At 46.8% G+C, this 230,686-nt stretch carries 196 protein-coding genes (2 of these 196 only partly in view); 111 read left to right on the top strand and 85 right to left on the bottom strand.

The annotated features are described in order from the left end of the window. The 7 genes from CWC22_RS24050 to asd form a co-directional block, all read left to right on the top strand. Nucleotides 1-390 carry the 3' portion of a MotA/TolQ/ExbB proton channel family protein gene (locus CWC22_RS24050; protein ID WP_010381299.1) on the top strand. 138 nt of this gene lie to the left of the window's left edge, so the window shows 390 of its 528 coding nt (coding positions 139-528); its start codon lies beyond the left edge, outside the window; its stop codon occupies nt 388-390. Between the two features lie 20 nt (nt 391-410). Continuing rightward, nucleotides 411-821: an ExbD/TolR family protein gene (locus tag CWC22_RS24045; protein ID WP_010381303.1), complete on the top strand. Its 411-nt coding sequence runs from the start codon at nt 411-413 to the stop codon at nt 819-821. 9 nt (nt 822-830) lie between these two features. Beyond that, a complete protein-coding gene (locus tag CWC22_RS24040) occupies nt 831-1,436 on the top strand; it encodes an energy transducer TonB (RefSeq protein WP_010381305.1) in 606 nt (201 codons plus the stop codon). Between the two features lie 17 nt (nt 1,437-1,453). Next, the gene (locus CWC22_RS24035; RefSeq protein WP_138539287.1) at nt 1,454-2,758 is read left to right on the top strand and encodes a tetratricopeptide repeat protein; all 1,305 of its coding nucleotides are present in this window, start codon (nt 1,454-1,456) and stop codon (nt 2,756-2,758) included. A 172-nt stretch (nt 2,759-2,930) separates the two neighbouring features. Beyond that, a complete protein-coding gene (locus CWC22_RS24030; protein ID WP_138539286.1) occupies nt 2,931-4,658 on the top strand; it encodes a hypothetical protein in 1,728 nt (575 codons plus the stop codon). Between the two features lie 90 nt (nt 4,659-4,748). Continuing rightward, the gene (locus CWC22_RS24025) at nt 4,749-7,436 is read left to right on the top strand and encodes a TonB-dependent receptor plug domain-containing protein (protein WP_138539285.1); all 2,688 of its coding nucleotides are present in this window, start codon (nt 4,749-4,751) and stop codon (nt 7,434-7,436) included. Between the two features lie 601 nt (nt 7,437-8,037). Continuing rightward, on the top strand, nt 8,038-9,150 hold the full coding sequence (gene asd / locus CWC22_RS24020) for an aspartate-semialdehyde dehydrogenase (RefSeq protein WP_138539284.1): 1,113 nt from the start codon (nt 8,038-8,040) through the stop codon (nt 9,148-9,150). 628 nt (nt 9,151-9,778) lie between these two features. On the opposite strand, the gene CWC22_RS24015 is transcribed toward asd, so the two are convergent. Next, on the bottom strand, nt 9,779-10,963 hold the full coding sequence (locus tag CWC22_RS24015; RefSeq protein WP_326838543.1) for a KAP family P-loop NTPase fold protein: 1,185 nt from the start codon (nt 10,961-10,963) through the stop codon (nt 9,779-9,781). A gap of 637 nt (nt 10,964-11,600) precedes the next feature. On the opposite strand from CWC22_RS24015, the gene CWC22_RS24010 reads away from it, so the two are divergent. The 4 genes from CWC22_RS24010 to CWC22_RS23995 all read left to right on the top strand — a co-directional run bounded on the left by CWC22_RS24010 (nt 11,601) and on the right by CWC22_RS23995 (nt 19,707). Beyond that, nucleotides 11,601-14,786: a M43 family zinc metalloprotease gene (locus tag CWC22_RS24010; RefSeq protein ID WP_138539282.1), complete on the top strand. Its 3,186-nt coding sequence runs from the start codon at nt 11,601-11,603 to the stop codon at nt 14,784-14,786. A gap of 696 nt (nt 14,787-15,482) precedes the next feature. Next, nucleotides 15,483-17,276 carry a S8 family peptidase gene (locus tag CWC22_RS24005; protein ID WP_138539281.1) on the top strand — a complete coding sequence of 598 codons (1,794 nt, stop codon included), beginning with the start codon at nt 15,483-15,485 and terminating at the stop codon, nt 17,274-17,276. Nucleotides 17,277-17,525: 249 nt separating this feature from the next. Further along, complete coding sequence (locus tag CWC22_RS24000; RefSeq protein ID WP_138539280.1) at nt 17,526-18,374, top strand: DUF417 family protein; 849 nt, start codon at nt 17,526-17,528, stop codon at nt 18,372-18,374. Nucleotides 18,375-18,498: 124 nt separating this feature from the next. Beyond that, entirely contained in the window at nt 18,499-19,707 is a 1,209-nt protein-coding gene (locus tag CWC22_RS23995; protein WP_138539279.1) for a tyrosine-type recombinase/integrase, read from the top strand. 717 nt (nt 19,708-20,424) lie between these two features. Here CWC22_RS23995 and CWC22_RS23990 read toward each other — a convergent pair. Further along, on the bottom strand, nt 20,425-23,475 hold the full coding sequence (locus tag CWC22_RS23990) for an FAD-binding and (Fe-S)-binding domain-containing protein (RefSeq protein WP_138539278.1): 3,051 nt from the start codon (nt 23,473-23,475) through the stop codon (nt 20,425-20,427). A gap of 148 nt (nt 23,476-23,623) precedes the next feature. On the opposite strand from CWC22_RS23990, the gene CWC22_RS23985 reads away from it, so the two are divergent. Next, nucleotides 23,624-23,830 (top strand): PGPGW domain-containing protein, encoded by a 207-nt coding sequence (locus CWC22_RS23985; protein ID WP_125564630.1) that lies wholly within the window; start codon nt 23,624-23,626, stop codon nt 23,828-23,830. A gap of 276 nt (nt 23,831-24,106) precedes the next feature. On the opposite strand, the gene ppsA is transcribed toward CWC22_RS23985, so the two are convergent. Continuing rightward, nucleotides 24,107-26,482 carry a phosphoenolpyruvate synthase gene (gene ppsA, locus CWC22_RS23980; protein ID WP_125564632.1) on the bottom strand — a complete coding sequence of 792 codons (2,376 nt, stop codon included), beginning with the start codon at nt 26,480-26,482 and terminating at the stop codon, nt 24,107-24,109. Between the two features lie 140 nt (nt 26,483-26,622). On the opposite strand from ppsA, the gene CWC22_RS23975 reads away from it, so the two are divergent. Then, nucleotides 26,623-27,432, top strand: a complete 810-nt coding sequence (locus tag CWC22_RS23975; RefSeq protein ID WP_125564634.1) for a pyruvate, water dikinase regulatory protein — start codon at nt 26,623-26,625, stop codon at nt 27,430-27,432. 31 nt (nt 27,433-27,463) lie between these two features. Here CWC22_RS23975 and CWC22_RS23970 read toward each other — a convergent pair whose 3' ends face one another. From CWC22_RS23970 to CWC22_RS24655, 3 genes are all read right to left on the bottom strand, one after another. Further along, the gene (locus tag CWC22_RS23970; protein WP_125564636.1) at nt 27,464-28,819 is read right to left on the bottom strand and encodes a class II 3-deoxy-7-phosphoheptulonate synthase; all 1,356 of its coding nucleotides are present in this window, start codon (nt 28,817-28,819) and stop codon (nt 27,464-27,466) included. A gap of 404 nt (nt 28,820-29,223) precedes the next feature. Next, nucleotides 29,224-29,529: a hypothetical protein gene (locus CWC22_RS24660; RefSeq protein WP_419144623.1), complete on the bottom strand. Its 306-nt coding sequence runs from the start codon at nt 29,527-29,529 to the stop codon at nt 29,224-29,226. 343 nt (nt 29,530-29,872) lie between these two features. After that, nucleotides 29,873-30,082: a transposase gene (locus CWC22_RS24655; RefSeq protein ID WP_239445456.1), complete on the bottom strand. Its 210-nt coding sequence runs from the start codon at nt 30,080-30,082 to the stop codon at nt 29,873-29,875. A 574-nt stretch (nt 30,083-30,656) separates the two neighbouring features. On the opposite strand from CWC22_RS24655, the gene CWC22_RS23960 reads away from it, so the two are divergent. Continuing rightward, a complete protein-coding gene (locus tag CWC22_RS23960; RefSeq protein WP_125564641.1) occupies nt 30,657-31,529 on the top strand; it encodes a DNA replication terminus site-binding protein in 873 nt (290 codons plus the stop codon). 3,187 nt (nt 31,530-34,716) lie between these two features. Here CWC22_RS23960 and CWC22_RS23955 read toward each other — a convergent pair. Continuing rightward, complete coding sequence (locus CWC22_RS23955) at nt 34,717-35,931, bottom strand: hypothetical protein (protein ID WP_010381348.1); 1,215 nt, start codon at nt 35,929-35,931, stop codon at nt 34,717-34,719. Nucleotides 35,932-36,632: 701 nt separating this feature from the next. Between CWC22_RS23955 and CWC22_RS23950 the strand changes: the two genes are divergently transcribed. The 8 genes from CWC22_RS23950 (at nt 36,633) to CWC22_RS23915 (ending at nt 46,903) form a co-directional block, all read left to right on the top strand. Further along, nucleotides 36,633-37,865 (top strand): AAA family ATPase, encoded by a 1,233-nt coding sequence (locus CWC22_RS23950; RefSeq protein WP_138539277.1) that lies wholly within the window; start codon nt 36,633-36,635, stop codon nt 37,863-37,865. Between the two features lie 16 nt (nt 37,866-37,881). Continuing rightward, the gene (locus tag CWC22_RS23945; RefSeq protein WP_138539276.1) at nt 37,882-38,844 is read left to right on the top strand and encodes a transcriptional regulator; all 963 of its coding nucleotides are present in this window, start codon (nt 37,882-37,884) and stop codon (nt 38,842-38,844) included. Between the two features lie 155 nt (nt 38,845-38,999). Then, nucleotides 39,000-42,095 (top strand): DEAD/DEAH box helicase, encoded by a 3,096-nt coding sequence (locus CWC22_RS23940; RefSeq protein WP_138539275.1) that lies wholly within the window; start codon nt 39,000-39,002, stop codon nt 42,093-42,095. A gap of 238 nt (nt 42,096-42,333) precedes the next feature. Next, on the top strand, nt 42,334-42,540 hold the full coding sequence (locus tag CWC22_RS23935) for a hypothetical protein (protein WP_010381356.1): 207 nt from the start codon (nt 42,334-42,336) through the stop codon (nt 42,538-42,540). After that, a complete protein-coding gene (locus tag CWC22_RS23930) occupies nt 42,541-43,233 on the top strand; it encodes a response regulator (RefSeq protein WP_125564648.1) in 693 nt (230 codons plus the stop codon). A gap of 118 nt (nt 43,234-43,351) precedes the next feature. Continuing rightward, nucleotides 43,352-44,809 carry a DNA recombination protein RmuC gene (gene rmuC, locus CWC22_RS23925; protein WP_125564650.1) on the top strand — a complete coding sequence of 486 codons (1,458 nt, stop codon included), beginning with the start codon at nt 43,352-43,354 and terminating at the stop codon, nt 44,807-44,809. A 103-nt stretch (nt 44,810-44,912) separates the two neighbouring features. Further along, nucleotides 44,913-45,251 carry a hypothetical protein gene (locus tag CWC22_RS23920; protein WP_125564651.1) on the top strand — a complete coding sequence of 113 codons (339 nt, stop codon included), beginning with the start codon at nt 44,913-44,915 and terminating at the stop codon, nt 45,249-45,251. 323 nt (nt 45,252-45,574) lie between these two features. Further along, nucleotides 45,575-46,903 (top strand): IS4 family transposase, encoded by a 1,329-nt coding sequence (locus tag CWC22_RS23915; protein ID WP_195879859.1) that lies wholly within the window; start codon nt 45,575-45,577, stop codon nt 46,901-46,903. 39 nt (nt 46,904-46,942) lie between these two features. Here CWC22_RS23915 and CWC22_RS23910 read toward each other — a convergent pair whose 3' ends face one another. From CWC22_RS23910 to CWC22_RS23900, 3 genes are all read right to left on the bottom strand, one after another. Further along, nucleotides 46,943-47,422 (bottom strand): hypothetical protein, encoded by a 480-nt coding sequence (locus CWC22_RS23910; protein WP_125564653.1) that lies wholly within the window; start codon nt 47,420-47,422, stop codon nt 46,943-46,945. A 664-nt stretch (nt 47,423-48,086) separates the two neighbouring features. Further along, entirely contained in the window at nt 48,087-50,183 is a 2,097-nt protein-coding gene (locus CWC22_RS23905) for an ATP-binding protein (protein WP_171045127.1), read from the bottom strand. Between the two features lie 549 nt (nt 50,184-50,732). Next, nucleotides 50,733-52,337, bottom strand: coding sequence for an isocitrate lyase (locus CWC22_RS23900; RefSeq protein WP_138539223.1), 1,605 nt, complete (start codon nt 52,335-52,337; stop codon nt 50,733-50,735). Between the two features lie 232 nt (nt 52,338-52,569). Here CWC22_RS23900 and CWC22_RS23895 point away from each other — a divergent pair, with 232 nt between their 5' ends. The 3 genes from CWC22_RS23895 (at nt 52,570) to CWC22_RS23885 (ending at nt 56,445) form a co-directional block, all read left to right on the top strand. Further along, entirely contained in the window at nt 52,570-54,741 is a 2,172-nt protein-coding gene (locus CWC22_RS23895; RefSeq protein ID WP_138539222.1) for a malate synthase G, read from the top strand. Nucleotides 54,742-54,903: 162 nt separating this feature from the next. Next, a complete protein-coding gene (locus CWC22_RS23890) occupies nt 54,904-55,290 on the top strand; it encodes a hypothetical protein (protein ID WP_138539221.1) in 387 nt (128 codons plus the stop codon). Nucleotides 55,291-55,554: 264 nt separating this feature from the next. Then, on the top strand, nt 55,555-56,445 hold the full coding sequence (locus CWC22_RS23885) for a putative DNA-binding domain-containing protein (protein ID WP_138539220.1): 891 nt from the start codon (nt 55,555-55,557) through the stop codon (nt 56,443-56,445). 11 nt (nt 56,446-56,456) lie between these two features. Here CWC22_RS23885 and CWC22_RS23880 read toward each other — a convergent pair whose 3' ends face one another. The 5 genes from CWC22_RS23880 to CWC22_RS23860 form a co-directional block, all read right to left on the bottom strand. After that, nucleotides 56,457-58,133 carry a tetratricopeptide repeat protein gene (locus tag CWC22_RS23880; protein WP_138539219.1) on the bottom strand — a complete coding sequence of 559 codons (1,677 nt, stop codon included), beginning with the start codon at nt 58,131-58,133 and terminating at the stop codon, nt 56,457-56,459. 227 nt (nt 58,134-58,360) lie between these two features. Beyond that, nucleotides 58,361-59,338: a universal stress protein gene (locus CWC22_RS23875; protein WP_138539218.1), complete on the bottom strand. Its 978-nt coding sequence runs from the start codon at nt 59,336-59,338 to the stop codon at nt 58,361-58,363. Continuing rightward, the gene (locus tag CWC22_RS23870) at nt 59,325-61,049 is read right to left on the bottom strand and encodes a cation:proton antiporter (RefSeq protein WP_138539217.1); all 1,725 of its coding nucleotides are present in this window, start codon (nt 61,047-61,049) and stop codon (nt 59,325-59,327) included. The genes CWC22_RS23875 and CWC22_RS23870 overlap by 14 nt, the downstream gene beginning before the upstream one ends. A gap of 460 nt (nt 61,050-61,509) precedes the next feature. After that, entirely contained in the window at nt 61,510-61,956 is a 447-nt protein-coding gene (locus CWC22_RS23865; RefSeq protein WP_010381388.1) for an Hsp20 family protein, read from the bottom strand. Nucleotides 61,957-62,505: 549 nt separating this feature from the next. Then, nucleotides 62,506-63,750 carry a hypothetical protein gene (locus CWC22_RS23860; RefSeq protein WP_138539837.1) on the bottom strand — a complete coding sequence of 415 codons (1,245 nt, stop codon included), beginning with the start codon at nt 63,748-63,750 and terminating at the stop codon, nt 62,506-62,508. Between the two features lie 160 nt (nt 63,751-63,910). Here CWC22_RS23860 and CWC22_RS23855 point away from each other — a divergent pair, with 160 nt between their 5' ends. Then, nucleotides 63,911-66,802 carry a tetratricopeptide repeat protein gene (locus CWC22_RS23855; protein WP_138539838.1) on the top strand — a complete coding sequence of 964 codons (2,892 nt, stop codon included), beginning with the start codon at nt 63,911-63,913 and terminating at the stop codon, nt 66,800-66,802. 6 nt (nt 66,803-66,808) lie between these two features. Next, nucleotides 66,809-67,213 carry a hypothetical protein gene (locus tag CWC22_RS23850; RefSeq protein ID WP_138539839.1) on the top strand — a complete coding sequence of 135 codons (405 nt, stop codon included), beginning with the start codon at nt 66,809-66,811 and terminating at the stop codon, nt 67,211-67,213. 105 nt (nt 67,214-67,318) lie between these two features. Here CWC22_RS23850 and CWC22_RS23845 read toward each other — a convergent pair whose 3' ends face one another. Beyond that, the gene (locus tag CWC22_RS23845) at nt 67,319-67,765 is read right to left on the bottom strand and encodes an Hsp20 family protein (protein WP_010381388.1); all 447 of its coding nucleotides are present in this window, start codon (nt 67,763-67,765) and stop codon (nt 67,319-67,321) included. A 310-nt stretch (nt 67,766-68,075) separates the two neighbouring features. After that, the gene (locus CWC22_RS23840; protein ID WP_138536924.1) at nt 68,076-69,653 is read right to left on the bottom strand and encodes an alkaline phosphatase D family protein; all 1,578 of its coding nucleotides are present in this window, start codon (nt 69,651-69,653) and stop codon (nt 68,076-68,078) included. A gap of 202 nt (nt 69,654-69,855) precedes the next feature. Between CWC22_RS23840 and CWC22_RS23835 the strand changes: the two genes are divergently transcribed. Beyond that, nucleotides 69,856-70,620, top strand: a complete 765-nt coding sequence (locus CWC22_RS23835; RefSeq protein ID WP_164517531.1) for a substrate-binding periplasmic protein — start codon at nt 69,856-69,858, stop codon at nt 70,618-70,620. A gap of 86 nt (nt 70,621-70,706) precedes the next feature. Beyond that, on the top strand, nt 70,707-72,158 hold the full coding sequence (locus CWC22_RS23830) for a metallophosphoesterase (protein ID WP_138536926.1): 1,452 nt from the start codon (nt 70,707-70,709) through the stop codon (nt 72,156-72,158). A gap of 149 nt (nt 72,159-72,307) precedes the next feature. Here CWC22_RS23830 and CWC22_RS23825 read toward each other — a convergent pair whose 3' ends face one another. Beyond that, nucleotides 72,308-72,802: a DUF6702 family protein gene (locus tag CWC22_RS23825; RefSeq protein ID WP_138536928.1), complete on the bottom strand. Its 495-nt coding sequence runs from the start codon at nt 72,800-72,802 to the stop codon at nt 72,308-72,310. A gap of 435 nt (nt 72,803-73,237) precedes the next feature. Here CWC22_RS23825 and CWC22_RS23820 point away from each other — a divergent pair, with 435 nt between their 5' ends. The 4 genes from CWC22_RS23820 to CWC22_RS23805 are packed head-to-tail and all read left to right on the top strand — an operon-like array spanning nt 73,238 to nt 79,070. After that, entirely contained in the window at nt 73,238-73,468 is a 231-nt protein-coding gene (locus CWC22_RS23820) for a hypothetical protein (protein WP_010381399.1), read from the top strand. Between the two features lie 53 nt (nt 73,469-73,521). Further along, nucleotides 73,522-74,742, top strand: coding sequence for an exonuclease SbcCD subunit D C-terminal domain-containing protein (locus CWC22_RS23815; RefSeq protein WP_138536930.1), 1,221 nt, complete (start codon nt 73,522-73,524; stop codon nt 74,740-74,742). After that, complete coding sequence (locus CWC22_RS23810; RefSeq protein WP_138536932.1) at nt 74,739-78,395, top strand: AAA family ATPase; 3,657 nt, start codon at nt 74,739-74,741, stop codon at nt 78,393-78,395. The genes CWC22_RS23815 and CWC22_RS23810 overlap by 4 nt, the downstream gene beginning before the upstream one ends. Before the next feature lie 9 nt (nt 78,396-78,404). After that, nucleotides 78,405-79,070, top strand: coding sequence for a class I SAM-dependent methyltransferase (locus CWC22_RS23805; protein WP_138536934.1), 666 nt, complete (start codon nt 78,405-78,407; stop codon nt 79,068-79,070). Nucleotide 79,071: 1 nt separating this feature from the next. Here CWC22_RS23805 and CWC22_RS23800 read toward each other — a convergent pair whose 3' ends face one another. After that, nucleotides 79,072-79,614: a DUF6942 family protein gene (locus CWC22_RS23800; RefSeq protein ID WP_138536936.1), complete on the bottom strand. Its 543-nt coding sequence runs from the start codon at nt 79,612-79,614 to the stop codon at nt 79,072-79,074. A 243-nt stretch (nt 79,615-79,857) separates the two neighbouring features. Between CWC22_RS23800 and CWC22_RS23795 the strand changes: the two genes are divergently transcribed. The 3 genes from CWC22_RS23795 (at nt 79,858) to CWC22_RS23785 (ending at nt 84,588) form a co-directional block, all read left to right on the top strand. After that, nucleotides 79,858-81,735: an alkaline phosphatase PhoX gene (locus CWC22_RS23795; RefSeq protein ID WP_138536939.1), complete on the top strand. Its 1,878-nt coding sequence runs from the start codon at nt 79,858-79,860 to the stop codon at nt 81,733-81,735. Nucleotides 81,736-81,800: 65 nt separating this feature from the next. Further along, nucleotides 81,801-83,465, top strand: coding sequence for a hypothetical protein (locus CWC22_RS23790; protein ID WP_138536940.1), 1,665 nt, complete (start codon nt 81,801-81,803; stop codon nt 83,463-83,465). Between the two features lie 787 nt (nt 83,466-84,252). Then, complete coding sequence (locus tag CWC22_RS23785) at nt 84,253-84,588, top strand: hypothetical protein (RefSeq protein WP_125560273.1); 336 nt, start codon at nt 84,253-84,255, stop codon at nt 84,586-84,588. Between the two features lie 95 nt (nt 84,589-84,683). Here CWC22_RS23785 and CWC22_RS23780 read toward each other — a convergent pair whose 3' ends face one another. The 4 genes from CWC22_RS23780 to CWC22_RS23765 form a co-directional block, all read right to left on the bottom strand. After that, the gene (locus CWC22_RS23780) at nt 84,684-85,595 is read right to left on the bottom strand and encodes an SDR family NAD(P)-dependent oxidoreductase (protein ID WP_138536942.1); all 912 of its coding nucleotides are present in this window, start codon (nt 85,593-85,595) and stop codon (nt 84,684-84,686) included. Nucleotides 85,596-85,721: 126 nt separating this feature from the next. Then, nucleotides 85,722-86,576, bottom strand: coding sequence for an AraC family transcriptional regulator (locus CWC22_RS23775; protein ID WP_138536944.1), 855 nt, complete (start codon nt 86,574-86,576; stop codon nt 85,722-85,724). Nucleotides 86,577-86,608: 32 nt separating this feature from the next. Next, nucleotides 86,609-87,106 (bottom strand): SRPBCC family protein, encoded by a 498-nt coding sequence (locus CWC22_RS23770; protein ID WP_138536946.1) that lies wholly within the window; start codon nt 87,104-87,106, stop codon nt 86,609-86,611. A 297-nt stretch (nt 87,107-87,403) separates the two neighbouring features. Then, entirely contained in the window at nt 87,404-89,140 is a 1,737-nt protein-coding gene (locus CWC22_RS23765; protein ID WP_138536948.1) for a M12 family metallopeptidase, read from the bottom strand. Between the two features lie 457 nt (nt 89,141-89,597). On the opposite strand from CWC22_RS23765, the gene CWC22_RS23760 reads away from it, so the two are divergent. After that, nucleotides 89,598-90,062: a hypothetical protein gene (locus CWC22_RS23760; RefSeq protein ID WP_230090678.1), complete on the top strand. Its 465-nt coding sequence runs from the start codon at nt 89,598-89,600 to the stop codon at nt 90,060-90,062. 13 nt (nt 90,063-90,075) lie between these two features. On the opposite strand, the gene CWC22_RS23755 is transcribed toward CWC22_RS23760, so the two are convergent. Both CWC22_RS23755 and CWC22_RS23750 read right to left on the bottom strand, forming a co-directional pair. Further along, nucleotides 90,076-90,510 (bottom strand): hypothetical protein, encoded by a 435-nt coding sequence (locus tag CWC22_RS23755; protein ID WP_138536950.1) that lies wholly within the window; start codon nt 90,508-90,510, stop codon nt 90,076-90,078. Beyond that, entirely contained in the window at nt 90,500-92,620 is a 2,121-nt protein-coding gene (locus tag CWC22_RS23750; RefSeq protein ID WP_138536952.1) for a TonB-dependent receptor, read from the bottom strand. Before CWC22_RS23750 ends, CWC22_RS23755 begins: the two co-directional genes overlap by 11 nt. Before the next feature lie 188 nt (nt 92,621-92,808). Here CWC22_RS23750 and CWC22_RS23745 point away from each other — a divergent pair, with 188 nt between their 5' ends. Next, the gene (locus CWC22_RS23745) at nt 92,809-93,666 is read left to right on the top strand and encodes a LysR family transcriptional regulator (protein WP_138536954.1); all 858 of its coding nucleotides are present in this window, start codon (nt 92,809-92,811) and stop codon (nt 93,664-93,666) included. Nucleotides 93,667-93,687: 21 nt separating this feature from the next. Here CWC22_RS23745 and CWC22_RS23740 read toward each other — a convergent pair whose 3' ends face one another. From CWC22_RS23740 to CWC22_RS23730, 3 genes are all read right to left on the bottom strand, one after another. Beyond that, the gene (locus CWC22_RS23740) at nt 93,688-94,167 is read right to left on the bottom strand and encodes a hypothetical protein (RefSeq protein WP_125560288.1); all 480 of its coding nucleotides are present in this window, start codon (nt 94,165-94,167) and stop codon (nt 93,688-93,690) included. Between the two features lie 109 nt (nt 94,168-94,276). Continuing rightward, complete coding sequence (locus tag CWC22_RS23735; RefSeq protein ID WP_138536956.1) at nt 94,277-95,086, bottom strand: hypothetical protein; 810 nt, start codon at nt 95,084-95,086, stop codon at nt 94,277-94,279. Nucleotides 95,087-95,139: 53 nt separating this feature from the next. Further along, nucleotides 95,140-96,486, bottom strand: coding sequence for an amidohydrolase family protein (locus tag CWC22_RS23730; RefSeq protein ID WP_138536958.1), 1,347 nt, complete (start codon nt 96,484-96,486; stop codon nt 95,140-95,142). A 262-nt stretch (nt 96,487-96,748) separates the two neighbouring features. On the opposite strand from CWC22_RS23730, the gene CWC22_RS23725 reads away from it, so the two are divergent. The 5 genes from CWC22_RS23725 (at nt 96,749) to CWC22_RS23705 (ending at nt 99,767) form a co-directional block, all read left to right on the top strand. Further along, a complete protein-coding gene (locus tag CWC22_RS23725; protein WP_138536960.1) occupies nt 96,749-97,156 on the top strand; it encodes a GNAT family N-acetyltransferase in 408 nt (135 codons plus the stop codon). A 14-nt stretch (nt 97,157-97,170) separates the two neighbouring features. Next, the gene (locus CWC22_RS23720) at nt 97,171-97,593 is read left to right on the top strand and encodes a VOC family protein (protein ID WP_138536962.1); all 423 of its coding nucleotides are present in this window, start codon (nt 97,171-97,173) and stop codon (nt 97,591-97,593) included. A gap of 98 nt (nt 97,594-97,691) precedes the next feature. Continuing rightward, on the top strand, nt 97,692-98,294 hold the full coding sequence (locus CWC22_RS23715) for a hypothetical protein (RefSeq protein ID WP_138536964.1): 603 nt from the start codon (nt 97,692-97,694) through the stop codon (nt 98,292-98,294). Nucleotides 98,295-98,463: 169 nt separating this feature from the next. Beyond that, nucleotides 98,464-98,853: a disulfide bond formation protein B gene (locus CWC22_RS23710; RefSeq protein WP_138536966.1), complete on the top strand. Its 390-nt coding sequence runs from the start codon at nt 98,464-98,466 to the stop codon at nt 98,851-98,853. 107 nt (nt 98,854-98,960) lie between these two features. Next, nucleotides 98,961-99,767: a PhzF family phenazine biosynthesis protein gene (locus tag CWC22_RS23705; protein WP_125560301.1), complete on the top strand. Its 807-nt coding sequence runs from the start codon at nt 98,961-98,963 to the stop codon at nt 99,765-99,767. A 38-nt stretch (nt 99,768-99,805) separates the two neighbouring features. On the opposite strand, the gene CWC22_RS23700 is transcribed toward CWC22_RS23705, so the two are convergent. Together CWC22_RS23700 and CWC22_RS23695 are read right to left on the bottom strand one after the other, a co-directional pair. Continuing rightward, nucleotides 99,806-102,934: an efflux RND transporter permease subunit gene (locus tag CWC22_RS23700; RefSeq protein WP_138536968.1), complete on the bottom strand. Its 3,129-nt coding sequence runs from the start codon at nt 102,932-102,934 to the stop codon at nt 99,806-99,808. Further along, nucleotides 102,931-104,022, bottom strand: a complete 1,092-nt coding sequence (locus CWC22_RS23695) for an efflux RND transporter periplasmic adaptor subunit (protein WP_125560305.1) — start codon at nt 104,020-104,022, stop codon at nt 102,931-102,933. The genes CWC22_RS23700 and CWC22_RS23695 overlap by 4 nt, the downstream gene beginning before the upstream one ends. Before the next feature lie 77 nt (nt 104,023-104,099). Here CWC22_RS23695 and CWC22_RS23690 point away from each other — a divergent pair, with 77 nt between their 5' ends. Then, the gene (locus CWC22_RS23690; protein ID WP_138536971.1) at nt 104,100-104,402 is read left to right on the top strand and encodes a hypothetical protein; all 303 of its coding nucleotides are present in this window, start codon (nt 104,100-104,102) and stop codon (nt 104,400-104,402) included. A 4-nt stretch (nt 104,403-104,406) separates the two neighbouring features. Here CWC22_RS23690 and CWC22_RS23685 read toward each other — a convergent pair whose 3' ends face one another. The 4 genes from CWC22_RS23685 to CWC22_RS23670 all read right to left on the bottom strand — a co-directional run bounded on the left by CWC22_RS23685 (nt 104,407) and on the right by CWC22_RS23670 (nt 108,001). Next, nucleotides 104,407-105,114 carry an SDR family NAD(P)-dependent oxidoreductase gene (locus tag CWC22_RS23685; RefSeq protein WP_138536973.1) on the bottom strand — a complete coding sequence of 236 codons (708 nt, stop codon included), beginning with the start codon at nt 105,112-105,114 and terminating at the stop codon, nt 104,407-104,409. A 696-nt stretch (nt 105,115-105,810) separates the two neighbouring features. Continuing rightward, nucleotides 105,811-106,143, bottom strand: a complete 333-nt coding sequence (locus tag CWC22_RS23680; protein WP_138536974.1) for a DUF3325 domain-containing protein — start codon at nt 106,141-106,143, stop codon at nt 105,811-105,813. Further along, a complete protein-coding gene (locus tag CWC22_RS23675) occupies nt 106,140-107,702 on the bottom strand; it encodes a PepSY-associated TM helix domain-containing protein (protein WP_138536975.1) in 1,563 nt (520 codons plus the stop codon). The genes CWC22_RS23680 and CWC22_RS23675 overlap by 4 nt, the downstream gene beginning before the upstream one ends. 2 nt (nt 107,703-107,704) lie before the next feature. Next, entirely contained in the window at nt 107,705-108,001 is a 297-nt protein-coding gene (locus tag CWC22_RS23670) for a hypothetical protein (protein ID WP_138536976.1), read from the bottom strand. Between the two features lie 231 nt (nt 108,002-108,232). Between CWC22_RS23670 and CWC22_RS23665 the strand changes: the two genes are divergently transcribed. The 5 genes from CWC22_RS23665 to CWC22_RS23645 all read left to right on the top strand — a co-directional run bounded on the left by CWC22_RS23665 (nt 108,233) and on the right by CWC22_RS23645 (nt 111,400). Continuing rightward, the gene (locus tag CWC22_RS23665) at nt 108,233-108,802 is read left to right on the top strand and encodes a uracil-DNA glycosylase family protein (RefSeq protein ID WP_125560316.1); all 570 of its coding nucleotides are present in this window, start codon (nt 108,233-108,235) and stop codon (nt 108,800-108,802) included. A 159-nt stretch (nt 108,803-108,961) separates the two neighbouring features. Beyond that, complete coding sequence (locus CWC22_RS23660; RefSeq protein WP_125560318.1) at nt 108,962-109,327, top strand: hypothetical protein; 366 nt, start codon at nt 108,962-108,964, stop codon at nt 109,325-109,327. Nucleotides 109,328-109,457: 130 nt separating this feature from the next. Then, the gene (locus tag CWC22_RS23655) at nt 109,458-109,748 is read left to right on the top strand and encodes a YciI family protein (protein WP_125560320.1); all 291 of its coding nucleotides are present in this window, start codon (nt 109,458-109,460) and stop codon (nt 109,746-109,748) included. Between the two features lie 253 nt (nt 109,749-110,001). After that, nucleotides 110,002-110,805, top strand: coding sequence for an SDR family oxidoreductase (locus CWC22_RS23650; protein ID WP_125560323.1), 804 nt, complete (start codon nt 110,002-110,004; stop codon nt 110,803-110,805). 106 nt (nt 110,806-110,911) lie between these two features. Then, nucleotides 110,912-111,400: a DUF2314 domain-containing protein gene (locus CWC22_RS23645; protein WP_125560325.1), complete on the top strand. Its 489-nt coding sequence runs from the start codon at nt 110,912-110,914 to the stop codon at nt 111,398-111,400. Between the two features lie 175 nt (nt 111,401-111,575). On the opposite strand, the gene CWC22_RS23640 is transcribed toward CWC22_RS23645, so the two are convergent. Further along, on the bottom strand, nt 111,576-112,058 hold the full coding sequence (locus CWC22_RS23640; protein ID WP_049865601.1) for a GNAT family N-acetyltransferase: 483 nt from the start codon (nt 112,056-112,058) through the stop codon (nt 111,576-111,578). Nucleotides 112,059-112,159: 101 nt separating this feature from the next. On the opposite strand from CWC22_RS23640, the gene CWC22_RS23635 reads away from it, so the two are divergent. Further along, complete coding sequence (locus CWC22_RS23635; protein WP_138536977.1) at nt 112,160-113,089, top strand: LysR family transcriptional regulator; 930 nt, start codon at nt 112,160-112,162, stop codon at nt 113,087-113,089. An 84-nt stretch (nt 113,090-113,173) separates the two neighbouring features. Here CWC22_RS23635 and CWC22_RS23630 read toward each other — a convergent pair whose 3' ends face one another. Beyond that, the gene (locus CWC22_RS23630) at nt 113,174-114,109 is read right to left on the bottom strand and encodes a LysR family transcriptional regulator (RefSeq protein ID WP_138536979.1); all 936 of its coding nucleotides are present in this window, start codon (nt 114,107-114,109) and stop codon (nt 113,174-113,176) included. Between the two features lie 141 nt (nt 114,110-114,250). On the opposite strand from CWC22_RS23630, the gene CWC22_RS23625 reads away from it, so the two are divergent. After that, nucleotides 114,251-114,874 carry an FMN-dependent NADH-azoreductase gene (locus tag CWC22_RS23625; protein WP_138536981.1) on the top strand — a complete coding sequence of 208 codons (624 nt, stop codon included), beginning with the start codon at nt 114,251-114,253 and terminating at the stop codon, nt 114,872-114,874. 68 nt (nt 114,875-114,942) lie between these two features. On the opposite strand, the gene def is transcribed toward CWC22_RS23625, so the two are convergent. From def to CWC22_RS23610, 3 genes are all read right to left on the bottom strand, one after another. Then, the gene (gene def, locus CWC22_RS23620) at nt 114,943-115,458 is read right to left on the bottom strand and encodes a peptide deformylase (protein ID WP_138536983.1); all 516 of its coding nucleotides are present in this window, start codon (nt 115,456-115,458) and stop codon (nt 114,943-114,945) included. Between the two features lie 81 nt (nt 115,459-115,539). Then, nucleotides 115,540-116,508, bottom strand: coding sequence for a GlxA family transcriptional regulator (locus CWC22_RS23615; protein WP_138536985.1), 969 nt, complete (start codon nt 116,506-116,508; stop codon nt 115,540-115,542). 20 nt (nt 116,509-116,528) lie between these two features. Next, a complete protein-coding gene (locus CWC22_RS23610; RefSeq protein ID WP_138536987.1) occupies nt 116,529-117,074 on the bottom strand; it encodes an isochorismatase family protein in 546 nt (181 codons plus the stop codon). Between the two features lie 235 nt (nt 117,075-117,309). On the opposite strand from CWC22_RS23610, the gene CWC22_RS23605 reads away from it, so the two are divergent. Beyond that, a complete protein-coding gene (locus CWC22_RS23605; RefSeq protein WP_010384442.1) occupies nt 117,310-117,495 on the top strand; it encodes a hypothetical protein in 186 nt (61 codons plus the stop codon). A 256-nt stretch (nt 117,496-117,751) separates the two neighbouring features. Here the strand turns inward: CWC22_RS23605 and CWC22_RS23600 are convergent, their stop codons facing one another. The 4 genes from CWC22_RS23600 to CWC22_RS23585 are packed head-to-tail and all read right to left on the bottom strand — an operon-like array spanning nt 117,752 to nt 120,512. Further along, a complete protein-coding gene (locus tag CWC22_RS23600) occupies nt 117,752-118,351 on the bottom strand; it encodes an SCO family protein (RefSeq protein ID WP_138536989.1) in 600 nt (199 codons plus the stop codon). Further along, nucleotides 118,344-118,745, bottom strand: a complete 402-nt coding sequence (locus CWC22_RS23595) for a hypothetical protein (RefSeq protein ID WP_138536991.1) — start codon at nt 118,743-118,745, stop codon at nt 118,344-118,346. The genes CWC22_RS23600 and CWC22_RS23595 overlap by 8 nt, the downstream gene beginning before the upstream one ends. Nucleotides 118,746-118,749: 4 nt before the next feature. After that, a complete protein-coding gene (locus tag CWC22_RS23590) occupies nt 118,750-119,307 on the bottom strand; it encodes a hypothetical protein (RefSeq protein WP_138536993.1) in 558 nt (185 codons plus the stop codon). Next, nucleotides 119,304-120,512 carry an MFS transporter gene (locus tag CWC22_RS23585; RefSeq protein ID WP_138536995.1) on the bottom strand — a complete coding sequence of 403 codons (1,209 nt, stop codon included), beginning with the start codon at nt 120,510-120,512 and terminating at the stop codon, nt 119,304-119,306. Before CWC22_RS23585 ends, CWC22_RS23590 begins: the two co-directional genes overlap by 4 nt. Nucleotides 120,513-120,671: 159 nt before the next feature. On the opposite strand from CWC22_RS23585, the gene CWC22_RS23580 reads away from it, so the two are divergent. Beyond that, complete coding sequence (locus CWC22_RS23580) at nt 120,672-121,631, top strand: LysR family transcriptional regulator (protein WP_138536997.1); 960 nt, start codon at nt 120,672-120,674, stop codon at nt 121,629-121,631. Here the strand turns inward: CWC22_RS23580 and CWC22_RS23575 are convergent, their stop codons facing one another. Next, nucleotides 121,632-122,393, bottom strand: coding sequence for an isocitrate lyase/PEP mutase family protein (locus tag CWC22_RS23575; RefSeq protein ID WP_138537000.1), 762 nt, complete (start codon nt 122,391-122,393; stop codon nt 121,632-121,634). A 140-nt stretch (nt 122,394-122,533) separates the two neighbouring features. On the opposite strand from CWC22_RS23575, the gene CWC22_RS23570 reads away from it, so the two are divergent. From CWC22_RS23570 to CWC22_RS23560, 3 genes are all read left to right on the top strand, one after another. Further along, nucleotides 122,534-123,424, top strand: a complete 891-nt coding sequence (locus CWC22_RS23570; RefSeq protein ID WP_138537002.1) for a LysR substrate-binding domain-containing protein — start codon at nt 122,534-122,536, stop codon at nt 123,422-123,424. Nucleotides 123,425-123,767: 343 nt separating this feature from the next. Beyond that, nucleotides 123,768-124,751 carry a permease gene (locus CWC22_RS23565; RefSeq protein WP_138537004.1) on the top strand — a complete coding sequence of 328 codons (984 nt, stop codon included), beginning with the start codon at nt 123,768-123,770 and terminating at the stop codon, nt 124,749-124,751. 79 nt (nt 124,752-124,830) lie between these two features. Beyond that, the gene (locus CWC22_RS23560; RefSeq protein WP_138537006.1) at nt 124,831-126,090 is read left to right on the top strand and encodes an NAD(P)-binding domain-containing protein; all 1,260 of its coding nucleotides are present in this window, start codon (nt 124,831-124,833) and stop codon (nt 126,088-126,090) included. Here the strand turns inward: CWC22_RS23560 and CWC22_RS23555 are convergent. Next, a complete protein-coding gene (locus CWC22_RS23555; protein WP_343224677.1) occupies nt 126,087-126,446 on the bottom strand; it encodes a metalloregulator ArsR/SmtB family transcription factor in 360 nt (119 codons plus the stop codon). The two genes, CWC22_RS23560 and CWC22_RS23555, sit on opposite strands and share 4 nt — an antisense overlap. A gap of 513 nt (nt 126,447-126,959) precedes the next feature. Here CWC22_RS23555 and CWC22_RS23550 point away from each other — a divergent pair. Next, nucleotides 126,960-127,793 (top strand): DUF4437 domain-containing protein, encoded by an 834-nt coding sequence (locus CWC22_RS23550; RefSeq protein WP_138537008.1) that lies wholly within the window; start codon nt 126,960-126,962, stop codon nt 127,791-127,793. A gap of 52 nt (nt 127,794-127,845) precedes the next feature. Here CWC22_RS23550 and CWC22_RS23545 read toward each other — a convergent pair whose 3' ends face one another. Further along, nucleotides 127,846-128,202: a RidA family protein gene (locus tag CWC22_RS23545; RefSeq protein WP_125560363.1), complete on the bottom strand. Its 357-nt coding sequence runs from the start codon at nt 128,200-128,202 to the stop codon at nt 127,846-127,848. 256 nt (nt 128,203-128,458) lie between these two features. Here CWC22_RS23545 and CWC22_RS23540 point away from each other — a divergent pair, with 256 nt between their 5' ends. From CWC22_RS23540 to CWC22_RS23525, 4 genes are all read left to right on the top strand, one after another. Beyond that, entirely contained in the window at nt 128,459-129,082 is a 624-nt protein-coding gene (locus CWC22_RS23540; protein WP_049866568.1) for a DUF2589 domain-containing protein, read from the top strand. A gap of 75 nt (nt 129,083-129,157) precedes the next feature. Further along, a complete protein-coding gene (locus CWC22_RS23535; RefSeq protein WP_125560365.1) occupies nt 129,158-129,658 on the top strand; it encodes a DUF2589 domain-containing protein in 501 nt (166 codons plus the stop codon). A gap of 24 nt (nt 129,659-129,682) precedes the next feature. Next, complete coding sequence (locus CWC22_RS23530) at nt 129,683-130,288, top strand: DUF2589 domain-containing protein (RefSeq protein WP_138537010.1); 606 nt, start codon at nt 129,683-129,685, stop codon at nt 130,286-130,288. Nucleotides 130,289-130,291: 3 nt separating this feature from the next. Further along, nucleotides 130,292-130,513, top strand: coding sequence for a hypothetical protein (locus tag CWC22_RS23525; protein WP_125560369.1), 222 nt, complete (start codon nt 130,292-130,294; stop codon nt 130,511-130,513). A gap of 59 nt (nt 130,514-130,572) precedes the next feature. On the opposite strand, the gene CWC22_RS23520 is transcribed toward CWC22_RS23525, so the two are convergent. From CWC22_RS23520 to CWC22_RS23495, 6 genes are all read right to left on the bottom strand, one after another. Further along, nucleotides 130,573-132,021 (bottom strand): dihydrolipoyl dehydrogenase, encoded by a 1,449-nt coding sequence (locus CWC22_RS23520; RefSeq protein WP_138537012.1) that lies wholly within the window; start codon nt 132,019-132,021, stop codon nt 130,573-130,575. Between the two features lie 84 nt (nt 132,022-132,105). Further along, complete coding sequence (locus CWC22_RS23515; protein ID WP_125560373.1) at nt 132,106-132,834, bottom strand: glutathione peroxidase; 729 nt, start codon at nt 132,832-132,834, stop codon at nt 132,106-132,108. A 196-nt stretch (nt 132,835-133,030) separates the two neighbouring features. Then, nucleotides 133,031-135,211, bottom strand: a complete 2,181-nt coding sequence (locus CWC22_RS23510) for an ATP-binding protein (protein ID WP_138537014.1) — start codon at nt 135,209-135,211, stop codon at nt 133,031-133,033. 69 nt (nt 135,212-135,280) lie between these two features. After that, nucleotides 135,281-135,424, bottom strand: a complete 144-nt coding sequence (locus CWC22_RS23505) for a helix-turn-helix domain-containing protein (protein ID WP_230090676.1) — start codon at nt 135,422-135,424, stop codon at nt 135,281-135,283. Then, nucleotides 135,387-135,818 (bottom strand): SDR family NAD(P)-dependent oxidoreductase, encoded by a 432-nt coding sequence (locus CWC22_RS23500; protein ID WP_230090675.1) that lies wholly within the window; start codon nt 135,816-135,818, stop codon nt 135,387-135,389. The genes CWC22_RS23505 and CWC22_RS23500 overlap by 38 nt, the downstream gene beginning before the upstream one ends. Before the next feature lie 107 nt (nt 135,819-135,925). Beyond that, complete coding sequence (locus CWC22_RS23495) at nt 135,926-136,954, bottom strand: DUF4097 family beta strand repeat-containing protein (protein WP_138537016.1); 1,029 nt, start codon at nt 136,952-136,954, stop codon at nt 135,926-135,928. A 258-nt stretch (nt 136,955-137,212) separates the two neighbouring features. On the opposite strand from CWC22_RS23495, the gene CWC22_RS23490 reads away from it, so the two are divergent. Beyond that, a complete protein-coding gene (locus CWC22_RS23490) occupies nt 137,213-137,998 on the top strand; it encodes an MBL fold metallo-hydrolase (protein WP_138537018.1) in 786 nt (261 codons plus the stop codon). A gap of 192 nt (nt 137,999-138,190) precedes the next feature. Here CWC22_RS23490 and CWC22_RS24610 read toward each other — a convergent pair whose 3' ends face one another. After that, the gene (locus CWC22_RS24610; protein WP_138537020.1) at nt 138,191-139,084 is read right to left on the bottom strand and encodes a GNAT family N-acetyltransferase; all 894 of its coding nucleotides are present in this window, start codon (nt 139,082-139,084) and stop codon (nt 138,191-138,193) included. A 640-nt stretch (nt 139,085-139,724) separates the two neighbouring features. On the opposite strand from CWC22_RS24610, the gene CWC22_RS23480 reads away from it, so the two are divergent. Both CWC22_RS23480 and CWC22_RS23475 read left to right on the top strand, forming a co-directional pair. After that, complete coding sequence (locus tag CWC22_RS23480) at nt 139,725-140,195, top strand: GNAT family N-acetyltransferase (RefSeq protein WP_125560387.1); 471 nt, start codon at nt 139,725-139,727, stop codon at nt 140,193-140,195. 273 nt (nt 140,196-140,468) lie between these two features. Continuing rightward, a complete protein-coding gene (locus CWC22_RS23475; protein WP_010384412.1) occupies nt 140,469-140,846 on the top strand; it encodes a response regulator in 378 nt (125 codons plus the stop codon). Nucleotides 140,847-140,910: 64 nt separating this feature from the next. On the opposite strand, the gene CWC22_RS23470 is transcribed toward CWC22_RS23475, so the two are convergent. Then, nucleotides 140,911-143,079: a M3 family metallopeptidase gene (locus CWC22_RS23470; protein ID WP_138537022.1), complete on the bottom strand. Its 2,169-nt coding sequence runs from the start codon at nt 143,077-143,079 to the stop codon at nt 140,911-140,913. A 171-nt stretch (nt 143,080-143,250) separates the two neighbouring features. Here CWC22_RS23470 and CWC22_RS23465 point away from each other — a divergent pair, with 171 nt between their 5' ends. Then, the gene (locus tag CWC22_RS23465; RefSeq protein WP_125560391.1) at nt 143,251-143,820 is read left to right on the top strand and encodes a DJ-1/PfpI family protein; all 570 of its coding nucleotides are present in this window, start codon (nt 143,251-143,253) and stop codon (nt 143,818-143,820) included. Here the strand turns inward: CWC22_RS23465 and CWC22_RS23460 are convergent. Beyond that, the gene (locus tag CWC22_RS23460; RefSeq protein WP_138537024.1) at nt 143,817-144,692 is read right to left on the bottom strand and encodes a LysR family transcriptional regulator; all 876 of its coding nucleotides are present in this window, start codon (nt 144,690-144,692) and stop codon (nt 143,817-143,819) included. The two genes, CWC22_RS23465 and CWC22_RS23460, sit on opposite strands and share 4 nt — an antisense overlap. A gap of 97 nt (nt 144,693-144,789) precedes the next feature. Between CWC22_RS23460 and CWC22_RS23455 the strand changes: the two genes are divergently transcribed. After that, a complete protein-coding gene (locus tag CWC22_RS23455; protein WP_171045004.1) occupies nt 144,790-146,181 on the top strand; it encodes an MATE family efflux transporter in 1,392 nt (463 codons plus the stop codon). A gap of 36 nt (nt 146,182-146,217) precedes the next feature. Here CWC22_RS23455 and CWC22_RS23450 read toward each other — a convergent pair whose 3' ends face one another. Continuing rightward, on the bottom strand, nt 146,218-148,626 hold the full coding sequence (locus CWC22_RS23450; RefSeq protein WP_171045005.1) for an ABC transporter permease: 2,409 nt from the start codon (nt 148,624-148,626) through the stop codon (nt 146,218-146,220). Between the two features lie 177 nt (nt 148,627-148,803). Between CWC22_RS23450 and CWC22_RS23445 the strand changes: the two genes are divergently transcribed. Beyond that, the gene (locus CWC22_RS23445) at nt 148,804-149,916 is read left to right on the top strand and encodes an amidohydrolase family protein (protein WP_138537028.1); all 1,113 of its coding nucleotides are present in this window, start codon (nt 148,804-148,806) and stop codon (nt 149,914-149,916) included. A 52-nt stretch (nt 149,917-149,968) separates the two neighbouring features. Here the strand turns inward: CWC22_RS23445 and CWC22_RS23440 are convergent, their stop codons facing one another. The 3 genes from CWC22_RS23440 to CWC22_RS23430 form a co-directional block, all read right to left on the bottom strand. After that, complete coding sequence (locus CWC22_RS23440) at nt 149,969-151,222, bottom strand: S41 family peptidase (protein WP_138537030.1); 1,254 nt, start codon at nt 151,220-151,222, stop codon at nt 149,969-149,971. A gap of 8 nt (nt 151,223-151,230) precedes the next feature. Continuing rightward, on the bottom strand, nt 151,231-151,839 hold the full coding sequence (locus CWC22_RS23435; protein ID WP_138537032.1) for a hypothetical protein: 609 nt from the start codon (nt 151,837-151,839) through the stop codon (nt 151,231-151,233). Nucleotides 151,840-151,950: 111 nt separating this feature from the next. After that, nucleotides 151,951-152,985: an alpha/beta hydrolase family protein gene (locus CWC22_RS23430; RefSeq protein ID WP_138537034.1), complete on the bottom strand. Its 1,035-nt coding sequence runs from the start codon at nt 152,983-152,985 to the stop codon at nt 151,951-151,953. A 346-nt stretch (nt 152,986-153,331) separates the two neighbouring features. Between CWC22_RS23430 and CWC22_RS23425 the strand changes: the two genes are divergently transcribed. The 3 genes from CWC22_RS23425 (at nt 153,332) to CWC22_RS23415 (ending at nt 155,718) form a co-directional block, all read left to right on the top strand. After that, nucleotides 153,332-154,006, top strand: coding sequence for a type 1 glutamine amidotransferase domain-containing protein (locus tag CWC22_RS23425; protein WP_138537036.1), 675 nt, complete (start codon nt 153,332-153,334; stop codon nt 154,004-154,006). Between the two features lie 73 nt (nt 154,007-154,079). Further along, entirely contained in the window at nt 154,080-154,688 is a 609-nt protein-coding gene (locus CWC22_RS23420) for a glutathione S-transferase family protein (protein ID WP_138537038.1), read from the top strand. Nucleotides 154,689-154,905: 217 nt separating this feature from the next. Beyond that, nucleotides 154,906-155,718, top strand: coding sequence for an SDR family NAD(P)-dependent oxidoreductase (locus CWC22_RS23415; RefSeq protein WP_138537040.1), 813 nt, complete (start codon nt 154,906-154,908; stop codon nt 155,716-155,718). A gap of 45 nt (nt 155,719-155,763) precedes the next feature. On the opposite strand, the gene CWC22_RS24510 is transcribed toward CWC22_RS23415, so the two are convergent. The 5 genes from CWC22_RS24510 to CWC22_RS23395 all read right to left on the bottom strand — a co-directional run bounded on the left by CWC22_RS24510 (nt 155,764) and on the right by CWC22_RS23395 (nt 159,712). After that, nucleotides 155,764-155,988, bottom strand: a complete 225-nt coding sequence (locus CWC22_RS24510; RefSeq protein WP_230090674.1) for a protein-tyrosine phosphatase family protein — start codon at nt 155,986-155,988, stop codon at nt 155,764-155,766. Next, nucleotides 155,985-156,263, bottom strand: a complete 279-nt coding sequence (locus tag CWC22_RS24505; protein ID WP_230090673.1) for a hypothetical protein — start codon at nt 156,261-156,263, stop codon at nt 155,985-155,987. Before CWC22_RS24505 ends, CWC22_RS24510 begins: the two co-directional genes overlap by 4 nt. Then, nucleotides 156,264-158,255 (bottom strand): methyl-accepting chemotaxis protein, encoded by a 1,992-nt coding sequence (locus CWC22_RS23405; RefSeq protein WP_138537042.1) that lies wholly within the window; start codon nt 158,253-158,255, stop codon nt 156,264-156,266. 266 nt (nt 158,256-158,521) lie between these two features. Next, nucleotides 158,522-158,947, bottom strand: coding sequence for a DUF2141 domain-containing protein (locus CWC22_RS23400; RefSeq protein ID WP_171045006.1), 426 nt, complete (start codon nt 158,945-158,947; stop codon nt 158,522-158,524). Between the two features lie 186 nt (nt 158,948-159,133). Next, nucleotides 159,134-159,712, bottom strand: coding sequence for a pyridoxine/pyridoxamine 5'-phosphate oxidase (locus CWC22_RS23395; protein ID WP_138537048.1), 579 nt, complete (start codon nt 159,710-159,712; stop codon nt 159,134-159,136). 219 nt (nt 159,713-159,931) lie between these two features. On the opposite strand from CWC22_RS23395, the gene CWC22_RS23390 reads away from it, so the two are divergent. Together CWC22_RS23390 and CWC22_RS23385 are read left to right on the top strand one after the other, a co-directional pair. After that, nucleotides 159,932-160,549, top strand: coding sequence for an HAD family hydrolase (locus CWC22_RS23390; protein ID WP_125560419.1), 618 nt, complete (start codon nt 159,932-159,934; stop codon nt 160,547-160,549). A gap of 110 nt (nt 160,550-160,659) precedes the next feature. After that, nucleotides 160,660-161,385, top strand: coding sequence for a YebC/PmpR family DNA-binding transcriptional regulator (locus CWC22_RS23385; RefSeq protein ID WP_010384392.1), 726 nt, complete (start codon nt 160,660-160,662; stop codon nt 161,383-161,385). 143 nt (nt 161,386-161,528) lie between these two features. Here the strand turns inward: CWC22_RS23385 and CWC22_RS23380 are convergent, their stop codons facing one another. Beyond that, nucleotides 161,529-163,895, bottom strand: a complete 2,367-nt coding sequence (locus CWC22_RS23380; RefSeq protein WP_138537050.1) for a zinc dependent phospholipase C family protein — start codon at nt 163,893-163,895, stop codon at nt 161,529-161,531. Nucleotides 163,896-164,303: 408 nt separating this feature from the next. Further along, nucleotides 164,304-166,235, bottom strand: a complete 1,932-nt coding sequence (locus CWC22_RS23375) for a phytase (RefSeq protein WP_138537052.1) — start codon at nt 166,233-166,235, stop codon at nt 164,304-164,306. 413 nt (nt 166,236-166,648) lie between these two features. Between CWC22_RS23375 and CWC22_RS23370 the strand changes: the two genes are divergently transcribed. Together CWC22_RS23370 and CWC22_RS23365 are read left to right on the top strand one after the other, a co-directional pair. Next, complete coding sequence (locus CWC22_RS23370; RefSeq protein WP_138537054.1) at nt 166,649-167,542, top strand: GGDEF domain-containing protein; 894 nt, start codon at nt 166,649-166,651, stop codon at nt 167,540-167,542. Continuing rightward, complete coding sequence (locus CWC22_RS23365; protein ID WP_125560427.1) at nt 167,542-168,555, top strand: AraC family transcriptional regulator; 1,014 nt, start codon at nt 167,542-167,544, stop codon at nt 168,553-168,555. Before CWC22_RS23370 ends, CWC22_RS23365 begins: the two co-directional genes overlap by 1 nt. Nucleotides 168,556-168,629: 74 nt before the next feature. Here the strand turns inward: CWC22_RS23365 and CWC22_RS23360 are convergent, their stop codons facing one another. The 5 genes from CWC22_RS23360 to betI form a co-directional block, all read right to left on the bottom strand. Beyond that, a complete protein-coding gene (locus CWC22_RS23360) occupies nt 168,630-169,340 on the bottom strand; it encodes a TorF family putative porin (RefSeq protein ID WP_125560429.1) in 711 nt (236 codons plus the stop codon). Nucleotides 169,341-169,352: 12 nt separating this feature from the next. Next, nucleotides 169,353-170,570, bottom strand: coding sequence for a BCCT family transporter (locus tag CWC22_RS23355; protein ID WP_138537056.1), 1,218 nt, complete (start codon nt 170,568-170,570; stop codon nt 169,353-169,355). Nucleotides 170,571-170,706: 136 nt separating this feature from the next. Continuing rightward, the gene (betA, locus tag CWC22_RS23350) at nt 170,707-172,374 is read right to left on the bottom strand and encodes a choline dehydrogenase (protein WP_138537059.1); all 1,668 of its coding nucleotides are present in this window, start codon (nt 172,372-172,374) and stop codon (nt 170,707-170,709) included. Nucleotides 172,375-172,389: 15 nt separating this feature from the next. After that, complete coding sequence (gene betB, locus CWC22_RS23345; protein WP_138537061.1) at nt 172,390-173,853, bottom strand: betaine-aldehyde dehydrogenase; 1,464 nt, start codon at nt 173,851-173,853, stop codon at nt 172,390-172,392. A 1-nt stretch (nt 173,854) separates the two neighbouring features. Beyond that, complete coding sequence (gene betI / locus CWC22_RS23340) at nt 173,855-174,445, bottom strand: transcriptional regulator BetI (protein ID WP_138537063.1); 591 nt, start codon at nt 174,443-174,445, stop codon at nt 173,855-173,857. A gap of 374 nt (nt 174,446-174,819) precedes the next feature. On the opposite strand from betI, the gene CWC22_RS23335 reads away from it, so the two are divergent. Then, complete coding sequence (locus CWC22_RS23335) at nt 174,820-176,880, top strand: TonB-dependent receptor plug domain-containing protein (protein WP_138537065.1); 2,061 nt, start codon at nt 174,820-174,822, stop codon at nt 176,878-176,880. Here CWC22_RS23335 and CWC22_RS23330 read toward each other — a convergent pair. Next, entirely contained in the window at nt 176,877-177,647 is a 771-nt protein-coding gene (locus tag CWC22_RS23330) for an SDR family oxidoreductase (protein ID WP_138537067.1), read from the bottom strand. The two genes, CWC22_RS23335 and CWC22_RS23330, sit on opposite strands and share 4 nt — an antisense overlap. Before the next feature lie 108 nt (nt 177,648-177,755). Between CWC22_RS23330 and CWC22_RS23325 the strand changes: the two genes are divergently transcribed. Then, the gene (locus tag CWC22_RS23325) at nt 177,756-178,640 is read left to right on the top strand and encodes a LysR family transcriptional regulator (RefSeq protein WP_171045007.1); all 885 of its coding nucleotides are present in this window, start codon (nt 177,756-177,758) and stop codon (nt 178,638-178,640) included. 89 nt (nt 178,641-178,729) lie between these two features. Beyond that, on the top strand, nt 178,730-179,377 hold the full coding sequence (locus CWC22_RS23320; RefSeq protein WP_138537071.1) for a glutathione S-transferase family protein: 648 nt from the start codon (nt 178,730-178,732) through the stop codon (nt 179,375-179,377). A gap of 46 nt (nt 179,378-179,423) precedes the next feature. Here the strand turns inward: CWC22_RS23320 and CWC22_RS23315 are convergent, their stop codons facing one another. Both CWC22_RS23315 and CWC22_RS23310 read right to left on the bottom strand, forming a co-directional pair. Then, the gene (locus tag CWC22_RS23315; RefSeq protein WP_138537073.1) at nt 179,424-181,664 is read right to left on the bottom strand and encodes a hypothetical protein; all 2,241 of its coding nucleotides are present in this window, start codon (nt 181,662-181,664) and stop codon (nt 179,424-179,426) included. Nucleotides 181,665-181,776: 112 nt separating this feature from the next. Further along, nucleotides 181,777-182,469 carry a pirin family protein gene (locus tag CWC22_RS23310; RefSeq protein ID WP_138537075.1) on the bottom strand — a complete coding sequence of 231 codons (693 nt, stop codon included), beginning with the start codon at nt 182,467-182,469 and terminating at the stop codon, nt 181,777-181,779. Between the two features lie 191 nt (nt 182,470-182,660). Here CWC22_RS23310 and CWC22_RS23305 point away from each other — a divergent pair, with 191 nt between their 5' ends. Then, nucleotides 182,661-183,473: a hypothetical protein gene (locus CWC22_RS23305; RefSeq protein ID WP_138537077.1), complete on the top strand. Its 813-nt coding sequence runs from the start codon at nt 182,661-182,663 to the stop codon at nt 183,471-183,473. A 162-nt stretch (nt 183,474-183,635) separates the two neighbouring features. After that, the gene (locus CWC22_RS23300; RefSeq protein WP_138537079.1) at nt 183,636-185,351 is read left to right on the top strand and encodes a tetratricopeptide repeat protein; all 1,716 of its coding nucleotides are present in this window, start codon (nt 183,636-183,638) and stop codon (nt 185,349-185,351) included. Between the two features lie 284 nt (nt 185,352-185,635). On the opposite strand, the gene CWC22_RS23295 is transcribed toward CWC22_RS23300, so the two are convergent. Beyond that, the gene (locus CWC22_RS23295; protein WP_138537081.1) at nt 185,636-185,881 is read right to left on the bottom strand and encodes a hypothetical protein; all 246 of its coding nucleotides are present in this window, start codon (nt 185,879-185,881) and stop codon (nt 185,636-185,638) included. Nucleotides 185,882-186,263: 382 nt separating this feature from the next. Between CWC22_RS23295 and CWC22_RS23290 the strand changes: the two genes are divergently transcribed. From CWC22_RS23290 to CWC22_RS23250, 9 genes are all read left to right on the top strand, one after another. Further along, nucleotides 186,264-186,872, top strand: coding sequence for a hypothetical protein (locus CWC22_RS23290; protein ID WP_125560457.1), 609 nt, complete (start codon nt 186,264-186,266; stop codon nt 186,870-186,872). Nucleotide 186,873: 1 nt separating this feature from the next. Beyond that, entirely contained in the window at nt 186,874-187,974 is a 1,101-nt protein-coding gene (locus CWC22_RS23285; RefSeq protein WP_138537083.1) for a glycosyltransferase, read from the top strand. A gap of 17 nt (nt 187,975-187,991) precedes the next feature. After that, on the top strand, nt 187,992-189,164 hold the full coding sequence (locus tag CWC22_RS23280; RefSeq protein WP_138537085.1) for a radical SAM protein: 1,173 nt from the start codon (nt 187,992-187,994) through the stop codon (nt 189,162-189,164). An 8-nt stretch (nt 189,165-189,172) separates the two neighbouring features. Continuing rightward, nucleotides 189,173-189,856, top strand: a complete 684-nt coding sequence (locus CWC22_RS23275; RefSeq protein ID WP_138537087.1) for a glycosyltransferase — start codon at nt 189,173-189,175, stop codon at nt 189,854-189,856. Next, nucleotides 189,853-191,475 carry an ATP-binding cassette domain-containing protein gene (locus CWC22_RS23270; protein ID WP_171045008.1) on the top strand — a complete coding sequence of 541 codons (1,623 nt, stop codon included), beginning with the start codon at nt 189,853-189,855 and terminating at the stop codon, nt 191,473-191,475. Before CWC22_RS23275 ends, CWC22_RS23270 begins: the two co-directional genes overlap by 4 nt. Before the next feature lie 10 nt (nt 191,476-191,485). Further along, a complete protein-coding gene (locus CWC22_RS23265; protein WP_138537091.1) occupies nt 191,486-192,589 on the top strand; it encodes a glycosyltransferase in 1,104 nt (367 codons plus the stop codon). Beyond that, nucleotides 192,586-193,305 carry a DUF1796 family putative cysteine peptidase gene (locus CWC22_RS23260; RefSeq protein WP_138537093.1) on the top strand — a complete coding sequence of 240 codons (720 nt, stop codon included), beginning with the start codon at nt 192,586-192,588 and terminating at the stop codon, nt 193,303-193,305. The genes CWC22_RS23265 and CWC22_RS23260 overlap by 4 nt, the downstream gene beginning before the upstream one ends. Further along, nucleotides 193,302-196,349, top strand: coding sequence for an amino acid adenylation domain-containing protein (locus CWC22_RS23255; protein WP_138537095.1), 3,048 nt, complete (start codon nt 193,302-193,304; stop codon nt 196,347-196,349). The genes CWC22_RS23260 and CWC22_RS23255 overlap by 4 nt, the downstream gene beginning before the upstream one ends. 84 nt (nt 196,350-196,433) lie before the next feature. Beyond that, complete coding sequence (locus CWC22_RS23250; RefSeq protein WP_125560472.1) at nt 196,434-197,243, top strand: substrate-binding periplasmic protein; 810 nt, start codon at nt 196,434-196,436, stop codon at nt 197,241-197,243. Here CWC22_RS23250 and CWC22_RS23245 read toward each other — a convergent pair. Further along, a complete protein-coding gene (locus CWC22_RS23245; RefSeq protein WP_125560474.1) occupies nt 197,233-197,676 on the bottom strand; it encodes a GNAT family N-acetyltransferase in 444 nt (147 codons plus the stop codon). The two genes, CWC22_RS23250 and CWC22_RS23245, sit on opposite strands and share 11 nt — an antisense overlap. Before the next feature lie 314 nt (nt 197,677-197,990). On the opposite strand from CWC22_RS23245, the gene CWC22_RS23240 reads away from it, so the two are divergent. Genes CWC22_RS23240 through CWC22_RS23230 form a run of 3 tightly spaced genes read left to right on the top strand, consistent with a single transcriptional unit; the run spans nt 197,991 to nt 200,147 of the window. Next, nucleotides 197,991-198,311 (top strand): hypothetical protein, encoded by a 321-nt coding sequence (locus tag CWC22_RS23240; RefSeq protein WP_125560476.1) that lies wholly within the window; start codon nt 197,991-197,993, stop codon nt 198,309-198,311. Further along, entirely contained in the window at nt 198,301-198,555 is a 255-nt protein-coding gene (locus tag CWC22_RS23235; RefSeq protein ID WP_010384346.1) for a hypothetical protein, read from the top strand. Before CWC22_RS23240 ends, CWC22_RS23235 begins: the two co-directional genes overlap by 11 nt. Before the next feature lie 8 nt (nt 198,556-198,563). Next, entirely contained in the window at nt 198,564-200,147 is a 1,584-nt protein-coding gene (locus CWC22_RS23230) for a PepSY-associated TM helix domain-containing protein (protein ID WP_138537097.1), read from the top strand. Nucleotides 200,148-200,242: 95 nt separating this feature from the next. Here CWC22_RS23230 and CWC22_RS23225 read toward each other — a convergent pair whose 3' ends face one another. Continuing rightward, complete coding sequence (locus tag CWC22_RS23225) at nt 200,243-201,217, bottom strand: hypothetical protein (RefSeq protein ID WP_138537099.1); 975 nt, start codon at nt 201,215-201,217, stop codon at nt 200,243-200,245. Between the two features lie 230 nt (nt 201,218-201,447). Between CWC22_RS23225 and CWC22_RS23220 the strand changes: the two genes are divergently transcribed. Next, entirely contained in the window at nt 201,448-201,861 is a 414-nt protein-coding gene (locus CWC22_RS23220) for a hypothetical protein (protein WP_138537101.1), read from the top strand. Nucleotides 201,862-201,914: 53 nt separating this feature from the next. Here the strand turns inward: CWC22_RS23220 and CWC22_RS23215 are convergent, their stop codons facing one another. Beyond that, complete coding sequence (locus tag CWC22_RS23215; protein ID WP_138537103.1) at nt 201,915-202,880, bottom strand: hypothetical protein; 966 nt, start codon at nt 202,878-202,880, stop codon at nt 201,915-201,917. 117 nt (nt 202,881-202,997) lie between these two features. After that, nucleotides 202,998-203,915 (bottom strand): LysR family transcriptional regulator, encoded by a 918-nt coding sequence (locus CWC22_RS23210; RefSeq protein WP_138537105.1) that lies wholly within the window; start codon nt 203,913-203,915, stop codon nt 202,998-203,000. A gap of 84 nt (nt 203,916-203,999) precedes the next feature. Between CWC22_RS23210 and CWC22_RS23205 the strand changes: the two genes are divergently transcribed. The 3 genes from CWC22_RS23205 (at nt 204,000) to CWC22_RS23195 (ending at nt 206,568) form a co-directional block, all read left to right on the top strand. Next, nucleotides 204,000-205,082 carry an alpha/beta hydrolase gene (locus tag CWC22_RS23205; RefSeq protein WP_171045009.1) on the top strand — a complete coding sequence of 361 codons (1,083 nt, stop codon included), beginning with the start codon at nt 204,000-204,002 and terminating at the stop codon, nt 205,080-205,082. Between the two features lie 218 nt (nt 205,083-205,300). Further along, the gene (locus CWC22_RS23200; RefSeq protein WP_138537109.1) at nt 205,301-205,930 is read left to right on the top strand and encodes a LysE family translocator; all 630 of its coding nucleotides are present in this window, start codon (nt 205,301-205,303) and stop codon (nt 205,928-205,930) included. A 131-nt stretch (nt 205,931-206,061) separates the two neighbouring features. Then, nucleotides 206,062-206,568, top strand: a complete 507-nt coding sequence (locus CWC22_RS23195; protein WP_138537111.1) for a GNAT family N-acetyltransferase — start codon at nt 206,062-206,064, stop codon at nt 206,566-206,568. Between the two features lie 76 nt (nt 206,569-206,644). Here the strand turns inward: CWC22_RS23195 and CWC22_RS23190 are convergent, their stop codons facing one another. Next, on the bottom strand, nt 206,645-207,253 hold the full coding sequence (locus CWC22_RS23190; protein WP_138537113.1) for a LysE family translocator: 609 nt from the start codon (nt 207,251-207,253) through the stop codon (nt 206,645-206,647). A gap of 46 nt (nt 207,254-207,299) precedes the next feature. After that, a complete protein-coding gene (locus CWC22_RS23185; protein WP_138537115.1) occupies nt 207,300-207,683 on the bottom strand; it encodes a nuclear transport factor 2 family protein in 384 nt (127 codons plus the stop codon). A 274-nt stretch (nt 207,684-207,957) separates the two neighbouring features. Between CWC22_RS23185 and CWC22_RS23180 the strand changes: the two genes are divergently transcribed. The 7 genes from CWC22_RS23180 to CWC22_RS23150 all read left to right on the top strand — a co-directional run bounded on the left by CWC22_RS23180 (nt 207,958) and on the right by CWC22_RS23150 (nt 215,814). Beyond that, the gene (locus CWC22_RS23180; RefSeq protein WP_138537117.1) at nt 207,958-210,063 is read left to right on the top strand and encodes a TonB-dependent receptor plug domain-containing protein; all 2,106 of its coding nucleotides are present in this window, start codon (nt 207,958-207,960) and stop codon (nt 210,061-210,063) included. Further along, nucleotides 210,053-210,538: a TlpA family protein disulfide reductase gene (locus CWC22_RS23175; RefSeq protein ID WP_138537119.1), complete on the top strand. Its 486-nt coding sequence runs from the start codon at nt 210,053-210,055 to the stop codon at nt 210,536-210,538. Before CWC22_RS23180 ends, CWC22_RS23175 begins: the two co-directional genes overlap by 11 nt. Before the next feature lie 181 nt (nt 210,539-210,719). Then, nucleotides 210,720-211,976 carry a sensor domain-containing diguanylate cyclase gene (locus tag CWC22_RS23170; protein WP_171045010.1) on the top strand — a complete coding sequence of 419 codons (1,257 nt, stop codon included), beginning with the start codon at nt 210,720-210,722 and terminating at the stop codon, nt 211,974-211,976. Further along, nucleotides 211,973-213,952: a TonB-dependent receptor plug domain-containing protein gene (locus CWC22_RS23165; protein WP_138537123.1), complete on the top strand. Its 1,980-nt coding sequence runs from the start codon at nt 211,973-211,975 to the stop codon at nt 213,950-213,952. The genes CWC22_RS23170 and CWC22_RS23165 overlap by 4 nt, the downstream gene beginning before the upstream one ends. Beyond that, a complete protein-coding gene (locus CWC22_RS23160; RefSeq protein ID WP_125560508.1) occupies nt 213,945-214,451 on the top strand; it encodes a YfiR family protein in 507 nt (168 codons plus the stop codon). Before CWC22_RS23165 ends, CWC22_RS23160 begins: the two co-directional genes overlap by 8 nt. A 50-nt stretch (nt 214,452-214,501) precedes the next feature. Continuing rightward, on the top strand, nt 214,502-215,104 hold the full coding sequence (locus CWC22_RS23155; RefSeq protein ID WP_230090672.1) for a DUF429 domain-containing protein: 603 nt from the start codon (nt 214,502-214,504) through the stop codon (nt 215,102-215,104). A 272-nt stretch (nt 215,105-215,376) separates the two neighbouring features. Next, on the top strand, nt 215,377-215,814 hold the full coding sequence (locus CWC22_RS23150) for a GNAT family N-acetyltransferase (RefSeq protein ID WP_138537125.1): 438 nt from the start codon (nt 215,377-215,379) through the stop codon (nt 215,812-215,814). A 219-nt stretch (nt 215,815-216,033) separates the two neighbouring features. Here CWC22_RS23150 and CWC22_RS23145 read toward each other — a convergent pair whose 3' ends face one another. Next, a complete protein-coding gene (locus CWC22_RS23145) occupies nt 216,034-216,597 on the bottom strand; it encodes a hypothetical protein (RefSeq protein ID WP_138537127.1) in 564 nt (187 codons plus the stop codon). A gap of 339 nt (nt 216,598-216,936) precedes the next feature. Here CWC22_RS23145 and CWC22_RS23140 point away from each other — a divergent pair, with 339 nt between their 5' ends. From CWC22_RS23140 to CWC22_RS23125, 4 genes are all read left to right on the top strand, one after another. Further along, the gene (locus tag CWC22_RS23140; protein WP_138537129.1) at nt 216,937-218,031 is read left to right on the top strand and encodes a YHYH protein; all 1,095 of its coding nucleotides are present in this window, start codon (nt 216,937-216,939) and stop codon (nt 218,029-218,031) included. Between the two features lie 17 nt (nt 218,032-218,048). Then, a complete protein-coding gene (locus tag CWC22_RS23135) occupies nt 218,049-218,561 on the top strand; it encodes a hypothetical protein (protein WP_138537131.1) in 513 nt (170 codons plus the stop codon). A 274-nt stretch (nt 218,562-218,835) separates the two neighbouring features. Further along, nucleotides 218,836-219,795, top strand: coding sequence for a hypothetical protein (locus CWC22_RS23130; RefSeq protein ID WP_138537133.1), 960 nt, complete (start codon nt 218,836-218,838; stop codon nt 219,793-219,795). 616 nt (nt 219,796-220,411) lie between these two features. Beyond that, the gene (locus CWC22_RS23125; RefSeq protein WP_125560522.1) at nt 220,412-221,359 is read left to right on the top strand and encodes a hypothetical protein; all 948 of its coding nucleotides are present in this window, start codon (nt 220,412-220,414) and stop codon (nt 221,357-221,359) included. Between the two features lie 53 nt (nt 221,360-221,412). Here CWC22_RS23125 and CWC22_RS23120 read toward each other — a convergent pair whose 3' ends face one another. Beyond that, complete coding sequence (locus tag CWC22_RS23120; protein WP_125560524.1) at nt 221,413-222,222, bottom strand: sulfite exporter TauE/SafE family protein; 810 nt, start codon at nt 222,220-222,222, stop codon at nt 221,413-221,415. Between the two features lie 444 nt (nt 222,223-222,666). Between CWC22_RS23120 and CWC22_RS23115 the strand changes: the two genes are divergently transcribed. The 4 genes from CWC22_RS23115 (at nt 222,667) to CWC22_RS23100 (ending at nt 226,425) form a co-directional block, all read left to right on the top strand. Further along, nucleotides 222,667-223,641, top strand: a complete 975-nt coding sequence (locus CWC22_RS23115; RefSeq protein ID WP_138537135.1) for a DUF1852 domain-containing protein — start codon at nt 222,667-222,669, stop codon at nt 223,639-223,641. Between the two features lie 28 nt (nt 223,642-223,669). Continuing rightward, nucleotides 223,670-224,698 carry a methionine synthase gene (locus CWC22_RS23110; RefSeq protein WP_138537137.1) on the top strand — a complete coding sequence of 343 codons (1,029 nt, stop codon included), beginning with the start codon at nt 223,670-223,672 and terminating at the stop codon, nt 224,696-224,698. Nucleotides 224,699-224,910: 212 nt separating this feature from the next. Beyond that, nucleotides 224,911-225,945, top strand: a complete 1,035-nt coding sequence (locus CWC22_RS23105) for a Kelch repeat-containing protein (RefSeq protein WP_138537139.1) — start codon at nt 224,911-224,913, stop codon at nt 225,943-225,945. A 162-nt stretch (nt 225,946-226,107) separates the two neighbouring features. After that, nucleotides 226,108-226,425, top strand: a complete 318-nt coding sequence (locus CWC22_RS23100; protein ID WP_138537141.1) for a hypothetical protein — start codon at nt 226,108-226,110, stop codon at nt 226,423-226,425. 64 nt (nt 226,426-226,489) lie between these two features. Here the strand turns inward: CWC22_RS23100 and CWC22_RS23095 are convergent, their stop codons facing one another. Next, a complete protein-coding gene (locus CWC22_RS23095) occupies nt 226,490-228,664 on the bottom strand; it encodes a phosphatidylinositol-specific phospholipase C domain-containing protein (RefSeq protein ID WP_138537143.1) in 2,175 nt (724 codons plus the stop codon). 612 nt (nt 228,665-229,276) lie between these two features. Between CWC22_RS23095 and CWC22_RS23090 the strand changes: the two genes are divergently transcribed. Further along, nucleotides 229,277-229,609: a hypothetical protein gene (locus CWC22_RS23090; RefSeq protein ID WP_125560538.1), complete on the top strand. Its 333-nt coding sequence runs from the start codon at nt 229,277-229,279 to the stop codon at nt 229,607-229,609. A gap of 178 nt (nt 229,610-229,787) precedes the next feature. Here CWC22_RS23090 and CWC22_RS23085 read toward each other — a convergent pair whose 3' ends face one another. Beyond that, nucleotides 229,788-230,686: the 3' portion of a Gfo/Idh/MocA family oxidoreductase gene (locus tag CWC22_RS23085; protein ID WP_138537144.1), read on the bottom strand. Its footprint extends 73 nt past the window's final position; the window shows 899 of its 972 coding nt (coding positions 74-972); the start codon falls outside the window, past its right edge; its stop codon occupies nt 229,788-229,790.

Raw genomic sequence — 230,686 nt, 5'->3', positions numbered from 1 at the left:
TTCAGAACTTATCGCAAAGATCTGCTGAATAGCTGGAGCAGCCGAGAGGAGAGAAACAGCTGGAATGCAGAGCAGATACGCCAGGCCATGATCTCACGAGCCGGTATTCAGCTTAACAGTAATCTGCCTTACATCAATGTGATGGTAGCCTTATGTCCGCTATTAGGTCTGCTAGGTACGGTCACCGGTATGATTGAAGTATTTAATGTAATGGCAATCACAGGTTCCGGCAGTGCGCGTTCGATGGCAGCCGGAGTGTCTAAAGCCACTATCCCAACAATGGCGGGAATGGTTGGCGCGCTTTCCGGGGTATTTGCCTCGACTTTCTTACAACGTAAGGCAAAGCGCGAAGTAGAACTGTTAGAAGACAAGCTGTTGCTTGATCACTAGAAAAGATTTGAGGAAACATAATGAGAGCTCCATTAGCTAAGGTTTTTCAGGAAGAAGAAGCCGAAGAAATTAACATGACACCCATGCTGGACGTCGTATTTATCATGCTTATCTTCTTCATCGTAACGGCGTCATTCGTTAAAGAAGCCGGTATTGATGTGAACCGCCCGGAAGCCGCAACAGCGGTTAAAAAGCAGCGTGCTAATATCCTGGTTGCGATTTCTGACAAAGGTGAGATTTGGATTAACAAACGCCAGGTTGATATTCGTGCTGTTCAGGCAAATATCGAACGTCTGAAAGCTGAAAATCCACAGGGCAGCGTTGTTATTCAAGCTGACAAAAAAGCAACGACCGACACCTTAATCAAGGTAATGGATGCATCTCGTGCCGCGGGCGCGTTTGATGTCTCGATTGCTGCACAGGAATCATAGGATTAGAAAATGCGTTACTTACTAGCACTCGTTATTGCAGGTATTGTGACTTTTTTCTTGTTTCTCGGTATGCAAGCACTGATCACAGGCGGCGAAGGCAAGATGGACGAGCCGGTTAAAGGCAACGTTCTTGACTTTGTACGCCTGAAAAAAGAAGAAACAGTTCAGAAAAAAGAACGCAAACCACAAAAGCCGCCAACACCAAAAGAGCCGCCTCCGCCAATGGATGCACCGCAGATGCAAAGTAATAATCTCGATGCAGCTGGTGCTGACTTCAATTTCAGCGCAGATGTGGCGGCCGATGTTGATCTCGCAGGGGGGTTAGCACTTGAATCCAGCGATGGTGAATATTTGCCTATCGTTAAAGTGGCACCTGTTTATCCAAGGCGTGCACTGTCTCGCGGAATTGAAGGCTATGTCATCGTTGAGTTTATCGTAACTAAACAAGGCACAGTGAGAGATCCTGTTGTCGTCAAAGCCGAGCCCGAGAACATTTTTGAACGTGCGGCAATGGATGCAGCGTTGAAATTTAAGTACAAGCCTCGTGTTGTGAACGGTGAAGCGGTAGAAGTGGCCGGAGTTCAGAACAAGATCTCATTCCAGATCAACGGCTAACAGACAAAGGTGCGATTATGAAACTATTTAAAAAAGCCTTGTTGGTAAGTGCACTAAGTTGTGCTGGTCTGGTGGCGCCAAGCCTTGTCTCGGTGTTACCCGGCGTAGACCTGGCTGTAGCTCATGCTGAAACTAAAACTAAGCGAGTTCCGGCACTGCGCGAGAAGGTATACAGCCAGCTTGCACGTGCACAAAAATTGGCTGATGACGGTGATGTCAAAGCTGGCCTTGAGGTGCTCGACTCCATCAAGGAACGTTCAGGAAGTATGAACTCTTACGAAATTGCCATGATGCACAATTTCTATGGGTTCATCTACTACAACGAAAACCAGCTCGATAAAGCTATCGGTTCATTTGAGCTGGTTGTCGCCGAGGAAGCGATCCCGGAATCATTGAGATTATCGACAACCTTCAGTCTTGCGCAGCTGGCGATGGCAAATGGTGATTACAAGGCAACGGTTGATTATTTAGACAGATGGAAGAAAATAAATACTCAACCAATTAAAAGTAATTACTATGTATTAAAAGCACAGGCTTTATACCAGGATAAAGATTATCAATCAGCAGTAGAGAATATTAATATAGCTGTATCGTTAACAGAGAGTGAGGGAAATGTACCTAAGGAAAACTGGTTAGTTTTACAAAGGGCACTATATTACTCATTAAGCCAGCCACAGAAGGTCGCTGATGTACTCGAGAAAATGGTTAAGCTGTTTGATAAGCCTGAATACTGGATTCAATTGGCGGGTATGTTTGGCGAGTTAGGCGAAGAGAAAAAACAATTGGCTTTGCTGGAAACGGCTAAGCAGAGAGGCTTTATTCAAAAACGCAGTGACATCATTCAGCTCGCCCAGGTTTATCTGTTTAACGGTTTACCATACAAAGCCGCGGTAGCTTTGGACGAAGGTATAAAAAAAGGCGTAGTTGAAGGCAATGCCAAAAACTATGCGTTTATTGCTGAGGCTTATGTACAGTCTAAAGACGAGAGCAAATCGATAGATTACTTTGTTAAGGCAGACAAAGATGTTAGCCATGGCAACTATCTACAGCGTATAGCCGAAGTGTACATCAACCTGGAAAAGTTTGATGAAGCAGCAGATGCAGCCCGTAGCGCACTGGACAAAGGAGACCTGACCTTTGAATCGAACGCCTATGTTGCACTGGGAATGGCGCAGTATAATTTGAAAAACTTTGATGCATCTATACTTGCATTTGAACAGGCAGAGAAGCACAAAAAATCAGCTAATCTTGCCAAGCAGTGGATTAAATACGTTAAGCGAGAAAAAATTCACGCCCAAACGTTAAAGCAAGCTCTGTTATGATTTTATAATCGCAACACCAAAGCCGCCTTCGGGCGGTTTTTTTATGCCTGAAAAATAAAAGTTCTTACCCTAAATAGATACTTTCATTTTTTTGAAAATAAACAGACACACAAATGAAATATATGGTTTATATGATAACGCCAGCTCAAATAAACACTCAACGGAGAATAAAATGAAACTTACTGGGTTATTCAAAGTAAGCCTTGTTACATCTGCACTTGTACTAGCTGGTTGTGGCGGTGACATCGAAGTAACACCGACTGTAAACGATACAAGCGTTACAGATTCAAATAACACAACAACAAATAATAATACTAACACAGGCGGCGATAATTCCGGTGGTGATAATGGTGGTAACACTGATGGCGATAAAGAGCCAGTTGTTACTAACCCATGCGTAACTCGTACCGTTGCTGGCGTAGAAGTACAGGGTGACTTCCGTAACGACAAACATTGTTACTATGATACTTCATTCGCAAGTAAAGCATTAGAAATCACAGAAAACATTACATTCGATGCATTACCTAATGGTGGCGCACACGTATTCGCTGGCGCTCTGCTAATTGGTGAAAACTGTGATACTAGTACAGGTTGTGCAGTGCCAAAGGCTGGTCCTACTCTAACAGTAAAGCCTGGTGCAACTATGGCATTTGCTTCAGGTGAAGCGATTATTCGTATCTCTCGTAGCGCTAAAATCATGGCCGAAGGTACTGCTGACGCACCGATTACATTTACATCAGCAAACGACATCGAAGAATTTGACATCACTGGCACTGGTCCTCAGTTTGCTGACTGGGGCGGTATCATGATCAACGGTAAGGGGTTAACCAACCAGTGTACTAATGCTGCTCGTGCTGACGATTTATGTAATGTTCCGGCAGAAGGTATCGTGAGCCATTTCGGCGGAGATAACAATGCAGACGACAGTGGTAACATCAAGTACGCTAAAATATTCTATGCTGGCTCTGGTCCACGTGAAGGCGGCATCGGTAACGACCTTAACTCATTGACATTGAATGCAGTAGGCTCTGGCTCTAGCTTTGAATTCCTTCACATTCACCAGGGTTTTGATGATGGTATTGAGTTCTTCGGTGGCGCTGCAAACATAAAAAATATTGTTGTAACTGATACCCAAGACGATTCCATTGATATTGATGCTGGCTGGCAGGGTAAGGCTCAGTTCATCTATATTAAGCACGGCACTATTAAAACCAAAAAAGATGTGAACTACACTGTCAAAGATGATGAAGGAAACAAGATCGTCCAGACTATTAACGCTGGCACTGATGGTTTCATGGGTAACAATGGTTTTGAAACCGATGGAGAAAAAGAGACAGGCCCTGAGTACGATGATGTATCTCCATCTAATCCAACCATTGCAAATGTAACAGTTGTTACCACAGACGGCAGGTCAATCCGTGACAATGATCCTTCTCAGGCTGCAACATTTGACGATGCTATCCGTGGTCAGTATTACAACACAATGTTCATTAAAGAAGATAACGCTACGAATGGTACAGCCTGTCTTCACTTTAAAGACAGTGATGCAGCTAAAAACGCAGTTGCCAACAATCTAAACTTCCACAGCTCTGTACTTGCTTGTGTTGCTAACTTTACAGATTCTGGCAAGCCACTTCCTGAAGGTCAGGATTACACAACTTGGTGGGATAATGATGGTAAGAGCATCATTCTCGATAAAAAGGGTGACGTACTAGCAGAGGATGGCTTCTCAACTAACCCAGATTCTGCTGATATCACCGTTGAAGCAAATGACCTGAAATCTCTAAATGACGATTTCTTCGAAGAAGTTGACTATGTAGGCGCAGTTTCAAACGCAGATACGTCAAGCGCTTGGTACAAGTGGGTTAAAGAAGCTCTTGAACTAGCTGACAAAGACTAATCTCTAAGATTACTTTGTTTTTAGCTCAATAAGTATTTCGAACTAGGCGCATTGATTGCGCCTTTTTTACGAGTTTTATCAGGATTGCAAATGAATACGCAGATAAAATTAAGAAAAGTCGCTTTGGCAGTAGGTGCTTCTTTGTCCGTCGGTATGACTGCGCCTGTATTTGCTGAAGAAGCGCAGGAAATTGAAGAAGTTGTTGCAGTCGGCTCACGTCTACAAGGTAGTGCTGCGGCTGTTATTGAAGAGCGTAAAAATCAGGCTTTCGTAGCCGATATCCTTGGTGCAGAGCAACTCTCTCGTACCGGTGATAGCGACGTAGCATCTGCGCTGCGACGTGTAACGGGTCTTACGCTTGTTGATGGTAAATTCATCTACGTACGTGGCCTGGGTGAGCGTTACTCAAGTGCTCGATTAAATGGTGCAGCGGTACCTAGCCCGGATCTGACCCGCAACGTTATTCCTCTGGACATATTCCCATCGAGCATCATAGAGAGCCTGGCTGTTCAAAAAGCCTATTCTCCTTCTATGCCAGCTGCATTTGGCGGGGGTAACATAGACATTCGAACTAAGTCAGTTCCGAGCGAGTTTGTAGCCAATATTGAGGTAGGAGTTGGTCAGAATCTTAACTCTCAGGATGGATACACGTTTAACAGAAATGATAGTGGTATTCCCGTCGCGGTTCAGACAGCAATAGTTAGGTATCGTGGTGATCTTTCCCTGCGAGGCATCGTTGAGCGTGAAGGGTTTACCGGTGATGGAGATCTGACTCCCGCAGACCAGGCACTTGCAGTTAATAAGTCTTTGGTACTCGAATTACCTCGAGATATTCGTGTCAAGGAAGAGTCTCTGGATCCTAACTATGATATAAAAGCGAGCATTGGTAACAGCTTTGATGAAAGTTGGCTTGGCGGAACGATCGGTTTTCTGGCTGCGGCATCTTATGACAACGACTGGAAATATTCGGAACGAATGACAGCAGTCCTAGATCAGTCATTTCAGGAAGGATGTAAAACAACATTAGAGACAGCAGAAGACGCAACTAATTCTTGTTATGTGACGGTAAAGGACTCAAAAGAGACGACGCAAACAGAGCGCATCAGTGGTGTATTCAATCTGGGCTATAAATATGAGCAGCACAATATTTCTTATTCAAAAATTTACCTGGAGGATACTGAGGAGGAGTCAGAACTCTCCACATCAGAGAGTCCTAATGGTAGTACAGTAAGAACGAAAGCTGCAACGGGCCAGGCGTATCGCAATTACGACTTTAACTATGAAGAGCGTATTTTGGATATCGATCAGGTTGTTGGCCAACACACATTCATGGACTACATGGGTATCGGAGTCGATTGGCAGTATACAGAGTCAAAGGCTGAAACAAAGATCCCTACCAATATTGGTTATAACTTCATTGACAATTTTGATGAAGCTGAAACTTATCAAGACTCAATAGTAACGGGCGACGATAACCGTATCCTCTATTCATATACTGAAATGGAAGATAACGTTAAGTCGTACGGCGGAAACCTGACGTTACCCTTGTATCTCGAGAACATCGAACTAACTTTTAAAGCTGGTTATGATTTCGTCGACCGTGCACGTGTTTACTCGACTTCAGGCTTTGCGATCCACAATGAGACAAACATTGCAATTCCGGTAAATTCCGATTTAGAGGGAATCAATGGTATTACTTCTTACTTGAGTGATGACTTTGTTTCTAATAACGATTTTTTGATCGCGTTCAATGAACCTACGGCTCCAAGCGCTGATGACTACATCGCAGCACAGAAAATAGATGCTGGCTACTTTGAGTTTGACGCAATTTTCAATAACACCTGGCGTTTAAGTGGCGGTATTCGCTATGAAGACTTCAAACAGGTGTCGATTGGTACCTCAAGCTTGGTTTTTGATCGTGTCACGCACAGCACTATCTATTCGGAAGAGCGGATCCTTGCTGGTACAGTTAACGAAGATGATTTCTTTAACGCACTGTCTATGACTTATCTCGGCGGTGAGAAGTATCAGATACGATTTGGTTATGGTGAAACAGTTGTTCGCCCTGATTTACGTGAATTAGTTCCGGTCGCATATTTTGATCCATTAACCGATATTCGGACAATCGGTGTTTCGGGACTCAAGAGCAGCGAACTGAATAATTATGATGCACGATTTGAATACTATATGGATAATGGCGACAACTTCTCGGTAGGCGCGTTCTATAAAGATATTACAGCGCCGATAGAGTCGATATTGCAAGTTGGCGATGAAGATTATACAGCCACATTTGTAAACGGCGACACTGTTGAAGTGTACGGTGTTGAAGCCGAGTGGCTTTACGATTTATCAGGCGTAGTCAGTGGGTTCTTTACATCGGGTAACGTAACATTGAGTGACTCCGAAGTTGAAATTGATCCGGCAAGAGCAGGTAACCTGACGAATCCAACCAAGCGTATGACGGGACATTCTAAGTATGTAGTAAACTTGCAGCTTAACTATGATTCTGCAGATGGTCAGCACAGTAGTTCACTTGTGTATAATGTGTTTGGTGAACGTATTCTGGCATCTGGTATCGGTGGTCGTGAAGACGCGTTTGAGCAGCCATTCCATTCTCTAGACCTAGTTTACACTTGGTACCCGGACTTCAATTCACAAGTTAAGTTCAAGGTTCAGAACTTACTTGATGAAGAACAGGAAGTGACTCAGTCTGACTTTATAGTGCGGCAAAAAGAGGTGGGCACTAGCGTAAGTCTGAGCTACAAGTACGAATTCTAAGTTAGTTTTTTAGAAATCCAAAAGCCTTCGGTCTGTTGAGTCCCGAAGGCTTTTTTTATTCAATTTCCCCCCTAGGAAACGCGCCAGTACTTTTGCATAAAGCTGAATGTCAGAAGAGTACGCTCACCAAAAGATGGGTACAAATGAAAGCGATGCTTGTTTGATCCTTTTGTGGTGTTCTTAAATTTGCTCTAAGTCAATTTTTGTGGTTTAAGTTGGTGATAAGGTTAAACTTATGTGATATTTGTGGTTTTACTAAATTGGGAAAATATTTTCTTACTTTTCAGATCGTTGTAATCAAAATTTCTTGAACCCTTGTTAGAATTAAGCCATACTTTGTTCTCACATACAAAATCAGAATTTTGGCAATTAGAATGAGTTTCTGATTGCTAACAACCTAGTTCTAAACTGTTGCTTAGGCGGCAGTATGGGACACAACCTTTACATGTTGTATCCAAACCCCGCTTATGCGGGGTTTTTTATAATTTATGTACAAGTTTAACGTTAAAAGTATAGTTTCTTCGGATAATGTTTGCTATTTTTAGACGTCTAGACATACCTCTCACGCAAAGTACTCAATGATTCAAAAAAAGGTAATACCATGAAAAAAGTAGGACTAATTGGTTGGCGTGGAATGGTCGGCTCTGTATTGATGCAACGTATGCATGAAGAAAATGACTTTTCTGATATTGAACCTTATTTCTTTACCACATCTCAAGCCGGGCAGCCAGGACCGGAAGTAAACGGCGAGTCTAAAGCACTCTTGGATGCTTATGATCTCAATAGCCTGTCGCAAATGGACATCATTTTATCCTGCCAGGGCGGAGATTATACCAAGTCTGTATACAGTGACTTGAAAGGCAAAGAGTGGAATGGCTATTGGATAGATGCGGCATCAGCATTAAGAATGTCATCCGACAGTATTATTGTGCTGGATCCAGTTAACAAAGACGTTATTAAGCAAGGCCTGGAGCAGGGCGTTAATACCTTTGTTGGCGGAAATTGTACCGTTTCTTTGATGTTGCTGGCACTTGGCGGCTTGTTTGAGCAAGACTTGATAGAATGGGTGAGTCCGATGACCTATCAGGCGGCATCGGGTGCCGGCGCGCGTAATATGAAAGAACTGATCGCCCAGATGGGTGAAATACATGATTCAGTTAAAGCACAATTGGACGACCCAGGTGCGGCAATACTGGAAATAGATAAACTGGTCGCTGAAAAGCTAAAGTCCGACAGCTTGCCAACTGATCAGTTTGGCGTCCCGCTCGCCGGCAGCTTAATTCCCTGGATCGATGTACCTATGGAAAGTGGCCAAAGCAAAGAAGAATGGAAAGCTCAGGTTGAAGCGAATAAGATTCTGGGTTCGAGTAAACAACCGATCCCTGTTGATGGGATCTGTGTTCGAATTGGCGCAATGCGCTGCCATGCTCAGGCGCTGACGATCAAACTTCGCGAAGATATTCCTGTTGAAAAAATCGAAGAAATTCTGGCATCGCATAACGAATGGGTAAAGGTGATCCCAAACGATCGAACGATTACGGAGCAGGAACTTACGCCTGTTAAAGTCACCGGTACATTAAGCATTCCGGTCGGCAGAATTCGTAAATTGACTATAGGCCCGCAATACATCAGCGCATTCACTGTGGGTGATCAGCTCTTATGGGGCGCCGCAGAGCCTTTGCGCCGTATGCTTCGGATCATTGTTGAGCAATAAACTAGCTATTAACTGCCTGAAAATACAGCTACGGTAGATGCGTCAGAATTTGGCTCGAGAGGTAGATCTTTACTTAGTATCAGAATCTACCTCTTGGTGAGGCATAGCGCTAAGTTCTCCGGCTGATAGGCCGTGTACTGTGAGCTCTAAGGTATTTCAAGTTGTGATGTCTCGTTTTAAGCTAATTTTTGAGGTTGGAAAACCGGAGAATACGCTTGTGATATTCATTATAGGACTAATTATTTAACATCCTATAATTTATATTATGTTAAATATGGTCATTTTCTAGTTTATCCCCTCAGAGTATCAGTATCTGTGTTATTTAGCCTATATCGGTATCGACAATGGCTAGCCTCTTACTTAAAGGTATAGATTTGCGTTCAATTTTGTTCACGACGTTTATCCGTCATTCGCCAGCTCTGATGTTTATAGTTATTAAACTTCTTACTCGGCCCCCGAAGAGCCTTTCTTTACCCCGTTCTTTTGCCAATTTTCAACAATGCTGTCGGTGGTCGATTTTGATAATGGTGATTCCTAGTAAAATAAAGACCGATACTAACCAGTATCGGTCTTTACTCTCTTGCGAAACTGAATTGTTTGATATTAATCACTGTCATTTCATAGAATGCTATTCAAAGTTAGCAGCGAGTTCCACATATCTGAAGTAGTCTTCAAATTGCATTGTGTTTAATGGAGCTTTTTCGGTAAATAGCTTGTAATAGCCAACTGTAACGAAAGCTTCAGGTTCGTTGATTGGAGCAACTTGATTCAGTTTCCTCCATTGAGTGTCATCAATTGTTGCGCTCTTTACGCCAGCTGAGGCTGAATGCAAGATAAAGATATAGGCGAATAAGTCAGCGATATATAAGTAATCCGTGCTTTCTTTTCTAATCTTTTTTGCATAGCCAGCAGAACCTTCCTTACCATAAGACCTCTTTTGCTGATATTTGGCAACTAGCTTCTCATCAACTATATCTCTTTTACTAAGCTTTTTTTCTTGATAAGAATACATGTATTCAGGGTGATCATGTTCGCAAACTAATTGGAGCATTAGATGACAGTCACAATATGTGTTCGTACCGATGTAACTAATTATGGATTCAAATTTTGCAAATAATTGCTCCATTCTTCTCAATGAAAGCTGATATATCGTCCCAATACATGCCAGAATATTACTTATGTGTTCAAAGGGAGTTTCTTTCTCAAGCTTGAGCGGTAGTTGAAGCTCCTCCAATATTTGACCTATTTGCGAGGACTCAACAAGGTATTTGCTAAAAGTAAGTTTGTCTGGCTCTGGCAGCTTTGCACTGCGGATAAAAAATCTAGACAGATACTCTTGGCCGTTGAAATCAGATCCATATATGGCTTTTATCGAGTGTCCCAACTGTTCGGTATCTGTGGCGACTACAAACATGTAGCCAGGCATTTCAAAAAAGTGCTTTATGGTTTCAAGTAACTCAATCGCATAATTAGGTCGGCACCGGTCAAGTTCATCTACTATGACAACTATTTGCTTATTGTTAATTACTTCTGCATATTCACTTAGGAACGCTTTTAGACTCTTAACTGCCTCTCTTTGCCTTGGATACAGTGACTGTAAGCTGTGCTCTTTGTCACTAGTTGTGTTGGCAGTTAGCAGGTCTTTTGCTGGCGCGTATATAGGACCCAAGCCAGAAAGAACCGCCGCGCAACCACCTATCTTTAGCATCGAATTCCATATCTTTTTAACGGTTTCGGTCACTTTTTGCTCATATTCATGTGCCCTATAGCCTTCGTGCTGTGCTACCAATTGTGATGTTATTTCACTGACTATAGAGTAAAGGGCTTGTTTTGCGCCTTTATTTATGAACTTATGAATTTTCCATACTGTTCATTTCTACGTTTACAGTTTGCCCAACTGTAGTGCTTTGTCCATCCATCAAAGTCACTAGTGTCTGTTGTCATGTAGTTTCCTTTCAATCGTTAAACTATTTTGATTTTTACTATTCTAATGTGTGTGCTCAAAGCATCAAATTCCAATAGTAGATTGATTACCACGCGTATCAGGTTTTAGTTTAGTCAAGTAAACCCAGCAAATTGGGCAAAGCCATGCCATTCACCTCCTCTATTTGACCAACCAACATAAGCACTAAAAACAACCCATTAGCTCACTTTTGGGCATCCCTGCTCTACTTCTTCAAAATAACAATTATGCAAAATGTTAAATTATACTGTATACAATATAATTTCATTCATGTAAGTTACAAAAAGCTTTCATGACGTACAGAAATCCACCAGCTGTTGAGGTGTGATGGTTAGGTAACTGATATGAATGCACTTTTATGTAGTTACAGAAAAAATAGAGTACTGAAAACGGTAAAAAATAATAACACTACAAGTTGCATGGTGGACAAGAGAACTCGCATTGAGCATCACCTTGTTAACAAATATATCAACAACAGGAGAATACTATGCCTTTTGCTAAACAAGTATTGGCAAAGACACCGGCCAGAAATAAACTCAGTTATGCTATGTTAATAGCGCTGTCGACGCTGACGTGTGGATCGGCTCTGGCCGGTCAATCTTTAGAGTCAGGTTCGGCTGCATCCAACAACTCGCTGCTTTTAAGTGCAACCTCGACCAAGGGCCATACCCATGAAGGCCAAATTTGTGGTACGGACCACAATTCACAGGATTGGTCATCTATCCAAAAAGAGAATCTCAGACAGCAATCGATTAGCTCCGGCTTCGCGACGCAAATTATGTCATCTTTGGCTAATCAGGAAGACTTGGCGGCAGAAAACGGCAATGGTATCCCCGGGCGTTACTATATTCCAGTGGTCGTGCATATTTATGGAGACAGGTACAACTGTGAGTCAGGGACCTATTGCTTAACCGAACAGAAAGTGATTGACGGTCTGAACAAGTCCAATCAGGATTTTCTGGGTCTGATCACCGATGACGGTCCTATCGCGCCAGAATTTCAGGCAATACGCGAAAATCTGAATATTGAGTTTGTGCTCGCCAAAAAAGATCCAAATGGTCAGCCTACGAATGGTATCGTGCGCTATCCGCAAAAAGCAGGCTACGGTAAAGGAAGCGGTGTTGATGACCAGATTGCCGCAGACGCCTGGGACAATTTTAAGTACATGAATATCTATATTCAGCAAGACTTATATGATGATGGTTCAACCAACAACTCAGGTGTTGCCTGGTACCCTCAGTTAAGTATGTCGCAAAACGGTCTATCTCGCGTTGTCTATAACGGGGATTATGTTGGTGCAAACACCAACGAAAACTTCCGCTCTGTGCTAACTCACGAATTTGGCCACTGGCTAAACCTGCCCCACACGTTTGACGGCAATGTATGTACAATCCACTCTGAGGCATTTTGTAACGCGACCGGTGATGGATCATGTGATACACCACAAATGAGTAGCAGCATATTACAAAATAATGCAAAAAACTGCCTGGATCAGCCAACAAACACCGAAAACTTTATGCATTATTCGGATAACTATGCCATGTTCACGCAGGACCAAGTGGACAGAATGACCGCTGCGCTTCATGGGCCCGCCAGGGCAACGCTATGGTCTAATGCAAACCTGATTGCAACAGGCCTTGAAGAATATACCAGTAATGCCGACCACCCCTGGGATGGTACTTCTGGCGCAGTATTACCGCCAAAAGGTGATGTGATCCAGTCATTTTCTAATCTGTCTGGTCAAAAAGGCGATGTAGACAACTATGAGATCACGATTCCAGCAGGCACTCAGGCTGTCGCTTTTTATCTGGATGGCTATGATGAAGACCCGGATATGTATGTCTCTAAAGGTAAAGCGCCGGTAAAAAATGGAGATAACTGGGACGCCGATTTTATCTCATTCCGAAGCGCCGGTTCACCTGAGTTGGTCACGATCTCAGCGCCTTCAAGCACAGACTCTTACCATACAGCGATCGATGCATTTAGCGCATACTCTAATGCGACGCTGAGCGTAATTTCTGGTGTGGACGATACGCTGTGTAATGGGTGTGAGCGTGTGTTTTTGGCTGAAGTAACAGGTTTAAGCTCTGCTAAAGGCGCAGAACCAAAAACGTATCAATTTGATATTCCGTCAGATGCTTTGCGCACTGTTGCGGTCATGCCGGGTGGCTATCAGGGAGATCCGGACGCATACGTTAGTTTAAACTCTGTACCGACTGCAGATAATCATGATTGTGGTCCCTTCAGTGCGCCAAGGCACAGCGAGTATTGTGAATTTGACGCAGGTGGCGGTCAGCTGAACATTATGATAGATCCTTTCCTTGAGTATAGCGATGCATCATTGGTTGTTTATTATGAACGAGCGGCAAATTCTGAATTACCAATCGCCGAAGCAAATGGACCCTACAGTGCCATCATTGGCGAAGCTATTCAGTTTAGCGCCTCAGGCTCAAATGATGCGAATGGCAGCATAGTTAGTTATTTATGGGAATTTGGTGACGGTAATACATCGACTTCGCTGAGTCCGATACACACTTATCAAAGTACAGATGTCTTTACAGTTAAGTTAACCGTCACAGATAACGATGGAAATACATCAACGGATACCACCACGGCTGAAGTTAAATTAGAGCGTGTTGCACCTACTGCTCAGGCCAATGGTCCCTACTCCGCTATGAATGGTCAGTCTGTTACATTTAGTAGTGCTGGTTCGGAAGATACAGACGGTAATATTGTCAGCTACTTGTGGCAGTTTGGAGATGGTAATTCAAGTAGTGATGCCAACCCAACGCATACCTATGCTCAGGCAGGAAATTATACTGCCACGTTGAAAGTGACAGATAACGATGGCCTAAGCCATAGCGCACAAGCTTTAGTCGACATTACGGGTATCGAATATTGCTCTGCCAGCGGTAATACCCGATATGAATGGATTGCAAATGTCCAAAGTGGCACATTTAGTAACCCTTCACCGGCGAACGGATATAGCGACTTTTCAGACCAGACTATTAAACTGACAGAGGGTGATAACCAGTTTACCTTTACTCCGGGTGGTTCCTACACTGAACACTGGGTTGCCTGGATCGACTTTAATAACAACGGTCAGTTCGAACAATCTGAGCAGGTTCTATCTGATGTGTCAGGCAAAGGTGAAGTAACAGGAACAATTAATGTTCCCGCAAACATGGTAGGTACGAAAGCGAGGTTACGTATTGCCATGAAGTATAATGGCGCGGCTCAAAGTGCGTGTGGCACCATCGGCGACGGCGAAGTAGAGGACTATACCATTGAGGTAATGGCTAAAGATACGAGTGGGACTATACCTGATGCATGTGCGACGCAGCAGCCGGTAATTGGAGGTCGTCTGGAAGCTGGTAAAGCTGAATGCCTGGGCGGAGATGGCACCGTGTGGTTATCGATCGGCGATGTGTCATCTGCACAAAATGTGGCAATCACAACGGCGCATGGCACGAGTAACTTACATATACTGTATAAAAATGGCGGCTGGCCAAGTGATAATGATAAAGATGCAGAGTCCAACTCAGGTACAACAACGGAGTGCATCCAAATTGCAGCTGGCAGTGAGTATTGGTCTTATCTTAAGATCACAGGCGATACCACCAATGCAAGTATCATAGTGGACTTTGACGCCCAGCAATGCCGTGGGCTGTAGCGAAGTACTAGTCTTTATTTGATTACAGGGCTGCATCGGACGCGATGCTGCCCTGCTCTGCAAAAACCATTAAGCAAGCCAGGCTTAATGAGAGTGAAGCTTACCTAAGCTCTGTGAACTTTCCCCTACCCTGATAAGTGTCAGTTAATCATTGGCCTAGCTGTTCTTAAAAGAGTAAAAATATACATATATATGTATGGATTTAATATGTTTTTATGCATTTATGCCTACTTTTAAGCAGGCGTGTTTTGATAAACGCCCGTTCGTTTTATGTTCAGAATTTTGCTTTTGAAATGCGATAGCTCGCGTTAGTGGGAAGTGGTTACCGCTCAGGTATTAGTTTATTACAAGAGTGAAATCCGTTCGACGGGGAAATTTGGATTGCTGTTTGATAAGGCAATCTTAACAGTATCGTGCTGAAATTATCGACATTAAAACGTTTGAAATGCTAATAAAACATTACTAACTGTTTACATTCATTTACATGAAGAATATATCATAACTAGTCATTTTTTTGTCGATAAAATATTACAAAACAATGAAGTATGTGAAATAAAGTCATGTCTTATAACCCGAATTGTATTTTATATAGCCAAAAGTAATTTAAACAAACGGTAACCCTGTGTTTACAGTTGTGAACCTTCTGTACTTAATCTTGGACGGAAGGAACAACAACTAATCTAGGGAAAAACTATTATGACAACTAATAATTTAAAAATTGGAGCCATCGCGCTGGCTGTTTCAGGTATGTTCGCTACAACCCATGCATTCGCAAGTGAGGTTGAAGCACTCCACTCCGCTGCAAGCATGACGCAACTGAGCCAGAAAATTGAAGGTCAGAATACAGCTGGTACTCAATTTATCATCAAGTATAAAGATAACAGCAACCAACTTATGTCTATCTCTGATGCTGATATGTCTCCTGCAATGATGAACGCGCGAGCACAAAGCTTTGTAAAGAACTTCAAAAGTAAAAAGAAAGCTTCACTACAAACCAAGTATGTTCGTAAAATGGCTTTAAGCAATCACCACGTTATGCGCGTAGATAAGACATTGACAGCGGCAGAAGCACAAAGCTTGATGCAGGAAATGGCATCTACAGGCAATATCGAATATATCGAAATTGACCAAATGCTACAGCCGTTCGCAACGCCGAACGATCCACGCTATTCTGATCAGTGGCACTATTTTGAATCTGCAGGTGGTATTAATGCCCCGGCCGCATGGGACAAATCAACTGGTAATGGTGTCGTAGTCGCTGTTCTGGATACCGGTTATCGTCCACACTCTGATCTGAATCCAAATATTTTGCAAGGCTACGACATGATCTCTAATTTGTCTGTAGCAAATGACGGTGGTGGTCGTGATAGCGATGCTCGCGATCCTGGTGACGCGGTATCTGCGAATGAGTGTGGTTATACTCACAGCGCACGTAGCTCTAGCTGGCACGGTACACATGTAGCAGGTACAGTTGCGGCCGTATCAAACAACGGTCAGGGGGTTGCCGGCGTTGCATACGATGCGAAAGTAGTACCCGTTCGCGTACTTGGAAAATGTGGCGGTCTGACTTCTGATATTGCTGATGGTATCATCTGGGCGTCTGGCGGCTCGGTTTCTGGCGTGCCGGCAAATGCAAATCCAGCGGATGTCATTAATATGAGTTTGGGTGGCCAGGGGGCTTGTAGCTCTACCACACAGAGTGCGATTAATACTGCGCGTGCAAATGGTGCAACTATTGTTATCGCGGCGGGTAACAGCAACGCAAATTCTGCAAACTTCAACCCGGGTAACTGTTCAGGCATTATCAATGTTGCTTCTGTAGGTCGTAATGGCGGTCGTGCATATTACTCTAACTACGGATCAAATATCGACGTTGCAGCACCAGGTGGTGCGCAGAGTTTTGCTAATGATCCAGAAGGTATTCTGTCAACTTATAACACCGGCAGCAACACACCTTCCAGTGACAGCTATGCATACTCACAGGGTACATCAATGGCAGCACCGCATGTTGCTGGTGTCGCCGCGCTGATTAAGCAAGCTAAGCCTACTGCAACACCGGACGAAGTTGAAAGTATTTTGAAGAGCACGACTCGCAGTTTCCCTGCTACTTGTAGCAGTTGTGGAACGGGTATCATTGATGCTTCTGCAGCTGTAGATGCAGCGCTCAATGGCGGCGGTGGCAATGAACTACAAGATGGCGTTGCAAAAACTAGCCTGAGTGGTGGATCTGGCAGTGAAACTTTCTATACATTTAACGTTGGTAATGGCGTAAGCAAAGTAACCTTTACTATGAGCGGTGGCTCAGGTGACGCTGATTTGTATGTACGCGCAAATGCGCAACCTACTCGCACGACCTATGATTGTCGGCCTTACAAAAATGGTAACAATGAAGTATGTACAGTGAATAATCCCTCTGCAGGGACTTATCACATCATGCTGCGCGGCTACTCATCATATAACGGTGTAAGCCTGGAAGCACAAACAAACTAACGGATACCTTACAGCGGTTTGCTTTTAAGCGGGGCAATTAGTTGCCCTGCTTTCTTATTTAGGTAAGTGTGCGTGAGCTGCTGGTACTCAGGTGGTTGCCTACTTTGTGTTTATGTGAACTCAAAGAGCAAAAAGAACGTCGACGTATATTTTAGTCATCTCAGTAGTCTAAAAGACAAATTTGAGAGCTCGTGAAATAAATATTGTCTTTACCGGTCTCCTAAGGACAATCAATATTTCAGGAACACTATGTCTCACTCAATTAATTTCAAGCTAATCGCTTTTGTCATTGCGTCCAGTCTGGTTGTGATTGGCACTTCTTTTATGCTCGGCGGTCATTCTGGATATGTAGAAAAGGCGTTTGGTTTCTATTCTCTTACAGATATTTATTCTTCGTCAAATCTCGGCCTATTTTTAGGCGGATTGTTTTTATTCGCGGGGATCATCTTGGCTTCATCGCCAATATTACCTTCTCTTCGCAGACCTCAATTTTTCTTAATAATTTTCGTAAGTGTTATTATGCTATTAACCTTATTCGATTCAAGCCGCTGGATAGCTGAACACGGAGGGTTTCCTGTAATCGGATCGGGCCAGGGTATTATTAAGTATTTTGCGCTTTTGCCTCTGGCATTTTATTTGTGTTTTGGTACACGTGTAGATATCCGTACCCATGCATTACTGAACTATATACCAGTTGCGATTGTTTTATTCTGGATTGGTGGTATGAAGTTCTTAGAACTTGAAGCAAAAGCAATCGTGCCCCTGGTCGAAACTTCGCCTTTCATGAGCTGGTTATATACTCTGTTTAGTGTACAGCAGGCATCTGATTTGATAGGTATCTATGACCTGGTTTTTGCTATTGTTCTCGGGTTTGGGGTTTGGTTTAACAAGCGTGTTGTGATACTCGCTGGTCTGGCTGGGACCGGTGCGGTATTCGTTATGACTCAGACATTCTTGTTCACCGCTGACGGGGGTTTTTCCGATGCAACAGTGATTGATGGACTAGGCTTGTTCATTATCAAAGATTTATGGTTCATCTGTAATCTTCTCATCATTCTGGAGTACGTTAAGCAGTCGGATAGAAAGGTCGAGGTTTAATTGCCCGGACAGACTCAGTCGATGGGTGTGTAATTTTCCTTTTAGTGGGATAAGACCGTTGCAATCTACAAATGCTTAGGTCAGAATAAACCACTGTTTAAATAATCAGTGTTATACACACCTTATGACGCCTCTCGTTGACACACTCAGACAGCTTAGATATTTAGTTGCGCATCTTGAAGACAATACACTGGCAACTGAGTACCCTGATATTGACCACTTTTTGAAAAATGACGTGTTTGATCCCGAACGGTGTAAAGGTGAACTAGCATTTCTTTATCAGTTTTTGTACGTATATGGCCGTAAATCTGAAGCCACTTTTAATCGTTTTCGCAATGAGATTGAGCGTTTTTTCCTGTGGGCCTGGTGTATTCAAAAGACCTCGGTGTTCGACTTAAAACGAGAAGACATTGAGGGTTATGTTGAGTTTGTTGTTGAAACAAAAGATGAGTGGGTAGCGGATTCAGTACAATGGCGATTTAAGGATATTGAAGGCTTTAGACGAGTTAACCCAAGCTGGCGTCCCTTTGTTTACAAGGCTAATGGGGTTAGTCAGCAAACACTTTCATCTATGTTCACCGCGCTCAATGTATTTTATAAATTTGCGATTTTAGAAGAAAGAACTTTTACAAATTTCGTTCCTGTTGTTAAAAAGAACTGTCCTTATCTGGTTGTTCAGTCGCAGATTAAGCTGCCTGACACGCTTAGTGATTTACAATGGGAATATGTGTTTGGCGTTACAAAAGATCGTTGCGAAAAGGATCCCAAGCTTGAGCGTAACCTGTTTACCCTCGCCTGTTTAAAAGGCTTATATCTGCGTATCTCTGAACTGTCTGATAGACCACAATGGGCACCGGTAATGAGTCATTTTTGGCAAGATCAGGACGGGTTTTGGTTTTTACGTATTATGGGAAAAGGCAACAAACTCAGGGATGTTACCTTGAGCGAGGACTTTATTGATTACCTTAAACGTTATCGCCTGAGCCGTGGTTTGAGCTCCCTCCCCCGTGTTGATGAGCCACATCCCATTATTCATAAGCTAAGAGGAAGCGGCGGGATGAATGTCAGACAAATCCGTCGCATCGTTCAGGAGAGCTTTGATCTTGCAATAAAAAAACTGAATGAAGATGGTTTTCAGGAAGAGTCAGAAAATCTACAAGCTGCGACCTCCCATTGGTTAAGGCACACTGGTGCTACCCATGACGCGCAGCACAGACCACTGAAGCATTTATCTGAAGACCTTGGTCACTCAAAAATCGCGACGACTGATCAGATTTATATCCAAACCAATATAAAAGAGCGAGCTAAATCGGGTATAAAGCGCAAGTTATAATTTAACTAAGCGACACTTAGTAGCATTGTTTAAATTTAATCCGTATTTTTTATTTACAGATTTTTTCTACAGGGCTAACACTAATTTTATTTGTAAGTGGTTTTTCTATAATAGGGAAAAGGAACCATGCTAATTTTTGATAGCTTTATCTAGCATTACCGCTCCCTGCCTTTGTAAAGCTCCTTCATTTTTAACTCCGCCAGATTTTTATATTAATTTTTGAGTTCGTTTTAAAATCTATATTTAAATTAGTTTCTATATATTTTTTAATTTTAGTGGGGGGGTTATAATCTGCACTTTAGATACATTATATCTCATAAAATATGTCCGGTAAAAATATTCAATGCCAAACCAGAGAGGTTTTCTAGCATGTTACTCTCCCTCCTCATATAATTTTATTTTTATGTGGCTGATATTTTAAACACGCTACGACAAATATTCCCCTCAGGTGTTAATTCCTAACTCATACGTTACTGGCGGTTTGAATATTATCATTTAAAAAGTTAGTGAGAACACATCATACATATTTGAGCATTAATCTTAACTCAGCAACTTCTAAACTCAGCAACTTCTAAACTTATGAGAAATTGTAACCGAGCGGAAAACGTTATGTGAAAGCTATTATGTTAAATTTGAGCGTTTTGGGGGAAACGAAGGAAAATGGGTTGGAATAAAAAGCATAGCAACAGAGCTAAGACTGTTACTATGCTGATAATATTAGAGGTTATTAGCGATAAACTCTATTGGATGCATAGGCTTTTGATTTTCGAACCGCTTAACTTGGCAGCGGCAAGAGAACCCGGTTGCCAAAATTGTTTCAGAATCCATCTTTTTCGTATGATGCTGCCAGGACATTTCATACAGGCTTCTTGAGTTTTCCTGATGATCAGTTTCATGTCCATAGGTACCAGCCATACCACAACAACCTGTTGCCGGAGTATCCAGATTAATACCTAGCTGATTGAATATCGTTTTCCAGACATTCTTACTTTCTGGCATCGCGCTGGTTTCAGTACAATGACTTAACAGCTTGACTTTGCTTGAGCTGACTTTTGTTTGTTGGCCGAGTGCATCCCAGTTCTGAGTAGCGAGCCATTCATGCGCCAGCTGCACTTGAAATGCCAGTTTGTCTTTCTCAAGGATGTTAAGATACTCATCTCGATAGCAAAGAACTAACGAAGCATCTAACCCAATCATTGGTCTACCAAATTCCGCGACGCGAGAAAGAAATTCGTTTGCGGAAGATGCGGTTGACTTGAATTCTTTTAGAAATCCTTTTACGTGTTGCGCCTTGCCGTTTGGTACGAAAGGCAAGAGGACCGCTTGTTTGCCAAGTTTACCAACTAACTTAATGAGTGCTTCTACCAGCTCCGCTTCGTAATAGCTGGTAAAAGGGTCTTGCACGATAAACACAATATCGGACATTGCTTCTTTTGATAAAGCGGCCAATTTATTTTCGTCGTATAACTGTGCGCTTTTTACTCTCGAAGTTAATGTAGGAACACTTAGCTTAGGCGTATCGACATAACCAATGATTTTTTTCAAAGCTAACTTTACGGGAGGAAAATTGACAAAAAAGTTTGTCGTTCTTGGTAGTTTTGCCATCAAAGGTGTAGTTTTTTCAACATTAGCAACCAAGTGATCTTTAAGTGGTCGATTGTACTTGCTGTGGTAAAGGTTCAAAAACCTCGCACGAAAACTTGGCACGTCTACTTTTATTGGGCAAGCGGTTGTGCAGGCTTTACAAGCTAAGCACTCATCCATTGACTCTTTCACTTCATGTGAGAAATCATAAAAGCCTTTCTGTTTTTTCTGATTATTTCGAAAACGTTCCCACCAGGTTGTATCATTTTCCTTTGTAATTAAGGTTTTCTCCACCGCTAGTAGATCAACCCCCTGCTCTTCTTGCAGTCGGAACCATTCTCGGATCAGCGACGCTCGACCTTTAGGTGAATGACGACGATCTTTAGTCACTTTATATGATGGACACATTGGCGACGTTTCGTCATAGTTGAAGCAGAGCCCGTTACCGTTACAGTTCATCGCATTTTCAAAACTTTCTCTGACTTCGATATTGATAGACTTATCAAACCATGCGCGTTTTTGATCGTCCACACTAACTAGGCGCTCATTACTATCAATAGGTGTACAGATCTTGCCTGGGTTCAGGCGGTTATTTTTGTCGAATGCTGTTTTAATTTTTCTCAGTTCATTAAACAGTGTATCGCCAAAAAACTCCGGGCCGTATTCACTTCGATATCCTTTACCATGTTCACCCCACATAAGCCCGCGATATTTGGCTGTCAGCGCAACTACCTGATCAGAAATTTCTCGAAGTAATTTCTCTTGTTCCGGATCACACATATCCAGAGCCGGACGAACATGGAGTACACCAGCATCAACGTGGCCAAACATACCGTAGTGTAAACCTTTGCTATCCAATAGCGCTCGAAATTCTAATATAAAATCAGCAAGGTTTTCTGGTGGTACGGCAGTATCTTCCGCAAACGCCAGAGGCTTTTGTTTACCTTTAGTATTACCAAGTAAACCAACCGCCTTTTTACGCATCGCGTAAATTTTAAGAATATCGGACTTATCATTGGTGAGCTGATAACCGACAACCCCTGCTTCTTTATTGGCAATGAGGAGGTCTAGTTGTTTACACAGTGAAGATACTTTGTGTTCGATTTCGTCAGGTGTTTCTCCGTTGAACTCAACCATGTTAAGTCCCTGAACTTCGACACCTGGTACGTCGGATATTAAGTCCGATACTGAATGCCAGATAATATCCTGCTTCGCAAGATTAAGGACCTTACTGTCAACAGTTTCAACTGAAGTGGCATTCGCAGCGACTAAAAATGGTGAATTTCTGAGCGCAGACTCGAAAGAATCGTATTTAATATTGATTAGTGTTTTATACGGCTGAATACGCGTAACATTTAACTTGGCTTCCGTGACAATACCAAGTGACCCCTCTGAACCGGTGATCACTCGACTCAAATCAAAGGTTGTCATTTGTTCGTCGAACACGTTTTCCAGATCGTAGCCGGTTAAAAAGCGATTGAGTCTGGGAAATTTCTCTAGTACGAGGTCTCGATTTTCCTTACAGCTATTTAGAACAGCATTATAGATTTCACCAACCCGATTGGTTTGTTTAGCGAGTATCTGTGCTTTTTCAAGTTCAAGCTTGCTGGTGTTGAGCTCCGTACCGTCGACAAGGATTGTCTTAAGTTCAAGCACGTGATCACTCGTTTTTCCATAAACAAGCGAACCCTGGCCAGATGCATCTGTATTTATCATTCCACCTATAGTAGCGCGGTTACTGGTGGATAGATCGGGAGCAAAAAAGAAACCATATGGTCTCAGAAAATCATTGAGCTGATCTTTGATTACACCGGTTTGAACTTTTACCCAGCCTTCTTCTTCGTTGATCTCAAGAATTTCGCGCATGTAACGAGATAAATCAACAACGATACCAGGAGTAAGTGACTGGCCATTAGTACCTGTACCACCACCTCGAGGGCCAAAGCTTAAAGAAAGAAAAGGGTCCAGTGATGCAACTTGCATCGCGACCTGTACATCCTTCGAATTCCGTGGATAGATAACAGCCTGGGGAATTTCTTGATAAATGCTGTTATCAGTGGCGGTTACTATTCTGGTTGCGTAACTCGTATCGGTATCTCCGCTAAAGCCCTGGCCTGTGATCTTTTTGATGTAGTCAGTTAATAATGTATTTGCAGAATCCTGCTGGGTAATTTCGGCAATCATGACGGTAATAAATTATTGCTTTGCTAGCATTGTATCATGTTGAGTGCCATTACAAATCCGGAATTTTTCGTTTTGTTACATTTAGAAAAAGATTGTCTTTGGGATATGAAGTACGCTTATAGGTAACTATAAAACCCGCGAGGTTGGTATGAAGAAGTTACTTTTGAATGTATTAGCTGCAGTTTGTGCCATGTTAGCTTTACTATTTATTGTAGTACCCGGTCCTTCTATTGTTTTCTTGTTAGCTGGCCTAGTTTGTTTGTCGTTTAATTACCCATGGGCGAGGAGCTACTTGAAAAAAACGCAGGCTGGATTTAAGACAATTTGCGTGCAACTTGATAAACGCTTGAGATAGAACAAATTTTATTTAATACCGTTTCTATTTGAAGGGGAAAACATGACGCTAACGGCGTTAAAGAGTTCTCATTTAGAACTTGTACTTTTAAGGTATAAGATTGCAAAGTGTCGCCTCGCTTATACGGATGTAGGTGCCTCAGCGATATCAGGACGCAGGGAAGGTGTTTTCGACCCTATTTTCTCGCTTTAAAACAGAACACTTAATTAAGCAAATTAGTATAATCAGAAAATAAAAAAGGCCTGTAAAAACAGGCCTTTTAGCTAATTAATTCAATTAAGCTTTGTTTTGCTCAGCAAGATATAGCCAAGTTTCAAGCACTGTATCAGGGTTAAGTGATACAGAGTCAATGCCTTGATCAACTAACCAAGCTGCAAAGTCTTCATGATCCGATGGACCTTGGCCACAAATACCAACGTATTTGCCTTTTGCTTTGGCTGTCTGAATTGCCATAGAAAGCAGTTTTTTGATGGCCGGGTTACGCTCATCGAACAAGTGTGCAATCAGACCAGAATCTCGGTCAAGACCCAAAGTAAGCTGAGTCAGGTCATTTGAACCTATTGAGAATCCATCAAAATATTCAAGGAACTCTTCTGCCAATAGTGCATTTGAAGGTAATTCACACATCATGATTACCTTCAAGCCATTTTCCCCACGCTTAAGGCCGTGCTCTTCTAGAAGCTGAATAACCTGAGCCGCTTCTTCAAGTGTACGAACGAAAGGAATCATAATCTCGACGTTGTCCAGACCCATTCCGTTGCGAACACGTTTAATAGCTTCACATTCAAGTGCGAAGCACTCGCGGAAATCTTCCGAAATATAGCGTGATGCACCCCGGAAACCAATCATTGGGTTTTCTTCTTCCGGCTCGTACTGTTGACCGCCAACCAAGTTTGCGTACTCGTTTGACTTGAAGTCAGACATACGAACAATAACACGCTCTGGCGCAAACGCTGCACCTAGTGTTGAAATGCCTTCAACCAGTTTAGCGATATAGAACTCTACAGGAGACTCATATCCCGCAATGATATCTTTGATTTCAGCTTGAAGGTCAGCCGGCTGAGTATCAAAATTAATAAGTGCTTTTGGGTGCACACCGATCATGCGGTTAATGATGAACTCTAGACGAGCGAGACCAATACCTGCATGCGGCAGCTTAGCGAAGTCAAATGCTCGATCTGGGTTGCCCACATTCATCATTATCTTCATAGGAATTTCAGGCATTGAGTCAATGCGTGAAGAAATGACTTCGAAGTCTAGTTTACCCTGGTAGATGTAACCAGTGTCACCCTCTGCACAAGAAACGGTTACTTCGTCGCCGTGTTTGATGGTGTCTGTTGCGTTGCCGCAACCAACCACTGCAGGAATGCCAAGCTCACGAGCGATAATTGCAGCATGACAGGTACGTCCACCACGGTTGGTAACAATTGCCGCAGCGCGTTTCATGATAGGTTCCCAATCCGGGTCTGTCATGTCGGTAACCAGGATGTCACCCTGCTCAACTTTATCCATTTCATCGATAGAATTGAGTACACGTACCACACCGCTGCCAATTTTATGGCCAATCGCGCGACCTTCGCAAACTACGTTTGACTTCTCTTTAAGCTGATAGCGTTCCATAACGTTCGCATCTTCATTAGAACGCACTGTTTCTGGACGAGCCTGTACAATATAGAGTTTACCATCGTTGCCATCTTTAGCCCATTCAATGTCCATTGGACGACCGTAGTGCTTTTCGATGATAACAGCTTGCTTGGCCAGTTCTTCGACTTCGCTATCTGTGATTGAGAATTTGTTAGATAATTCTGGCTCCATATCAACGATCTCAACTTGTTTGCCATGAGATTCGTCGGTTGAATACACCATTTGAATTGCTTTAGAACCGATATTACGTCTAACAACTGCTGGTAAGCCTTTAGCAAGTGTTGGTTTGTGAACGTAAAATTCATCCGGATTTACAGCGCCTTGAACTACCATTTCGCCAAGACCATAGCTTGACGTGACAAAAACGACATCTTCAAAACCCGATTCTGTATCTATGGTGAACATTACACCTGAAGACGCTTTGTCTGAACGAACCATGCGCTGGATGCCAGCAGAAAGCGCAACGCCGCGGTGGTCGTAGCCTTGGTGAACTCGATAAGATATTGCGCGGTCATTAAACAGTGATGCAAAAACGTGTTTGATAGCAACCATCACCGCATCTATACCTTTCACATTCAGGAAAGTTTCTTGCTGTCCGGCAAAAGATGCGTCTGGCATATCTTCTGCGGTCGCTGATGAACGCACTGCGAAGGAGACATCGTTGTTTTCATCACCGTGGAGTGACGTATAAGCCTTACGAATGGCTTGGTCTAATTCTGGCTGGAATGGTGTGTCGATTACCCATTGACGGATTTGGGCGCCGACTTTGGCAAGTTCGTTGACGTCGTCAACATCGAGAGTATCGAGAATGGTGTGGATTTTTTCATTGAGGCCTGATTGCTCTAAGAACTCATTAAAGGCGTCTGCCGTAGTCGCGAATCCACCGGGTACTTGTACACCTGCATTGGCAAGGTTAGATATCATTTCACCCAGAGAAGCGTTTTTACCACCAACTCTAGGTACGTCTTGCATACCTAATTCTTGATACCAGAGAACGTAGTCTTGCACGGAACTGTCTCCAAAACAAATTGTATTTAATGTGAGAGAAAAATTGACCTTCCTATAGGTCGAAGGCATTCTACAACTTAAAGCATAGCGACGTAAACCGCGACGCGAAAAAATACTAAAAAAGTAATTTAAAGGTTAAAATGAGAACTGCATTTTATATATCAGACGGGACGGCGATTACGTCAGAAGTGTTCGGTCATGCTACCCTATCAATGTTTCCTGTGGACTTTAACCACAAAACTATTCCATTTGTCGAAACTGTAGAGAAAGCAGAAAAAATCAAAGATTTAATCAATGAGACAGCGGCAACCAGTGGCGAAAAACCGCTAGTATTTTTCACTTTTGTAAACCCGGTTTTGTCAGATATCATTTTGGCGTCCGATGGCGTTTGCTATGACTTCCTATCTTATTCTAGTGAAATTGTAAAAAGAGAGCTAAAAGTAGCACCTGTTCCAAAAGTACACAGAACACACAGTATTCATGAAGCGACTTATGATTTCAGAATTGATGCTGTCAACTATGCGTTGGCCAACGACGATGGTGCAAATGTCAAAGATTACGAAAAGGCGGATATAATTCTGGTCGGCGTAAGCCGAAGCGGAAAGACACCAACCAGTCTTTATCTTGCTCTACAGTACGGCATTAAAGCAGCAAATTATCCTATGACAGAAGACGATTTGGAAAAAGGCACACTACCTAAGTGTTTAACTCCGTTCAAACATAAAATATTCGGTTTGACCATAGATCCGGAGCGACTGTCTGCAATCAGGCAAGAGCGCATGGCTAACTCGCGATACGCTTCTATTCGCCAATGCAGGATTGAAGTACGGGAAGTTGAAATGCTGTTTAAAAAGAACAGGATCCCCTACCTGAACTCTACCAAGTTTTCTGTTGAAGAAATTTCTGCAAAGATAATGTCAGAGACAAACTTAGAAAGGCGTAAATATTGATAAAAAGGCCCATCTGGGCCTTTTTATTGTTTTAAACTCGGTTTCTTGCGTCTTTCAACAAGTCTGCAACCAGGAAGCCTAGCTCTAAGACTTGATCTGCGTTCAAGCGCGGATCGCATTGTGTTCGATAGCGCTGAGCTAAGTCCTCGTCTGAAAGTCCATAAGCTCCGCCGATACATTCCGTAACGTGCTGACCTGTCATTTCCAGGTGTACACCGCCTGGGTAGGACCCTTCAGCTTTATGTACAGCGAAGAACTGACTGATTTCACGTAGTATATTATTGAAGCTTCGAGTTTTATATCCTGTGCTGGCTTTTTCAGTATTGCCATGCATTGGATCTGAACTCCAAACTACTTTACGTCCTTCTTCCTGAACTTTTCTCACCAAGGCTGGTAGCTTTTCTGGCAAGATGTCTGCCCCCATTCGCGTGATCAAAGTAAGTCTGCCCGGGATATTCTCTGGGTTGAGCGCGTCGATAAGTTGGATAAGCTCGTCTGGTTTCATACCAGGGCCAACCTTTACACCAATCGGGTTTTTAATTCCTCTAAAGAATTCAATATGTGCATGATCTAATTGTCTAGTCCTTTCACCGATCCAGACAAAATGCGCGGAACAATCGTACCAGTCTCCACTTAGATGGTCGCGACGCGTGAGTGCTTGTTCATACCCTAACAATAAAGCTTCATGTGAAGTATATAAATGTGTTTCTTTAAGGCTTGGCGCGACGGATGAATCGATTCCGCACACTTCCATAAACTCTAAAGCTTCCTGGATCCTGTTTGCCAACTGTTGAAACTTTTCTTTCATTGGGTTAGCTGCAACGAAGCTCATATTCCATCGACTAACCTGATGTAAGTCTGCAAGGCCACCCTGTGCAAATGCTCTAAGCAGGTTCAGTGTCGATGCACTGTGGTGATAAGCTGTCAGCAACCTTTTAGGATCCGGTATGCGTGCCTCTTCTGTAAACTCAAAACTATTTACGATGTCGCCTCTGTAAGATGGTAACGCAACGCCATTGATGGTCTCGAAATCAGATGATCTTGGCTTAGCATATTGACCAGCCATTCTTGCTATTTTGACAACTGGGCACTTTCCGCCATAAGTCAGAACAACTGCCATCTGCAACAGTGTTTTGAAAGTGTCTCTGATATTAGTAGCACTAAAATCAGCAAAGGACTCTGCACAATCTCCACCCTGCAATAAGAAAGCTTTGCCTTCACAAACATCAGCAAGACTTTTATAAAGGCTGCGTGTTTCCTCTGCAAATACTAAAGGTGGCGCCGCGTTGATTTGCTTCTCAACTGACTCAAGCGCAATTTTATCCGGGTATTCAGGTTGCTGAACTATCGGATGATCTCTCCAGCTATCTGGACTCCAAGGCTTCATATATTTTCCTCATTCCTCATTAGTTACCTCAAAGGCAAGGTACCTTATAGACGCTGAGGCTTCAAGGATCTTTCGAAGAATTTAAAGGATAATTCAAAAAACAAAGAACACATCATACACTTTAACCGAATCTAATTACTTCACAACTATCTTTTAAATTTAAAAAGCTATCAAAGAGCTAACGTTTTGTCTCTGGTAGTTCTAATTAAAGCTGTGTTATCTTACATATGAATTATGTTAAATTTGCATTGCTTTTACCTGGCTCACCCTAACTAGGCAAATCAGATAATGCCTGTACCATATGATAGTTTCTAAAAGCTTTAGCAATCGATGAACATATTGATAATTTCAATTAAGCAGAGCCTTGTTGATCAAATCCAAATAGCTTAGGCAACACTGCGATTTCAGCTGTTTCCCTGATATTCAGGCATACCTAGCCCAGTCATTCTATTGAGCACTTTCACTTTGATAATCGCTTCAATGTGCTGCTTATTGAATCCACGACTAACCAGCTTGTCACCCATTAGCTGTTTACAACGATACATTGCTGTTTCCGACAGTGAGCATTGATGGGAGTTCACACACTTTTTCCACACACTGCTACCTATGTGCTTTATTAAAAGGACCGCGCTGTTTCGAGCATGCCCATCCTCCCAAAACTGAGCATTGCGCCTTGGTGGGATCACCGCGTCGGCCATTTTGGCTGCCATTTCGGCATAACAGCCTCGGGTATCATAAGCGCCATCCGCTTTTACCGAACTGATCTGAGCAAGTCACCCAGAACCTCTGGATCACATACGGAGATTGTAGACAACTCAGCACCCACGATTTGGCGCATATTTTCATCAAAAGCCAGATGTAACTTTCGCTAGGTTCGGCGTTTATTCGCACCATGTTTTCTTGCATGCCACTCACCATTTCCGTACACCTTCAAGCCTGTGCTATTACCCGCGGATGCACTAGAGCTCGGTCTGTAACGAACTGCCAGCTCAGCACTTCGCTTGCAAAAACAACTATAAGTTGGCGTTTACAAACCAAGTTTCATCATTGATATCAGAGAAGAGACAAGCGAAATACAGCGCGCAAAGTCAGGCAGGTCTCAATCGCCAGCTCAGAGAAATGAATAAATCGCCCTTTACCGCCGTGATGTTGCGTGTTGTTCCACTGCACAATTGCATCCTGGGAAAACCAAAGTTGGATGTTACCTCTGGCGATAAGGGGTTTGTTGTAATCGAGCCAGCAGGTGATACGCTTTTCTTTCAAAGTTCAGTCTCGGTGTTTGCTTTTGAGATCTGATCACACAAGGTTAGATGAGTTCAATGATTTAGGAAACAACGCTATTAATCAACAAAGCGGATATAACACAATTTGAGCTGCCTTGAATTTTCAAACTTTACTATGAACTACCCTTTTAACCTATACATGAGAAAATGTTCTATTAAAATTTGGATAAATACTGCACTAGATCGCTAGTATTATATATCCGGTCCCCGAAACTGGGGCTTTAATATTTGCCATAGAGATACCCCTTACGGTTTATTTGTTGATTTCGAGATGAAGCGTAACTCTCTCCTCAACCAAGACGTAATTTTTGATAATTGATTGAAAAACATATAAAAAGTAATCATAAAAGTGGGATAAACATTAATTAATGTTGCTTAAGTAGAGATAAATCTTTATTATAAAAAGGAACACATCATACTAATTTTAATGTATACGTTGAATAAAAGCACCGAGTAAAAACTACAATAACGCCGACCAAAAAACTAAGCTCATTAATTTTTTTACTAACAAGGTGTATAATACGCATCTGTTCTATGCAATTAGGCTCTTGATTATGAAAAGTAAGCTTTCCATACGCTCTCATTTTGATTACCTTTTTGAGCAAATCTCATTATTTTGTGAAGAAATTAAGCAAGCAGACATAACTCAAGCTTACTATTTCAAATTACCTCCAGTACAAAAGAAAGATGAACTCTCTGCGCCAGATAGTGTTCATGTAGAAAAACTAACAGGTCAGGATGCATTCAGCCATTGTATCTCTTCCTACAAAGATCTCTTTATTGACAAAAAAGAAAGTGGCAAGGTACTCACCAGACATCCAGGGATACTTTTAGTAAATGATCCCAAAAACGAGATACGAAATAGACTGGTAGAAATAAATTTAGCAAAAGATGCCTTCAAAGAACTTATTCTTGAAATCACAAATAATGATGCAAGATTTGAAGCTGTGCACAGTGCGGTCCCCAGTTTAGTTACTCTAGCAGCATATAGAAAAATACATTTCGAGCAAGCTGTTCCCTACTCTGTACGTTTCACCTGGATGACAAAACACTCTACCAAAACACTCTCAAAAAAAGCAGCTCTTGATATACTTCAACGGTCTTCCCAATACACAAACCCCAGAGCAATTGATCAGAATAATTGGCAGTCAATTGTAGAGCAAGAACGTGTTAGAGTTTCAAGTCTATCTGACTCTGCAAAGTTGAGGATCAGACGCCCAACTCGAGTGAGCCCGGAAGTAAACGTTCGTTTTAGCGCAAAAAATAGGTATCACGTAAGCGGTGCGTTACCTTTCATTTTGCTAAACCCTCAAAAAGAAACAAAAATTGGTGAATTAAAAAATTACAGTCGTGATGGCAATGATCCAAGGAAAAAAGAATACAATTACCTGATCGAGAGAATCTATTTAGAAACGATTAATGGTTGATTCTAATTTATGCTTTAAATGCGATAAACATCACTTCGGTTAAGAGTGCCGGCCGTATTTACTTTTCACTGATGGACTCGAGGGAAGTCATATATTTTTGATTAGAATCTAACGCAACAGAAACTATCGTTTTTACCACATACCAAAAGTCTCAGAAAACTGCGTTAGATTTCGCTCTTATCTATACAACTGGATATCTTTTAGCTCTAGTTGAAAGTAACTTAAACTTAGTTTGCACAAACAGGATTCTTTTTTTAAATCAAAAACTATTTTGCTGGAAGTGATTGTAAACATCCAATAAGTACAAGTAAGTACACACATACATTTAAATAGCTTTCATAAATGGTGTGCGTGTTCATTTTTGTCTATTTTCTTTATTACCGAAACGATATCCAAGCTTTGATTAATCAAGTTTCATCTGAGCTCGATTACTATTCTGCTTTAAAATCAAAAAGTGATTAGCATAAGTCATGTGTAAGTACCAACTAACATGCATTAAAGAAACAGTATCATCAAGAAACTAAAGCCTATCATCGTGTGACATTTCAAGGTTACAAGAGCTTTTATTTTAGGAACATATTATTGATATTAGTTAAAACAGATCTGTCCTCCCATCTCTGGTTGGTATGTAGCGCAACAGGTCTCCTTACAACGGAAACTTACTGTGGTATGAATCTCACCCAACAGGAACACACCATAAATAAGTAAAACAGTCTAACGTCAGTCCCTTCCTACCAAGCAATCACACAGACCTGATAGCAACTGAGTCAAAAATGGAAATATCTCGCCGAGCCGAGAACACTTCATTAAGTTACAAAGTGAATATTCGATACTCATCATAAAACAGATCGTCAGTTTGAAAGGCTTAACAAATCAATGTTCCTTTGGTCCCATGAGTAAAGACAAATTAGTAAGAAGAATTACCACCTGGGCCAACCCATTTCCGTCAACCAAAGAGATAAATAACACTCAACAAAAGAACACTTCATTTGTTTTGGAAGTAAATGTTCAGTATTCATCATAGACCATCTCGTCAGATGAAAAAGCTGACCACATCATCGTTCTTTTGACCCCGTGAGAAGTGACAAATTGGTGAGGCGCATTCTCACCCAACAGGCCAACCCATTTCCGTCAGCCGAAGGGATAAATAACACACAATAAAAGAACACATCATTTATTAAGGAAGTAAGTGTTCAATATTCATCATTGATCATCTCTTTAGTTTAAAAAAGCTGACCAAATCATCAATCTTTTGACCCGGTGACCAAGGACAAACTAGCGAGGCGCACTCTCACCCGGGCAAGCCCAGTTCCATCAACCAAAGGAACAGATAACACATAAAAAGAACACATCATTTAATTAAGACACAAATACAAGTTCAATACTCGCCATACATCATCTCGTCAGTTTAAAAAAGCTGACCAAATCATCGTTCTTTTGACCCCGTGAGAAGTGACAAATAAGTGAGGCGCATTCTCACCCGGGCCAACCCCATTTTCGTCAAATGAAGGCATAGGCAAAACACCAATAAGAACACATCATTTAATTAAGACACAAATACAAGTTCAATACTCACCATACATCATCTCGTCAGTTTAAAAGGGCTGACCAAATCATCGTTCTTTTGACCCGGTGACCAGGGACAAACTGGCGAGGCACATTCTCACCCGGGCCAACCCAATTCCATCACCAAAGGAACAGATAACACATAAAAAGAACACATCATTTAACTAAGACACAAATACAAGTTCAATACTCACCATACATCATCTCGTCAGTTTAAAAAGGCTCACCAAATCATCGTTCTTTTGACCCGATGACCAGGGACAAACTAGTGAGGCGCATTTTCACCCGGGCCAACCCCATTTTCGTCAAATGAAGGCATAGGCAAAACATCAATAAGAACACATCATTAAATTAAGATACAAATACAGATTCGATACTCACTATGCACCAATTCTTTAGTTTAAAAAGCATACCAAATCGTTGTTCTTTTAACCTTGTGAAAAAAGACAAACTAGTAAGGGGCATTCTCACACAAGCCAACCCTTTTCCTTCAACCAATAAGATAGATAATACACAGAAAAAGAACACATCATTAAATTAAGACACGAATACAGGTTCAATACTCACCATACATCATCTCGTCAGTTTAAAAAGGCTCACCAAATCATCGTTCTTTTGACCCGATGACCAGGGACAAACTAGTGAGGCGCATTTTCACCCGGGCCAACCCCATTTTCGTCAAATGAAGGCATAGGCAAAACATCAATAAGAACACATCATTAAATTAAGATACAAATACAGATTCGATACTCACTATGCACCAATTCTTTAGTTTAAAAAGCATACCAAATCGTTGTTCTTTTAACCTTGTGAAAAAAGACAAACTAGTAAGGGGCATTCTCACACAAGCCAACCCTTTTCCTTCAACCAATAAGATAGATAATACACAGAAAAAGAACACATCATTAAATTAAGACACGAATACAGGTTCAATACTCACCATACATCATCTCGTCAGTTTAAAAAGGCTCACCAAATCATCGTTCTTTTGACCCCGTGATCAGGGACAAACTAGTGAGGTGCATTTTCACCCGGGCCAACCCAATTCCATCAACCAAAGGAACAGATAACACATAAAAAGAACACATCATTAAATTAAGATACAAATACAGATTCGATACTCACTATGCACCAATTCTTTAGTTTAAAAAGCATACCAAATCGTTGTTCTTTTGACCCCGTGAAAAGAGTAAGGGGCATTCTCACACAGGCCAACCCTTTTCCGTCAACCAATGAGATAAATAACACACAGAAAAAGAACACATCATTAATTTAGGAATTAAATGGCACATATTCACCATAAATCATTTCGCCAGTTTAAAAAGGCTGACCAAATCATCGTTCTTTTGAGCCCGAGAGAAGAGACAAATTAGTAAGGAGCATTCTTACCTGGCCAACCAAAGGAATAAGCAACGCACAAAAAAGAACACATCATAAAACTCAATAAACTCCTAAAAACACAACTCGACCTACATTATTAAAAGAGTTTTTAACAAGGCAAAGAGAAAAAATGCGCAATCTTTTAGGGGAATTAGTAAAATATTAGAGAACGCCTGACTATTTAACATAATAAAGCGTTCTAAGAGTAAAGCCAAAAAACATTGTTTATTTTATTAAACGGCTACTTTTTCACTATTTCTTCGAGTGTATCTTCATCAATAACTTCCGCATTTTCAACGATCCGCTTACCACCTTGAATTTCGATGCGTTTATTATGTTTATTTAGTGCTAATATCTCATCACAGAACTGTGCAGATGGATGCATTTCGTACACATAATCAATGATTTTACCACTTTTATCATCTTTTACATTTGAAATATGGTACTCAGATATAGCGCCTTTTTCGATCAGATCTTTCATTGTTGTCGTCATATCTCGACGTAACGCTTTCAGTTTATTGTCGGTTATTTCATCATCTGGGTAAATAGAACCGTACTTTTCCATAATGGACAAAAGCCGAAAATGGTAAGTTTTACCAGGAGCTGCATATCGCCACAAGTGATACAAACGTAGCATCATCCAGCGAGATAAGCCTCGCTTAAGCTCTTGCGCGCTATTGAAGTAATAACCCTTGTATTCTAGATTATCGATCATGTTATGAACAAAAGCATTAAGGCAGGCCACACATTTAACGTTTCCACCCTGACCTTTCTTACCACTAAAATGCAATGAGGACAAAAAGTTCATATTTGACTCGTAAAAAGAGTCATCGATATCTGTGCTTTTGGTATCCGTAGCCCTATATTTGAACGAAAGTTTCGACCCTTGAAGGGCTTCCAATGACTCTTTAATCTGTGGATAAGGCATTGATTGACCAACAGCTTTTAGCTCTTGAGCCAGCTCATTCATAGAGAAAATTACCGCATATTGAATACCGGACTTAAAATTGATTTTAACTATCTTGCCTTTTGAAGCAAGACGAATTAATGCCCGCTCAACCTTCTCTTCTCTGTCTGATGGCCAAACTAAAAACTCAGCTTCTTCGCCATCCTTTTTACTACTCACAACCGCTGGAGTGATTTTTAATTCACCATCGTACAGTATGCCATCGACCTTTTCCGAAATACGTCTGGAAATAATTGTTTTCTTTGGTGCTTCTTCTAAAGGCAACTTTTTATAGCCCGAACGAACGAATCGCCCCCAAAGGTCGTAATGATTGAAAGTATTTGAGTAAGCTCGCAAACCATGATTAGGACTTTCCAGCGAAACGCGTACATCTTTGTTATCAGTAAACAACGCTAAACTCTCGTTATCGGTTGCACTTTCAACACCATGGATCTGACCTCTAAGGGAATCAGGTAAATTATCAACGGAGATGTTTACCTTGCGGCTCATTTTATTACTTCCAGAATTTTGTGACGGTTAATGACAACACATTCACGATCAAAAGTTAATTGTTTAAGTTAGTAAAAAAGTGATCTGGACAAAAAAACCAAGATGAGATCATTTTTTTACTAACTTAGACATGATTTTGGATCCATATTATACCAACTACTGCTCAAAATCTGCTTACACGTACTGGATTTCATGTTCAATTCGGCCAAAAATCATCGTATCTTTGAGTCGTTGTGGATAAAACACAATCCAGCTAGTAAGGATCCGATCTATGCCAAGTAGAGATCAGATCCTTACCTATTAAAATCAGCTAAGGATCTAACAAAAGTGTATAACTTCATGAAATTACTTAGTAAAATATAGATCTGCGCACCATTAAAAGTGGATAACTCTGTGTGTAAACTGTGAGCATGAGAAGTTTTGAAAATAAGGTTGGTAAAAACACGATCTATGAGTACACAAGGATCTGATCTTAACCAAGTATTATTGTGATCCACTCCAATGCCAATATATTCAATAAAAACAAATAGATACCATCGTATTAAACCCTTCTAACCTTTAATACCTATAGATCTAACCAATTCTAATCTTATTTATTTATTCTTTAAGTAAGCTATCAATATAGATGTCTTTGTTTTTTTATGTTTACTGCAAAAGTAATGGACATTATAATAATAACCATCATTTGAAGGAAATAACGTATGTCTATCAATAGCAATGCGCTCTCAACCTATCGGCTGCTGAAAGCAACCGCTGAAGTAGCTGAAAAGTCCCTTGAAGGCCGAATTCAGCATTATCGTGCACATCTTAAAAGCGAAGATAAAGAACTTCGCACTTATACGCAAAAAGCAGCAGCAGACTTACTTGGTGTAAACAACAGAACACTAAAAAGACGCCATGATCAAGGCGATTTTGACCATTTAGCAATTCAAAAAGGGGCAAATGGTCATTATGCCTATACATTGGCTAATATTTTTTCAATGGCTGAAATCTTAGGGATCCAAGCTGATCACAGAAAATCAGACGACAAACTTCAAGTTATCGTCATCAATAGTTTAAAAGGTGGTTGTGGTAAAACAACCAGTCTTGTCAATATCGCAGCAGCCTTAGCGACAACAAATATCAAGCGATACCGTATTGGGATCATTGATCTTGATCCCCAAGGATCATCATCAAGCTTTTTTCCTTCACAAGATCCTGAGCCCATCACCGTAGGTGATCTAATGCGAGATTGTATTGAACTTGATGAAGATGAAACATGGGACCAGTTGGTGTCAGATGCATTTAGAGAAACACACATTCCTAATATTCGCGTTTTACCGTCAGGCATGGATGATTTTTATTTTGAGCATGAGACCGCCACTGAACTAAAAGAATCATCAAGCTATGCTCAGACTCGTCACTATCATAAATTGAAGGAGAAAGTCATAGAGCCAGTTTCAGAGCAATTTGATATTATCCTGATAGATACTGCTCCTTCTCTTAATTTCATGTTCTACAATGCATTGATGGCGTCTACAGCTATGTTGATACCTGTACATCCAGAAGCCGTCGACTTTGATGCAAATAATAAGTATCTAAAACGATTGGGTGAGATTTACCATACAGTTGCTGCGCTTGGACATGAAGGCTGGGATTTTATGCAATTCCTGGTAACCAATTATGTTAAAGGTAACCATTCTCAGCGTGACATCGTCAAAGATGTGCGTAGTGCCTTTGGCCGTCAGGTAATGAGTTATCCTATCAACCATAGCTCAGCGATTACAGCGAGTTCCTCTTCGTTCAATACGATATTCGATCAGAAAACGTCAGATTCATTGGCAAGTCGTGAGTCTCTGATCAAATCTCAGGAAAATATTAAAGACGTGGTCGATGAACTTGAGATGTTGATCCGTTCAAATTGGCCTTCAACTCAGTCATCTCTCGATCAGTAAGCAGGTAAACTATTTCATGGCTAGAAAACGTAAAAACGACACACGCATCGACCCATTTGCAACTCCCGTTGAAGGAAGTAGCCTGGATGATCTTTTAGATCAGGCCAAAGTTGGCGATGTGATCACTATGCCGGCTCCTAGCGATCCAAACAGGACGATCACCCTGATCTGTAAAGTGATCAAACACAATGAGATTGATCAGATCACAAAAGTGTATGGTGATAATCGTCGTGACCAAACATTACTGAATGAGCGTTCAGTTGCTGATATTTTGCCAGCTATACAGTCTGATAAGCGTAATTTGCATCCAGCCTTATGTTGGGAAAAAGGTTCTGTGCATGAAGTTTTATCGGGCTCCAGACGCAGAAAAGCCTGCTTATTGGGTGGTGCTGATTATGTAATTTTAACTTCAGCGGATTTTACCGACGAAGATGCGAAAGTGCTTTCTGTCTCTTCAGATCAATATATCGCACCCAGTTTGTGGGAACAGGGAAAAGCATTTTCTCAGACTAAACAGGCGCTAATTCGGCAAGGAAAGAAAGGTTCATATCGAGAGATTGCAGCGATTGAAGGGTTGTCTCACACAGCCATTGCAGATTCGTTAAAAGCCTATGAGCAAATTCCAGTTGATGTAGTGAGCCTCTATCCAACAGCAAATCACTTAGGTCGGGAAGCTGCCAAAAAGCTCATTGCGGCGATTCAGGAGCATAACGAAGCCTTTAAACAGAAAGTGGCTGAATACGACTCTGATAAACTCACAACAGAAATGGTTAGCGATGAAAAGCGTGCTGTGTTACTTACCAACTATCTGACAACCTTTTCCAAGGCTGAAGCCAGAAACGTCGCGTTACTTGAGAATGACTATGTCAAAGTGCAAAAAAACATTAAAAGTGGCGCTATTACTGTAAAAATTGACGATCGTGTGATTACAGAAAAACGCCTGGAACAATTAGAGAAATTGCTCGCAAGTTTCAATTAGTCACTAACGGCCGGATTTATCGGCCGTTTTTCGTACTTTCCCGATACAGTTGTCATCCAACCAGTCACTTTTTCCCAATTTATCGCCATTTGCCCCTTTAGCTCAAATACGTAATTTCATATACTGCTCTTTTACGTCTTTTTTATTGTAAACGAATGTCTTCGCAGTTATCTAAAGAGCAACTTCTAGCACTATTTGAGGAAATTAAGCAGGAACAATCGACTCAGTTTCCATTGTCAGAGCGATTCCTCAAACAGTATTTTAATGCTGCCTTGTTAAGCAAGGCCAAACAGTATTTGCACGACGAGCAGATCTGCTTTTTAGAGCACTCTGAAGATTTTACAAAAATTGACGCTCAGGTCATGGGCAATTTTGGCAACACCTTCACTCAGCATATTAAGATTGAACAAGTCAAGGGTACCCCATCCGTAGAGGCACAATGTACGTGTTCTAACAATCCGAAGTGTCGTCATATCGCAGCAGTATTGCTTAAGTTAAAAATTGATCATTCAGGCGGCTTTGGTGAGTCTTATCTGGTCAATGATTGGTTTAATGAGCTGGCTCAACTACAACAGGCCAATGATCTTGATGTAACCAACGTATTGTTATTTGTGCTTGAATCACGTGGAAATGAGTTGTTGGTTAATCCTAAGACCACACCACAAAAACCGGATGGAGTATATCCGCTCGGTCGTGCACTCACCGAACATCAACTAAACAGCCAGGTGCCGCCAAAGGATATATTGGAGAGCGATTTCAGATTATTTTCTTGGATCCGCTCGCAAAATACACCCGGTCACTTCGAACTCTCCGGGAGTTGGGGATTTTCTGCGTTGCAGCAGTTAGTGCAGAGTAAGCGTTGTTTCTATCAAAGCAGTCGTAAGCCTCTGACATTTGGCCACAAGCAGCATCTGGAGTTTGATTGGGAACAGGAGCGAGACGAATATCGCCTCACCAGTCATTTAACCGGAGTAGAACAGTGGCAACTGATAAAAACCGATCCGCCTGTTTATCTGGATACTGAGAATATGGTTTTGGGGCGAATTGAATCTGAGTTAAGTGCTCAGGAAATTGCGCATTTGCATACCATGCCGCTTATCAACGCGACAAAGATTGAAGCAGTGATAAAACGCTTTCAGGATGTCTTCGCCGATAACATAGTCCCACCGCCTCAGGGGCACGAACACCTGGTAAACAAAGATAAATTGGTTGCTAAATTGAGCATTGAGCCTGGTGCCCCGTTGAAGCTGGCATTGTCTCTGCTCGATAAAGAAGGCCGTTATTCAAAAGCCAAACAACTGAATCGTTGTGAAAAAATGCTGAATGGGCTTGGGTTTTCAGCACAGCAAAACCACTTTGTACTGCCACATGATGATGATGTTACATATCATTGGTTTAATAGCGAAGTCCGCCCCTACCTGCAAAGTAAGCTATGGCAGGTTGATGAACTACAAGGCGGCCGTCCGGTATTAACCCCAAAAGTGACCTTGGTGCTTAAACGGGATAAAAAACATCATGTTATTGGCCGTGTGTTGTTCGATGACAAACTGGTTACGCTTGATTGGGACAAAGTACCGTCTCATGAAGTGAATTCTCTGGCTAATGTTTACCAGTACATCAATATCGCAGAACAATTTTATGCTATCCCTAAAGCGGTTTACGATGAATTATTACAGCTTAAAGCCCGGTTTAGCTATTACCTTTCAAGCTCCCAGTTCAAGTTCCCGCTCTCCTACGCAAGTAAGCTGTTTGATCTCACGGCAGTTCAAAGTGTATCAGACGATCCGCGTCTGCTTGATTACCTGGAGGAGCTGAGTAGACCTGAGACGACTGACGCTAAGGGAGTATCTGGCACGGGTGAATATTTCACGCTACGTGATTATCAGGTTCAGGGCGTTGATTGGTTAAGGTTCCTGAACCGACATCAGCTTGGGGGGATCCTTGCCGACGACATGGGTCTGGGCAAAACCCTCCAGGTGATTGCTTATTTCATTTCCCAGCACAACACTCTGGTGACAAAACCTTCTCTGATAGTGTGTCCAACCAGTTTGGTCGGTAACTGGCAAAACGAATTCCGTCGCTTTGCGCCCCATCTTCCCTTGTTGACGGTGCATGGTGCTCAGCGCGACAAACAACTCAACCAGGTGGCTAACGCACGGTTTATCATTACCACTTACCCGTTACTAAAGCGCGACTTGGCGCACTATTCCGAGCTGGAGTTTGACTCTATTGTGCTCGACGAAGCGCAGTATATCAAAAATGAGACGGCGCAAATCTCCAAGTGTGTTAAACAACTGTCCGCGGAGTTTAAGCTGTGTCTCAGTGGTACTCCTGTTGAGAATAATTTGCTCGAACTTAAATCGCTGCTCGACTTTGTGATGCCAGATGTACTGGGTACAAAACAACAATTTAAGCATTATTTTCAGCATCCCATTGAGAAAGAAAATGATACCCGGCGCGCGAAAGAGCTACAGTCTCTGATTGCGCCTTTTATTTTGCGTCGGACGAAGTCTGAGGTTGTGCGTGAGTTGCCAGCGAAAACAGAGTTGGTTAAGAAGCTTGAATTTAGCGGTGATCAGGCTGATATGTACCACCAGGTTCAGGCTAAAGTTGAGTCTAGTTTACTTGATTTGTTCAAAGAGCAAGGTGTAGAGCGCAGCAAACTGGCTTTTTTGGATGCATTATTAAAGCTTCGTCAGATCTGCTGTCATCCAAGCCTCGTAGACAAAACGCGCTCATTTAACAGTGCAAAGTTCGATTGGTTGTCTGGCCACTTACCGATTTTCCTCGAAGAAGGTCGTAAGGTGATTATTTTCAGCCAGTTTACCAGTGTACTCGATATGATAGCCAGCCATTGTGACGGGTTAAACATCCCGTTCACTATGCTTACGGGGCAAACGCGCCAGCGGGACAAGGTGATTGCAAAGTTCACTGAAGGAGAGGTCGATGTTTTCCTGATCAGCCTAAAAGCGGGTGGAACGGGTCTGAACCTGACTCAGGCAGATACTGTGATCCATTTTGATCCCTGGTGGAACCCTGCCGTTGAGAATCAGGCAACAGACAGAGCCTATCGAATTGGCCAGGATAAGCCTGTATTCGTCTATAAGCTGATCATTGCTAACTCGATTGAGCAGAAGGTCTATCAAATGCAAAAAGACAAGCAGGCGTTGGTCGATGCATTATTTGCCGATGCTGGAGTGAATTTGACCCAGTTCAATGAAGCGCAAATGCTCGAAATGATAAAAAACTAATTTTTTCTGAACTTTTTAGAACCCGGTGAGGTCTATCATTATGCTTGTTGTTAACGCCTAGTGTGTAGTAAGCATATTGTTGATTTCCCCCTATTAAATACAAGTATTGTATCGAGCCGGTTAACTGTTAACCGGCTTTTTTTTGCGCATTTTTAAGCTGTTCCATATTTGATCCATATTGTTTTACTTTAATGACCATATTGGCGAATTAGGACGTGATGGACTCAAGGGGCGAGCTATGTTGTGCTACGAAAATTCAATTTCACAGTTAAACTTTATTGAACCTCAGTCACAGTGTGATTATGATCTACTGAATGAGGTAGCCAGTTCAGAAGATCTGGCGAGTATTCTGACCATGCTGCTGTTTGACGAAACACTGTCGGATAAATTAAAAGGTCAGGTTAAAAGGCAGCTTTCACAACTTAAGGCTAAATCGAGAGGCTAAATGACTTCTAAGCACCATATTCTTATCGTTGAGGATGATTACGATATTGCAGAGCAGGTAATGCTGTTTTTTAAAGCTTCTGGATTCGAAATTTCTCATATTGCTGATGGTGCGCTGGTGGTCGACTGGGTGAGAGCAAACAACCCGGAAGCCATTCTAATGGATATCATGCTGCCAAATCAGGATGGTGTTGAATGCATGCGTCAGATCCGTGAGTTCTCTATGGTCCCTATCGTTATGCTGACCGCTAAGGTATCTGAGGCAGACCGTTTGAAGGGGTTGGAGTTTGGTGCCGATGATTACGTCTGTAAGCCATTCAGTGCCGCTGAACTAGTTATGCGCATCAAAGCGATACTACGTCGCTGTCAGGGCGCTCCTAGCGTCTCTCAGGAAGCTGCAATTGTAGTCGATGTTGATCAGCTTATTGTGGCTATCAAAGGCAATACTCTGTCTTTGACTAAGGTTGAATTCGATGTGTTTGCCATGTTGTACCAGTCTCCAAACAGAGTGTTTTCGCGTCAACAAATCCTGGACCATATTCAGCCCGATAACTTTGATATCTCCGATCGCGTTATCGATAGCCACATCAAAAATATTCGAAAAAAGATAAAGCAAATCGATTGTTCGCCCAAGATAGTCGAATCAGTCTATGGTGCAGGTTATCGCTTCAATGAGCAACAGCTCGACGCATAAATGACGGCGCGCATGCGCCGCATCTTGTCAAAACTAATTTCTAGAAAAGCACAATATAATAGGCATTTAGGCTGTGTAATTGATATTATCTAAGCATAGTCACATCAAGAGAATGCCTATGTTTTGGTCTAGTTTGGTCTCCCTCTCTCCTGCTCATATTTTTACTTTGCTTGGTACGGGCGCAGTACTTGCTTCATGTATTTTTGCTCCGCTCTATTTTTTGTTTCGGCAGAGAAGTACGGCATTTCGGCAACAGCTCGAGATGCAAAGCGAGCAGTTACAGGCGCAGCTCGTGCTGCGTAGCGATGAGCTAAAACAGGCACAGGCTCAACACTGGCAACTACACGGAGACTGCCAACAGCTTCAAGCGAAACTGGCTGAAAAGCAAAACCAGATCAACGAATTACAGACGCGCTGGCAAAAAGCTGAAGACATGGCGCAGGATACACAAGCTTATGCGCATCGCCTTGAGCTTGAACTAACCGATGTCAAAACCACGCTGGTACAGAAGCAGCAGTCTTTTGATGCGCAGCTGGCACAGCTGGAGCAGTCTAAGTTAGTTCTTAAACAGGAGTTCGAAAACCTGGCCACACAGATTTTTGAAGATAAAAGCGAAAAGTTTGCTCGCCATAGTCAGGATAAAATTTCTCAATTATTACAGCCCGTTCAGGGAGAGCTTAAAGGCTTTCGGGATAAAATGGAGGCTATTCATAGCGAAGAGCTGAAACAAAGAGCAGCGTTACGTACCGAGTTATTGCACTTACAGGCAAATAATCAGGCCATCACCGAGCAGGCCAGCAAACTTACCAATGCGTTACAGGGGCAAAAGAAAACTCAAGGTAATTGGGGTGAACTAATGTTAGAGAACGTGCTGGATAGTGCCGGTTTGCGCCCGGGTAATGACTATCAGCGCGAAGTGAGTTTTTCTACCGAAGAAGGCAAATATCGCCCCGATGTGATTGTTTATCTGCCCCAGGAACGTCATCTTGTTGTTGATGCTAAAACCTCTCTGAACGCTTATACCCGTTACGTAAACGCAGAGCGAGATAGCGACGCAAATCAGGCGATTGTCGCTCACGTCGAAGCGGTAAAGGCAAGGGTAAAAGAGCTCGGGGATAAATCTTATGAGCGCTTACCCGGATTGAATTCGCCAGAAGTGGTGATTATGTTTATTCCGGTTGAATCTGCTTTTGTTGAGGCCATCAAATATGCACCCGATTTATATCAGTATGCGCTTGAGAACAAAGTATTGATTGCTACGCCGACAACATTATTAACGAGCCTGAATATCGTCAAGCAGTTATGGCGTTTTGAAGAACAGAGTAAACACAGTAAAGAACTGGCGCTACGTGCTGAAAAATTTTACAGCAAACTAAATGCATTTTTACATAGCTTAGAAAGCGTTGGCAAACAACTTGATAAAGCTCGGGAAGGGTACGATAAAGCCATGGCACAGCTGTACAGCGGAAAAGGGAACTTGATTAAACAGGCTTCGGAGTTTAAAGAGCTGGGTGTCTCAGTGTCTCGCGAATTACCGAGCGAGTTAACTGAAAAAGCGAAGCTTGAGTTGGAGTGATAGACGATCAGGTCACAACAACCACTTTTAATTTTGTGTACCTTTTATAATTACGATATTATTTTCTGCGAATCTTTGTCGATAATATAAATAAGGAACAATTTTGAAAAAAGCAATTTTTGGCGCTTTATTCGCCGTAACAAGTTTTAGCGCGCTCTCTTCGGGCTGGGTAACAAAAGATAGAAGTGCACGTGTCGACTTTATAAACTCAGAGCCCATGGGTGTGAGGGTTTATATAACTGCAAACGATGCCAACAGCATAGGCTGTGCTCAAAAACAAATTGTCTGGATAGATACCAATACAGAAAGTGGAAAGAGACATTATTCTACGTTGCTAGCCGCGTTTATGGCCGGTAGAAATATTGCGATATTCGGAAATGGTTGCTTTTCGGGCTTTGGAACGAGTTACCCGAAAGTTCAGGCTATCAACGTTTATCGATAAATAAGCAGGTGGCATTTTTAGTATCAGGTAATTTAATAAGCTGTGTAATGCGCCCAGTCTTAAGCGTTATTACTTTCCAGCCCTTCCGCTTATGGTCCTTGCTCTAGTCTGGAGCGCACCTTCCGCAGATATAGAGTAGTTTTCGATGTAGCTGTTAAGTTATGGTTTTATTTTTTAGTAGATAAATGACGTTAACCTGATATTTAAGACAATAAAAAGGGGCCATCAGGCCTAATGCCGATCAGTTAAGAATTAAATAGATCAGTTGACCGATCTTTTAAAGGCTTCAAAATCCAATATCATTTCTGATATTGGATTTTTTTATGTCTTTAGAACAAGCCTTTTGCAGTGCGTTTGAGCAACTGCCCGAAAGTGTTACCTTTGAAAAGCTTAATCACTTTCTGGATGCAGAAATACTGGAGCAAGCCTTTCAACGCGCTGGCGTTGCAACTATCAGAAAACGCAGACTTCCACTTGAGGCTGTGATGTGGACTGTGATTGGTATGAGCTTCTTTCGCCAACAGTCAGTTTGGGATTTAGCTTCCCACATGGAAATTGCTCTGCCTGGAGATAACAAATTAATCGCCCCAAGCGCACTTGTTCAGGGGAGGCGAAGACTCGGTAAAGACAGTGTCAAAAATGCCTTTGAAATGATGGCTGCGCACTATTATCAGCAAGCAAACTTTGAAACTTGGTGCGGGTTAAACCTTCTGGCCGTCGACGGTGTTACTTGGCGAGCTCAAGACACGCCTGAAAATCGTGAACGTTTTGGTTCCCCCAGCAATCAGCATGGTGAAACCGCTTTTCCCCAAATTCGGATGGTGTGTCATATGGAGCTGACCAGCCATCAACTTATCAGCAGTGCGTTCAGCGGATATAAAACCAATGAAATGAAGCTGGCAGACAAATTAGTTGGCACCACGCCAGACCACAGCCTCACGATGTTCGATAAAGGGTTCTACTCACTAAACCTACTCCACCAATGGCAAACACATGGCACGCAGAGGCACTGGTTAATACCGGTTAAGAAAGGGCTTCAGTTTGAAGTGATTAAATCTAATGGTCGCTTAGACAAGTTGGTGCGCTTGAAAACAACTCCACAATCTCATAAGCAATCACCTGATTTACCTGCTTATGTAGAAGCTCGGCTAGTGACGAAGAAAATTAAAAACAAAGAATATCAAATACTCACATCGATGATAGATGCACAGAGGTTTCCTGGAGAAGAAATAGTTGAGCTTTACAGCCACCGCTGGGAAATAGAATTGGGTTATAGAGAAATCAAGCAGACACTTTTAAACAATGAATATACGCTGAGAAGCAAAAAATCAGATATGGTTGAGCAAGAGCTGTGGGGCTTACTCCTGGGGTACAACTTGCTGCGTCAGGTGATGACTCAAGCGGCATCTCGTAAAGGAATATGGGCCAACCAATTAAGCTTTAGTAATTGCGCCAACGCGATATTAAGTTACTTAGGGCGACTCCCCCTCGCCAGCCCGGGAAACATCCCAAAACACTATGAGATGTTAATACAAACATTGGGTCACTTTGAGCTGCCGACACGACGAGAAGATCGGGTCTATCCTCGAGCCATAAAACCAAAGCCAAGTAAGTACCCAGCTAGAAAAAACAATGCCAGTCAGCTTAACTGACTGGCATTAGCCATCAGGCCCCTTTTTATTTACGTATGATCAGCTATTACACAAAGCGTACTCGCCCCTGCGAGGCATGTCTGTATATAAATAAATATACATGTCGTTATTTTGTACATCTTGCCACACTCGACTGTTGGCTGCAGGACATAATGAGTTGCGGATATATTCCTTAACTTCATTTTTAGACATCGCCAATTTGGTTGGGATCTGAATAAATACATTTAGCTCGCCGCTTTTAAAATCAATATTATTGAATTTCCAGCTGCCCATCATGAACTGCTTAGAAAAGTAGCGCGTAATACGTTTTTGGGCGCTTGAATCAATCGCTGCGATCTGAACTTCTTCAGATGAGCTATCAACAAAATAAGACCATGCAGCAGAAAGAATGATAAAGCCACCCAGTAACATAGACCAGATTGGTAATGTGGTTTTTACTGTCGTGTTTTGCTTTTTTTGACGATGTCTGGATTCAACAATTTTTACCCATTCATTGTGTTTCATAGTACGCTGTGTCATAGACTATTCCTCCCGTGTATATTGCTTATTAAAACCAATCATTGTGGAAAGAAAATGGAGGCCATCTTGTGTTCTCTCTGATCGGAGCAGTTAAGAAAAGATTAATTTGTATTGTTTATGTGGTGTGCAAGAAATGGACATGGTTTTTCTGGTGACGATTATCAATAGGGTTTCTTTGGTACTTAAATAATTCTGCCAGTCATACCCACAGATAATAAATGACAATCATCTATACCTTATGGTTGATTCCAGCCTGCACACTTTAACGGAGGGAGCTCATGAGCGACAATGATGTTAGTTTTTGTCGTTTGGTTGAACTGGCTGGTGCATAGGTTGCTGTGTCTGCAAGCCTTGGGTGTGTTGCTATAACAATCAGACAGTGAGCAAAGTTAGTATGAAAAAGAGTCACGGGCTGCCTGATACCCTTCTGAATCAGCATGAAATAAAACTTGTCGAAGGGACTTACAACACCATCATGCCCAGCTGGTGCTGTAAGTCAGTAGTGCAATGTATAGAGGTTTGGCAGTGACGTACAAGCCATTAAATATCAGAAAAATACAGGGTTGCTACTCTGGTGCGATTTTTGTCAAAGTAAACGCAAAGCTGAGACTCACTGCGGATTGATTAGGTCGTCAGATACATGGCGACCTGATTTATGATTAGATCATGCATTGACCTGACTGCTGCTGTGCTTTTTGGCTGGTAATTCAGACGCTACTTGTCGCAATGTAACCCGCACAGATAGGCCCCCTAGTCTGCTATCCCTGAGCTCAATTTCGCCTGACATGGATTCCACCAGGCTTTTACATAAAGATAGTCCCAGACCTGACCCGCCTGTTGCGCGACTTCGTGAGCTTTCTACTCGGTATAACCGCTCGAACAAGCGTGGTTTCTCATTGTCTGATACGCCAGGAGATGAGTCTTCCAATTGAATGATTAACCCTTCACAGTTTTGTCGAATTTTTACACGCACCTGGCCTGGCTTGTCTGTGTACAAGCAGGCATTTTTTGCCAGGTTATCTATGACTCTGTCCAGTTTGGGTTTGTCTATTAATACACTGGCACCTGTTGGGATCGAAATATCGGCACTAAAATGCAACCCATTGCTTTTCACCAGCCGCTTAATATCATAACAGTAACTGTCGGCAAGCGTTCGGGTGCAATAAGGTTGGTTATTGACGACCATGGCCTGGTTATCAGCCTGAGAAAGTTGATAAACGTCTGAGATCAGGTGATTAAGCTGGGATATTTTCTCATTGATTTTGCTGTATGCCAGAGTATCGTCATCAAGCAGGTTATATTCCAAAGCCTCAATATGCAGTTTGAGTACACTCAACGGGGTTCTTAGTTCGTGAGAAATGTCGGCCAGCATTTGATCTTTTTGTTTGAGGTTCTGTTGATACAGGTTGGCTTTCAGGCGTGCCGTTTTATTTTTACTATACAAAATATAACTGATTAAAATACCCAGCAATAAGCAGGTCAGGGCAACAAATAGCCACATACGCTGCATGAGCTGCGCATTGCGTAACTGGCTTTCCGTCAGCTTGCGGTGATGTTCTGAGTCATCCAGACGTTGCTGCTGCATCACCGTATCTATGGTGCGCTTGTGGGTAAGTGCCTGCTCAGAGTTGGCTTTTTCAATATTTTGGGCAAAAAAAGTATTTGCCTGACTCAGAGCTTCATATGCTTCCTGATGACGACCTTGCTGAAAGTCAAATTTGGCTTTCAGATTATAATAATGCTGAGATAGGTAATCATTCACACTTTCTTTTGCCATAAAACGTGTCAACCATTCATAGTGTGGTTGCGCGAGCTCAGGCTTTTTTTGATAAAAGTACGCTCTTGCCATGTTGACGTGAGCGTGAAAAGTTTGGATCACGTTATCGCTTTGAGAGGCATAGTGCATTGCGAGTTTCGCATGTTCTTCTGCCTGAACTCCCTTTTCAAGTTTTATATAGGCTTGACTGAGTTGCTGATGTGCACGGGCTAGGCTGACATTGGCTGGAATTTGCTCAAGTAGTTCAATTGCCTCAGTGGTTTTTTCAACTGCCTGTAAGTAGTTTTTTCGTTTGAAGGTCACCTGAGCAAGCCGTAATGCAGTGCCGGCAATATGGTTAAGTTCACCCGCTTTTTTATCTGCGATTAATGCCTTAGTAAAAAAGAACTCAGCCTGCTCAAGATCATTGAAGCGAACTGCCATGTCACCCAGGTTGTAGTAGTTGTTTGCAACAATACCGTGATTTTGACTGCCTTTCAGAGCATCTCTGGCTTTTAACTGGAACTGCATGCCAACAGCGAGTTCATTTCTGAAATCGTATAGAGTACCCAAATTAGAATAACTCTGACCTATCAAGTCTTTGTTATTCATCGCTTTAGCAGTTTCTAGTGCCAGTCTGTAATTTTTTTCTGCTAGTTCTAACTTGCCCATCCGCCGATAATTAATACCTAACTCCTTATAAAGTTGAAACTGGTTTTCATTATCCAATTGAAACTTTCTATGCAGGTTTTCAAGCTTATCAACGGCCTGCTGGTGGCTGCCTTTTTTCCGATAGATGTATGCTTCAAGAAAGCGCGCATTCAATTGCTTTTGTGAGTCTGCATGGTTATAAAACGGGGTCAGACTGCTGAGTGCTTGCTCGTAATTGCCCGATAGTTCAAGCTTTTTGATTTCCTGCAAAGTGATTGTCGAGCTGGTAGCCTGAGCATTTACAGAGACTATACTGAGTAACGCAAAAGCTGATTGAAGCAGTATTTTTTTCATAATTTTTAAGTGGCACATAAGACTTTTTTCAGAGTATGAAATAATTGTGGTGCAATTATGGAGTTGTAAAGGGGGTTTACAGTTTGCTGAGTTGGTAAAAAAATGATTTGTTGTTTGTCTAGTTAGTAAAATTTTGTTTTATCTCGATGCTGACTTAGTAAAAATTTGATTTATGGACACCGGAGTTAGTAAAAATGTGGCCTAAGGCGTGTTTATTATTGCGTCTAGTCGAATTTTTCAGCTAAAAATGCGTGGTTTTTACCACTTTTTAAACCGAAACTGGGTGTACAACCTGCTTCTTTTCGCTTTTTTTATCGGAAAACTCCTGAATAACGCTTTGCTGATAAAATCCTGATCTCGATTGCCCGCGCAGGTAAAATGTTGATCCGTCATTTATCTGGCTGGTAATAATAGAAGTCAGCTCGCTGAGCATTGACTCTCGATGTGGGGAGTTGGGAGCATAGGCAACCGTGACGCCCCAAAGCTGGTAAAAACTTGATCTAAAAAAGGGCCCGGAGGCCCTTGCTTGATTAAGGAACTTTATGACAATTAAAACTGGTTCATGGTGTTGGCTTCGCCACCGGCTTTCAGCGCATTCTCACCGCTGAAGTACTCTTTGTGCGTATCACCTATGTTAGAGCCTGCCAGATCCTGATGCTTCACTGACGCTTGTTCGCGGCGGATCTCTTGTCTTTGAACATCGCGGACGTATGCAAGCATACCCAGGTCGCCAAAATAGCCTTCTGCAAGAATGTCGGTACTCAGTGCCGCTGTGTGATACGTAGGTAAAGTGATCAGGTGATGGAAAATACCGGCCTGAGCAGCCCCATCACGCTGGAAGGTACGTACTTTTGTATCCGCTTCAGCTGCCAGTTCTGACTGATCCAGCTCTGGTGCCATTAATGCTTTGGGATCTTGGCTGGGATCCGGATATGCAGACAAGTCTTTACCCTGTGCCTGCCACTGTGCATAAACCTGTTCACGGAATTTCAGGGTCCAGTTGAATGACGGAGAATTGTTATAAACCAGTTTGGCGTTCGGTACTTGCTCACGCACGCGGTTAACCAGCTCGGCAATTTGCTCTACATTGGGCTTTTCGGTTTCAATCCACAACAGATCGGCGCCTGATTGTAAGCTGGTAACGCAATCGAGTACCACGCGGTCTTTTTCGGTACCTTCTTTAAATTGGTACAGGCCATTGTCGAGACGCACCGGCTTACGCAGCTCACCTTCCTGTTTAATCACCATATCTCCCTCTTCCAGGTCGGCTACGCTTGAGATCACTGTGGTATCCAGGAACGCATTGTACTGGCTGGCCAGATCGCCAGGCGTTTTCGAGACCGGAATTTTCTGAGTCAGGCTGGCACCTAAAGAGTCAGTGCGGGCAACAATAATGCCCTCTTCTACGCCCAGCTCGAGGAAGGCGTAACGTACTGCATTAATTTTCGCCAGGAAGTCTTCATGAGGTACTGTGACTTTACCTGCCTGGTGGCCACATTGTTTGGCATCCGATACCTGGTTCTCAATCTGGATGGCACAGGCACCCGCTTCAATCATTTGTTTGGCCAGCAGATAAGTGGCTTCTTCGTTACCAAAACCGGCATCGATATCTGCAATGATAGGCACCACATGGGTTTCAAAATTATCGATTTGTGCTGTGATTGCTTGCACATCACCGCCCTGTGCCTTGGCTTCATCCAGTGCCTTGTAGAGGTGGTCGAGTTCACGTGCATCGGCTTGTTTTAAGAAGGTGTAGATCTCTTCAATCAGTTTAGGCACAGCGGTTTTTTCGTGCATACTCTGATCAGGCAGCGGGCCGAATTCAGAGCGAAGCGCGGCGACCATCCAGCCACTCAGGTATACATAAGAGCGCTTAGTGGTTTTATTGTGACGTTTGATAGCCATCATCATTTGCTGAGCAGTAAAGCCATGCCAGCAACCCAGAGACTGCGTATACTGACTGCTGTCAGCATCATAAGCCGCCATGTCTTCGCGCATGATTTTTGCGGTATATTTGGCGATATCCAGACCCGTTTTAAAGCGGTTTTGTAAATGCATGCGGGTTGCAAATTCAGGGTTAATGCCCTGCCATGCATTGCCCTGAGACTGGCACAGTGTAGTAAGACGATCAATTTGAGAGGTATAACTGCTCATAACAAAATTCCTTCGAACGGGTTTAAGCTAACTGGTTTATGTATGTTCGCCAGGTTGCGAGTGTGAGAGTGCTTGCTGGCGTTTAAATAAACACTAGACCGACCAGTGGAATTTTTTAAATTTATAGTTGTTATTACCAGTATATTTATTGTGAATGGTAAAAGGGGTTTGTTTTTACCGAATTTGGCTTATTTTAAAGTGACCCGTTCAAACCCGATCAAGGATCACTCACATGAGCTCTCATATTTTACAGGCCGGTTTACGTATCGATACGCGCCTGTTTGACTTTGTCGATCAGGCGCTGTTGCCTGGCACCCGAATTAACGCAGACGACTTCTGGTCTGGCTTTGCCAATATTATTCGTACGCTCACCCCCAAAAACCGTGCACTGTTGGAAAAGCGCGATAAATTGCAAAAGCAAATTGATGACTACCATTTAGCCAACCCTGGCTGGGATGCTGAAAAATATCGGACATTTCTGACCGACATAGGTTATTTGGTGCCTGCGGTTGAAGCACAGAGCATTACCACAGCGCAGGTTGAACCCGAAATTGCCCGTATCGCCGGTCCTCAGCTGGTGGTGCCTGTGAGTAATGCTCGCTTTGCATTGAATGCGGCAAATGCCCGCTGGGGCTCTCTATACGACGCACTCTATGGTACCGACGTACTATCCGAAGAAGACGGCGCGGAGCGCGCGAGTGCTTACAACCCGGTGCGCGGCTTTAAAGTAATGGCTTATGGCCGCCAATTGTTGGATCGTATGTTGCCGCTTGCGCATGGCTCTCATATTGAAAGTACCAACTACGCAGTGGTTCAGGGTGAGCTGATCATCACGCTCAATGACTCCAGTCAGGTTAAGTTGATGGAGCCCGCACAGTTTGTCGGATATAACGGACAACCACAGAATCCGATGGCACTGTTGTTTAAGCATAATGATCTGCATTTTGAGATCCTAATCGATCCTCAGGATCCGATCGGAGAGGCTGATAAGGCCGGGATCAAAGACATTATTCTGGAATCGGCCCTGACTACCATTATGGATTGTGAAGATTCAGTGGCTGCGGTAGACGCCGAAGATAAAGTGCAGGTTTATCGCAATTGGCTGGGCCTGATGCAGGGCACGCTCAAAGAGGTGTTTGTAAAAGGCGGTCAATCCGTTGTGCGCTCGCTAAACGCAGATAAGACATACCTGACGCCTGATGGAGGATCGCTTACGCTCAAGGGCCGGGCGATGATGTTTGTGCGTAACGTGGGTCACCTGATGACCACGCCGGCGATTTTAGACGAGCAAGGAGAAGAAGTCTTTGAGGGCATTGTTGACGCGGTGATCACCGCAACTGCGGCGCTGCATGATCTGCACGGTGATGGTGCACTGAAAAACTCCAGTGCGCAAAGTGTCAATATCGTTAAACCCAAAATGCATGGCCCCGAAGAAGTTGCCTTTACCGGTGAGTTGTTCGATGCCGTTGAAGAGTTGCTGGGTTTGCCTGCTAATACCCTGAAAATGGGGATCATGGATGAAGAGCGCCGTACTTCGGTTAATTTGCAGGCCTGCATCAATGCAGCTCAATCCCGTGTGGTGTTTATCAATACCGGGTTTTTAGACAGAACCGGCGACGAAATTCACACTTCGATGCTCGCAGGTCCGGTATTGCCTAAAGGCGAAATAAAAGCCCAACCCTGGATAGCAGCTTATGAAGATCGTAACGTAGATATAGGCCTGGCATCAGGGTTTGTCGGTAAGGCACAAATAGGCAAAGGTATGTGGCCGATGCCAGACAAAATGGCGCTAATGATGGAGCAAAAGCTAGCTCACCCTAAATCCGGTGCGAATACCGCCTGGGTGCCCTCACCCACAGCTGCCACCTTGCATGCGATGCACTATCACGATGTGAAAGTGGCCACATTACAACAGCAAATTGCACAGCGCCAGATGGCGAGCCTGGATGATCTGCTGACACCGCCATTGCTGGGTGAGCGCCAGCTAAGCGAAGAGGATATTCAGACTGAACTGGACAACAACGCGCAGGGCATTCTGGGTTATGTGGTGCGCTGGATTGATCAGGGCATTGGCTGTTCTAAAGTCCCTGACATTAATCACATCGGCCTGATGGAAGACAGAGCGACTCTGCGTATTTCCAGTCAGCACATTGCCAACTGGCTGCATCATGGCATTTGTACCGAAGAACAGGTTAAGCGTACGTTTGTCCGTATGGCGACCATTGTTGACGAGCAAAATAGTCATGATCCTCACTATGTGCCTATGAGTGGCGAAAATATGGCGGACAATCTGGCGTTTTCGGCTGCCCTGGCGTTAGTGCTTGACGGTAAGGCACAACCGAATGGTTACACTGAACCTCTGTTACATGCGTACCGACGTCAATATAAGCAACTTGCTCAGTAGGATATATGGTTGGTTTGGGTAATAGAGTGTAAAGGGGCTTTACGCTCTGTTGCCCGGCAAAATGTCAGCAGATGTAAGATTGCGTCAGATTTATGTCATAACCCGTTGTATTATTTTAGTGCAGTGCATACTCTTACCTGAAAGTGATAAATATGGATGATAATGACTATGTTGTCAGGGAAATACACCTTAGCAGGAATCAGTGCTGTGTTTTTGTCGGGCTGTGTTTTTGTGCCTCATACCGAAGTGAGTTTTGATGAGTATTGTGGCGTTTACAAAGAATCTACCAGTATCAAAATGGCGCCGCGTGCCGCCAGTAACCTGGTCGCTCACGAACTCGAACTGGCAGGTGGTCTGGCACTGGCTTTGTCCAACGGTGTGGTTAACGCACAAGAACATCAGGCTTATAAAGAGGCCTGCCTGGCAAATGGCATTGATATAGACGCCGAGCGCAAGCTGAGTGCTGATACCTCTGTGCCTCAATCAAAGCAGCAGCATGAATGCGACGAGCACGCGTCTGATTTATGTGAGATTGAACGACGCCGCTGATCCGGCTTTTTATTGCCGTGACTTTTTCCTTCCGATTCTTCTTTAGCGCCACCAGCTTATTTTGACGTCTGGCGTATCAGTGTGTCTGATATCAAACGCCAATAACCCGTCGCTTGACTGGTTTGAACTCTAAGACAAAGAGACGCAAAGACCAGAACCCTTTGATAGTTATGGGTTAGTGAATATTGGTGCTATTTTATACGCTGATGGTATGGGAAATGCATCAACACTCAGACCTAGCACACAGTTAAAACCGGTAGCAAAATGACGTACTCAACCCCGGAGCTCAGCCAGTTGCAGTACTGGTTGTCTCATGTTTCAAATTCTCATGGTGATGTGTCACAAAAGTGGCTCACATCTGGCCTGTCTTTAAAACAAGGCGCTAAAGCAGCATCTCATTTAGCCGCAGAACATCAACAGCAAACGTATTCCGCAGCACATGCAAAGCGGCTGAAGGCGTGTCTGAAAGATGAATTTAGTTTGCTATGTGCCTTGATGGGCGAAGATGTTTTTGACGTGTTCGCCAAGGCATGCGTGATGGCTTTACCATCTCAGGCCTTGACCTTTCATACTTTGGGTAAAGCGTTTGTACGGTTTTTGGCTAACTCCTGGCCGCAAGGTAAATTCAACGCCAGCCAAAGTACGCTGTTTGAGGTGTATGTGGAGCTGGCCCGTTTTGAACGTGCCAAAGCCGAAGTGCTGGCTGCCAAAGGATCTGAGCAAATTCCACCAGCAGAATTCGCACTGAACGAGTTTGAACTGCTGGGCGGCGGTGCATCACTGAACATTATGGTGCCTGACTGTGTGCGTTTACTGGTGAGTGAGTACGATATACTCCCCCTATTATCTCAGCTGGAAAATCGTCAAACGAAAGGCGCCGAATCGCCTGCCATGCCAGCCAGAGAAACCCGTTATATTGCCCTGACCAAGCAAAATGGCCAGCTGATCGCCCAACCTTTGACTCACTGGCAGGCAGATCTGTTAAGTCATTGCAATCATGCGGCCTCGTTTGAACAGGCGCTGGCACACAGCGCCCGTCGTCAGGGGATGGAACCAGCTGTACTCAGAGCGCGAATGGCGATGTGGCTGCCAGTCGCCGTCGCCAGTGGCCTGTTGGTGGTTGAAACGGCAAAACGTCCGACAGCAACCACATAGGAGCTCTTCTACTACTTATAAGCGCAGCGTGAGGGGCGAATATCCAGCTTTGCAGAAAACTTGCTGGCTAATTGGTGGCGCCAGTACGGTGCCATCATCTCTTTGTTGGGGGCTTTAGGGCCGAGCGTCACGTACTCAATCGGGGCCAGATGGTCGTCTCTGTGCAGCTCCAGATACAAACGCGGGGCAGTGCCTGTGGCAAAGTCCGGGTCCTCGCTTTTAATTTCTTTTGCACCATAGTCCAGATGCGAGACGATCACTCTGTGTTCCTGCTCATCTTTATAGTTGGCATCTTTTAACAAATAAGGCAGCGGGCCAAGCAGCCAGGCAAGTATTTGCAGCTTTTCGGGCGTCGGGTTCTTACCGACAAACTTAGTAATTTCTTTTTTCAGCTTTGCAAAGAGTGAACTTACTTTGTTTTCGTCATCATCTTCAAACTCAAATTGATCTTGCACGTAGAGCACTCGGTAAAACGCAGCACTTTCCTGTGGTGATTGACCTGTATTAGCAAATGCCTTTTTTGCTTCTAACTGTTCGGAGAAAGAACCCTGTTCCTCTAATAAACGATAATTGAAAAAGTCTTGTGGGTTAAAGGTAATGGCGCAGCCACAGGCATCATCATTTAAATGATTCTTGCTGTAAAAACGCCACATGTTCAGGTTATCGCTCTTGGGTAAAAAGCAGCCTATGAAAACAGGATTCCCTTCTATTGGCTCATAACCTAGTTCATGCCAAAGTAGTTTGCCTTCATTGGGATCATTTACAGCATTAATATGTCCCAGCCTGAAAGGGCTTTTTTCAAGTAAAATTGCTTGGCCTACTTCAAATGAGGTGTAGTGGGTCATTGAGAGGTTTTTACTGACTTCAAGATAGGAGAGTATTTCCTCTCTCAAGGTACTAATCGACACTGATTTTTCGAAGCGCTCTGCTCTATCGCAGAGTTCATAGGCTTCAAAGCTTAGTTCGGTGTCTTTAATGTCTTTAACTACTTGCTCGCACAGAGTTTTTACCTTTGTAAAGCTTTGAACAACCACTCCCCCTTCAAAGTAACAATGGGCCAGCAAGATTAGAGCGCGGGGGTGTTCTTGCTTCGCGGCTAACTTGTAATATTCGACGGCTTTCTTACAATTTTTTCTGACACCTTTGCCGAACTCATACATAAAACCCAGATTGCACTGACTGAGTGCATGTCCCTGCTGCGCAGCTAACCGATAGTAATGAACTTCTTTCTTATCACTTTGCGCTATGCCTTTTCCATGTTCGTACATAAAGCCCAAGTTGCATTGGGCATCGACATGTCTCTGCTCTGCGGCCAACTGGTAGTATTCAACTGCTTTTTCATTACTTTGCGCTACGCCTACACCATTTCTATACATCACACCCAAATTGTACTGACCATTTGCGTTTCCCTGCTCTGCAGCTAGTTGATAGTATACAAACGACTTCTCATCACTTTGCGCTATGCCTGTTCCTTGTTCGTACATAAAGCCCAAGTTGCACTGGGCATCTGCGTATCCCTGTTCTGCGGATAGTCCAAACCAATAAGCGGCTCTCTCATAATTTTGCTCGACTCCCTCACCAAAATAATAGGCATCGCCCAACTCATTTTGTGCCTCGGCATCGCCACTTTGGGCTTGCTCATACAGTGCTTGGATCTCTGGGGATAGTTCGGGATTGTGTTCTGACATCAATATTCCTTTTAAACTGCTTAACCCCGCATGATTCTGATATGGGGTTTTATACCTTTATTAAACGGTATTTTGTGATGTATGACAATGGGATAGCTTTTGCCCATTGAGTACAGTTTGACTGTACGAGGATAAAAGCTCGATAGCAGTATTGGCGTCGGCGAAGTGAGAAAAGCCAGAAAAATGGCCCACGACTCGTCAGCCGGTGGACCACAGAGTTAACCTGGTTACTTGATTGGCGTCTGAAAGCCTTTGGGCTTTATGGCCAGTATGGAGCACTGGGTTTGCTCCAGTATAGATTCGGCGGTGTTGCCTATGATCAAACCCGGAATGCCGACACGGCCGACTGTGCCCATCACAATTAAGTCGATTTGGTGTTTTTGTGCCAGCAGGGGGATCTCTTTGCTGGCTTTGCCTTTGACCTGATGCAGTCTGGGTTGCAGGTACTGAACGGCAGACTTGTCGAACCGTGCATCCATTTTTGTCACCAGCCGGGCTAGCTTAGTGGCACAGTCTCTGCGCCCCTGTTCTACATAGTCATCCACCTGTTCGTCCGACTGATGGGCAAAGGTGCCGTAACGCAGCCAGTCTTCGGCGTAAGCATCCCAGGCGCTGCCCACATGCAGCTCAGACAGCTCAGGCAGGCTTAACGACACGCTGTATTCCATCACGGCCTGATTGAGTTTGTCCTGCACTTGTTCATCATCCAGCTCTCTGAAGCTGTCGTTCACGTCGACCGTGGCCAGGATCTTGCCAAAGGCATCAAGCTGGCCGGGTTTTAGCATCAATACGGGATAGGGGCATTTGCGCAATAAGTGCATGTCTTCACTGCCAAGCATGCGATCCATCCAGTCTGCGTCTTCGGCGCATTTTACCACCAGATCGCATTGTTCATCGATCGCGCGCCTGATGATCTCGATAAAGCCGATCCCGGTGCAAACGATGATATTGGGATCCTGGTCGTTATCCTGTGCTTTAACTTTCGCATCGATAGCGGCCCGCTTATTGGCAAGCAGCTCAGTAAGCTTACTGGCATACTCCGCTTTACTGGTAAAGAAGGTGCGCCAGTGTTTGACCTCTTTCAGTACTGAAATAAAAGTGATGTCTGCCTGATTATCTTGTGCGAGGCGGAGCGCCTGTACCACGGCGGCGTCCATTGTTGCTTCTGGGTCTACCACACATAAAATTCTGTTAAATCGTGTCATTATTCACCTCTGTATGAGTGCTGGCTGGGGTCGCTGCTTTTACCCGCTCTACCGCCCGTTCAGCGGCGTCATGAAATGGCATCAGTACCAGGGTTGCGCCTCTTTCTTCTAACAGGGGTTGGTCATGCTGGTGCTGGGTTGAAATGGCAATACCGCCGCTATAATGTTGTTGTTTCAACCCATCCAGTAGCGCCAGACGGGGGTCTTCATGTGTTACCCCCAAATCATGTTGTGGCATGGCTGATACCACCCACTTAACACCTTGTAGCGGCAGGTCGTTCACAAAAGCTGGATCACTGGCATCGCCATACATCACCAGGTGGCCATCGTTGCGCCAGCGTCTGACTTCGTCGGGGTTAAAGTCCACAGCCAGCAGACTGAATCCTTCTTTTTGCAGGTAGTGAGCCAGTGCCTTACCGTAACGGCCAAGACCAAACAGAATGACATCGTAAGCCTGCTCAGACGAGGGCTGGTTTTCCAGCGCAGCTTCTCTGAATGGCTGGTCGCGTTCAAACACACTTAACCAGCGTTCCAGCTTGTTATACAAACCGTGAGAATAGGTGATCATATATACCGACATCGCGATAGTGATCAGGCCCACCAGCGTGACCAGTCCTAAAGAGTCGGCTGTGACATGACCTATGGTGAGTCCCATGGCCATAAAGATCAGGGAGAACTCACTGATCTGTGCGACGGTTAATCCCGCCAGAAAGCCGGTGCGTTTGCGATAGCCCATAAGCCCCATGATCACCATCACAATAATTGGGTTGCCAATTAACACAAATAAAGAGAGTATCAGCGCTGGGAAAACTTGTGAGCCAAGTAAGCTGAGATCCAGCTGGGTGCCCAGGGCGATAAAGAAAAACAGTAACAGAAAGTCGCGTAATGAGGCTAAGCGGGCAACAATGGCTTCTCTGAATGGGGTAGATGCCAAAGAGATACCTGCCAGCAGGCCGCCCAGCTCTTTACTAAAGCCCAGTTGGCTGCCTATCGCCGCCAGTAAGGTGGCCCAGCCGATAGCAAAGGTGATGAGTAGCTCCTGAGAGCGTGCTATTCGGCTGACCAGTGGCGTTGCCAGATAGCGAATAAACACCAGGACAAATGCCAGCATGATCAACCCATAAAGCAGTACACTGCCAACCTGAGCCAGGGCGGATTGCGTGCCGCCCGACTGTGCCCCTATGCCCATGGCCGAGAGCACCATCATGGCCAGTACCACTACTAAATCTTGAACTATCAAAAAGCCCACAGCTATGCGTCCATGCAGGGAGTCGACTTCGCGTTTATCGGATAGCAGTTTAACTATGATAATGGTACTGGAGAAGGTCAGCGCGACGGCCACATACACAGCGGTAACGGTATCCAGCCCCAGCATTTTTCCGAGTACAAAGCCAATGGCAGAGGTAAACGCAACCTGTCCCAGTCCGGTGGCCAGTGCGACCGGCCCGAGTGTGCGAATGAGTTTAAGGTCGAGCTTAAGGCCAACCAGAAATAGCAGTACAGCAATGCCCAGTTCGGCAAGCAGTTCTATGTGTGCATGGGATTGAACAATATTCAACGCCGAAGGACCGGCTATCACCCCTACGGCAATAAAGCTGACAATCATAGGCTGGCGCAGCAACACGCCGATAAAACCCAGTGCCGCGGCTAATACCACCAGCGCAGTGAGTTCATAAAAAGCAGACAGGTGGATAAAACTCAGATCTGGCATTGCACCTCCTTTTTTCACGTTCAATGGCTTACAAGCGTGATCTTGATGGTCGTCAGCTTCACAACTCACCACGCAAAAATCAATCTAAGTTCCGGGTATCTACGCTGACTATGTTCTACATCAAAATAGCAACAGAAATGCGCCGTGGCATGGGTTTTATAGTATGAATTTACCGTATTTATAGGCAGTTATACTCGAAGTGTTATGAATCTGATTGGCCCGCAAAAGAGCCACATGAGTGGTGGTGTTTATTTGATGATGGCCTGGGCTGCATTGATTTGGGTGCTATTCTGGGTTGGGTTTTGAGTTGAAAAAGTCGCACGTCGTAATAACTATTACCGATTTGATTTGGCGTTACGAGGTGTCATAAGCATAAAAAAGCCGCCCTTTCGGGCGGCTGGTGGGAATTCAACAATGTAATAAAAGGAAAAGGGAGTGAGTAATTACTACTCTTCAGGTATTAACCTTCAATCAGCTTACCGGTGCCAATTTCAATTTTTCTTGGCTTTAACGCTTCCGGTACTTCGCGCTCCAGGTCAATCAACAACAGGCCGTTTTCAAGCGAAGCGCCAATCACTTTTACATGATCGCCCAGCTGGAATTTGCGCTCAAAGTTGCGCTCGGCAATGCCCTGGTGAATAAACTTTCGGTCGGTTTTGTCTTCTTTATTTTGCTTCTCGCCCTTGACGCTCAGCGTGTTGTTTTCCGACTCCAGCGATAACTCCTGCTCCGTAAAGCCGGCCACCGCCATGGTAATCTGGTACTTGTCTTCAGCTAAGGCTTCGATGTTGTATGGCGGGTAGCTGGGCTGTTTTTCGCTGCTACGCTGCGCCGCATCCATCATAGATGCAAGGTGATCGAAACCGATGAATGAACGGTAAAGGGGTGATAAATCTACTGTACGCATAATCGTATCCTCATAAAGCGATAATTAAGCCATTTACTCTTTGCAATAAACCAGTAAATAGCGGGTTTTTAATTCTAACATTACTTAAATAAAGACTTTTAAAACAAAGTCTTAGTTTGGTTTTGGACCCTGTCGGCGTCCTCACAAATCTATCTATGGCCGGGGCAAACGCTTTTCAAGGAAGTTTTTTGAAAAAAGTTTGAGTGTTTTTTATGTCTCTGATTTTAATTGACTTTTATTTTTGGTTATTTGCTATGGATCTTTGCTCAGGTCAGCCACCGTTTTGCTGCGAGTGGTTCCCGGCCCGGCTCAAGGCCGGTATGACGGAGGCGAAGCCGAGATGATGGAGGCTACTCGTTATTATTCTCAAGCGGGGGCGCCGAGCCTGCGACGATACTTAATCGTTAAAGCTGGGAGTAAAGTACGTCCCTGTAGTTATGTCCATCGCGCATCCGTGCGCTCATCTCCTCAAGCTGCGACGATACTTAATCGTCGGTCTTTCGTCGCCCATCCAGGGCTCGCGCCAAGCCACGCTGCGGTGATAATTAATCACCGGTCCTGGCTTGGCCCCCAAACATTTGTGCGGAATTTTAGGCCTGCGCCTATGCTGGCATCCGGGGTGATGAACAGTTGGCTCGGGCGGGCTGTTGGGTCTTGCCAGTTATGGTAGAGCGGGATAAGGCGTTCCTTGATCATATTTTCAAGCAAATGATTCACAAAGAGGTTTTTACCCGGGAAAGCCGGGAATTCGACTTCGTTTTCATCGTGGCGCAAAGCCGAAGAGGAAATAGGATCATAGTCAGTGCGGAAGTTGATCACATTACGCAGGCGCATGGTGTTAGCGAAATAACGGGCATAAGTGTCGATTATCTTTGTACCAGGTGAGGCAAAAACACGGGTTTGAATGCCAGTGCGTACGCCTGAGTCGACTGCGGTATAGCCGCCGAGGCTATGGCCGGTTAGCACTACATTATGGCTATTTGTCGTTTCGGGTATTTGATAGCCGGTGGCAATAGATGCCTGATTGGGTGGATACTGATCCAAAATGCGCTGACAAAACTCATACGCAGTGCGTTGCCAGGCGATGTCGGTTTCGGCCAGGTTAGCAAAAAATAGTTTAAAGTCTTCGTACAGGTCACCGGTGTTAAACGGATTGGTACCCTTGTAGGCAATGATGACTTCTTCTTCCAGATTTTCAGATGCAATGGCGGGCACTTTGACAGCGAAGGCATAAACGCCGTCTACATTGAGCAATGAATCAATAATCTCCAGCTTACCGTTTGTCAGCATTAACTTTTGATACAAAGGGTCATCATGATAGGCAAATGAGCCACCGGGTTCCAGGCTGTAGGCATAGGCTGAGGCAAACGCATACCGCAACACCTTGTTGTAGGCTATCACATCCGGGCTGGTGCTGATTTCCTTGGCCTGTGAAGGCGTGAGCACGGGGTATTCCCAGCCGACACTGCGGTCTGAGGCAAACAAGCTGATGTTATTACTGTACTGAGGACCAAATTGCTGTGCCAGAGTGACCCGGCTTAATTCCTCAAGGGTCGCCTGTGCCTGGGCATCGCTGACCTCAACGCCGTTGATTTTATCTACCACAAAATAGTTGCCGTAAATGGCAGTGAGCGCGTTATCGTGCCAGTGTCCCTGCAATTTTGCATAGTCATCGCCTGCCAGCATCCAGTGTTTCTTCACCAGTTGTGAGCGGGGTATAAAGCCCGTATGTATGCCATAACTTTGTACAAAGGTGGTGTCTTGTTTGGTGGTCAGTGGGGTTGAGTCCAGCATAGTTATCCTCCCGGATTGTGGTTTCCGAGAGCAAGTATGGAACACAATCTGTGGTGTGCCAGTTACACGAGCTTACAGAGCTGGGTAAAAATTTAACCCTTGCCTGAGCTGCATTGCTGAAATAGCATTAAAAAGTAAGCAGCAACCAGGGAGAGTGGATATGGCTGAGCGCAGCGTGTCAGTGCAGGGCAGTGCCAATCAGAGCATTATTATTACCGGCGATCATAATCAGGTGGGAGGCGCGGTGGAATTTCGCATTCCGCTGGTGCGCCATCATACCCCTGCCCGGCGGCGTCGAGGTCCGCAAACCCCACCGAATGTGCTTGATATTCTCAGCGCGCACAACAAAGCACTGAAATTGCTGGGCCGGGGGCACGAGCTAAAGTTACTCAATGAATGGCTAAGTGACGACAGGGATATTTCCGTCTTTGCCATCACTGCCTCTGCAGGCAGTGGCAAAACGCGACTGGCCATTGAGCTGTGCGAACAGGCAGAGCAGCAACCGGGTTGGGCAGCGGGTTTTGTACGTAGCGACGACTTGGCACAGCTGGCGCATGCCTTTAAATTTGCCCAGGCAAACTGGTCTCATTCTTTATTGCTGGTGGTTGATTACGCCGGCGCCAATGCGAAGGCACTGGCGCAATGGCTAGATGCCCTGTCTCAGCTCGACGAGCTGGCCGATGGCATCCGGGTGCGTATCTTGCTGCTGGAACGCGAAGCCAGTAAAGAGGCCGGTTGGTGGCACACGTTAACAGGCTCCGCTTTAGGCAGCGACCAGGCGCGGCTTGACCTGTTTATTCAGCACGAGCCCTATGCACTGGCCGGGCTGAGTGATATCACCATCAGGAGAGCTGTATTGTGTGCAGCACTGAATGCTGCGCAAGCGCTGGTGTCGAGCCCTCGAGCCAGCGCAATCCCCGAAGCTAATGAACAAGCCGACTTTGATACTGCTCTGGCCGACCCGCAATTTGGTAATCCACTGGCGCTGGTTATGGCCGGTATTCTGTGCCGGGACATGTTGCCGCGCGCGGCTTTATCATTGCATTATCTGGCCGCGGCCGAAAAACTGGCGCAGCGAGAAATCGACCGCTTTAATAAGTGTTTTGGCGAAGGGGGCGATGCCACTAAGCTGGCTCATTGCCTGTGCTTTCATTTGCTGTGTGGCGGTCTCCATATTGCCGATATGCGCCAGACACTCAGCGCTGAGTTGATCGCCATGGGCTGGCACAGTCCAAGCCTGGATAAAGAGTTACTGGCGTTGCAGCAGGCGTTTCCGCCAGCGGAAGACGGAGACGAAACAGTCAGACTGTCAACCACTCAGCCAGACCTGATCGCTGAGGCCATGTGTATACAGCTGCTGCAAAGTGACAGAGAGCGAAGCTTAAAAGCGCCCGACATCCTGGCTCGTACCCTTGAATACGGTCAGGAGCTGGCCGCCGCTACGCTGGTTCGTCTGTTACAGGATTTTGCCTGTCCGGTCAGCCAGCTAACCGATCAACAGGCCCACTTGTTAAAGTGGGCAGAGCAGTTGGTTGATGATAGCCGACACAATTTGGAGCTGGTAGAGTTACTCAATGATGCCATACCGCACAGCTCTATCGCTCTGGCAGAATTAGCCTGTAAATTGGCAACCATCTCATATCAGCAAGATCTGGTTCTTGCCGAGCAGCAGACCAGTGAGATCGTGTTATCCAGATTAGCCATGTCGCTGAACACGCTTGCAAACCGACAAAGCAACTTGGGTCAACGTGAAGCCGCACTGACCACTGCGCTTGAAGCTGTTGAGCATTGTAGAGCGCTCACTAAGACTCGCCCCGATGCCTATTCGGAACATTTGGCTATTGCTCTGAATAATCTTTCTAATCGGCAAAGCGCTTTGGGTAAGCACGAAGCCGCTCTGTCCTGTGCGCTGGAAGCAGTTGAACACTTCAAAGCACTCAGTCAGGTGAACCCTAGTGCTTTCTTATCCAACCTGGCTGCGGCTCTGAATACTCTTGCTAATCGGCAAAGTAGACTAGGCCATCGCGAAGCAGCCCTTACCAGCGCACAAAAAGCTGTTGAACTAAGAAGAAGGCTGGCTCAGGACCATCCCGGTGTCTATTTGCCAAACTTAGCGGCTTCACTGAATAACCTTGCTAACCGGCAAAGCGATCTGGAACAGCACGAAGCGGCGCTGGCCACAGCGCTGGAAGCTGTTGAACTAAGAAGAAAACTAGTTCAGGCTCACCCTGATACCTATTTGCCCAATCTGGCCACGGCTCTGAATAACCTTGCTACTCGGCAAAGCTCGTTGGGCTTGCACGAAGCGGCCCTGACCACCGCAATGGAAGCCGTTGAACACAGCAGAGCACTCGCTCAGGTGAGCCCCGATGCCTTTTTGCCCAATCTAGCCTCTGTACTGAATAATCTTGCTAACCTGCAAAGTGAGTCTGGCCAGTGCGAAGCCGCGCTGGCCTCCGCAAAAGAAGCTGTTGAATTGCGTAGAGTGCTAACTCAGAAGAGTCCCGATGCCTTTTTGCCTGACCTGGCTATGTCACTGAACAATCTTGCTAGCCGATACAGCGAGCTGGGCGAGCACGAAGCGGCCCTAAACACTTTGCGGGAAGCCGTTGAATACTTCAGTTCGTTGGTTCAAACGAGTCCCGATGTTTATTTGTCTGACCTGACCATGTCACTGAATAACCTCGCAGTCTTACAAGGCGAGCTAGGTCAGTACGAAGCCGCCCTAAACACTTCGCAGAAAGCCGTTGAACACTTCAGTTCGTTGGTTCAAATGAGTCCCGATATTTATTCGCCTGACCTGGCCATGTCACTGAATAACCTTGCAGTCTTACAAAGCAAATTAGGTCAGCACGAAGCTGCGGTGGCTAGTTCGCAGGAAGCTGTACAGCTATTTTCTCCCTACTTTCTTAGATGGCCAGAGGCGTATGGATCGAGGGTAAAATTGATGCTGAGCAACTACCTTGATTATTGTGAGGGCGCAGAGCAGGAGCCGGATATTGAACTGGTAAACCCAATTATCGAAAAACTCAATGAATTAAAACAGGAGTAATATCCCATGACAGACAGGACAATACAGGTGGGTGGCAATGCCAATGGCGCGGTGATAAACACAGGTGATCAGAATCAGATTTATGCCGCTCCCAACATCACAATGCCTGAGCCCCAGACAGTGGATATTCAGCGGGCGCTGGGTGAGTTAGCCACAGCGTTGGGTGAGCTTGGTATTGCGCAGTCGCGCAAACTGAATAATGCGCTGGAGGAGGCACAAGAAGAAATCGAACAGGCGCAGCCTGATAAGGTTGAGGTAGCGGAGTCGCTGGCCCGTGCGGCTAAAATAGCCAAAGAGGCTGAAAGCTTTGCCAGCCATAGTGAAAAGTTGGTCGAGCGTTTTACTCCGGTGCTGGGCTGGTTAGGTCCACATGCCACACGGGTGGCCGAGGCACTGGGCGTGGCAATTTAGATAATCTCTTACAGCACACAAAAAAGCCGCCCTTTCGGGCGGCTGGTGGGAATTCAACAATGTAATAAAAGGAAAAGGGAGTGAGTAATTACTACTCTTCAGGTATTAACCTTCAATCAGCTTACCGGTGCCAATTTCAATTTTTCTTGGCTTTAACGCTTCCGGTACTTCGCGCTCCAGGTCAATCAACAACAGGCCGTTTTCAAGCGAAGCGCCAATCACTTTTACATGATCGCCCAGCTGGAATTTGCGCTCAAAGTTGCGCTCGGCAATGCCCTGGTGAATAAACTTTCGGTCGGTTTTGTCTTCTTTATTTTGCTTCTCGCCCTTGACGCTCAGCGTGTTGTTTTCCGACTCCAGCGATAACTCCTGCTCCGTAAAGCCGGCCACCGCCATGGTAATCTGGTACTTGTCTTCAGCTAAGGCTTCGATGTTGTATGGCGGGTAGCTGGGCTGTTTTTCGCTGCTACGCTGCGCCGCATCCATCATAGATGCAAGGTGATCGAAACCGATGAATGAACGGTAAAGGGGTGATAAATCTACTGTACGCATAATCGTATCCTCATAAAGCGATAATTAAGCCATTTACTCTTTGCAATAAACCAGTAAATAGCGGGTTTTTAATTCTAACATTACTTAAATAAAGGCTTTTAAAACAAAGTCTTAGTTTGGTTTTGGACCCTGTCGGCGTCCTCACAAATCTATCTATGGCCGGGGTAAACGCTTTTCAAGCAAGTTTTTTGAAAAAAGTTTGAGTGTTTTTTATGTCTCTGATTTTAATTGACTTTTATTTTTGGTTGGTAAGGCTAAAAAGTGGCACGGATGCGCCCTGATAACGCAAAAGTGCCAATTGTATTTGTTATTAAACCAGTTTGGCTTTGCCTGCCTTAACGGTATAACGTTTGCCAATATGCGACTGGTCATTTTTAAAGCCGACAAACGGCACATGGTGCCAGCTGGCGTTGAGCTCGTCCCGAGTGATGTCCAGGGTTACAAAACCGCGATTGGCGAGGTCGACATAGCGGATGTGAGGATTCTCTGGGATCAAAATTTTACCAACATCACCTACCAGCTGCTGCAAGCCCGGTACCGGAATAGATGGTGATGTCACCGAGGAAGTCACGATCTCTACTGCGATGGCCCCTTCATGAGTGAAGCGGTTGTATTCGTGCCAGTCATAAGGGTTTTTACAGATGTTGGCGGCCCAGGAAGAGTGTACGTCACCGGTTAAGAATACCACGTTATCTATCTGGTTTTGTTCGATAAAGTCTAACAGGCGATGACGTGCGGCCGGGTAACCGTCCCAGGCATCACCATTAATGGGTTTACCCAGCATCTGAATTTGCATCATCTGCACTTGCTGGCCCAATAACTTCCACTGCACGCCATTTTGTTTAGCCTCAAACAGGTTGTCGTATAACCATTGCTCCTGCGCATAACCCAGTAAAGTTCGCGATTCATCAAGTCGGGCAGGATCTTTGATCTCAACTTGCTGATCGCGACCGATCAGGCGAGTGTCGAGCATATTCAGATCCAGCAAAGATCCAAACTGGAAGCGGCGATAAGATCGTTCCCGGTTGTTATCGCTGGGTTCACGGATCGGCATCCACTCATAATAGGCTTTAATGGCAGCCGCTTTACGGGTTTGCCAGTCACCCTCACCGTCATTGTGGTTCTCTGCCCCGCCCGACCAGGTATCGTTGGTGAATTCGTGGTCATCCCAGATACAGATCATCGGGTGAGTCTGATGCAGGGTTTGCAAGTCTTCGTCAGTTTTATAACAGGCATGACGAACCCGGTAGTCATCCAGGGTCACCATTTCGTGGGCGGGCTGAACTTTACGATTCCATAAGAACGGGTTGCGGTACACATCTTTATTGCCGTATTCGTACAGGTAATCACCAAGGTGCAGCACCGCATCCAGGTCTTCAATTTCGGCGATACGTGCATACACGTTAAAGTAACCATAGCTAAAGTGCGAGCAGGATGTCATGGCCAGTTTTACCTGGCTAACATCGTAGGCTGGCAGCGTTTTAGTCCGGCCTGTTGGCGAGATAACTGGCTCATCCAATTCATCGATGATAAAGCGATAAAAATAGCGAGTATCAGGTGCCAGCCCGGTTGCATCGACCTTAACGGTAAAGTCGCGTTGTTTATCGGTGATTTCATAGCCCTCAGCAATCAGGTGAGAAAACTGCGGATCTGCACTAACCTGCCAGAGTGCTTTGACACTGAGTGTATTCATATCCACCCGCTCCTGCACTTCAGGTGGAATGGTAATGCGGGTCCATAAGATCGCTCGATCATCCAATGGGTCGCCACTGGCAACGCCATGGCTGAACGGGCTCTGAGAAAAAGTACAGCCACTCAGTCCTAAGGTAAGGGGAACAGTTGACAGCATTAGGCTGGTTTTAAAGAAATCGCGACGGGATAGGCTCATAAGTAAATACTCTAATTATCATTTTTGGGCCGTATTTAAACGTGTTCATGTTAATTTTATACAACAAAAATATTACATTTAACCAGTGAGGTGGCCAATCTGACATCTTTGATTTAAAACTGGCGCGATAATGGCTATAACTAAAAGATACAGGTCAGAGAATAAGCAGGTGAGAGTGATTGGTATCAGGTTGTATCTCAGAATGTGGTGTTTTTTTATTGCCGGTGCTTTTTTTTATGGGTCACAAGTCAGTGCACAGCAACTGTGTACCAGCGAAGTTAAAATTGGCGTCGTCGCTGACTGGCCGCCGCTGACAGCGGTCGATGAGCGTGGGGCGTACGGGTTGGATGTGGAAATAGCACGTAAGGTGTTCGCACAGCTGAACATGTGCCCTCGATTTTTGCGCTTGCCTACCTCTGCCCGAAGTTTAGATCAGCTGGGTAAGGGGACGGTCGATGTCTTATTGATGGTCAGTTATGTACAGGAACGTGCTGAGTTAGGGGTGTTTTCAGCCCCCTATCGCTGGGAAAAAATGCGACTTTTTTCATTGCGTCAGCCCCGTATGGCCATTGATTTAAAAGCTTTGTTGCGGTTGGGCTATCGTATCGGCCTGAGCATAGGTTCTTATTATGGTGATGAGCTCAAAAATCTTGCCGAAAACCCCAATTTTGGCCATTTGTTGGTGGGGATTTCTGGCAGCCCTCAGCGTATTGAAATGTTGGCAAAAAAGCGGGTCGATTTCATCATCGAAGACGAGATACTCGGGCGTTTCATGGCGCGTAAGCTGGGCATTAAAAACTTTTATATTTGGGACTATCCAGTCCACAACAACCAGGTGCATTTTTTATTGCGCAAAGGGTTGTTCGATGCAGCACAATTGGCGCGTTTTAATGGCGCAATAGAGCGCCTTCGTCCAGATATCGATGAGTTGGTTGAGCGCTATACCCATCACAGCGTGCCACGCTGAGCAGTGTGAAATGCGGGGTAATATCAACACCGCTTTATTGTGGTCTACACTAAGGAAGCTAATGGAGCCGCAAACAAGGAATAACCATGCGCAAATATATGCTTCCTCTCGTCGTTTTACTCTCTGGTTGCACGGGCACTGCCGACAGTGCAGCACACGATCCACTCGTTCATGCCGCTTATACTATGCTGGCCCCCGCACAGGGTGGGGGTGTGCAAGTTTATGCCAGAGCCATTGTCGACGGCGCACATATTAATGATCAGCAATGTCCGCAGCTAATACACGCGGGTGAACAGGCGATAAAAACCCGGGCCAGGCGATTAAATCCGGATCCCGTTCATTTTCCAGTCACAGTTTGTGAAGCCGTGATCCGTCCAGATACTCAGTATCGTCTTTCTTATGGCGGGGTTGAACTGGCTCCCGTCAACCTGGCTCCAGAGCAAATTCAGGTATTTGGAGACTCCGGATGTAAGAGTTCAGTATGTGAAGGAGCAAGTGCTGCGCAACCTTTTGCTCAGCTGGCGGACCTGGGTGCCAGGCAAAGCAAACAGTTGATCCTACATATGGGGGATTTCAACTACCGCGGTACGTCGGGCAGCATCAGTAAAGATATTTACGCGTACGATGCGGGAGATGGTGGTTACGGTGGTCCGTCATGTGGTCTAACAGAGACGTATTACTCGCAAAATGCCAGCGGCAGTCCAAAACCCGATACCTGGCAGAGTTGGCAGGCTGATTTGTTTGCACCGGCTAAGTCTTTGCTGGCCAGTGCACCTTGGGTATTTGCCCGCGGTAATCATGAGCTGTGTAGCCGTGCAGGTCCCGGCTGGTTTTATTTCCTGGGACCTGGCTCTGACTTACCGGGGGGCGTTGCACAGCAGTCATGCCCTTATCAGGGGGAATTCAGCCAGCCACCCAGCGAAGCAAGCGACCATATTGTGATGCTAGACCCCTATTTGCTTGAACTGGAGTCGCTGGCATTGTGGGTGATGGATTCTGCCAATGCTTGCGATTCACGCTCGCCACAAACACTCACGCGCCAGTATCGTGACCAGTATTCTCAATTGCAGCGGCTGGCTTCTCGGGTAAAAACCCCGTTATGGATGATGACGCATAGACCTATTTGGGGACAAAGCGGACCGGTTGGCACTCCTTCAATCACAGATATGCTGCAAACGGCGCTGAAGACGACTGTATCGCAGCAGCTACCGTCTGAGGTCAGCTTGTCTCTATCTGGTCATATGCATATTTACCAGTCGCTGGCTTTTGGTAAGGGCAGTGATCGTCCACCTCAATTGGTGGTCGGCAACAGTGGTGTTAGCCTGAGTTCAACCGGTGCAAACAGCGGGTTCAGTACTCAAATTGATGGTAAGCGCGCGCAGGGGAACACTCAGGGAGAGTTTGGTTACATCTCCATTAAGCTGGAAGAGGACGATCAATGGCAGGGGCAGTTTTATAACACTCAGGGCCAAGTATTCCTCGACTGTGGCAGTAAGCTGGCACAACAAGGTAAAGCTCTGTGCCAGATTGTACGGTGAGTGCACTGGTTGCCACTTGATGATTCGGTGGCGATAACCTGGCTAACATATGCCTACCTTCTTCTCTAAACGCGCTGCAGAGTAAGTGTCAAGGTGTAACTGATTGGTGTGCTATTTAGTGACTGGGGCAAAGTGTTAGTTGTTGGGGTTTACTGAGAAAACCTCACCCACAGCCAGGTATCGTCGCCGTTAAAATGCAGAGTCTGAACAGCGTGCTGAGTTTTGAAGTTGACCATATTGACCTGGGTTGGCCAGATATCTCTGAGTGCATCATGACGCATCTGTAAGCGGCTCAATTTAACTGGCATAGGGGCGCGCTGGATAACCCAGAAAAATTGCCCGTCAATACTGCCATTGTATAGCGTCAAGGGAATGGCTTGGCCAGCTTCATCCTTTAATTCCACTGTGTCATGCACATATTCTGCAAAGCGGGCTCTGTCAGATTGGTTTTGAAACAGGTCGGCGTCTTCACCAAACAAGTCTTCCACCGCATGCTCGGTATCGTGCAGGTAAAACCGGTGCATTAATTCGATCTGCTCGTTACCCGAGTCAACCAGTACAGTCGTCATTGCAGCTTTTATTTGGTGCGCTGTTGCTGTGTTTGCCCAAATTAATGCCAGTGCGGCAATCAGCCGATCCCTCATGTGGTACCCCTTGGTTGTGTTCGGGTCTTATCATACCGCGAATTGAGCGGAATTATTGTTATTTTACTGCTGAGCTTGTTATCTGGATTGAAATAATCGGTGTGCAGTGCGTACGTTTTGCTTTTGAGTGATTTGCATATATGGTCATTTTGCCTCATTCGTCTATATTGTCACGAAACGTAACTCACCCCGTGTTTTGGGCGTGATAAAATGAGTATAGTGATGATGTCAAAATAACAATAAATTTTCGTGCCAAGTTCCCATTTTGCAAATTTATTGTCTCTATTTTACAAATAAATTAAAAAAGCCAAATTCAATGGTTGAAATCGGAACTAAATTCCCAGTAAAATCGCGGACTTTTCAATCGGCGAGTAAAACTGGCGTTGGTTTTGCTCTGTACAAAGTACCCGTTTAGCAAAAAATGTGGTGAGCAGTATGGATTTCTACATACTAAAAAAACAAGAGAAACTCGTTGCCATACCGGCGGACGAACAGAACTGTAAAGAGTATCTGGATAACGGCTACTTTTATGTTGATAAAGTGGCTGCGTGTAACGAGAAATCGGCACTGAAACGTCTGAATGGCAGACAGAACCGTTATCTTCGCGCGCTGTGGTTACTTGTGATCCCTGTGATGATTTTCGCCTGGCGTCAACTCAGCCATTAACCTATTAAGCTAAGCAGTGTATATTAACCGGCATTAAGGTTAAGGAACGCTGCATGAAGGTTTTACACACATCCGACTGGCATCTGGGTCAACAGTTTTACGAGCACAGCCGTCATGCTGAACATCAGCATTTTCTGGACTGGCTGTGCGATACACTCACTTCTCATCAAATTAATGTACTGATTGTCAGTGGCGACATTTATCACAGTGCTACGCCTTCGGCGGTGGCTGAGCAGCAGCTGTATGCCTTTATCAGGCGTGCAAAAGCCGATAATCCAGACTTACACATTGTGATCACCGCGGGTAATCATGATTCAGCGAATCGAATAGAAACGGCTAAACCACTGCTGAGTCAATTCGACACCCATGTTGTCGGCCGGTTTGATAAGCATAATCCCCAGGATGTGGTAAAAACCCTCAATACTGACCTTGGCACTTTGCAGGTTGTGGCCATGCCGTTTTTACGCAGCGCCGATCTGGATACTCAAGCCGATGATCCTTTGGCCTATCAACGTGGCGTTGAACGCGCATACCAGGCCGCTTACCAGGGGGTAGATGCACAACTCCCGGTGCTGGCTATGGGTCATTTACATGCCAAAGGTGGCAGTATTTCCGGCGATTCAGAGCGCAATATCACCATTGGCGGGTTTGATGCCATTACTGCGGATGTATTTGGGGAACGTCCCGATTATGTTGCACTTGGACACTTACATAAAGCGCAAAAAGTCGCTGGCAGTGAGGCTATTCGCTATTGCGGTACACCCCTGCCGATGTCGTTTTCTGAGCGTAATTATCGTCATCAGGTACTGTTGGTCGAGTTTTCTGATAACAAGCTTAGCAGTGTAAAGCCCCTTGACGTGCCGCGCCTTAAACCGGTGATTTTACTGCCCGAGCGCGGTGGGGCGACGTTGGATGAGCTCATTGCCTTGCTCAACGAACTCGACTTATCGCAATACCAGAGCCAGGGCGCAGCAACGCCCTACCTGAGGCTGCGGCTCAATGCCAGTGACACCGATAGTCAGTTTCGCACTAAGATTGAACAGGCACTGACGGATAAACAAGTGCACTTCTGTGGCATTGAGCGTGTGAGTAATACGCAACAGAGCGCAGACATGCCGCATTTTGAAGACCTGGGGCAGGTTGAGAAACTGGAACCCGTGAGTTTATTAGAGTTGGCGTATCGGGCACAGATAGACAGTGAACAAGCCGTGCCGCAAGCTTTGCAAGATTGCCTGATGCAGGTACTGGCCAGTGTACAGGAGCAGGAAGCATGAAACTACTAGGGATCCAGGTGCAAAACCTGGCGTCACTGGCGGATGCCGACATTGATTTTACCCAGCCACCGTTAAAAGACACCGGCCTGTTTGCCATCACCGGCGATACTGGCGCGGGTAAAAGCACCTTGCTGGATGCAATATGTCTGGCATTGTACGGTAAAACCGCTCGACTCAAGGCTGATGCAAAAAACAAAGTGATGCTCAACGGCGATGAGCTGAAACTCAATGATCCCCGAAACCTGCTGCGCCGTGGCTGTGTCAGCGCCCGCGCCGAAGTAACGTTTTGTGGTCAGGATGGCGATCAATACCGTGCCAGCTGGCGTGTCGGCCGCGCCCGGAATAAGTTGGATGGCCGTATTAAAGAAGCTGAACATCAGGTGGTGCGCCTTGCTGATGATACGGTACTGGCTACCAAAACCACCGAGGCCAAACAACTGCTGGAACAGTTACTGGGCCTGAACTTTGAACAGTTTTCTCGTGCGGTGCTTCTCGCACAACATGAATTTGCTGCATTTTTGAAAGCCAACAGTGATGAGCGGGCGCAGTTGCTCGAAACGCTTACCGGCACGGCTAAGTTCAGCGTGATAGGTAAAGCCATATTTGAGCATCATAAAGCAAAGCAAGATGCGCTGGAACAGCGTAAGCAATCACTTAACCATGTCACTTTACTCAGCGATGAAGCTCTGGCCGAAAATCAGCAAAACGCAGCCGATTTGACCGCTGCCATTGCCACGGCTCGTGATGAAGAAAAGCATCTGGAGCAAGGCATTCAATGGTATCAGGCTTGTGACAAGCTGGCCGAGCAATGTCATCAGGCTGAGCAGGAACAGGCCGATTGCCAGCAGCGACTGACTATGCAAGCCCATGACTTTGATAAAGCGAGGCGCGCCAAAGCTGTCGAGGTGATCGCAGATAACCGGGCTCAGGCTCGGGATATGACTGCCCAGCTTAAGCAACTAGAGCTTGATATCAGCCAGTTGCAACAGCAGGAATACGCGCCGCAGATCCGCATTGCACAAGATCAACTACAGGCCGCTCAGACACGACTTAGTGAGGCAAAAAGCCAGTTGCAGATCAGTACCCCTGCCCTGCAATCATTACGTGAGCTGGACCAGCAGCGCGAAGCCAACAAACAGCTGCTGGCACAAAACAGTGCAGAACATAACGAGCAGCGTGAGCAGCATGAAGCATTGCAACAGCGCAGTGAAACGCTGGGGGCTCAGCTACAAAAAGATGGTCAGCAGGTTGCTCGATTGCAGCAAGACTGCCAGACAGACCTGGATCTGACGCGTGTGAGTGAGCAGTGGTCACAGATCAGCGGTGTATTAAAACACTGGCAGGCATGTCAGGCACAGCTTGGTAAACTGGCGGATGAGCAACAACACACACAAGCCTGTGCAGACAAAGACACACAAACGCAACAGGCGCTGCAACCCAGACTGACAGAATTACATCAACAATTAGCCGATATTCAGCAAAACCTGAGCACGACTCAGTCGCAGTTGAGTGAGCTGGATTATGAGACATTACAATTTCAGCGTACTCAGTTAATTCAGGCGCAGCAAAACCAATCACAGCATGCCCAGCTGCAACAGGAGCAGGGTGAGCACCGGCTTCACATTGATCGTCTGCGGCATCAACATCACAGCCTGCAACAGCAACTTAAAGACACTGAGCAGCAAGATGAACTGACCAGACAGCGGGTGTTGCTGACTCAGGAAAATTTGCAGCAAGTCCGCTTTCGGGCCAGTGACAGTGTGAGTAAACTGAGAACGCAGCTGGTTGCGGGCCAGGAGTGCATGGTGTGTGGCTCGACGGAGCACCCTTATGGTGTAGATCACATCGACAGTCACTGGCAAACCCTGATTGCTGATTTTGAATCGCAATATCAGGCTGCTGAACAAGCCCGCGCGCAGTCGCAGCAACGTTACCATGACCTGGTTGGTCAGGCTGAGCAATGCAATGGTCAGTTACAGGCGGCACTGCAACATGAAGCACAACTCAATAGCAAGTTTGCGCAAATTGCCGAATTACTGGCGCAGTTGCCTGTTGAGTTGCGCGATACCCCGGACCCTCAGGCGTTGCTGGCTCAGTTGGATCACAAGCTACAAACCTACAGCCAGCTGAGTAAAACACAGCAACAGCTTTGGCAGCAACAGCAGACAGCTCAGCGCGACATACAGCAACTGGAACAACAAAACCAACAGTTACAAAGTCAGCTCGAACGTGCCTCACAGGCAATGGCTTATGCCCAAACCCGGCAAACAGAGCTTGCGACAGAGCAGCAAGAAACCCTGTCGCAGGTCCGGCAGATATATTCAACCTCTGCATGGTGGCAGGTGTTTGAGCAATCACCGGATCAAGCTATCACTCAATTGGGCGAGCAAGTGCATGTCAGGCAGCAGCAACTGCAACAGCTCAGTGAATTACAGCAAAAGATTGATGAAGGTGAACAGCAGGCTAAACTGCTACGCCAGCAAAGTCAGGATAAACAGGCACAGCTTTATAAAACGGCGCAAGCCCGCCACGCTCTGACTGAAAAAGGGGACGTACTGACCCGTGAACGAACAGCGATCCAGCCACTTGAGATCAGTGCAGACAACTGGCATCAGTCTTTATTGGATGAACAACAGCAAGCTGAGAGTTTGCTAGCTCAGGCAACACAACGAGTCTCAGATCTGCGTCAGGCGCAGGAATCACAGGCACTGACGCTGGCACACAAGCAGCAATCAAAGCAGCAGCTGCAAGCGTCGCTGGCAAAAGTTCAAACTCGTTACCAGAGTTGGCTGGCGGAGCTGCAAACTCAGTTCGACACGCTCACAGAAGCGGATGTTGAGGCGCTGTTACAGTGGGATAAATCGCAGTGGCAAGCTTTGCTGGCCGAATATGAGGCTGTGAATAAAGCATTACATAGTGCACAGAATAAACACGCTCACCTGCAAGAAGAACTCGCATCTTTGCGCGCTAAGCCTGTGACCGAGCAAGCCCAGGCACACCTTACCGAGCGACTGGTTCAGTTGCAACAAGCGCGCGATGCCAATCAGGCGCAGTTGATCAGTGTAAATGCAGTACTGAAACAGCATGAGGATAACCAGGCTTATCTGGCCGAGCAATATGAGGCACTTCAGGCGCAGCAGGCCGAATACGAGCACTGGCACCTGTTAAATCGCTTATTGGGTGACGCCACGGGCAAAACCATGCGTAATCTGGCTCAAACACAAACGCTCAGGATCTTGTTGCAATATGCTAATCATCACCTTGGCAGTCTGAGTCATCGTTATCGCCTGACCGTCATCGGTCAGTCGCTGGAGATCGCCATTATTGACCGTGATATGGCCGATGAACAGCGCAGTGTAAACACTTTGTCCGGTGGTGAGTCCTTCCTGGTTTCCCTGGCGCTGGCATTGGGTCTGGCGTCTCTGTCTTCAAATCAGGTGCAAATCAATTCGCTGTTTATCGACGAAGGGTTCGGCACTTTGGATCCACAAACGCTCAGCGTGGCACTGGACGCGCTCGATGCATTGCAGTCACAAGGGCGCAAAGTGGGCGTGATTTCTCATGTGGCCGAAATGACGGAGCGAGTCGCTACACAAATTAAAGTACAGAAACAGGCTGGCGGGTATTCGTCGGTCACCATCAGTGAACGATAAGGACATACCATGCCCAGTTTTACACAGGATGAAGCAACCCATTACGACAGCCGTATTGAGCGCCTGGTGCCCGGTTATCAGCTGCTTCATGAATTGGTGCAGGCACAATTACAGACTGTGCTCCCTCAGGAAGCGCAAATTTTGATCGTGGGAGCTGGTACGGGCAAAGAAGTATTACAGCTGGCCCATAGCAATCCACACTGGACTTTCATCGTACAAGATGTCTCTGACGACATGTTGGCCATCGCAGATCAAAATTTTACTAACTCCGGGCTCTCGGAGCGCGTGACCATACATTCGGGACCATTGGAGTCCGGACAATATCAGGCTGATGTCGCACTGTGTCTGCTGGTGATGCATTTTGTGCCGGATAATGGCGCTAAGCTGGCACTATTGGCGTCAATTCATAGCAATCTCAAACCTGGTAAACAGCTGCTACTGGCAGACTTGATGAAGCCCGAAACCCAGTTTGAGCGCGAGTCTCAGCTTAAGCATTGCCGCGCTATGGGGCTGACTGCGGTTGGTGAAGAACGTATGCGCTACAATCTGGAGCACGAATTTTACCCACTCGACCGGATCCGGCTGGCAGAGCTGTTGGATGAAAGTGGCTTTTCGTCCGCGCATATGTTCTTTAAAGCCCTTGGATTCAGTGGCTTAACTTGCGTCAGGCAATAAGTCAGGCATGGCCTGTATTGAGCAACTCAACTAATTTTGAGATCTTAATATTACTAAGCTGGCGATAATCCAAATACGGGCAGATCAGCAACTTATTGACGGGATCAATGGCAAACTCCTCATCCAGCCAGTGCAAAGAGTTAGTAAAAATATGATCCCGGAGCAATGCCTTTGCATAGGTGCGGCCCGCTATAATGTGCCAGTCATAGCGATTTGCTGCCAGATCTGGCGCAGAAAACAGCAAAGCCTCCTGACATCCCTGCTGTAACAGTCGCTTATCCCGGTATTTTTGCCAGCTTGAGTAATGTTCTGGCTGGTTAGTAAAATCGTGATCTGGGTGACTGAGTTCTGCTATAAATTTGGCATACACATTAAACACCTTGCGCCAACCATTACCACATTGCTGGTTGATGTAATTAATTTCTCCAGTCTGTAAGGCTATGACTTTATTTAACTTTTGAAATTCTGAAAGTTTTGGCGGGTGCTCGACATAAATGGCCAGCAAACCTTGCTCTGCGCCAAATCCGTAAGTTGGTAAATTCATGATCTCTAAAAAAGGTGTATGCAAATGCTAAACGCATTATACCTGTTTTTGTTATTCAATCCTGTGTAAACCCCCTTTACATCAAGGGATAGCAATAATTTATTCCTTGTGTCTTTTGATTGACTTATAAATGACTGAAAACCTTAACATTTAAGCAATGTATCTGTAACCGGTTCACTCCAACCTATTGTGCGCTTTATAACAATAACTGTAGCAATCGTAGCAACTAACTCGGAGTAACTAATGAAGCGCATAGCATATTCGTTGATCGCCGCTGCCGTCACAGTGGCATTGACCGCCTGTGATGGTGATGATGGTAAACAAGGCCCTCAGGGCGAGCAAGGTGTTCAGGGTGAGCAAGGTGTTCAGGGAGAGCAAGGCACTAACGGTACTAATGGTACAAACGGCACTGATGGTGTTGCAGGCAAAGATGGTCAAAACGGTGGTTCAGGCCTAATCCGTATCGCCACTGTGCCAGCAGGTGCTGAAGTCACAGGTTTGTTCCTGACTGAGCAAGGTGATTTGTTCTTCAATGTTCAGCACCCAAGCGATGCGAATACATTGGAAGATGGAAACGAACGCCCTTACAACGGTGGTACTGTGGGTGTATTAACGGGTGTTAATTTCAACGAGTTACCACGTAATATTGTGAGCTCACCTGTTCCAGCGACAGAGTTTGAGATGCAAACGGTTGTGACTGCGATTGGTCAATATCAGATCCTGGGTCAGACCGGTGATGTGTATGCCGACCTGGGCGAAAAAGGCCTGGCCGGTGGCTTAGGTGTGCACTACGGTATCACATCTGGTGACAAGATCATTGAAAATGATAACCCGGACTTCAATGGTTTTATTCCAAGTGCTGACGAAGAAAATACAGGTTATCTGTTTACTAACTGGGAATCATACCCAGGTGGCATGAGCCGTCTTAAAATGAGCAAGAGCGACGCAGGTACATGGAACATTGAAGAAGCCATGATGCTCGACTTTGATGGAGTCAAAGGCACCGCGGCAAACTGTTTTGGCTCAGTATCTCCATGGGGCACACCGCTAACGTCTGAAGAGTGGATTGTAAGATCTGACGTCGACACTACTCAACATGCTGAGTGGAATGACCCGGCCTTCACGCGTATAGACAGAATGAAAGAGTTGGTTACGCCTGAATTCCCTAACCCTTACCGCTACGGTTATATTGCTGAAGTGCAAAATCCGCTTTCTGATACACCAGATGTTGTGAAGCATTTCACCATTGGTCGTTACGAGCATGAAAACTCCTTAGTTATGCCTGATGAACGCACAGTGTACTCTTCTCAGGATGATACCGGCGGTGTACTGTTTAAGTTCGTTGCAGATCAACCTAAAGACCTGAGCTCAGGTACGCTTTATGGTGCGAAGTTGACTCAGGACAAGGGCCTGAACGATCCGGCTGTGACTGGTTTTGATGTTGAGTGGGTTGAAATTGCATCGGGCACCAATGCCGAAATTGAAGCCTGGGTTGCTGAGTACGATGAGATCGACACTGAAGACTTCGTTGAAGGCCAGACAAGCTATCTTTCTGTGGCTGACGTAAAAGCATGGGCAGATGGTGCAGAAACTTACCCAACACTGGCGCAAGGTGGTGGTCTGGTTACGGCGGGCAAGCCAATGGATAACCGTTCAGCATTCCTGGAGTCTCGTCAGGCGGCAAGACAATTAGGCGCAACGGCAGAATGGCGTAAGCTGGAAGGGATCAGCATCAACTACGATCGCGTAGTAGAAGCCGTAACTGGTCAGGACATGGTTCCTGGCGAAGTGGTTGAGCAGGCATACATGTATATCGGCGTTGCAGACATTGATAACACGATGACTGATCCGGAAGGTGATATTCAACTGTCTGCGCGTGTTAAAGATTGTGGTGGTGTTTACCGTGCCCACATCGATAACAACTACAACCTGACTCGTATTGAGCCTGTTGTTATGGGTGGTACGCACCGCTCTAGCCTGACTGGTGCACAAAAGTGTGATGTCAATCAGCTATCTCAGCCTGATAACGTGATTGTTATGCAGGACGGCCGCATCATCATTGGTGAAGACGGTATCCAGGAAAATAACACCCTGTGGTTGTACGATCCTAACTCTAAGTAATTGTAAGACTCGCGGTGCCCGTTCGTGGCACCGCATTTTTTTATCCAAAAATGGGCGTCATAAAAATGAAATACCAAGTAATCGGCCTGGCGGTACTCACTGGCCTGGCATTGACCGGCTGCGAAGAATCACAACATCATACTCAAGCTGTCGAACTAATCGCCTCGCAGTCAGCGCATAAAGCTGCACCGTACAAACCAGGTGATAATATTCCGGCAACCGCTTACATGGAACACGATGAGGTCTATAACCCCGAGTCGGTGATCCCACCTCAGTGTTACACTAAAACCGATGGTGTAAATAATCCGTGTTATGCCTGCCATCAGTCTTATCAGCAAGAGCCAAAAAGACCCAACGCGATGCGCGATGGGCATTTGCAGGGCGTGTATGAATTCTCTGACTTGGGCCTGAAAAACCACTGGAAAAACCTCTTTGTTGACCGGACAGATTTGATCGCAGGTGTGCCAGATAAAGAGATCATGGCGTGGATCAATCAGGATAATTACACCCCGTTTATCGAAAAGCTGAAACAAGACAAGCAATGGCGCGGTGAAATAACTCCGCTGGAAAATCTGGCCTATCCGGAAAAAGCCTTTGATGAGATGGGCTTTGCCAGAGATGGCAGCGGCTGGGTGGCGTTTAACTACAAGCCCTTCCCGTCGACGTTTTGGCCCACCAACGGCTCCACGGGTGATGTGATGATCCGTTTGCCCGAAGCGTTTCGCTCAAAAGGCGGCGTGTATAATCAGGATGTGTACCTGGCAAACCTGAGTCTGGTTGAACTGGCATTAAAGGGCTTAGATAAGATCTCAACACCATTAATCTCAGAACAACGCATTGGCCAGGATTTAAATGGCGATAATCAGCTTACCAAAATCAGCGAGATAACTAGGCAATCACATTATGTAGGTGATGCCACAGATGCACTGGCGCATATGCTGTACCCCCAGGAAACTGAGTTCCTGCATACCGTACGTTACATTGGTGTAGACGAAAATGGTGGTATTTACAACGCGCCGCGTATGAAAGAAGTACGCTACATGAAAAAGCACAGGTTTAAGACTCGCCAGTCACTGAATTCTTCATATCACCGTGAAGAAAAAGAGAAAGAATTCGAAAATCTGCCGCAAACCCTGTATCTGGGCGATCAGGGTATCAACAACACCTTTGGCTGGACCATCAATGGTTATATTGAGGACAAACAAGGTAACCTGAGACCACAGCATAAGCAGGAGCTGGCATTTTGTAACGGTTGTCACAAAACCATCGGCTCAACCTATGATCAGACCTTCTCGTTTGCCCGCAAAGTAGAAGGCGCACGCGGCTGGGGCTATATCAACCTTAAAGAAATGAAAGATGTCCCCAACAAAGGCGAAACACTCGGCGAGTTCCTGACATACATGAACCGGGTCGGTGGTGGCGACGAATTCCGCCAGAACCGCGAAATGCTGCAAAAGTGGTTCAAAGCAGATGGCACGGTCGACAAAGAAAAAGTGGAGTCGGCAGAGAACCTGTACGAGTTGATCACCCCGTCAAAAGAGCGCGCACTGGCACTGAATAAAGCATACAGAACCATAGTGGAAGAGCAAAGCTACCTGTTCGGCCGCGACGCAACGCTGGTAGAAGCAAGTAACGTACTGCAACAAGTAGACGACTCCCAGGCTCCGCTAAAAGCAGAAAACCAACACCAATGGGACATGCAACTTGATTGGGTGAGCAGCGACCGATGATTAAGAATCATCGCAGCGCTGCGAACGCTTTTCATGGATGAAAAGCCGGGAGCCCCCTACAGGGATGTATTTCCACTCGTACGTTAAGCGACTGATGATTAAGAATCATCGCAGCGCTGCGAACGCTTTTCATGGATGAAAAGCCGGGAGCCCCCTACAGGGACGTATTTCCACTCGTACGTTAAGCGACCGATGATTAAGAATCATCGCAGCGCTGCGAACGCTTTTCATGGATGAAAAGCCGGGAGCCCCCTACAGGGACGTATTTCCACTCGTACGTTAAGCGACCGATGATTAAGAATTATCGCAGACTCGGCGTCCCCGCACTGCGAACGCTTTTCATGGATGTGTCGTGCAAAGTCGTGCTTTAGCGCGGCCTTTGCGCAAGGTGAAACGAGCCGTTTTAGCTGGACTTGCACTGTGCGCTAATCAGTATTGCCACTCGTATCTTAATCATAGCAGACTCGGCGCCCCCGCTCGTTGACCTGGTTATCAGGATTTGGTGGTCGATGTGAGTCCAGTTCCGATAGTTCAGTGCGGTCATTGAGCAAGGTAAAGTACGCTGCTTTCGCTGAATTTAGACTACTTTTTAAGGTCTGAGGGGCCGATTTATCATTAAGCCATTCCACGATGTGAGTCAGAACAAGTTCAGAGCAAACATGTTCACATTGTACCGATAAGGTTGTTACTATAGAGTTTTGAATAGCAATAACAAAAAGTTATAAAAAACAATGCCCCTACAGGGGTTTACTATTTACTTAGCATATATTAAATAAGGATTATTATAATGAAAAAGCTCATTTTATCAGTTGCTTTAGCTCTGACTTCTTTAGGCGCACAGGCCAATACCTGTAGCAGTATAGGCTGTACAAGCGTCATTGAAACACTTTATACCAGTGAAAATGGCAACATCTACGTTGGATTTCCGGCCGATGAAAAGCTGGCAAACTGCACGCCGCAAAGTGGTGTTTACTTTACCTTAAGACCTGAAGCAAAAAACAAAAACCAAATGTATTCAACTTTAATTTATGCGCTGGCAGCCAATAAGAAAGTGCAGGCGCGTATTCACGAAAGCTCCCAGGGTTGCTCCATCGCCTGGGTGAGTGTAGACACTCGTTGGTAGTCTGATAAGAAAGAAGCTAACTCACACTCGTCTTGTTGAGGTCTTTGCTCTGGGTGAAGCTCTTTCGCCCAGAGCGCTGTTCAGTGTATCTGGCGCTATACAAAGCGTTGAATTGCCTGGTAGGCATTGTCCTGATACTGCTGATTGTTCAGGTCTTCAAATAGCTCCGCTTGATCCCCGATAGGGCCCGTTAACCCTTTCTGACTGGCGTAAAATGTGCCACTTTTTAATTCTTCATCAAACAACCCCATCAGATAGCGTTTCGCGCCCTCTTCAACTTTATGGACTTTGCCGAGCCATAGCATAACTTGCATCATGCTCTTCATAACATATTGCTTTACAAAGGAGAGAGAGTTAAAGCCATCAGTGCCTGTAGTCGCACCTGGGCTCATGGTGATGAATTTCAGCTGTGGATGGCGTCTGGCCATTGCCGACATCCATAATGCCCCCATATATTTGATTGGCCCGTAAGGTATGGTCGCATCTGTGGTGGAGCCAAAGAACGACCCGTCACAGACAGAAGCAAACTCCTCGACCGACGAGATGTTTAGCTCCGGACGCTTCATGCCCATTTCCTTCACGCCCCGGGCGGCTTCTGAGCCTGCATAGAGGACAACCTGAGTAAGTTTCTGCGCCTTAATAAGCTCTTCTGTCAGTACGCTGTGCCCCAGCAGATTAACTGCAAATATCTCGGTGACGCCCTGTTCATTCAGTTTGTTAAATTGTTTACCGCCCGTGCCTCCGGCATTCATGATCAGTGCATCAATACTCTCTGGTAGCTGTTGTACGGCGGATCGCACCGAGCTTAAATTGCTGACATCGAGCTGGACAATCTCAAAAATACGCTTGCCTGTTTGTTGTTCCAGTGCCATTTTAGCTGCTTCTGCTTTGTCACGGTTGCGACATCCCAGGTAGATCTTTTTAATGTCCGGATACGCTGCAATCTGCTTTGCTGCCTCTTTACCTAAACCTGCATTTGCGCCAGTGATTAATACGCGGGTGATCATAATGTGCCTCTTTCTTAATTCGGGTGTTGAGTTTATGAGACCAGATTAGCGAAAAGCGCGTTGTTGCTTTTGATATTTCTTGCGGTATTGAATGTGTATTGCCGGGGTATAAAAAAGCCTGATAGTTCAGGCTTTTAGTGTTACCGGGATATTTAGGTACACTTTATTGTTGGGATCCGCGTCATTAAAGCCGCCCGGCAATAACTCGAAATCGGGCTTGTCAGCGTACTCATAACGGCTCTTTGGCAGCCAGCTCCCCCAAATATACCTCAGGGTTTCTTCCAGGTTTGCGATGGGCCCTGTATGTGTAAATCTGGCATAGGTTTGTGCAGCCAGTTCTCGTGTGATTAGACCATCCGGCACGTCATCAAAATTTTCAACCTGGGCTGAGCAAATATAAACAAATCGAGTGACGTCTCCGTCTTCCTGATAGTTTTCATAGATACCAAAAAAGTGATCGCCTACCCGATTGGGGATTTTGTCACGATAGGGGCGAAAGCCTGACCAAAGCTTGGGCAAGCTGAGATCTCCATCTTCGTATACATTGGCAATCCCCACGATTTTCATCGCAGGTTGTTCAATGATCTCGGGTTCCATACTGATGTTGTTTTGCAAAAATGCCAGATCGTCAGGACTAAATGGCTTTTTGTATAACAAGCGAAATGGTTCGTTTATTTTGCGATATTGTGCGGGTGTCATATCGAATAGTGCCTTAAATGCCCGAGTGAATGCTTCTTGAGAATCAAACTGACAGTCCAGGGCCAGGGTTAATATGCTCACATCGTCTGTTAACAGTCGCTTTGCAGCTAGGGTCAATCTGCGTTTGCGAAGGTACTCTTTTGGGGTGTCGCCTACCAAAGCTTTGAAAATCCTACTGTAGTGATATGTTGAATAGTGGGATGCCGCTGCGATTTCATGCACGCTGATTTTTTCATGCAAATGCGTTTCAATGTAGTCGATACTTTTAAAAAAACGATCCATCCCACAGTCCTCTTTTATCTTGATGGGTATAGTCACACGCTGACCGGTGCTGGTTGAACAAGGTTATCTTCCGCGTACCGTTTTAACCCTGCTAATAGTTTGCCAAAGGCAATGGGAAACACCAGCCGAAGCAGTGGGTAAAACAGGTAGGCAAACCATTTAAGCTGTGGCGAGGCTGTCCAGATCACCTTGCTTTGGTTTTTACCAACCGGCTGCACTGACATCATAACGTGGTTCTGCCGAATAGGCACAATGGCAGGGTTGTTAACTGGCAGCACATTAAAAGCGATGCTCTTGTCCGTTTCACTGAATTCGGTAATGACCTCTTTGACTTTCGCACCATTTGGATTGTCACTTAAATTGCAAACTCGCCCTTCCATTGGGGCGCCTAGGCGGCTGCTGCCTTTACCGAGTGCTTCAGAGTAGGGTATAGGTCCCATCCATAGATGTGCTTTATCAAATTGATGGGCGACTAAATCCCAAACTTGTTCTGCCGATTTATTAATGATGATTGATTTGGTGATCTTCATGATTAGCTCCAGGAATTGATAGTGAAGCTAGTGTAAAAGGTTACATGTGTGAGTTTTTGATATTTCTTGCTACGTTTGATAAAAGCAGAGTGAGCGTCACCTCTCATTTAGTTGCTTTGTAGCCGTATGTTGCTTTACACATGGTGAAATGAGTTGCTTTAGCTGCCTTCTATAGTTGGAAAATAGCCTGGGAAGCCGCTATTCAAAGTGCCTCCCAGGCTATTCATCACTGGATGTACATGGCACTAAGCGCCACTGAGATTAAATTTAGCGCTCTCAATCACGCTATTTTAAAACTTAAAAGTCACTCCAGACGCTCACTGTTTCTGTAGCGGTAGGACCACATCCATTGATATTACATGCGGTAATGGATACTTGATATCTGCCATCAGGTGCTTTCCTGTAAATAGACTTATAGCCACCGTCTGTATCTTGATAAGGGGTTTGAATACTTCCAGTGTATACTAAACCTTGCCCTGCTATACGGAAGCGATACTCAGTTGCGCGAGCAACCTTGTAAAACCCAAACTCAGCAATATTGTCCCAATCAGAATCAATAAGGTCATCAATGCGTGGGGCCGAAGTTGGCACGCCTTCGATCTTTACTGAATGCTTATGTGTTAGCGTTGCTTTGTCACTGCATCCTCGAGCATTACACGCTTGAATTTCATATTTGTAGGTGCCGGAAGGCAGAGATTGTTTGAGTGAATTGCCGGTGATTTGTCCTAAGTATGAACCATTGCGGTAAGCTTTGAAGTATTGCACTTGTGGCTGGCTGTTCCAACGAACATAGAACTCTTTGTCTGTTGAAACATTATCCTCAATGTATGGTTCTGGTTCACGAGCACGTTGCAGTACGGAGATTGTTTGAGCTGCAGATTCGCTTGAACATGCACCGCCATCCCAGCATGCCTCCACCGTGAAACGGTAGCGGTATCCATTTTTTTTCTCGGGAAGAGAGTCTCCAAAGTAAATTTCAAACGCATCTCTCCAATAGTTCGAAGCGCTAATACGGTACGTCATAGGCGTGCCCACATCTAATCTACCGTTTCGGTTGATATCAATGAACTCTTCAGATGTTTCATTTACTCTGAAGTAGTCAGGGTAATCGTGGACTTGATACCAGACCACTGAAATACGTAAGCTTGTTTCATCTTTGTGGCTAGACCCCAGAAATACAGGCGTTTGCGACCGATTACGACCATATCCATCACGTAACGACTGCAGGTCACCATTTGACATGCGAAAATTGCCCAGAGTGTTTATTGCTGCCCCAGTGTCGAGGTTTTGATAGCTGAAGGCCTTGCCTGTGGCACCTGAGGTGCACCCTGTTCTGTCGCTATTACTGTAATGCATGATGGATTGAAAATCATATGGCCGCGAGCGTGATATCAGGGATGATGTTCTGAATGCACTTTGCAAAGTACAAGGTACATAGCGGTCATTCACTGTAAGGGAGTAGCGTTGACCATCTCGTGTGTGATAGTCGCGGTCGGTACGCTGGTGCTCATGGCGATAACCCAGAATATGCAATAACTCGTGAATGGCTGTGCCTACACTACAGTAGCTGGGGATCCATGCCTGACGGCGACCGCCATTTGCATAACCTATATTCGCAGAGCAGATTTTGTTTTTTTCCCTCTCATCATCAAGGGCATGACCATAAATAGTGAGATAGTTAGAATGACTTGACGTTTTATGGACGAAATTCACCCGAGAAGCGCGTTCTATCTCCTCCATTGCCTCAAGAATGTTTTTTTCATTCTGACTGCCGCTGGCGATACCAACTAGCTGGAACGGGACGATGCCGTTTGGCCAGCCTACAGCGCTGTCTAAACCGGACGTATTAGCCGCGCGATTGGCAGAAAACGTGTGGAATTCACTTACACTGTCCAATACCATATCGCCATCTATTAGGTACTCTGGTGTACCGGTATTTTCAGGCTGACTGTTGTTGAGAGGGGCTGTAGAGGCCATTGAGAGTGTGGGTATGAATATGGCACCGAGTAAAAAAAGTTTTTTATTTGTAATCATTTTTGTAGTGAACCTTGTTTGTTAATTAAAGCTAAGTGTTTGGTTGGAAATACAACGGGATAACGCAACTTTATAGACTGAATTAATGGCTGCATTTCAAGTCAATTTCCCTTTTCATTCCTTTTTTAAGTCTGTTTTAATCCTTTGTTCTCCTTGTTTTTTAAATTGTTAAGTAACTATCACCGAACAAGTTTTGCTTAGTTTTTTATTAACAGTGCTCCCTTTTTATACTGTTTTTGAGCGCTATTACCTTACTTGGGTAATATGAAATATTGACTACGGGATAGGGTTTTTCTTGATGGGTGGCGCTTTCTGAGGTTGTCTAGCATTGAACGCTAAAGTATTTGTCGTCAAAGGTATAGTTCAGCTGTTATGGTGTGGGTAGTCTTTTTCCCGTTGAGTTCGGTTTAAGGGAAATAATGAACTCATTTAATGACTTTAATGACAGGAAAATAAAATGAAAAATATAATAAACGTGTTGATGTGGGGAAGTTTATTCTCATTTTCTTCATCAGTATTCGCAGATATCCAATGTGGCTCACAGTGTCAGTTGAGCAAAGTGAACCAGTATTTTGATGCGCTGGATACTGTTTCGTATAAAGGTTCTACGGTTGCGAATATTGATGCCCTGATTGGTCTGATGCACGACGAGGTTAAATACGAGCACGTGGAATATTTGGCTAATTTTGATAAAGCAAGCTGGCGACGCGCATTCTTACGTAACTATGAAAGTGGCCGGTACGATAGTGACACCAACCGTGAGATCAGGGTACTACGCACGATCCCGGGTAAAAACCACATTGCTGTAGAGTATGCTTACGGTTTTAACCAAACTGATGGCAGCTGGCAACGGCAAGAACCTAGGCTTGCCGTATTTGGTTTTAAAGAAGGTAAAATCAGCTTGATCAGGGAGCTGTGGTAGCAAGGCTTCGGGTTTACTGGATTGCCGGGCAACTATTGACGATGAGCACTTGATTAAAATACCGGGTGATTTTGTCATACCCGGCTGGTGCAAGGTGACTATGACCCGCACTTTGGACACTGATGTTGGCGATCTGAATATCAAGGGTGAAGGTACTGCCATCCATGAGCCCCTCGCTAAAGTAACGGGGCTGCCAGCTCTGAATATCCAGGGTTTTGAAAAAGGTCAATGTGTGGCTGAGTGTTTCCGCGGAAATGCGTTGTTCACACACAGAGGTGGTTTTGCCTGAGTCGACTTTACTCAGGCTCAACATTTGATGATCGTAATACAATACAGATTTGTTTCTGTATGAACCTGTCTCAAACTGAACGTGCTCTGCCGCGAGCGGCCCTGATGTGAGTAACATCAGGGTGCAGGCGGGGGCCGTGTATCTGTGGCTAGAAATCATAGCTGATCCCGACATATGCCGTACGTGGCATGCCGGGTTGGATACGGGTTCTGCCAAAGCGCTCCTCGTTTTGCAGCGCATAGGTTTTGTCGGTAAGGTTGGCAATTCGGGCGTGAAGTTTCACGCGCTTGTTGAGCCGGTAGTTAGCCTTGAGGTTAAACACCGTATAGCCCGAGTAAGTATCGGTATTTTCTACGCTCAGGTAATAGTCGCCGATACTCTTGGCTTCAGCGGTGAGCCTGAGTCCTTTGATGGCCTGGCTGGTGTAGTTGAGCCTGAAATTGGCTACATATTCCGGTGCCATGTGCAGGCTATTACCCGACAAATCTTGCTCCATCGATTCGCCAGTCTCACGGTGAACTCGTCCCTCATCGCGAATGTAGTGACGGAACTCATGGTTGGACTGGCTGTAGGCCAGCGCAGCAGAAAATGCGCGGTTAAACTGGTAGTTCAGCCCAAGCTCAAAGCCCTGATGTCTGACACTGGAAGCGTTGACCCGGTATGAGGCGCCCAGATCGCTGAATGCCGTGACAATGGCATCGTCTACATCCATCAGGTAATACGCCAGTTCAATCGACAGTGCATTCAGATTAGCTTTGTATCCCAGCTCATAGGTATCGGACGTTTCTTCTTTCAGACTCCCCAGTTGCGCACTGCTTTGGCGACTTTTGAGGTGGTACATTTCAGGTGCGGTAGGCAATCGCATTGCGTTGGCGAAGCGCGCATAGACACTGGACTGCTCGTTAAGCAAATAGTTCAGACTCAGCTTAGGGCTGAGGTGGCTAAAGGTATCTTTACGTGAGGCAATGGAGCGATTGCCAAAGCCATCGTCTTTGTATTTTGGCAGAGCATTGTCAAACTCATATTCACTGTGGTCAAAACGCGCGCCCAGAGTATAGCTCAGTGCATCAGTAATATAGCCCAGGTGCTGGATGTAAGGTGACACGCTTTTGAAGGTGGTGGTGTCATCGTAGAACACATGCCCTTGAGGATAAGTTGCTGCGCCGCGTCCGGTGGTGATCCGGGTGGTGGGCTGGAATGAATAGGTATCTCCGGAAGTATGCTCCAAATCAACGCCCAGGGTTGTCTGAGCACTGTTTTGGTGAGACCAGCTGGCCAGAGCCAGCAAGCCGAATGTAGTGACTTCTGTTTCTTCTACCGGCATATTGGGTTGCCAGGTGGCAAGGTGTTCCAATGTGCGGTGACGCGCGTAAGGGATAAGGGACACGCTCAGGTTTTTGTCCTCATACAGATATTCAGTGCTGAGGCGCACATAATCTGTGGTTCTGCGCGGATCCAGAGCGATCACCTCGTCAGGCAGACCAGACTGAGATGGATCCTGTTCAAATTGTTCAATGCTCAGTGTGGTCAGGATCTGCTGATCAAGTGATGAGGCAATCAGTGAGGTGGTCAGGCTTTGCTTGTCGTCCAGCTGATATTCATGGCGCACGTCCAGCTCGGCTTTTTCAACAGCGTTATGGTCTCGCCAGCCGTCATTATCCAGATAGGCCGCCGATACGCGCAATCCACCTTGATTGTCGTCCAGCCAGGTGGTGCTGCCGTTAATGCGTGAATAGCCATGCTCACCCAGTGTGAGACCGAGTGAATTTTTTTTGGCTGTCACAGGCTTAGATAAAACGTTGACGGTTGCAGCAACGGCTCCTGCGCCATGTAAACTGGTACCTGCACCTCGTAGTACTTCGAGGCGTGACAGACCAATGTTGCTGGTGGTCCACCAGAGTGCGTTATGGGTATAAAAAGCAGCAGATTGCAGCGGGATATTATCCTGCAAGTATAAGGTATAGCCGTCAAAGTTTATCGGCATACGCACGGCTGCGTTGTGTCCTTGTCCGCCAGATAACTGATTTATCAAAACGCCCGGTATGGTTTGCAATGACTCTGAGATATGTTGTGCATTGTCGTCAGCAATGGTTTGTTCGGATACCTGACCCACACTCAGCGCCAGATCGGTATTTGCTCTGGCTGTACGGGTGGATGTGACCGTGATTTTTTCAATCTGGTCGGCACCTGCTGTGTCAGCAGCAACCTGTGCTGAATAGACCTGTAGCAAAGCTAACGTTAATGCAGAAACAGTCAAACCGGGTTTCATGAACACCTCTTTATTCGTTGAAGGAGCTGGATAATAATCCTGCCATGCAAAAATGTACAAATTATGCGGTCAGTATACGGTGGTGTCTTTGTTGTCGATCTTTGTCAGACGGAGTAAACCAAGTTGGGTACATTGGTAAAAAATGTGTTAACTTTTATTTTTGGATGATAACTTGTTGACTATGAGCTATGCCCCATACGCCGAATTTTGAGGATATACGCTATTTTATTGAAGTTGCCAGTACGAGAAACTTGTCTCGTGCGTCTGAGCGCCTGGGGATCACCCAGCCCAGCGTGAGTGCGGCGATGAAACGCCTTGAGCAGAATTTTGGCACCGATTTGCTGGTTCGGCATAAAAATGGTGTGGTTCTGACCAAAGCGGGTGAAGTGCTACAAGCACAGGGGCTGCGCTTTATGGCGGATTGGGCAAAATTGAAATCGAATGTCTATCAGGCAAACAGTGAAATGGCAGGCACATTCACATTGGGGTGCCACCCTTCGGTCGCATTATATACTTTGCCCCATATACTGGGACCTTTGAAAACTAAGTTCCCCTATATGGTATTCAATCTGGTTCATGACTTGTCGAGAAAAGTCACAGAGCAAGTGATCAGTAATGAAATTGACTTTGCACTGGTGATTAACCCTGTCAGACACCCAGAGCTGGTGATCCAAAGCTTGTTGTTTGATAATGTCACCATTTGGCGCGCTGAATCTGTTGAGTGCACTGAGCTGGGAACGTTACCTTTGTATTGCGATCCTAATCTGAAGCAAACACAGCAATTGTTGTCGTCTACTGCTGACTTTTCCCACCAAATAATTGCATCTAATAACCTTGAGGTGATCTCTACTTTAGTGGCCAACGGGCTGGGTTTGGGTATCTTACCTGAGCGAGTTGCCAGACGCGCACCTGCGCCTCTGGCAACGTATAATCCAGAGATCAAGCCTGTTCAGGATGAACTGTGTTTTATCTATCGAGCAGATAAGCAAAACCATGTTGTTAGTGTGCAGTTACATCGTGAAATAAAACGGCTGTTAGATAGCTGATCTATGCTGTACTTGTTCTTTTTATAGTTGGTCACAATCAATGGCGCTCACGATGGCGTGTACGTCTGGGTTATTTGAGAGTTTTTCAAACAGTTCACCAAAGGTCTCGCCTCCTTTCGTACGTATTGTGACAACGGTGCCGTAATAGTATGTTGTCAGATCAAATGTGTAAGTCATCCCGGCGCGTGTTTGCGTGCCCAAAGCAAGTTCTGTGGAGCCATTACTGTCAGGAAAGTAATTGTCTACTATCAGATTATCGGCCAAAATCTGATAATTGCTGGTGTAGCTGTTACGACTGTTTAGTGCGATACCAATCCCGCAGTTGCGATCATGTAGTTGTGGGTAAACAACAAATAGTTCGGCTGTCTTGGTGTCTTTTTGTAGAGTTGCAAAATCGCCACTGCGTTTTATCCAGTCGCCCGCATCTGCTTGTGCATTAGATACTAAGGTCAAAGCGGTTAATGTCAGCGTGCGCAAGGTGTATTTGATTGTCTGCTTCATTGTGTGAACTCCTGTTTTGTTAGTTTTCCCAACTTTAAAAAAGCCAGCTAAATTAATAAAATAGAAGTCATCAATGTGTGTGATAGACAAACCTAATGGTTCAATGATCTCATTCGTGATGCTGTAACTCATTGGCCAATTGTTGTGCCCGAGTAATTTCATCGAGTGTCATACGCTGTTCCAGATATTGCCTTGTCCACTCAACGCGACTATACACCTCACTGTCCTGGCGGGTTTGCAAAAAGTAATGGCTGTAGGCCAGCGCCTGAATATAGTCTTGTCCGCCTGTATCAGGGTCCAGATATTGATAGCCACGGATCAGCTGTAGGATCGCTTTTTCTCCACCTAGCAATGCGACTTGCTCAGTCACTTGATACTTTTGCGCGGTGAATGCTTTCATGCGGGCAACCTGCTCATCTCTGGTAAGTGTGCTGAATTTCAGTGCCTGATGCACTTCTGTCGGGGCAAGTCGCCAAAGTGTATCGGCCGCTTCATCAGAGCCCATTTGGGCTGCTTGCATCAGTTTCTCTACATAGTTTTCATCACGGTTGGTGTCGCCCAGACAGCGCTGATATCGAGCTTTCATGGTTTCGACTATCTCGTGTACTTCATCGCGCGATAATGCCTCATCGAGCCATTGATTGAATGCTTTGTCTGTACGCGGTACGTTGCGACATTGGCGTACTTGTACGGCCTCCATAAACAGTGCTTCAGGTGACACGGTCTGCACTTGTTTCTGTTCGGGTGGTTGACTTGTCGTGTTGATGGTTTTATTTGCTCGGTCCGGGTGTTGATCCTGTTCGACAATGGGCTCTGAAATCTTGATGTTTTCGGCGCTATTGTGTTCTTTTGGGTAAAACACCACAGTACAAATAGCAAGGCAGAGGCCTGCAAGCAGGCCAATATGTGTACGACGCATTAAAATACTACCTGTTGATGAAAGGCGCCGCATCATTGAAGCGGCACCTGGGATTAAAATCCGTTTTTAAGTGCCTGAACTCGGTCTACGACTTTGCCCTGATGGATCACCGCATGTATTTTTTGGGTGTTCTGAATACTTTCAATCGGTGAAGCATCCAGTATCACAAAGCTTGCCTGAGCCCCTGGTTTTAGACTGTTGTCTATTCCCAAAAAGGTACCTGCCTGTGTGGTTGTCGCTGCCAGCGTCTGCCAGTTAGACATGCCTGCTTCGCTCAGCTTTAGCATTTCTCTGTGCACTGAATAACCCTGGATGGTGCCATAATTACCAGCGTCTGTTCCGTTTAAAATAGTGACACCGGCTTTAACTAACTCGGCCAGGTTGGCAATTCTTTGTGTATCCTGGTTACGCCACTTTGCTTCTCTGTCTCCCCACTTCTTCATTGTTTCTTCGCTCTGGTAACCTGCAATGATGGCTGGGGTGGTCATAGCCTGAAGCAGCTCAGAGGCGATCACTGTCTTGTCGAACAGAAAGTCTGTTAGATCGGTATGAACTGTCATGGTCGGGATCACCACCATTTTCGCCGCTGCAATTTTATCTGCCAGTCCTGTCGGGATCGGTGTGCCGGGCATGTGAGTGAACGCTGAGGCTCCTACGTCGATGGCATCGATGACTTCCTGCCAGGTTTTAAGGTGGACGATGGTTTTGATCCCGAGTTTGTTGCTTTGCTGGACGATGGCAGCAAAAGTGGCTTTATCAATCGAGGGCTGATCGTCACTGGGTTGGTAAACCACTTTAATCACGTCGGGCTTGGCTTTCGCCAGACTTTGCACCTGAGCGACAGCCTCTTCCGGGGTTGACATAGTGCGTGTTTCCAGGCCGTATTCTGTGCAATGGCCTTTTGGTGCGGTCAGACAAGATAAACTGCTGTGGATATCGGCACCAAAATAGGTGCCTGCTCTTTGCTTTGTGCGTGCGTCTATCAGGCCTTGCTCATCGCCAAATAAGTCGACAAATCCGGTGACACCCGCATACAGCACGCGCTGGGAGATTTTTTCAGTTCCGGCAAAATCTGATTTGGCATAAGGAGCCCGATTGCCAAACGCATGAACATGCATGTCGATCAGCCCCGGGATAAGCCAGCGGTTATTCAGGTTGAGTGTCCGCCCTTTAAAGTTGACCGGAGGCGCTGGGTATTCAGCGGCTATTTTACCTTGTTCAATCAGCAAAGCACTGCGGCGGATCTCTTGTTGTTCGACATCGACAATCTGAACCTGAGTAAGTAGTAATGCATCGGATGACATGAACTGTGTTTCAGCTGCGTAGCTAAATTGTGCACTTAAACACATGCTGATGGCGCCACCGAGTAAGCCTGTGAGTTTTGGAATTATTGTTTTCATTATCAGGGTCCTTGAGCAGAAAATTGTTTTTTTATTAGTGTTATATCCAACACCATAGTGTGCCGATGTAACAGATAGTGTGCAACGTTAAATATTCTGAATTACCTAATGTAAAGGGGGTTGACGCAATCTAAAAAGGTGCCGGCGCACGTTCAATATGACCGAGATTGATTTTGTTACTGTATAACATTTATTTTCGTTTAACTGTTTTTATATACAGTATTTTATGGTTTACTAAGTATCTAAATAGGAGACGAAAACGATGCTAGAATTAATACAACAAGTACCTTCTGCCCAGGAATATTGCGATATGCGTGTTAAGGCCGGGCTCTCGCCAAAGTCGCTGGAAGCGGCTGAAATTGGCTTACCTAATACACTTTATGGGGTTTCGATCCGCGAAGGCGAAAAGTTGATTGCGATGGGCCGGGTGGTCGGTGACGGTGCCTGTAATTTTGAGGTGGTCGATGTGGCAGTCGACCCAGCTTATCAGGGGCAAGGGCTGGGTCGCCGTGTGATGGAATCGATTGATGCGTATTTGTCGTCTGTGGCATTGCCCGGATCTTATGTGTCCATGATTGCTGATGAGCCGATATTTTACGAGAAACTGGGGTACAGACTGGTTGCACCAAAGAGCCAGGGTATGACCAAGAAGTTTCAGCCCCGAAAATAAGCTTAAGGGTCACTATGAAACAGAACATTGCGCACGTTGCGCTGGTGGTTAACGACTACGACGAAGCGCTCGACTTTTATGTGGGTAAACTTGGGTTTGAGTTGATAGAAGATACCTATCAGGCCGAGCAGGATAAACGCTGGGTCGTAGTGGCTCCCCCGAATTCTCATGGGGTGGCTTTATTGTTGGCAAAAGCTTCTAAACCCCGACAAAACCCCTTTATCGGTGATCAGGCTGGCGGTCGAGTGTTTTTGTTTTTAAGTACCGATGACTTTTGGCGGGATTATGAACGGATGAAAGCCAAGGGAATACATTTTGTGCGTGAGCCCGCTACGCAGGACTATGGCACTGTCGCTGTGTTTGAAGATCTCTATGGTAATTTATGGGATCTGATCCAATATGTTGATGGTCACCCTATGTCGACCAGATGCCGCTAGTTGTAGCGGGACTGGCGAGTAATATTTGCTGCTGAGCATGGGTAAATAGCGTGCACTCGCGAAACCATCCAATGTCGTATTTTTTGGGCTACATAACAATGATAAAAGTTGATTACTCTCAGTATACTCAAGCTGAACTTCATGAAGCGCTGCAACAAATCACGCCTGATTCAGAGCACTATTCAGCCCTGCTCGCTGAAATAAATGCTCGTCAGGAAGAAGCCGAATTGCACGAACAACAGCGAGTGGAAAATGGGCCCCAAAATGCTGAAAGGCGTGTGAAAGTCATTGGGTATATACAGCTTCTGGCTGCATTTGTGATGACGGTCGGGCTGATATTTGGGCCGCTTACGTCATGGTTATCTTTTATTAGCGTGCCTTTTATCCTGCTCAGTGCTGCTGCGGGTTATACGGCGATTAAAGAGCAGGCAAAGTGGTATTGGTTATCAATACTGAATCAGGGGTTACAGGTTGTTAGTTTTTCTTTTGGCGTACTTAATTACAAGTATACGGGGCTTGGCGGAATTCAAATCGGCTTCACCTGGTTGAAAGACTTTGAACTGTCTTTTGGTATTTTATTTTCTTCTACCGTTCGCTTGACTGGTAACGCTGGCGCGTTTTCTTTAAATGCGGTTCAGATAGATGTGCTTGCGTTGGTATTGATGATTGCCTTGCTTACGCGAAGAGAGCGTCAGCAATAAGCCAGCCCTGAAGTGGCTGTTCGGGCCGCTTATCTGTTGCATGTTATCTTTCTTATTCCTTAATCATCTTATTTATACCTTTAACGAATATGTGATATTATATCTCGATTGTGCTGTATGAGCTGTTGACTGTAATCCGGATAGCTCGTTGATTAAGAAAGGTAAATGTATGTTATTTGAGTTAGAAACCTATACTCGCCATGCCAAGTGGCTGGGTCTGTTTGCGATTGGTGTGTCCATCCTTGCCTGGACGGTTGAGCTAATGGGTGTGGTTTATGTCTGCCCTTACTGCCGTGTGCAACGCACCGTAATTGGTCTGCTAGGACTCATTTTGTTCACCGGTGCTGCGCGTCACTGGCTGGGTAAATATGCTGCACTGGTATTTGGTTTCTTTGGTGCAGTTGTTGCGGCAAATCAGCATTTTATGGGTTGGAAAAAAATCTCGGCTGGTAAGTTTGAATTCAATGATACCCTTATCATTGATCCCTTCTTGCTGTCGGGTCTCGCAATGACGGCTATCATCGGCCTGGCTTGGTTGATAACCCGACAAGAAAAGTGATTGTTTCCCGCTTCATTGTGTTTACTATGGGTCACAATGAAGTGATTTGATTGAGCGTGCTGGCGCGACCGTCGGAGTGTCAGCATGCTCCTTGTTAAGGAAGCATGATGAAGTATGACATATACATAGTAGATGCCTTTACCCAGGCTCAATTCAAAGGTAATTCGGCCGCCGTAGTCCCTGTTAATCTATGGCCGGAAGACACCACAATGCAGCAGATTGCTGCTGAAAACAACCTCTCTGAAACCGCTTTTATTCGCGCTGTTGATACCGCATCAGGTCATCAATTTGAGATCCGCTGGTTCTCTCCGCTGACAGAAATCGCCTTTTGTGGTCATGCGACACTCGCTGCTTCGTTTGTGATTTTTAATCATTTAGCTGCCCAGGGCGAGATCACCTTTCTTACTCGCGAGGTGGGCCCTTTAACCGTTAATCAGTTGCCGGATCAGCGAATAGAAATGAGCTTTCCGAACCAGCAGCCTGAACCTGTTGCACAAGCTCCCGCTGTGTTATTGGAAGGCTTGTCTGAGCAGCCTGTAGAGGTGCTCAAAAATCGCCAGGCCTACTTTGCTGTGTTCGATCAAGCCGCCTCGGTAGAGCAATTGACATACCATAGTGAGTTGCTCAAACAGTTGGCTCCGCTGGATGTGGTTGCAACAGCACGGTCTGACAATTATGACTTCATTTCTCGCTACTTTTGGCCTGCCAATGGCGGCGATGAAGATCCCGTAACTGGTTCCATTCATGCAGGGCTGGCCCCTTACTGGGCAGAGTTATTGGGTCGCGATGAATTGGTGGCTTATCAGGCTTCGCAGCGTGGTGGAGTATTACATTGTCAGGTAGCAGGCGAGCGGGTTTTGGTATCCGGGTTTGGGGTATTGTATTTGCAGGGGACTATTTTCGTTGCTGATTAAACAAAGCCCGAAGTATGGCACTTCGGGCTAAGGTGTTTTTAGGCTGGCTTTTCATCCTTAATCACCGCCACCAGGAGTGCCGGCAAAAAGGTCAGGCTGAGCAGCGTTGAAACCAAAATACCACTGAGTACGATAATCCCTACGCCACGATACAGCTCGGTACCCTCACCCGGTATAAGCACCAGAGGCGCAAGACCAAAGATGGTGGTGGTGGTTGACATCAGTATCGGCCTCAGACGTTTTGCAACAGCCTGCTGAACAGCTTCTTTGACCTTCAGCCCCTGCTCCAAGACGTAGCGTCGGGTCTGATCTACAATCAGGATTGGGTTGTTCACCACAGTGCCCAGCAAGATCAAAAAGCCCAGCATAGTGATCATGTCAAATGGCTGGTGGAAGGCACTGAGCCCCATTGCTGACAAGGTGCTGTTAATGCCATTGACTGTCACTAACCCTAACAATCCCCCGGCCATACCCAGAGGCACAGTGGCCAGAATAAACAGCGGATAGCGCCAATGTGTGAAAATAGCCACGAGCAGCAGGTAGCTCAGCACCAGCGCAATGACAAAGTTACCAGAGAGTGATGACTTGGTTGCTTCCAGCTGGTCCGCTGCGCCACTGATATTAACCTTAATACCCTGAGCAATCTTGCCCTGCTGCCAGAGGTTAGGCAATAGTTGTTGACGTACTATCTGCTCGGCGGTTTCCAGTGCGACGTCTCTCGGTGGAATGATGTAAACAGTGACGGTTCGGTTGCCATCAACGCGGCGCACCGAATTACTGTTTTTACTTTCTACCAGATCGGCCAGCGCGTTAAGCGGCAGTACTTGTCCGTTAGGTGTGATGATCGGGGTTGTTGACAGTTGCTCTATGGTCTGGCGATTGCCCGCGCCACTGAACAGGAACATGTCGACCTTATCATCGTTGAGGATGAACTCATCAACATATGCACCATCACTCATCGCGGCCACCGCATAACCAAAGTCGCGGTTATCGAGCTCCAGTTCTGCCAGACGTGCCCAGCGGGGCTGGATCTCTATCAGTGGCTGGTCGAGCGTCAGCGATCTTGGGTCTGAGTTAATTTGTGGCTTATCGAACAGCTTGTCTGCTTCTGCATATACCGCTTCTGCGGCGCTGTATAGATCCGTGATATTTGCACCGGCAATATCCACTGCCACGGCTCGTGTACCACCGTCATTGCTGGAAATGATAGACCCTCTGGCCGAGAAAGCGCGCATGCCCTCGTAGCTTCTGAACTTGTCTGTGATGGCACTCATCATCTGATTAATGTGTTCCGGCTCTACCGGTGCACTTAAGAACCAGATCCGTCCAACCGATACTGACATGGCGTAGTATTCAAGCGGTGGCATTTCTGTATTACCAGCCAGAAAATCACTGCTATCTGCCTGCACATAATCATCAAAATAGGCGCGCAGCTCAGTACCAATTTTTTCCATCTCAGTCAGATTATAGTTGGGCGGCGCAATCATCATAGAAAAGGCTTTGGGCTCCTCCCCTTCTGGCAGATATTCTGCTGCCGGCATCAGCGTGGTCGCCAGGCCCATGATCACGATAATGAAAGCGGCACTGGCAATGCGTGCCTGGGTGGTGGTGCGGGTAAACAGTTGCGACAGCTTGAGCCAGTAGCTGCCCAGTTCAACCTGACGCTTTTCTTCCAGGTCCTGCTTTTTGCCAAAATTTGCTAGTGCGACGGGCACCACAAAAATGGCGACAAGCATAGAGGCAATGATGGCACCTGATATGGCAATCGCAATGTCTGAGTAGAGTTGTCCGGCTTCTTGTTGCACAAATAAAATAGGCGCGAATACCAGCACTGTGGTGGCAGTTGACGCCAATACCGCAGGCCAGACTTCTTTTACGCCATTAATCGCGGCTAAGCGTCGGCTGATCCCCTCGCGTTTGGCCTGAACGATAGATTCTAACACCACGATGGTGTTGTCTACTGTCATCCCGATGGCAAAAGCAACACCGGCCAGAGAGATCACATTGATGGTACGGCCAAAGCTCATCAGGGCAAAAAATGCAGCGATGGTACATAATGGGATCCCCATAACACCAACCAGGGTTGCCCGTCCTGATCGCAGGAAGAAGTACATGACCAAAGTAGCCAGTAATGCACCCAGCGCCAGGTTGGTCCAAACGTTTTCAAGCGAGCTTTTCACATAGCGCACATCGTCACTAAGCAAGGTCAGTTCGAGGCCATTTTGTGCCAGTAATTGTTGGTTAATCTCTGCAACGACCGGGAGCATTTGTTCTTTGATGTCGAGTACATTTGAGCCACTCTCACGACGCACCGACAGGCGCAAAGTACGCTCGCCATTGGAATAAGACACACCGCGGGTTTCGAAGTGATCGAGCGTTACATTGGCAACATCTTTAAGCAATACATTGGCGTTGCCGTCGCGTTTTATGATGAGGTTTTCCAGTTCACTGAGCTGCTCAAAGCGGCCAATGACGCGCAGCAGATAACGGCTTTCACCACTTTCTATGTCACCGCCTGAAGTATCCCGGTTACGGTCGCGGATCACGGTTCTGACATCGCTCAGGCTTATACCACGCTGAGCCAGACGTGCAGCATCAACCTTAATCTGGATCTGTCGTTGTGCACCGCCACCAATGCGAACCTCGGAGACGCCTGTGACACTTTCCATACGAGGCCGGATATAGTCTTCTGCGTAGTCCCGCAGTAGATCCATGTCTAGCTGTAGTGGGTTCCCTGGCTGTGGTTTGAGCAGGAAAAACATAAAGGCATTGCTGGAAAAGGAGCTGGAAAATAGTCTTGGCTGATCGACGTTTTCCGGATAGGCGGGCACCTGGCTGAGCGCATTGTTTACCCGAATAAGGGCGTCATTGACCTCAACACCAAAAGGGAATTCCAGCTCTATAGTCGCTTCGCCCATTTCGGCAAACGAGATCATACGTTGCAGATTTGGCAAACTGCGCAGATAGCGCTCCTGCTCTATCAGGATCTCTTTTTCCACATCTTGTGGTGTTGCACCAGGCCAGCCCGTTTGTACGGTAATCGTTCTGACTTCCAGGTCCGGGATCATCTGCACGGGGATGTTGAGCGCTGAAACCAGGCCCAAAATGGTGGTGATCAGCACCACCACGGCCACCAAAGTGCCGCGTTTTACCGCTGATTCTATCATTGTAGGTTACCTGCCCTGGCGCTTATCTGAAGTTGTGTGCCTTCTTTTAACAGCTCAATGCCTGTGGTGATCACTGACTCACTGCCTGTCAGGCCAGTCACGGCAACATAGTCTGGTCGTGTTGCTGTGATGGTAACCATTTTACGTTTCGCCGTATTGTTATCGGCAATAAACACGCTGCTGCCGCCATCCGGATGCTGCTTTACCGCCTTTTTAGGGATCCAGACCGCACCGTCTTGTGCGTTCAGCAACAGATCAGCCTGGGCGGACATACCCGGGGTAAATTGAGCATGGACAGCCATGGTATCGGTCAAATCTATATGTGCTGTAAAGGTTCTGCTGGACGGATTTGTAACAGCAACGATGCGGCTGATCTGTGCCTTGATGGGTTTAGCTGCGTTGATATCGGGCGTGACCATAACCGGAAGATTAGGTGTTGAGCGCAACAGTGGGAAGTACTCCTGTGGCACATTAACTACTATACGTAAGTCCGATTCTGCGACCAGAGTAAAGAGTTGATTGCCCGGTGTGACCCACTCTCCCATGTCCACGGAGCGTTGTCCAATGACACCTGTAAAGGGGGCATACAGGGTGTGACGATTGAGTCTTTCCTGGGCCAGAGCCACCAGGGCTTGCTGTTTTATTTTTTCCGCTTTGGCATTGGCCAGAGCAGCGGTACGCTCGCCAATCAGCGTTTGTGCAACACTTTGTTTTTTAGAAAGGGCTTCTACTTCATCGAGTAGTCGCTGTGCTTCCTGAACCGAAATTTTTGCCGCTTGTGCCCCTGCTCTGGCCTGCGCCAGGTTCAGTTCGGCCAGTGTGGCATCCAGTTTCAACAGTGGTTCGCCCTGAGTGACGTTGTCACCCACGTCAACGAGCAAAGTTTGCACCAACCCAGATTCCTGGCTGGCCAGTTGTGCATGGTGTCTGGCTTCTACAGAGCCGCTGAGGGTCATCACCCTAGGTTGCTTTGTTGCACTGGGTGTGTAAACCTCAACTTGTGTGGTTTGCGCTGCACCCGTGTGGCTGTATAACAACACGGTGGTGAGCAGTATAACGCTTGCGATAACGCGTGCGGAAATATGCATATAAGCCTCTAATGATAATAGTTTTCATTTAATTCTATGGGTCTTTTAACCAACAAGCATGTGATTTGCGATTAAACATGAGATTTTTGCTATTTATGGGCTTACTGGCCTCCTTTGCGGGTTTGGCAGGTATGGCAGACTGCTCCGATGCTGATAAACGGTTTGTCCATGAGCAGGTCAGTAGCCCTACATTTGAAGAAACAAAAACAAACAGAATGTATAAAGTGAAGCACGGACAAGTGTGTGTTGTAGGTAATGCATTGGCGACTGACGGCATGCGTTATTTTTTGTATACGATTGGGCCCTCTGTTCGTTATATCGCTGTGCATAACGGGCTTAACGGACACGTGCAGATGCACGGCCCGTTTAGACCTGAGTGATCTATTACCAGGTAATTGCAGATCCATCATAGCTATAAAACCCCCCGGTGTCTGATGCGTGTTTGCTCTGTATCAGATCAGTCAGGCTCTGTGCTACAAAATCGGCAGAAAAAAGCTTGCCGGGTGGCACATTTTTCTGAAAAGGTATGGATAAGGCGGTGTTGGTTGTGCCTGGATGAAAAGCCAGGACACAGCAATTAGGTAGTTTATAACGCCATTCAATACTGATGGTTTTGAGCGCCATGTTCAGCGCCGCTTTGGCACTGCGGTAACTGATCCATCCACCCAGCTGATTATCTGAAATGCTACCGATCCGGGCTGACAGAGCAACGAAGTAAGTCGGGTGTTTTGCTTTCAGTGCTTTTGCAAAGTGCTTGGCCAATAACAGTGTTGGGAGCGTATTGGCTTTGAGGTTGTCGTTAAAAAAGTCAGGGTCAAATTCCTGAATAGACTTCTCTGGGAGCTTATCAGGAGTGTGCAGCAGTCCGGTGGCATTAATGAGTACATCGACCTTAGACAGTTGCGCAGCCAAAGCCCTGACGCTTTCTTCCTGGCTCGCATCGAGGTGGAGCCATTGGACGTTTTGCGGTGATATTTCGGGTCTGGAGGTTCGGTAGGTCGCGTATATGTGGGCTTCGGGTTGCTCACTGGCATAGCGATTAACCAGTGCCTGTCCGATACCGCCTGAACCGCCTACAATCAATATGATCATGTGCTTTCCCCTGCGCTGACTATTTTAATTTGTTGTCTTTATTAAACGGACACTCCTGTGGATTGGATCTATACAGTGAGATCGGGTTTTTACCAACTCAGCCAGTATGACAGGCATCGGTAAGCCCAATGAGTCGACAGATCGTTATTTTACTAACTGATGCATTCTGCTGGATCACGTATTAACTAACATTATCGTCATCCAGATCAAAGTATTACTAACCTAATCCGGTTCAGATCACGAATTTACTAACTCTAAAGGCATTTGGCAGGTTTTTGGTCAACGGATCAGTATTGTTTCCTGTAGTGACTATTTTTAGGTGGGCAGATGGCGAATAAATCAGGTTTTTGGTGACTATAGATCATATTTTTACTAACTACTTGGTAAAGCGATCAGCACTGAGATCAGTAATTTACTAACTGCTTTTGTTCCTGGATCGTATTTTTACCAACTAAGAAGCGTCATTTTGAGTCAGAGATCATCATTTTACTAACGTTCGACATGCATAGCGTCACTCAGAGCGGGTTTTTTACTAAGATCCGGGTGTATCAAAGTGGATGAGAGCAGCTCAGGAGGGATTTTTGAGCAAGTTGGTAATTTTTTGCTCCAACGGGCTGGAAAATTGACTGAGTTGTTGTATCTATCTGTTTGATTTATAGCATGAGTAGGGGCTGAACTAGGCTCAGCCCCTGGTTTTTATAACATGGCAAGCACAGCCATAATGAGTGTGGCTGCAGGGAGTAGGTAAAATAGTGATCTTATCCAGCGTGGTCGGAAGGACAGCATGACCGCCATCAGTAAAACGGCGAGGGCCATCTGGCCGCAGAACATCAGGCTGCCGTATCCAACGGCCTGGCTGATATCGATAACCAGAGTTAGTAAAAGCATGATCCAGGCTGAAAGTAGATATCTTTTACTCTGGATCTGGTCGGGTCTTGCCCCAAACACCGCTTTGTAGTGCGGTGTCTTAGCCAGCGCAAAGGCCGTGAAGCTTGAGAGACATAACAAGGTCGCTATCAGATACATCATGCAGCACGCTCCTTGCGGGCGCGCAGTGGCTGAGCTGATTGAAGCTTTTTACTCTGCCAGAAAAATACGCCTGCGGCTAACAGAGCCAGTATATCGAACATAGCCAATGACCACTGACCATTGCTTATGTAACTGATTAAATTGCCGTGTGTTGTAAGAGCATTGCACAAGGGCAGCATGAGCCAGGCAAAGGTATTGGCAAGTGCCAGAGTATGCCAGCCTTGAGTATTTCGCCACTTAGCGGCAAACAGCGTTGCAGCAGCCCAGATCAGGAAAAATGCCAGTACTTCCTGATCGGCACGACCATTGTTACCGACAGGCAGGAGCCGATTGGCGTAGAAGAATGCCGCTGTAGCCAGTGGCAGGCCCATGATGGCTGCCAGGTTGAGCGACTCGACCAACTTGAGACCAAAACTGGCTGGCTGAGTGGGTTTTTGTCGCTCTCGGATCCGTTTGGCCCACATAACACAGCCACTGGCAATCATAGCGCAGCCTGCCAGGCCACAAAGAAAGTACAACCAACGCAAGCCGGGAGATGCCAGACGTCCGGTATGCATGGCAATCATACCGCCATATAATTGAGCCGCAGTACTGTTTTCAAGGTGCACAGTGTTCAGGAGTTCACCCGTTTTGCCTGAATATAACCAGACTGCTTGCTCGTCTTTTATTTCACTGCGGTTCGCACCGTAAATTTTCATTACTGCCGCTGCATCCTGAGGGTGATCTATGATGATGCGAGAAATAGGTTGCTCTGGCCAGTTAGTAAAAAAGTGATCTAACGACTGTGAAAAAGCCGGATCGGTCAGTGTCTGGTTGCTCAGCTGAGGGCGCTGTCGTTCCGGGTAAAATTCTTTTCTGAACTCTTTAACCCCATCGCCATACACAGTTTGCGCCGGATACGGGAAAAGCGTAAAAATAAGTGTGATCAGCCCTGTGTAGGTGATCATCAGATGAAATGGCAAAGCCAGTACTGAGCTCAGGTTATGTCCATCGAGCCAACTGCGACTGCCCTTGCCCGCTCTGAATTGGAACATATCCTTGAAAATACGTTTGTGGATCACAATGCCTGAGACCAGAGCAACCAACATAAACAGGCTGGCCAGACACACTATCCAGCGCGCGGTGGTACGGTCCATATAATGTAAGTCAAAATGCAGACGATAAAAGAAGCTCCCGCCTTTTGACTCCCTCGGAGTCACGGGAATTTTGCTATCGGCCGCCAGGTTATGGCTGACCCAACTGGCTTTTTCGCCTGGCTCAGCATAGGGCAGGTGCGAGACGCGCAGTAGCGAGTTGCGCTCAGACGGCAAGCTGATCCACCATCGTGCTGCGTCAGGCGCTTCTGAGTTCAGGCGTTCAAAGCCGTAGTCCAGTAGCGCTTGTTGTGAACTCTGAACTTCAATGCTGTGGGGGTGTAGCTCAGGTTTGCTCCACAGGGTAATTTCCTGGCGGAAAAAGCTTAGCGTACCCGCAAAAAACACCAGCCACAACAGCCAGCAAAAAAGTAATCCGACCCAGGTATGGAGCCAGGTCATAGAACGAAAAAAACTGTCTTTCATTATTATCCTCTTAATATCAGGATCAGCAGCCATTGCACTATTGCGAGCAGCAGTAAACCACCACAGAGGAAGCGAAGCGATTTTGTTGCGAATACAGCGATAAAAATAAGGCAGTGAATGACTACACTCAGGCACACGCTGAATAACACGGCATCAACTTTGGAGACAGGCAGCAACAAACTCATTAGGCTGATAGAAAGCGCGGTGCATGCATACCCCCCGAAAATAGCGAGTGCAAACCGGGTAACAACATTTATGCGATAGGCTGTAAAGTAAGCAAAGTAAGGCGATAGCGACATACTTGTTCTTTGATCAAAAATAGGGAGGCGAATTATCACTGAATCGCGCTATAAATAACAGTAATTATCATTAGCAAATGCGTTAAATGTACAAATATTAATGCCAAAAGGAATATCAAATTCCTGTTGAGTTAAACCCTGGGTAATTAGTGAGCACGCGCCTGCACCATTTTATTGGGCTAAGACTGATATACTTATTAGGGGTTATCGCGTTGTGAGGAGAATTTAAACATGGATATCATTGAGCGTGTCCGGCAATGCACTTTGTGTCGGGGACAGTTGCCTTTTGAACCGAAGCCGGTGATCCAGGGATTGCCTGCGGCGAAAATTCTGATCGCTGGTCAGGCTCCTAGTTTGAGTGTACAAAGAACGGGAAAACCATTTAACGATGCCAGTGGTAAACGGCTCAGAGAATGGTTAGGGGTCACTGAGGCTCAGTTTTATGATCCGGCCTTATTCGCGATTGTACCTATGGCGTTTTGTTATCCCGGTAAGGGCAAATCAGGCGATTTACCTCCCCCCAAAATCTGTGCCCAGACATGGCGGGCCCCTTTGCTTGAGGTGTTTAATAACATTGAGTTAACTATTTTAATTGGTCAATATGCACAAAGCTATCATATCGCTGAGTTTGTTAGTGTGTCTCAGGCTGTGACTGAATGGCGCACAGCTTTGCCCGGGCAAATTGCACTGCCGCATCCCAGTCCACGTAACCAATTATGGGTCCGAAAACGCCCCTGGTTTGAAGCTGAGGTGTTACCCGCATTAAGAACCCGAGTTCGGGAGGTGTTGTTGTCTTTTTAAACAGTCGAAACCCAGCGTTTATATGCCCTGAGACAGCATTATGTAAATAATTGGAAAATGAATTAACTCATATGGGTTGCTATTTGGTACTGTATCGCTCATAATTTGGGGTGAGTTAGAATTACAAATTTTAACAAATTACATTCAAAGGATTTGAACATGTTATATCGAATTTCCGGTTGGTCAGCTATCGTTCTTTCCCTGCTGGCGTTATATCCAAGCTATCAAACGGGTGCTCTGTCTGTTATCGGATTCTACCTCGGTTTATTCGCACTGATCCTCTCTTCTTTTGCAAGTCATACCGGAAACCTCTTTTATTATCGCAGCGTATTTGTACTTTCTGTGTTAAATGTTTTCTTTGTAAATGATGGCACATGTGTGATGTTATTAGCTGAGAATAATGACTGGGTATATATAGGATCTATGTATGGCATCTTTATTGTTATAAGCAGTATATGTGGCTTTTTGGTCAATAAAGACAGCTTTTTGGTGAATATGGCGCCTAAAGTCAAACGTGTGCGGTAACGTGTACACTAACGCATGTAATGATTACTTAATACAGCGCTGGTTTACAAAACGATTGAGGACTTATACACTTGTGGTGGTTTTTAAAACAACTGCATTGATAATATGAATGCGCAAGGAGCGGTGGAGAGTGTTTGTCGTAAATATCACGTACACCGTTGAACTAGAAGAAGTTGATGCGCATTTACCTGCCCACGTTCAGTTTTTGCAGCAATATTATCAGCAAGGTGTTTTTTTAGCGTCTGGCAGAAAGGTTCCCAGAACAGGGGGAATGATTTTCGCTACCGCAAAAAACCAAACCGAGTTAGAAGCAATTCTACACAACGACCCTTTTTATCTCGCCGGACTGGCGAATTACGAGATCACAGAAATTGAAGTAAGCAAGACTGCCAGTGGTTTATCACAACTGCTAACCCTTTGAATCAGCATTTATGTAGTGCTGAATACACCCTATGACTGAACGTTCTATCAGGACGTACATTTGTGGTGGTATAGCAGAGTGGCCACACGCCAGTTTTGATGCTTTGATATCAATTTAAGCTTACGTATTTTCCTACTCTGCATGGTATCGTTGCGGCTTTTTCTGCCAGCCTGGCTCTGACTGCGTTTTGGTTATTCTGTTTATAGCTACCACTTTGCTGCAATTTAACAGATTGCTATAAATGGAGAATATTATGCCCAGACTAAATAATAAAATTGCCCTGATCACAGGTGCTGCACGTGGCATTGGTGCTGCGGTTGCCACATGCTTTATTGAGCAAGGAGCCACGGTGATCATCACAGATAAAAATGCTGAAGAGGCACAAAAACTATGTGACACACTCGGTGAGCGTGCGCATTTCCATCTGCTCGATGTGTCTGAGGAGTCACATTGGCAAGCAGCTGAAGGTTTTGTGCGAGCCCGGTTCGGTCGACTGGATATTTTGGTTAACAATGCCGGTATAACAGGGTTTCTGGAAACTGCGGGCCCTCATGACCCTGAGCACTTAGATTTAGCGAGTTGGCATACTGTGCAACGCACCAACAGCGATGGCGTTGCACTTGGCTGTAAATATGGGATCCGGCTTATGAAGGCTTCTCAGGCTGCCAGTATCGTCAATATCTCCTCGCGTTCCGGTTTGGTCGGGATCCCGGCCGCAGCAGCTTATGCAGCGAGTAAGGCCGCTGTACGTAATCACAGTAAATCAGTGGCCCTGTACTGTGCTCAACAAGGCTATCCTATTCGTTGTAACTCTGTGCACCCGGGTGCCATTTTAACGCCTATGTGGGATGCCATGTTAGGTGAAGGAGAAGCTCGGGATGCGGCAATTGCCGGTATTGCTGCCGATATTCCGCTTGGACACATGGGAAATGCTATGGATGTGGCCTATGCGGTGCTTTATCTGGCGTCTGATGAGTCTGCTTATGTGACAGGGATCGAGCTGAATATTGATGGTGGGATCCTGGCTGGCAGCAGCGCCGCGCCTAAATCAAATTAAGCCATATCAAACCAGGCCGGTATAATCTTGATACCGGCTTTTGTCCGGCTAATTAGTTTGCTAAGCTCAATTCAACAGATGTCGCAATCACAAGGAGTTTGAGCCTATGTATTGGGGTTTAGTTGTTGTCTTTATTGTGTTGGCCTTTTGGCTTCACAACCGTTATAGCTCCAGCTCTGAGGATTACCCCGCGCTGGAGACTGACCCAAATGATCCTTTGCTGCTCCAGGCTGTGGCAGATGCCAAAGCGTCATTAGATGAATTCAAATCCCTGTATCGCCAATTTCCCAAAGATGCTTTCGTGAAACTCGACTTTGAAAGTGACTGTGGTGTCTCTGAGCACCTTGGTGCGCACGTTGAGGGGATAAAAGGTGATGAGATCAGTGTTTTTTTAGTCACGCCACCAGTCACGCATCAAGGTAAACTTGCGCATAACTACACCTGCCACTTCGATGACATTGAGGACTGGCAGATCACAGACAAAGACGGCAACATTTATGGCGGATTCACGCAGCGCGCCATGTTTGCGATCGCTGAACGTGAAGGCGTTGAACTGCCCCGTGAACTTCAGGAAATGCAGGGCAAATACGTTTAACTTTGCGCCATGGCTTTTTGGCTGCGCATTTGGCTAGGTCACTCAAAAAGAGACTCTTCTTCATGACACTGCTGCCCGCAGGCGCCCTTTACATGAATGATGGCGATGGTAATAAGCGCTGTTAACTTATTTGATGCAGTTAAACCGAGAGCAGGGCGCATTTTTGTGTCTTGAGTTAAGGTTGTTCGGCAAACGCTCTGAGTTCATCACCTGTCAGGCGATAAATGATCCATTCGTCCTGCGGTTTGGCGCCAATGCTGTTGTAGAAATCGATCGCTGGCTTGTTCCAATCGAGCACTACCCATTCAAAACGGCCACAGTCTTTTTCGATGGCCAGTTGAGCCAGAAACTTCATTAATGCTTTACCTGCGCCCTGCCCGCGCTGATCTTGAGCAACATACAGATCTTCCAGATACAGACCGTATTTACCAAGCCAGGTCGAATAATTAAAGAAATACACGGCAAAACCGATGGCCTCGCCCTCTTGTTCGCAGATCAGGGCGTGAGCGCGTACATCATCGCCAAATAGTTTTTGCTCAATATCCGCGACTGTATTGAGTACTGCGTCTGGCTCTTTCTCATAGATGGCTAATTCATTGATAAAATGCAATATTGTTGCTGCATCGTCTTTTTGTGCGTGGCGGATCGTGATACTCATCGGCTGTTTCTTTCCAAAGTTGACATGATGGTTACTCAGTGTAAGCTCAATTCATAAATGAATAAAGTGCATAGATTGCACGTGCTAAATGTATATTATTAATGAAACACTTGCCTAATCTGGATCTTAATCTGCTTAAACTGTTTGCTGCTTTGTATCAGAATGGCTCGGTTACGCTCTCTGCTGAGCAGCTGAATCTCAGTCAGTCTGCATGTAGTCACGCACTGACCCGGCTCCGCGAGCGTCTGGGTGATGAACTATTTGTGCGGGTGAATAATCGCATGCTGGCAACCGCGCATGCACATCGGCTGGCAAAGACCGTGTTACCGGCTTTGCAGATGCTGGAAGGAGGGTTGCAAGAGGCCAGTCCGTTTGATGCAAATGAACCTCATACACTCACGATAGCGGTGACCGATTACACTGCCTGGTGTCTGCGACCTTTTGTGACTCATTTGGTTGGCTTGTTTGACAATCTGGATATCCGCTTTGTCCAGCTGGAGGAACGTATAGCAGAGCAGGCTCTGAAAGAAGGTAGCCTGGATTTGGTATGTGGATTTGCGCATCAGCAGGAATTCTCGGAGGGCCTGACCCAGCTTAGCTGGTTTGAAGATGCTTACGTGACAGTATGTTGTCAGTCTCACCCATACAAACAACAATTAGATTTGAGTACCTTTATAGCATATCCGCACATATTGATTGCGCCATGGAATGAGCGTCGGGGGATAGTCGATAAAGCATTGGCAAAAATTAAGAAATCCAGAACCATCGCAGTGACAACCCCACATGTGTTGGTGGCGCCAACGTTGCTACCAGAGAGTGATATGTTGCTGACTATGCCCAGGCGTTATGCCTTGCAGGTGTGTGACAGATTAAACCTTCAGTTACAGCCGCCACCGCTCCCGGTGCCTGACTACCAGTTAAAGTTGTATTGGCACCGGACGCGCAAGCGCGATCCTAAAATTGGCTGGTTTATTACTCAGTTCTGTGACTTTCATGAGCTAGACCATGATGAAACCAAGTTAGTAAAATAGTGATCTGTTAGCTGACGCCGCCAATACCGGTGTACTCACTAAGATATCTAATTTAGTTTATATAATTCAATGTGTTAATTCAGATCAGAATTTTACCATATCGGCAGCATGAGTACGCATATAGTCACATATAAAGTCGACGCTGAGTTTTATATTCGGTAGCTGATACTTGGCGTGTTGATACACCAGGTTTATTTCTACTGTGTCTATCTTACCAGGCGACAACTTATGGTGCTGTGCAACGGGCGTTACCTGGTTTTTTAGGTGTGCGGGGAGCAGCCAGTCGGGGGCCAGTAACAGGCCTTCGCCGTGAGCAAGCGCATCCAGTAAAGTTGCACTGTCATTGCTGATCAGAACTGGTTGACTAGACACAGGCTGCCAGTCGCCTTGCTCGTGTGCCCACCATGGGACGAGGGCTGTTTTACTGCGAAACATGATGGCCGGACAGCGACAGAGTTGCTCGATAGACCAGTTGGTGGTGCCAAATTGTGTATTTAGTCGATCAGCCAGTTTGGTGTGCGCCCACAGTGTAAAACCACTGCGAATAAGCGGTTTGGCGATAAGACGGGTATCGTCAACCGGTCCACCCCTGATCGCCAGATCGACAGAGTCTTGCCCGAAGAGTGCATATTCATTGGTGTAGTCGAGGTCTAGCAAAATATTTGGAAATTGCTGGCGAAAACGCCGAAACAAGGGTACCAGCAGCGCTTTCGATAGGCCGGGAGGCGCACTGACTTTTAGCGTACCACTCGGATTATCAAAGCTTTGTGAGATCAGTTCATCGGCGTAAGTCAGCTTACTGAGGATCTCACCAATATGTTGATAGTAGATCTGCCCTAACTCTGTAATACTGACGTGGCGAGTCGTTCGTTTGATCAGTTCGATCCCCAGTGACGCTTCCAGATCTTTAATTCGTCTTGATACAGAAGAAGCGGGCACCGAAAACTCCTCGGCAACAGCGCTGAAACTATTTAATTCAACAACACGCTTAAAATAGCGCAGTGCTCTGAGCTTATCCATTGTGATCCAAGATGCTTTTCTCTCAGACAATCTAGTTTATTTTTGTCTAAAAGACAAAACTGATTTGTGGCTGATACACTTTTTCGTAAGCCATCTTCGCGCAATAATATCTGAAATTTTCAGAGATACTTAGTTATTACTATGACAAAACAAGTGCTTATTATCAAATCGAGCCCGGCAAACGAATTTTCTGTATCCAGTGAGATCGCTGATTATTTGCAATCACAATTGCAAAATAAGAATGAAAGCTTGGCTTTCACAGTACGCGATTTGAGCCAGACGCCTGCACCAGTTTATGATAATCAAATCCTCAATAGCTTTTATGGTGATCAGGATGCGCTCACGGCAGAGCAAACAGCGGTTGCACAACCATCATTACTTTATATCGATGAACTAAAACAGGCTGATATTATTGTCTTTGCGTCTCCCATGCATAACTTCAGTGTGACGAGTTTGATGAAAAATTACATCGATCAGATCTGTCGTTTTGGTTTGACCTTTTCTTATTCAGAGCAGGGTCCGAAGGGGTTACTGGAGGGTAAACAGGCCGTCATTATTGCCAGTGCGGGAGCTGATATGTCGATGCCAGAAATGCATGCCATTGATTTTCAGGTACCCTATCTCAAACAGGTGCTTGGCTTTATTGGTATTGCAAACATTGATGTGATCACCGCATATGGGATCAGCATGCCACACATTGGCAGTGAAGTGGCGACCAGGCAAGCGAAAGCTCAGGTGGATCACTGGGTGAATGCTGTCGTTTGAGTCCACATAAGCCAGCAATAATTATGTTAAATTAAACCATGCTGGCTAATATCTGAGCATAGTATAGTTTAAGCGCTTTGTTTGCTTTGCGCTTTGACGTATTTTTTTACTTTTTTCATGGCCATTTGGCGTTTGAGTGGCGACAGATAATCGATAAACAAGTTGCCCGACAAGTGATCGATTTCGTGCTGCATAACAATGGCCAGAAACTCATCGCTTTGCACTGTAACGGACTCTCCATTGCGGTCAAGTGCTGAGACTGTAACCTCAGTGTAGCGTTCAACATTGGCAAAATAATCAGGGACAGATAAGCACCCCTCCTGCCCCATTGCTTTGTTACTGCCACTTACTACTTCAGGGTTGACGAGGATCAGTGGATCGTTGCGTTCGTCTGATATGTCAATGATCACAATCGCTTCTTCACGGCCAACCTGAGTTGCTGCCAGTCCAATACCGTTGCTGGTTGCGTACAGGGTGTCGAGCATGTCGTCAATCAGGGTTTGAACTGACGCGATGTCGGTTACCGGTTTAGCTGCTACGCGTAATCTGGGATCAGGTGTGGTTAGAATTTCTAAAATTGCCATCTTATTATTGTTATATCTCTATGAAAAATAGCAGTTTAATACTTAATACAGGGTAAAGCCAGAGAAACGCAAGCGTATCGCTCACTGTTGATGGGCTTGGCGGTATTGCGAGGGAGATAGCGTTTCAAACTGGCTCCAGATACGACGAAAATGACGAGCACTGCTGTAGCCACAGGCATCAGCGATGGCCTCTATTTGGATATTACTCCTCGACAGGAGCGTTTTGGCATGAGCAACTTTAATAGCACTCACATATTCGCCAGGCGTGATCCCGAGATTTTGCTTGAACAACCTGCTCAGCTGGCGAACTGACAGGTTGGCCGCATTTGCCAGAGTTTGCAGGCTGTGCGGATTATCTACCTGATTGCACACTAAATCTTGCACCTGATGTAAGGCTCGGTGCATATGGTTGCGATGACAAAGCCAGGGGCTAAGCTGAGGATCTTGTCCATTGCGACGAAAGTACACCAGCATCTCTTTGGCAACCCGGGCTGCAATGTGTTCACCGAATAACACTGAGACAAAGTGTAGTGTCATATCGATACCGGAACTGATGCCTGCACTACTGAATAGCTTACCATCCTGGACAAAAATACGATTGTCAGCAACTTTACTGGCTCTAAATGTGCTGCGAAAGCGCTCAATGAGCGCAAAGTGTGTGGTGCAGGCTTTATTTTCCATTAATCCGGCTTTGGCTGCCAGTACTGCTCCTGAGCAGATGGATAAGATATATGGGTCATATCTGGCCTGTGCCTTTAGCCATTGCTGGGTGCGTAAACCAGCCGGATTGTTATAGGTTGCAAAGGCGTCATTGCAGCCCGGTAATATGACCACGTCGGTTGCATTCAGCTTAGCAGGTAAGGGCTTGAGTTGATGCAATCTCAGGCCACCATCCATAATTTGCGTGTCTTCGGCACTGACATAATGTATGTCGATGGCCTGTCCTGCGCGCTGTGCCTCAAGCAACACTTGTAACGGTCCTGCCAGATCAAGGGGTAAGGTGTCATTGAGCAGTACAAAATAAAATTGTCTGGGTGTTGGCATGGTCATGTGTGTTTTTCCCGGTGGTTTTATGCCAGATAGTCGCGTGTTCGATGAACGGTTGCAAACCGCTCTGCCAGTACCAGCTCTGTCCGGGTCTTTATGGCTTGTGCACTAAAATGTTTTCCACTGGGATGATGTTGCATATCAAAGGTTAACGTGGCGTCAGTCACAAATTCAACGTCAAATCCCAGATCGCTGGCTATACGTGCTGTTGTTTCGCAGCACTGTTCTGTTCGAATACCTGAAATTACGACGCAGTCTATCTTAGCGCGCTTCAGCCATGTAGCCAATCCCGTATCGGTAAAGGCATTATGTACCGATTTATAAAAAGTTTTATCAAACTGAGTATCCAAAAATGCCATAGGTTTGACAAATCCCGACGCCGGGTTGAAGGGGCTGTCTGCAACATCTTCCCGACTATGAAGAATTTTGACTACTTTCCACTGGTTGCGCTGGAATGCCCCAATCAGCTGGGTCAAATTATGTTGAAAGTCGGGGATATCACGCACAGACCAGTAAGGGGTGTGATAGAAGGAATCCTGAGTGTCGATAACGAGTAGTGCTTTATTCATGAGTTGTTTTCCTGTTTGTATATTGAGTGTGTTTGTTGAGATTAGTGTAGGGGCATTAGGGGCAGGAAAAGAGACGAATTATAGACATAGATAGGACCTATCTGGCCTTTAGTTGGTGGGGTGTCAGCTCAGGGGGCTGAACAAAAAAAAAGTCCAGAGTTGACAGGTGTTTAAAATGTATATACGTTGTATATACATAGGGGCTTTTGAGATGCCCTCTTGCAGGAAGCAAAGCATGGCGAACAACAAAGATGCACAATTGATTGTGCGTATTAATAAAGCGCAAAGAGATGAGTTTGTTGCCTTGTGCAATGAGCTGGACACGTCTTCTTCCCGCGAAATTAGAAAGTTTATTAAGCGGTTTGTGAAAAAACACAAGCCAGAGCAAGAGAAACCGGTCAAAGGAGATCAGGATGGCTAAGAAAGTTGATGTTAAAAAGCTAAAGAAAGAAGTACAGAAACGTACTGGTAAAATCGCAAAACATGAAGCGAAAATCAAAAAGCTGAAAAAAGCGATCAAAAAAGCGAATTAATCGCGTGAAAAGGCAACCACAGGTTGCCTTTTTCTTTGCCGTACTTTTTTGTAAAGCCCCTTTACACGCAGACATCCTCATTGGTAATCACTTGATGTAAATAGTCCTCTCAAGCCCTCGTTGATAATCAATAAAGTTAATTTCCTACTGGTTTATGAAGCTGTTAAGTTGCTGAGCGAGTTCAGTCAGATCAGTATCTATATTAAAACGTCCGCGCAGTTTGCCCTCTGGACCAATTAAATAAAGCATAGTGGAATGGGCAACCTGGTAATTGTCCGGCTTTGCGGTAACCTGAAATTGCGCCCCGAGACTGCGAGCCAGTAATTTCAGTTGTTCTCGGTGACCCGTAACCCCCATAAAGGAGTGACTAAAATAGCGTACATATTTATTGAGCGTAGGTGTTGAGTCTCGTTTCGGGTCGATGGATACAAACACATACGCCACTGTTCCTTCGGTGGAGCGTGTTGTTAAGTGTGTTTCCAGAGACGCTAGCCGGGACAGTGCCGTTGGGCAAATATCCGGACAATGTGTGAACCCGAATATGACGATTGTCCATTGCCCGAGTAGTGCGTGTTGATCAAATGTGCCGTGTACACTGTGTAACTCAAAAGGGCTCAGGTGTCGCTTTGTTTTTTGCATGATTTGCTGCGTGACGACAAATTGAGCTGGTTGGGCGACTGGGAGCAGCATACCCAACCCTAAGCCGAACAACAGCGTCGACAGTACTGCGTACTTGCTATGCATTAATTTGCTCCTTTTTTACATGCCAGCAAAGCCATAGTCCCAGCAAAGCGGGTAAAGTGACGCCCGCAAAATCAATGAGCAGAAAAATAGGCCCGCAGATCCCGACCAGCACTTCCCAAAAGTGAAATAATGCGTGACAGCTTAACCACAAGGTAGGAAACAGCCATATCTGAAAACGGTAGCGAGTATAAAAAGCGCCGTAGCTAAATGCCCCACCAATCAGCATATACAACATGCCGATATCGCGAATAAAATGCTGATTATAAAAGCCCCGATCGGGCACGCCGGGCACACTCCAATACCACTGCTGTGGATAGAAGAGCATAAACACGCCATTTGCCAGCGCCGCCAGCCCCAGCAAGACAGCAATGGAGGTGATGACTTTTTCGCTCATAATATTACCCTGTTATTGCATTGTTTTTGTCTGGCGGGGTCAGTGTTTGCTCTTTCACGACGACACGGCTGCATGCTTTGCCATGCCCCAGAGTATATTTAAGCGCCGGGTAGACACGACATGAGCTGATACTAAAGGCAATGGCGGTCAGTCCCTTATCTCCCCACTTTGAAAGGATATGTGGACGAATATCATCAGCACCGGGATTGTGGGCCAGAACCTGGTCGGTAAACTCCACGATTTGCGCCAGTTCATCAGGTAGTGCTGCAAGGTCCTTATTGATAATTGCACTGACCTGAGTGGCGGGCACGCCGGCTTCCAATGCCATATTGACCAGCAACTGAGTGCAGGGACCACAGTCGTCCCACAAAATGGCGCGTAATTTGGCTGCATACAAGGGGGCGGCAGGTAAACCGCCACGATAATCTGCCATAGACTGAAACTTCAGATATTTAAAAAAAGCACTCAGATCCGCAGATAGCACATCCTGCATATAGGTGACGTCGTAGTCGTATTTTTTCTGCATCGAAATGAGCATTTTGTTCAGTATGTATTTGATCATCGGATACTCCTTGTGGTTTGGTAATCTTGTTCAGGCGTTGTGGCTAGTTGAGATTGCGCGAGCCTGGGGGTTTTTAGTGGCCCGAGCAGCATTCCCAGGCTGAGGGCAAGTAGTGCAGCAAAGGTGCTCAACATCGTGGTGAAGACATCGCTGTTGAGTAACGCGGAACCGAGCAGCGGCCCGGATGCCATTCCGACACTGGATACTACCGCTGCGAAGGAAGAGAGTTGCCCTGAGCTGTCCAGCTCTGCCGTCACTGCAAGCAAATAGGCGTGTACCGCTGGCCAGGCAAAAAACAGCAGGGCCAGTGCAAGCGCGTAGATCAAGTCAAAGTGTGCGAAGCAAAGCAGTAAGGCAGCTATGGCTGAAAGTGAAATACCGCCACTTAAGCACACTGCGCGGTGTGCCCTGTTTGGATTGAGTATGGGTAATAACGCGCCACCTAGCCCCAGTAAGCCCGTCATTGCAATCGTCTGACTGGTCTGTTGCTGTGACATCCCTGCCGCCAGCCCAATTTGACCTGCATAGGCCCAGATCCCACTTGCTGCGACCAGATAGAGCAGCATCGCCAGCAGTAACGGGCTGCTCTTGGCTGATAGCTGCAAGCGTTTTGTCTGCTGTTTGGTGTGAGTTTGGGCCGGTAATGCGGGTAACAAGGGCAAACATAACAGGGCCAGGCACACCAAACCCGCCATGGTGTAAAACACCGCGTAGTCACCCAGCAAGGCTTCAAGCAGCGGTATGGCATAGATAATCATTGAGCCGATACTAAACTGAATCAACAGTAATGCGCCGAACGCTCTGTCGGGGTTACTTAAACGCGCGAGTGTGGCAAATGACACACCTACGCTAAACCCGCCTAGTACACCGGCGATAAATCGCCAGACCAATAAACTAGTGTAAGTGCTCCACGCAGCGGTACAGAGTTCCATAATGCACAATGCGAGGAAGGTGATGAGTAAAGCTTGCTTCCAGGCAATATGGCGAACCACAAAGATGGCGCAGATACTGCCCAGTAATGCACCATAGCCGTTGCTGGCTACCAGTGTGCCGGCTTGTTGTGGGGAAAAACCAATGCCGCCTGCCAGCGCGTCCACGACCGCAGGTAAAAAGTTAAGGTAGGCCAGCCCGGCCATGGCTACGAATGCCAGGCAAAAATAACTGACCCATGAGTTTGCTGCACTGTTTGCAGTACGATTTAACATAGTCTGTCGCCTCCTGAGTATCTTTGCGGATACTTTAAGTGGCTGCGAGAGGTTGAAAAACCACAGTTCTGGCCATTTAGTCGTGAATACTATTCATGAATAATTGCTGATATAGTGCCAGTATCTAAGGTGTTTACCCAAATCACAGGACTGACTATCATGGATAAACTGAGATCGCTGACCTTGTTTCTGGCAACCTGTGAAGAGCAGAGTTTTGCGGCTGCGGCGCGGGTTTGCAATACCGACCCCTCCACCATCAGTAAAGCCGTGAGCCGACTGGAAGCTGAGCTCGGGGTGACTTTATTCCAGCGCTCCACCCGGCAACTGAAGATCACGGCGGCCGGGCGCCACTATGCACAAACCGTGCGTTCAAGCATTCTGGCATTGTCCAGCTGTGAAGATGAACTCAGGCAGCTCAATGATGCCCCCAGAGGGCGGTTACGCGTCAATTCAGCGGTGTGTTATGGACATTTGTATTTGCGTCCTTTGCTCAAAGCGTTTTGTCAGCGTTACCCGGAAATCACACTGGAACTATCCCTTGATGATATGCATGTGGATATTATTGAGCAGGACATTGATGTGGCATTACGCACCGGCTTTGTCAAAGACAGCCGTCTGGTTGCGCGCTGCCTGAGTCCGATGGATTTTGTGGTCTGTGCGTCACCAAACTATCTTAAGCAGCACGGCACGCCTGTTAGTCTGGACGATTTCAACGGACATTCTTGGATAGGCTTTAAAATAAAAGAAACACAGCAGCTGCAACCGATTTTTTTGCCAGATGCAGACGGCGTTTATCAACTCTGTGAGCTACATCGCACGCATATTACGGATGATGGTGAAGCCATGGCCCAATTGTGTGCTGATGGCTTCGGGTTCGCTCAGTTGCCGCATTTTCTCGCCAAAGCAGGACTCAAAAGCGGGGCTTTGGTATCGCTTTACCCCGCGTTCAGAGCACCTATGCCAGACAGCGGGGTGTTTGCGATTTACCCAAAACGCGCCTATTTGCCTGCCAGAGTACGGGTATTCCTGGATTTCCTGGTCACCGCTTTGGAAGCACAACAAGAAACACCAACCCATACCTGGGCGCAGCACTGGCCGCCGCATGTGCAATTTGATTGATCAGCCGAATAAAGGTGCACAGTTGCCCTGCGAGCGGATCTCCTGGAGTTGCTGGGTTAGGTGGGTGTACATCCCTTCAAAGGCAAAATTGCCCATACTGATCCGTTTCACCCCGAGCGCACTAAGCGTGTCAAAATCGGCCAGATCTGGCATTGCCATGACATTCAGGGGTAACTGACAAGTCTCTGTGATGGCCTGAATATCTGCTTGCTGGGTAATACAAGGTAAGAACAAACCATCGGCGCCCGCTCGCTGATATGTAGATGCCCGATGCAAGGCTTCCTCGCGCGCGTTGTCGAGACCCAGTAAGAAGGCATCGCAGCGCACATTAATAAAGATATTAGTCTGCTGAGTGGCCAACTCATGACGTACGGCCTTTAATCGTGCCGCAAATTCATCTGCATCAGTTAAGGTGCGGACTGTATTTACCAGACTGTCTTCGAGATTAACTCCGACCACACCCAATTGCGCAAGTTGTTGAATGTGCTTTGCTATTGTCTGTGGATCACGGCTGTAACCGGCCTCAATATCAACGCTCAGAGGTAAGTCGGTGGCACGGCTGATCCGAGCAACCAAAAAAAGGAGTTCGTCGAAAGACATGTGTTCGCCGTCATCATAGCCCAGTACGCTGGCAACGGCTGCGCTGGAAGTTCCCAGTGCCTGATATCCTGCTTGTTGTGCTGCTTTAGCACTGGCGGCGTCCCAGACATTGGCTAGTAAAAACGGGCTTGTTTGTTGATGTAATTGTTTGAATGCTTGCATATTATCTCACTGATATTATCACTGTTTTGTGGTCACTATAGTGCGGTTACCCGGTTTTAAAGACCAACGATAAAAATCGACTTGTATTATAAGCTCAGCTTATAATACTTTCTGTCCTGGAATTCGGAAGTGCCCGTATCGTGTTCAAAAATATCAATTTGCTGGTGACATTTGAGTGTGCGGCAAGACATCAGAGTTATAGTCTGGCCGCCGCCGAATTATGTATTTCGCAGGCCGCAGTCAGTCAGCAGATGCGGATGCTGGAGCGGCAGCTGGGGCAACGGTTATTTGTGCGAGTCGGCCGACATATGCAGTTGACTCAGGCCGGGTGTACGCTGGCAGAGCATACCGGACCGGCCTTAACTATGATCGATCAAGGCATTAATAGCCTGCGTCAGGAAGAATTGGCGGGGGAGCTCAGCATTAGTTCTACGCAGGCATTTAATACCTTGTGGCTGATGCCCAGATTGCAGGAATTCGCCAGCTTGTATCCACAGATCCGCATTCGTCTGCACTCTTCCGCGAGTTTTGAAGACTTGAGACACGCTCGCATTGATTTGGCGATCCGTTTCGGCACACAGGTCGAAAAGCACACCCCAACCACGCTGGCTTGTGAGTATTTTGGCGCTTCACCTGTGTTACCCGTATGCTCCGCGCAGTTGGCTGCATCTTTACCGCTCAAAACCCCGGCCGATCTGCTGGATACCTGGCTGGTAACGTTGGAGCAGCCCGGTGCATATGACTGGCCAAGCTGGTTTGAGGCGCAACAGGTAGTAGATTATGTCGATCACCCACACTGGACCTATGTTAATAGCACGGATATGGCACTCAGCGCTGTGGCCAACGGCCATGGTGTTACCTTGGCTGTGCCATATCTGTTTCGCCGTCAGCTCGATAACGGTGAACTCGTTATTCCGTTCCAACTGCCCCACCCCAACCCGGTGAAACGCTATCTGGTTTACCACCCTAACTCCGCCCGGATAGCGCGCTTACAAACGTTTATGAACTGGTTAAAAGCGCAGGAGATATAGCGTTATATGGGCTTTCGCCCAAGTAAAAATTGGCCATTTGCAGCCAGGCTTGAGCATATTAAAGCTACGGCTGTGATTGAGTTGGGTTTAACGCGTATGTTTTTTGATTCTCTTATACAACGACCTGCTTTGGTGGCATACGTATGTCCAAGACTGACCACCGTCTATCTTTTTCATGACAAATACATATTAATTTCATAAGTTTATTGGCTTTAATCTATCGTTTCCGGGTGACAAACATGTAGAGTTTCTACAAGTTATTTCTATAATATTGGAAACATAGATTGATCTAATTTTATATTTCTATAATACTGGAAATATAAAATTAGATCAGGAGAGATGTATGTCACCAGAAATGCAGGTCATGCTTAAAGAAGCGGCCGATATGTTTGTGTTCCTTGCGCTGGAGTTAACCGTGTTATTTCTAGTCGTAAGCTATTTGGGGGGTGTGCTGCAGGAGTACATCACGCCTGAAAAGGTGAGGGAAAATTTGAGTGCCCGTAAAGGTAAGGGCTATATGATTGCGGCGTTGCTGGGAGCAATCACACCGTTTTGTTCCTGCTCAACGATCCCGTTTTTAAAAGGGTTACTGCAGGCACGGGCCGGGTTTGGGCCCGTTACCGTTTTCTTATTTTCCAGTCCACTGTTGAACCCCATTGTTATTGGCTTATTGATTGTGACATTCGGCCTGGATGTGGCGGTGTTCTATTTTTCGGTTGCTCTGATCACGTCGGTCGTGTCGGGCTACTTGCTGGAGCGACTGGGGTTTGAGCGTTATGTTAGGGATGAAGCCTATCAGGCTGCGGTCAGTCAGTCTGCTTGCAAGGCTGGCCAGACGAGCAAAGAGATGCCGCTTAACCTGGAAAGTAGTCAATGTGGTGGTAAGAAAAATCCCGACAGAGACATAAAACAGGTAGAAAACCGCTGGTTGCGAATTTGGCGAACAACCTGGAAAGACTTCCTCGCTACCCTGCCCTATTTACTACTTGGTATCACCATAGGATCCTTCATATATGGCTTTGTGCCCACAGAGCTCATTATTGACTATGCCGGTGAAAACAAATGGTATGCCATTCCACTTGCCGCAGTCATTGGTATTCCCTTGTATATCCGAGCTTCTGCAGTGATCCCTCTGAGTGCCGGTTTAGTGCAAAAAGGTATGGCACTGGGGTCGGTCATGGCGCTGATCATTGGCAGTGCTGGTGCCAGCCTGACCGAAGTTATCCTGCTTAAATCCATTTTCAAAACGCAGATGATCCTGGCATTTCTGGGTGTGGTACTCGGGATGGCGATGGCTGCCGGGTACTTATATACCCTTATTTTCTAGCAGTTTATTTGTTTTTTAGAGGTTGGCAGGCTAAGCCGACCGCCTGAGTTAGATACGATTAATCAAGAGGTAACCTGATATGAAACCAATCAAAGAAGTCATTATTATTGGTGCCGGACCCATTGGCCTGGCTGCGGCTGCAAGACTGCTGGAAAAAGGGATCCGCCCCACCATTATTGAAAAAGGTGACACCGCAGGGGCTGCAATGTTGCAATGGGGACACGTTAGCCTGTTTACGCCCTGGTCCTATATGCTGGATGAGGCCGTGGTAAACCTGCTGACTGAGCATGGCTGGCCCGGCGTAGACGCCAATGTAACTCCTACTGGTCGGGAAGTCGTCGAACACTACTTGCAACCTGCGGCCAAATTACCCGAATTGGCGGAGCATATCCGCTATGGTACTGAGGTCTTTGGTGTGTCTAAAGCCGGGGTCAGTAAGCATACTACGCAAGGTCGTGACAGTGCACGTTTTGTTGTGCATTGTCGAAATGAGTTAGGGATCCAGGTACTGCATAGTGATGCTGTGATTGATGCTTCCGGTACCTGGTCGAGTCCAAACCCGCTGGGGCTTGATGGTTTATCTGTGCCAGGTGAGTTGGCCAATCAGCAGAGTGTTTATTATGGTATCCCGGACATTCTGGGCACTCAGCGAAGCGATTTTGCAAGAAAACGCAACTTGGTGGTGGGTGCCGGCCACTCGGCAATGAATATCGCACTGGATTTACTTGAGCTGCAAGCGGCAGAGCCAGGTACCGAAGTGACCTGGGGCATGCGTAAAAACAACATCGATAAGCTGCTGGGCAAAGGCATCAACGACAAAGTGCCTGCGCGCCGGCAGCTCGGGTTGGCGGCCAAAAAGGCCATAGAAAATGATACACTAAAGCTGGTTTCTCAATTAGAGATCAAAGAAATTGTCCGGGCCGGGCATGGGCTGAATATCCGTGCTTTGGCGGGAGGAGCTGATATCGGGATACAGGTCGACAACATCATTGTTGCGACCGGCTTCAGGCCTGACCTGGAGATGTTGCGAGAATTAAGGCTGGATTTGGACCATATTGTCGAAGCACCAATGCGGCTTGCACCATTGATTGACCCAAATTTGCATAGTTGTGGTTCAGTGCGTGCACACGGAGTTGATGAGTTGTCTCATGATGATGCGCACTTTTACATTGCGGGTATGAAATCCTATGGACGTGCCCCGACCTTCTTAATGCTCACCGGGTATGAGCAGGTGCGCTCGATTGTCGAATCTCTGGCGGGTAATGCAGAGGCCGCTCGCTCGTCTCAGTTGAGATTTCCTGGTGCACCAAAGGCGCAACAGGGCGCATGTTGTGGCTAGCTTGGCTCGCCCTGAGCGGTATCACATGTATTGCTGCAGCTGGGATCGTCTGACTGATTGACACAACACTCTTCTTGCAAGAATCCGATCAGCTCAATCAGTGCATCGTATTGAGGCACGCAGTAAAGTGTGCGGCTTTCTCGCCTTTGCTTGACCAGCCCCACTTTTACCAGCCGATTAATATGATGAGACAAAGTAGAACCCGGCACATCTAGCGCAGCCTGTATTTCGCCAACGGGTACGCCATGCGTGCCCCCTTTCACTAAATATCGGAAAATACTTAAGCGGGTGGTGTGTCCCAGTTCGGCGAGCTTATCTGCCGCAGATGCCAGTTCCATATCTTGCTCCTCATTCATATAATTCCATAATACTGGAAATATATGAATGAGGCAAAACGGCTTTTTCAGAGCTAGCCCTTTGCTCGTTATCACTCAGTTGCACAGGTCAGTAAGACGTTACCTGAGCACCAATTTGTCTGCCGGTCTTGCGTGACCCGTGAGCATGTCTTGTGTAAGTTGGGGTTTCGGTATTGTACTGTAAGCCCCCTTTACAGCCGTGCCGCCAATTACAATTGAGCCTTTGCGAGGGAACATATAAAGCCAGCCTTTAGTCCGCAAAGATGGTGAAAATGTGGGTGAGCAACAACAGCGTGCTTCTTTGCAACATGTGTATTCCTTATTCTGAGTAGCTGGAAACTTGATCAAACCTATAACGCCTGCCAGCAGGAATTGGGGTGAAAAAGTGCAGTTTTAGGGTGATTATCAATCAAACCTTGATAATCTTTCAACCCGTAGCCAATTTATCGTTTGTATCTGAGGGCTTAAACTGATGTACATTCAGTTTGTCGTTTTCACAGGAAGATTATCTTCGTGGTTAAATCCAGTTTATTCAGCGCGTTAATTATTTCGGCATGTTTTTTCTCTCACGCTTTGAAGGCTCAGGATAAGGGTTTGGGCAGTAATGAGGTAACGATTATTAGCACCGAGCAAATTGAATGGGGTCATCTGAATCCGGCTCGGGGTGATAAGAGCCCGAGGGCTGCGAACTTGTGGGGAGACAGAACAAAACCTGGCGCGACTGGCATGTTGGTGAGATTTGAACCTGGCTTCTCGTCACCGCCTCATATTCATAATGTGTCTTATCGCGGTATTGTGATAGAAGGCCTGCTGCATAACGACGACCCTCAGGCCAAAGCGATGTGGATGCCACCGGGATCTTACTGGACTCAACCGGCTGGGGAAGATCACATTACGTCCGCCAATGCACCGGGCAATATGATTTACCTTGAAATAGACGAGGGTCCTTATTTGGTAAAGCCTTCTGCCGAACAATTTGATAATGGTGAGCGGCCTGTCAACCTTCACTATGCGAATCTGACCTGGCTGGATCAGCATACGTCAACACAGCTTAAGGGCGCAGATATTCAACTGGCAAACTTATGGCAGCAAGATCAGTTGACAGGCGTGTTGGTGAAATTACCTGCAAAATCAAAGGTGACCTTGTCCAGCACTGGTACAGAATTTAAAGCGGTGGTGATCCAGGGGGCCATTACTGTCTTGCGGGCAAACACTCAGAAAAGCCCGAAGTTACGAGCTGGTAGTTATCTTGCCGCTCAGGGGGCTGTACAAATGGCGTTGAGTGCCAAGGCACCTACCCTGCTTTACGTGAGGACAAACCAGGCATTTCACATGATACGTGAATAGGTCAGGCGTGTTCGAGAAAATTAGCCCGGCACAAAAAACCGGGCTGATTATTTTAGGCTGGGTTGATCTCAGCTGCAATCACTGAAATCTCTACCAGCAAGGCGTCTCTAGCCATAGCCGCTTCTACACAAGCGCGGGCAGGTGCGTGGCCTTCAGGTACCCAGGCATCCCACACTTCGTTCATTTCACTGAAATACTGCATGTCTTTGATATAGATTGTGGCAGATAGGATATGCTCACGATCACTGCCAGCCTGAAGCAACAGCTCATCGACTTTCTCAAGCATAGTGGCGGTTTGTTCCTTAATGCCCTGCTCTGCGTCTTTACACACCTGACCACATAGATAGATGGTGCCATTGTGTTTGACGATGCGGCTCATGCGTTGTTTGGTATCAATTCTCTGTATCACGGGTGGTCCTTTATTCAATAAATAGTGGAACAAATAACAGGCTTTGATGGTATCACTGCCTGTTGCTCTGTGTAAGTGCTTTTGTCCCTTTATCCTCCAGCCTGTCTTTGCCAGATGTCCCCGAATTATTGCCTTAAAGCACCGATTGTTATTTCTGCCTGACGCCTAACATGGCATCCAACGTTGACCTGGTAGTGAACGTTATCTGAGGCGACATGATGTCGCGAATTTAAGTGTAATTTTTGAGGAGAATTTTATGTCTGGACTGGTATCTATGGCGCAGCAATTCAGTGGCTTACCTATGAAGTCGCTGATCGGTGGCCCACTGAAAGCTGCAACAGATGCAAATGGCATGATGGCACGTACGCAAACGCAGTTTATGCTTAGTACCTGCTTTGATAAATCAACCGGGGGGGCCCAGGGGAGTTCAAGTCAGCTCAAGCCAATTATGGTCGAGTTCACGCTGAGCCGTCCAGTGATCAAAGGCACAGCGACGTCTGAAGCGAATATCACGCTGAAGTTACCTTTGTTAACGTTGATCCCGCTGAACTCTCTGGCGGTGGATGATGTGAAAGTGCATTTCGAAATGGAAGTGTCCAGCTCAATGTCTAAGGACAATGAAAAGCAGTCTGAGCAGGAAACGGCGGCCAAAGCAGACATCACGGCAAAATACAATGCCGGCCTGTTCTCGGTAGAAGTCCATGGTTCTGTGTCGCACAGCAGTAAATCCAGTTCGAAACAACGTGAGCACTATGAGGCATCGAATAAAGCCAAGTATGAAGTGGATGTCCATGCTGGTCAGCTACCTTTGCCAACCGGTGTAACCACCATCATTAATGCCTTTACGAAGAACATCGACCCGATTATTGAAAAAGAGTAATCACCTGTACTAGCACCCAACCAGGGGAAGCCGTGTGCTTCCCTTTATTAACCGGATAAACACAAAGAGAATAACATGATCGAATTCCAATCACTCATGAAAGCGATCCACAAAGGGGTCAAAGATGCTGCTAAATCGGTTGAAGGCGAAACGCTGGATTTTGTGAAGCGCTTTTTTGATGAGCAAGATAATGGCAAAGGGAAAGCGCCCAGCTACTCACCCAAAACCTGCGCGATGGAGTTTCCCAGTCGCACAGAGCATGGCATAGACACAGTAAGTGCTGAGGTGCCTTTATTGGCGTTGGTGCCTATTTCTTCACCTCGTATCTCTGAAGTGAAATTTATTGCTGAGCTGGAGATCAGCAACAATGACCAAGATCAGCTGATGGTCGCGTTTGCCCGCAGCACAGCCAAAGCTGGTGGGCTGCGCAATAAGCTAATGGGCCAGCAGGATACTACTGAGAGCACGGCGAATGCGAGCCTGGAGATCACCTTGACTGGCAACGAACCGCCAGAAGGTCTGCAAAAACTGATTGAAGGATATGAGCGTGCACTCAGGGCGCAAATTCCAGGCTAAGCCACACAGTGTGAGGACTAAAGTATGAACAACAATATTGCGTCGCAATTTGCCGGTTTGCCTATGAAAGCACTGATCGGTGCTCCGCTCAAAGCAGCCACAGATGCCAATGCGATGATAGCAAATGCGCAAACTCAGTTTATTTTATCGACCTGCTTTGAAAAAGACAGCCATAACCACGGTCACCTGACGCCGGTGATGGTGACATTTACGCTGTCCCGTTCAGTACTGGAGAAAGACGGCAGTATCAGTAAAACCCCTTATGAAATGGAGATTTCAATCCCGCTGATGACGCTGATCCCGATCAACTCGCTGGCAATAGAGAAACTGAAAGTGTCTTTTAGTATGGAGGTGAAAAGCTCCAGAGAAATTAAAAAGCAGACATCACAGCAAAGCAAGCAGAGCCGCGCGCAGACTCGACAGCCCGAGCACGCGCATGAATTTGAAACAGAGCTACATGGCGCCTTGGCGAAATCTGGCAATCAGAGCCAGCAGCAATCGGGTTCGGCACATGCGAATTATGAGGTGATGCTCGAAGCGGGACAACTACCTCTGCCGCGTGGCATTACCACAATACTCGATATTTTCGCGAAAAACCTGACCCCTTTACCCCCTAAAAATGAGGATTAAACGATGAGTATAAAATCTAAAATTGACTGCCCTGAATGTGGCGTGCCTATCCATTTTGAATCCAGCCTGCTGTTGGCCGGTCAAGCGTTTTCCTGTTCTAACCCAAGTTGTGGGGTGACCATTTCACTGACTGCGACGGATAAAGAGGTGGTGTCTGATGCGTTTGATAAGTTTGAGCAGATGCGTAATCAAGCGACGCACCAGGCAGGTCGATACGATGCCTGAGCGGCGCGCCTGTGACTAGCCCGGCAGTGTATCAACACGCCCGGGCTATGGTCTAGCTGTTAAGCGCCCGGACCACATTCCATACAATGCTGGATGATATCCGGACCAAATTTGAGTTTGGCGTTGAGGTTTCTCAATGCAGTACGCAGACCTTCTTCGATTACCGGGTGGTAGAAGGGCATATCCAGCATCTGAGGTACCGTCATTTTATTTTGTACAGCCCAGGCCAGCAGATGCGCCATGTGTTCAGCTGAGGGACCGATGAACTCTGCACCCAGGAACAGGCCACTGCCCTGCTCTGCATACAGATGCATATACCCTTTGTTTTTAAGCATCACTCGGCTACGGCCCTGATTCTCAAAGCTTACCTCACCTATTGCAAAGCAACCACATTTACCATATCGCTCATTGAGTTGCTTAAAACTCTCACCGACCATGGCGATTTGCGGATCACTGAATACTGCCGCAATGGGCGCGCGTCTCAGGCCGTTACGCACATCCGGGAATCGTCCGGCATTTTGACCAGCTATAGTGCCCTGATCGGCCGCTTCATGTAACAATGGGATCTGATTGCTGGCATCACCAGCGATAAAAATATGGCTGTCGCCACATTGCATCGTATAGGGGTCGGCAAGCGGTACGCCGCGCTCGTCCAGTTCAATGCCGGTGTTTTCAAGACCCAGTTTATCAACATTGGGTACCCTGCCCGTTGCCGCCAGTACGAAGTCAAACTGCTCTGTTTGTGGTTTACCCTCGCGGTCAACATAAGTCAGCTGTGCCTTATCACCAACTTGCTTCATATCAGATACTTTGGCATCGCTGTCGACATAAAACTCTTCTGCGAAAACGGTATTGGCATAGTCCTGGATCTGCGGATCAGTCAGTGGTCCAATATTGCCCCCAACGCCAAACAGCTTAACATTGACGCCCAGACGGTGCAGTGCTTGCCCCAATTCGAGACCGATAACGCCCGGACCAAACACGGCCACAGACTCAGGTAAATCCTGCCAGTCGAATACATCATCATTGATGATAAGCTTGTCGCCAAATGCCTGAAAGAAGCCCGGGACATTGGGTCTTGAGCCGGTAGCGATGACAAACCGTTTCGCAGTGATCACGGTATGGTCGTCGATTTGAATCCGGTTGGCATCTAAAAAGCGTGCATACCCTTTGATCCGGTCTTGCTCAGGCAGCTCATCCACGGCTTCAAGTACAAAACCAACAAACCGGTCGCGTTCGCTGCGCACCCGTGCCATCACGGCTTTACCATCGATTTCTGGCGCTGTGGTATTGACCCCAAACTTGGGTGCTTCGGTGACACTGTGTGCAGCTTCCGCTGCGGCAATCAACAACTTACTGGGCATGCAGCCGACCCGTGCGCAAGTCGTGCCATAAGCACCGGCTTCGATCATTAACACTTTGTCAGTAGATTGTTTGGCATTTCGATAGGCGCTAAGCCCGGCAGTGCCTGCACCAATGACGACGACGTCAGTTTCAAGTTGTTTCATGTTTTACCTCTGAGCAAGGGGAGTTGTGGGGCTGTTAAGCCCCTTTACACTGATATTGGCCTAATAAATAGGCCGCTACGGGCATTATGCGAAGTGCGCATCCAGGTCGTCTGAGCCGCCAATGTGTTTACCGCCAATGAACACCTGCGGCACAGTTTCACGGCCAGACAGTGCTTTAAGGCTGGTCAATGTGGCTTGTTGACCTAACACCAGTTCTTCATATACCAGACCTTTCTCATCAAGAAGTGCTTTCGCTTTGGCGCAGAAAGGACAACCAGGTTTGGTAATAATTGAAACAGGCTGAGGTTTAACCTGCTCTGGGTTGATGTATTCAAGCATAGTATCGGCATCTGATACTTCAAACGGGTCGCCCGGTACGTCTGGTTCAATGAACATTTTTTCAATAACGCCATCTTTAACCAGCATAGAGTAACGCCAGCTGCGCTTACCAAAGCCTAAGTCTTTTTTGTCAACCAACATACCCATGCCTTCAGAAAACTCGCCGTTTCCGTCCGGGATAAGTGTCACATTCTCAGCTTCCTGATCTTTGGCCCAGGCATTCATGACAAAGGTATCATTTACTGAAATACAGACGATGTCGTCGACACCATTTTGTTTGAATACGCCAGCCAGCTCGTTGTAACGTGGCAGGTGTGTAGATGAACAAGTTGGAGTAAAGGCGCCGGGTAGCGAGAAAACCACCACTGTTTTACCTTTGAACAGGTCATCTGTGCTGATGTTTTTCCATTCGTCGTTTTCACGTACCGGGAAAGTTACCTGAGGAATTGTCTGACCTTCGATATTGTTTAACATACTGTTTGTCTCCTTTGATTTCGATGTAGCCATTATCAGGCCAATCGATTCATTTGTATAATGGGTTAAATTAATCAGTTCAATTGGAAAAATAGAATGAAAATCTCGCTCAGTGGGGTGCACTCATACGATGGTGCTTTCAGCCTAGTTCGAATTACTCTAAATTAAAACAGTAAAAAGGAAAAGGTAGCTGGGTTTAGTCGCCTGAGGGCGCTCGCGCAGTGAGAGGAAGTGTCAGTGTGACCCGCAGGCCGCCTAATGAACTGTGAGACAAGGACAGGTGTCCCTGGTGTAATTCTGTGAGTTTCTGACAGATTGACAACCCCAGACCAGAGCCACCCAGATCACGACTGCGGGATTTATCGCAGCGATAAAGTCGCTCGGTGAGACGAGGCAAGTCTTCGTCACTGACACCCGGGCTGGAATCTTCAAAGTGACATACCAGTTGCTCATCTTGTTGGGCAATGGTGACACTGACCTGACCGGGTTTGTTACTGTAATGGCAGCTGTTACGTGCCAGGTTGTTGAAGATCTGATGCATCCGGTTAATATCGCAGGTAACCTCCAGCGTTTCTGACAGTGTGTTTTGTGCATTGAGTGTCAGGTCGTTTTGCGCCACCAATGGCTGGATTGCACTGAGCAACTCATCAAACAGTGCTTTCGCGGGTCGGGTGTGCAAATCCAGTTGCAGACTATGTGTGTCTGCCTGCGCCAGTTCATAAATATCAGCAATAAGCGTATTTAACATAGATAAGCGGCTTTGCATCAGGGTGTAAGTGGCGTCCGGGTCCGTAATGAGGTTGTGCTGGAGTGCTTCGATATTCAGTTTGAGTACGGTCAGAGGCGTTCTTAGCTCATGGGATACATCCGCCAATAACTGCTGTTTGAGCGTCAACGCCTGGTTTAGTACCGCAGTCTCTTTCTCCATTACTTTGCGTTTTTTCAGATGGTACAGGTAAAACATCAGGAAAAAGTTCAGCAGCACGATAATCGCAGCTGCCAGGATAACACTTTGTAGTTTGTTCTGGCGTTTTTGTTCATCCAGTCCGCTTTGCAACTGATTCACTTTGAGCGTTTCTAAATGGAGTTCAGTGTCACGCTTTTTGGCTTCCAGGCGGGTTAACCGCGACTGCTCTGCTTGTTGCTCGAGTAATTCAGTAGCCTGCGTCTGATAGCGCAGTGCTGATGCAAAGTCTGGTTGTTGTTGATAGGCAAATGCGAGCACTTTAGCGGCTTCCACCATAGTGCCTGTTGGCATAGGCTTGAAAGAAGGCTCAAGTTTCTCTATTGCAAGGTTTGGATTTTGATGGCTCAATGCGTTTGCATACATCACCAAGTGTTTCAAGTATAGTTCAGGGTTTGAGTCCGACGTGATTAAATTCAAACCCTGCCCAATTAGTTCAGCGGCTTGTGAGTAGTTCTTTTTAGCTAGCGCTACACGCCCCAGTCCTGCGATAGCCCAACCCAAGTTACGTTTGTGTGATAGTGTTTCGTTGATCGCTTTTGCTTGTTCAAATGCGGCCCGTGCGCTGTTTAGATCATTGAGTCTCAGATATTGTTCGCCAATACGAATTTGATTTTGCCCCATATAAAGGCGTTCGTTCATTTGTTGATCGTATTGATAAGATTGTTTGAAAGCATTAAGCGCAGCCTGATGATCGCCAAAGTCGATAAATATTTCAGCCAGACCATAGTAGGTCGCTGACACTGAGTCCTTGTTTGGTGCTTTTTGTTTTTTTAGCCAGTCTAATTGAGTCTGACGACTTTTCAATGCTCGGTCGAGCTGGCCAAAGAGCTTGTATATTCTGGCTTCTGTATCAAACGCAGCATTGTGTAATGGGATATTGTTATCAAGCTCAGCATAGTGTTTTGCAAGTGTAACATGTTCGATTGCACCCAAATCAGGACTGCCTTTTGCAACGGCATTGGCGATCATTCGATGGGAGTGACTGAGCATTCGCCAATCCTGTGTGCGGGAGAAAAACTCGCTGGCTCTAATAAAATGTGTTTGGGCAGTTTGAATGTCACTCAGGCGATATGCCAGATCACCACTAACCCAGTGATATTTGCCTTGCATAGAATCGTCAGGGTGCGCGCTCAAATGGATCGCGAGTGCATCCAGCCTGTGCTGGGCGCGGTTGTATTCCCCCAGCCGTACCAAGTGTAAAGCCGTTCGATGCAGCACATAGGTTCGCTGCTGCGCCGTGAGTGTTGATTGCGTGAGTAAAGCCTCACCTTCTTCTAGTACAGCGTGGAAATCTTTTTTCCCTTTTAGTGGGAATTTTTGCTCATAGGCGGCAAAGTCTGCGCTGTGTGAGACCGAAGGCCACAGCACACTGAGTTGGGCAGTAAAGGTTAAGGCGAGTAAATTTTTCAAAATCAGCGTCCAAAAGGATGACACTAAATTTTATGTGTAACGAGAATAAACGCCTATCCAACTTTTCTATTAAATTGAATAACCCTTTTTTACACCGTGCTCATTCTGGTTTCTGAAGTGGCCTGGAGGGAAGCCATTCCATTGGTTAAGCGCACGAATAAAAGCATTGGCATCACTAAAGCCCAGCAAAAAGGCGATTTCCTGCAAAGACATACTTGAGCGACGCAGGTACTGTCGGGCAAGGTCGGATCGCAATAAGATTGCTGATATTGACTTGTATCATGTCCAGATCGGCCTGCAGTTCACGTTCATGAACAAAGCCATGATCCCCAAATCCGGCGTTGTTGATCAGGATATCAATTTCGATATCCTGGCGTTTTGTTTCGTTGTAGATTGCTTGCGCTGACGTCGGGTCGGTGAGATCAGCCGTGATCACGCAAGCGTTGACACCATGGGTTTGTTCCAGCTCTTTTTTCAGGGCATTGAGCTTGTTTTCAGAGCGGGCGACCAGAACTAGGTCACCGCCCTGCTGGGCGTGTAAGCGCGCTAGTTCTAAACCAATACCAGAAGATGCGCCTGTGATCAGGGCTGTGTTTGCGTAAGTCATGATGTCACCTTGTTACCAGAAGTTATGCGCTCATTGTAGAAGCTGAACTCACATAATACACTGGCAAAAGGTGACACTTTGCTTGCAAAAGGTGTCGTTATAGGGGGTTAATCTCGAATATTGACTTCGCCACGGACCTTTTCGATGCGCTGACCGCCGGAGGAATCACCTGTGATGGTAAGGCCACCTGCCTGAATGACTTCAATGTCGCCGGAATCATCGTCGATGGTGACATGGCCTTTGATGTTTTGTAGCACCAGATTGCCACTGCCATCATTGACCTTGGCATTGCCCTGTAAGTCCTGAACCCGCACAAATCCTGAGTCGTCGCGTAAATCAAGCGAATTACCGCCGCGGATCTCAAGGTTTCCGGAGCCATCTACAATGGTCAGGTCACCGCTCATATCGGTCAGACTGATGTTGCCTGATTCATCGTCCAGGGTAAGCGAACGTCCGCCAATGATTTGGATATCGCCGGAGCCGTCCTCAATATCCAGATCACCACGCACGTCGGTAATGTATACCTGGCCCGACGCGTCATCGAGTTTCAGCTGGCTGCCGCCCTGAATGGTAATGTCGCCTGAGCCATCTTCGATATCCAGCATGCCACTGACGCCACGGATAAGCATTTGCCCTGAGCCGTCATCAATTTTAACATTTGCTGCGCCATTGATGCTGATGTCGCCCGAGCCGTCTTCCAGTTCGATGTCTCCGGTCATGCCTGAGATAGCAATGTCGCCTGAGCTATCGTCAATGTCCAATGCAAGGCTATTAGGTACGCGGACAGTCAGATCAATTCTGGGGCTATTACCGCTGTACCAGACGATACCAACCCGGGCATTTTGTTTTGCGATCAGTCGTGCGTTGTTGCCGTCCTGCTCAAGCGTAAGCTGATAACTGTGATCTTTGTCTGTCAGTATTTTTGCATCAACTTCTATTTGTGAGAGGGTGTCGTCACCGATGATATCCAGTGAGCCTGAACTAGTATCTGCCATCAGGCTGTTCAAATTTGTGGCGTCCAGCGTCAGGGTTTTGTGCAGCTCCACGTCTGCCACTGTTTTACTGTGGCCATCAATATGAACCACACAACCACTGAGTGCGAGTGCTGCGAATAAGGGAGAAAGTTTTTTGATCATGGCGCAATTCCAATTTGTTATTTTTTTCATATGCCATGAGCAAAGCAAAACAGATGCCAAGAATATTAGTTATCATATATCAATGTTTTATGTGTTTTTGACGTTCATTTGGTTGGACATATAGTGGCTTAATTTAGTGAAATTAACCAAATGTTGGTGTAACTATCTATTCGCCAAGTATCGCCTTGTCACGGGAATGTCAATTATTGCATCTAGCATTGGGTGTGTACCGAGTGGCGAATATTGACGAGCGGACTGATGTTAGATTCGATAGTGGCCCGGCCAACACAAGATAAACCGCATCGCACACACTCACAGGTTTCAGTGCCAGATTGTGCGCTCTTTTTGGGTGTTGGTGCGGCCAGTGCGGCAGAGCTTGGTAATGCTGCATGTGTGATTTGTTGTGAAGACACCCCCTGGTTACTCATTGATTGTGGCCACGACACGCTGGCGCGATTCAAACGCGCGTTTGGCTGCCACTCTTTACCTCAGGCCGTATTTATCACTCATCTGCACTACGATCATATTGGCGGCCTGGAACAGCTGTATTTTAAGGCGGCATTGGGCGGGCAAAAAGTACGTTTATATGTACCAGTTCAGCTTATTCAATCTTTGTGTGCGATGTTGGCCTACACTGGATTGGCTGAGCTACGCGAAGATATCTGGCATACGTTTGAGCTGCACCCGGTTGGTGAACACTTTTTCCATCAACAGCTTCGGCTGAACTGCTATCCGGTTCGCCATCAGGCGCCTGGCAGTGCGTTCTCTTTGCATCTTCCTGGGCGGTTTTTTTATAGTGGCGATACCCGCCCAATTCCCGAGCTACTGATCCATCAGGTGACTCAGGGAGAAATCATTTTTCATGATTGTGTGGCGTCTGGTAATCCCAGTCATGCCGGGTTGGACGATTTGTTACGAGAGTATCCCCCAGCTATTTTGAACAGATTGTGTGTATACCATTATCATTCACAAGAGGATGTGCAGGCGTTTGATGATGCCGGCATTCGTTACGCTAAACCACAGCAACCCATTCCCTTGTGTTAAGCCCCTTTACAGTGTTGTGATGATACTACCAGTTTCACTTATTACCAGTTCAATTTGAAGGAGCACATTGACGCTAACGGCGTTAAAAATTTCTCATTTTAGAACCTTATACCTTAGCCATAGGTTCACAAATTTTAGCCTGGTTATCGACACTCTTTTCTCGCCTCAAAATAGAACACTTAATTAAGCAACTTAGTATAATCTGATCTCGGCGAGCATCTCTTCTTCCTCTTCATCGAAGCCCGTTTCTACAAAGCCAAAACTGCCATAAAAATCTTTAGCGACAGGATTGTCCGGTACATAACAGATAGCGATTTCTGTCACCTCTGGCTGGCTCCGGATCTCCTCCAGCGCCGCTTTTAGCGCTTGTCTGCCTATGCCCTGCTGTTGATAAGCTTTATCAATCATCAGACGCCAAATTGAAATGCGGTGCGGTTTTTCAGGAACCCACATCAGTAGCCCGACTTGTTTATCCTGATAGTTGATTGCACGTACTTCATACCCCGGATTATGGGCAGCTTCCAGTAAAGTCCATTCGTTGGGGGCCACCAACGGCTGTTGTGGTTCATGTAGCGCAAGGTCACCCAATTGTTCGAAATTTTCTTGCCACACAGTGCTTAGGTATACCTTTGGGAGAGGCGCTTCACGATGCCACTCCATCAGATAAGCGGTGTCGTTCCAGCGGCCTTTAAATTCAAAAGACATGCCACTGAGTAAACTGCGCATGCGTTCATTGCCTTCCACATAGACGGCAGAAATTATCTGACAATCAGACTTGGCTCTGAGCTGTGTGAGTAACTTTTTCAGGGCTTGCCTGGCAAATCCCTGACGACGGAAGCGCTTGTCTATTGTCAGCTGTGTGATGGTATATTCATGTTTTGTGCCCTCTGGTTCCATAGGGTGATACTGTATAAACCCGACCAGTGTTTGATGATGGTAGATCAGCAGGTTTCGGTAGTATGGAAAAAACGCTGATTCGGCCAGGGCTTCGGCTGGCGATGCGATAAAACTCAGGTCTTCAGGCAATAATTGTAGCGTAAATACATCACTGTAATTGTCTTTACTGGTTGCTTTTAATGTGATCATGGCATCTCCTTTTTTCCTTATATAGGTCCGAATTGGCGTAAACCCAACCTTTTTGTGTTTTTTTCATACAAGTGAGTGGGTTGGTTTAAGTCCTTGCATTATAAGGAATTGTATATATGTGTCGGACAATTGGCCTAGTTTTTAGGATAATATTTACACTATTTTCTGGTGTTTTGGGTAATTTTTTGCTATCAATGTTACTACTTTTGGTTGTAGTGTATCTTCCTTTATTAATACTTTTGTGGTTTTTAGGTTGGGAAGAAGCATAGGAGAGTTGTTTATGTTGTTTTCACAATCAGACCGTACTGGCCAGAATCAGTGCTCACTGCTTTTCACAACGATTGCCACCATATTGTTGCTTGCTATCACACTTTGGCTAGCCTGAATGGTAAGATGCCATGGAGGGTATGAATGGCTATTGATCCGACAGATGTGACAAGGTCCCGCATCCCACGTTAATCACATGCTGCAACATGTTTCCTTACCATATAATCTGAATATATTTAGTTATATTTCCCGCAAAGTACGTTAAAATACCCTTTTATTTTGTCGCACCAGTCATTACGCTTAACCTGATTACGTGTCGTGTAAATGAGGTCTGGCTGGGCCCGGAAAGTAACTGTCAGTTGAAAGGAAAATTATGCAACTAGTTGATTTAAAACCAGATGATCCAAGTGTTAGAGAACTATTTGCAGAAATTGACCGCCTGATGAATACCCTCTATCCCATTGCCAGTGATCAGTCTTTGGCACTGGAAGAGCTCAATCAACCCAATGTACGTGCTGTGGGGCTACGAAACGAAGAAGGCATAGTGGCATGTGGCGCCATCGTTAAACAATTCGATAAAACCTTATACGGTGAAATAAAACGTTTGTATGTTAAACCTCAGTACCGGGGCAAAGGGTTGTCTAAGCGTATCATGCAAATCTTGTTGCATTACGCAGGCGATGCACAAATTCCACTGATCCGCCTTGAAACTGGTGTGAAGCAGGAACAGGCAATTAACCTGTATGAAAGCCTTGGTTTTGACCGTTGTGAACGCTTCGGTCTGTACCGCGATAATCCGCTCAGTGTGTTTATGTCTTTGTCACTAAATAAAGAGTCAAACTAGGAATTTTCCTGATCCTTACGAGTAAAGTCGACTTTGCTGATATCTTGGTCTAATTTTTATTCTTATTATCGGTGAAGTTATACCAATTTGCTTAATTAAGCGTTCTATTTTGAGGCGAGAAAATAGGGTCGATAACCAGGCAAAAAATTTGTGAACCTATGTCTAAGGAATAAGGTTCTAAATGAGAAATTTTTAACGCCGTTAGCGTCATATTTGCTCCGTAAAAATGAACTCGTATTAAGTGAAATTGGTACTAATATTAAGGAGAGACAGGTGAAAATACTGGTTGTTGATGATATGGCGTCAATGCGGCATGTGATGATAGGTATGCTCCGTCGGCTTGGTTTTACAGACATAGATGAAGCGACAGATGGCAAACGAGCACTGGAGTTGCTCGAGGCAAAACCCTACCAGTTAGTGATTTCCGACCTGAATATGCCACACATAGATGGACTGGCCTTACTTCACGAAATTCGTACCAGACCAGCACTAAAAAATCTCAAACTTGTGATGGTGACCTGTGAAAACGGTCGAGAGCGGGTACAGCAGGTGTTACTAGAAAAAGTGGATGGGTTTATTATTAAGCCATTCAGTATGGCAACATTGGAAAAGCAATTTAAAAAGCTGCACTTACTTGAGATCATTGAGTAGCGCTTTAAAAACGCCGTTTGTAAAGAAAAAGCCCTGTTATAACAGGGCTTTTTTGGTTTTACGGTTACTTGTCTGCATTAACCGGGAAGCCGCGATCTAACATTAGGGCTTCTACCGCCGCATCACGACCACGGAACTTGCGGTACGCCTCTGCCGGGTCCATTGCGTTACGTACAGAGAACAGGTAGTTCACCAGACGATCAGCGACTTCTTCGTCATAAAAGCCACCTGGTGCGCTGGCAAATGCCTGTGCTGCATCTGATGTCAGCACTTCGGCCCACAGGTAGCCGTAGTAGCCGGCTGAATAGCCTTCACCTGAGAAAACATGACCAAAGTGTGTGGTGCGGTGACGCATGACAATCTCTGATGGCATACCAATGGCAGCCAGTTGAGATTTTTCAAATTCAACCGGATCGCCAATCTGAGCTGGATCTGTGGTGTGGAACTTCATATCCATAATGGCTGATGCCAGGTATTCAGTGGTGGCGAAGCCCTGATTGAAGTTGGCTGCTTGCTTGATTTTATTCACCAGTGTTTTCGGCATTGGCTTACCCGTTTCATGGTGAACCAGGAAACGATCAATGACTTCATCGGTGACCAGCCAACGTTCCAGTAGCTGCGACTGGAATTCAGTGTAGTCACGTACGCCCGAGTTAGAGCCAGGGTATTTTACTTTAGAAGACAGAGAATGCAGCGCATGTCCGAACTCATGGAAATAGGTCACAGCATCGTTCCAGGAGATCAGGCTAGCCTGCCCTGCTGGTGCTTTGACGAAGTTTGAGTTGTTCGAGCTCAGTACGTTGGTTTTGCCATCAAAGGTGGTGTGGCCGCGGTATGAGGTTGCCCATGCACCTGAGCGCTTGCCCTGACGAGCGAATGGGTCTAAGTACCATAAGCCAATATGCTCACCGCTGGTTTTATCGGTGACTTCCCATACACGTACGTCTTCATGGAAGACAGGTACTGACCCTTCTGGCACTTCGGTAAACTCGAAGTTAAACAGGCGGCCCGCGACGTAGAACATAGCGTCACGTAGTTTGTCCAGCTGAAGGTATTGTTTAACTTCGTTAGAGTCCAGGTCGTACTTGGCTTTGCGCACTTTCTCAGAGTAAAAGCGGTAATCCCAAGGCTCAATCTTAATGTTGGCGCCTTCCTTATCTGCCAGCGCTTGCATGTCTGCCACTTCTTCTTTTACACGGGCAATTGCGGCTGGCCAGACTTTGTCCATCAGCTCCATCGCGTTTTTCGGATCTTTAGCCATGCGGTCTTCAAGACGCCATTGTGCGTAGTTTTCATAACCGAGGAGCTGCACTCGCTCGTGACGTAATGTCAGGATTTCATTAATGATGGCTTTGTTATTATGTTCACCGGCATTATTGCCACGGCTGTAGTAGTTCTGCCACACCTGCTTACGTAGCTCACGTTCCGTGGAGTACATCAGGAATGGGTCCATGGAAGAGCGGGTATTGGTAACCGCATACATACCTGTTTTACCGCGTTCTTCAGCCGCTGCAGCCGCAGAGGTAATGTAGGACTGAGGCAGGCCAGAAAGTTGATCTTTCGTCAGATAAACGACATAGCCTTCTTCATCGGCAAGTACATTATTGGCAAAGTCTGCGTGTAGCTTTGATAAAGCGAGGTTAATTTCGGCGTAGCGATCAGCGGCTTTACCTTCCAATGTGGCACCGTTACGGGCAAAGCTGTTGTACTGTAGCCAGGTGATACGCTGTTCTTCAGCACTCAGTTGCTTAAACTCTTGGCTCTCATACACTGTTTTAACACGCTCAAATAACGCCTTGTTTTGGGTGATTTTAGAACGGTATTGAGCGTACTTAGCCATCAGGCCGCCCTGCATTTGGCGAAATTCAGGAGAGGAATTGTTGGCGCTCCAGATACCAAAGTAGGTAAAAAGGCGATCCAATGCCTGACCTGAACGCTCCATTGCAACGATAGTATTGTCGAACGTCGCTGGTGCGGTGTTGTTGGCAATCAGGTCAATTTCGCTTAAGTGATCAGCCAGCGCGATGTCCAGCGCAGGCTCAAGATCTGTCAGTTTTACTTTATCGAATTGAGGAACGCCCTGATAAGGACCGGTAAAAGGCTGTAAAAGCGGGTTTTGATATTGCTTTTCTGCAATTGTTGGCGTGGCTGTGCTGCTTTGCTGCGTGCTGCTACAACCTGCCAGACCGATCACGACGGCGGCGCTAAGTAGTGTTAGTTTGATTTTCAACATAGTTGGTTTTCGCTTGTTGGCATTTTATTGCCAAGCATACTAAAAGACAAATTCATGAAAGTGCAATCAGATCTCGATTAATCGCCAAAATCAAAGTGTAAATAGATATGAATGGCTAAGATCTGCGCTACACTAAGGGAGCTCAAAAACTTCCTTATTCTGGATCATTCAATGGAAATCGGTATTTTTATTTACGATGGCGTTGAAGTCTTGGACTTTAGCGGCCCATTTGAAGTGTTCAGCACGGCTGCTCGTTTTGTAGACGAGCCCGTAAACGTCAGCCTGATTGCACCCAGTCATGCCCCCGTCAGTTGCCGTGGTGGTTTGTCTGTAAACCCGCATTACAGCATTCACGGTCATCCCAGATTTGATTTACTGATTGTTGCAGGTGGGCAGCATCAGCATGTACTCAGCAATACCTCTGTGTTGGCCTGGCTGGCTGAAACAGCGACGCATACCCGTCGCTGTGCATCAGTGTGCACTGGGGTCTTTTTGTTTGCCGAAGCTGGGCTAATTGACGGTAAATCAGTGACCACGCATTGGGATGATTTGGCACGGTTGCAAACCAGTTATCCGCATCTGAAAGTGTGTGAGGATAAACGGTTTGTCATGGATCAGAATTTTACCAGCTCTGCGGGAGTGTCAGCAGGTATCGACATGAGCCTTGAGCTGGTAAAGCTGCACTTTGGCAAATCATTGGCGATTAAAACGGCCCGCCAAATGGACTATAACTGGCTCTAAAGTGCCATTGATAAAGCGGTGTCGTAAATCCAGTGAATGACGGGCCCTGTTGCTTTGTCTCTGCGCCTGACCAGACCCATGTCTACGGTCAGAGAGCCAGGAATATGTCGGGTGGAAAGCGTGACAACCGCTTCGTTAAACCAGTGAGACTTTACGACATGCTCAGGCACCAGTGCCCAGCCAACACCTCTTAAAACCAGGCCTGCAATATAGTAATAGCTGTCTACATGCCAGTGAAAAGAAGAAATGGCCTGAGACTGGCTGTTGCCTATGCGGTCTCGGATCACTAGTTGCCGATGCTGATTTAATTGTTCTACGGTTGGCTGAGAGTGTGATGCCAGCGGGTGGTGGGGGGCGACTATCAGGCGCTGCTCAAAGCTGCCAAGCGGTGTAAAGTCGAGACTTTGTGAAAGAGGCTTTTGATGAAATAAAATGCCCAGATCGGCTTTTTGTTCATCAACCCAGCCCGCAATATCATCCTGTGAACCGTTTAATATAGATAGTTTCAGGAGAGGAAACTGATGTGACAGTTGTTCAAACAGGGTTTCAAAGGCATTGATGGGAACAGCCTCATCCATGGCGACGGTCAGAGATACTTCCTCTCCGCAGCTCATAGAGAGCGCCCTAGACTGTAACCGCTGGCATTGCATAAGCACCGCTTCTGCCTCCGCGAACAGGTCATGCCCCGCGGCATTTAACACCGGCAATCGAGCTGAGCGGTCAAATAACTCAAAACCCAGATCGGTTTCCAAGTTGGCTATAGCTGTGCTGATCCGGGACTGGGCTTTACCCAGTTTTCGGGCGGCTGCAGAAAATGACCCCGTTCTTGCGGCAGTCACAAAGGCTTCCAGTTGATCGAGTGTCCAGTGCATAAAGGCTCCAAAGTATCCGAAAAGCGGATAGTAACTAACTTTCTTTCATCCGATAGTTAAGCATAATAGCGGGTATTCGCAATGAGCGGGGAGTTTTATGCAAACGCACGATGTTGAGCTGACAGAGCTCAGTCAAAATCACAAAGGTCCGGCGAACAAGCACAAAGATTCGGTGATCCGAACATTTTGGCGTTACACCATACCGGCTATCGCAGCTATGATGGTGAACGGGCTGTATCAGGTTGTTGATGGGGTATTCGTTGGCCATTTTATTGGGGCCGATGGTTTGGCTGCGGTGAATATCGCCTGGCCTGTAGTGGGCCTGATAGCGGGCCTTGGTGCACTGGTAGGCATAGGTGCGGGGAGCCTTTTGTCCTTGTTTCGAGGTGCCAAAAACAGCGTTCAGGCGCATGCTGTGCTGGCAACCAGTATCTGGTTACTGCTGATACTGGCAGCGATAACCAGTTTAGGTTTGTATGCCAGTGGCAGTTTGTTGCTTGATTTGCAGGGCGCCAGTGGAGAGGTACTTAAGTTCGGTTACAGCTATTTGTCGGTATTTGGCTGGGGGGCGTTAGCGACCATGGCTGCAGGCGCCTTGCCCATGTTGATCCGCAATGATGGCAGTCCGGGCGTGGCTACGTCGTTATTAATCCTCGGTGCACTGACCAATATTGTACTGGATTATGTGTTTATCGTGTTATTGCAATGGCAGCTTGCTGGCGCAGCCTGGGCCAGTGTGGTTTCGCAATCTCTGGTCGGCATACTGGCGCTCAGTTATTTTTGCTCATCAAAAGCGGGTATCGGACTGCGCTTAAGCAGGCTAACTTTTTCTTTGAAACTGGCGAGGCGCGCTCTGATCCAAGGGGCATCCGGGTTGGTGATGTTTTTGTATTTTGCTTTTATTACTGCGCTGCACAACAAACAGTTACTGACTTATGGTGAGCCGCTACACGTCGCTGCTTTTGCGCTCATTGGTTATATTGGGGTGATCTATTACTTCTTTGCTGAAGGGGTTGCCAGTGGTATGCAACCACCGGTGAGCTATTATTATGGTGCAGGACAAATACAAAAGATCCGCGCAACCCTTAAGCTGGCATGCCAGGTGAGTTTGTCGGTTGGTCTCGTTATTGTGCTGTGCCTGAACGTGTTTCCCGAAGCGATCGTGTCCTTCTTTACTCAGGAGCAAGCACTACTCAATGAGGCGCAACGTGGTGCACGTTTGCATTTGTCTATGGTGTTTCTGGATGGGTTTATTTTTCTTGCTGCCATGTATTATGTAGCACTGGATCAGGGGGGAAAATCTCTTCTGATCTCACTGGGGAACATGGCCATTCAGGTACCATTTTTATATATGCTGCCACATCAGTTTGGCGTAGATGGAGTATGGTTATCAGTGCCAGTGTCAAACTTGGTGCTAACCTTGATTGTGGCACCTGTGTTGTGGCGGGATTTATCGCGATTAAAACAGGTCACAGAGGTCCGCGGTTAGTATATAAAAAGGGGGGATGGAAACCCCCTTTACACATCATAACAACCGCTTGGTTGGAATATATTGGCGGGCTGTGATTAGACTGATAACCACTAGGGTCACAATCACACCGGCTAAGCTTGCTGCAATGAGTGTCAGGCTGGGAGAAAATACCATTAATGTGTCGAGCCACGGCCAGCTCAAGCTTATCGCGATCACTGCAAGTGTAAGGCTGAGCAATGCGGGCTGCAAAAATGCACGGATCCTTGCCAACAATACCTGACGACGTTTCGCTCCCAGCATCAAATGAACTTTGACTACCCCTTGCTGAAGATAAGCTGCGTAGCTTTGCAGGCTGTATACGCCATAAGCAGTAATGATTAGGATCAGCAGATTGATAAAGACCAGCAGCCAGGTTGTAATACGCCGATATTGATGGGCGTGTGCAACTTCTTCTTCCAATGCGCGCCACTGGGTTAGCACAAATTGCGGATGCTGTTGTTTTAACCGCGCACTGAGTTGTGTTTTGCTCAAGGTCACCCCTGGTGCAAGTTTAACCAGCAGGTAAGTCGCTGAGCCAAAGTTAGGTAGGTAAATGCGTGCCGGTGAAATAGGCTTTCCGGGCAGTTGCAGGTCTTCGATGACAGCGATAATGCGTTGTGCTTGTACACCATCAATTTTCAGCGTCTTATTCAGCACTTCACCACCCAATTGACGGGCGAATGTGCGATTGACTATTACTACGGGGCGTTGCTCCTCGATGTCTTGTGCGGTGAAGGTCCGCCCTCCAATAAGCTTTTGTGCCAGTACTCTAAAGTAATCCTGATCCACATTACGGTGAAATGGCAGATAACGGGTATCGTTCCAGGATGCAGTGACATTAAACTGGAAGTCATCTTTAAGTGGGGTGCGGGCGAAACTGGCTGCTATTACACCAGGCTCTTGCAGCAAAGAGTGTTTAAACGCTTTTGCCATTGATGCATAAGCTGACCAGCCCTGCCAGTCAAGAGTGGCAACATTGAACTCCAGTTCATAGATCTGTTGGGTGTCGAATCCCAGCGGGTGAGTTAGCTGCTTCAGGTTGTCCCTAACGAGCTGAGTACACGCCAAAACTGCCAGGGAAACTAACAATACCTGAGACGCAACAAAGCGCCTGATTGTTGTTTGCGATAGTTGTGCAGCCTGGCCTTTGCCGCTGCGTTTGAGGCTGTTCAGTAACTTTTCTGGCTGGCAATGTTTGTGGCTTAAGGTCATAAACAAAGCCAGGATTACACTCCCCAGCAGGCATGCCAGCGATACGATCTGCCAGTTAACGGTCAGCTGTTCACCTTGATAAATGAACTGTGATAACCATTTACTGCTATAGGTTAGTGCCTGATGCGTTAGTCCCAGGGCGAGCGCCAGTGACGGGGCTATTAATAAAGTCAGCTGGCACAATAAGGTATTGCGCAACGTTGTGTATTTTGCGCCAACCACAGAACGCACAGCCAGCTGATGCCGACTTTGCAGAATCTGGAGCAAAAATAGTTGCGCCAGATTCAGGCTTGCCAGAAACAATAACGCCAGCGTACAGGCAAAGACAATAAAAATAACCGGATGGTCACCACGCAATGCAGCTTTCAGGGGGTGTCCGGTTAGACGGGATTGCCAGTCCCTCAGTTGTGCAGGTGCATGCAAGGCTGCTGATCCATTTACTTTGGCTTGTAAGCCAACAAGTTGCGTTTGAGGTGTCGGCGTATGCAACAGGACTCGAATGTTCGGATCAGGGCTTTGCCAGTACTCTTTATATTCAGAGTTGTTGAAACGCCAGGGCAGCCAAAGCTCTGGCTGCCAGCCAGGTTTTAATAGTTCGGGCGGATGATATTTTGAGTCAACAACGCCCTGTATAGGGTGACGTATCCCATTGATATTGAGATGGTGCTTTAATATGTCTGGTGTCCCACCGAAAGCGGTTTGCCACAGGGCATGGCTGATCACCGCACCCTGTGGCTGAGTGTCTGGCGCAGCTAACAACGCATTGCTGTGACCATGAATGAGTTCAGCTCCCAGCATCGTTTGCCAGTCGCCACTGACGTAAGCGGTTTTAATTTTCTCCTGATAGGCAGTGTTCAGGGGCACCTCTTCGGCATAGTAAAGGGCTAGCAATGCTTCTTTGTCTGATGCCGAAGAAGGCTGACTTATCGCATCTAACAGCTGCGTGAGTGCGGGATAAGGCCAGCCCTGATCATTCAGTCCAGCGGCACTGGCCTGACGGTGATGACCCAGCAGATGTACCTGCTGTGGCTGGGGGTAGGGGAGCGGCTTAAACCAAATGTGGTAGAGCACAGCAGCAACACAGAGCACGGCACTGAGAGTTAGTGTCAGCAGGACAAACATGCTCAATGCCCAACGTGGTTGCTTGCGCAGTTGCATAAGCGCTGGCTGAAAACAGGTGAACCAGATAAAGTCGCGATAACGCTGTGACATGGTCAACATCCTTTTAATGATCCGTGATGAGGGTTGAGTCTACAGCAAAGAATGAACCAGAAAAATTGTATAATGATAACAATTGGTTATATATTTCATGCTGCTATCAATCGCAAAAGCGGACCCAAAGTCCGGAATTGTCGTGTTGCCATTGTTCAATCTGGCTGGGAGAAAATAGTGAAAATACCTAAATTACGTGCCGTATTGCTGCCGATGGTAATGGCCTTGACCGCGGCTTGCCAAAATACGCAGAGCGAACGTCATCTGACACAGTTTAAGCGTAGCGCAGAGCAGGCTTGTTATGACAGGGACACCCAACCTTATACTTTCGTGGTGGATGCCCATGCCCACTTCCGCCCTTTCGGTGGAGAGGCCGTTCCTTATCCTGAATTGATCAGCTATTTTCAGCCAGCTGGCGTGTTATTTGTGAATGCCTTTGGGATTGGGCAAATGTTTAGCGCACAAAGTGGTTGTCAGCGCTTTTCGGTGTGTCCGACGGGTGAAATTAAGCCGACCATAAGAAATGATGTGATCAATGCATCCAACGCGTTATTGTATCCTAATGAGGAAGTCCACCTGACTCTGTCGATGAGCTTTGCTGACCTTAGTGAGCCGCAGCATATAGCGCAACAAATGGCACTGCTGGACGAGGAGTTTGGGCCTGCTTTTACCTGGATGGGGGAGGTGAATCTGGTAAAACAAGCCTTGTTCGCTCATTCGCACCGGGCAACGCCGCCACAGCGAATTGATGACTGGGCGCCCTTTATGGCCAGACTCAGAGGGCCTGGAGGGGGCAGGGCACCTATGCCTTTGTCAATTCATGCTGATATCGGCTCAGATCAGGCGCCAACCAAGTATTTGCATCTGATGGAGAGTGTGCTGGCCCGTTACCCGGAAAATCCGATCGTCTGGGTTCATATGGGGTTGTCTCGGGAGCAAACCAGGTTGGATCCGCAGTTACATATTGCGATTTTATCCCGGTTGTTGGATACCTACCCTAATCTGATGCTGGATATTTCATGGCGAGTTTTATATGAGGCATATTTTCGTCATGCGGCAATACGTGAGCAGTATGTGGCGTTTTTCAATCGTTATCCAAAACGTATTTTGACTGGCAGTGATATTGTGGCAGCAAAAGGCTATCAGCAAAGGGATTACAAGCGTGAAGTTGAGATCAATAGCCGCATTAATCAGTACCTGGATGATGAAGCCTTTCGATATATCGCGTTGGGGCAAAACTACTTTGATTTAATGAAGCTGGATTACCAGGCTCCTGAGGTATGCAAGTAGCGCAATGTAATCGTTGACAGGCCTTGTGTGGCAAGGCCTGTTGTAAGCTTGCTCACAGGCTTTGTAGTTGCTTTAAAGCGATGTCGAGAATAACGTCTTTGCTCTGGTCATGGTTTTGTTGCTCTACAACCTGATCAGGCATAAAGGCTTCCCGTGGCGTCCCATTGATGTGAAAAAGCTTTTCTCTGGGTAACAGGTAGTTAAGCTGGCTATGTGGCAGAGTTTCACTGTATATGGCACCCAGTAGCTGGGACATCTGAGTGCCAATAACCGTCGCCCGGCCCATGCCATGCAAGCCTATGGTCAGGCCCTCTCCCATGCTGCCAGTCCACTTATTACAAAGTACAATTAAGGGTTTGTCGTACTGAAAGTCTCCCCGTGGAAACACAAATTCCTGCCAGGCGCGTTTCACGCCAAACTCGCGCTCGATGGATACCAGCTCATGGGTTTGATAGGGCTGACGAACATTTATAAAGCGGCTCATAATGCCTCTTGCTACCTCTGTGTTGCCGCCGCTGGGTGTGTGACGTAAATCGAGGATCATCGCCTGAGTATCTTGCAACTGATGCATGGCGTCATCAAAAGCCTGGATCAGCGCGTTATTGCCCAGGCTATTTTCCGGGCGGATATAGCCAACGGCTCCAAATCGATTTTGCGTGAGTAACGGCTTTTCTGCTATCACCTCCTGTACAATAGCTTCAATATCCAGCAGTTTTATCTCGGTCTTACCACGCCAGTGGACTTCCAGGGAGAGCCGTTGCTGACGCTTACCTGTGAGTAATCGGTTAAGTGTCCAACTCCGCGCCTCATCAAAACCAGAAACGTTGGCTTGCTCTATGGCTTGCTCAACAGGCACCCCATTCAGACGCAGCACCTGCATGCCTGCCCGAAAGCCTTGCTGGTAGGCAGGTCCCATAAATGGCACATTTGTCACTATGGCTTTTCCGTCTTGCCATTGTGCCCACAGGCCGCTGGCAGTGGGCATAGGTAAGTAATAGTCTTTGGGTCTGGGCGTTACATCGGCATGATGATCATACCAGTGCTCCAGGCAGTGATTAAGTCGTCTCGAGAGCTGCATCTTGTCTTTGAGTTCAGTACTTTGCTGGCGAACACATTGCTCAAAGGTAGCAAAGTCAGTCTGCTTCTCATCGCGGTAAGCGTAGCCTAGCCGGACATAATCAATAAAGCTTTGTAGATCCTGTTGTATTTGATTTGGCGTCAGGAGATTTTGCTTGTCATCTATTTTAGCTGTGGCTTGACTCATGCCACAGGCTGCCAGAAGTGTTGCGATGAGTAGTAAACGCATGGCTATCCTTAATTATTGTCGGTGTTATGATTAGGGCGTACCAATTGCTCTTCGTGTTCGTCCTGCATTTGCATGTAATCTTGCTCTGACAGCTCAGCGTTTTGAAATCGACGCTCCAGGATCAGTATTTGCTTGATATAGCGCATGCTGGCAATAAAAGTTTCAGGTGCAACCTTTTGGGAGCGCTGCAAGATGATCAGGTGCTCATTGAGTTCGCTTAACCCTTCCATGGAAAGGTTTTTGCTTACCAGATTCTGGGTGAGCATATTATCCAGGTATTGGGGGTAAACGAGTGGATTGCGGGTAAAAAACGCTTGTTTTTCGCCATATTTATCGATGTTCTGCTGATAGGCCTCATGAAGGCTGATACTGTATTCCAGACTTTCCTCAACGACGGCTTCTGCAGCATGGAGCACCTTAATCAAGTCTTTGACTTCTTTTCGATCTGCGTCGTAGTTGCTGATCGCAATTGCCAGCAGCACACCGACTAAGGTAGCAACCAGGGTCAGAATAAAATTACAGGCTACCTCGTAACGGTGTGTGAAGGCCTTGAAAGACGGGGTAAACAGTAAAGCGCTGAGCGCCAGCAGTGCAATGGTCAGTATGATGTACAACATGATTGGGTATTTTTTATTGCTATATAACTAAGGTATTGATTTTATAGCTATCATGCAACTAAAAAGCGAAAAGAGGGTGAAGTTTGCTTGCAGCTTCACCCAGGTTTAAGCCTATAAGCGCTGTGGTTGTGCCTTGTGAGCGTGTGTATTCAGCCACTCGACCAGTGTGTCCAGTGCACCAGGTGCAAAATCATCTTCAGTTAAATACAGTGCTGCTCGCATCGGCAGCTCGGTTTTAAGCAGGCTGTGGGAGGCATTGCTGATCACCTTTTGAGTCAGTTTGTCTGGTGCTCCTACGGTATTAGTAAATACCTGCTGGCTATGTTCAATATCAACTCGGATATCTGAATCACCGAATAGCGCCAGCATAGGAAAGCGGATCTGAGCAAATCCAAGACTGACGTCGGAGTCGATATTCGCACGTACGAAGCGAAAGCGTGCTTCATCTTCCAATGGTTGTGCCATAAATGGATGTAAATGTAGGTCACTGCCCAGGTAGTCGTTAAATCCGGCTTTAATAAGCTGATACTCCAGCTCGTTGAGCTCTTCAATCTCTTGCCAGACGGCGGTGTCGTCAGGGTGAATTTGCTCTTCCTCTATCAGGCGCAGCCACATTGTATATTTACTTTGCTCACGCCAGTTTGCAGCGCCACCTATCAGGGCGGCAAAGGTGATTTCGGGCTCGTTGCCTAAATCGGCCAGCACCCAGCTTGCCTGGCTGAAGCCAACCACGCCAATAGGGTTATCTGGATAGCCATTTTGTCTCAGATAGCGAATGGCACTGCGGACTTCTTCTGCACGTTGTGACATAGTTTGGGCCAACCAGTCGCCGTCAGAATTGCCAATACCAGGTTTACTCCAGGACAGAGTCGCGTATCGTTGCTCGTTTAAAGTGGTGATAATTGGCTCAAAGTAGCCATTGGCGCTGTGATCCATTGCACCATCCCCATGTATAAGTAAGACGATAGCATCGTTGCTTTGATGTACTTTAGGTACCACCAGTCTGGCATGTAATGTGTTTTCGCCTGAGCTGAAGGTGATGACACGGTCTTCAACCAGCTCTTGGCTACTGTTATGACAACCGCTGAGTAAGCAAAGCAGTATAAGTAAGAAGACAGTGAAAACAGTTGGATTCCATCTGGACATTATGATTTCTCCTTTAACTGATACGTCCAATAATCAACAGACTCCTACCATATAGAATGACCCGCTCTGAGGGTGTAAAGCTCTGTGGAAAGTTGTAATTAGCTGTAAGACTTCAGCTAAGGTAAAGGTAGTTTCTGTCTGAGCCAATGGATTTGGTCGCATCCGGGACTGATATAAACAGCCTGCAACCTGTACGAGGTGATTTTTGCAGTGTGGCAAAAGTGTTTGTCAGTTACAGCCATTATCATTTTTTGAGAAATAATCTAAAGTGAATACACACAACGCATTGGCTACGAAATACGCCAGTACTGCGCAAATATTACGTAACTCAGGAGGGTAAAGTAGGATGAAAAAAGTTCTAATTCCGGTCACTAACCACGCAACCTTAGGCGAAACAGAGCAGGCAAATGGTACCTATGCTCCTGAGCTGACACATGTTGTTCATGTATTAAAAGCACAGGGAATTGCCTTTGAACTTGCATCTATTGCGGGTGGTCAGGTGCCGTTATATGGCACGGAAACAGAAGACGATGAGGTGAACCGTCAGATGCTTGAAGATCCTGAACTGCAAGAAAAAATCGCTAATACGTTGAAAGTCTCAGAGCTTAATGTGAGCGATTATGATGCGATTTTTTACCCGGGTGGCTTTGGTCTGCTCAGTGATCTGGCAAGCGACGACCAGTTTGCTGCTTTGGCGGCAAGTCATTATGAAGCGGGTGGGGTGATAGCGGCAGTGTGTCATGGTCCAGCGGCCTTGCTCCCAATCACTCTGAGTAACGGTGAGCTGCTCATTGCCGATAAGTCGGTCACTTGCTTTACCCGCGAAGAGGAGATTGATTTTGGTACCATCAGTGATATTCCCTTCCTGCTTGAAGAAGCTATTGCCCGCAAAGCGGCGCAATACCGAAAAGTGCAGCCCTGGCAAGAGCTGGTGGTTGAAGGTGCACGCCTGATAACGGGTCAGAATCCGGCCAGCGCACACGCTGTGGGTGTGGCACTGGCTAAACATCTTACACAGTAATCGTTGTTATCCACGCCGGCCGTTGTGGCTATGTGTACGGCCGGCTTTTCTCAGATAAGGGATCCATGTTTTCATGATTAAAGTACACCATCTTAATCAGTCACGTTCAACTCGCGTACTGTGGCTGCTTGAAGAGCTTAAGCTGCCTTACGAAGTGGTACACCACGAGCGCGATCCGCACACCCGCTTGGCACCTGCAAGCCTGGGCCAGGTTCATCCGCTAAACAAAGCGCCGGCCATTGAACACAACGGGCTGGTGCTGTGTGAGTCGGGGGCCATCATGGAGTATTTACTTGATCAGGCAGAGTCGACAGCGCTGCGCCCTGCAAAAAGCGATACACATTATTATCAGTATCTTGAATGGTTACATTTCGCCGAAGGGTCTCTGGCACTGCCAGTGATCACGACTTTGTTGCTGGGTATGGAGCAGCGAGAGGGAAGCGCGCCATTGGATGGATACATTGCCAAAGAGCTTGCACTGGATCTGGGTTATATTGAAGCAACGTTGTCGCAACAAACGTTTTTTGCCGGTCCACAATTTAGTGCAGCAGACATTATGATGACCATCACGCTGGAGTTTGCCGCTAATCTCAAACTGCTGGACAATAACCCACAGATACAGCGCTATCTCAACCAGGTACAAAGTCGCGAGGCTTATCAGGCCGCCAGAAAGCAAGGGTAATTCGTGGTTATGGCTGCTTTGTTTTATCTGCGCAGAGCAGCTGTTTTTCTGACGCTGACCACTGAACATCGAATCTTATTATCAATATAATAAGAATACTGATTGTTTAATAAGTGAGATAATAAATTTTTATTAAATAATCTAAGCTGTATCTGTACCGTGAGTATGCTCCGGTTCTTTTCACTCGACCCAATTAACTTCAGTGAGCGATACAGTAATGACAAAAACCATATTAATTACCGGTGCGACCGATGGGATCGGTCTGGCTACGGCGAGAACACTCCTTGAGCAGGGCCACTGCGTGATCTTACATGGCAGAAATGCTGAAAAGCTATCAGCGCTCAAAGCTGAACTTTCGGCGCATATCGAGCCGGAACGTGTTGCGACTTACACCGCAGATCTGAGTGTGATCAGTGATATTAAGCATCTGGTCAATACGCTTAAGCAGGCTGGTACTGAGCTGGATGTGCTGATCAACAACGCCGGTGTATTTGTGATACCAGAGCGAACCACGCCAGAGGGGATTGATGTACGCTTTATGGTGAATACCATTGCCCCTTATCTGCTGACCCAAGCGTTGCTGCCTGATATGAAACAAGGTGCCAGAGTGATCAACTTATCATCGGCTGCGCAAGCATCCCTGATGCCACAAGAGATAATCGCATCCAGCAATTTGTCGGATAATGCGGCGTATGCCAAAAGTAAGCTGGCCCTGACTATGTGGTCGATGCATCTGGGCGCCGCCTCTGATGATCCACAACCGACGATTGTTGCGGTGAATCCGAAATCATTTCTGGGTTCAAAAATGGTTGAACAGGCTTATGGCGTCGCCGGGGGCAATGTCCAGGAAGGCGTGGATATATTGGTTCGGGCGGCGTTGTCGGAGGAATTCTCCAGGGCGTCCGGCCAGTATTTTGACAACGACCATGGCCGCTTTGCACGGGCCCATGATGACGCATATGATGAGCAAAAAGTAACAGAGTTACTCAAAGTCTTAGAGTATTTTCGTCAGCAATATGGGTTTGTGTAATGCATTTGCCACGGTGCTATGACAGTGGCAATCAATAGCGAATGATTATTCGAAGCGGGAAAACTGATTGAAAAACCCAAGCTGAGCCGGGTGGTTTAACGCTTTTGGACGCAATGCCTGCACCTGAGGGATGATGTCCGCTTTATCCAGCCCTAATTGATGCATGATCAAACCAATGGCCAGCCCTGTGCGTCCAGAGCCGCCTTTACAGTGCACTGCAACGGTCCCCTGTTCAGACAGGATGGCCTTGAGCTGCGGCCAGCTCTTCACAAATGCCTGCGAAAAGTCTTCATTGGGGGGGCATCATCTGCAATGGGTAACTGAAACCAAGGCATGCCAAGATCTTCGCACACCTGAGGTAAGGCGGTTGCCTCATTACTTTCTAACTCCGAAGGGTACATGAGTGTTACAATGGCTTGTGCTCCGGCGTCACGCAATTGTCGTACTGAGTCATCCAGTGTGGTGCCCTTAGTGCCAGGGCATGGGGTAAATAACAAAGCTGCGCCGTTATCAAGACGCAGCGTATCGAAAGGGTGTGAGGTCATTTAGTCTGTCTGTTCCTGTACTTTATAGCGGTCTATTAATTCATCCATATCCATTGCGGCTTCTGCGATATTAGAGGCCGCTACGGCAATTTGTTCGGCCCCCGTTACTGTTTCGGTGGCCTTGGCAAATATTTCTACTATATGTCGGCTGACTTCGTCAATGGCATTGCTTTGCTGCTGGGTATTCACTGACACCGAATCTGTCACAGATTCCACCTGCTTAGCCTGTTCGACTATTTTGCCCAGCGCTTCTTTAATGAGCTCAGCACGCTCGGCAGCCTGCATGGCATTTTCTTTGCCCTGAGTGATAACGTCCGAGGCAGATTTAGCACTGGTTTGTAGTTCGCTCACGAGTGCAGAAATTTCTTCTGTAGACTGCTGGGTGCGACTGGCCAGGCTGCGGACTTCGTCGGCAACCACAGCAAAGCCGCGGCCCTGCTCACCAGCCCGGGCGGCCTCAATTGCCGCATTGAGTGCCAGCAGATTGGTCTGCTCGGCAATGCTCTGGATCATATCAACCATGCCCGAGATACTGCCCACCCGCTCGTTCAGCGCATCGACGGATGTCGCAGACTTCTCCATATCAAGGGATGCTTGCTGGATCACTTGTACCGCGTCTGTCACGACCTTTTGACCATTGACTGATTCTTGCGACACGGACTTTGCCGCAGCCGCATTTTCTATCATTGAGCTGGCGATAACCTGAATATTGGCACTCATTTGTTCAGCCGCAGAGGCGATGGTCTGCACGCCGGATTGCTGTTCAACCAAATTGGTCTGGCTCTGGCTGATGGCGCAGGCGGTTTCGTGGGTCGATGTGGTGATTTTTTGCGACGCACGACCAAACTCAATCAGATCTTCAGCAAATTGCCGGGTCAGACTGTTAATGTCGGTTGCCGATTTGCCAAGGTCATCGGCGCTAAGAATACCGATTTCGTGCGCCAGGTTGCGTTGCTCCATAGCGACGATGATGCCCTCTGCAATTTTAGCAGACTGCTGATGGCGAAGACGGATTGATATAAACAGCGCCGCTGTTATAACTAACCCTATTACCAGAATAATCCCTTCTACAACGAGTATGGTAACCGCTGTTTCCTGAATGTCGTTGGCGGTTTTGTCGACCAGAGTCAATGCTTTTTCTTCTGCCTCTTTGAGCGCATTAATACGTTGAGTGGCTGCTGAAAACCAAGCCTCAGGATCCTGACCGAACCCGCTATCACTGTCAGCAACGACAGATCTGTGGCGCGCTACATCCTGCATCGTTCTGGCATTAAGTGCGCCTGTAAAGATCGCCTTCATCTCGGGAGGAGAGGTTGCCAAAGCTTCTGCCAGATAGACTTCCTGCTTAGTGAGCAGTTGGGTAAAGCGGGTGCGTAGCGCAGGCGTGAATACGTCTTTTGCGAATACGCTTGATAATACCGCTCTTTCAATGCCGGCTGATTCTTTGACGCTGGAGAAGTTGTATATCGCCATTAACTCAGTGGCAACGATGTAATCGCGGCTCAGTCGCGCTGCGGTGATAACAATATGCAGGCCCTGATTGTTAATGTCGGTGTAGTATTTCAATGCTTCAGGCAGGCTCATAGAGAGCGAGCTGACTTTGCGCCTTACACTGTCGAGCTGGTCGAACTTTTGCAGAAACAGGTTGAGCTCTCGCGTCATCTCTTCCGATAAACCCCAGTGTATCACTTCACTTTTAAGCTTAGCGAGCTGGCTTTCGGTAAGACGATGTTGCTGTGTCAGGTTGCTTTGAAATTTTTGACCTTGTGAGCCGATGAAGCCTGCAGAAGCCCCCCGCTCTTTTTGCGTTTCGTGTACCAGAGCGAGCACAGCATGGCTCAAATAGGCATTATATTCGGCGTCATAGGCGTCATTCATGCGTTTTGCTGACACTGACACATCATAAAAAATGACGCCGCCCAACAGCAAACATGGAAGCAGAACAACAAGGGTAAGGTGGCTAGATATGGTTTTAGCTATTGTTTTGAGCATGCACGACTCGCTTCTTGAGGTTTTAGCGTAAATAGCTGTTTAAATATAGTGCGAAGTGACGATTTTGGATCACTTTACGCACACACTATTGCATAAAGTTTCGTTATTGATCCAGTAACTTCATAACATTTAATAAGAAAAAAATACTATGATTCTGTTGTGGGTACGTCATGTTTATCTTATGGGTATGTTAATGGAGTTGAGCTTTTTTGATGAAGGAAGGGGGGAGTGTCACAGATTAAAGACTTACTGTGACACTTTTCTGGCTAACGAAGTCGTATTTTTAAATTTTGACTTTGTTGCGTAATTTGTACCGCCAGTTGCGGAAACTGGGGTGCGCCAGTGAGCATTGCATTATTGCTAAAACCATAAGGTTCAGTTGGCATACCAAAGCGATTGCGATTCAGCCTGCCGTCGTTGTTGAGGTCCTGATAAACCATAAAGCTGTATTGTCCGGGTGCTACGTCGCGTAATATGAGCTCAGGTTGGGTGCCTGATACGTGTTGTTGTGCAACCCGCCATGCTTGTTGTTGTGTAAATGCGGCCGGGGAGTCATAGGCGACGAGCTTGAGTGTTCCAGATTGGTGTGCCAAACCACTGAATGTGATGGTCAGATCCTGTGCCATCGCGCTGGTTGAAAGTGCCGCAAGCATGCAGGCAAGGGCGGTGGTGCGAGTCAGATGTTTAGTCATGTGAGTTATCCTTTGATGAGTCATTTTGTTGATGGGATAACTTTACGAAATGGCGCGGGTTATTACGTGTGTGATCTGTCATGACAAGGGCATGACAGATGTCATTCGTGCTCCATTAACAGACTCATTTTGGCTGCACAACTGAATTGAGCAAGTTGAGGTATTTGGCAAGGGCCTTTACATGCGTTAAGGCTGCAACAAGGTTTTGGACCAGGCATTATTTTCATGCTGGTAGAGTTCGCGCATATGGAGCCTGCTCTCTTTGAAGGTGAGAAACTCGATACTGAGCGGGTGTACAACAAAGCCTCCCCAATCGTCGGGGAGTGGCACAGCTTGCGACTGATACTCTGCGCTTAGCGTACAGAGTTCGTTAGTAACATCGCTCAAGGACGACATAGGTTGGCTCTGTTGGCAGGCTAAGGTGGTGAGCTGAGCGTCGTGGCTGCGGCTTTGCCAGTAACGCAGTGCATCGGCACGGCTGATCTCGGTTGCCAGTCCTTTAACACGAACCTGATAGCCCAGGGCGTCCCACCAGGCTGTCATAGCCACTTTGGGGTCACGTCGCAGGTCTTGTCCTTTTTGCGAACCCAGGTGCGTGCAAAAAGTAAAGCCGGCATCACTCACCGCTTTAAGATCGACAAAACGACCACTCGGGAAGCCCTGTTCATCTATGGTAGAAATGCAGACGGCGCTGCATTGCTTGAGATTAGGCTGAGCTTTGGCTTGTTGCCACCAGGATAAGAACTGTTCGATAGGGTTATCCATCACGACTCCTTGTTGAGTTGTTTATCTTTACCTTGGCATGTTCCTACTTCGGTTTCAAATGATCCGTACAATGGTTATGTGCGTATGCTTTACAGGTCCCATTGCTGCGATGTGACCAGCAGGTAGGGCCTCGATAATTTTATTTTTAATATCTTTGCAAGGTGTTTCGGCTTACCCTATGTTTAGTTTGGTTGAAGCCTTGGTGATAAGGAAATATGAATGGCTGAATTAATGGTAAAAGGTGTGATTTTTGATCTGGATGGTACCCTGGTAACCTCCTCACTCGATTTTGCGTTAATCAAAGCACAGATAGGCTGTGATCGTGATGCAGACTTGCTTGATTTTGTAGAGTCTTTGCCTTCTCCTTACATGCGTGAAGAAGCCATGTCGCTCATCCATCAACATGAGATGCAGGATGCACAGCATGCGGAGCCGATCCCCGGGGTATTAGACACTGTGTCGTTTTTAAAATCCATCGGCATACCTATGGCCATCGTCACACGTAACTACTCTAAGGCTGCGCAGCTAAAACTTGAGCGGTGCCGTCTGGGCCTGGACTATATGCTGACACGTGAAGATGCGTTACCTAAACCCGATCCTCAGGCACTGCATATGGTCGCTGATAGCTGGTCTTTACCTTATCAACACTGTGTCTATGTGGGAGATTACAAATACGATATTGAGGCGGCACAGCGTGCCAGTATGCATGCCTGTTTGTTTGCGCCCGTTGGTCTGCCAGAATACGCTCCGCAAGCTGATATTATCATAGAGCGGTTTATTGACCTACCTGCGGCACTTGGCCTGCATCACCGGGCTCGAACAGATCAGTTTGCTTAAAAAACCGGAGGAAATGCCGCAATACCGGGCAATTCTCGTCTGGGTATAGCCCAAAATGCAATGTCTTGTTAGAATCTTGTCCAATTTAATTTGCACAAACGAGAATTAAGATGGGTAGAGCATTTGAAGTCCGCAAAAACGCCATGGCAAAAACGGCAGCGGCAAAGACCAAAGTAAACTCAAAATATGGTAAAGAGATCTATGTAGTCGCAAAGAATGGTGGCGCTGATCCCGACACCAACCTCTCCCTTCGTCGTTTGATCGATAAAGCTAAGAAAGACCAGGTTCCTGCGCACGTTATTGAAAAAGCGATTGAAAAAGCAGCCGGTGGTGCAGGTGAAGATTACTCACCAGCACGTTATGAAGGTTACGGCCCTGGTAACTGTATGGTGATTGTGGACTGTCTGACAGACAACCCAAACCGTACTATCAAGGATGTACGTCTGCCGTTCACTAAGACAGACTCAAAAATTGGTAGTCCGGGCTGTGTTGCACACATGTTTGATCACTTTGCAATCCTTGGCTTCGCCGGTGATGATGATGAAGCCGTACTGGAAGCGCTGATGATGGCGGATGTAGACGTGACTGACGTTGAGGTCGAAGACGGTCAGGTTTCTGTGTTTGCACCACACACTGAGTACTTCAAAGCGAAAACAGCGCTGATTGAAGCATTTGATGGCATCACTTTCGAAGTAGATGAAATTACCTGGGTACCACAAACACACGTTGAGATCACAGGTGAAGACGATCTGGCAAACTTTGAGAAGTTTATCAATATGCTGGAAGACTGTGACGACGTACAAAACGTGTATCACAACGCCATTGTGAAAAACTAATTGTCTGAGTAGATGATTTAATGCGCCTTTATCGGGCGCAGGATGAAGAAAGCCGAGCTAGTGAGCTCGGCTTTTTTATGTCTCATACCAATTTCACTTAATACCTTTTCAATTTGAAGGAGCAAATATTAAGCAAATTGGTATTAATTTAACATGGTCAGTGCAGGGAGCACTTTAATCACGGTACAGGTGCGGTCTTGCTCATCCTGAGGGAATGGCGCAAAGCTACAACTGTCCAGAGTGTACTGAATACCCGAGAGTGGGGATAAACCTACTTCCGATGGAGCATCGATACCAGGTACCAGTGGGCCTATGAATAACTGCTTGAAGATTCTACTTTGTGCATTAGGATCTTGCCATAGCTTGAATCCCTGTGTGCCGTTATTATGTGCATAGCCAAATTTACGCTGTTGCGTGCTCACACCACTGAATCCTGTGCGTCTGACATACTGCGGAGCCACTTCCTGCCATTGGTGATTGCCATCCAATGATCGAACTGCAGAAGATAGAATGTTCTCACCAGCATAGTAAAAGCTACTGCCATAATGCTGGCTACTGGATAGTCCGAACTGTGCAATCAGATGGTTAAGCTCACGGTAGTTTAGAATGCTCAGCTTTGCCAGAACAACGGCATTGTGGGCGGCTGCAAACTTACTAGGATTAAATTGACTATTGCCGGTGACATGCATATCCGCTTTGATACGGGTAACGATGTCATTGGTGAGAAGTAGCCCTTTACCTGAGTTATCTTTGCTAAACTGGCGCTGCAAAGCCACTTCACTCATGTCAGATCTGAGGTGTTTTAATAACTGATAAAGTTCATCACTGGTAAGTTCTTTAATCAGTTTTTCGACTGCTTTATTTGCAACCTTGGATTTAATTCTCTGGATCTCTTCATAGACTTTATAAGCAGGGCTGACAACGTGCATAATTTCTGAGAGTTTATCCAGGGTTTCCTGTAAATAATCCTCGACAGTACATCTTGATGAAGTCAGGGTGACAGGCATACCCATTAATCCAGATGAATAGCAAGTTACCCAGTCATTAATCATTTTTTGTGAGCGATCTTTATCGGTTACTGAGTAAATCACCGCATGGTTGATATTGTGAATGTACTGAGTGGTTGCAAGGTCAATGTTTTGTAGCCAAGCCTTCAGGAATGCTTCAACCGGACTGATAGAGGCTGTGTGGAACTGTTGCAGTGTTTCAATTAGGTTTTGTGCCAGCTGGTTTTCCAGCTCAATGGTTGATTTTAGAATGTCATGGGCATCTTTAGACGCTTTTTTGAGTTTACTCACTTCCTTAGTGATAGATGAACCTAGTTTTTCAACCAGGCGTTTCTCTGCTCTTATCAGTTCTTGTTGCACTTTATACGTTGGGTTCAGGCCAATTATTTTTTCGACAAGTTTGGACTCACATACCTTTTTAGTTACCCAACCTCCAAATAATCCGCCTGACCAAGATTTGACGTTCTTACAAACTTTTTCTGTCACTTTTTCGGTGAGGTTCATTGGAATTGAATTGAGCTCATTAGTGAGCTTTGCCAATTTGAGCCGGGCATTGGATAGCTCGCCGTGTGCTTTAACCACAGCATTCGCAGCATTATTAATCGTATCAAGTTGCGCACTGATGAGCTTTTGATGTCCATTGGTCAGGTCTTTTTTGAAACGTGTGGCGGCATCGCGAATTTGTTGTGCTTTGTCTATGTTCCAGTTACTGACTTTATTTATGTCTTCTCCAAGCTCAACGATTTTTTCGGCTGTTTGATCGTTGAGCTGGATGCCTGCTTGTGCTTTGGCTACTGCCTTGACCGCTGCAACCTTTAATTCTTTAAAAATATTTGAGTGGGCAAGGTCTTCAACGTTTTTTCTGAGTGTGTTGATGGCGTAGAGATGGCTACCTGAAGGGGAGTTCCATTGCGACTGGGTGTCTGGGTTATAGACAATTTTATCGCGAATAAACCCAACGGGCACACTAAGTTGACTGCTGTAGGCGCCTTTGGGCGTGTGTTTTGAAATAAGCGATTCAATCAGAATATGACGCAGTTCAACGTCAATTTCACCATCTGCCAGGTCAAATGCTCCGCCAGCATAGCGGTTGACATACGTATGGGCGAAAATATCTGCGGCAGCATGCGCTTTAAACCCAAGCACAAAAGCTCGCTCCGAATCTCGCTCTGCAACCGAATCCAGAAAGTCTAACCATTGGCTGGTGTTCCACATTGTTCTGTCGAGCTGGTCTTCAGTATGGATCTGAGATTGTCCAACAATCACGTCAGGTGACATATCAGGACCGATGTTACCTGAGCGATAATAGCTTTGGTTTTGCAGTATCAGGTCTTTGGTGTTGTTATTGACTGGTACCGAAATAGTTTTACCGTCGACCTTAAAGTCGAGTTTACCATCTTGTAAATCTTCGATTACTTGTTGGCCAACCCAGACATGGGTATCTATTTTAAATGCGGCAGCATTGGCACTGAATAACAGTGCCAAGATAAGGGGTTTTTTCATCCTAGTATATCCATATTATAAAAGGGGCGAATTCTATACTATATCTTTTCGGGTACAAAGGTTTTATGTCAAATAATGTTAAATGTTGTGGTGGATTTTCATTTGATTGTTGGTATTTTATTTGATTGTGTGTGTTATTTAATCATTTTGTTTGTGATTTTAAATCTAGATATAAAATCATATTTTTAATATGTTATAATGTATCAGTGTCGGTTTTTATTAAGTTAAATTAACTGGTTGGGTAAGATTGTTTTTTTAATGTTAACTTGATGTGTGGAGACCGTATTTGCAAATAAATACGATTTTTATTGAATATGAGTCATGCCGTTATATGTTTGTATTGTGGAAAAGTAATTTTATTAACCCATTGTAGGAGGCCTATAAGGCCTCAGTATAAATTTTCGCAGATTAGCGAGAAAGTTTGTTCAGCCCTGTAGCTGTTAATACATCCTGCCAACTTACATATTTAAAGTTCTGAGGTTGATCGGGGAAGCGGTTACGACCGTCCTGAATCACCAGTAAGCCTTCAGGGTAGTCTGGAGTGCGCAGGCGAGTCGACAGGGCAAGGCCATCTGTTTCTGATGCACCATCAAGGCCCCTAAAGCCATCCATTCCAACGCGGAACCCTGCCAGGTGTCGGTATGGGGGCGTTGCTTCGTATAGTTGATAGCTGTTGTTGCCCTGGCTGGAAACGACCAGAACAGGTGATTTGCCAAACGATAAGGCAAGGCCTTCGATGTCATCAACCAGGTGCTCACCCACTTTTGCCACTGACACAGGCTGGCTGTTATCCGTTGGGTTCAGGCTGGTGGCCCAGATCCCAACATCTTCTTCGCCAATAAATAAGCGGCCGCGTTCATCATCTGCCACACAGCCTTCCGGTTGCGAGCGCAATGATATTTCGCGCACCTTCAAGGCGGCAATTTTGCCTTTGTCAGCCTGCAGTGTGTACTGAATTGTCAGACCGGCTTTGTTATTGGCAAATACATAATGGTTGCCCCCAAAAGCGGCCATACAGAGACCATAAATTTCATTGAGCCCGGCAGGTACTGTTCCCAGCCTAAACACTGTGCCGTCAGCTTCAATACCATAAAATGCCAGGCTATCATCATTGCGTTTACTTGCTGCTACAATACTGATGGTGCGACCCTGCCAGCTGAAACCATCGCGCAGGTCGACATTATTGAGTCGACCATCTTTGAACTGTTGTAGCAGATTACCCTTGAGGTCATAGACTTCCAGACCTTGCTTTTTGTGTGTACCCAGTACCAGAGAAGCTGCGGGATTACTCGGGCGCACCCAGATGGCCGGGTCATCCATCGCATCGCCAAACTGCTCAGCAGGTTGGCTCTGTGACTTAGGCCGAACTATTGGCAGCGTCTTCGCCGTTGGGGCTGGTTTAAGTGCAATATTCACACTGGCGTAACTGCCTTGTTGTTCATTGGCAAAGCTCAGCTCGGCAGTTTGTTGCCCCGATGACTGGCTGAGGTTCATCATTGTGGCTTCGTAATTTTTGAGCACTAACGTGTCAGCGGGTATCCAGCTGTCTGCGGCGTCTGGTGTATCCCAGTACAGGATCTCCTGGCCATTTTCCAGTAACGCAAAGAGTTCGCCAGAGTGACTGGTTGCCAGGCTTATTGCCGGTGCTTGCTGCTCGCCGTATGGGGCAACCAGTGAGACCGGATAATACTGTGGATTGTCTTCAATGCGTGCTGAATAGCGCCAGATCCCCAGTGGTTCACTGATGTAGAGGTAGCCATTGCCAGGGTCCACGGCACAGGAATCGGCATCGTAGGGCAAAGATAATGAACGCAGTAGCAAAGGGGCCTGCAGCCAACGTTGTTGCTGGCGAAGCAGCCATTGTTCCGCCCTGCCACGACCATCGGAAACAAAGATAGACAGAGTCTGATCTGCCGGATCTGCAAATAAGCAGAAGTTGTCAACCAGGAGTCCGGTTTGCGTGAGTTCAAAGCGTGGTTGCAGTTGTGCATCAGTAGCATCCAGCGTGCCCACAAATACACTGTCTTTGCTGCCTTCAAGCGCGGCATATAGCCACTGGTTGTCGCTTATCGCACTGAGGCGGAGTTGTTTGAATGTGCCCGGGAGTTGCGCTTTGTGTACATTCCCCTGAAGTAGACTGAGTCCATGGTATTCTGATGCCGTTAATACCTGATCTGTTCCGGGTAAGTGCCAGCTGTCAACAATTGCCTCGACAGAGCCTTGTATTTTGGTTGGTAGTGTTTGCGTAACTACTTGTTGTGGCTGCTGGCTTTGGCAGGCGCTTAATGCGCCCAGTAGACCTAAGGTAAGCATGGTTTTAGATAAGGTTTGTATGTTCATATTTTTGCTCCGACATCACAGAGAACTGACAGAAGCGAGCCTATAACCGGTGTTGTGTTCAGGCCGCCAAACCATCAACGGGTGTAAAGTGAGCGCTACCTTAAGCAGGTAATGTGACAGTTCTGTTTCACCCTGAGCTGGGCTTAGCAGTCGATGGACCTAAAACGATGCAGATAGAACAATATAGTTGTCATGGTGAGCTGCTTTGTCTTAATCGTATCGTCTTTATTTGATATAAAACGCAATAAAATCATGGTGATATTCGGTTTGGTTCAGTGGGCTGTATAAACCGGGACAAGTTAAGTGAGCTATTCTGGCCGGGTCCAATTAGCTCAGACCATTATTGAGCTTGCCTTAAAAGTGTCATATATCCGAGCTAGGATACCCGGATGAATGCGTAATTGGCTAAAAAGATGAAGAATGTCAGTAGCTTATGTTTAACTCTCTGTGTCAGTATCTTGCTGACAGTGTTGGCGCTTTTCATCGGTGACCTGAAATCAGTGAATGACATCGATTGGGTTGACGCCGCGGGCGAGGCCACTACGTCGATGATGGCAGCTATTTGGTTTATTCTCCTGATGTTGTGTCGTCCAAGAGGCCGGGTTACCACGGTATTGCTGCTAGGTTCCGCAACTTACTGGCTCACAACCTGGCTGGATCTATTGGATGAGTTCATTGCTTACCCGCTACAGAGCCACCTGTTTACCTGGCTTGAGTCGCTGCCTGCCCCAGTCAGTATGACCTTGCTAACCTGGGGGCTAGTCACCTGGTATCGCGAACAGCAAGCGGTCAATCGTCAGCTGAAACAAAGAGAGCATTTTCATCGTGAACATAGCCTGATCGACCCTGTGACTCAGCTTTACAGCCTGCGCTATTTGTTGATCCAGCTTAACCGTGAAGCGGTATTGCACGATAAACGCAACCAGCCACTTTCGTTGGTGATGGTTGATATAAAGGGTTTTGCTCAATACAACCGGGTACATGGTGTGCAAAAAGGCGACGAGTCTCTCAATGAGGTAGCCTCTGCGCTGGAAATTGCGCTGCGAGAAACGGATCTGGCGTGCCGTTATACCAGTGATCGGTTTGCGATTTTTCTGCCCGAAACACCACCGGATGAGGCCAGAGTATTCTCTCAGTTGATCCAGGCGTGTTGTAACTCAGCGCTAAAGGGGACGTTGACGGTGACCACAGTACAGGCCACCCGAATTGCCGGGGAATCAGAGCAGGCGCTGTTCGAACGACTGAATCAGCAGCTGGCGGGAGCGAAACGCACGAGCTCCGTGGCTATGGACGGGGAGGATGTGTGATGTCTTTGAAATTTGCCTATTTGCATGATAAGCGTATGCCGGCACACTTCCTGATTACCATATTAGAGCTGGCTGAACACTATCAGATAAAACCACAGCACCTGATCCGTGGGTCTCAGTTGTTTCTTGAAGATTTGGCCTATCCGGGGGCTCAGGTTGCCCCAATCAACGTACTTATTATTCTGAAAAAGCTCAAACGAGAGCTTGCTGAGCAGCCGCAATTGGCGATGGAGCTGGGACAAAGAATCGCGACCGGACATGGTCATGTTTTGTTTGACTTGTGGCGGTATGCCCCTGACCTGCACAGCGCACTGACGGCCTGGGCAAGAGTACAAAAAGGGTTTGAGACGTTGATCCAGTTTAATGTTGAGCGACATCAGGGCAAGCTGTATATCAGGCTGACTGAATCAGCGTCGTTGAGCACTCAACAGCGAATGGTGTTTGAGATTGTCCTGTCGGCTTGTCGCTTGTTGCTGAAAGAGCAGCTAGGTGCACAGACCTGGATACAGATAGAGCTGCCCTGGTCGCAACCCGGGCAGGATTTTCATTATCCGGTCTATCTGGGTGAGCATGTGCGGTTTAATGCACCGCGTTGCGCGATTGTGCTGTCTGACGAGGTGATGTATCAGCCTTTCAAAGAGGCCAGTGCACTGCGCTTTGCTCAGGCAAAACGCAGTGCTAGTCAGGTATCGCACCCACCGCAATTACTTCAGGCACATTTACGTCGCTTGTTTCGAAAGAACCTTGGACAGGCCTGGTCGCTGGAATATACCGCTAATTATCTGGGCATGAGTCCGGCCACACTCAAGCGTCGTCTCAAACAGGACGGCACCAATTTCAAATTGTTGGTTGACGAAGTGAGGGGACAAGAAGCGTTGCACCTGATGGATCTCAATCAGTGGAATAACAGTCAGCTTGCCAGCACCATGGCGTTTGCCGATGTGCATAGCTTTCGCCGCGCATTTAAACGTTGGACAGGGGCTGTACCAAGTGCCTTTCGCTGTGGCTCTTGAGGTGTTTGGGTCGTCACTGGTGATAAAACATGACGCCAGGCACTTATGTGCTAAGTGCCTGGTTGTTTGAGAGATTACAAGTCAAATGTTCTTGAAATCGCGAATACAAACCGGTCGTCGGAATGTTCGCCATCAATCGTGGTGTCTTCCAGTGTAAAGGTCAGATCGAAATCAAACTGGGTGGTGGAATAAGAAATATAATAGTGCGTATAGGAGCTGTCGAGTCCGAGTTCATCCCAGGCATGTTTATCAGCATCGAATGAGTTAGATACATCACCGCTCAGGGTAATAGAGTGGTTGTCAGCAATATCAAAGGTATGCGACAGCATCACAATGGTATGGCCTACATCTTTACCAGCGTAATCCCAGCTGTACCACAGGTTAATATCCGTTGTCCCGAGGCTGCTGGCATAGGCAAACTTGGAATAGATTTCAGGGTAGTTAAAGCTACTGGCGTCGGTGAAGCCATGGTAGCTGTAATAAGCTATACCATAGTCCAGTGACCAGGCACTTGAAAGGTCAGTGGTGTTACCAATGTAAAAGTCGAGCTCATGGCTGGTGTCGTCACCAAAATCTACCCCTGATCCCCAAGTACCCACATACCAACCTGCATCATCGGCATAGTCCAGGCTGCCCTGGATAGTCGCATCGCCTTGCGTTTGTGAAACACCATTAAAGGTATAATCAGACGTAGCAGTAATGGTGGTCGACAAACCTGCCACAGCGAGATTAGATAGCATAGCCAAAGGGAGTGCGCAGAGTGTTGTTTTTAAATTTATTTTCATTTCTTTTGAACCTTAGTTTACGGTCTCGATACGGCTGAAGTCGATGGTATTCTCTTTCGGTGAACGGGTAATGTTGGCTACTGTTTTGAATTTGCTGTAGCAAATATAGCCAAAACAACCAAAAAAGAGCGCAATAACCAGTGCACCAACCCATTGTATCTGCAAAAAGTTTAGTTTAAATAGCAGCGTCAGCAACGACAGGGCGGCAATATTAAACAAAATATAGTTGCGTTTCCCGAGTTTTTTAACCGTCAAACCCAGATTGTCGGTATACAGTCGAACTAATGAGTCCAGAGAGTTGATCACAAAGATCACGCCAACAACCACCATGGCAAGGTTCTTGATACCCGCAGTGTCGATCCCCGCTTCATGATAGTGATACAAGACACTAAACCAGACAGCGATGGGAATAGACGGGAACACCAGCATCGCAGCTAGCACCTGATAGGTTTTCAGACCACCGACAAAACGTGAAGTAAACTGACCTATCATGATGCTCCATGCAAACCACCAGAACAGATAAAATTCGTGGTAATCATTGAGCGGCAACACAAACTCGTTAATATTGCTAAAGTAGTCACCCAGTAGTGCAATGTTATTCGTAAAGGTGCTCATTTCACTGTCACCAAATACGAACGCAGAGGCCCACATAAAGGCGATCAGGGCGATAAACATCCAGGTCGTAGAGATACTCAGAATGCGTACATACTTCAGGCTGGTGCTTGAATACACCGCAAAACAAATGGCGGCGAACACGATGAGATAAAAGGTTGGAATAATGGACTCGCCATCGCCCACACTTGGCATATACCAGGGCAGGTTAGTCAGCAACAGATAGGCCGTAAAGGCGCAAGTACCAATAATAACAACATTATTGATAAATTTAACCCAGGGAATTTCGAAGAACTTCACCTTAGGTTCTATTACGCAGAAATAAAAACACGTCAGAAAATAAAATCCCCAGATCAGGAAGCCCCAAAAGCCAAATTCAATGGCGAGTGGATTGGCAAACGCATATTCTGGGCTTGCTTTTATGTCTGCGTAACCCGCAAACTCCGTCAGCGGAAACATGATAAGTCCAACATCCAGGCCGGACGTAAATAAAATAGCAATAAAGGTAAAGGTTTTAACCGGTGTCACACCGACACAGCGTAGGTTCCCCCATTTTAATAGAATAAAAGCGATAGCAACTAGGGTAAACACAATGCCTGCACTAAGCCATACTGTCATTGTCACCCTCCCAAAATAAGTAAAAATAACTCATTGTCTCTCCGTTTTTTTATGTTTCCGCATTAACCCGATACAACCAATTTGTATCGCGCACCACTGCAGATCCCGCGGCCCGGTTGGGCCACAGGTGGCTTTGTTAAATCTCCGTGCTGCGTTGTACTGTCTGCCATTGTCTCGCAATGGCAACCTGAGCGTTGTTTGCTTTAAGGGCTGGCTGGCCCAGAATAATGTCTGCGGCTTTCTCTGCGACCATAATGGTTGGCGCGTTGAGGTTGCCGTTCGGGATTGTCGGGAAGATAGATGAATCCACCACATTCAGGCCATCAATACCATGTACCTGGGTGTTTGAATCCACCACGGCCATGTCATCTTCACCCATTTTGCATGAGCAGGACGGGTGATAGGCGCTTTCGACTGCCTGGCGTACAAAGGCATCGATTTCTGCGTCGCTCTGCACGCCTTTTCCTGGCTGAATTTCACCATCGCGATAAGCATCAAACGCAGGTTGTTCAATGATCTCACGAGTGAGTCGGACACACGCCCGGAAGCCTTCAATATCATCCTGATGGGCCAAGTAGTTAAATTGGATCTTAGGCGCCTGTGTGGGGTCGGCTGATTTAAGGGTGACCTCACCGCGGCTTTTTGGCTTGTTATGGCCGATATGCACCTGAAAACCGTGTCCGTCAAATGCACTTTTGCCGTCATAACGAATGGCTGCGGGTAAAAAGTGATACTGCATATCCGGCCACTCTACGCCTGCTTTAGAGCGGATAAAAGCACAGGACTCAAAATGATTGGTGGCGCCAAGACCTGATTTATTAAGGAGCCAGCGAGCGCCGATCAAGCCTTTGGAGAACCAGTCCAGTTTGCCATTCAGTGTGATGGGCTGCTTACACTTATACTGGAAATAAAACTCCAGGTGATCCTGCAAGTTCTTACCGACACCAGGCAGGTGGTGCTTAACCTCAACACCGGCGGCCTGCAAAGTTGCCTGATCGCCGATGCCCGACAACTGCAACAAGTGAGGCGAGCCAATTGGACCGGCACTTAAAATGACGCGGCGTTCGGCACTGGCGCTGTGGATTTTACCTTTGCATTGGTACTCGACGCCAATAGCGCGCTTACCTTCCAGCAGTACTTTATGTACCAGAGCGCCAGTTACGATTGTCAGATTGTCACGCCCCTTTACAGGGTCAAGGTAGGCACGGCTGGCGGAGCATCGGCGGCCATCTTTCACTGTCATGTGCATCGGGCCAAAGCCTTCTTGCTGCTCGCCATTGTAATCTTGTGTGGTAGCATATCCAGCTTGTGTACCGGCTTCAATAAACGCGCGGTACAGCGGGTTGGCCATCTCATTACCATTGTTGGTGCCAAGCGGACCCTCACTGCCCCGGTACGGGTCGTCGCCCAGATACCAGCTTTCGGCACGCTTAAAGTATGGCAGGCAGGCCTGATAATCCCACCCCTGCGCACCATGTTGCTGCCATTCATCAAAATCTTTGGCGTGGCCACGCACATACACCATGCCGTTAATTGATGATGAGCCGCCCAGTACCTTGCCGCGTGGGCAATGCATTACCCGGTTGTCCAGATAAGGCTCGGGCTCGGTATGAAACTGCCAGGCGTATTTGTCGGTGTTCATCGGAATTGACAATGCCGTGGGCATCTGAATAAAGATACTTTTGTCACTGCCACCGGTTTCTAGTAGTAAAACCCGGTGTTGTGGATTGGCAGACAGTCTATTTGCCAGTACACAGCCTGCTGAGCCAGCTCCGACAATGATGTAGTCGAATACTTTTTTCATAGTCTGGCTCCTTGTTTAAAATGGGCTTTCGATTTGGCTCATACCTACGTAAACAGACTTGGTCTGGGTGTAATGATCCAGTGTTTCGATACCATTTTCGCGGCCAATACCGGATTGTTTATATCCCCCAACTGGCATTTCGGCCGGAGAATTACCATAGGCATTGATCCAGGTAATACCGGCTTGCAGTTGGTGGATAACACGATGTGCACGTTGAATATCACGGCTAAACACGCCAGCTGCGAGGCCTAAATGGGTGTTGTTGGCGCGCTCAATTGCTTCTTGTTCGTCATCGAATACCATGACGCACATCACCGGACCAAAGATCTCCTCGCGAACTATAGTCATGTCTTCATGACAGTCAGTGAAGATGGTCGGCGCGACGAAGTAGCCGTTGGGCGCAGAAGCCGGGCTCAGGGCATGACCGCCGGTAAGCACGGTGGCTCCTTCTTGCTTGCCTTGCTCAATGTAATCCAGTACCAGCTGCTGATGTTTTTTCGAGATCAATGCACCCAGGTTCACTTTGGGATCAAGTGGATCGCCCGCAATGATATTTTGCTCTGTGCGAGTCTTGAGTTGCTCAAGAAACTGCTCATACACCCCGCGCTGAACATAAACACGTGTGCAGTTGGTGCAGATCTCGCCCTGTGTGTAGAAGTTGCCTAACATGGCAGCACTGACTGCCTGCTCGATATCGGCATCATCAAACACCAATAGCGGCGACTTACCGCCCAGTTCCATAGTCACGTCTTTAAGGTTAGAAGCCGCACTTTGCATGACTTTTTTACCTGTGCCCACTTCACCGGTGAATGACACTTTTTCAATTTCCGGATGCAGCGTGAGCCATTGCCCAACTTCAGCAGCGCCTTGTACAACGTTAAAGACACCAGCTGGCATACCGGCCTCGATAAAAATCTCGGCCAGCTTCAGTGCACCCAGCGGGGTTTCTTCAGACGGTTTAAAGATCAAGGCATTACCTGCCGCCAGTGCTGGGCCGGATTTCCAGCAAGCAATTTGCAGTGGGTAGTTCCAGGCACCGATACCCGCGCAAATTCCTAACGGCTCTTTGCGGGTGTAGTAAAAATCATTGCCGACCATCTGTTGCTGGCCAACCTGCGCAGGCGCCAGCCCAGCAAAATACTCGATTACGTCAGCACCGGTTTGAATGTCAACGCACTCGGCTTCTTGCCAGGGTTTACCTGTATCCAGCACCTCAATTTTAGCCAGTTCATCATTACGTTCACGTAATAGTGCCACTGCTTTATTCAGAATTCTGCTGCGCTCAATGGGTGCCATGGCAGACCACTGCGCAAACCCGGCTTTGGCACTGTCGATGGCCGCTTTTTGAATGTGCGCATCGGCCACTTCAACGTGATAAATGACTTCGTTGGTCGCGGGGTTTTTTACCGCAAACTGCTCGCCGGTCTGATTGGCAAGGTAGCGGCCGTGAATAAAGTTCTGGTAGACAGGTGTGGACATATTAGACTCCAAGTTGTTGGATGAGGGACTGGATATAACGCTTGGCCAGATCCTGCGCGCTATCAAACTGCGCATCATCGGCTTTATTGAGAACGGCTCTGAGCCACAGGCCGTCGATCATGGCGGCACTCAGCTCTGCGGCTTCGCGCGCTTTGGCTGGGGCCATTAACTGTTTAAACGAGTACAACAAATTGCTGTAAAGTCGGCGAGCATTGACGCGTTGTAAGCGATGTAATTCAGCATCGTGCATGGAATGCGCCCAAAAGCTCAACCAGGTGCGGGTGGTGTCTCGCTGTTGTTGCACCACGGCAAAGTTGGCTTCGACAATAAACATCAGGCGTTGCTCAGGCTTGCATCTCTGAGCTGTGCGTTGCAATAAGCTGCGTTGCAGACTGCTCAGCAGATAGCGCACTGTGGCTTCTATGAGACCTTGTTTACCACCAAAATAGTGGCTAATGATCCCCGAAGACATGCCTGCCTTCTTACTGATACTGTTGATTGTGGTGGCCTGTAATCCAAGCTCAGCTACTGACTGCAAAGTCGCCTCAATCAGCTGCTGGCGACGCACAGGTTCCATTCCGACTTTGGGCATGTTTTTATTAATTGATCGTTCAATAAAAATAAATTTTAAGGTGAACAAAGATTAATATCAAGGTTGACATTTTGTAAATGGTATTGGTTTTGTCATTGAATCGGTTTTATGTCTATGAAATTTATTGGAATATTGATTTCTCGGTATAAGTTGAACTTGCTCCTAAATTGCTTTTATCTTGCTCGGAAATCCAACGTTGATGGTTTAAATAACGAGCTGGATTTCTGAAATCGATATAACTTGTGTTGCGTCGGTTGCAAAAGTCATACGTAAAATATGATTTATATAAGGTTCATTGTGCTCTGTTAGGTTTCACTCAAAAGTCAAAATGCTTAGCTATACTTGGCAAAGGCGCTTTGTTCAGTAAGTAGTATATGACTCGATTAGTTATTTCTTTGTTTTTCTTCACGATATTGCCCTGTTCGCTGGCTGTAGGACAGGAGCAAGATGGATCGGTATTTGCAATGTCGTTTGAAGAGCTGCTCAGTCAGGATGTGACCGTTGCGGCACGTAAAAGCGAAACCTGGCTGGCGTCATCCGGCACAGTGTATGTGATCAGTCGTTCGGATATAGAACGTTATGGCTGGCGCGACTTAAAAGAGATCCTCACCTCAGTACCCAATATGGATTATTTCTATCAATGGGCCTGGTTGCCAGGCGGGCAAAGAGGTTTTACCGGCAATATGTCGGGGACTTTGATGCTTATTGATGGGCGGGAAGTACAAAATCTGCTGGCTAACGAAGCCTTTATTATGAATAACTTTCCCAGCGCCAGAATTGAGCGTGTTGAAATTTTGCAAGGGCCAAACTCCACCTTGTACGGCGGTAATGCAACTCAAGGGGTGATTAATGTGATCACTCGTTTGGAAAGTGAGGTCAATGAAGTCTCTCTAGTGGTTGGTGAGGTGGGTACACGCCACGGACACGGCTTGCTTCATTTTCAACAAGGCGAGATCGAGCTGGCGGTATCGGCCAGTTATTTTGAAAGCGATCTGGATTATCGTGAAATACGAGAATTTATCGTCGATGATGAAGCGTTTAGTCGAAACAGCAAAGATGGGTTAAGAAACCATGACCCGAATGATTTTCGCAATCGTGAGAAAAATATCACGCTGGACAGCCGACTCAGCACTCCCTGGTTTTACTTTGGCAATAACCTCACCCGCACAACCAACGTAAGTGGTATAGAAGCGGTGGCTTTCGATTATATTACCGGCGATGATGCTTATCGCGGTTATAGTAGCTACTATCTGGGTAAGCACATGCAACCGTCGGCAAACTGGTCGGGTAATGTGGAGCTAAGCTATTTTCGGGAATACAAAGAGAAATACCGCTTGAGTGTTGATAACGCTGCTCAGGCAAGCCGCTACGAAGCGTTGGTGTTATATACAGAGCGCGAAGATATCGGCCCGTCGGACAGAATTCGGCTCAATACCCAATGGGCCTATCAGGCAAGCTCCGATCAGGACTGGATACTGGGGTATGATGGCTGGCGTACCAAAATTGGCCGTAAAATCAAATACAGGCAAACTGAAGACGGCGTTAAATTGGTCACCCCAGACTCCTGGCCAACGGACAAGGAACGCTCGGATAAGCATGCTGTGTTTGGGCAATATTCCAGGCTATGGCACTTTGGCGAACGCACACTTAAGGTCAATGCCGGGCTCAGATACCATCGCCAGGATTACACCAATGCCAGCTGGCTACCCCGGATCAGCATGGTTTATCAGCCCAATGTCGATCAGGCAATCAAATTGACTTACGGTAAAGCGTTTCGACCACCAACGATTTTTGAATTTGACCTGGTGGTTGATGATGAAATTGAGTCTCAAAGTATGCAGATGTACGAGCTTAACTGGAGCCAAAAATTTCGCTGGCGTGAGATTGAATTCGCCAATATTTCAGCTCTGTATAGTATGCAGGCGAAGAATTTTTATCAAAAAGTACAGGACCCCAATACCCAGATTTGGCGCACTATAGTGGCAGGAGAACACAGAGTCTCAGGTTGGGAAAACCAATTGCGTTGGCAGGCATCGCGCTGGTACGGACAACTGGCGCTGCGTTATATTTCGCCGGATAAAACCCAGGTGGCGACGCAATCGGTCAGATTGGATGTACCTAGCTATAAGGTCAAGCTGGGGCTGGGTTACACCCTGGATCAGCACTGGCAGGTCTCAGCTTTTGTTGATCACTGGGATAAAGTCCTGACCGAAGCCAACCGTTTTCAACAAAGCGGCACTGAAGTCGTTACAATACCAGCCTGGACAACTCTCAATATGAACCTGACTTATACACAAGGGGAGAGCACCCTGGGGTTGTATGTCGAAAATTTATTAGACAAGACCTATTACCATGGCAATGCCCGGGGCGTGTCTCCTGTAAAGTATATTCAGGCGCCGCGCAATCTGCGCCTGAGCTGGTCATATCGATTTTAGCGGGTAACGAACCCCCCGTTGACAAATAAAGTCTGGCCAGTTATCCAGCGTGCTTCTTCACTGACCAGAAAGTCAATCATGGGCACTACATCGTCGACGTTACCCAGGCGATTCAGGACACTGGCTGCGCTTAGATAGGCCACTGATTGCGCATTTTCCTCGCCATGAAAAAATGCGGTATCTATTGGGCCTGGTGCTACGACGTTGACAGTGACGCCGCGGCTACCAATTTCCTTTGCCAGTGCCCGGGTAAAGTCTTCCAACGGCGCTTTGGCACCGGCATAAGCGCCGTACAGGCCGGTAAACGCGCCGAGTAAAGAGGTGCCCATATTGATAATACGACCCTGATCCTGAATATGTCGGGCTGCGTGCTTCATCATGAGGAATGGGGCCTTGGTGTTAATGGCAAACAGCTGGTCGTAAGCTTGCTCTGAGATATCCGCGATGGCTTTTTTCAGCACTTTACCTGCGTTGTTGATCACAATGTCTACTCGGCCGAAGGTTTCCAATGTTTGGCTGTAGAGCGCAAGAACCTGGCTTTCCTGGCTCAGATCGCCCTGAACCACAAGTGCCTGCCTGCCAATCTGAGTGATCTCGGCTGCGGTCTGCTGTGCGTCACTCAGCGATGCATCACTATGATAATGCACCACAACATTCGCGCCTCGTTCGGCCAGTGAAATGGCAAAGGCTCGGCCCATATTACGCGCTGAGCCAGTGACAATAGCGACTTTGTCGGTCAAATCGAAAAGTGTGCTTGAGGTGGACATAATGCTTACTCCTGTTGGATTAGTTGACGAAAGTAAGCTTAGTCGCTTGCGTTTATCTCAGGTATCCCATAAATTTTCATTTATTAATTGCGAAAAATGCAAAAAGCAATGAACACAAATGAGCTGACATTCCTCAAGGTCATAGAAGCTGGCAGTTTGAAAGGTGCTGCCGAGCAACTCAACACAGACCCTTCTTCGGTGAGTCGCAAGGTGGCGGCATTAGAGCAGCACTTGGGTATTAAACTGATTAACCGCTCTACGGTGCGATCCCAGCCGACTGAAGCCGGATTAGTTTATTTTCAGGGGCTAAAACATATTTCGGAGCAGCAGATAGAATTAGAAAATCGTCTGCGGGGGTTGCAGGATCAGCCCAGTGGGACTCTGACTATTGCTGCACCGGTCGATTTTGGTAATCAATTTGTCGTGCCTGTACTCAGTCAGATGCAGACGACTTACGACAATCTTAAGGTCGAGTTACTGCTGGGGAGCCATTTTGAAGACCTGACTGCAAATGGCATCGACGTGGCGGTGCGTATTGGTGTGTTGTCGGATTCGGCACTGATCTGCCGAGGTCTGGGCATGGCCGAGCGGGTGTTGGTTGCCAGTCGGGATTATCTTGCCCGGGTGGGAGAAATTAATGAGCCGTCGATGCTTGAACGGTGTCAGTTTGTGTTTTATTCCCGCGCTCAGGGTAACGCGCAGGTGAGAGTGCTAAAAGGCACAAAAGCCATCCAAGTCAAAGTGTCAGGGGGGTTTACAGTGAACAGTGTATCTGCTGTCAGGCAGCTTGTACTTGCTGGTAAAGGGGTGCACCTGGGACCAAGATGGGCATTCAAAGAGGCGCTGAACAGTGGCAAGTTGGTGGCCTTGTTAGCGGATTATCAGCTGGAGGGGTTTCCTGTGCATGCTGTTTATCGGCCCGGTGGATATGTCCCGGCCAAGATCCGATGTTTTATTGATCTGATGAGTGAGCATTGTAAGCGTGTCCTTTAAACGCTGAGCGAACAAACAGCCACTGAAGCAACTTCCCACAGTCAGTCAGCAATATTCTTCATTTTATTCTGTTGGACATTTGGTGTTTAATGATTGACCAATACCACGATAAGGAGCGTTTGGTTGCTATTATGAGTCATCTTCAGCTTTACTATTTTCCACTGTCCGGGCACAGCCATAAAGTGCTCACACTTGCGTCAATGCTGGGTCTGAGCATAGAGACTGTGACCGTTGATATAAAATCCGGTGAACACCTGTCTGAGTCGTTTGTACAATTCAACCCGGCTGCCAAGATACCTGTGTTGGTGGATGGGGACACGGTTATCACCGACTCTCATGCCATTTTGTTTTATCTTGCCCGGCAATATGATCCTGCAAGAGTCTGGTATCCAACTGACCTGACTACTCAGGTTGAGATCCAGCGATGGTTTGCCCTGTCTGCCGGTGAGTTGTGTACCGGTCCCGTGGCGCTGCGTGGGATCCGGGTGCTTGGGAAGCCCGGCAATGAGGCGCACGCGATGCAGCAGACGTTAAGGTTATTTTCACTCTTAAGCACCCAGCTTGAGCAAAGCCCCTGGCTTGCCGGGGGAACCCCGACTTTGGCTGACATTGCCTTGTACAGTTATACTGCGCTGATTGCCAGACTTGAGCCAAGCCTGCGTGATTTTCCGCGCGTACTTGACTGGTTGGCGCGCTTTGAGCAATTACCCGGATACCGGGCACTGCCTACAAAATAAGCGTATGCTTGGTTGAGATACATTGCTGATTTCGTCAATGTGCCGGTCACAGAGAATGAGGCATTGGCGCAACACCTGACAGCAACCAGGCTTGTCTTGTGGTTGATGGGCCAAATTCAATCAACCCCGTGGCTTGCAGCGCAGTGTGCTGGTAACCCAACTCAGTCACGCTTAGCTGCAGATAGTATGCGAAAAAACGCATATAAAAGTGTTGTGCCCCCATATCATCGAATAAATGGTAAATGGCTGTTAGTACATCAGGGTCACCGTTGAGCTTGTCGTGCCCACTGAGCTTGTGCATACCTGTTATCAGATTGTCCAGGTCTGCCTTTAAATCCGGGTGCATGTGTATCACTCTGGCAAGTGTCGGGCCCGGTTTTCTGCGCCAGTTTCGTTCTTTATGGGCGCTTTCATATTGTCTGAGTTGTCTCAAACGTGTGACTGCAAGCTCAATCAGGGTATCGGCGTCTGACTCGTCAGCACTGAGATAGTGCGCAAAGGCTGGTGCATAAAAAGCGCTTCTTAATAATGGGTTGGCCCGGCAATTAGGCATCTGAAGATGACGGGGCAAAGCCGCTGCCAGTGCTTCCGACAACCGGGCCGGGTTCGCGTCTGCCAGTGTTGGCAGTAAGTCACGAAACACATCACAAGGTAGGGTGAGTGTCAATGTGATCTGAATGTCTTGCTGCGCTTTGAGCTTGCGATAGAGTTGCCCGGCAAGGGTATCGACTTCACCGGGTGGAATGAGTCCCCAGACCGCTAACTCATCAGCAAGCTGACAAGCAGCTTGTTCACTCAGGCTGGCCTGACGTGTGCTATGTGACAGGGTCAGCGCCAGATTGAAGTCCCGCATTGAAACTTGATCTGGGGCTTTAAAGGTCGGCATGGCCGCTTCAAAGTCGAGATAAAACTGGCGTTTCTCTTCGCCCTCCTGGTCCTGATAACATCGCTGGCCTTGACCAGCTAGCTTGACATCACCATAAACATTTTCTTGAGTGACAACATGAAACTTGGCATCTTCGCGGCTCATCGCGTGCCAGGAAAAGACGTTGAAGTGGAAACCCCAAGTGTAATGTTGCTGTGTTACGCGCTGATTGAAAAATTGCTCTACATTAACTCGCTTCAGGTGCTTGTTCAGCTGGCCCATCAGTCTGCCGGTGACTGCTGCTTCATGCAGTGCCGGTGTGAGTGCGTCGTCGCGCACTGTCAGTTGTAAAAGTGCCTGATGCGCCTGCACTCGATGGTAATGGTAGTAAACGCTTAGCTCAACACCTGATTGAGCGGCTGTGCAGATCGAGGTTTCCAGGCTCTGTTGAATTTCTCTGATGCGTGGCTTTAGCTGTTCGAGCTTGTCCAGCCCCAGTCTTTTTAATAGCGCTGTCGCAACGGGGAGCAGTTGATTTGGTAATGTATTTGGAGGTAAGTGTGCTGTCAGTGCATCAACCTCTTCCGTAGAGCGTTGAAAGATAGCCTGCACCATAGCCGTGTATGCGACCTGAAACGCTTTTGGGTTACTCAGTTTTGCAGTGATACAGGCATTGACAGTATTTTGTGTATTGTTTGCGGTCGATTTGACATAGCTAAGGCGCAGTATATGAGGTGTGTCGACAGGTCGGACAAATATCACCTGGTAACCTCCCTCGATGGAAACCTCAAGGTTGGCGTTCAGACTGGCATTGAACGACAGATCCAGCAGCTCTCCTTGTGCTAGCCAGCGGCTGAACAGATGAAAGTTTCGACACAGCAACTCACTCCATTTTATTGAAGTGTGGACTGTTAATGTACCCTGAGTATCAAGCGCGAGAGACTCACCGGGGTTGAGCGATTTGACGTCCTCGTGGGAATAAATGCAGGGTATAGCGGTCAATTGCGCAGCGAGGGTATCTGCGATGATGTCGCCGGAGCGGGCGCTCAGGCAAGCTGCCAGCTGTATCTGCGTATTGGCCGATATGTGATTTGCTTGCTGGCGGAGCTGCGTTGTGGTGCCGCCAAGTGATGCTGATATTTCATAATGGAGCCAGCAGGTCCGTGGCTCAGCGCTGGTTTGGGTCGAAGGTTGCGTATTTTTAGGGACCGACTGACTCATTGATGTACGATCATGCACCGGGTGATCCAGTAGCGTTGCAGTCAGTGCGCTACTTGCAATGGCATGGCCACCCAGTGCGGCAAAGGTTGTGTTGTCGGTGAGCTGGCTGTGCAGCAAACGAGCGGGCCCGGTGTAGTCTCTAAAAGAATGACTCAGATGCTGTAGTTGTTGTGATTGATTGTATTGCACATGTAATGGCATGCCATATTCCCTCAAGATAAAAGTACAATGCTGTCAGTAAGTACTCACATTATCTTGTTGGTACTTTAGGTGCAGGCTTCCTACCCTAAGGGATCATGCCCAAGAGCGCAACTCAATCTGGTGGCAATTCAAACCACAGTGCTTCGAGTGGGGTCATTGCGGTTAGCTCAATAGACTCTTCTTCTGTGAGGCCTACTGCATCGCCTGCATTAAGGTGCGTTTGCGTGGATTGAGCTGCGCCCTTTATGAGGTGCAGATAACCCCAGCTTCCTGGTGCGTTCAGGGTCACAGTCTCGCCAGAAGATAACTGCAAACGATAAAGCCTGGCATCCTGATGGATGACCAATGAGTCGCGCTGTCCATCCGGGGTCACAAGTGGCGTAAGAGGACCTTTTTGGTGAATCGTAGCTTGTGTATAATTGGGGTTGAGCCCCTTTTTGTTAGGCCTGATCCAGATCTGTAAAAAGCGGGTTGGCTCAGTCGCAAAATAGTTGTACTCGGAATGTGTGATCCCGGTACCAGCGCTCATCAGCTGAATATCTCCGGCTGGAATAATGTGATGATTGCCTTTACTGTCTTTGTGTTCCAGCGCACCTTGCATAACGTAAGAAATGATCTCCATATCCCGGTGCCCATGGGTATCGAATCCCTTACCAGGCGCCACTGTATCGTCATTGATAACGCGTAGTACGGAAAATCCCATATGTTTAGGGTCGTAGTAATGACCAAATGAAAAGGTATGCTGGCTTTGCAACCAGCCCAGATTAACCAGGCCCCGCTCTGAGCCGCGACGAATTAATGGCATAGCAGTGATGCTCCTAAACTGTGATAACCCTACTTTACTGCTCTATCATGGAGAACAAAATGCGCGAATATCGCACCTACCATTCTGTAAAAAAGAATGGTTGCGTAGTATTGCAAAGCGCGCGCTTTTAAGCCCATATGCTAGAGTTATACAGCCAAATGCAATCTGTTAACCCATTTTCAGGAAGTGTTATGTCGTCATTAAATCAGTTTATTCCATCGCCTGTGATTGCCGTTGCGTCGGCCTACCAAACACACCTTGGCGATATCGATGTATTTATCTGTTTTGCGCAAATAGACGATGACAATCAACTCCTGCTCCAGCTCAGGGAAACTCATGCATTGCAGGTTGGAGATTTGGTCACGGTACATCTGGATAATCGCACCGGTGTTAGCGAATATGACGCTGAGTTGAGTGTTTATCGTTTATCTTATAAAGGCCGGGTAACTGCACTCAATGAGACAGAGAGAACCGTTTCTCCAATTGAGTATCAGGTTTATTATGGGATTTCGGTGGAACTGGAATATCGAGCGCCGGAGTATGAGTTCCCTGACGATCCGCGTGTGCAAACGCCATTGCCATGCACGCCGTTAACGGCAACGCCTGTAATGGATGATGAGGAACACGACAACAAAGTCGGGGTACTGATCACTAAAGCGCAATCACAACCACACACCACAGTGATGGCGTTTTTATCCAGCACCGATGATGATGTCTTTTTTATCACTTTGCCACAAACCTTTAAATCCAGCCTGATGAAGCGTGATAATCAGTGCTATTTTGCCATCGACAATCGTGCCAGTTTTACCTTTGAAAACTATGTAGAGTGGAATTACTCCATAATCGCAGGAAAGGTGCATCAGATAGCAAGTGACAGCGCCTTGTTCAATGAGGTGAGAGAATTGTTTATCTCTAAAAACCCCTGGGAAGTGGGGTTTTTCAGTCATCCGGACATTGAAATGTATCACCTGAAAGCTGAAAAGGTAGTGTGTCCTAAGCGATAGCGTTGTCAGATACTGACTGAATCTTGTTTATCTGAGAAGAAGTTTGTTTTTGTCTCGCATCTGATTAGACAATGCCTCTATGAGACTGATCCAGATCACTTTCAGGGGTCGCACTTTCGCGTTACAATTTGTCCAGTTATAAAAATATTTATAAAAATTAACATGGACAGAGAAACATCAACAGTGCAAGTATGGGCTTTAAAAGGCTTCCTTGACGAATTAAAGCGTATTAACAACACCATGGAAGATCGGCGTTTTGTGTTTATACTGGGCGCTGGTGCGTCGATCCAGTCTGGTGTTAAAGGCGCAGCCCCCCTGGCAAGGGAGTGGATGCAAATGCTGTTTCATCGGGTGGTATCGCCCGAGACTGACTTTGACAGCTGGCTTAAGTTGAACCCGCTGGAAATCGATAACTGGCAGCCTGATAACCTGGCTGGTCATTATCCCGAGATATTTGCTCGTTGTTTTTCTGGCGATCATGAGGCCGGCTTCGCAGAGCTGGAAAAGGCCATTGAAGCTGGTAGTCCGAGTTTTGGTTATGCCGTACTAGCCTGGATAATGACCAAAACCAGCCACAACATGGTGATCACCACCAATTTCGATAATCTGGTCGCCGACTCTTTGTATATTTACGGTCGTCGCTCTCCTCATGTGATTGGTCACGAAACCCTAGCTGGGTATCTGAAGCCACTGGCACGACGCCCTATGGTGGCCAAAATTCACCGTGACTTGTTTACCGACCCCATCAATGATCCAGATGGCACCGGGCAGCTGAAAAAGCCCTGGGAAGATGCCCTGAGGAATATCTTCAAATTCTATACCCCCATTTTTATTGGCTATGGCGGTAACGACGGTAGTCTGATGAACTTTTTATCTGATTTATCTTCCAGGGACATCAGTGGCAGACCGTTTTGGTGCTATTACGAACCAGGCGGACAACCAAATGGCGACATCGCTGCGCTGATGCAAAAGCATAACGGCGTGCTGATCCCCACCCCTGAATGGGATCAGCTGATGCTGGATATCGGTAATCTCTGGGGTTATAAGCATGATGATCAGTTAAAAGACCTGGAGCGCTACACCGAAGATATGAAGCAAACGCTTCAGGAGCAGGTACTGAACACCTCTCGTGAGGGGGGAGAAGAGATCAAAACGAAGCTATTGCCTAAGCCTAAGAAAGAGCAGGATAAAAGCTGGTTGGATTGGTCTTTAGAGGCTGAGGGTAAGTGGACCGTTGAAGATAAAGTGGAACACTATAAGCTGGCAATTGAGGCATTGCCTGAGTCAGCGGAGCTGCACTTCAATTATGCTTATTGGTTATTCGACATTGGTCATGCGGAGAGTGCGAAACAGCACTATAAAATAGCGATAGACATTGACCCGGATGATTTCGCTGCTCAAAGCAACTATGCATCAGTATTAGAATCTTCTGGGGAAACCGAGAAAGCTGAAATTCACTATAAAAAGGCACTGGCGTTACGTCCTGGGGATGTGAACGCGACGTATAACTATGCGAATATGTTATCAGGTCTTGAGCGATACGAAGAGGCAGAAATTTATTATAAAAAAGCGCTGGCTCTTAAACCTGATGACACTAAGGCGATGAACAATTATGCTTGCTTGCTGATTGACCTAAAGCGCTTAGAAGAAGCTGAAAGCCTGGTAAACAGAGCATTGGATTTATCGCCTGAGCACCCTGTATTTGTTGAGACTAAGTCAGAGTTATTGTTTGCACAAGAAAAATACCAAGATGCGCTAAACACGATAGAGAGAGCACTGGAGTTGGATCCGGGAAGCCAGCAAGCTAAAGACATTAAAGCGCAGATCGAGCAAGAGATTAAACGCGGTAAAAAAGGCGCTTCGCGCAGAAAAAAATGAAAGGCACAGCGTGGCTGTGTGTTAAGCAGATGCCGGCTCAGGGCTGATATAACCAAGGGGATTTGGCATGAACCTAGTGTGTATGTGCTCAGCCCAGTTAGATGTTTGGAACAGTCAGCAGCCTTTTAAAATGTCTTACTATCGAATACAACTCCAACCCTTTTCATCCGTTATCCCGTGCTCGATACGGGATCTTGTTTTAGGCGACTCCGTTGATGATGTATTGCGTGGTCTCACCTTCGCCCTTCCTCCCTCCACTATTGCACGATAGTTGTCCCAAAAAGTCACGGTCGCACAGTCAAAGTAATCCCTAAGCCACAATCAAGCGTGATAGGTGTGTCGATGGGCGCTGACTCAGATGTTATCTCGCCGACAGAAAAACGCTCTGCGTCCGTGTTTTGTTCATAAGCGCTGCAGGCATAAATGACATACCAGTGTGCGCCTTCGTGCCACAGTGCAGAGATAGTCGCCTGAAATGTTCTCTGTCCAACTTCGCCACTGAATGTGGTCGCCTCTTCTGATAACGTCAATCTGCCTCCTGGCCATTCAACGACCTTTGACGGGGGGGATACACATGCCATTAAAGACAAAATGAGTGGTATCAGCAGGTAAAATCGTGGCTTGATTATCGGCATGATTGGCCTCTTTTGTTGCACAAGTTCCGGTTAAGATGACACAGAAAAACGTGCTTTTCCAGCTCGGAAATAAGGTGGGATTTAGAGACTGTTGTTAAGCAAAAAAGACCATGTTAATGGCTTTGAAATGGGCTGTTTTATCATCAGTTAGAATAACCATTGCTCAGCCTTCATTGGGCTCTCGTAACCATTCATCACTTTTCCATAAGCGATTTTATCCAATACTTATAATAACTTGCAGCCCATCAATGCAAAGCAACAAAATGGGTGGCCGGATATGGAACAGCAATTTAAAGATCGCAGAGCAGAACTTTTGGTACAAAAAATGCGCCGTACCGAGCGCTTTATGCGCCATCAGCAACTCGAAAAGACAGCGGTGTCATTTGGTGATGAACAGCTTGAGTTTATCGAGCATGCAATGGTAGATGGACTGAACGAAGACACCATACGCACCATTGAATTTCATCGGCGTTGTCTGGCGGCGGGGATAGACAATGGTCGTCACTACTGGTGCTTTAAACAAGGCGAACAGCTGGTTGGCATGTCCGGTTATCATTATCGCTTATGGGACCCAAAAAGCATTGTCTGGGGAGGCTGGTTTGTAGCCGATCAGCATGTCTCACCTCTGGTCAAAATGGCAATGTTGCTGGATACCCTAAAGGTCTTGTTGGAAGAAACCAACTATGAGGAGCTGTACATTGAGGTGTTTGCCGACACCACGCAGTCCAATATTCTCAATATCTATCATTCTTTGCAGTTTACCTCTTTGGGTCGTTTCGAAAGCTTCTATGGTCCGCAACAGGATATGGTGGTGATGAAACTGGAGTTGGCTGAAGTAAGAGCTTTATGGCTCAACACCACGCGTCCACTTGAGCGGGTTCAGTAGCATGCTCCTGTTATATGTGGAGTCTGGCGCGGGGTCACGAGCACTGGCAGAGGCTCTGGCGAGCGGTTTTCGCAAACAAGGCAAAACCGTTGAGCTGTTGTCAGTGTCCGATCTGTTGCCACAGTGGCTCTCCGACTTGCTGTTTGGTCAGTATTATCAGTGGTGCATGTCGGGCAAACAACATCACAGTAAGTTATATGCAAGCCGCTGGTTTTATCCGTTTCTCTACCGACTATTACCGTTGTGGCTGGCGCTTAAAGGCAATGAAAAGCTGGAAGAAGCGAAAGCGGTGATCCGTCGCCATAACCAGGTGGTTGCCTGTAGTTATTACGGTGCATTTTTCGCCCGTTATTTTGCCAGACTGGCTGGGCACAAGGTCGAAGTCAGTGGCGTGCTGGGTGATTATCAAATCTCTAATGGCTGGCGGACGCCGTTAACTCAGTTGTTTGTTTCTCATCAGTACAGTCATCCTGTGTTGGACTGGCATCGCGCCAGAGGGACCGACATATTGCCCCTGGGTATCCCGACTGAGGTAGCCTCAGACTTAACGGTGACAGACCAAAACACCGCGAAGAAGAAAGAGGCTACTCTGAACATTTTACTCTGCGGCGGTGGCTGGGGGTTGGGCATTTCGGCTTCAACAGTGGCTTTGTTATTGGCTCAGAACCCCTCTGGTTCGGTGACGGTCATTTGCGGCCAGAATGAGGCTTTACACCAGCTGCTAGGAGCACGTTTTAGTCAAGAAATTGCCCAACATCAGTTGCAACTGGCCGGGTTCGTGTCGGATATGCAGCCCTACTATGCCCAGGCGGACATCATAATTACGAAAGCAGGCGGCCTGACTCTGACCGAAGCGGCCCTGGCCAATACCTGTCTGATCATTCATGGCGCTTTACCCGGGCAAGAGCAACACAATCGAGCGGTGTTTGTCGCTCAGGGCGCAGCACTGAACGCGCGCAATGATCAGCAGCTCAGTGACTTGCTCAACCAAATACAGACATCGGCATCACTGCGCAGCCAGACCATCATGAAGGCTGCTACTTTAGTGAACGCCAATGCATCAAACCAGATTTGTCATCATTTACTCGCAAGTAGCAAATAATATTGTAGGAGTCGATTATGTGGACTAAGAAAGCCACGCAACTGGCGGTCAGCGAATTACCGCAGGCACATCAGAATTTTATGGCCAGAAACCCAGGGTTTACCGCCCATCATCAGGCCAGCACCGAGCGAGTGGCTAACGCCCTCAGACGCTATGCCGCGAGCGGAAAAATCGAAGCAGATAATATCTGTAAGCTGGTCATTAAAATGACCAGCAGCTGTAATTTGCGCTGTGAGCAGTGTTTTCAGTGGCGTGAAACAGGCTTTCACCATGGCCTGGATCCTACGGCCATCCCTTATGAGCAAAGTGGTCATTTATTTGATTTTGTCGAGCGTCAGCGCTGTGACATCATACTGACCGGGGGAGAGCCCACTTTACACCCTGACTTTCCAAAGTTTCTCAGCCGTCTGGCTGAAGCCGGGTGCTTTATTTATATCTGTACCAATGGCCTGATGATTAAGCGCCACTTTGAGGTATTGAGTAAGTATCACGATCAGCTGGCCTTTTTGATTTCCATCGACGGCCCAAAAGACATCCATGACTCGATCCGGGGTAAAGGCACCTACAACAAAACCATGGCCGGTATTAAATTGCTGGCTGACGGTAAAAAAGAGGGTAAACAGTGGCTGATCGGGGTAGAGAATACCATGATGGCTAAGAATCTGGACCGGGCGACTGAGTTACTTAATGAGTGCGAACAGGCCGGTGTTGACTGGATGATCTACAACCACCTGTGGGTCGTGGACATGATGGCGCGCAGCGAGTACCACCGCTTTTGTGAAGACTTCGACACTGTGCCTAATTCCTATACCGGGTTTGATATGGGGGATTTTCGCCCGGATTACATTGAACACGTCATCGACACTATAGATACATTGCGTGCCTATCCGGCACAGATCCCCGTGTTGTTCGGGCCGGATTATGATGCGGATGAAATCCGTCAGTACTATCGCGGCAAAATGCCAGCACGGCCACATTATCTCAAAATGGGTGTGAAACTGGATGTTGATATTGGTGGCAAGCTGGTGATGACCAAGCAGTTCCCTGATCTGGTATTTGGTAATGTGCTTGATACCCCAATTGAGGAGCTCATTGCTTCTGAGCCATACCAGCGTGCAGCAAAGACGATGCGTGAGCAAAGTCTAAAGGTGCTCAACGCGTGTCCCGATGCACATAACTTTTTGCTCTAGAGGTGCGCATGTTGTCCGTGATCTTGCCTGCTCATAATGAAGCAAAAACTTTAGCAGTTACTTTGCCGTTACTGGTTGAACAGTTGCCTCTGGATGCTGAGCTGATCGTGGTCTGTGATACCTGTTCGGATGCAACCGTGCAGGTGGCGCGGGCCTATACTGAGCAGGTATTTACTATTTCCGCAGGCAGTGCCGCTGCAGCGCGTAATTATGGCGCTGCACAGGCAAATGGCAACATGCTGCTGTTTCTTGATGCTGATACCGTGTGTAGTGCGCAATTACCAGCGCAGATTGCTCAGTTTGCCAAGGACAGTCACAGAGCTGTGTATGGTACGGCGCCACTGAAGAGCGACAGTGGTCACTGGCTCGGTCGTTTTGTCGCGACGGATATCAATCGTTTTAACCAGCGTCACCAGAGCATGGGCGGCAATTGTTTTGTGTCGGCTGACTTGTTTGAAACCGTTGGTGGCTTTAATACACGTTTATTACGTGGCGAAGACACCGATCTGGGCGTGCGTTGCCAGCGTGAGGGTGGGCATTATGTGTGGCTTAGTCAAAGTCATTTTGTTCATAACGAGCGAAAGTTCCGTACTCATGGTTACCTGCGGTATTACGGCTCGTTGTTACTCGGTGGCGTTTTATGGCAGCTTTCACCGCGCTTGTATGCCCGCAGTCTGGGAGGACAGGCATGATAGAAAAATGCAGAGCTCTATGGCAGGTGCTGTCGCTCAAACTGGTTTTATTGAGCAGCTTAAGCGCCTGCACCACCATTTTGATCCTACATACCTTCACCATGGCACTGCAACTGGATAGTAGTAATTCGGCCAGCCTGGCTCAGGGCGCTATCTGGTTCTCAATGGCTTTCATTGGCTTTGTGGTGGTGCAGCTGACCTTTCAGCGCAGCGTGATCCGACTGACTGAAACCACCATCAAGACCGTGCGGTTGGATATTCTGGATGCGGTGCGCCATGCGCGATTGCAGATGATCGAGCAATTTGGCCAGGAGCGGATCCTCTCGGCGATTGCTTATGATGCCAACACACTCAGCCAGCTTAATCAGTTCGTCGCGTTAAGTGTGGGCCACTTATTTACCGTGATTGCGGCACTGATTTACATGTTTGTGATTGCGCCTATGGGGGCATTACTTGCACTGGGTCTGATAGCGCTTGCAGTGACGGCCTATTGCTTACGCTTTGCCCGCATTCATCAGGGATATGAACGTGCGCGAGAGGCTGAGGACAGCTTCTTTACGCATTTGCATGATCTGTTGATGGGGATCCGGGAAGTGAAGCAAAATGCTGTGCGCAATGACTCGCTGTATCAGGAACACCTGACCCGGGATGCGACTGCAGTCCAGCACAATAAAATCATGGCGGAATGTCGTTTTGCGCATAATCAGCTGATGTTGATGGCCGCACTTTATCTATTGGCTGCGGTGGCGGTATTTGTTGCGCCGCTGTGGTTTGCCTTATCGCCCCAGCAGAGTATCAGCTTTGTGATCATCACTTTGTTTATGGTGAGCCCGTTCCACAGCAGTATGGAGTTATTTCGGGTGCTTAGTCAGCTCCAGGTTTCGCAACAAAAGCTGGCTGAAATCAAACAACTGGCCTGCGAAGCCGGGGAGCAGAGCATTGTGCCATCAGACGTGTCGTTTTCGCATCGGCTGACGCTCCACAAGTTGATGTTTGAGTACCAGCAAGGGTTTACCGTGGGACCTGTTAATCTGGAGGTTAATCAGGGAGATATCGTGTTTATATCTGGCGGTAATGGCTCCGGTAAAACCACCTTTATGCGCTTACTCAGTGGCTTGTATACGCCGCGAAGTGGCCAGATCTGGCTTGATAATACCCAGTTGGATGATGCTCAGTTATTGGCTTATCGCCAGCTGTTTTCCGGTATCTCGGCGGACAGTGTGGTGTTTACTGATCGCTATGGTCAGCCGATGCATGAAGCGTCGATCAATCAATGGCTGGACAAGCTGGCGTTGAGCGACAAAGTGCAGTTTCGTGACGGCCGCTTTACCAATACCCGCTTGTCGACGGGCCAGATGAAGCGCCTGGCCCTGGTGCAGGCTTTGATGGAAGAGCGTCCTATTCTGGTGTTGGACGAATTTGCCGCCAACATCGACCCCGAAAGTCGTCAGGTGTTTTACCGTCAGTGGTTACCGACATTGAAGGCCATGGGCAAAACCCTGTTCGTGATCACCCATGATGAGGCGTACTTTGATTGTTGTGACTGCCATTACCTGATGCGTGATGGTCAGCTTCATCCCTATCCGGCACAGTCGTTGTCGCTGGTTAAATCCCACTAAGGAGCTTGCTATGAAAGATTATCAGTTAACCTGGTTGGCACCAAGGGTGACAACGCAAACGACAGCAATATTGGTGCCGTTTTATAATGAAGCAGGTGATAAAACACACTTTGCTGAGCGACTGGCTTACTTTGATGGGCTGGCAGCCCGTCATCCCGAACTTGATATTATCCTCATTGATGACGGCTCTACCGATCAACCCTTCTCGGCCAACACAGAGCAGCTAACACATCTTAGCCTCAGCCGGGTGATGCCAAATGGTCAAAAGATTGGGGCGCTTTACACTGTGATCCAAGCTTTGTCTCATCAGTACATCATTTTCACCGACTTTGATACTGAGCTTCAGGGTCTGGATAACCTGCCTGATATACATAATAAGTTAGCGACGGACGCCACTGCAATGGGTTGCTATTTCAGTATGCGCCCCACAGCCGGTAACACGCCCGCGGTGCAGTTTCAGATGCTGGAATATGCGCTGGAGCGAGCGAGTTATCAATTCAGTAAGAATGAGGGCAGTGTGCCTATTATGCCGGGTGCGGGCTGTTTGTATAAGCGGCCAGTCATAGAGGATCTGTTGTCCCGGCACAGCGGGCTGCGCAGCGGTGAAGACAGAGAAACGTGTTTGCTGGGTCTGGAGCTGGGCTATACGGTATTTTATGCACCTCAGATTGAGGCGCTGACACAGCCGCCGCAAACCTTCGGTGCTTTACTGCATCAACGTCGGCGCTGGTCGCAGGGGTTTGTAGAGGTCGCGCTGCATAAAGCGGCGTTTTATCGCAATCAGATGGCAGAGAAAACCGTATTAGGACTGCGCCATCGGATCGATATGATTTCAGTGAGCATTTTTTTATTAATGCCGCTGATATTACTGATGGCATTTCTTATCAGCAGTACTGTCGGCATGGCCCTGGTTCTGGCGTGGACGGCACTGGGCTTTGTTGAAACCTTTTGGCTGTACAGCAAAGCCAGCGATGAATTTCGTACCATCCCCCACCATAAGCTGAAGTTGTGTCTGATCCCATTTGCACGCGTGCTGCTGGAAGTGCCAACCTGGTGGCGGGTGATAGGACGAGTCTGTCTGAACAAACTACAAGGTAAAGGAGCGTGCGCATGAGCAGTTACTTTGTAGCCCAAACCGGCAACCCGTTTATTGCGGGTCAGTATAGCCGAGTACATAGTCTGGGTATGGATTGCCGGCCTCGTCATTTGACTCGTCAGCTGGAGCTGGGCTGTCGACGCGGACCATTTGACTGGATCGGTGGTCGTTCTGTTGCCGATCTCGATAAGGCACTGCAAACGCGGTGCAAAGAGGTACTCTTACTGGAGAACCTAGAACCTTATGAACCTGATTGCAAAGAGTACCGAAAGTACGCTGATCGCTCAGCGGGATATCTTTCTGCCCATGACTTTGCGATAGAAAATCATGATCTGGTGCACGAGTATCCCGCATTTCGTGAGAAGTTTGATGGCATTTGCAATCGTTTCTTTTCTGAACTGGCTGAGCTTGACAGTGTGCTGTTCTTTTTAAGTGTGGCAATGGAAGAAAATGCCGACTGGCAATTTGAAACCCCGGATGAGATCCTGGCTAACACGCTGAAATTAAAAACGACGCTTGAGCAAGTGTGCCCAAATGCTCAGGTCGCTCTGCTGGTGGCCACCTTTCATGACGAGTTGGTTGAACAGAGCCGGCCTGGGCTGGCGTTTACCCGTAAATACACCTTTGATAATGATGAGCCCTGGATGGAAGGTCAGGAGCTGATACATTGGAGCAATATGCTGGTCGGTGTCAATGGCTTTAGCGGGCTGGCAGCCCACAGGGAGTCGGCATGAAATCAGCCACTGTTGCCGACATGGTCACTAATATTCTTAATCAGCCCATTCAGGCTGTGGCACTTCAGGGCGATAACTGGACCTGCAATTATGGCGAACTGCGCGGGCAAGTGATGGGATGTGTTAAGCAGCTGCGCGACTCGGGAATTCAGTCTGATGAGTGTGTCGCTGTGTATGGCGATGATCCGCGCTTAAGTGCTGTGGGGATAATCAGCGCGTTGTTGCTTGGCTGTCCTTTTGTCTGTCTGGACGTGCATTTTCCCGCTACGCGCAAACAGCATATGTTGGCTCGCAGCCAGGCGCGCGTTGTACTTTATAGTCAGAACGATCCTTGTTTGGGTGGTACAGGTTGTAGAGTCGAGCTGGATTGTGCTTTGGCCGATGATGTATTGGCGGCTTGTGACGTATCGACAGGCAATCAGGATGAGGCTAGGCGCGTTGCTTATCACGTGTATACCTCTGGCAGCACAGGCAAGCCAAAAGGCATCGCGATTTCACGCCACAGCCTGGCTCAGCAGATCCAGGCTGCTCAGCAACAATACCAGCTGACACCGGGCAATCGTGCCTTATGTATTTTATCCAGCTCAACAGACGCCTTTTTGCAGCAATTATTGATGTTTCTGTCAGCCGGAGCTTGTGTGTGTTTTACACAAGGTTCGGTGCTTGACCCAGCCGAGTTTGCAAAAGTCTGCATCTCGCAGGCAATTACCCATATTGATGTGCCCCCCAGCTTGATGGCGAACTTTTTGGCAGATCCCAAAGCCCGTGACTGGCTGTCGAGCATGCACCTGAGTACGGTGATCCTCGGCGGTGAAGAGTTCAGTCACAACATAGTGCGTCAATGGGACAGGCTTAATTTGTTTGAACACATTGCGTTATATAACGAATATGGCCCATCTGAAGCCACAGTGACCTCCTGCTTACATCAGGTAACCCGGGCAGATTTAAAGCGCAGCCGGGTGCCCATTGGGAGGCCTTCGGCGGGTAGTATTTTGCTGATTGTGGACGAGCAGGGCAGACCGGCAAAACAAGGTGAGTTGCTGATCGGTGGTGAGGGAGTGGCCCTGGAATATCTGGCAGAGCCGCAAAAAACAGCACAGCAGTTTATTTCTATGGCGCGCCTTGGCAAGACGCAGCGATTCTATCGCAGTGGCGATCTAGTGTGCCGGGATGAGCAGGGGCTGATCACCTATCTTGGGCGGCTGGACAATCAGGTTAACCTGCTTGGCCATCGGATTGAGTTAGAAGGTATTGAAGCCGTGTTGGATCAGTACCCGGGCATCCGCAGTTCGGCGGTATTATGTGTTGGCACTCAGCTGATCGCTTTTATAGCGGGCGACCTCAATGATGCAGATACGACCGCGCTGCGCAAAATGCTAAGCGAGGCATTACCTGCCTACATGTTGCCAGCACAGTTTTTTTATTATACGCAGCTGCCAACCACCGCGATTGGTAAAATTGATAAGCCAGCTTTAAAGCGCGTTGCTGAACTTAGATTAGAGCAACGCGAACAGGTGGCGACCTTGCCAGAGTTAGTCGCACAGAGTCTGAATGTGCCCTTGGCTTATCTCAATAGTAACAAGGGCTACAAGGCACAGGGAGGTGACTCACTGAAAGCGCTGACGTTACAAACCCGTGCCAGACAACATGGCTGGTCAGTATCGTTAAGCCAGTTGCTCAGCGATGTACCTCTGGCCCGGTTAACGTCTTCTTCGGCTCGCACCTCATTACGTTTTGAGCCAGCGTTGCTTAACTTTGCTCTGCCTAATAAGCTGGCCATGATCCATATCGATGGGATTGAGCGCTGGCAGGTATGTACTATGTTGTTCACTCAACAACAGCTGAGCTGTGAAAAAGTCCATCAGGTTGTGCGTATATTACTGCTGAAATACCCGGCTTTAAGGCTGCGCTTTGACCCAATAAACATGACGCAGCGTGTGAGTAAAGGGGCTTTACACTTGAGTGCTGAGCTCACGGTAGCGAGCTTTGATGATTTTAAACAGCAAGCCCGGGCGGCATTTAAAGCTTGTTTGGCTGAGTCTTCATTATCAGAGCAATTGGTGACCATTGCTAGTTATCGCAGTCGTTATGGACACATAGTCGCCCTGGGGATCAGCCACTTATTGGTGGATGATATCAGTTTGCAAGTACTCAGTAGCGACCTCGAAAGCCTGCTGAACGCCCCCAAACACTTCGACAGACAGCGAGACTGGGCGCTATTGCATTGGCAGCGGCAATGTCACAATGCGGTCATGGCGGGCCATTTTAATGCCGATCTTAGCTACTGGCGGGAAGCGTTGAACACACGTGGTGCATTTTGTCAGGAAGCGGAACGTAAACTCGTAAAGCTTCATAACAACAAGCCTATCTATAGCCAGGTACAATTAGCCACCCCACAGCAGCTAGCTTTGTTATTACCGCGCTTAGCCCGTCAGGGCACATCACTACAAGCGGTGTTGTTTGCTGCCTTGGCACACAGTTACTATCAATGTAGCGGTGACAGTGCCGTTGCTGTCGGACTGGAAAACAATGGCAGACAGCCTTTCACAGGCAGTGGCAGCGGGATCTCGGTGGAAGTGGGGCAGGCAGTGGGCTGGTTTGCTCACAGTGCGCCGTTGCTGCTGCATGCGGGTGAGGAACCAGATTCACAATTGGCACTGACGCAAGCGGATTTAGCCAGATACCCGGTGGGTGGGCACAGTTATGGCTGGCTAAGTATGTTTAGCACGGATGAGGCATTCAAAACGCTGGTGCAAACCCAGGCACCCAGAGTGTCGGTTGCTTTTGCAGATCTGGGTGATTTGCCGGAGCAGCAGTTGTTTGCTCAGCCAAGGTTTGGTCTGAGCGGGCAGGATTGGCTGACAGACGAGCAGGTATTTGCTTTTGAACAGCGTTATCACTGGTTACAGGTTCGTTTTGTTCGCGATCAAGATGTTGGTCTGGTCGTTGAGTTAAACAGTGATGCCGACCTTGTCAGCGAGCTTTGGCTGGACAGTTTATCCGGGTTGATAGCGAGGTGCTTTGACCAGAATTGTTGCGAGTGACAGACTATTTTACTCCGGCAACTGGCGGAAAAAGTGCCTGATATGTTATAAGCTTAGGTACCTGTTTCAGTAGGTAGGGTAAAAGTGCAATTAGGTCGAGACTACTTAACATTCATATTTGTCAGCCTGCTATGCTTAAGTGCATTTAGTACAGCGGCACAGACCTGTGCGCAAACTGTTACAGTCAGTGCCAGCGACAACTGGCCACCCTATTCCTATCGGGTAGATGAGCAATATCACGGACTGGATATTGAGATCCTCGAGCTGGTCCTGAAAAGTGCCAATTTATGTTGGCGCTATGTATCATTCCCCTCATCCAGCCGGACTTTTGAAGAATTTAAAAAAGGTAAAGTCGATGTGATTTTTGCAGCCAGCTTTACCCAGGAGCGACGCCGGTTTTCGGAGTTCAGCTTGCCGTATCGGGATGAGGTGATGCAGTTATTTCGTCACGTTGATAACCCTTTGAGTCCGCAAAGTGCATTTGCGCCTACCTTAAGCTTTTTGACCAAGTCTATCGTGGCCGTGAATCGCGGCAGTGTCTATGGTGATGCCTTTTCACGCATAGTTCAGCAGTGCCCGGATTGTGTGGTGGACATTAACCTGGCCACAGAGCGTTTTGACTTGTTGGTCAAAAAGCGTGTCGACTATGCGGTGGAAGATTTGTTCACCGGTATTTATTTAATTAACCGTGACCCCTACAAGGCGCATGTGAGGGCAAGCCGTTTGACCGTACATAAAAACCCCGCGCATTATATGATCCGGCCAGGCCTGTTCAGTGAGCAACAATTGCAGCAATTCAACCTGGCTATTGTGCGCAATCAGGCGGCGATTGACGGGTTGATAGATTTACATTTTCAGCGCCTGTTATCCGGTTCTGTGCAAACTAAGCAGTAAGCGTGCACTGTGCGGGTCGGCGCATATGGTATTCAAATTCGTCTTCATCGTAAGTTTTGAAGCCCAGTGAGAAATACAAATGACGGGCCGGGTTGTGTTTGAGCACAGTCAGGAAAAACGGGTTCTCGGGATATTGTTCAAACATGTGCCTGAGTGTGTTGCGTCCCAGCCCTTGCTTTTGATATTGCGGATCAATTTGTAACTGCATCACCTCCACTTGCTTGTCTCGCAGTCGGAATTTGAGGGTTCCGACCCTCACCTGATCAATGATCAGCAAATGAGAATGAGCATAGTCTTCCTCAAGCCGGCACAGATGCGCCTCGTCACTGAGAAAAACCCCTTCCCGTTCCAGATGTTCCACCATAGTTTGCAGACGTAGGTTTAACAGATAGGGTTTGTCGGTATCGCAAGCTTGCTTTAGTTCAATATGCATTGTCCTTTCCTTGTTCTGTTTGTGGTTATTTCGTCAGAGTGCGTGGATATGCAGCAATACTTTATGTATCGGCTAGTGAGGACTCTGTTCTTGCAGCCCTGAATTCATCTAATCCCAAAGCGACAGGGGTTGCAAGCGGAAATTGTTTAAAGAAACAAAACTTTAATGAATCTGATTAGCCTTGACTGGGGCATACAGATATAGACCGAATAGGGGTAATCTGCGCGCTTGAGCGACTATATTTTGTGCTTTGTAGTTGAATGTCTGGTTTTAAAACCGTACCATAATTGCAAATGATAACGATTAGTATAAATATGAGTTTTATTGCAATTATCCCGCTTTGGCTGGCCGCACTGAGTTTGTACCTCGGCAGCCAGCGACAAATTATCATCACGCGTGCATTACCCAAACCTTTGGCTGGGTTTGGCGCTATGTCTTTATTTTTACTTGGTATTGTAACTTTTAGCTTTGATTACCCTTGGGTTTCGTCGATGTTGGCGGCCCTGGTGGTGTTTATGCTGAGTTTGTTTACGGTGACGATTAGCTCGGGTTATTCCAGAGGGCGCACCTTGTCGATTACGGGAGGCGTGTGTTTGTTTAGCCTGCTTTTTGGGGGAGCAAGCTATGTGGCCTAAAACACTATCGGGTTTGTTCATTGGCCTGTTCTTATCCATCTCTGTGGTGCTTAACCTGAATTTACTGTTGCCGTTTTCAGAGGGAACCCGCCTCTTAATTGGCCTTATTCTGGCGTTTCCCATTTGGGCAGCGGCGCTGGTATGGGCCTATTCATTTCCTTCGGCCTGGAAGTCTTTCAGGGCCTTGATGTTGGCGCTGGTGCCATCCGTTTTACTTAATACTGCCCTGATGGTGCTGAGGTAAATAAGACAATGAATAATCAAACCCTTAAATCACTGACCAATGCGCACGCCTGGGTCGGTCTGATCATTTCTACCGTCTTGTTTGTGGTGTTTTTTGCCGGTGCTATTACTTTGTTTAAGGACAATATCACCAGCTGGGAGCGCACTCCTTTGTTGGTTGATGCTGCGCATAACACTGAGCATCCGGCGTTTGATAAAGCCATAGCCACCATTGAGAAAAATTATCAGGTGGATATGCATGGTGGCATGTTTATGTATGCCCCTGACCAGCACAACCCGTTTATTGAGGCCCGATTTGAGAGCGAGCTGGATCAGCCAGATCCGATCACAGGTGAAGACCATCTTCATCAGGCCTTGTTACTGGACGCTATTACAGGAGAAATTGTAGCCAGCAGCGATACGCATAACTATGCGCACTTCCTGTACAAAATGCACTATGACCTGGGGCTGGGACGCGCAGGCTTATATTTTGTTGGCCTGGTTACCCTGTTCTTTTTTGTGGCGATCCTGAGTGGCATTGTGATCCACTGGCGCAAACTGTTCAGCAAGTTCTTTCAGTATCGAAAAGAGGGCAATAAAGATAAGTGGCTTGATGCACATAACCTGATAGGTACTATGGGCTTGCCGATGCATCTTATGTATGCATTTACAGGCCTGGTATTTAATCTGGTGATTATTTACCAGATCTCCTACGCGGTGATTTTGTATCAGGGCAATCAGGAAGCCTTGCTGGATGCGGCCGGGTTCGATCAGCCTCACCTGGAAGAAGTCGATAAGCGTATGGCCATGACAGGCGTCGATGACATGTATCGTCGAGCTATGGCTACTATGGGCGATGTCACTATACAAAGGATCAGCATTGAGCACTTTGGTGATGAGAATGCGATTTTGGTGTTTGCAGCGACCAGTAACGAAGATTTCTCTTTGTGGCGCGAAGTACGCTATCTGATGAGTAGTCAGGAGCAAATCTATCTGACTATGGACAACTATGACAATGCCGTGCGTGGCGGATTGTCGACCATTGCCAGCCTGCATTTCGGTGATTTTGCTGGCTATGGTATGCGCCTGGCGTTTTTCTTGTTTGGTCTGGCGACTGCCTATGTGATCATCACAGGTAACCTGATGTGGATTGCCAAACGCGCTAAACAACGAAATCAGAGCCAGCGTAGCCTCAACTTTGTAAGGCGTTTAACCTCAGGGAGCTTTATTGGCGTTGTGGCGGCTACTGCGGCAGGGTTCGCACTGGCACGAGCGCTGCCGGTTGAGTATCTGGGGCGGACTGAGTTGATTGAACGAAGTTTCTACCTTATCTGGGTTATCAGTATTGTGGTGTCACAGCTTATGAGTAATCAAAAGCTGTTTTGTAAGGCGTTGCTGAGTGCGTCTGCTGCGCTGTTTGCAATGACGGCTATCAGCGACTGGACCTTGTTCTACAGTACGTCGAGTTTGCTCGACGGTGCTGCACTGCGGGATGTTTTGCTAGTTGATACTATGCTGCTGCTATTGGCGGCCATTTGTATGGCCGCAACGAAACGCGTGTATGCGCAGGAAGTGAAGGCACAGCCAATTGGCGCTGAGCCCATAACCTCTTAGGTATAACATCCATGATGAGAAGGCGCTGTGAACAGCGCCTTTTTTGTCAGATAATAGGCGTGTGTTCGTTAATTCATATCCTCTACGAATATGGGTTATTCTTCACAATCCATTGTTGGGCAATTATCCGGGCCCAATGGGTTTTTTCTGCGCTTGCTTTCTAAATGGATTTCCAGCGTGTCAGAGAATTTAACTTTAATAGACGCCGAGTGTTGGCGATTGATTAGCGAGTTACCAGAAACGGAAATTCGTACTGACTGACCGCTGATAATTTGCCGTATGGCATCTTTGGCCTTCACACCCAGGTCTTCGCCGCCGTGGACAAATTCACCGCTAGGGATAGCTTGGTCTAGTGAGAAAATGGTGCGAGAACCAGTGAGTTTATCGTTGTTTATGGCTTGCTTGATCGATTTGGCGATTTCTGATTCAACGTAACGATTAATCAGGGTAGACAAAACTGGAATACTGATCCCCAGAAAACGGGTTTCGAAGTCAATATTCAGGTTGACTGGGGTGACTCGGATGTTGCTGACAACACCATTGGTTGGATTGTAGTCGGCAGTTGCCCAGATCTCTGGTGAGTTGATACGTCCATATGCCTTAAAAATGAAAGAGGGCGTTCTTTTAAGTGTAATCTTTGCTTTGGATTTAATACCAACCCCACCCACTTTCGCTAAGATCCGGCCGTTTGATTCCTTAAGTTCAAAATTCATCGCCCCTATCAGGCTGGTATTTACATAGTCGAGATCAAAGCTGCCATTTAGGTTAGAGTCGACGCTTTGATAAACTTTTTGTTTAATTGCTTCTGACAGTTCTTTGCGCCGTGAGGACGTATTAGCCAGTATTCTTCTGATTTTTTTGTCTCTGTCCAGAACACATTTTTTAAATCCTTTATAAGAGACAGATGCACTCACCCGGGTAACGTAGTCGTTACTGTTATATTGTTCAAAGAGTTCATTAAAGTCGCATTCCCCGGTCTCATTGAATGCCGCAGAAGCTGTACCTGGTGCAAAACCCCAGCTTAATATTGCTGCCAATGTCAGGATCTTAACTTTTGATATAAGACTCATTTCTATTTCCTTTTGTATTCAATTTGGGTGCTAATGTATTTCTTTTTGTTTATTGTGTCAATTTAATGTCAATAAATTGTTCTTTTGGTGTTTTTTTATTGCTTTCTTATTTTTTCTAGAATTGGAGAAGCTAACTGTCCGATGCGACGGTAGCAGAGTCCTAAGCAATAGGAGGCATCAAGCGCCAAAGCAGGCCACACAAAATGTTTAGCTGTTATCGTGAATCGCGTATGAAAAATGTCATTTTGATCAACGCCAGCACCAATGAATCTCGCTGGCTGTTTGACTCAGTGGATCAGCTTATCTATCGCTTTGATACCCTGGAGCAAGAAGGCGCTCGGCTGAGTGAGCAAAATCAGGCGATTTTCTACGAGCTTATCAATGAAGACAGCAATGCGGATCAGCAGCTGGATTACAATGATGAATTCATTTTTGCTTTGAGTCGTCTTGATGGCTCCGGCTACACCGAAATCATCAGTGGTTACAGCGATCTGATAACACAGGCTGTAAATAAACAGGGCAACTTACTGATAGTGTATCGTCGACAGGAGCAGGTTTTCAGTGCTTTGATCGATTTGCGTGACTTTGAGCTACTTGATAAACGCGCCTTACCTAAAGTGGGTGATCAAGTAAGCACGCGTTGAGTATTGAGATATGAGGCACTGACAGAGGTGCCTCAGAATACTTTTTAAATTTTTTAGTGGCAAGTGACCGGGCATTTATCAGGGCCCAGCGGGTTCTTTCTGCGTTGACTATCTAACTGTATTTCCAGCGTGTCAGAGAGCTTAACGTTTAAAGAAGCTGAATGCGTTGTGTAGCCCAGTGAATTACCCGAGACCGAAATACGGACGGACTGACCACTGATGATGTGACGAATAGCATCCTTTGCCTTCACACCCAAATCTTCACCACCATAGAAAAATTCACCGCTTGGGATCGCTTTATCCAAAGAGAAAATAGTGCGAGAACCGGTTAACTTATCACTGTTAATGGCGGCATATGCCATGCTCGATAGCTTGGACTCAACAAAGTTGTCTATCAGGTTTGACAGGCCAGGGATGCTGATCCCCAAAAAGCGCGTTTCAAAGTCAATGTTCAGGTTGACCGGATTCACTCTGATGTTACTCACTTCACCACTGAAGGCATTGTAGTCTGCGGTTGCCCAGATTTCAGGGGAGTTGATCCTGCCATAGGCTTTGAAAATAAACGACGGGGTGTTTTTTAAGGTTATTTTTGCGGTAGAACTGATACCGACACCACCCACTTTTGCTAAGATACGACCGCCTGATTCACGCAGCTCAAATACCATAGGACCATTGAGGTTGGTGTTAACATAGTCAAGGTCAAAGCTGCCATTCAGGTTAGCGTCGACGCTCTGATAAATCTTTTGGCGGATGTCTGCCTCAAGTGCATTTCTGCGCGCAGAGGTTTTTGCCAGCACAGATTTCACATAGTTGTTTCTGTCCAGCGCACAACCCTGATAGCCTTTGTAAGAAACAGATGCGCTAACCCGGGTCACATAATCGTCCCGATTGTGTTGCTCAAATAAGCTGTAGAAATCACACTCGCCAATATTGTTGTTGATAGCGGCTGATGCCATACCGGGCACAAAACCAGTGCTTAAAACCGCTGCAAGTGTCAATGCTTTTACTTTTGTGATCATTTTTCATTTCCTTTGTGTTTTAATTTCAGGTAACAAGCTATCTATTTTTGTTATTAAATGTCAAAGGAATAAATATTAATTTTTAACTAAATTAAATCCAGATCATCTTTTTTCAGCTTAACGCGCAGGAGGAGTCACATCGTTTAGCTCTTCTTTTAGCAAACGTAGCAGTGCTCTGAGCCCTGGGTGTCGCTCTAAGTCACGACAATATAGGTAGTAATCTACGCTGGGCAAGGTTTGTTTTATTGGTATGAAATCAATGTGCCTGCTGTCTGATTCAGATAATGACGCCGGTACGATTGCAAAGCCAACCTGGTTAGCAACCAGAGCCAGTGTGGCGGATTTGGTTTTGACTTGCTGGACCAGTTTGGGACGCACATGTGCGATGGCAAAGGCCTGATTAATTTCATCATACAATTCAGGATGTAAATCGCGTGGATAGCTAATATAGGGTTTCCTGGCCAGTGCTGACAGACACAGTTCTGATGTGGTGAATTGCCATGCTCGCGGCACTGCCAGTACATAGGGCTCTTTTTTGAGAAGATACAAATGCTCATCCGACAGGGCATGCTGATGCAGTCTGATAATTGCGGCATCCAGCAACTGGGCGTGACATTGTGAGATTAGCTGTTGGGTGGTGCCTTCTTCCAGGTCAATCAGATAATCCGGATGCTGTTGGTGAAATAGCGCAATACGGGGCGCAATTAACACATCGATTGCCAGGCCGATGGCACCTAAGCGCAAAGGGAGTAGCTCACCTGACTGCTCAGCCCCCAGGTAACGCATTAACGCATAATGACTTTCCAGTACCTGATCTGCATGTTGGATCAGTCGTTCGCCTCTGCGTGTCAATGAGACCTGGCGTGTTGAGCGTTCAAAAACGGTAAATCCAAGTTGTTGTTCAATTTTCTTGATCTGCTGGCTTAACGGGGGCTGGGCCATGTTTAGTCGGCGGGCTGCTTTGCTGAAGCTGAGTTCCTGGGCCACGGTAACCAGATAGCGGAGTTTTCGAAGGTCGAGCCAATCTATATTCATTAGATATAAATAAAGGTGATTTATATATTGGATAAAACAATATGCTTTGGGTAACTTAGATGCAAATAACAAAAAGGAATAATGATGATGCAGAGACTATTAACCGCATTGCTGACATGTGCAGCCCTCGTCAGTGCAGCCGTTCAGGCAAAGTTGGTACAACACCCCTATTATTCGCAAGCCATTGAAGGCAGTTATATCGGCACTGACCCTAACCGAACTATCAGCGTCTATCTGCCTAAAGACTATGACACCAGCAAAAAAAATTATCCGGTATTGTATTTTCTGGGGGCATATAACTGGCCCGATCGATTTGCTCAGAGCCTGGCTAAGCGCTTTGATACATTCATACAAAATGGGCACAGTATGGACTTTATTGTTGTTATGCTAGACGGGGATACCCCTCTGCGTGGCAGTTTCTACGTTAATTCAAAAGCACACGGTAATTTTGAAGACTTTGTGATGAAAGAAGCCTTGCCTTTTGTTGCTGCGAACTACCGGACCAGCAAGCAACCCGGAGACACTGCCATTGCTGGATTCTCTATGGGTGGAACAGGCGCATTGCGTTTTGCTGCCAAATATCCGCAACACTTCAACCATGTTTATGCCATGAGCCCAGGTCTGTTTTCAGAGCAGGGCATGCAAGACTCCTACCTGGCTGATGAGAAAGCGGTGGCAGGTTATAAGCTGTTTCGTCAGCAACTGGCAAAAGCAGCCGACCCCGCGGCATTTATGGCAAGTGCATTTGCCGATTATCAGGGGTTAAAACTCTGGCAACAAGGGGTCGATCACTCTAATCTGGCACTGGTGCTTGCTTATGGCAGTGCGTTTGCAGGCACACAAAGTGATGCGTTTGGCCCCCATTATACTGAGCTTGAGAGCAGCAGAGACGCCTGGCAAGGCGGGTTTGGTGAGTTGCTCAGACTATACACAAACCCACATGTCCTGAGTAAGTTGCAAACTGTACATGTAGAGGTGGGTAATAAAGATGAATACCGTTGGATCTCAGACGGCAGTATGCGCCTTGGTGAACTGAGCCGGGCCAGCAATAGCAAGGTACAGGTAGAAGTGTTTGAAGGCGACCACAGTAGCCGTTTTGGTGAGCGCATCAGCGAGCGAGTGCTGCCACATTTTGCGACCGTATTTAGTAAACGTACTGAGCTGTAAACAAGCTATGGGCGCGCTCGCTCAAAACTCTGGGCGAGTTTTTCTCGCGCGTAAATTTTAGCGTTAGCGAATTACAAAATTTATATTGCCCGTTTATCTAGACACTGAATATGCGCTAGGTAAATGAACATACTCAAGCTTGGCTGCACACAGCTACTTGTCTATTTACACAGAGATCTGTAAAAAAGGATTAAATAACAAAAAAGGAAACGCTCAATATGGAATATCTCTACGCAATCATCCTCTTTGCGATTTCGTCCTCTGTTACACCTGGCCCTAACAACATTATGGTCATGACCTCTGGCGTAAACTTTGGCGTAAAAAAGAGTCTGCCTTTGTTGAGCGGTATATGCATTGGTTTTGCCTTTATGCTGCTGTTAGTTGGGCTTGGTTTTTCTCGCTTGTTTGAATGGTTTCCCGCGCTACATATGATCATCAAATGTGCGGGCGTGCTGTATTTGCTGTATCTGGCCTGGTTGATTGCGCGTTCAGCCGAGAACCAGGAGACGGACAGCCAGGGAGAGCCGCTCTCATTTTTGAAAGGCGCTTTGTTTCAATGGATCAATGGTAAAGCCTGGGTGGTGGCGACAGGCGCGATTGCCGCCTTTACCTCTGTGGGTGGTGGCGTTGATACTCAGACTATGCTGATTGCTACCACTTTTTTATTGGTGTCCTTTCCTTGTGTTGGTGTCTGGTTGTTGTTTGGCTCGCTGCTAAAAACCTGGCTGAACAGTACCGCCAGTCGTCAGCGCTTTAATCTGGCGATGGCGGGACTCCTGGTGATCTCTGTATTACCGGTCTTAAAGGAAATAGTGGTACAGTTATCGGGAACGAAGACCACGCTTTGACCGAATGTAGTGTAAAGGGCATTTACACTTGCGTGTATCATCACGGCTTTGAAAGACAAAGTGTATGGTACGTTCTTGGCAGGGTGGCTAAATCAGGTCTGACAGATAATAACAACGTAAGGAATACCCAGATGATCACTTATCGACTCGCTTTGCCGACTGAAGCCGACACGCTAAAATCCCTGCTATGGCAGCATGGTCAGAATGAATGGAATTACCTCACCGAAGACGGGGTGAATGCCGAGTTTGAGTTGCTCGAACGTGGGGCTGCAAGTGCCGTGGTGGCAGTACAGGATGACGAAATTATCGGCTGCTCGGTACTGATTGACGCAACACATAGCCCGGATTACCTCAACAAATATACGCACCAGAAATTGATGTACTTTATCGGCGATGTGGTGGTTGCAAGTCAGCATGGTGGGAAAGGCATTGCCACAGCCCTGTTACAGGCGTGTATCACGCAGGCCAGGGAAGTTGGCGCTGAAGTGGTGTTAATTGAGCGACATGAGGAAAACCTGGCTTCGGCAGGTATGATGCGAAAAGCCGGATTTCATATCCTTGATACTTTTCATGATCCGGAAAAGCGCAGTGCGGGCTCACAAAATAGCTGTATTCTGGCCATTGAGCTTGGAGCGTGAACTTAACAGTGTCTCTGATACTCAGTTAAGCTTTGTTCAGACCACACATATAACAGTGTGGTCTTTGCCGATAAGATCAGCGAACGGCAACCGTCACGCCCGATGCTGCTAATACCGAGCCGGCACAGCGGTTGAGCATGGTCAGTCGTCGTGGTGTCGATATGAGCTTTCTGGCCTGATTGCCCAGATAAACATATCCCAGATTAACTGAGCCAAATGCCAGCGTTGCACATGCCATGATCCCTAAAATGTCCGTAGCGGTCATACTTTCTATGGCGACAAAGGTAGGAAACAAAGCAACATAAAAAACAATGGCTTTTGGGTTACTCAGCGTCAGCAAAAAACCACTCAGTACGGCCGATTGGGTGCTATGTGTTGCCGTGTCTGAGGCCGAAGTACCGGGCTTTGACAGTAGCAAGGAGATGCCCATCCAGATCAAGTAAGCGGCACAGAGATATTTGATGATAACAAAAGCGCCACCCAACACCTCGGCAACGACCGCCAGGCCAGAAATTGCAAGTAAAATGAACACATAATCGGCCAGCAGCAGGCCCGCAGTCATACATATGCCTCGTTTGTATCCACTGGCAACGGAGGCCGATGTAATGGCGAATACGGCAGGTCCGGGTATGATGGCGACAACAAACATTGCGATAAACAATGCCATATAGTGTTCAATGGTCATGCAATTTCTCCTTTTGAGCTCAAAAACTATTCTCGCTGATCGTACCTCAGCTCACGTCTTTAATGTAACTTATTTTGTTGTTGTGGAAGCGGAACCGGGTTTCACCCTCAAGCTGGAACGTATCTCCGGCACTTAAGCCATTCGGCAGATCCACTGCAAGCGTTGCCTGGTATTGAATGTAGGCTGTGGCTGCGTGCTCTTCGAGTGCTAATTCTATGATTGTCTGTTGGCGGGTTTCGAATAACGCAGCTCCTTTTACAGCGAGTTGCTCAAACGCCACTTTACCATGTGCGCTGGCGGTGATCTCGCCATTTGATTCGTTTTCAAACACGATCTGTTCATCTAACAGTGCCAGCATAGCGGCGATATCAAAGGCGTTGTAGGCGTGAATATAAGCCTCAACCAGATCAATGTGAGTGGGTTCTGACATGTCAATTCTCCTTAAATGAACCATGTTTGCCGCTGCGATTTTGAACAGGGCTGAAGTTATTAAATCGGCTGAGATAGAGTTTGGCAAGGGGCTTAATGGTAAAAATCAGCCTAAGTGTGCACGGTTTTTGTGGCAGTTCTGCGCCGGTTATCTGACTAAATTATTCACTTCGTCTTACGTTTTTAGTAATTAACCCCAATTTGATGATTGTTGAAATGTTATATTATAACATTTTTGGTGTTGTAACTAAGATAAGAACTAGGATCTCACAAACATGTCATTGCTTTTGTCAACGCTGACGGTTATTGCGTCAGCTGCATCTGCGCCTGCAACCGGGGTGGAAAAGTCAGTAGAAAAAATTGAAGTACAAGGGGTGCGCTCACGTCTGATCAAATCGGGTGCCTTAAAAGACGATATTGCCAAAACGGAGCTACTCTCAAACGAGTATATAAAAAACACCCAGTCTTCCAGCCTGGCAGATGCAATCCAAAATGCCATTGGCATTCGCGTGTCTAATGAATGTGCTATGTGTGGCGCAAAGCGGATCATGATCAATGGACTTAAAGGGGAGCACACCAATGTATTGGTTGATGGCATCCCCATGCATACTATGATTTCTGGTTTTTACGGCATGGACTCAGTGGCTGCGTCCGGCATTGGGCGTATTGAAATTGCCCGTGGTGCCGGTGCATCACTCACTGCGCCGGAAGCCATTGGTGGTACGGTTAACCTGGTAACGGCGGAGCCCAGCGAAGATAAAATTGAACTGGATATGGCGACGGGTAGCGATGGATATAAGCTGATCTCTGCGCTGGCAAGTGGCATTAGTACAGACGGCAATACCCGTGCAACTCTGATTGGTCAGTATGATAACAAAGACCAGTTTGATGGCGACGGCAACGGTGTAAGCGAAAACCCGGCCCTGACCAATCAGTCACTGACGTTAATGGTATCTCATGATATTGGTTATTCAGACAATATCCGTGTGCGGCTGAATCAAACCCAATCAGAAGTGTTTGGTGGTCCGGTTCTGGGTGATACGGCAACCAGTATTTCTGCCACTTTGGCCAGTGTCAGTCAGGGCGAAGCTGATTCCTTATTTGTGAATGATGATGTGAGAAATCGCTACATCGGCAATGCCTGGGAAACTGCAGAATGGGTTAAAACAGAGCGCGAAGAAGCCAGTCTCAGCTGGTTACACGAAATTTCATCCCGTCTGAATGTGACGTCAAGCTTGGCATACGTGGATCATATTCAGGATTCGTTCTACGAAAGCACAGATTACTATGCTGAAGACACTATGTACTATTATTCGGTGCGCTTTAACTATGATCTGAATGCTCAGCATCTGCTTACCTTTGGTGCGGATAAGCGAGATGAGAAGATGCGTTCTTCGTCTGCTGCGCTGGAAAGTGCAGCAAATTATGTATCCGATAGTTTTGATTACGATACAACGGGACTTTATATACAGGATACCTGGTTACCAAACGAGTCAATTGAAGTCTCTGCTGCGTTACGTCTGGATCAGATCCAGGCCGACTTTGTAGATCCGCAAAAACCAGGCATTGAAATAGACAAAACCATTCTGTCGCCCAGGGTCGACATGCGTTACTTCCACAATGACACTTTTACCTCACGTTTGTCGTTGGGTCAGGGTTATCGTGCGCCTTTATCCTTCTTTGAAAGTGACCACGGCATACTGGATTCCGGCAAAGGCTTTCAGGTAGAGGTCAGTGAACCCGAGCGCTCAAAATCAGCTACTTACTCGCTCAGCTATGAGGCAGAAATGCTGACTGTCACAGCCTCAGCCGCACATACCAAAGTGGAGCACCTGGCCACTTTGTCCCATACCGATTCAGGCACGCCGGTGCTTACTCAGCTGACAGAAACTGCCGCAGTGACCGCTGTCGATATTTCGGCAAACTGGCAGGTTTCGGATACTCTGACTGTGTCCGCAATCGCTGAGCAATATCATTATGATGAAACATTCAAAGCGTCCTTTGGGATTGCACCGATTGAAAAGCGCGCGACGCTCAGCACCGACTTACATATTAATGATTGGGAAATCATAACCAGTGCAATCTGGGTGGCGAGTCGAGATCTGACAGATTATGGTTATGAAGGCTTTAACGATGCCAATGGTGAGTTTGCCAAACCAACCACAGTTGAGAGTTATGTCACGGTTGATTTAAAAGTGGTTAAGCCGCTTTCAGAATTTCTAAGCCTCTATGCCGGTGCCAGCAATCTGTTTGATTATAATCAGGCTGAAGATATGGGCAGTCCGCTGATGTACGATGCTGAAGGGGGTTATGATGTGGTATATATTCATGGCCCACTAAGAGGCAGGCAGGCTTACCTTGGACTCACCTATGAGTTTTAAATGGGTGGTCATGTTGCTGGCTACCTGCCTGGTATCTAAGAGTCAGGCGACTGACTTTTATACGCAGACTATGCAGCGTCTTGATGACGCTGCCTATGGCGAGCAGCAAACGCTGGCCCCGTTTACTGGTGCGCCAGTGCTGATGTCCTTTTTTATGCCAAACTGTCGCTGGTGTGAAAAGCAGCACGTCGCACTGAGCAACCTGATCGAGTCCTGTGCTGACGTTCAGCCCGTGATGATGGGGGTGAACGGTAATCGCCGTGATTTGCGTCGCGCACTCAAGCGAAAGCACAATGAATTCCCCGCCTTTTTGAGCAGTCGTGAGTTGATTCAGGCGTTAGGGGCAAACCCGCCAGTTCCGATGACATTGATCTTTAATCATCAAGGTGAACTGGTGTTTTACACTCAGGGCTATCGATCGCAGCAAACCTTATCCGCATTACTAAAAGAGTATCAAGTGACCAAGTGCCTCTAAGTTATTGCGATGACTCAGGGAGATGATGCCGTGTTCGTGCGTCAATTTCATTGCGATAAACTCAATAAGTTTCTCTAATTACCTGCTACTTACTGTTTTTTGAACAGCTCTCTTCTATATTTATTAAGACAATACAGTCATCTGGTTTGTTGGGGGGCACTTGAGCGAGCCGTTACCTTCTATGTCTCTTGTGAAGAGATTAACTCAGCTTAACTTGTCGGTGATGGCAAGCAGTATGCTATTGGTCTTTTCGCTAACCTCGATATTACTGTGGTTTGTGGTTCGCGACCGTCAGGCTGAAACCGCAGAAATTAACCTTGCTCAGCTGGCGCATAACGTGGTGCCTATGCTGGTTTTTAATGACGCAGAAACTGCCAGCAAAGAGCTTGAGTTAGTCGGGATCAATAAAGATGTGCTGTTTGTGTCTTTGCGCAATGCCAAAGGTGAAGTGTTCAGTGAGTATGCCAAGCCCAGTTTTGTGCCGTCTTCTTCTTTATATCAACAAGTTGGTACTGAATCCCAGCGCGAATACGAAGGCGTGCGAATGCGCTTATATTACCCGGTGTCAATCAAGGGCAAACTTGAAGGTGACCTGATCATGGTGCTCGACTTAACCGGCATGATGTATTGGTATTTGCAGTTGGTGCTTATGCTGGCGTTACTGATCGCCGCTTTGTTCACTGGGTCTGTGTATTTGTTGGCACGTGTGCAGCGTCAGGCTCTGATGCCCCTGATCACTTTGTCGGAGTTGGCTCAGCGAGTGTCCAGTGAGCACAATTTTCAGTTGCGCGCCAATGTGATCCGGGATGATGAAATAGGTATTCTAACGCGTAGCTTCAATGAGTTACTCAAGCGTGTGGACATTTCTCAGGCGGAGCTGAAGCAACAATTGGAGCAGGAGCAGGCCCAGGGTCAGCAACTCAAACAAATGGTACGCACCGATCCGCTCACCAATTTACCAAACCGGGTTGCCCTGAATCAGTTACTCAAAGAAATAACATGCGAGGGATGTAATCCCAGGCCGCTTAGTTGTCTGATGTTCATTGACCTGGATAACTTTAAGTTCGTCAACGACAACTATGGTCATGATGCGGGTGATGAAACCTTGATTGAGGTTGGAAATCGGATCAGCGCCATGATCCGCAGCGATGATCTGCTCTGTCGACTGGGCGGTGACGAATTTGCGTTATTGCTGCCCAGCATTGAATCAACGGAGAATGCCGAGAAGCTGGCCGCACGGATAGTGACTATTATTAATCGGCCTATCATGGTTAAAGACACTGTGATGCCAATCGGTATTAGTATTGGTCTTGCTTATACGCCGCTGGATGCTGACGCGCCTATGGATCTGCTCAATTGCGCCGACGATGCTATGTATGCAGCCAAGCGCGCAGGAAAAAATAACTTTAAGGTATTTAGCAAACAGGCACCCGTATGAAGCAGCTGTATCTTATCGCCGGGTTCATTTACTTGCTCTCAGCTAACGTATTGGCTCAAAACGACCCGCTGCCCGATCTGGAAGATTTACTGAGTCAGCAGCTCAATCAGTTACCCAGTAATACGCAAATTTCTGCGGGTTCCAGAATTGAACGCTCCAGCAGTGACAGCATGGCTGTGACTCATGTGGTCACCGACAAGGACATCAGGCAGTTTAACCTGCAATCACTGGCAGATATTCTGGCTATGTTTGTTGGGATCACGACCCGGGATAACAGCTCATTCATTTACCTGGGCGCAAGGGGAATAGGTCGGCCCGGGGACTTTAATTCGCGTTTTTTGTTTTTGCTGGATGGCACCAGAATGAACGAAAACCTATTAGATGCCGGGCTCATAGGCTACGAAAATTTTGTCGATGTGGGACTGATTGAGCGGGTGGAGTATAGCCCAGGTGCATCTGCGGCTTTGTATGGGAATAACGCGCTGCTTGGAGTCATTAATATAGTCACTAAGACCAGCAGCAAACTACGTGGCCTGAACACCGCGTTCTCTGCAACCAACGATGAAACACAGCATGGCCGGATAACCGCCGGGTTTCGTTCACAAGGCGGCGCGGATAGCTGGCTTTCTTTGAGCGGCTCTAAGTTACGCTCTATCGACTTTCCTGTACCGGGCGCGCCGCCCGAACTGCTGGCCTGGCAACATTTGAACAAAGAAAGTAGCAGCAGAGCCATGTTCAGCCATCAAAGTGGCAGTTTTCAGTTTCAGGCAGCAGTTTCTCGGCGCCAACGCAGTTTCCCTGATGGGTTTAGTGTACTGCGCTCGGGAGCGCCGGTGAATACGACGCCGGAGCTTGAGACGCTCGATAATGAAGCCTATTTTGTGGCGCTGACCTTTGATGACACCATCTCGGATGACATAGAGGCGTATTTTCATATCTCGACCCATGGTAATGATCTGATCCGTAACTTTCCGCTTATCTTGCCTGATGGCGGGCTTGAATTTGTCCGCCCAATGAATTCGGGGCGCTGGAGCAATGTAGATGGTCAGTTGGTGTTTTTGGGGGTCGAAAATCACGAATTTATGGTGGGAATAGACTTTCAAAAAGACCACCGGCAGGAGTTTAGCTCCCGCTCCAGCCTACCCACGCAGTTTAATTTTGAGCAAAAAAGCAATGAAAATCGCTATGGTGTGTATGTTCAGGACTTGTGGCGTATTACCCCTAAGTTCAAATTTCAGTGGGCGCTGAGGTATGATAATTCTGACTTTAGTTCAGCCAGATGGTCACCCAGTTTTACTGCCAAATACAGTGTCACAGAAGGCCACCACTTGTTACTGCGCCATAGCCGGGCGTTCAGAGTTGCAAACTTCCTCGAACGAAATGCGAACAACGTATTCAATGAGCCTAATCCAAACAATGAAACCATTGATTATAATGAAATCAGCCTGGTACAGCGATGGAGTGATTCGCTGTCGTCGTTTAGTACGCTGTACTACGCCAACATAGACAACCTCATCCATCAGGATTTCTTCCGGCCAATCTACTTTAATCCGCCACCTATTCGTAGTCATGGCTTTGAGTTTGGCGCGGACAAACGCTGGGCCAACGGTATGTCACTGATCGCCAGCACAGCTATTCAGCGCTCGCGACTAAAAGGTGGATTTGGTATTGCCAACTCGCCGGAGTTTATCGGTAAGGTGCGTTTTAGCTTACCGCTTGGTCGTTCAGGCTTTACGCTGAGTTTGAATTCTTATGCCGTCAGTAAAAGAAGAACCTTTGACAGTCATTTACCGGGCTTTGCCAGTCATGATGTCAGTGTAAACTGGCAAAACGAGGAGGACTTATTCGTTGCTCTGGGCGTCAGGAATATTACCGACAAAGAAATACTCGATATTACCGACGACGGGTTTGTGCCTTATCTGCAACGTCGTCGTCAGGTGCACTTGTCGGTTAACTGGAGCTGGAACAATGATTAAGCTGCTTGTTGCGGTATTTTTTTTATTGTTCTGGTCTGAGGGAAAGGCTCAGAACCTGAGTGAAAACGAGCTTAAGGCGGCGTTTTTATATCGTTTTAGTCAGTTTAGTAAATGGCCGCCGCCTCCGCCCGATAAACTGAGCTTTTGTGTGGTCGGAAACCCCGATCTCTTTAAGGCCATTAATTCTTTGCTGCACGAGCAGGAAGTGGATGATGACACGGAAGTCATTGAGTTGCCCGACAATGCGCAAGTATCGCAATGCGATATTCTGTTTTTAAGCCAGCAAAACCGCCAACAAACCCAATACTGGCTGGAAGATCTGGAACAGTCTCCGGTGTTAGTGGTGGCCGATACCAGCGAAGGGTTTCGTCAGGGGGCCATGATAGGTCTGATAGCCGATGCCAATAATCTCAGTTTTCGCGTTAACCTGACGGATGCAAAGCGGCGTGGCCTGAACTTCAGTGCACATTTACTAAAACTGGCCACTGAGGTACGGTGAAACAGGTAAAACATGGCTAATAAAAATAACAAAGTGCAAAGGAGAATATCATGAAGTTGATGGGACTCGATCTGGCCTGGCATAGTGAAAAGAATCCATCCGCGGCGGCAATCGGACAATTGGAGCGAGGTGTATTGTCTCTGGAAGCCTTGGAGTCCACACTGTTTGGGATCACTGATGTAATGGCGTTCATCGCGAACGAACCTTCGCTTACTGGCATAGCGATTGATGCGCCGTTGATCATTGAAAATCAGACTGGCCAGCGGGAGTGTGAAAAGCAACTTAGCAGGGACTATGGCTCGCGAAAAGCGTCTTGTCATACATCAAACACCACCTTATACCCTGCTGCGTCAAGTGTTGTACTCTCTATGGCATTGCAGGAACTTGGGTTTGGGCATTTGGCTGACTCACAATGGCAAATTGAGTGTTATCCGCACCCTGCGATGATTGAGTGTTTTGAGTTGCCCGAAAGGCTGCTTTATAAAAAAGGGGATGTGACCACGCGAAAAGCTGGTCAGATTGCGTTGGCCAGTTTAATTGCACAGCTCGCTTCCTCAAAGGTTTTGGCACTCCAGATACCAGAGCGGTTCTCCTATATTTTGACTGAGGCCCATATTGACTCGTTGAGCGGGCAAGCGCTCAAAAGTAATTAAGACGCACTGGATGCCATATTTTGTTTGTATATTGCCGGGCTGTACCAGATTAGTGCCAAGGGGATGACCTATGGCTGCGACAAGCAAGGGTATATCTGGGTGCCGCAAATACAGTGCATTTCGTGGTCTCCACACAGCCAGGAAACGTCTGCATAACGCCTGGTACAGTTGAGTCTTATCCTGTTAAAGTAGCTGACAGTGGTTAAACCCGCTGCCCGTGAATATACAAACAGATAGAGACTCAGGTATGGGGTCATTTTAAGGCAAGTCTAGTGATCGAATTAAAAGAATCAAAAATTGTAGAGGTTGAGCGTTTTGTGGAGATGGAAAGTGCGAGTGATACCGCAGGTTTTATTCTTCCCTATAGCGCAGAGCAACACCTTGTCGCGATGGCACAAGCCCAGGTAATTTATTTATCTATCTACCATAGCCAAGTTCTGGTTGGCTTTATCATTCTTTCTCTGGATGGTACTTCCAGTGTCGAGTTTCGCAGAATTGTGGTTAGTGAAAAAGGCCGTGGGATTGGTCAACACGCAATGAACAGCATGGAACAATACTGCATCGACGTGCTTGGACGTAAACGTATTTGGCTGGATGTGTTTAGTGAAAATGCCCGTGGGATCCATATTTATCAAAAGCAGGGATATAATCAGTTTGATCGGGGTGAATATCATGGCCAGTCGTTACTGTTCATGGAGAAGTTACTCTAACATTTTGTCTTACCGCATGTTTTGCTCTATTGGGGGTGATAAGTGTGATTTTATCAGCTCAAAGGTCGGTGCTGGCTGGTGCTCTGCAAACCCGATATTACATTCATCGCGTACAAGGCGGGAGCCTTATGAATGAGGCTCCCGTTTATCATCCACCTGATTGGTTATGACGCTATTAAAGTACTACAGTAATATCAACTGCTCTGATTGAATCGGTGCTTATCCTGCTGGGTACCCCTGTGGAGATTTTTTGTTCAGAGCCCTGATATTTGTGTATCCAAACAGATCAACGTCGCTGTTATTGTCGGCATACATGCGGGCAATACAGTACTCTAATGCTTCTCTGTTGTTTTTCCCTGCTTCGCTCGGATGAAAGAAACCAAAGTTAGGGTCGAAATAGACTATCTCGTCGTGATTTGACCCGGTACATACGATTAACTCATGGTTTCTTGCTCGCTTTGGCTTGGGTACACTCGTCTTTCCAACCCATATTGTCATGCGATATAACCGATTGAACGCCAGTTCGCCATTTTCAATGCCGTCACTGATGTGAAAAGGAGAATTACGCACTTGCTGACTTTTTGCGAAGTTCATCATTGCTGTGATGGCTGTGAAATCTCTGGCTTTTTTTACGGCGTTTGCATAGTTGTTGGCCTGAAACCAGGGGCCATCTTTGGACTCAATGTAGTTGCACATTCCATAACACACGCCCCCTGCTGAGGGACCTCCGCCGGCATGTAACCAGGTATTTTGCTTGATAGATCTGATTTTTTCGTTTGGCATAATAGTACCTATTTAGTTGATTAGTCATTTTTCATTTATTGAGAGTTTAAGTAGGTGGTAGCGCCAACGCTCAGAGGAAGTGATGGAAATATCAGGTGAAACAACTACTCGATATGCGGCACTGAGCGAAACATTCAGATATAGGGGTTAAGCACAACTTCTCATCTTCTGGGCTCTCGTTGTTGCTTTGGTGAATCGGCTTCTGGTTGGCAGTGCAGTATTTTTACCTTGCACAGTATTTGCACTTTCTTTGCGCGGTGTTTGCACAATCCACTCATATAGTGAGATCAGAGATAGCAGCAAAGCTATCAGGTGTTCAGCTCTGTGGGAGTGATTAGTATGAATACAGTGCATAAAAGGTCGTTGTTGGCAGTGTGGGTATCAGTGTTGGTGTTGTCCGCATGCGGTGGCTCAGGATCTGGGGATGATAACAGTACTCAGGCGCAGTCGAGTTCACCAAGCGGTGAGGTCAGTGGCAGCAGTTCTGGCTCAGTAACAGTGAGCGATAGTACGACAGATAATACGAGTGACAATGACACCGGCTCTGATAATTCAGCGTCAGAAGATCCCGAATTGAATACAGATACAGGTATTGCGCTAACGGCGGGGTCGACCGATGGGGTACTGTGTGATTACTTTTATAATGAGTTTAATGACTCTGCGTCGGTGCAAATGACCAGTAATGCTGACTGGAGTTGCACAGGTACCACCCGGCAACTCACTGCGAACGGCATTCCTGATCATCAGACAGGCACTTTTCCCAACCCGGGGAACCCCAATACTATCAGTGAAACGGCGGTGTCCATCAGTTATACCCTTACCCCTGAACAGACTGACACGGTATCAACACTGGGAGGGCCGAGAGGGGCAACGGGTTATGTGTTGAATGGCGTTAAGATTGATGCGAATACTGCGGGTTCCTGTGACGACTCGGGCAATAGTTGTAGCTTGGTTGGTAACACAGGCAACTGGCACATAGAAGCGCTTGGTCAGACGAGCTTTGACTTTGGCACCGATGATAACAATGCCCATGTTCAGCCTAATGGTTCATATCATTATCACGGAATGCCGGAAGGGTTTATTGCGATGCGTGGTGGTTCAGAGTCCAGTATGACCTTGATTGGCTGGGCGGCTGACGGCTTTCCCATTTATGCCCGCTACGGTTACAGCGATGCACAGGACGCTGGGTCGGCGTTAAAGGTGATGACGGGCAGCTATCAGCTGGTACAAAACGTCAGCAGTAGTCGGCCAGCCACATCAGTTTACGCCTTAGGGACGTTTGCACAGGATTGGGAATACGTTGCAGGCAGTGGTGACCTGGATGAATGTAATGGCCGTTATGGCGTAACACCTGAGTTCCCTCAGGGGATCTATCATTACTATGCCACCGATACTTACCCGTATTTTCAGCGTTGTGTCAAAGGTCAGCTGTAGTCACCGGAGGTTTAAGCATGCACAATTTCATCACAGGGTTACTGATGGCTGTTGGCCTTTCATTAATCAGCGCAGCCCATGCACATTTAATGGTGGCCGAGCAGGGCACACTGAACTTTGACGAGTCGGGTGCCTACCTGGTAGTGGCCATCGACCCGTCGAGTTTCCCAAAGGCGGATACCGATAAGAATGGCCATTTGTCCGTCGAGGAGTTTAAACAGGCTCATAATACGCTTTTTAAAGCTATTCAGGCGCAGGTTTTTATGACCCAGGGAGAGACTCAAAAGCACATCGAAGGTTTGATGCTGTCACCTCAAACCGCACACCATGGCGACCAGGGCGAAATTGATCAAATCGTGGTGATGGGTAAATTTGTTGGCGTTGATCACAAGCAAGAGCTGCGATTTCACAATGGCTTGTACGGCAAAAACAACGAAAAGCAGCTAGCCATGCGTGCTAAATATAAGCGCCTAGGGTTAACGCAGCGCTTTACCCTGACAGCAAAGCAGCCTACTGCTTCGGTGTTTTAACGGATTTCAAGGGCATAGATTACAATTGAGGGTTGGCTGCTGCATTTATTTCGCTATGCAGCAGTGTCTCACATTTTCTTTTTCTATTCTTATAAATCATAGGGTTAAGCTTAAATGCGGTGACAAGAAAGCAAAATCTGTTACAAGATATGGCTAATTTTATGTTTCTTGATGAAACTTGAGCTTTTTTGTCCCTGTTTTCAATTGTTGCGCGATTTTTCGCTGTGTACCATTTCTTCGAACTCAAATCACAAATGATATAAGGAGAATGACAGTGAAAGTCGTTAAGTTCGTTTTACCTCTACTCGTTAGTAGCCTTGCTGCCTCTTATGTAACTGATACCAAGGCATCAGCGCCCGGAGAGTGTGATGATTTTATGATCACTTCTCAAATGAACCGCTATCATGAATCAGAAGAAGTACAAAGACTCTGGATCAGTGCTGGTAGTCAGTCAAAGTGCGTACGCATGTCGCCAGATCTTCACAATCCTGTTTATGATGTACTTGCCCGACAGCGCTCACTGCGCAACCAGTTGGAGACGGAACTCAGAACCAGGCTGGATGAGGAGTTGAAAAATGGCATTAACAGCTCACTCAGACACAGATACACCAACTTTGAACTAAAAGGTGGCCTGTCTACAACCCTGACGGCCAATCACAATGGTGAGATCCTCGCCAATGTGAATGGCTTCGGGTTTTACGCCAAAGCAAAATATACCCTGAAAAATGTCCCTTCAATGATTGCGAGCGCCTACGCAACGGTTAAGGTTGAGCGTATTTCTGTTAACGCAAAATATGACTTTGTGAAAGGTGAGGCCTATGACCTTAAAGTTGATCCGCTCCATTTAGATGTGGATGTTGATTCCAGGATCTTTGGTATCAGTGTCCCTGTGCTGAGTAATTTCATCAATAGCCGAGTTGAAGGCGTGATCCGCGACAAGATTGAAGACTACCTGAATTCAAAGACCAACGGCTGGAGTAAGGCTATGTTCTCACTGGACAAGGCAATTCCGGATGACAAATTTGGTTCATTGGGCGTGTCTGTGAAAAACAGACTGACCAGCTTGCTGCCAGGTAAGTACATCAAGATGTCTTCTTCTGTACAAAAGATGGATGGTGCGTCGTTCTATGTTGACCTGTCCGGCGACTTTTCCATCAGTATGAGTAACAAGGTATTCCAAAACCCCTGTTATATATACGCCGATACAGCGTGTAACCTGTTCCCCGATTTCTGATAGTCGGGCGAATATATATGGCAACTCAACAAATACCTGAGTTGCCATATCACCTGATGAATCCGATGGCTAAATGCCAAAACAATGTCCAAAGAAGTACATGTTGGCAGCTAAGGGAGCTGCTAATGCGGTGAGTCATGTCTGATAGTCCGTTTAATCACTCGTTAAGGTATTGCTTTGCTACCCTTTAAACGCTACTCATCCGGCAAAGTCACCTCATGTGCAAGTTGTCTCTCTGATATTCACAATATTGATCATCATGTTTAGTCAGTCTTTTTGAATGATTACTGTGTTGTTTCATTCTGTGTCGCGTATGAGAATAATTGCAATGTGCTTTTTAGTGAAACAAGTTAGATGATGTTGGCAGTGATCGCCTAATCTATTTATCCCTCAATAAGAGCAAGATATTGTTATGGAAATAGTTCCTATGTTTGGCTTTGAATCATGTGTAAGGAAATACAATGGCAAAGTTGCAGAAAATCCATTAGTGTACCGCTGGCTTTACAGTCACAAAAAAATTATTTAAATGTAACCTCAATTTAACTGGTTAATTTCGCGTTAACATTGTACCGTTTGTGTGAACTTGTACTGCAATTAAACAATTAAGGAGAAATGTGTGAAAGTTACTAAGTTCGTTTTACCTCTGGTATTGAGTGGTTTGTTTGCTGCAAATGCGCAGGCATCTATGCCTGGTGAATGTGATGACTTAATGATTGGTCTGAACATGGACCGCTATGTACAATATGAGACCGTTCAAAGGGTCTGGATCAAAGCGGGTAACTCAACGAAATGTGTGCGGGTGTCGCCTGATTTACATAATTCCGTTTACCGTGTTCTGTCAAAACAGGTTGCGATGCGCAACCAGTTGAAGAGCGAGTTGCATACTAAGCTGGATCAGGAGCTGCGAAACAACGCCACCGGTTTGGTAGAGCACAGATATACCAATACGGACTTGACTGGGAACCTCTCTACTAAACTCTCGGCAAATGGTAATGGAGAGATCCTGGCAAACGTTAACGGTTTTGGGTTTAACGCCAAAGCAAAATACACCATCAAGAATGTGCCGTCTTTCATTGCGAAAGCATATGCGCGTGTTTCGGCGCAAAATATTGTCGTCACGGCAAAGTATGACTTTGTCACAGGCCAGGCTTATGGTCTTAACGTGAATCCGATTAATCTAAACATTGATGTCGACTCCCGGATTTTTGGTATTAGCGTACCTTTGCTCAGCAATTACATTAATAACAAAGTTGAAGGTATTATTAGCAGCAAAATCCATGGTTATCTTAATACCAAAACCGATGGCTGGAGTGCTTCTTTGTTCTCACTCGACAAAGCGATTCCTGACGACAGATTTGGTCAACTGGGCGTATCGGTGAAGGACAGACTTAAGAGCTTAGCCGCTGGGCAATACATCAGGTTAAGTTCATCAGCAACAAAAATTGAAGGCGCATCTTTGTATGTTGATTTATCGGGTGACTACTCTATCACTATGTCGAGCAAAACCATCGAAAATCCTTGCTACATATACTCTGACAGGCCTTGTTCTATCAATCCTTTCTGATTTGAATAGGTGAGAAAATTGCAGGCAGCCAAGCAGCTGCCTGTTGTCCTGGGCTAAAAGGCAATCATGTTCCCAGCCACCAAGACCAGCAAGCCCGCGAATAGCTTCTTGATAGTCGGAACGGGCAAATGCTGCACAGACTTGGCCCCCAGCGGCGCGGTAAACCACGAGGTACATACGATGCCCAATAGGGCGGGTAAATACACAAACCCGGCAAACCCATCTGATAAGGCAAACTGTGCACTGCCCGATGTGATGTAACCTACAGAACCAAATAGAGCAATCACGATACCGCAGGCTGAGGCACAGCCAATGGCTTTTTTCATATCAATAGAGAAAAACGTCAGCAGGGGCACCAGCAGTGCACCGCCACCGATACCAATCATAGCTGAGAGCCCGCCTGTGATGGTTGTAAACCCCGTTAACAGTCCTTTATTTGGCATGCTACGCTCGTCTGAAGCGGATTTGTTACTGCCAAAAAACATTTTGAGAGCGATCAAGACCACACTGACGGCGAAGACCCAGCGCACGATTTGCTCGGGCAACATGGCGGCTAAAAAACCACTGATCAGCGCACCCAGCGCAACCCCGGTCATAATCCAGGGGGCAAGTTCCCAGGGCACATTGCCATTTTTATGGTGAGCGATGGCTGATGAAGTTGAGGTAAACAGAATAGAGGCCAAAGAGGTAGCGATGGCGGCAACTATCACCTGCTCCGCAGGCAGGACCGCAAAATACAGCAAAATACTGCTCAGGACCGGGACAATAACCAGCCCTCCACCAATGCCAAGGAGCCCGGCCAGAAAACCAACACCGCTGCCTAATAAGGCGCAGCATGCTATCAATAACAACAAGTCACTCATTCCGTTTTTCTCATTATATTATATGGGGTTAGACGGGTGGCGAGCATATCGACGGTTCGTCTGTTGGTAACCGGTTCGCCACGTTCTGAGCGAGTATATCAAGATAATGTCTGTGGCTTTTCAGATAAGCTTTGAATATTCCTCACGTTTTACATGAAGTAAATTCAATTTAAGCATCTGGATGGCTAGGTGTTTTTATTTCTGGGTGTTTTAGTTGCCATTTTTCTATGAGCCCCCTGCAAAATGCCAGGTTCTCGCAACAACCATGAATACAACTCAAGTTTTAGGTGAAATTAAACCGTTTTTCTTCAAGTGCTTGTCCGGGTAACAATGTAATTGCTCCAAACGCCAGGCTAGCTTAACGATGGCTAAGTGCATGCGCTGCACCGGGAAGAGCACATTGTACATTTGGGTTAATCACAGAATATTGGATACCAGAACGCCATGAATAACGAGTTTACTTTTACAGTTAAAAGCATCATTTTTGATGAAAACTACCATCCGTCAGACAGCACACGGATCACCACTAACTTTGCTAACCTGGCCAGAGGGGAAAGCCGCCAGGCCAACCTGCGTAATGCACTAAAGATGATAGACAATCGTTTCAATGCGCTGGCTAACTGGGATAACCCCAACGGTGACCGCTATGCCATTGAGCTGGAAATCATCTCGGTCGATATCGACGTGGCGGGTAACAAAGAGGCTTTCCCATCGATTGAAGTGCTAAAAACCAACATCATCGATCACAAAACCGGTGATCGCATCGAAGGCATAGTCGGTAATAACTTCTCATCGTATGTACGAGACTATGACTTCAGTGTGGTATTGCTGGACCACAATAAAGGTAAGTCGCAGTTTAGCATTCCTGAAGGCTTTGGGGAGTTGCACGGCAAACTGTTCAAACATTTCGTGAATTCAAGCGCCTATAAACAAAACTTTAAAAAACTGCCGGTTATCTGCCTGAGCGTGTCAGACAGCAAAATCTACCAAAGAACTGAAAATCAGCATCCGGTGCTGGGCTATGAGTATGAGCCTAATGAGTCGTCGCTGACTGAGCAATATTTTAAAAAAATGGGCCTGCAAGTACGCTACTTTATGCCACCTAATAGTGTGGCCCCGCTGGCATTCTACTTCTTTGGTGATTTGCTGAATGATTACACCAACCTGGAATTGATCAGCACTATCAGCACCATGGAAACGTTCCAGAAGATCTATCGCCCTGAGATTTATAACGCCAATGCGGTTGCCGGTCAGCGCTATCAGCCAAATCTGAAAAACCTGGACCATTCTCTGACGCAAATCGTTTATGACCGTGAGGAGCGCAGCAGACTGGCGGTGGAGCAGGGTAAATTTGCCCATGAGCACTTTATTAAACCTTACCAAAGTGTGCTTGAGCAGTGGTCGGCGAACTACGCCTGATAGTTAACGAGAATAAACGGCAAATATTATGAAAACACTTTTACCTACGTCCACCGCTGGTAGCTTACCTAAACCTTCATGGCTGGCACAGCCTGAGGTGTTGTGGTCTCCCTGGAAACTTGAAGATCAGGCGCTCGTTGACGGCAAACAAGATGCACTGCGAGTGTCGTTGCTGGAGCAGCAACTGGCAGGGATTGATATTGTCAGCGATGGCGAGCAAACCCGTCAGCACTTTGTGACCACCTTTATTGAGCACCTCGACGGTGTGGATTTCGAAAACCGTAAAACAGTTAAAATTCGCGACCGCTATGATGCCAGTGTACCCACTGTGGTTGGACCGATCAGTCGTCAAAAGCCGGTCTTTGTTGAGGATGCTCGGTTTTTACGCCAGCAGACCAATCAACCTATCAAATGGGCACTGCCCGGTCCGATGACCATGGTGGATACCTTATACGACGCTCACTATAAGAGCCGCGAAAAGCTGGCCTGGGAGTTCGCCAAGGTATTGAATCAGGAAGCTAAAGAGTTGGAAGCGGCCGGTGTCGACATTATCCAGTTTGATGAACCGGCTTTTAATGTCTTCTTTGATGAAGTGAATGACTGGGGCATTGCCTGTCTGGAGCGGGCCATCGAAGGCCTTAAGTGCGAAACTGCGGTACACATTTGCTATGGCTACGGTATTAAAGCCAACACTGACTGGAAAAAAACGCTGGGTTCAGAGTGGCGTCAGTACGAGGAAGTATTTCCTAAGCTGCAAAAGTCGAACATAGACATTATCTCGCTGGAGTGCCACAACTCGCGGGTGCCTGTTGAGTTATTATCCCTGGTTCGAGGCAAAAAAGTCATGGTGGGAGCCATTGATGTGGCAACGGATACCATAGAAACGCCTGAGGAAGTCGCAGCAACACTCAGAGAAGCACTGAGATATGTGGATGCCGATAAGCTTTATCCCTGCACCAATTGTGGTATGGCACCGCTTGCCCGTGACATTGCCCGGGGCAAACTGAATGCACTTAGTGCCGGCGCTGAAATTGTGCGTCAGGAGCTGGCTAAATAAGCCTAAGCAAGGCATGCTGATGAGTGTGTCTGCTTGCTCTTTTATCTCTGTGACATAAAGCTGGATTAGGACTCACTGAGCAGTGCATACAACGGCTTTTTGTTGATGTTGGTTATATTTTGCGGTAACAGTACGTCAGATGAGGGCACAATATCTGATCTTGTGCTATTACAACAACGTATAACCAGATCACAGAGTTTTAAGGAGCAAGAATGCGACATTTATCAGCAAGTATCCTATGTCTGCTGCTATCGGGTTCACTTCAGGCCACCCAGAGCAACACACCAAGCCAGGCCTACAACTGGACAGCAGGTCCAGACTTACCCATGGCACTGCAAGAAGTATATCCTGCTGTATTTAATGAACGTATTTTTGTTGGGGGCGGATTCACACCCTCTGACTCTCCGTCCTTTTCGGGGCTAGGTCCAAGCACAGACGTCTTTCTACTTAACCCGGCAAAAGAATTCTGGACAAAAGCACCGTCCTTACCTGCGCCACGTCACCACCTTGGTATGGTTAGTAATCGGCACTTCATTTATGGTATCGGTGGCTTTACGGGCGCTAAAGGCAGCGCCTGGGAAATTCAAAGCTCTGTATTCCGCCTGGATGGTAATTTACAAGTGTGGCGCACCGGCCCGTCGCTGCCTATTCCATTGGCTGAATCTGTGTATGCCAATGTCGGTAAGAATATTCATGTGATTGGCGGTAAAACGGTTTCTAGAGAGACTGGTAAAAATGTCGATACCGACGCCCACTATGTGCTTATTAACAACTCCTACTGGCGAAAGCTGAAATCAGCGAGCCTGGTCAGAAATTCTGCTGCCAGTGCAGTCATTGGTCATAAGATCTATGTTATTGGTGGACGTACATCAGGCCAGGATGGTGCTAATCTGAGTTACGCGGAAGTGTATGATACAAAAGCTGAAACCTGGACGTCTATTGCGCCGCTGCCGGTGGCTTCCGGCGGTTTGTCGGCCAGTGTACTGGATGGCAAAATCATAGTGTCGGGCGGCGAGGTGTTTGGCCCGAAAGGTAACTGGCAGGCAGGTAAAGCCTTCGATGAGGTTTGGGCTTACGATCCGCAGACCAATCAGTGGCAGGCGCTGCCGGACTTGCCTCAGCCACGTCACGGACATGGCTCTGTCTCGTTAAACGAGCAACTCCATATTATCGGCGGTGCGGCTAAAGTGGGGCCGCAGGAAACCTTGTCGTCGACGCAAGTGTTGACGCCGAATGTGGACCCATAACGAAATAGCGATATCAAATTAGATAGCACTGAGTTGTTGTGCGAGAGACGGATTTTATCAGAAAAAAGGTTGTTTACATTTCATACACCCCACTTGCTAGTGTACAATAAAGGGACAATAACAGGCTGTCTCATAATTCAGTCACCAACAAATGGATTTTTAATGAAATACTTTTTAATTGTTCTGTCTTTTGTATGTATAAGCACACAAGCAAGTACTAAGCACTTTACGCAACATCAGGTGAATATCAAGCGTCTGGGTAGCCATGCTGGCCAGGTATTTTATATGTCTTTTGATAAGCCGTTTTCAACAGATTGTGCATGGAATAACCTCTATTGCCCAATCGCTTCAAAGGAATGTGAAAACTTCTACTCGCTTGTGATGGCGGCCAAGATGGCGAATCGAAAGCTTTCTACGGTTGCTTACTCTCAGGATACTCCTGGCGGTAGCTGCAAAGTAACTCATGTAGAGGTAGATTAGCTGTAATCGCGCTTTGTGTTACTGCACTCTATGGCAGATAGAGTGCAGTGGTTTATACGCTTACTTACGGCAAACAGCTCGACTTGGTAAAAAAGTATCTCACTTCATAGTCTTCGCAGGTGGTGTAACTGCTGTTCCCGCCATTGCTGGAGTTCCAGCAGGCAAAGCCAGAGCTGTTGTTGACCAGGTTTTGCCCGCTCAGGTTTGAGTCCAGCTTGCTGCCTTTGACTCGCGCAACGACGCCTGCAACATCATTGGTGCTGCAACTGGCTGCAATGTTGCCCGCAGACTGGTGTGAGCTGAACAGCTCGTTATCACCACTGGCCGGGTCATCGCGGTCAAGCCAGCCTGTTGCATAGAGGCCGCCGTTGACCTGTGAACTGGCGATACGGTAAACACCCAGTGAATTCAGTTCTTTATTCTCGGTGCCATGAAAGGCAAACAATTGTTGGCTGGCACTGGCTGAGTAGGTTGTACAACTGCCAGAGGCTGTCCCCCCTTTGACCGAATTGCCATTGCTGGAAGTCAGCTTCAGGTAGTACACGGTATCGTAGCCATATTTGCCATCGTCTTTACAGATCTGCAGACTCTTCAGATGCTCGCCTTTGCTGGTATCAAAGGTCAGTTTATTGCCCCAGCTACCGCCGCTGCCACCGTAAGTAACACACAACTCGGATGTGCCCACACTAGCATGTGACAGGCTTTGTTTGGTCTCGTAACAAGCCTGAAACCCATCCACCCGATTGTTTGAGCGAACCCGTACTGAGCTGAGGTTAAAGGTGCCGCCCACCAGAGCTTTACGCTTTAATAAAGCAATATCGTTGAAGGCGTTGCCTTTACTGGTCGAGCCTATTGCGTTGTTTTTCACGTACTGCCAGTCGATATATTCAGCAGAGTTAGACAACCAGAAAGAGTTGAATGCCTTGTAATAGTTCACCCAATGGTGCTCTGAACTGTTGCCGATGGCGTTTTGCAGCTGAACATGTTCATAGGCGTTGAATGGCATCGCAAACTGATAGCTGCCGCCCAGGCTCTGACAGTTCGCAAAGCCCATGTCCCAGCTGCCTTTGCTGGTGGTCAGCTGCCAGTTGCGGTTGTCATCCACACAAGCATGGTACTGATAAGTGGAGCAGGCTTTGTCGACAATTGCAGCGTCGCTTTCGAGACTCGCACAGTCACCAAAGCCATTGGGTCGGTTTGATTTCCATGACCAGATAAAGTCCTCAATCTGGACCTCATTGGCACCATAGCCGCTGGCAGCACTGGTGTTATTGGCCTCGACCAGCGCCAGTTCGAGAATTTGCGCGCCTTTGTTAGCCCACTTGCTGATCACATTGCTACCGGTTTTACTTGAGCTCGGGCCATCCGGGTTGAGCTGAGTCGCGCCATCAATGATCACTGTCATATTGTTGGCAAGGTAATGTGCGGTTTGGTCGCCATTTACACACTCATTGCTGCCGTTTTGACAAAATGGCTGATTGCTTTGCAGGTTACCATTGGCATCAAAGGCATCTACGCCGATAAACACGGTGTTCCAGAACTTGGAGTAGCTACCGCTGCTGTGATAGGAGCACAAATTGCTGTGATCTCTGGGGGTTTGCACTACGGCAACCAGCTGCTTACCCGCAGCCAGAATGTCGCGTTTGGTGAGGTGCGACACTGGCAAGGATGCACAGCTCTTATCGGCATAGCCCCAGTCCGACGGCATCAGCAGATAGTCGCCGATGTCTTTTTCCAGACGTTCGCCAATTTTGTTGTGCCAGTTTTTATGGTCGTTATGCTTGTATGATTCGATCTTCAGTAAAACAACCTCGTCCGGGTTGTCTTTCAGAAAGTCTTTTATGTCGTCTAACCCTTCCGACAACTTAGCGTGAAAGCTGGAGCAAATAGCTTTATTTTCCAGTGAGTTGTGACACAGCATAGGGGTTGAATCAAAGGTGCCTTCCGGATAGATATCAAACTCCATTACCCGAATGCCGCGCTTAAGCAGACTTTTGGGTGAATAGTATTGATTGACGTCGGTATAGGTACCTTTGCTCCAGGCATGTGAGGCATAGGCATTGTGCGCCCCGGCCCACAAGGTTTTAGAAAATGGCGCAAAGTTGTCTATCTGCCCTTGCAGATCCAGTCGGGTGACTTTCTCATCATCGGTTTCTATTGCGGCGCTTACTGCAAATGATAGGCAAGATGTTGCTACCGCACCTGCCAACAGCAGCGCCAGTGTATTGCTTGGTTTCATAGTAAAAATCCTCTCCTTTTAGTGTGATGCTGGTCCTTAACCAGGGCGCTATTTACGCACCCTGTACGAGCAACCGCGGCAAATATAGGCGTGAAAAGTGCAAGAAGTGTGAAGAAAAGAGTTTAAACTCTAAAGTTGTCAGGTAGAAATACACCTGGCTTCGTTCTGAGGTGAGAAAAGGACCGATCCTCGACGTCAGGACCGTTTCATGGACAAATTACATGAAGTTTTTCACAAAACTGTGATTGAAAATAAAGGGTTGAAAGCAGGGCTGTTATCACGTGCAGCGCCATTATCGCGGACGCGTGCGAGCCGGGAACTGTTAACCAAAAGCACCAAAAACTCTTGCTATGAATCGTCTGATTGCGCCATAGGTACTTGTATAAAAGTAATAAATTGGTTCTAATAAAGGTAAATGAGAACGCTGACAGAAATAAGTTGCGTTAGGAATCAAAGCGCGTACAGCTTGTTCATCAAAAGCTACTCCAATAAAGCAACCAGGATGTTAACAGAATACGATATTCTGGCAGCGGCCTGATCAAACAATGAACAGCGCGCATTGCATACATGTCAAAGCCAAGTCTGTTCGACCACTCCATATCTGAGGAAATTATGAAAAATAAAATAGTGTTAGGCTTATTTTTAAGTGCCCTTTCATCCAGCGTTTTTGCGGCTAATGAGGGCAAAATCACTTCGATTGCCTTTGCTGGTGCAAATATGTCAAGCCATCCGGATGTAGTCCAATTACAAATTGAAGGCGGCTTTGAGTCGGCCGATTGCAATACAGGTGTTGCTGCAATAAGGAAAAGTGATACACACCTTGTTTCTGCTGCGCTTGCCGCATTTGCAATGGGAAAGCCGGTAAAAGTGTTCCTTAATGCGCACGACCTTTATTTTCCCTCACAAAAACGATGTGTCATATCAATGCTGACAATGGCGAAGTAAAGCCAACATTGAATGCCATTTTGTTGAGACCCACCCAAAACTGATAACAAAGGGTACTACAAGGAAGATACAGTGTGGATATCCACCTATACTTTTCGGGTATGTTCTACGTTAAAATACAACACTTTTTGTCTTTCCAGCGGGTACAAACTATACCCGGTGGAAAGCACATTGACTGTTATGCAGCGCAGTCGTCTTTGGCCTGGGGCTGTAATTCCATTAATACTGCCTGCCATAACCCGCTTAATGCTGATAAATAATCTGGCTGCTGATATAGCGGCTGTGTTTCGCCTTGTATTGTGGCTGCCAATGCCGCAATGGCGTTGAGGTTACACTGATCTCTGTGGGTCATTAATTGCTGTTTGTCCATGGGGACAAGCTCAACAGGCATATAGGTTCGCCATGTTTCACTCGGCAGGCTTTGGCTTGAAGGAAACCAGCTTAACGGGCCTGTGGTTTCGCTGAGTGTTAAAGTACCATGCGGAAATAGCGCAGAGCACTGATGGTTTAAAAAAGTAGCGCTGCCGTCATCTTCAGCAGACGAAAAGTTCTGGCATAAGACAGAGACAGTAAGGCTGTCGGTTTTGAGCATGACAGGCTGAAACGCCATTGGCTTGCCGTTGTATTTGATGACCTCGAGTCCTTCAAACCCACCCAATGCACGGCCTAACAGATCCAGCGCTGAATAAAGCGTTCTTAAATTGGCACCCATGGCATAGTGCATACAACCAAACCCTTGTTGATACGCGTTCAGGATGGATTGTAAAAATGCCTGAGGAGCGTAGAGGTCGGCAAAGTGCCCGTTGACGTGAAAATACACCTGGTGCTGCTCGGCTAGTGCCAGTGCTTTTTGTACAAACGCCTGGTCAACGGGGTGCTCACACAACACAGAAACGCCTTGCTTTAGCAAAGATAAGACAATGGCTTGACCCGCATCGCCCGATACTGCGACACATGCGATATCAATAGAGTCAGCCGGAACTGCACTGACATCAGTGTAATAAGGCACACCCAGTTGGTGTGCGATCTGTTGAGAATGTTCACTGCCTTTTGACAGGACACCCACACAGGTGAAGC

The sequence above is a fragment of the Pseudoalteromonas rubra genome, from assembly GCF_005886805.2.
Lineage (GTDB): Bacteria > Pseudomonadota > Gammaproteobacteria > Enterobacterales > Alteromonadaceae > Pseudoalteromonas > Pseudoalteromonas rubra_D.
Note: the sequence above shows the minus strand (reverse complement) of the source record. Positions and strands in the feature narration are given on the sequence as shown.

What these genes read in the sequence shown, in the direction of transcription:
- CWC22_RS23465 (WP_125560391.1), top strand. Translation starts at nt 143,251, where the DNA reads ATGGAAATCGGTATTTTTATTTACGATGGCGTTGAAGTCTTGGACTTT.
- CWC22_RS23765 (WP_138536948.1), bottom strand. Translation starts at nt 89,140, where the DNA reads ATGATTACAAATAAAAAACTTTTTTTACTCGGTGCCATATTCATACCC.
- CWC22_RS23240 (WP_125560476.1), top strand. Translation starts at nt 197,991, where the DNA reads ATGAGTTTTATTGCAATTATCCCGCTTTGGCTGGCCGCACTGAGTTTG.
- CWC22_RS23165 (WP_138537123.1), top strand. Translation starts at nt 211,973, where the DNA reads ATGAAGCAGCTGTATCTTATCGCCGGGTTCATTTACTTGCTCTCAGCT.
- CWC22_RS23805 (WP_138536934.1), top strand. Translation starts at nt 78,405, where the DNA reads ATGCCCAGTTTTACACAGGATGAAGCAACCCATTACGACAGCCGTATT.
- CWC22_RS23810 (WP_138536932.1), top strand. Translation starts at nt 74,739, where the DNA reads ATGAAACTACTAGGGATCCAGGTGCAAAACCTGGCGTCACTGGCGGAT.
- CWC22_RS23650 (WP_125560323.1), top strand. Translation starts at nt 110,002, where the DNA reads ATGCCCAGACTAAATAATAAAATTGCCCTGATCACAGGTGCTGCACGT.
- CWC22_RS23355 (WP_138537056.1), bottom strand. Translation starts at nt 170,570, where the DNA reads ATGACAGTATGGCTTAGTGCAGGCATTGTGTTTACCCTAGTTGCTATC.
- CWC22_RS23200 (WP_138537109.1), top strand. Translation starts at nt 205,301, where the DNA reads ATGGAATATCTCTACGCAATCATCCTCTTTGCGATTTCGTCCTCTGTT.
- CWC22_RS23945 (WP_138539276.1), top strand. Translation starts at nt 37,882, where the DNA reads ATGGCTAGAAAACGTAAAAACGACACACGCATCGACCCATTTGCAACT.
- CWC22_RS23520 (WP_138537012.1), bottom strand. Translation starts at nt 132,021, where the DNA reads ATGAAACAACTTGAAACTGACGTCGTCGTCATTGGTGCAGGCACTGCC.
- CWC22_RS23235 (WP_010384346.1), top strand. Translation starts at nt 198,301, where the DNA reads ATGTGGCCTAAAACACTATCGGGTTTGTTCATTGGCCTGTTCTTATCC.
- CWC22_RS23145 (WP_138537127.1), bottom strand. Translation starts at nt 216,597, where the DNA reads ATGCCAAACGAAAAAATCAGATCTATCAAGCAAAATACCTGGTTACAT.
- CWC22_RS23625 (WP_138536981.1), top strand. Translation starts at nt 114,251, where the DNA reads ATGACAAAACAAGTGCTTATTATCAAATCGAGCCCGGCAAACGAATTT.
- CWC22_RS23285 (WP_138537083.1), top strand. Translation starts at nt 186,874, where the DNA reads ATGCTCCTGTTATATGTGGAGTCTGGCGCGGGGTCACGAGCACTGGCA.
- CWC22_RS23935 (WP_010381356.1), top strand. Translation starts at nt 42,334, where the DNA reads ATGTTGTGCTACGAAAATTCAATTTCACAGTTAAACTTTATTGAACCT.
- CWC22_RS23425 (WP_138537036.1), top strand. Translation starts at nt 153,332, where the DNA reads ATGAAAAAAGTTCTAATTCCGGTCACTAACCACGCAACCTTAGGCGAA.
- CWC22_RS23455 (WP_171045004.1), top strand. Translation starts at nt 144,790, where the DNA reads ATGCAAACGCACGATGTTGAGCTGACAGAGCTCAGTCAAAATCACAAA.
- CWC22_RS23185 (WP_138537115.1), bottom strand. Translation starts at nt 207,683, where the DNA reads ATGTCAGAACCCACTCACATTGATCTGGTTGAGGCTTATATTCACGCC.
- CWC22_RS24000 (WP_138539280.1), top strand. Translation starts at nt 17,526, where the DNA reads ATGTCTCACTCAATTAATTTCAAGCTAATCGCTTTTGTCATTGCGTCC.
- CWC22_RS23310 (WP_138537075.1), bottom strand. Translation starts at nt 182,469, where the DNA reads ATGCCATTAATTCGTCGCGGCTCAGAGCGGGGCCTGGTTAATCTGGGC.
- CWC22_RS23865 (WP_010381388.1), bottom strand. Translation starts at nt 61,956, where the DNA reads ATGCGTACAGTAGATTTATCACCCCTTTACCGTTCATTCATCGGTTTC.
- CWC22_RS23175 (WP_138537119.1), top strand. Translation starts at nt 210,053, where the DNA reads ATGAGTTTTAAATGGGTGGTCATGTTGCTGGCTACCTGCCTGGTATCT.
- CWC22_RS23265 (WP_138537091.1), top strand. Translation starts at nt 191,486, where the DNA reads ATGAAAGATTATCAGTTAACCTGGTTGGCACCAAGGGTGACAACGCAA.
- CWC22_RS23315 (WP_138537073.1), bottom strand. Translation starts at nt 181,664, where the DNA reads ATGCCATTACATGTGCAATACAATCAATCACAACAACTACAGCATCTG.
- CWC22_RS24035 (WP_138539287.1), top strand. Translation starts at nt 1,454, where the DNA reads ATGAAACTATTTAAAAAAGCCTTGTTGGTAAGTGCACTAAGTTGTGCT.
- CWC22_RS23245 (WP_125560474.1), bottom strand. Translation starts at nt 197,676, where the DNA reads ATGCATATTGAACTAAAGCAAGCTTGCGATACCGACAAACCCTATCTG.
- CWC22_RS23970 (WP_125564636.1), bottom strand. Translation starts at nt 28,819, where the DNA reads ATGAAGCCTTGGAGTCCAGATAGCTGGAGAGATCATCCGATAGTTCAG.
- CWC22_RS23395 (WP_138537048.1), bottom strand. Translation starts at nt 159,712, where the DNA reads ATGGATAACCCTATCGAACAGTTCTTATCCTGGTGGCAACAAGCCAAA.
- CWC22_RS24505 (WP_230090673.1), bottom strand. Translation starts at nt 156,263, where the DNA reads ATGACCTCACACCCTTTCGATACGCTGCGTCTTGATAACGGCGCAGCT.
- CWC22_RS23300 (WP_138537079.1), top strand. Translation starts at nt 183,636, where the DNA reads ATGGACAGAGAAACATCAACAGTGCAAGTATGGGCTTTAAAAGGCTTC.
- CWC22_RS23220 (WP_138537101.1), top strand. Translation starts at nt 201,448, where the DNA reads ATGAAAAATGTCATTTTGATCAACGCCAGCACCAATGAATCTCGCTGG.
- CWC22_RS23605 (WP_010384442.1), top strand. Translation starts at nt 117,310, where the DNA reads ATGGCGAACAACAAAGATGCACAATTGATTGTGCGTATTAATAAAGCG.
- CWC22_RS23530 (WP_138537010.1), top strand. Translation starts at nt 129,683, where the DNA reads ATGAACAACAATATTGCGTCGCAATTTGCCGGTTTGCCTATGAAAGCA.
- CWC22_RS23090 (WP_125560538.1), top strand. Translation starts at nt 229,277, where the DNA reads ATGAAAAATAAAATAGTGTTAGGCTTATTTTTAAGTGCCCTTTCATCC.
- CWC22_RS23330 (WP_138537067.1), bottom strand. Translation starts at nt 177,647, where the DNA reads ATGTCCACCTCAAGCACACTTTTCGATTTGACCGACAAAGTCGCTATT.
- betA (WP_138537059.1), bottom strand. Translation starts at nt 172,374, where the DNA reads ATGAAAAAAGTATTCGACTACATCATTGTCGGAGCTGGCTCAGCAGGC.
- CWC22_RS23565 (WP_138537004.1), top strand. Translation starts at nt 123,768, where the DNA reads ATGTCACCAGAAATGCAGGTCATGCTTAAAGAAGCGGCCGATATGTTT.
- CWC22_RS23680 (WP_138536974.1), bottom strand. Translation starts at nt 106,143, where the DNA reads ATGATGTATCTGATAGCGACCTTGTTATGTCTCTCAAGCTTCACGGCC.
- CWC22_RS23100 (WP_138537141.1), top strand. Translation starts at nt 226,108, where the DNA reads ATGAAATACTTTTTAATTGTTCTGTCTTTTGTATGTATAAGCACACAA.
- CWC22_RS23975 (WP_125564634.1), top strand. Translation starts at nt 26,623, where the DNA reads ATGAGAACTGCATTTTATATATCAGACGGGACGGCGATTACGTCAGAA.
- CWC22_RS23855 (WP_138539838.1), top strand. Translation starts at nt 63,911, where the DNA reads ATGGCTGAGCGCAGCGTGTCAGTGCAGGGCAGTGCCAATCAGAGCATT.
- CWC22_RS23495 (WP_138537016.1), bottom strand. Translation starts at nt 136,954, where the DNA reads ATGATCAAAAAACTTTCTCCCTTATTCGCAGCACTCGCACTCAGTGGT.
- CWC22_RS23170 (WP_171045010.1), top strand. Translation starts at nt 210,720, where the DNA reads ATGTCTCTTGTGAAGAGATTAACTCAGCTTAACTTGTCGGTGATGGCA.
- CWC22_RS23105 (WP_138537139.1), top strand. Translation starts at nt 224,911, where the DNA reads ATGCGACATTTATCAGCAAGTATCCTATGTCTGCTGCTATCGGGTTCA.
- CWC22_RS23515 (WP_125560373.1), bottom strand. Translation starts at nt 132,834, where the DNA reads ATGTTAAACAATATCGAAGGTCAGACAATTCCTCAGGTAACTTTCCCG.
- CWC22_RS23505 (WP_230090676.1), bottom strand. Translation starts at nt 135,424, where the DNA reads ATGTCTTTGCAGGAAATCGCCTTTTTGCTGGGCTTTAGTGATGCCAAT.
- CWC22_RS23435 (WP_138537032.1), bottom strand. Translation starts at nt 151,839, where the DNA reads ATGTTGTACATCATACTGACCATTGCACTGCTGGCGCTCAGCGCTTTA.
- CWC22_RS23525 (WP_125560369.1), top strand. Translation starts at nt 130,292, where the DNA reads ATGAGTATAAAATCTAAAATTGACTGCCCTGAATGTGGCGTGCCTATC.
- CWC22_RS23770 (WP_138536946.1), bottom strand. Translation starts at nt 87,106, where the DNA reads ATGAAGATCACCAAATCAATCATCATTAATAAATCGGCAGAACAAGTT.
- CWC22_RS23910 (WP_125564653.1), bottom strand. Translation starts at nt 47,422, where the DNA reads ATGACACAGCGTACTATGAAACACAATGAATGGGTAAAAATTGTTGAA.
- asd (WP_138539284.1), top strand. Translation starts at nt 8,038, where the DNA reads ATGAAAAAAGTAGGACTAATTGGTTGGCGTGGAATGGTCGGCTCTGTA.
- CWC22_RS23670 (WP_138536976.1), bottom strand. Translation starts at nt 108,001, where the DNA reads ATGTCGCTATCGCCTTACTTTGCTTACTTTACAGCCTATCGCATAAAT.
- CWC22_RS23870 (WP_138539217.1), bottom strand. Translation starts at nt 61,049, where the DNA reads ATGCCAGATCTGAGTTTTATCCACCTGTCTGCTTTTTATGAACTCACT.
- CWC22_RS23190 (WP_138537113.1), bottom strand. Translation starts at nt 207,253, where the DNA reads ATGACCATTGAACACTATATGGCATTGTTTATCGCAATGTTTGTTGTC.
- CWC22_RS23735 (WP_138536956.1), bottom strand. Translation starts at nt 95,086, where the DNA reads ATGCGTCGTACACATATTGGCCTGCTTGCAGGCCTCTGCCTTGCTATT.
- CWC22_RS23775 (WP_138536944.1), bottom strand. Translation starts at nt 86,576, where the DNA reads ATGGATCGTTTTTTTAAAAGTATCGACTACATTGAAACGCATTTGCAT.
- CWC22_RS23940 (WP_138539275.1), top strand. Translation starts at nt 39,000, where the DNA reads ATGTCTTCGCAGTTATCTAAAGAGCAACTTCTAGCACTATTTGAGGAA.
- CWC22_RS23900 (WP_138539223.1), bottom strand. Translation starts at nt 52,337, where the DNA reads ATGAGCAGTTATACCTCTCAAATTGATCGTCTTACTACACTGTGCCAG.
- CWC22_RS23225 (WP_138537099.1), bottom strand. Translation starts at nt 201,217, where the DNA reads ATGAGTCTTATATCAAAAGTTAAGATCCTGACATTGGCAGCAATATTA.
- CWC22_RS23420 (WP_138537038.1), top strand. Translation starts at nt 154,080, where the DNA reads ATGATTAAAGTACACCATCTTAATCAGTCACGTTCAACTCGCGTACTG.
- CWC22_RS23840 (WP_138536924.1), bottom strand. Translation starts at nt 69,653, where the DNA reads ATGAGCCTATCCCGTCGCGATTTCTTTAAAACCAGCCTAATGCTGTCA.
- CWC22_RS23850 (WP_138539839.1), top strand. Translation starts at nt 66,809, where the DNA reads ATGACAGACAGGACAATACAGGTGGGTGGCAATGCCAATGGCGCGGTG.
- CWC22_RS23160 (WP_125560508.1), top strand. Translation starts at nt 213,945, where the DNA reads ATGATTAAGCTGCTTGTTGCGGTATTTTTTTTATTGTTCTGGTCTGAG.
- CWC22_RS23790 (WP_138536940.1), top strand. Translation starts at nt 81,801, where the DNA reads ATGAAATACCAAGTAATCGGCCTGGCGGTACTCACTGGCCTGGCATTG.
- CWC22_RS23415 (WP_138537040.1), top strand. Translation starts at nt 154,906, where the DNA reads ATGACAAAAACCATATTAATTACCGGTGCGACCGATGGGATCGGTCTG.
- CWC22_RS23610 (WP_138536987.1), bottom strand. Translation starts at nt 117,074, where the DNA reads ATGAATAAAGCACTACTCGTTATCGACACTCAGGATTCCTTCTATCAC.
- CWC22_RS23675 (WP_138536975.1), bottom strand. Translation starts at nt 107,702, where the DNA reads ATGAAAGACAGTTTTTTTCGTTCTATGACCTGGCTCCATACCTGGGTC.
- CWC22_RS23755 (WP_138536950.1), bottom strand. Translation starts at nt 90,510, where the DNA reads ATGATTTCTAGCCACAGATACACGGCCCCCGCCTGCACCCTGATGTTA.
- CWC22_RS23905 (WP_171045127.1), bottom strand. Translation starts at nt 50,183, where the DNA reads ATGAAAAAAATACTGCTTCAATCAGCTTTTGCGTTACTCAGTATAGTC.
- CWC22_RS23155 (WP_230090672.1), top strand. Translation starts at nt 214,502, where the DNA reads ATGAAGTTGATGGGACTCGATCTGGCCTGGCATAGTGAAAAGAATCCA.
- CWC22_RS23370 (WP_138537054.1), top strand. Translation starts at nt 166,649, where the DNA reads ATGAAGAATGTCAGTAGCTTATGTTTAACTCTCTGTGTCAGTATCTTG.
- rmuC (WP_125564650.1), top strand. Translation starts at nt 43,352, where the DNA reads ATGTTTTGGTCTAGTTTGGTCTCCCTCTCTCCTGCTCATATTTTTACT.
- CWC22_RS23380 (WP_138537050.1), bottom strand. Translation starts at nt 163,895, where the DNA reads ATGAAAAAACCCCTTATCTTGGCACTGTTATTCAGTGCCAATGCTGCC.
- CWC22_RS23725 (WP_138536960.1), top strand. Translation starts at nt 96,749, where the DNA reads ATGCTAGAATTAATACAACAAGTACCTTCTGCCCAGGAATATTGCGAT.
- CWC22_RS23270 (WP_171045008.1), top strand. Translation starts at nt 189,853, where the DNA reads ATGATAGAAAAATGCAGAGCTCTATGGCAGGTGCTGTCGCTCAAACTG.
- CWC22_RS23600 (WP_138536989.1), bottom strand. Translation starts at nt 118,351, where the DNA reads ATGCATAGCAAGTACGCAGTACTGTCGACGCTGTTGTTCGGCTTAGGG.
- CWC22_RS23745 (WP_138536954.1), top strand. Translation starts at nt 92,809, where the DNA reads ATGCCCCATACGCCGAATTTTGAGGATATACGCTATTTTATTGAAGTT.
- CWC22_RS23305 (WP_138537077.1), top strand. Translation starts at nt 182,661, where the DNA reads ATGTCGTCATTAAATCAGTTTATTCCATCGCCTGTGATTGCCGTTGCG.
- CWC22_RS23260 (WP_138537093.1), top strand. Translation starts at nt 192,586, where the DNA reads ATGAGCAGTTACTTTGTAGCCCAAACCGGCAACCCGTTTATTGCGGGT.
- CWC22_RS23835 (WP_164517531.1), top strand. Translation starts at nt 69,856, where the DNA reads ATGTGGTGTTTTTTTATTGCCGGTGCTTTTTTTTATGGGTCACAAGTC.
- CWC22_RS23440 (WP_138537030.1), bottom strand. Translation starts at nt 151,222, where the DNA reads ATGCGTTTACTACTCATCGCAACACTTCTGGCAGCCTGTGGCATGAGT.
- CWC22_RS23120 (WP_125560524.1), bottom strand. Translation starts at nt 222,222, where the DNA reads ATGAGTGACTTGTTGTTATTGATAGCATGCTGCGCCTTATTAGGCAGC.
- CWC22_RS23860 (WP_138539837.1), bottom strand. Translation starts at nt 63,750, where the DNA reads ATGCTGGACTCAACCCCACTGACCACCAAACAAGACACCACCTTTGTA.
- CWC22_RS23780 (WP_138536942.1), bottom strand. Translation starts at nt 85,595, where the DNA reads ATGATCACCCGCGTATTAATCACTGGCGCAAATGCAGGTTTAGGTAAA.
- CWC22_RS23500 (WP_230090675.1), bottom strand. Translation starts at nt 135,818, where the DNA reads ATGACTTACGCAAACACAGCCCTGATCACAGGCGCATCTTCTGGTATT.
- CWC22_RS23995 (WP_138539279.1), top strand. Translation starts at nt 18,499, where the DNA reads ATGACGCCTCTCGTTGACACACTCAGACAGCTTAGATATTTAGTTGCG.
- CWC22_RS23820 (WP_010381399.1), top strand. Translation starts at nt 73,238, where the DNA reads ATGGATTTCTACATACTAAAAAAACAAGAGAAACTCGTTGCCATACCG.
- CWC22_RS24010 (WP_138539282.1), top strand. Translation starts at nt 11,601, where the DNA reads ATGCCTTTTGCTAAACAAGTATTGGCAAAGACACCGGCCAGAAATAAA.
- CWC22_RS23845 (WP_010381388.1), bottom strand. Translation starts at nt 67,765, where the DNA reads ATGCGTACAGTAGATTTATCACCCCTTTACCGTTCATTCATCGGTTTC.
- CWC22_RS23660 (WP_125560318.1), top strand. Translation starts at nt 108,962, where the DNA reads ATGTTATATCGAATTTCCGGTTGGTCAGCTATCGTTCTTTCCCTGCTG.
- CWC22_RS23560 (WP_138537006.1), top strand. Translation starts at nt 124,831, where the DNA reads ATGAAACCAATCAAAGAAGTCATTATTATTGGTGCCGGACCCATTGGC.
- CWC22_RS24660 (WP_419144623.1), bottom strand. Translation starts at nt 29,529, where the DNA reads ATGGCAGCCAAAATGGCCGACGCGGTGATCCCACCAAGGCGCAATGCT.
- CWC22_RS23540 (WP_049866568.1), top strand. Translation starts at nt 128,459, where the DNA reads ATGTCTGGACTGGTATCTATGGCGCAGCAATTCAGTGGCTTACCTATG.
- CWC22_RS23470 (WP_138537022.1), bottom strand. Translation starts at nt 143,079, where the DNA reads ATGTTGAAAATCAAACTAACACTACTTAGCGCCGCCGTCGTGATCGGT.
- CWC22_RS23705 (WP_125560301.1), top strand. Translation starts at nt 98,961, where the DNA reads ATGAAGTATGACATATACATAGTAGATGCCTTTACCCAGGCTCAATTC.
- CWC22_RS23730 (WP_138536958.1), bottom strand. Translation starts at nt 96,486, where the DNA reads ATGAAAACAATAATTCCAAAACTCACAGGCTTACTCGGTGGCGCCATC.
- CWC22_RS24040 (WP_010381305.1), top strand. Translation starts at nt 831, where the DNA reads ATGCGTTACTTACTAGCACTCGTTATTGCAGGTATTGTGACTTTTTTC.
- CWC22_RS23195 (WP_138537111.1), top strand. Translation starts at nt 206,062, where the DNA reads ATGATCACTTATCGACTCGCTTTGCCGACTGAAGCCGACACGCTAAAA.
- CWC22_RS24005 (WP_138539281.1), top strand. Translation starts at nt 15,483, where the DNA reads ATGACAACTAATAATTTAAAAATTGGAGCCATCGCGCTGGCTGTTTCA.
- CWC22_RS23795 (WP_138536939.1), top strand. Translation starts at nt 79,858, where the DNA reads ATGAAGCGCATAGCATATTCGTTGATCGCCGCTGCCGTCACAGTGGCA.
- CWC22_RS23180 (WP_138537117.1), top strand. Translation starts at nt 207,958, where the DNA reads ATGTCATTGCTTTTGTCAACGCTGACGGTTATTGCGTCAGCTGCATCT.
- CWC22_RS23405 (WP_138537042.1), bottom strand. Translation starts at nt 158,255, where the DNA reads ATGCTCAAAACAATAGCTAAAACCATATCTAGCCACCTTACCCTTGTT.
- CWC22_RS23140 (WP_138537129.1), top strand. Translation starts at nt 216,937, where the DNA reads ATGAATACAGTGCATAAAAGGTCGTTGTTGGCAGTGTGGGTATCAGTG.
- CWC22_RS23320 (WP_138537071.1), top strand. Translation starts at nt 178,730, where the DNA reads ATGATTGACCAATACCACGATAAGGAGCGTTTGGTTGCTATTATGAGT.
- CWC22_RS23960 (WP_125564641.1), top strand. Translation starts at nt 30,657, where the DNA reads ATGAAAAGTAAGCTTTCCATACGCTCTCATTTTGATTACCTTTTTGAG.
- CWC22_RS23695 (WP_125560305.1), bottom strand. Translation starts at nt 104,022, where the DNA reads ATGCATATTTCCGCACGCGTTATCGCAAGCGTTATACTGCTCACCACC.
- CWC22_RS23575 (WP_138537000.1), bottom strand. Translation starts at nt 122,393, where the DNA reads ATGCAAGCATTCAAACAATTACATCAACAAACAAGCCCGTTTTTACTA.
- CWC22_RS23815 (WP_138536930.1), top strand. Translation starts at nt 73,522, where the DNA reads ATGAAGGTTTTACACACATCCGACTGGCATCTGGGTCAACAGTTTTAC.
- CWC22_RS23750 (WP_138536952.1), bottom strand. Translation starts at nt 92,620, where the DNA reads ATGAAACCCGGTTTGACTGTTTCTGCATTAACGTTAGCTTTGCTACAG.
- CWC22_RS23630 (WP_138536979.1), bottom strand. Translation starts at nt 114,109, where the DNA reads ATGGATAAGCTCAGAGCACTGCGCTATTTTAAGCGTGTTGTTGAATTA.
- CWC22_RS23895 (WP_138539222.1), top strand. Translation starts at nt 52,570, where the DNA reads ATGAGCTCTCATATTTTACAGGCCGGTTTACGTATCGATACGCGCCTG.
- def (WP_138536983.1), bottom strand. Translation starts at nt 115,458, where the DNA reads ATGGCAATTTTAGAAATTCTAACCACACCTGATCCCAGATTACGCGTA.
- CWC22_RS23230 (WP_138537097.1), top strand. Translation starts at nt 198,564, where the DNA reads ATGAATAATCAAACCCTTAAATCACTGACCAATGCGCACGCCTGGGTC.
- CWC22_RS23760 (WP_230090678.1), top strand. Translation starts at nt 89,598, where the DNA reads ATGAAAAATATAATAAACGTGTTGATGTGGGGAAGTTTATTCTCATTT.
- CWC22_RS23585 (WP_138536995.1), bottom strand. Translation starts at nt 120,512, where the DNA reads ATGTTAAATCGTACTGCAAACAGTGCAGCAAACTCATGGGTCAGTTAT.
- CWC22_RS23715 (WP_138536964.1), top strand. Translation starts at nt 97,692, where the DNA reads ATGATAAAAGTTGATTACTCTCAGTATACTCAAGCTGAACTTCATGAA.
- CWC22_RS23720 (WP_138536962.1), top strand. Translation starts at nt 97,171, where the DNA reads ATGAAACAGAACATTGCGCACGTTGCGCTGGTGGTTAACGACTACGAC.
- CWC22_RS23460 (WP_138537024.1), bottom strand. Translation starts at nt 144,692, where the DNA reads ATGCACTGGACACTCGATCAACTGGAAGCCTTTGTGACTGCCGCAAGA.
- CWC22_RS23700 (WP_138536968.1), bottom strand. Translation starts at nt 102,934, where the DNA reads ATGATAGAATCAGCGGTAAAACGCGGCACTTTGGTGGCCGTGGTGGTG.
- CWC22_RS23955 (WP_010381348.1), bottom strand. Translation starts at nt 35,931, where the DNA reads ATGAGCCGCAAGGTAAACATCTCCGTTGATAATTTACCTGATTCCCTT.
- CWC22_RS23830 (WP_138536926.1), top strand. Translation starts at nt 70,707, where the DNA reads ATGCGCAAATATATGCTTCCTCTCGTCGTTTTACTCTCTGGTTGCACG.
- CWC22_RS23915 (WP_195879859.1), top strand. Translation starts at nt 45,575, where the DNA reads ATGTCTTTAGAACAAGCCTTTTGCAGTGCGTTTGAGCAACTGCCCGAA.
- CWC22_RS23690 (WP_138536971.1), top strand. Translation starts at nt 104,100, where the DNA reads ATGAGATTTTTGCTATTTATGGGCTTACTGGCCTCCTTTGCGGGTTTG.
- CWC22_RS23430 (WP_138537034.1), bottom strand. Translation starts at nt 152,985, where the DNA reads ATGTCCAGATGGAATCCAACTGTTTTCACTGTCTTCTTACTTATACTG.
- CWC22_RS23275 (WP_138537087.1), top strand. Translation starts at nt 189,173, where the DNA reads ATGTTGTCCGTGATCTTGCCTGCTCATAATGAAGCAAAAACTTTAGCA.
- CWC22_RS24610 (WP_138537020.1), bottom strand. Translation starts at nt 139,084, where the DNA reads ATGATCACATTAAAAGCAACCAGTAAAGACAATTACAGTGATGTATTT.
- CWC22_RS23290 (WP_125560457.1), top strand. Translation starts at nt 186,264, where the DNA reads ATGGAACAGCAATTTAAAGATCGCAGAGCAGAACTTTTGGTACAAAAA.
- CWC22_RS23635 (WP_138536977.1), top strand. Translation starts at nt 112,160, where the DNA reads ATGAAACACTTGCCTAATCTGGATCTTAATCTGCTTAAACTGTTTGCT.
- CWC22_RS23685 (WP_138536973.1), bottom strand. Translation starts at nt 105,114, where the DNA reads ATGATCATATTGATTGTAGGCGGTTCAGGCGGTATCGGACAGGCACTG.
- CWC22_RS23875 (WP_138539218.1), bottom strand. Translation starts at nt 59,338, where the DNA reads ATGACACGATTTAACAGAATTTTATGTGTGGTAGACCCAGAAGCAACA.
- betI (WP_138537063.1), bottom strand. Translation starts at nt 174,445, where the DNA reads ATGCCCAAAGTCGGAATGGAACCTGTGCGTCGCCAGCAGCTGATTGAG.
- CWC22_RS23665 (WP_125560316.1), top strand. Translation starts at nt 108,233, where the DNA reads ATGGATATCATTGAGCGTGTCCGGCAATGCACTTTGTGTCGGGGACAG.
- CWC22_RS23450 (WP_171045005.1), bottom strand. Translation starts at nt 148,626, where the DNA reads ATGTCACAGCGTTATCGCGACTTTATCTGGTTCACCTGTTTTCAGCCA.
- CWC22_RS23375 (WP_138537052.1), bottom strand. Translation starts at nt 166,235, where the DNA reads ATGAACATACAAACCTTATCTAAAACCATGCTTACCTTAGGTCTACTG.
- CWC22_RS23800 (WP_138536936.1), bottom strand. Translation starts at nt 79,614, where the DNA reads ATGAATTTACCAACTTACGGATTTGGCGCAGAGCAAGGTTTGCTGGCC.
- CWC22_RS23335 (WP_138537065.1), top strand. Translation starts at nt 174,820, where the DNA reads ATGACTCGATTAGTTATTTCTTTGTTTTTCTTCACGATATTGCCCTGT.
- CWC22_RS23480 (WP_125560387.1), top strand. Translation starts at nt 139,725, where the DNA reads ATGCAACTAGTTGATTTAAAACCAGATGATCCAAGTGTTAGAGAACTA.
- CWC22_RS23385 (WP_010384392.1), top strand. Translation starts at nt 160,660, where the DNA reads ATGGGTAGAGCATTTGAAGTCCGCAAAAACGCCATGGCAAAAACGGCA.
- CWC22_RS23590 (WP_138536993.1), bottom strand. Translation starts at nt 119,307, where the DNA reads ATGATCAAATACATACTGAACAAAATGCTCATTTCGATGCAGAAAAAA.
- CWC22_RS23360 (WP_125560429.1), bottom strand. Translation starts at nt 169,340, where the DNA reads ATGAAAATAAATTTAAAAACAACACTCTGCGCACTCCCTTTGGCTATG.
- CWC22_RS23210 (WP_138537105.1), bottom strand. Translation starts at nt 203,915, where the DNA reads ATGAATATAGATTGGCTCGACCTTCGAAAACTCCGCTATCTGGTTACC.
- CWC22_RS23595 (WP_138536991.1), bottom strand. Translation starts at nt 118,745, where the DNA reads ATGAGCGAAAAAGTCATCACCTCCATTGCTGTCTTGCTGGGGCTGGCG.
- CWC22_RS23985 (WP_125564630.1), top strand. Translation starts at nt 23,624, where the DNA reads ATGAAGAAGTTACTTTTGAATGTATTAGCTGCAGTTTGTGCCATGTTA.
- CWC22_RS23645 (WP_125560325.1), top strand. Translation starts at nt 110,912, where the DNA reads ATGTATTGGGGTTTAGTTGTTGTCTTTATTGTGTTGGCCTTTTGGCTT.
- CWC22_RS23880 (WP_138539219.1), bottom strand. Translation starts at nt 58,133, where the DNA reads ATGTCAGAACACAATCCCGAACTATCCCCAGAGATCCAAGCACTGTAT.
- CWC22_RS23255 (WP_138537095.1), top strand. Translation starts at nt 193,302, where the DNA reads ATGAAATCAGCCACTGTTGCCGACATGGTCACTAATATTCTTAATCAG.
- CWC22_RS23110 (WP_138537137.1), top strand. Translation starts at nt 223,670, where the DNA reads ATGAAAACACTTTTACCTACGTCCACCGCTGGTAGCTTACCTAAACCT.
- CWC22_RS23825 (WP_138536928.1), bottom strand. Translation starts at nt 72,802, where the DNA reads ATGAGGGATCGGCTGATTGCCGCACTGGCATTAATTTGGGCAAACACA.
- CWC22_RS23640 (WP_049865601.1), bottom strand. Translation starts at nt 112,058, where the DNA reads ATGAGTATCACGATCCGCCACGCACAAAAAGACGATGCAGCAACAATA.
- betB (WP_138537061.1), bottom strand. Translation starts at nt 173,853, where the DNA reads ATGTCCACACCTGTCTACCAGAACTTTATTCACGGCCGCTACCTTGCC.
- CWC22_RS23215 (WP_138537103.1), bottom strand. Translation starts at nt 202,880, where the DNA reads ATGATCACAAAAGTAAAAGCATTGACACTTGCAGCGGTTTTAAGCACT.
- CWC22_RS23615 (WP_138536985.1), bottom strand. Translation starts at nt 116,508, where the DNA reads ATGACCATGCCAACACCCAGACAATTTTATTTTGTACTGCTCAATGAC.
- CWC22_RS23280 (WP_138537085.1), top strand. Translation starts at nt 187,992, where the DNA reads ATGTGGACTAAGAAAGCCACGCAACTGGCGGTCAGCGAATTACCGCAG.
- CWC22_RS23555 (WP_343224677.1), bottom strand. Translation starts at nt 126,446, where the DNA reads ATGAATGAGGAGCAAGATATGGAACTGGCATCTGCGGCAGATAAGCTC.
- CWC22_RS23365 (WP_125560427.1), top strand. Translation starts at nt 167,542, where the DNA reads ATGTCTTTGAAATTTGCCTATTTGCATGATAAGCGTATGCCGGCACAC.
- CWC22_RS23325 (WP_171045007.1), top strand. Translation starts at nt 177,756, where the DNA reads ATGAACACAAATGAGCTGACATTCCTCAAGGTCATAGAAGCTGGCAGT.
- CWC22_RS23785 (WP_125560273.1), top strand. Translation starts at nt 84,253, where the DNA reads ATGAAAAAGCTCATTTTATCAGTTGCTTTAGCTCTGACTTCTTTAGGC.
- CWC22_RS23400 (WP_171045006.1), bottom strand. Translation starts at nt 158,947, where the DNA reads ATGACTAAACATCTGACTCGCACCACCGCCCTTGCCTGCATGCTTGCG.
- CWC22_RS24025 (WP_138539285.1), top strand. Translation starts at nt 4,749, where the DNA reads ATGAATACGCAGATAAAATTAAGAAAAGTCGCTTTGGCAGTAGGTGCT.
- CWC22_RS23710 (WP_138536966.1), top strand. Translation starts at nt 98,464, where the DNA reads ATGTTATTTGAGTTAGAAACCTATACTCGCCATGCCAAGTGGCTGGGT.
- CWC22_RS24030 (WP_138539286.1), top strand. Translation starts at nt 2,931, where the DNA reads ATGAAACTTACTGGGTTATTCAAAGTAAGCCTTGTTACATCTGCACTT.
- CWC22_RS23135 (WP_138537131.1), top strand. Translation starts at nt 218,049, where the DNA reads ATGCACAATTTCATCACAGGGTTACTGATGGCTGTTGGCCTTTCATTA.
- CWC22_RS23990 (WP_138539278.1), bottom strand. Translation starts at nt 23,475, where the DNA reads ATGATTGCCGAAATTACCCAGCAGGATTCTGCAAATACATTATTAACT.
- CWC22_RS23205 (WP_171045009.1), top strand. Translation starts at nt 204,000, where the DNA reads ATGATGCAGAGACTATTAACCGCATTGCTGACATGTGCAGCCCTCGTC.
- CWC22_RS23535 (WP_125560365.1), top strand. Translation starts at nt 129,158, where the DNA reads ATGATCGAATTCCAATCACTCATGAAAGCGATCCACAAAGGGGTCAAA.
- CWC22_RS23095 (WP_138537143.1), bottom strand. Translation starts at nt 228,664, where the DNA reads ATGAAACCAAGCAATACACTGGCGCTGCTGTTGGCAGGTGCGGTAGCA.
- CWC22_RS23580 (WP_138536997.1), top strand. Translation starts at nt 120,672, where the DNA reads ATGGATAAACTGAGATCGCTGACCTTGTTTCTGGCAACCTGTGAAGAG.
- CWC22_RS23390 (WP_125560419.1), top strand. Translation starts at nt 159,932, where the DNA reads ATGGCTGAATTAATGGTAAAAGGTGTGATTTTTGATCTGGATGGTACC.
- CWC22_RS23950 (WP_138539277.1), top strand. Translation starts at nt 36,633, where the DNA reads ATGTCTATCAATAGCAATGCGCTCTCAACCTATCGGCTGCTGAAAGCA.
- CWC22_RS23930 (WP_125564648.1), top strand. Translation starts at nt 42,541, where the DNA reads ATGACTTCTAAGCACCATATTCTTATCGTTGAGGATGATTACGATATT.
- CWC22_RS23490 (WP_138537018.1), top strand. Translation starts at nt 137,213, where the DNA reads ATGTTAGATTCGATAGTGGCCCGGCCAACACAAGATAAACCGCATCGC.
- CWC22_RS23890 (WP_138539221.1), top strand. Translation starts at nt 54,904, where the DNA reads ATGACTATGTTGTCAGGGAAATACACCTTAGCAGGAATCAGTGCTGTG.
- CWC22_RS24045 (WP_010381303.1), top strand. Translation starts at nt 411, where the DNA reads ATGAGAGCTCCATTAGCTAAGGTTTTTCAGGAAGAAGAAGCCGAAGAA.
- CWC22_RS23885 (WP_138539220.1), top strand. Translation starts at nt 55,555, where the DNA reads ATGACGTACTCAACCCCGGAGCTCAGCCAGTTGCAGTACTGGTTGTCT.
- CWC22_RS23115 (WP_138537135.1), top strand. Translation starts at nt 222,667, where the DNA reads ATGAATAACGAGTTTACTTTTACAGTTAAAAGCATCATTTTTGATGAA.
- CWC22_RS23740 (WP_125560288.1), bottom strand. Translation starts at nt 94,167, where the DNA reads ATGAAGCAGACAATCAAATACACCTTGCGCACGCTGACATTAACCGCT.